General features: G+C 49.4%; 211 protein-coding genes and 2 tRNA genes (2 of these 213 cut by a window edge). 60 read left to right on the top strand and 153 right to left on the bottom strand.

Annotated features, from left to right (window positions below; genetic code table 11):
* On the top strand, positions 1-478 hold the 3' portion of the coding sequence (locus HUU10_05475) for a phosphate ABC transporter ATP-binding protein (protein NUQ81044.1). It extends 317 nt beyond the left edge of the window; 478 of the gene's 795 nt are visible here — the last part of the coding sequence; the start codon falls outside the window, past its left edge; the stop codon is at positions 476-478.
* Between the two features lie 329 nt (positions 479-807).
* On the opposite strand, the gene HUU10_05470 is transcribed toward HUU10_05475, so the two are convergent.
* Complete coding sequence (locus tag HUU10_05470; GenBank protein NUQ81043.1) at positions 808-1,341, bottom strand: adenine phosphoribosyltransferase; 534 nt, start codon at positions 1,339-1,341, stop codon at positions 808-810.
* Between the two features lie 11 nt (positions 1,342-1,352).
* A complete protein-coding gene (locus HUU10_05465; GenBank protein NUQ81042.1) occupies positions 1,353-1,862 on the bottom strand; it encodes a hypothetical protein in 510 nt (169 codons plus the stop codon).
* Here HUU10_05465 and HUU10_05460 point away from each other — a divergent pair.
* On the top strand, positions 1,847-2,095 hold the full coding sequence (locus HUU10_05460; protein NUQ81041.1) for a hypothetical protein: 249 nt from the start codon (positions 1,847-1,849) through the stop codon (positions 2,093-2,095). The genes HUU10_05465 and HUU10_05460 overlap by 16 nt on opposite strands.
* Here the strand turns inward: HUU10_05460 and HUU10_05455 are convergent.
* A complete protein-coding gene (locus HUU10_05455; GenBank protein ID NUQ81040.1) occupies positions 2,064-2,507 on the bottom strand; it encodes a SufE family protein in 444 nt (147 codons plus the stop codon). The two genes, HUU10_05460 and HUU10_05455, sit on opposite strands and share 32 nt — an antisense overlap.
* Positions 2,508-2,528: 21 nt before the next feature.
* Between HUU10_05455 and HUU10_05450 the strand changes: the two genes are divergently transcribed.
* Positions 2,529-2,843, top strand: a complete 315-nt coding sequence (locus tag HUU10_05450) for a multidrug efflux SMR transporter (protein NUQ81039.1) — start codon at positions 2,529-2,531, stop codon at positions 2,841-2,843.
* Positions 2,844-2,849: 6 nt separating this feature from the next.
* Here the strand turns inward: HUU10_05450 and HUU10_05445 are convergent, their stop codons facing one another.
* Together HUU10_05445 and HUU10_05440 are read right to left on the bottom strand one after the other, a co-directional pair.
* Positions 2,850-3,344: a transcriptional regulator gene (locus tag HUU10_05445; GenBank protein ID NUQ81038.1), complete on the bottom strand. Its 495-nt coding sequence runs from the start codon at positions 3,342-3,344 to the stop codon at positions 2,850-2,852.
* Positions 3,345-3,398: 54 nt separating this feature from the next.
* A complete protein-coding gene (locus HUU10_05440) occupies positions 3,399-3,581 on the bottom strand; it encodes a hypothetical protein (protein ID NUQ81037.1) in 183 nt (60 codons plus the stop codon).
* A 118-nt stretch (positions 3,582-3,699) separates the two neighbouring features.
* Between HUU10_05440 and HUU10_05435 the strand changes: the two genes are divergently transcribed.
* From HUU10_05435 to HUU10_05395, 9 genes are all read left to right on the top strand, one after another.
* A complete protein-coding gene (locus HUU10_05435) occupies positions 3,700-4,986 on the top strand; it encodes an NAD(P)/FAD-dependent oxidoreductase (GenBank protein NUQ81036.1) in 1,287 nt (428 codons plus the stop codon).
* Positions 4,983-7,094, top strand: a complete 2,112-nt coding sequence (locus HUU10_05430; GenBank protein NUQ81035.1) for a hypothetical protein — start codon at positions 4,983-4,985, stop codon at positions 7,092-7,094. Before HUU10_05435 ends, HUU10_05430 begins: the two co-directional genes overlap by 4 nt.
* 154 nt (positions 7,095-7,248) lie before the next feature.
* A complete protein-coding gene (locus HUU10_05425; protein ID NUQ81034.1) occupies positions 7,249-9,585 on the top strand; it encodes a TonB-dependent receptor in 2,337 nt (778 codons plus the stop codon).
* 151 nt (positions 9,586-9,736) lie between these two features.
* Positions 9,737-10,147 carry a hypothetical protein gene (locus HUU10_05420; protein NUQ81033.1) on the top strand — a complete coding sequence of 137 codons (411 nt, stop codon included), beginning with the start codon at positions 9,737-9,739 and terminating at the stop codon, positions 10,145-10,147.
* A 62-nt stretch (positions 10,148-10,209) separates the two neighbouring features.
* On the top strand, positions 10,210-10,569 hold the full coding sequence (locus tag HUU10_05415) for a cation transporter (GenBank protein NUQ81032.1): 360 nt from the start codon (positions 10,210-10,212) through the stop codon (positions 10,567-10,569).
* 412 nt (positions 10,570-10,981) lie between these two features.
* On the top strand, positions 10,982-14,851 hold the full coding sequence (locus tag HUU10_05410; GenBank protein NUQ81031.1) for an efflux RND transporter permease subunit: 3,870 nt from the start codon (positions 10,982-10,984) through the stop codon (positions 14,849-14,851).
* The gene (locus HUU10_05405) at positions 14,835-16,286 is read left to right on the top strand and encodes a TolC family protein (GenBank protein NUQ81030.1); all 1,452 of its coding nucleotides are present in this window, start codon (positions 14,835-14,837) and stop codon (positions 16,284-16,286) included. Before HUU10_05410 ends, HUU10_05405 begins: the two co-directional genes overlap by 17 nt.
* 18 nt (positions 16,287-16,304) lie before the next feature.
* Positions 16,305-17,942: an efflux RND transporter periplasmic adaptor subunit gene (locus HUU10_05400; protein ID NUQ81029.1), complete on the top strand. Its 1,638-nt coding sequence runs from the start codon at positions 16,305-16,307 to the stop codon at positions 17,940-17,942.
* A gap of 184 nt (positions 17,943-18,126) precedes the next feature.
* Entirely contained in the window at positions 18,127-19,131 is a 1,005-nt protein-coding gene (locus HUU10_05395) for an isocitrate/isopropylmalate dehydrogenase family protein (GenBank protein NUQ81028.1), read from the top strand.
* Positions 19,132-19,159: 28 nt separating this feature from the next.
* On the opposite strand, the gene HUU10_05390 is transcribed toward HUU10_05395, so the two are convergent.
* The 5 genes from HUU10_05390 to HUU10_05370 are packed head-to-tail and all read right to left on the bottom strand — an operon-like array spanning position 19,160 to position 23,410.
* Positions 19,160-19,855 carry a fibrobacter succinogenes major paralogous domain-containing protein gene (locus HUU10_05390; protein ID NUQ81027.1) on the bottom strand — a complete coding sequence of 232 codons (696 nt, stop codon included), beginning with the start codon at positions 19,853-19,855 and terminating at the stop codon, positions 19,160-19,162.
* 58 nt (positions 19,856-19,913) lie between these two features.
* A complete protein-coding gene (locus HUU10_05385) occupies positions 19,914-20,963 on the bottom strand; it encodes an FAD-binding oxidoreductase (protein ID NUQ81026.1) in 1,050 nt (349 codons plus the stop codon).
* 1 nt (position 20,964) lies between these two features.
* Positions 20,965-21,726, bottom strand: coding sequence for a hypothetical protein (locus HUU10_05380; GenBank protein NUQ81025.1), 762 nt, complete (start codon positions 21,724-21,726; stop codon positions 20,965-20,967).
* Positions 21,726-22,073, bottom strand: coding sequence for an MmcQ/YjbR family DNA-binding protein (locus HUU10_05375; GenBank protein NUQ81024.1), 348 nt, complete (start codon positions 22,071-22,073; stop codon positions 21,726-21,728). Before HUU10_05375 ends, HUU10_05380 begins: the two co-directional genes overlap by 1 nt.
* Positions 22,070-23,410, bottom strand: a complete 1,341-nt coding sequence (locus HUU10_05370; protein ID NUQ81023.1) for a DNA recombination protein RmuC — start codon at positions 23,408-23,410, stop codon at positions 22,070-22,072. The genes HUU10_05375 and HUU10_05370 overlap by 4 nt, the downstream gene beginning before the upstream one ends.
* A gap of 106 nt (positions 23,411-23,516) precedes the next feature.
* On the opposite strand from HUU10_05370, the gene HUU10_05365 reads away from it, so the two are divergent.
* The 5 genes from HUU10_05365 (at position 23,517) to HUU10_05345 (ending at position 28,698) form a co-directional block, all read left to right on the top strand.
* Positions 23,517-25,400, top strand: coding sequence for a GAF domain-containing sensor histidine kinase (locus HUU10_05365; GenBank protein NUQ81022.1), 1,884 nt, complete (start codon positions 23,517-23,519; stop codon positions 25,398-25,400).
* 90 nt (positions 25,401-25,490) lie between these two features.
* Positions 25,491-27,275 carry a DNA polymerase III subunit gamma/tau gene (dnaX, locus tag HUU10_05360; GenBank protein NUQ81021.1) on the top strand — a complete coding sequence of 595 codons (1,785 nt, stop codon included), beginning with the start codon at positions 25,491-25,493 and terminating at the stop codon, positions 27,273-27,275.
* A gap of 14 nt (positions 27,276-27,289) precedes the next feature.
* Positions 27,290-27,625 carry a YbaB/EbfC family nucleoid-associated protein gene (locus tag HUU10_05355; protein ID NUQ81020.1) on the top strand — a complete coding sequence of 112 codons (336 nt, stop codon included), beginning with the start codon at positions 27,290-27,292 and terminating at the stop codon, positions 27,623-27,625.
* Complete coding sequence (recR, locus tag HUU10_05350; GenBank protein ID NUQ81019.1) at positions 27,626-28,228, top strand: recombination protein RecR; 603 nt, start codon at positions 27,626-27,628, stop codon at positions 28,226-28,228.
* 41 nt (positions 28,229-28,269) lie between these two features.
* Positions 28,270-28,698 (top strand): bacterioferritin, encoded by a 429-nt coding sequence (locus HUU10_05345; protein ID NUQ81018.1) that lies wholly within the window; start codon positions 28,270-28,272, stop codon positions 28,696-28,698.
* Between the two features lie 91 nt (positions 28,699-28,789).
* Here HUU10_05345 and HUU10_05340 read toward each other — a convergent pair whose 3' ends face one another.
* Positions 28,790-29,302 (bottom strand): isoprenylcysteine carboxylmethyltransferase family protein, encoded by a 513-nt coding sequence (locus HUU10_05340; protein ID NUQ81017.1) that lies wholly within the window; start codon positions 29,300-29,302, stop codon positions 28,790-28,792.
* A 163-nt stretch (positions 29,303-29,465) separates the two neighbouring features.
* Between HUU10_05340 and HUU10_05335 the strand changes: the two genes are divergently transcribed.
* The gene (locus HUU10_05335) at positions 29,466-30,584 is read left to right on the top strand and encodes a pyruvate flavodoxin/ferredoxin oxidoreductase (GenBank protein ID NUQ81016.1); all 1,119 of its coding nucleotides are present in this window, start codon (positions 29,466-29,468) and stop codon (positions 30,582-30,584) included.
* Positions 30,577-31,899 (top strand): 2-oxoacid:acceptor oxidoreductase family protein, encoded by a 1,323-nt coding sequence (locus HUU10_05330; protein ID NUQ81015.1) that lies wholly within the window; start codon positions 30,577-30,579, stop codon positions 31,897-31,899. The genes HUU10_05335 and HUU10_05330 overlap by 8 nt, the downstream gene beginning before the upstream one ends.
* Here the strand turns inward: HUU10_05330 and HUU10_05325 are convergent.
* Complete coding sequence (locus tag HUU10_05325) at positions 31,896-32,546, bottom strand: inorganic pyrophosphatase (protein ID NUQ81014.1); 651 nt, start codon at positions 32,544-32,546, stop codon at positions 31,896-31,898. The genes HUU10_05330 and HUU10_05325 overlap by 4 nt on opposite strands.
* A gap of 171 nt (positions 32,547-32,717) precedes the next feature.
* On the opposite strand from HUU10_05325, the gene proB reads away from it, so the two are divergent.
* From proB to HUU10_05310, 3 genes are read left to right on the top strand one after another with little or no spacing between them, the layout of a single operon-like run.
* On the top strand, positions 32,718-33,794 hold the full coding sequence (proB, locus tag HUU10_05320) for a glutamate 5-kinase (protein NUQ81013.1): 1,077 nt from the start codon (positions 32,718-32,720) through the stop codon (positions 33,792-33,794).
* Positions 33,781-35,049: a glutamate-5-semialdehyde dehydrogenase gene (locus tag HUU10_05315; GenBank protein NUQ81012.1), complete on the top strand. Its 1,269-nt coding sequence runs from the start codon at positions 33,781-33,783 to the stop codon at positions 35,047-35,049. Before proB ends, HUU10_05315 begins: the two co-directional genes overlap by 14 nt.
* A complete protein-coding gene (locus HUU10_05310; GenBank protein ID NUQ81011.1) occupies positions 35,046-35,594 on the top strand; it encodes a GNAT family N-acetyltransferase in 549 nt (182 codons plus the stop codon). The genes HUU10_05315 and HUU10_05310 overlap by 4 nt, the downstream gene beginning before the upstream one ends.
* Here the strand turns inward: HUU10_05310 and HUU10_05305 are convergent.
* From HUU10_05305 to HUU10_05280, 6 genes are read right to left on the bottom strand one after another with little or no spacing between them, the layout of a single operon-like run.
* Entirely contained in the window at positions 35,572-36,780 is a 1,209-nt protein-coding gene (locus HUU10_05305; protein ID NUQ81010.1) for an acetate kinase, read from the bottom strand. The two genes, HUU10_05310 and HUU10_05305, sit on opposite strands and share 23 nt — an antisense overlap.
* 5 nt (positions 36,781-36,785) lie before the next feature.
* Positions 36,786-36,992 (bottom strand): DUF2283 domain-containing protein, encoded by a 207-nt coding sequence (locus tag HUU10_05300; protein NUQ81009.1) that lies wholly within the window; start codon positions 36,990-36,992, stop codon positions 36,786-36,788.
* A gap of 60 nt (positions 36,993-37,052) precedes the next feature.
* Positions 37,053-37,961 (bottom strand): 3-hydroxybutyryl-CoA dehydrogenase, encoded by a 909-nt coding sequence (locus tag HUU10_05295; protein ID NUQ81008.1) that lies wholly within the window; start codon positions 37,959-37,961, stop codon positions 37,053-37,055.
* Positions 37,958-38,932, bottom strand: a complete 975-nt coding sequence (locus tag HUU10_05290) for a hypothetical protein (GenBank protein ID NUQ81007.1) — start codon at positions 38,930-38,932, stop codon at positions 37,958-37,960. The genes HUU10_05295 and HUU10_05290 overlap by 4 nt, the downstream gene beginning before the upstream one ends.
* Complete coding sequence (rnhA, locus tag HUU10_05285; protein NUQ81006.1) at positions 38,871-39,311, bottom strand: ribonuclease HI; 441 nt, start codon at positions 39,309-39,311, stop codon at positions 38,871-38,873. The genes HUU10_05290 and rnhA overlap by 62 nt, the downstream gene beginning before the upstream one ends.
* Before the next feature lie 52 nt (positions 39,312-39,363).
* On the bottom strand, positions 39,364-41,826 hold the full coding sequence (locus HUU10_05280; protein ID NUQ81005.1) for a M1 family metallopeptidase: 2,463 nt from the start codon (positions 41,824-41,826) through the stop codon (positions 39,364-39,366).
* A 42-nt stretch (positions 41,827-41,868) separates the two neighbouring features.
* Between HUU10_05280 and HUU10_05275 the strand changes: the two genes are divergently transcribed.
* The 5 genes from HUU10_05275 (at position 41,869) to zupT (ending at position 46,706) form a co-directional block, all read left to right on the top strand.
* Positions 41,869-43,227, top strand: coding sequence for a SpoIIE family protein phosphatase (locus tag HUU10_05275; protein ID NUQ81004.1), 1,359 nt, complete (start codon positions 41,869-41,871; stop codon positions 43,225-43,227).
* Positions 43,228-43,324: 97 nt separating this feature from the next.
* Positions 43,325-44,077, top strand: a complete 753-nt coding sequence (locus HUU10_05270) for a GAF domain-containing protein (GenBank protein ID NUQ81003.1) — start codon at positions 43,325-43,327, stop codon at positions 44,075-44,077.
* Positions 44,078-44,084: 7 nt separating this feature from the next.
* The gene (locus HUU10_05265; protein ID NUQ81002.1) at positions 44,085-44,954 is read left to right on the top strand and encodes an endonuclease/exonuclease/phosphatase family protein; all 870 of its coding nucleotides are present in this window, start codon (positions 44,085-44,087) and stop codon (positions 44,952-44,954) included.
* A 65-nt stretch (positions 44,955-45,019) separates the two neighbouring features.
* Positions 45,020-45,895: a pirin family protein gene (locus HUU10_05260; protein ID NUQ81001.1), complete on the top strand. Its 876-nt coding sequence runs from the start codon at positions 45,020-45,022 to the stop codon at positions 45,893-45,895.
* A 4-nt stretch (positions 45,896-45,899) separates the two neighbouring features.
* A complete protein-coding gene (gene zupT / locus HUU10_05255) occupies positions 45,900-46,706 on the top strand; it encodes a zinc transporter ZupT (GenBank protein ID NUQ81000.1) in 807 nt (268 codons plus the stop codon).
* Positions 46,707-46,709: 3 nt separating this feature from the next.
* Here the strand turns inward: zupT and HUU10_05250 are convergent, their stop codons facing one another.
* The 9 genes from HUU10_05250 to HUU10_05210 form a co-directional block, all read right to left on the bottom strand.
* Complete coding sequence (locus HUU10_05250; GenBank protein ID NUQ80999.1) at positions 46,710-48,083, bottom strand: sodium:solute symporter family protein; 1,374 nt, start codon at positions 48,081-48,083, stop codon at positions 46,710-46,712.
* The gene (locus HUU10_05245; protein ID NUQ80998.1) at positions 48,080-48,715 is read right to left on the bottom strand and encodes a thiamine diphosphokinase; all 636 of its coding nucleotides are present in this window, start codon (positions 48,713-48,715) and stop codon (positions 48,080-48,082) included. Before HUU10_05245 ends, HUU10_05250 begins: the two co-directional genes overlap by 4 nt.
* Before the next feature lie 45 nt (positions 48,716-48,760).
* Complete coding sequence (locus HUU10_05240; protein ID NUQ80997.1) at positions 48,761-49,186, bottom strand: PIN domain-containing protein; 426 nt, start codon at positions 49,184-49,186, stop codon at positions 48,761-48,763.
* Complete coding sequence (locus tag HUU10_05235) at positions 49,164-49,415, bottom strand: ribbon-helix-helix protein, CopG family (GenBank protein ID NUQ80996.1); 252 nt, start codon at positions 49,413-49,415, stop codon at positions 49,164-49,166. The genes HUU10_05240 and HUU10_05235 overlap by 23 nt, the downstream gene beginning before the upstream one ends.
* An 89-nt stretch (positions 49,416-49,504) precedes the next feature.
* The gene (gene bcp, locus HUU10_05230; protein ID NUQ80995.1) at positions 49,505-49,969 is read right to left on the bottom strand and encodes a thioredoxin-dependent thiol peroxidase; all 465 of its coding nucleotides are present in this window, start codon (positions 49,967-49,969) and stop codon (positions 49,505-49,507) included.
* Positions 49,970-50,027: 58 nt separating this feature from the next.
* A complete protein-coding gene (gene ugpC, locus HUU10_05225) occupies positions 50,028-51,143 on the bottom strand; it encodes a sn-glycerol-3-phosphate ABC transporter ATP-binding protein UgpC (protein NUQ80994.1) in 1,116 nt (371 codons plus the stop codon).
* Positions 51,144-51,148: 5 nt separating this feature from the next.
* Positions 51,149-52,435: a 3-phosphoshikimate 1-carboxyvinyltransferase gene (aroA, locus tag HUU10_05220; GenBank protein NUQ80993.1), complete on the bottom strand. Its 1,287-nt coding sequence runs from the start codon at positions 52,433-52,435 to the stop codon at positions 51,149-51,151.
* Between the two features lie 98 nt (positions 52,436-52,533).
* Positions 52,534-53,454 (bottom strand): tRNA (adenosine(37)-N6)-dimethylallyltransferase MiaA, encoded by a 921-nt coding sequence (miaA, locus tag HUU10_05215; GenBank protein NUQ80992.1) that lies wholly within the window; start codon positions 53,452-53,454, stop codon positions 52,534-52,536.
* Entirely contained in the window at positions 53,447-53,884 is a 438-nt protein-coding gene (locus HUU10_05210; GenBank protein ID NUQ80991.1) for a four helix bundle protein, read from the bottom strand. The genes miaA and HUU10_05210 overlap by 8 nt, the downstream gene beginning before the upstream one ends.
* A gap of 151 nt (positions 53,885-54,035) precedes the next feature.
* On the opposite strand from HUU10_05210, the gene HUU10_05205 reads away from it, so the two are divergent.
* The 3 genes from HUU10_05205 (at position 54,036) to HUU10_05195 (ending at position 59,462) form a co-directional block, all read left to right on the top strand.
* Positions 54,036-54,938, top strand: coding sequence for a PhzF family phenazine biosynthesis protein (locus tag HUU10_05205; GenBank protein ID NUQ80990.1), 903 nt, complete (start codon positions 54,036-54,038; stop codon positions 54,936-54,938).
* Positions 54,939-55,058: 120 nt separating this feature from the next.
* Positions 55,059-57,089, top strand: coding sequence for a (Fe-S)-binding protein (locus HUU10_05200; GenBank protein NUQ80989.1), 2,031 nt, complete (start codon positions 55,059-55,061; stop codon positions 57,087-57,089).
* A gap of 285 nt (positions 57,090-57,374) precedes the next feature.
* Entirely contained in the window at positions 57,375-59,462 is a 2,088-nt protein-coding gene (locus HUU10_05195; protein NUQ80988.1) for an alpha/beta fold hydrolase, read from the top strand.
* 123 nt (positions 59,463-59,585) lie between these two features.
* On the opposite strand, the gene HUU10_05190 is transcribed toward HUU10_05195, so the two are convergent.
* The 5 genes from HUU10_05190 to HUU10_05170 all read right to left on the bottom strand — a co-directional run bounded on the left by HUU10_05190 (position 59,586) and on the right by HUU10_05170 (position 63,622).
* A tRNA-Leu gene (locus tag HUU10_05190) sits at positions 59,586-59,668 on the bottom strand.
* Positions 59,669-59,673: 5 nt separating this feature from the next.
* Positions 59,674-59,746, bottom strand: a tRNA-Lys gene (locus tag HUU10_05185).
* Positions 59,747-59,856: 110 nt separating this feature from the next.
* Complete coding sequence (gene malQ, locus HUU10_05180) at positions 59,857-61,386, bottom strand: 4-alpha-glucanotransferase (protein ID NUQ80987.1); 1,530 nt, start codon at positions 61,384-61,386, stop codon at positions 59,857-59,859.
* 266 nt (positions 61,387-61,652) lie between these two features.
* Positions 61,653-62,948, bottom strand: coding sequence for a hypothetical protein (locus HUU10_05175; GenBank protein ID NUQ80986.1), 1,296 nt, complete (start codon positions 62,946-62,948; stop codon positions 61,653-61,655).
* Between the two features lie 38 nt (positions 62,949-62,986).
* Positions 62,987-63,622 (bottom strand): YigZ family protein, encoded by a 636-nt coding sequence (locus HUU10_05170; protein ID NUQ80985.1) that lies wholly within the window; start codon positions 63,620-63,622, stop codon positions 62,987-62,989.
* Between the two features lie 67 nt (positions 63,623-63,689).
* Here HUU10_05170 and bshA point away from each other — a divergent pair, with 67 nt between their 5' ends.
* Together bshA and HUU10_05160 are read left to right on the top strand one after the other, a co-directional pair.
* Positions 63,690-64,820, top strand: coding sequence for an N-acetyl-alpha-D-glucosaminyl L-malate synthase BshA (gene bshA / locus HUU10_05165; GenBank protein NUQ80984.1), 1,131 nt, complete (start codon positions 63,690-63,692; stop codon positions 64,818-64,820).
* Positions 64,817-65,452 carry a hypothetical protein gene (locus HUU10_05160; GenBank protein ID NUQ80983.1) on the top strand — a complete coding sequence of 212 codons (636 nt, stop codon included), beginning with the start codon at positions 64,817-64,819 and terminating at the stop codon, positions 65,450-65,452. The genes bshA and HUU10_05160 overlap by 4 nt, the downstream gene beginning before the upstream one ends.
* Here the strand turns inward: HUU10_05160 and moeB are convergent.
* The 4 genes from moeB to HUU10_05140 are packed head-to-tail and all read right to left on the bottom strand — an operon-like array spanning position 65,449 to position 71,396.
* Positions 65,449-66,585, bottom strand: coding sequence for a molybdopterin-synthase adenylyltransferase MoeB (gene moeB / locus HUU10_05155; protein NUQ80982.1), 1,137 nt, complete (start codon positions 66,583-66,585; stop codon positions 65,449-65,451). The genes HUU10_05160 and moeB overlap by 4 nt on opposite strands.
* Positions 66,586-66,587: 2 nt before the next feature.
* Positions 66,588-68,549: a hypothetical protein gene (locus HUU10_05150; protein ID NUQ80981.1), complete on the bottom strand. Its 1,962-nt coding sequence runs from the start codon at positions 68,547-68,549 to the stop codon at positions 66,588-66,590.
* Positions 68,550-68,565: 16 nt separating this feature from the next.
* Positions 68,566-70,506, bottom strand: a complete 1,941-nt coding sequence (locus HUU10_05145; protein NUQ80980.1) for a molybdopterin-dependent oxidoreductase — start codon at positions 70,504-70,506, stop codon at positions 68,566-68,568.
* A gap of 38 nt (positions 70,507-70,544) precedes the next feature.
* Positions 70,545-71,396, bottom strand: coding sequence for a DUF4905 domain-containing protein (locus tag HUU10_05140; GenBank protein NUQ80979.1), 852 nt, complete (start codon positions 71,394-71,396; stop codon positions 70,545-70,547).
* 124 nt (positions 71,397-71,520) lie between these two features.
* Here HUU10_05140 and HUU10_05135 point away from each other — a divergent pair, with 124 nt between their 5' ends.
* From HUU10_05135 to rodA, 8 genes are read left to right on the top strand one after another with little or no spacing between them, the layout of a single operon-like run.
* A complete protein-coding gene (locus HUU10_05135) occupies positions 71,521-72,471 on the top strand; it encodes an LD-carboxypeptidase (GenBank protein NUQ80978.1) in 951 nt (316 codons plus the stop codon).
* Entirely contained in the window at positions 72,468-73,124 is a 657-nt protein-coding gene (gene purN / locus HUU10_05130; protein ID NUQ80977.1) for a phosphoribosylglycinamide formyltransferase, read from the top strand. The genes HUU10_05135 and purN overlap by 4 nt, the downstream gene beginning before the upstream one ends.
* Entirely contained in the window at positions 73,105-74,649 is a 1,545-nt protein-coding gene (purH, locus tag HUU10_05125) for a bifunctional phosphoribosylaminoimidazolecarboxamide formyltransferase/IMP cyclohydrolase (GenBank protein NUQ80976.1), read from the top strand. The genes purN and purH overlap by 20 nt, the downstream gene beginning before the upstream one ends.
* A gap of 11 nt (positions 74,650-74,660) precedes the next feature.
* Positions 74,661-75,689: a rod shape-determining protein gene (locus tag HUU10_05120; GenBank protein NUQ80975.1), complete on the top strand. Its 1,029-nt coding sequence runs from the start codon at positions 74,661-74,663 to the stop codon at positions 75,687-75,689.
* Positions 75,690-75,720: 31 nt separating this feature from the next.
* Positions 75,721-76,560, top strand: coding sequence for a rod shape-determining protein MreC (gene mreC, locus HUU10_05115; protein ID NUQ80974.1), 840 nt, complete (start codon positions 75,721-75,723; stop codon positions 76,558-76,560).
* On the top strand, positions 76,557-77,039 hold the full coding sequence (gene mreD / locus HUU10_05110) for a rod shape-determining protein MreD (GenBank protein ID NUQ80973.1): 483 nt from the start codon (positions 76,557-76,559) through the stop codon (positions 77,037-77,039). Before mreC ends, mreD begins: the two co-directional genes overlap by 4 nt.
* Entirely contained in the window at positions 77,036-78,889 is a 1,854-nt protein-coding gene (gene mrdA / locus HUU10_05105; GenBank protein ID NUQ80972.1) for a penicillin-binding protein 2, read from the top strand. The genes mreD and mrdA overlap by 4 nt, the downstream gene beginning before the upstream one ends.
* 1 nt (position 78,890) lies before the next feature.
* Positions 78,891-80,120 (top strand): rod shape-determining protein RodA, encoded by a 1,230-nt coding sequence (gene rodA, locus HUU10_05100; GenBank protein ID NUQ80971.1) that lies wholly within the window; start codon positions 78,891-78,893, stop codon positions 80,118-80,120.
* Between the two features lie 4 nt (positions 80,121-80,124).
* Here the strand turns inward: rodA and HUU10_05095 are convergent, their stop codons facing one another.
* The gene (locus tag HUU10_05095) at positions 80,125-81,807 is read right to left on the bottom strand and encodes a UvrB/UvrC motif-containing protein (GenBank protein ID NUQ80970.1); all 1,683 of its coding nucleotides are present in this window, start codon (positions 81,805-81,807) and stop codon (positions 80,125-80,127) included.
* A gap of 125 nt (positions 81,808-81,932) precedes the next feature.
* Here HUU10_05095 and HUU10_05090 point away from each other — a divergent pair, with 125 nt between their 5' ends.
* From HUU10_05090 to HUU10_05065, 6 genes are all read left to right on the top strand, one after another.
* Positions 81,933-82,985 (top strand): hypothetical protein, encoded by a 1,053-nt coding sequence (locus tag HUU10_05090; protein ID NUQ80969.1) that lies wholly within the window; start codon positions 81,933-81,935, stop codon positions 82,983-82,985.
* A complete protein-coding gene (locus HUU10_05085) occupies positions 82,982-83,833 on the top strand; it encodes a hypothetical protein (protein ID NUQ80968.1) in 852 nt (283 codons plus the stop codon). The genes HUU10_05090 and HUU10_05085 overlap by 4 nt, the downstream gene beginning before the upstream one ends.
* Positions 83,830-85,302, top strand: a complete 1,473-nt coding sequence (locus tag HUU10_05080) for an ATP-binding cassette domain-containing protein (GenBank protein ID NUQ80967.1) — start codon at positions 83,830-83,832, stop codon at positions 85,300-85,302. Before HUU10_05085 ends, HUU10_05080 begins: the two co-directional genes overlap by 4 nt.
* 75 nt (positions 85,303-85,377) lie before the next feature.
* A complete protein-coding gene (locus HUU10_05075) occupies positions 85,378-87,744 on the top strand; it encodes a hypothetical protein (GenBank protein NUQ80966.1) in 2,367 nt (788 codons plus the stop codon).
* A gap of 17 nt (positions 87,745-87,761) precedes the next feature.
* Positions 87,762-89,480, top strand: a complete 1,719-nt coding sequence (locus tag HUU10_05070) for a hypothetical protein (GenBank protein ID NUQ80965.1) — start codon at positions 87,762-87,764, stop codon at positions 89,478-89,480.
* Between the two features lie 2 nt (positions 89,481-89,482).
* Positions 89,483-89,818: a hypothetical protein gene (locus HUU10_05065; protein NUQ80964.1), complete on the top strand. Its 336-nt coding sequence runs from the start codon at positions 89,483-89,485 to the stop codon at positions 89,816-89,818.
* A gap of 14 nt (positions 89,819-89,832) precedes the next feature.
* On the opposite strand, the gene HUU10_05060 is transcribed toward HUU10_05065, so the two are convergent.
* Both HUU10_05060 and HUU10_05055 read right to left on the bottom strand, forming a co-directional pair.
* On the bottom strand, positions 89,833-92,013 hold the full coding sequence (locus tag HUU10_05060) for an endonuclease (protein NUQ80963.1): 2,181 nt from the start codon (positions 92,011-92,013) through the stop codon (positions 89,833-89,835).
* A 279-nt stretch (positions 92,014-92,292) separates the two neighbouring features.
* Entirely contained in the window at positions 92,293-93,327 is a 1,035-nt protein-coding gene (locus HUU10_05055; GenBank protein ID NUQ80962.1) for an alpha/beta hydrolase, read from the bottom strand.
* Positions 93,328-93,472: 145 nt separating this feature from the next.
* On the opposite strand from HUU10_05055, the gene HUU10_05050 reads away from it, so the two are divergent.
* Entirely contained in the window at positions 93,473-93,934 is a 462-nt protein-coding gene (locus tag HUU10_05050; GenBank protein ID NUQ80961.1) for a GNAT family N-acetyltransferase, read from the top strand.
* Positions 93,935-93,945: 11 nt separating this feature from the next.
* Positions 93,946-94,797 carry a hypothetical protein gene (locus HUU10_05045; protein ID NUQ80960.1) on the top strand — a complete coding sequence of 284 codons (852 nt, stop codon included), beginning with the start codon at positions 93,946-93,948 and terminating at the stop codon, positions 94,795-94,797.
* On the opposite strand, the gene HUU10_05040 is transcribed toward HUU10_05045, so the two are convergent.
* From HUU10_05040 to HUU10_04975, 14 genes are all read right to left on the bottom strand, one after another.
* On the bottom strand, positions 94,794-98,555 hold the full coding sequence (locus tag HUU10_05040; GenBank protein ID NUQ80959.1) for a hypothetical protein: 3,762 nt from the start codon (positions 98,553-98,555) through the stop codon (positions 94,794-94,796). The genes HUU10_05045 and HUU10_05040 overlap by 4 nt on opposite strands.
* A gap of 131 nt (positions 98,556-98,686) precedes the next feature.
* The gene (locus tag HUU10_05035; GenBank protein ID NUQ80958.1) at positions 98,687-99,544 is read right to left on the bottom strand and encodes an acyltransferase; all 858 of its coding nucleotides are present in this window, start codon (positions 99,542-99,544) and stop codon (positions 98,687-98,689) included.
* Positions 99,541-100,572, bottom strand: coding sequence for a 3-deoxy-7-phosphoheptulonate synthase (gene aroF / locus HUU10_05030; protein ID NUQ80957.1), 1,032 nt, complete (start codon positions 100,570-100,572; stop codon positions 99,541-99,543). The genes HUU10_05035 and aroF overlap by 4 nt, the downstream gene beginning before the upstream one ends.
* A 9-nt stretch (positions 100,573-100,581) precedes the next feature.
* Positions 100,582-101,913 (bottom strand): hypothetical protein, encoded by a 1,332-nt coding sequence (locus HUU10_05025; GenBank protein NUQ80956.1) that lies wholly within the window; start codon positions 101,911-101,913, stop codon positions 100,582-100,584.
* Complete coding sequence (locus HUU10_05020) at positions 101,900-102,709, bottom strand: TPM domain-containing protein (protein ID NUQ80955.1); 810 nt, start codon at positions 102,707-102,709, stop codon at positions 101,900-101,902. The genes HUU10_05025 and HUU10_05020 overlap by 14 nt, the downstream gene beginning before the upstream one ends.
* Positions 102,706-103,311 carry a LemA family protein gene (locus HUU10_05015; protein ID NUQ80954.1) on the bottom strand — a complete coding sequence of 202 codons (606 nt, stop codon included), beginning with the start codon at positions 103,309-103,311 and terminating at the stop codon, positions 102,706-102,708. Before HUU10_05015 ends, HUU10_05020 begins: the two co-directional genes overlap by 4 nt.
* A gap of 56 nt (positions 103,312-103,367) precedes the next feature.
* The gene (locus HUU10_05010; protein NUQ80953.1) at positions 103,368-104,732 is read right to left on the bottom strand and encodes a PFL family protein; all 1,365 of its coding nucleotides are present in this window, start codon (positions 104,730-104,732) and stop codon (positions 103,368-103,370) included.
* A gap of 3 nt (positions 104,733-104,735) precedes the next feature.
* Positions 104,736-105,182 (bottom strand): ACT domain-containing protein, encoded by a 447-nt coding sequence (locus HUU10_05005; protein ID NUQ80952.1) that lies wholly within the window; start codon positions 105,180-105,182, stop codon positions 104,736-104,738.
* A 190-nt stretch (positions 105,183-105,372) separates the two neighbouring features.
* The gene (locus tag HUU10_05000; protein NUQ80951.1) at positions 105,373-106,215 is read right to left on the bottom strand and encodes a 2,3,4,5-tetrahydropyridine-2,6-dicarboxylate N-succinyltransferase; all 843 of its coding nucleotides are present in this window, start codon (positions 106,213-106,215) and stop codon (positions 105,373-105,375) included.
* Entirely contained in the window at positions 106,208-107,101 is an 894-nt protein-coding gene (locus tag HUU10_04995) for a 4-hydroxy-tetrahydrodipicolinate synthase (GenBank protein NUQ80950.1), read from the bottom strand. The genes HUU10_05000 and HUU10_04995 overlap by 8 nt, the downstream gene beginning before the upstream one ends.
* Positions 107,098-107,868 (bottom strand): 4-hydroxy-tetrahydrodipicolinate reductase, encoded by a 771-nt coding sequence (gene dapB, locus HUU10_04990; GenBank protein ID NUQ80949.1) that lies wholly within the window; start codon positions 107,866-107,868, stop codon positions 107,098-107,100. Before dapB ends, HUU10_04995 begins: the two co-directional genes overlap by 4 nt.
* A gap of 20 nt (positions 107,869-107,888) precedes the next feature.
* On the bottom strand, positions 107,889-109,250 hold the full coding sequence (lysC, locus tag HUU10_04985) for a lysine-sensitive aspartokinase 3 (protein NUQ80948.1): 1,362 nt from the start codon (positions 109,248-109,250) through the stop codon (positions 107,889-107,891).
* 3 nt (positions 109,251-109,253) lie between these two features.
* Positions 109,254-110,288, bottom strand: coding sequence for an aspartate-semialdehyde dehydrogenase (gene asd / locus HUU10_04980; GenBank protein NUQ80947.1), 1,035 nt, complete (start codon positions 110,286-110,288; stop codon positions 109,254-109,256).
* Between the two features lie 235 nt (positions 110,289-110,523).
* Complete coding sequence (locus HUU10_04975; protein ID NUQ80946.1) at positions 110,524-112,371, bottom strand: DEAD/DEAH box helicase; 1,848 nt, start codon at positions 112,369-112,371, stop codon at positions 110,524-110,526.
* 349 nt (positions 112,372-112,720) lie between these two features.
* Here HUU10_04975 and HUU10_04970 point away from each other — a divergent pair, with 349 nt between their 5' ends.
* The 3 genes from HUU10_04970 to HUU10_04960 are packed head-to-tail and all read left to right on the top strand — an operon-like array spanning position 112,721 to position 117,964.
* A complete protein-coding gene (locus HUU10_04970) occupies positions 112,721-113,113 on the top strand; it encodes a hypothetical protein (protein NUQ80945.1) in 393 nt (130 codons plus the stop codon).
* 54 nt (positions 113,114-113,167) lie between these two features.
* On the top strand, positions 113,168-115,696 hold the full coding sequence (locus tag HUU10_04965) for a SpoIIE family protein phosphatase (protein NUQ80944.1): 2,529 nt from the start codon (positions 113,168-113,170) through the stop codon (positions 115,694-115,696).
* A 6-nt stretch (positions 115,697-115,702) separates the two neighbouring features.
* Positions 115,703-117,964, top strand: coding sequence for a UvrD-helicase domain-containing protein (locus tag HUU10_04960; GenBank protein ID NUQ80943.1), 2,262 nt, complete (start codon positions 115,703-115,705; stop codon positions 117,962-117,964).
* A gap of 7 nt (positions 117,965-117,971) precedes the next feature.
* Here HUU10_04960 and HUU10_04955 read toward each other — a convergent pair whose 3' ends face one another.
* On the bottom strand, positions 117,972-118,784 hold the full coding sequence (locus tag HUU10_04955; GenBank protein NUQ80942.1) for a TonB family protein: 813 nt from the start codon (positions 118,782-118,784) through the stop codon (positions 117,972-117,974).
* Between the two features lie 209 nt (positions 118,785-118,993).
* On the opposite strand from HUU10_04955, the gene HUU10_04950 reads away from it, so the two are divergent.
* Positions 118,994-121,438, top strand: coding sequence for a PP2C family protein-serine/threonine phosphatase (locus HUU10_04950; GenBank protein NUQ80941.1), 2,445 nt, complete (start codon positions 118,994-118,996; stop codon positions 121,436-121,438).
* Here HUU10_04950 and HUU10_04945 read toward each other — a convergent pair.
* Positions 121,435-123,549, bottom strand: coding sequence for a glycoside hydrolase family 92 protein (locus HUU10_04945; GenBank protein NUQ80940.1), 2,115 nt, complete (start codon positions 123,547-123,549; stop codon positions 121,435-121,437). The genes HUU10_04950 and HUU10_04945 overlap by 4 nt on opposite strands.
* 129 nt (positions 123,550-123,678) lie before the next feature.
* Here HUU10_04945 and HUU10_04940 point away from each other — a divergent pair, with 129 nt between their 5' ends.
* The 5 genes from HUU10_04940 to HUU10_04920 are packed head-to-tail and all read left to right on the top strand — an operon-like array spanning position 123,679 to position 127,318.
* Positions 123,679-124,923, top strand: a complete 1,245-nt coding sequence (locus HUU10_04940) for an imidazolonepropionase (protein NUQ80939.1) — start codon at positions 123,679-123,681, stop codon at positions 124,921-124,923.
* Positions 124,908-125,870, top strand: coding sequence for a formimidoylglutamase (locus HUU10_04935; GenBank protein NUQ80938.1), 963 nt, complete (start codon positions 124,908-124,910; stop codon positions 125,868-125,870). Before HUU10_04940 ends, HUU10_04935 begins: the two co-directional genes overlap by 16 nt.
* On the top strand, positions 125,870-126,730 hold the full coding sequence (gene prmC / locus HUU10_04930; GenBank protein NUQ80937.1) for a peptide chain release factor N(5)-glutamine methyltransferase: 861 nt from the start codon (positions 125,870-125,872) through the stop codon (positions 126,728-126,730). The genes HUU10_04935 and prmC overlap by 1 nt, the downstream gene beginning before the upstream one ends.
* A complete protein-coding gene (locus HUU10_04925) occupies positions 126,727-127,176 on the top strand; it encodes a D-tyrosyl-tRNA(Tyr) deacylase (protein ID NUQ80936.1) in 450 nt (149 codons plus the stop codon). The genes prmC and HUU10_04925 overlap by 4 nt, the downstream gene beginning before the upstream one ends.
* 1 nt (position 127,177) lies before the next feature.
* Positions 127,178-127,318 carry a hypothetical protein gene (locus HUU10_04920; protein ID NUQ80935.1) on the top strand — a complete coding sequence of 47 codons (141 nt, stop codon included), beginning with the start codon at positions 127,178-127,180 and terminating at the stop codon, positions 127,316-127,318.
* A gap of 1 nt (position 127,319) precedes the next feature.
* On the opposite strand, the gene HUU10_04915 is transcribed toward HUU10_04920, so the two are convergent.
* From HUU10_04915 to rfbB, 24 genes are all read right to left on the bottom strand, one after another.
* Positions 127,320-129,974 carry a zinc metalloprotease gene (locus HUU10_04915; GenBank protein ID NUQ80934.1) on the bottom strand — a complete coding sequence of 885 codons (2,655 nt, stop codon included), beginning with the start codon at positions 129,972-129,974 and terminating at the stop codon, positions 127,320-127,322.
* A gap of 221 nt (positions 129,975-130,195) precedes the next feature.
* Complete coding sequence (gene tpx / locus HUU10_04910; GenBank protein NUQ80933.1) at positions 130,196-130,711, bottom strand: thiol peroxidase; 516 nt, start codon at positions 130,709-130,711, stop codon at positions 130,196-130,198.
* 79 nt (positions 130,712-130,790) lie between these two features.
* Positions 130,791-131,159 carry a MerR family transcriptional regulator gene (locus HUU10_04905; protein NUQ80932.1) on the bottom strand — a complete coding sequence of 123 codons (369 nt, stop codon included), beginning with the start codon at positions 131,157-131,159 and terminating at the stop codon, positions 130,791-130,793.
* A gap of 2 nt (positions 131,160-131,161) precedes the next feature.
* Positions 131,162-131,539: a holo-ACP synthase gene (acpS, locus tag HUU10_04900; protein ID NUQ80931.1), complete on the bottom strand. Its 378-nt coding sequence runs from the start codon at positions 131,537-131,539 to the stop codon at positions 131,162-131,164.
* A gap of 6 nt (positions 131,540-131,545) precedes the next feature.
* On the bottom strand, positions 131,546-132,028 hold the full coding sequence (locus HUU10_04895) for a peptidylprolyl isomerase (GenBank protein NUQ80930.1): 483 nt from the start codon (positions 132,026-132,028) through the stop codon (positions 131,546-131,548).
* Between the two features lie 14 nt (positions 132,029-132,042).
* Positions 132,043-132,888 (bottom strand): carboxylating nicotinate-nucleotide diphosphorylase, encoded by an 846-nt coding sequence (gene nadC, locus HUU10_04890; GenBank protein NUQ80929.1) that lies wholly within the window; start codon positions 132,886-132,888, stop codon positions 132,043-132,045.
* On the bottom strand, positions 132,878-133,057 hold the full coding sequence (locus tag HUU10_04885) for a Trm112 family protein (protein ID NUQ80928.1): 180 nt from the start codon (positions 133,055-133,057) through the stop codon (positions 132,878-132,880). The genes nadC and HUU10_04885 overlap by 11 nt, the downstream gene beginning before the upstream one ends.
* Entirely contained in the window at positions 133,054-133,461 is a 408-nt protein-coding gene (locus HUU10_04880) for an acyl-CoA thioesterase (protein ID NUQ80927.1), read from the bottom strand. The genes HUU10_04885 and HUU10_04880 overlap by 4 nt, the downstream gene beginning before the upstream one ends.
* Complete coding sequence (locus HUU10_04875; protein ID NUQ80926.1) at positions 133,461-134,432, bottom strand: acetyl-CoA carboxylase carboxyltransferase subunit alpha; 972 nt, start codon at positions 134,430-134,432, stop codon at positions 133,461-133,463. The genes HUU10_04880 and HUU10_04875 overlap by 1 nt, the downstream gene beginning before the upstream one ends.
* Positions 134,425-136,266 (bottom strand): glycosyltransferase, encoded by a 1,842-nt coding sequence (locus HUU10_04870; protein NUQ80925.1) that lies wholly within the window; start codon positions 136,264-136,266, stop codon positions 134,425-134,427. Before HUU10_04870 ends, HUU10_04875 begins: the two co-directional genes overlap by 8 nt.
* A 7-nt stretch (positions 136,267-136,273) precedes the next feature.
* Positions 136,274-137,008 (bottom strand): polyprenol monophosphomannose synthase, encoded by a 735-nt coding sequence (locus tag HUU10_04865; GenBank protein NUQ80924.1) that lies wholly within the window; start codon positions 137,006-137,008, stop codon positions 136,274-136,276.
* Positions 137,005-138,108, bottom strand: a complete 1,104-nt coding sequence (locus HUU10_04860) for a DegT/DnrJ/EryC1/StrS family aminotransferase (protein ID NUQ80923.1) — start codon at positions 138,106-138,108, stop codon at positions 137,005-137,007. The genes HUU10_04865 and HUU10_04860 overlap by 4 nt, the downstream gene beginning before the upstream one ends.
* Before the next feature lie 68 nt (positions 138,109-138,176).
* Positions 138,177-138,548, bottom strand: coding sequence for a GxxExxY protein (locus HUU10_04855; protein ID NUQ80922.1), 372 nt, complete (start codon positions 138,546-138,548; stop codon positions 138,177-138,179).
* 61 nt (positions 138,549-138,609) lie between these two features.
* Entirely contained in the window at positions 138,610-139,995 is a 1,386-nt protein-coding gene (locus HUU10_04850) for a sugar transferase (GenBank protein ID NUQ80921.1), read from the bottom strand.
* A 1-nt stretch (position 139,996) separates the two neighbouring features.
* Entirely contained in the window at positions 139,997-141,055 is a 1,059-nt protein-coding gene (locus HUU10_04845) for a glycosyltransferase (protein NUQ80920.1), read from the bottom strand.
* Positions 141,056-141,159: 104 nt separating this feature from the next.
* On the bottom strand, positions 141,160-142,365 hold the full coding sequence (locus HUU10_04840) for a glycosyltransferase (GenBank protein NUQ80919.1): 1,206 nt from the start codon (positions 142,363-142,365) through the stop codon (positions 141,160-141,162).
* Positions 142,362-143,291 carry a glycosyltransferase family 2 protein gene (locus HUU10_04835; GenBank protein NUQ80918.1) on the bottom strand — a complete coding sequence of 310 codons (930 nt, stop codon included), beginning with the start codon at positions 143,289-143,291 and terminating at the stop codon, positions 142,362-142,364. The genes HUU10_04840 and HUU10_04835 overlap by 4 nt, the downstream gene beginning before the upstream one ends.
* Complete coding sequence (locus HUU10_04830; protein ID NUQ80917.1) at positions 143,278-144,669, bottom strand: oligosaccharide flippase family protein; 1,392 nt, start codon at positions 144,667-144,669, stop codon at positions 143,278-143,280. Before HUU10_04830 ends, HUU10_04835 begins: the two co-directional genes overlap by 14 nt.
* Before the next feature lie 26 nt (positions 144,670-144,695).
* A complete protein-coding gene (locus HUU10_04825; protein NUQ80916.1) occupies positions 144,696-145,541 on the bottom strand; it encodes a hypothetical protein in 846 nt (281 codons plus the stop codon).
* Positions 145,531-146,820 (bottom strand): oligosaccharide repeat unit polymerase, encoded by a 1,290-nt coding sequence (locus HUU10_04820; GenBank protein ID NUQ80915.1) that lies wholly within the window; start codon positions 146,818-146,820, stop codon positions 145,531-145,533. Before HUU10_04820 ends, HUU10_04825 begins: the two co-directional genes overlap by 11 nt.
* The gene (locus HUU10_04815) at positions 146,811-148,001 is read right to left on the bottom strand and encodes a hypothetical protein (protein ID NUQ80914.1); all 1,191 of its coding nucleotides are present in this window, start codon (positions 147,999-148,001) and stop codon (positions 146,811-146,813) included. The genes HUU10_04820 and HUU10_04815 overlap by 10 nt, the downstream gene beginning before the upstream one ends.
* A 6-nt stretch (positions 148,002-148,007) precedes the next feature.
* Positions 148,008-149,465, bottom strand: coding sequence for an SLBB domain-containing protein (locus HUU10_04810; GenBank protein ID NUQ80913.1), 1,458 nt, complete (start codon positions 149,463-149,465; stop codon positions 148,008-148,010).
* A gap of 32 nt (positions 149,466-149,497) precedes the next feature.
* Positions 149,498-150,829, bottom strand: coding sequence for a nucleotide sugar dehydrogenase (locus tag HUU10_04805; protein ID NUQ80912.1), 1,332 nt, complete (start codon positions 150,827-150,829; stop codon positions 149,498-149,500).
* A gap of 1 nt (position 150,830) precedes the next feature.
* On the bottom strand, positions 150,831-151,841 hold the full coding sequence (rfbB, locus tag HUU10_04800; protein ID NUQ80911.1) for a dTDP-glucose 4,6-dehydratase: 1,011 nt from the start codon (positions 151,839-151,841) through the stop codon (positions 150,831-150,833).
* A 198-nt stretch (positions 151,842-152,039) separates the two neighbouring features.
* Between rfbB and HUU10_04795 the strand changes: the two genes are divergently transcribed.
* Positions 152,040-152,990 (top strand): response regulator, encoded by a 951-nt coding sequence (locus HUU10_04795; GenBank protein ID NUQ80910.1) that lies wholly within the window; start codon positions 152,040-152,042, stop codon positions 152,988-152,990.
* Between the two features lie 606 nt (positions 152,991-153,596).
* Here HUU10_04795 and dusB read toward each other — a convergent pair.
* From dusB to HUU10_04690, 21 genes are all read right to left on the bottom strand, one after another.
* Entirely contained in the window at positions 153,597-154,583 is a 987-nt protein-coding gene (gene dusB, locus HUU10_04790) for a tRNA dihydrouridine synthase DusB (protein NUQ80909.1), read from the bottom strand.
* Positions 154,564-155,172 (bottom strand): hypothetical protein, encoded by a 609-nt coding sequence (locus HUU10_04785; GenBank protein NUQ80908.1) that lies wholly within the window; start codon positions 155,170-155,172, stop codon positions 154,564-154,566. Before HUU10_04785 ends, dusB begins: the two co-directional genes overlap by 20 nt.
* A complete protein-coding gene (locus HUU10_04780; protein ID NUQ80907.1) occupies positions 155,169-155,792 on the bottom strand; it encodes a hypothetical protein in 624 nt (207 codons plus the stop codon). The genes HUU10_04785 and HUU10_04780 overlap by 4 nt, the downstream gene beginning before the upstream one ends.
* Complete coding sequence (locus HUU10_04775) at positions 155,792-156,748, bottom strand: SDR family oxidoreductase (protein NUQ80906.1); 957 nt, start codon at positions 156,746-156,748, stop codon at positions 155,792-155,794. Before HUU10_04775 ends, HUU10_04780 begins: the two co-directional genes overlap by 1 nt.
* Positions 156,741-158,072, bottom strand: a complete 1,332-nt coding sequence (locus HUU10_04770) for a UDP-glucose/GDP-mannose dehydrogenase family protein (GenBank protein NUQ80905.1) — start codon at positions 158,070-158,072, stop codon at positions 156,741-156,743. Before HUU10_04770 ends, HUU10_04775 begins: the two co-directional genes overlap by 8 nt.
* Before the next feature lie 55 nt (positions 158,073-158,127).
* The gene (locus HUU10_04765; protein ID NUQ80904.1) at positions 158,128-159,708 is read right to left on the bottom strand and encodes a hypothetical protein; all 1,581 of its coding nucleotides are present in this window, start codon (positions 159,706-159,708) and stop codon (positions 158,128-158,130) included.
* A complete protein-coding gene (locus HUU10_04760; GenBank protein ID NUQ80903.1) occupies positions 159,701-161,362 on the bottom strand; it encodes an undecaprenyl/decaprenyl-phosphate alpha-N-acetylglucosaminyl 1-phosphate transferase in 1,662 nt (553 codons plus the stop codon). Before HUU10_04760 ends, HUU10_04765 begins: the two co-directional genes overlap by 8 nt.
* 74 nt (positions 161,363-161,436) lie before the next feature.
* Positions 161,437-162,660, bottom strand: coding sequence for a glycosyltransferase family 4 protein (locus HUU10_04755; protein ID NUQ80902.1), 1,224 nt, complete (start codon positions 162,658-162,660; stop codon positions 161,437-161,439).
* 5 nt (positions 162,661-162,665) lie between these two features.
* Positions 162,666-163,526 carry a glucose-1-phosphate thymidylyltransferase RfbA gene (rfbA, locus tag HUU10_04750; protein ID NUQ80901.1) on the bottom strand — a complete coding sequence of 287 codons (861 nt, stop codon included), beginning with the start codon at positions 163,524-163,526 and terminating at the stop codon, positions 162,666-162,668.
* A gap of 60 nt (positions 163,527-163,586) precedes the next feature.
* Entirely contained in the window at positions 163,587-164,849 is a 1,263-nt protein-coding gene (thrC, locus tag HUU10_04745) for a threonine synthase (protein ID NUQ80900.1), read from the bottom strand.
* Entirely contained in the window at positions 164,846-165,784 is a 939-nt protein-coding gene (locus tag HUU10_04740; protein ID NUQ80899.1) for a homoserine kinase, read from the bottom strand. The genes thrC and HUU10_04740 overlap by 4 nt, the downstream gene beginning before the upstream one ends.
* Positions 165,785-165,828: 44 nt before the next feature.
* The gene (thrA, locus tag HUU10_04735) at positions 165,829-168,321 is read right to left on the bottom strand and encodes a bifunctional aspartate kinase/homoserine dehydrogenase I (GenBank protein NUQ80898.1); all 2,493 of its coding nucleotides are present in this window, start codon (positions 168,319-168,321) and stop codon (positions 165,829-165,831) included.
* 24 nt (positions 168,322-168,345) lie between these two features.
* Positions 168,346-169,947: a citramalate synthase gene (locus tag HUU10_04730; GenBank protein NUQ80897.1), complete on the bottom strand. Its 1,602-nt coding sequence runs from the start codon at positions 169,945-169,947 to the stop codon at positions 168,346-168,348.
* Positions 169,948-169,956: 9 nt separating this feature from the next.
* Positions 169,957-170,520 carry a 3-isopropylmalate dehydratase gene (locus HUU10_04725; GenBank protein NUQ80896.1) on the bottom strand — a complete coding sequence of 188 codons (564 nt, stop codon included), beginning with the start codon at positions 170,518-170,520 and terminating at the stop codon, positions 169,957-169,959.
* 17 nt (positions 170,521-170,537) lie between these two features.
* A complete protein-coding gene (locus tag HUU10_04720; protein NUQ80895.1) occupies positions 170,538-171,833 on the bottom strand; it encodes a 3-isopropylmalate dehydratase large subunit in 1,296 nt (431 codons plus the stop codon).
* A 32-nt stretch (positions 171,834-171,865) separates the two neighbouring features.
* The gene (locus tag HUU10_04715; protein NUQ80894.1) at positions 171,866-173,461 is read right to left on the bottom strand and encodes a 2-isopropylmalate synthase; all 1,596 of its coding nucleotides are present in this window, start codon (positions 173,459-173,461) and stop codon (positions 171,866-171,868) included.
* 17 nt (positions 173,462-173,478) lie between these two features.
* Positions 173,479-174,585, bottom strand: coding sequence for a 3-isopropylmalate dehydrogenase (gene leuB / locus HUU10_04710; GenBank protein NUQ80893.1), 1,107 nt, complete (start codon positions 174,583-174,585; stop codon positions 173,479-173,481).
* Positions 174,586-174,616: 31 nt separating this feature from the next.
* Positions 174,617-175,633 carry a ketol-acid reductoisomerase gene (gene ilvC / locus HUU10_04705; GenBank protein ID NUQ80892.1) on the bottom strand — a complete coding sequence of 339 codons (1,017 nt, stop codon included), beginning with the start codon at positions 175,631-175,633 and terminating at the stop codon, positions 174,617-174,619.
* Positions 175,634-175,653: 20 nt separating this feature from the next.
* On the bottom strand, positions 175,654-176,169 hold the full coding sequence (gene ilvN, locus HUU10_04700) for an acetolactate synthase small subunit (protein NUQ80891.1): 516 nt from the start codon (positions 176,167-176,169) through the stop codon (positions 175,654-175,656).
* A gap of 12 nt (positions 176,170-176,181) precedes the next feature.
* On the bottom strand, positions 176,182-177,909 hold the full coding sequence (gene ilvB, locus HUU10_04695; GenBank protein ID NUQ80890.1) for a biosynthetic-type acetolactate synthase large subunit: 1,728 nt from the start codon (positions 177,907-177,909) through the stop codon (positions 176,182-176,184).
* 185 nt (positions 177,910-178,094) lie between these two features.
* Entirely contained in the window at positions 178,095-178,232 is a 138-nt protein-coding gene (locus HUU10_04690) for a hypothetical protein (GenBank protein ID NUQ80889.1), read from the bottom strand.
* A 400-nt stretch (positions 178,233-178,632) separates the two neighbouring features.
* On the opposite strand from HUU10_04690, the gene HUU10_04685 reads away from it, so the two are divergent.
* Both HUU10_04685 and HUU10_04680 read left to right on the top strand, forming a co-directional pair.
* On the top strand, positions 178,633-179,163 hold the full coding sequence (locus tag HUU10_04685; GenBank protein ID NUQ80888.1) for a class IV adenylate cyclase: 531 nt from the start codon (positions 178,633-178,635) through the stop codon (positions 179,161-179,163).
* Positions 179,164-179,293: 130 nt separating this feature from the next.
* Positions 179,294-180,115, top strand: a complete 822-nt coding sequence (locus tag HUU10_04680) for a hypothetical protein (protein ID NUQ80887.1) — start codon at positions 179,294-179,296, stop codon at positions 180,113-180,115.
* An 8-nt stretch (positions 180,116-180,123) separates the two neighbouring features.
* On the opposite strand, the gene dacB is transcribed toward HUU10_04680, so the two are convergent.
* The 53 genes from dacB to HUU10_04415 all read right to left on the bottom strand — a co-directional run.
* Entirely contained in the window at positions 180,124-181,485 is a 1,362-nt protein-coding gene (dacB, locus tag HUU10_04675; GenBank protein NUQ80886.1) for a D-alanyl-D-alanine carboxypeptidase/D-alanyl-D-alanine-endopeptidase, read from the bottom strand.
* Between the two features lie 17 nt (positions 181,486-181,502).
* Positions 181,503-182,132 carry a uracil phosphoribosyltransferase gene (gene upp, locus HUU10_04670; GenBank protein ID NUQ80885.1) on the bottom strand — a complete coding sequence of 210 codons (630 nt, stop codon included), beginning with the start codon at positions 182,130-182,132 and terminating at the stop codon, positions 181,503-181,505.
* Between the two features lie 14 nt (positions 182,133-182,146).
* Positions 182,147-182,998 carry a universal stress protein gene (locus HUU10_04665; protein ID NUQ80884.1) on the bottom strand — a complete coding sequence of 284 codons (852 nt, stop codon included), beginning with the start codon at positions 182,996-182,998 and terminating at the stop codon, positions 182,147-182,149.
* Between the two features lie 79 nt (positions 182,999-183,077).
* Positions 183,078-184,673 (bottom strand): L-aspartate oxidase, encoded by a 1,596-nt coding sequence (nadB, locus tag HUU10_04660; protein NUQ80883.1) that lies wholly within the window; start codon positions 184,671-184,673, stop codon positions 183,078-183,080.
* A 1-nt stretch (position 184,674) separates the two neighbouring features.
* Positions 184,675-185,622 carry a quinolinate synthase NadA gene (nadA, locus tag HUU10_04655; GenBank protein ID NUQ80882.1) on the bottom strand — a complete coding sequence of 316 codons (948 nt, stop codon included), beginning with the start codon at positions 185,620-185,622 and terminating at the stop codon, positions 184,675-184,677.
* Positions 185,606-186,289 carry an ABC transporter ATP-binding protein gene (locus tag HUU10_04650; GenBank protein ID NUQ80881.1) on the bottom strand — a complete coding sequence of 228 codons (684 nt, stop codon included), beginning with the start codon at positions 186,287-186,289 and terminating at the stop codon, positions 185,606-185,608. Before HUU10_04650 ends, nadA begins: the two co-directional genes overlap by 17 nt.
* Positions 186,286-187,662 (bottom strand): sigma-54-dependent Fis family transcriptional regulator, encoded by a 1,377-nt coding sequence (locus tag HUU10_04645; GenBank protein ID NUQ80880.1) that lies wholly within the window; start codon positions 187,660-187,662, stop codon positions 186,286-186,288. Before HUU10_04645 ends, HUU10_04650 begins: the two co-directional genes overlap by 4 nt.
* Positions 187,663-187,667: 5 nt before the next feature.
* The gene (locus tag HUU10_04640; protein NUQ80879.1) at positions 187,668-188,906 is read right to left on the bottom strand and encodes an rRNA pseudouridine synthase; all 1,239 of its coding nucleotides are present in this window, start codon (positions 188,904-188,906) and stop codon (positions 187,668-187,670) included.
* A complete protein-coding gene (gene scpB, locus HUU10_04635) occupies positions 188,887-189,600 on the bottom strand; it encodes an SMC-Scp complex subunit ScpB (GenBank protein ID NUQ80878.1) in 714 nt (237 codons plus the stop codon). Before scpB ends, HUU10_04640 begins: the two co-directional genes overlap by 20 nt.
* The gene (locus tag HUU10_04630; protein NUQ80877.1) at positions 189,593-190,363 is read right to left on the bottom strand and encodes a segregation/condensation protein A; all 771 of its coding nucleotides are present in this window, start codon (positions 190,361-190,363) and stop codon (positions 189,593-189,595) included. Before HUU10_04630 ends, scpB begins: the two co-directional genes overlap by 8 nt.
* A gap of 1 nt (position 190,364) precedes the next feature.
* Positions 190,365-191,342 (bottom strand): tryptophan--tRNA ligase, encoded by a 978-nt coding sequence (gene trpS / locus HUU10_04625; GenBank protein ID NUQ80876.1) that lies wholly within the window; start codon positions 191,340-191,342, stop codon positions 190,365-190,367.
* A gap of 163 nt (positions 191,343-191,505) precedes the next feature.
* Positions 191,506-192,003 (bottom strand): HNH endonuclease, encoded by a 498-nt coding sequence (locus HUU10_04620; protein ID NUQ80875.1) that lies wholly within the window; start codon positions 192,001-192,003, stop codon positions 191,506-191,508.
* 198 nt (positions 192,004-192,201) lie between these two features.
* Complete coding sequence (locus tag HUU10_04615) at positions 192,202-192,948, bottom strand: triose-phosphate isomerase (GenBank protein NUQ80874.1); 747 nt, start codon at positions 192,946-192,948, stop codon at positions 192,202-192,204.
* Between the two features lie 106 nt (positions 192,949-193,054).
* On the bottom strand, positions 193,055-194,194 hold the full coding sequence (locus tag HUU10_04610) for a PLP-dependent transferase (protein ID NUQ80873.1): 1,140 nt from the start codon (positions 194,192-194,194) through the stop codon (positions 193,055-193,057).
* 214 nt (positions 194,195-194,408) lie between these two features.
* Complete coding sequence (gatB, locus tag HUU10_04605) at positions 194,409-195,854, bottom strand: Asp-tRNA(Asn)/Glu-tRNA(Gln) amidotransferase subunit GatB (GenBank protein ID NUQ80872.1); 1,446 nt, start codon at positions 195,852-195,854, stop codon at positions 194,409-194,411.
* A gap of 84 nt (positions 195,855-195,938) precedes the next feature.
* Positions 195,939-196,340, bottom strand: a complete 402-nt coding sequence (locus HUU10_04600; protein NUQ80871.1) for a Spy/CpxP family protein refolding chaperone — start codon at positions 196,338-196,340, stop codon at positions 195,939-195,941.
* A 52-nt stretch (positions 196,341-196,392) separates the two neighbouring features.
* Positions 196,393-196,740, bottom strand: a complete 348-nt coding sequence (locus HUU10_04595; GenBank protein ID NUQ80870.1) for a hypothetical protein — start codon at positions 196,738-196,740, stop codon at positions 196,393-196,395.
* 83 nt (positions 196,741-196,823) lie between these two features.
* On the bottom strand, positions 196,824-198,200 hold the full coding sequence (locus tag HUU10_04590) for a hypothetical protein (GenBank protein ID NUQ80869.1): 1,377 nt from the start codon (positions 198,198-198,200) through the stop codon (positions 196,824-196,826).
* Positions 198,190-199,278, bottom strand: a complete 1,089-nt coding sequence (locus HUU10_04585) for a hypothetical protein (protein NUQ80868.1) — start codon at positions 199,276-199,278, stop codon at positions 198,190-198,192. Before HUU10_04585 ends, HUU10_04590 begins: the two co-directional genes overlap by 11 nt.
* A 281-nt stretch (positions 199,279-199,559) precedes the next feature.
* Positions 199,560-200,828, bottom strand: a complete 1,269-nt coding sequence (gene kynU / locus HUU10_04580; GenBank protein NUQ80867.1) for a kynureninase — start codon at positions 200,826-200,828, stop codon at positions 199,560-199,562.
* Complete coding sequence (locus tag HUU10_04575) at positions 200,825-201,433, bottom strand: SGNH/GDSL hydrolase family protein (GenBank protein ID NUQ80866.1); 609 nt, start codon at positions 201,431-201,433, stop codon at positions 200,825-200,827. The genes kynU and HUU10_04575 overlap by 4 nt, the downstream gene beginning before the upstream one ends.
* 274 nt (positions 201,434-201,707) lie before the next feature.
* Positions 201,708-202,001, bottom strand: coding sequence for a hypothetical protein (locus tag HUU10_04570; GenBank protein ID NUQ80865.1), 294 nt, complete (start codon positions 201,999-202,001; stop codon positions 201,708-201,710).
* Positions 202,001-202,231 carry a hypothetical protein gene (locus HUU10_04565; protein ID NUQ80864.1) on the bottom strand — a complete coding sequence of 77 codons (231 nt, stop codon included), beginning with the start codon at positions 202,229-202,231 and terminating at the stop codon, positions 202,001-202,003. Before HUU10_04565 ends, HUU10_04570 begins: the two co-directional genes overlap by 1 nt.
* 97 nt (positions 202,232-202,328) lie before the next feature.
* Positions 202,329-203,843, bottom strand: a complete 1,515-nt coding sequence (locus HUU10_04560; GenBank protein NUQ80863.1) for a hypothetical protein — start codon at positions 203,841-203,843, stop codon at positions 202,329-202,331.
* A gap of 142 nt (positions 203,844-203,985) precedes the next feature.
* Positions 203,986-205,767, bottom strand: coding sequence for a hypothetical protein (locus HUU10_04555; protein NUQ80862.1), 1,782 nt, complete (start codon positions 205,765-205,767; stop codon positions 203,986-203,988).
* A gap of 26 nt (positions 205,768-205,793) precedes the next feature.
* Complete coding sequence (locus HUU10_04550) at positions 205,794-207,020, bottom strand: hypothetical protein (protein NUQ80861.1); 1,227 nt, start codon at positions 207,018-207,020, stop codon at positions 205,794-205,796.
* A complete protein-coding gene (locus HUU10_04545) occupies positions 207,017-207,889 on the bottom strand; it encodes a hypothetical protein (protein ID NUQ80860.1) in 873 nt (290 codons plus the stop codon). The genes HUU10_04550 and HUU10_04545 overlap by 4 nt, the downstream gene beginning before the upstream one ends.
* Positions 207,886-208,683 (bottom strand): hypothetical protein, encoded by a 798-nt coding sequence (locus HUU10_04540; protein NUQ80859.1) that lies wholly within the window; start codon positions 208,681-208,683, stop codon positions 207,886-207,888. The genes HUU10_04545 and HUU10_04540 overlap by 4 nt, the downstream gene beginning before the upstream one ends.
* Positions 208,684-209,349: a hypothetical protein gene (locus HUU10_04535; protein NUQ80858.1), complete on the bottom strand. Its 666-nt coding sequence runs from the start codon at positions 209,347-209,349 to the stop codon at positions 208,684-208,686.
* Complete coding sequence (locus HUU10_04530; GenBank protein ID NUQ80857.1) at positions 209,346-210,974, bottom strand: hypothetical protein; 1,629 nt, start codon at positions 210,972-210,974, stop codon at positions 209,346-209,348. Before HUU10_04530 ends, HUU10_04535 begins: the two co-directional genes overlap by 4 nt.
* A gap of 286 nt (positions 210,975-211,260) precedes the next feature.
* A complete protein-coding gene (locus tag HUU10_04525; protein NUQ80856.1) occupies positions 211,261-213,084 on the bottom strand; it encodes a hypothetical protein in 1,824 nt (607 codons plus the stop codon).
* Positions 213,085-213,295: 211 nt separating this feature from the next.
* On the bottom strand, positions 213,296-213,517 hold the full coding sequence (locus HUU10_04520) for a hypothetical protein (protein ID NUQ80855.1): 222 nt from the start codon (positions 213,515-213,517) through the stop codon (positions 213,296-213,298).
* Between the two features lie 139 nt (positions 213,518-213,656).
* Positions 213,657-214,175 carry a hypothetical protein gene (locus tag HUU10_04515; protein NUQ80854.1) on the bottom strand — a complete coding sequence of 173 codons (519 nt, stop codon included), beginning with the start codon at positions 214,173-214,175 and terminating at the stop codon, positions 213,657-213,659.
* 24 nt (positions 214,176-214,199) lie between these two features.
* Entirely contained in the window at positions 214,200-214,733 is a 534-nt protein-coding gene (locus tag HUU10_04510; GenBank protein ID NUQ80853.1) for a hypothetical protein, read from the bottom strand.
* Between the two features lie 10 nt (positions 214,734-214,743).
* A complete protein-coding gene (locus HUU10_04505; protein NUQ80852.1) occupies positions 214,744-216,447 on the bottom strand; it encodes a hypothetical protein in 1,704 nt (567 codons plus the stop codon).
* Positions 216,448-216,511: 64 nt separating this feature from the next.
* Positions 216,512-217,687: a hypothetical protein gene (locus HUU10_04500; GenBank protein NUQ80851.1), complete on the bottom strand. Its 1,176-nt coding sequence runs from the start codon at positions 217,685-217,687 to the stop codon at positions 216,512-216,514.
* A 1-nt stretch (position 217,688) separates the two neighbouring features.
* Positions 217,689-218,219 (bottom strand): hypothetical protein, encoded by a 531-nt coding sequence (locus HUU10_04495; GenBank protein NUQ80850.1) that lies wholly within the window; start codon positions 218,217-218,219, stop codon positions 217,689-217,691.
* Positions 218,219-219,235, bottom strand: coding sequence for a hypothetical protein (locus tag HUU10_04490; GenBank protein ID NUQ80849.1), 1,017 nt, complete (start codon positions 219,233-219,235; stop codon positions 218,219-218,221). Before HUU10_04490 ends, HUU10_04495 begins: the two co-directional genes overlap by 1 nt.
* A complete protein-coding gene (locus HUU10_04485; GenBank protein ID NUQ80848.1) occupies positions 219,232-220,179 on the bottom strand; it encodes a hypothetical protein in 948 nt (315 codons plus the stop codon). Before HUU10_04485 ends, HUU10_04490 begins: the two co-directional genes overlap by 4 nt.
* Positions 220,169-221,041, bottom strand: coding sequence for a hypothetical protein (locus HUU10_04480; protein NUQ80847.1), 873 nt, complete (start codon positions 221,039-221,041; stop codon positions 220,169-220,171). Before HUU10_04480 ends, HUU10_04485 begins: the two co-directional genes overlap by 11 nt.
* On the bottom strand, positions 221,038-221,583 hold the full coding sequence (locus tag HUU10_04475) for a hypothetical protein (protein ID NUQ80846.1): 546 nt from the start codon (positions 221,581-221,583) through the stop codon (positions 221,038-221,040). Before HUU10_04475 ends, HUU10_04480 begins: the two co-directional genes overlap by 4 nt.
* A 10-nt stretch (positions 221,584-221,593) precedes the next feature.
* Complete coding sequence (locus tag HUU10_04470; GenBank protein NUQ80845.1) at positions 221,594-222,076, bottom strand: hypothetical protein; 483 nt, start codon at positions 222,074-222,076, stop codon at positions 221,594-221,596.
* A complete protein-coding gene (locus HUU10_04465) occupies positions 222,073-222,792 on the bottom strand; it encodes a hypothetical protein (protein NUQ80844.1) in 720 nt (239 codons plus the stop codon). Before HUU10_04465 ends, HUU10_04470 begins: the two co-directional genes overlap by 4 nt.
* A complete protein-coding gene (locus HUU10_04460) occupies positions 222,789-223,874 on the bottom strand; it encodes a hypothetical protein (GenBank protein NUQ80843.1) in 1,086 nt (361 codons plus the stop codon). Before HUU10_04460 ends, HUU10_04465 begins: the two co-directional genes overlap by 4 nt.
* On the bottom strand, positions 223,871-224,095 hold the full coding sequence (locus HUU10_04455) for a hypothetical protein (GenBank protein NUQ80842.1): 225 nt from the start codon (positions 224,093-224,095) through the stop codon (positions 223,871-223,873). Before HUU10_04455 ends, HUU10_04460 begins: the two co-directional genes overlap by 4 nt.
* Positions 224,070-224,486, bottom strand: a complete 417-nt coding sequence (locus tag HUU10_04450; GenBank protein NUQ80841.1) for a hypothetical protein — start codon at positions 224,484-224,486, stop codon at positions 224,070-224,072. Before HUU10_04450 ends, HUU10_04455 begins: the two co-directional genes overlap by 26 nt.
* The gene (locus HUU10_04445) at positions 224,477-224,893 is read right to left on the bottom strand and encodes a hypothetical protein (protein ID NUQ80840.1); all 417 of its coding nucleotides are present in this window, start codon (positions 224,891-224,893) and stop codon (positions 224,477-224,479) included. The genes HUU10_04450 and HUU10_04445 overlap by 10 nt, the downstream gene beginning before the upstream one ends.
* Positions 224,893-225,279, bottom strand: coding sequence for a hypothetical protein (locus tag HUU10_04440; GenBank protein NUQ80839.1), 387 nt, complete (start codon positions 225,277-225,279; stop codon positions 224,893-224,895). Before HUU10_04440 ends, HUU10_04445 begins: the two co-directional genes overlap by 1 nt.
* A gap of 105 nt (positions 225,280-225,384) precedes the next feature.
* Positions 225,385-226,818: a hypothetical protein gene (locus HUU10_04435; protein ID NUQ80838.1), complete on the bottom strand. Its 1,434-nt coding sequence runs from the start codon at positions 226,816-226,818 to the stop codon at positions 225,385-225,387.
* A 19-nt stretch (positions 226,819-226,837) separates the two neighbouring features.
* Positions 226,838-228,232 (bottom strand): hypothetical protein, encoded by a 1,395-nt coding sequence (locus HUU10_04430; protein NUQ80837.1) that lies wholly within the window; start codon positions 228,230-228,232, stop codon positions 226,838-226,840.
* Positions 228,233-228,298: 66 nt separating this feature from the next.
* Complete coding sequence (locus tag HUU10_04425; GenBank protein NUQ80836.1) at positions 228,299-228,766, bottom strand: hypothetical protein; 468 nt, start codon at positions 228,764-228,766, stop codon at positions 228,299-228,301.
* 82 nt (positions 228,767-228,848) lie between these two features.
* Positions 228,849-229,271, bottom strand: coding sequence for a hypothetical protein (locus HUU10_04420; protein NUQ80835.1), 423 nt, complete (start codon positions 229,269-229,271; stop codon positions 228,849-228,851).
* A protein-coding gene (locus HUU10_04415) for a hypothetical protein (protein NUQ80834.1) crosses the window boundary here: on the bottom strand, positions 229,261-230,686 show its end. Its footprint extends 11,315 nt past the window's final position; the window shows 1,426 of its 12,741 coding nt (coding positions 11,316-12,741); the start codon falls outside the window, past its right edge — the gene reads right to left on this strand; the stop codon is at positions 229,261-229,263. The genes HUU10_04420 and HUU10_04415 overlap by 11 nt, the downstream gene beginning before the upstream one ends.

Genomic DNA, 230,686 nt, shown 5'->3' with positions numbered 1-230,686 from the left:
GCCTACTCCCCTGCCCATGAGCATTTTCGATAACATCGCCTGGGGATTAAAACTATCGAACCACATCAGCCGGGCCGAGTTGAGCCAACGGGTGGAAAAACACCTGACGGATGCCGGTTTGTGGGAGGAAGTGCGCCACCGGTTGCATGAGCCCGCTGCCAAACTGTCCATCGGTCAGCAGCAGCGGCTTTGCCTCGCCCGTGGGCTGGCGGTCGGACCCGAAGTCATTCTCGGTGATGAACCCACCTCGGCACTCGATCCGATTTCAACCCGGAAAATTGAGGAATTATTTACTCAGCTGAAGGATCAGTACACCATCGTACTGGTCACCCACATTCTGCGTCAGGCCCGGCGTCTCGCCGATTATGTGGTCTTCGTCTGGATGGGCGAAATCATCGAATCCGGTCCGGCCGAACAGGTTCTCACCAATCCGCAGGAAAAACTCACCCGGGAATACGTGAGCGGGCAGATCAGTTAGTGATTGGTGATTGGTGATTGGTGATTGGTGATTGGAAATGAAAAACCCGGACCCGGGTGATCCGACCGTAAAATGGATTCGCTGAAAGTCCGGCCCTGGCGGATATCGAGGGAGCAAGGGCTTTTTAAGAGACAGAGATCAGTGATCGGAAATCAGCCCGTTGTCTTTGCTCAGGAACCGTATTCAGTAATTGGCTGGCGAAAAAACCCGGTGGCTGAGGGTCTCGAAGCCAAAGGGTTTTTTCAGGGGAGTATTCAATAGACCCAATCCCCTCTTCTTAAAGCCAAAGAGAATGAGTTTCCGTATTCTGTATTCTGCCTCCTGCCTTTTCAAAAAGACAACAGCGAATGAACCGGGTAGCCTTTCAGTTTCTTGCGACCATCGAGAAAGGCCAGTTCGATCAGAAAACAACAATTAACCACCTTACCACCCAGTTTTTCGACCAGTTCAATGGTGGCACCGACCGTTCCGCCGGTTGCCAGCACATCGTCATGAATCACCACCCGGTCGCCGGGGCGAATGGAATCGCGGTGAATTTCGAGCTCGGCTTCCCCGTATTCCAGTGAGTAAGATACCGACAGGACATCGGCTGGTAACTTTCCCTTTTTGCGGACGGGGACAAAGCCGGCATGGAGATCATTGGCCAGAATCGATCCGAAAATGAAACCGCGGCTTTCCACGCTTACCACTTTATCGACATGCAAACCCATGTTCTGATGGGTGAAGTAGTAGGACACCTCGCTGAGCAGTTTCGGGTTTTGCAGAACCGGTGTGATATCCTTAAAAAGGATACCCGGCTTCGGAAAATCGGGCACGTCGCGGATGGTTGATTTCAGATCGGCTGCAAGTGTTGAAAAATCCATTTAAAACTCCTTTATAACCAGTAACGGACAATAATTTCGAAAACCCACTCTCCCCAGATGTCGGGTGCCATGGTGGACCAGCCGCCTGCCTCGGCCGCAAAGTCAATACGGGAAACCGGAATGGAAAAACCTGCCTTCACAAGCAATCCGGCATACCAGGACTTGTAACGTCTGACCAGCAACTGACTGTCCCCCACCGATTTACCGGTAAAAGCACCTGCACCGATGTAGGGAAAAAACACAAACTCATCAATATACCCGCGGTAATGATACAGGTAGGATGCATCAAGGGTTCCATAGGAATCAATCCGGTAGGAAAGACTCGCATCCAGAGCGGTCCGGTTGTCGAACCAATACTTCGCTGTCAGACCGCTGACCGAGCCCATGCGTGCTCCAAAGCCATGGTGATACTGAGCCGTTGAAGTATCGGGAAGAAAAACCAGCACAAGGAGCAAACCGGCAGTCAGACAACTGAATCGGATCAGCCTGGTGATATCTTTGCCAAATGAAAGACTGGCCACTGGATACCGTTCTGAACATGATCGACCGTGTTGACTCAAACCGTCAGCAATATAATCTGCCAGAACTCTCGTCACTGACGGCCGATTGCAGGGACTATTTTCTGTCATACCCTGGTTTTTCCCCTGAGCTTTCCCGGTTCCTGTCTGCTTTCGAGTGGCATCTGCTGTTTCATGGTGAAGCGGGGCGTTTTACCTCGACCATCAGGAGCTTTGCTGGTTCGAGGACATCCTGACCTGAAAAGCCAGCGCATACAGTTTGATTTTTTTCACCATCGAGGCCAATCCGTTCGTCCGGTTCTGTGACAGATGGCGGTCGAGCCCAATGGCCGACAGGAACGCTGGCTGTGTTTTAATAATATCGGCAGGGGTCTGACCCGAATACACACTCAGAAGCATGGCCACCAGGCCTTTGACAATGAAGGCATCGCTGTCACCGGTGAACCATACCCGCCCATCCCGGAGTTCTGCTTTCAGCCAGACCTGTGACTGGCAACCGTTGACTTTGTTATCCTCGGTCTGATCGGCCACGTCAAGACCCGGCATGTCCTTCCCCAGCCGGATAATCAGCTTGTATTTATCTTCCCAGTCGGTGAGGCCGTCGAAGCGGGATATCAATTGACTTTGTGCGTCGTCGATGGTTAACATCATTTTAAAAAGGGACTTTTAATGGCATGGATTTACTTGTTGATTGCCGGGCTGCTTGAAATTGCCTGGGCAATCGGTTTGAAGGTCAGTCACGGATTCACACGGCCGTTGTCGGCAACGGTGACCATCCTTCTTATGCTGGCCAGTTTCTGGTTTCTCTCAAAAGCCGTTCAGATGATTCCCATCGGAACGGCTTATGCAGTATGGACCGGAATCGGAGCTGCCGGAACAGCCATTGCAGGAATGATTCTTTTTCAGGAACCAACCACCTGGATAAGGCTCGTTTGCATTGTACTCATCGTGGCCGGTATTGTTGGTCTGAAAATTTCCGTCTGAATGGTATCAGCCGATTTGTTCCCGGATGGCTTTGATCAGGCGTTTCACATCATCATCGGATAACTTGCCAGACTTTTCGAATATGACTTTTCCGGTCTGATCAAAGGTGATCACATGGTAAGAGTCATCGGCGGCCTTCCACTTTTTCACCAGTGCTTTATCCTTATCCATCACGTAAATGGTATTGGGAAATTCCTTCTGCTTTCCATCCAGAATCATCTTGATGGCAAAATTCGGTTTCCAGGTGGCGCCCATGTTGATGACCGCAACCGACCCGTATTTATCTCTCGGAAAGTTTTCTTTTTTTAAAGCCTGTTCCACATGCTCATTCAATCCCTTCTCATCCGGATCCACATACATGAGCGTGTAAACCTTACCAGTCAATTCGGTCGAGGACCACGGCGTCCCGTTCAGACGGCCACCGGCATCTCCCTTTAAATCAACAACAGCAGGTGCGGCTCCGGTCTTCAACTGTCCAAAAACCGGAACGGATAACAACATGGCAAAAGTTACAGGCAGAAATGATCGCATGGGTTCTCCTTTGATAAACTTTGATTACAAACGACGGTTAATCATCCAGGCCGACATACTCAGCGCAGCCATGATGGATGAAAAAATCCAGTAATCCGGATAGATCACAATGTAAACAATAAAGACAGCCGACAAAATCAGAAAAACGGCCGACCGGGTTTTCCGCTTGCGTTTAAGGGCCTCATCCGGTTTTTTTTCGATTGTCATCGGTTTCTCCCACTTCTGTTTAAGTGTCCCAGGAAACAAACCGAAAGGCAGGTTTGAATAAAATCCTCCGGAATCCGTAATTTGCTGTCCTGCAACCGGTAAAAATAAGAAGGGTTTTATGAATTCCTCAATTCCGCAATCCAATCGCCCCCGTGTCGTCATTATCGGAGGCGGATTTGGCGGTCTGGCTGCAGCCAGAGCTCTCCGGCGCGCCCCTGTTCAGGTGATTCTGATTGATAAGAACAATTACCACACCTTTCAGCCTCTCCTCTATCAGGTTGCCACTGCCGGACTTGAACCCGATTCCATCGGGTATCCTCTCAGGAAAATTTTTAAAGGCCATCATAATCTGATCTACCGGATGGCTGAAGTTAATTTCATCGATACAGCCTCTAAAAAGGTCGAAACCAGCATTGGGCCGGTGTCCTGGGATTATCTGATTGTTGCTGCAGGCAGCCGGTCGAACTTTTTCGGAATGGACAGTTTTTCGGCTCATTCCATGCCAATGAAATCCATACCGGAAGCCATGGATATCCGCGCCCGGCTGTTCAGGAATTTTGAAAAAGCCACACTGACCGAAAACCTGGCCGAACAGGATGCCCTGATGACCGTGGTGGTGGTCGGGGGCGGTCCAACCGGCGTAGAAACAGCCGGAGCCATCGGCGAATTGAAACGACACATCCTTCCCCGCGACTTCCCCGAGCTGGACATCCGCCGGATGCAGATCCATCTGGTTGAAGCAGGTCCTTCCCTTCTGGCAGCCATGTCAGCTCATGCCTCGGAATCGGCCCGGCATTACCTGGAAGAACTGGGCGTCACCGTCTGGCTGAACGCCCCGGTGGTCGATTTCGACGGTGTTGGTCTGAAACTGAAGAATGGAGTGACCATCCGGTCCGGTGCGGTCATCTGGAGTGCCGGCGTGGAAGGTGCACTCATCCCCGGACTCCCCGATCCGCTCATTCAGCGCGGAAACCGCATTCAGGTGGATGATTATTGCCGTGTGGAAGGAGCCGGGTCGGTTTATGTGATCGGCGATCTGGCATTCCGTCCTACCGCCGCCTTTCCTAAAGGACTTCCCATGGTGGCACAGGTGGCCATTCAGATGGGAACTTTTGTGGCAAACGATCTGAAAAGACGACTGAGCGGAAAGGAACCGGTCCCGTTTGAATACAAGGATCTGGGATCGATGGCAACCATTGGCCGGAACCGGGCGGTGGTTGACCTGAAACCGGTGCGGTTCAGCGGGCTCATTGCCTGGTTTGTCTGGATGGCTGTTCATCTGATGACTCTGGTCGGTTTCAGAAACCGGGTCGTCGTTTTTATCAACTGGGTTTACAATTACTTTAGTTATGATCGGGGTATCCGGCTGATACTGACCCCGACAGGCAGAAAGGAACCGTCATGAATCAGTGGAAATTTTTCCGGTCCGGTGGTTTCGATCAGGTACTTCTGGAAACCGATGCCGATCTGCGTCATCTAGATGAACTGGACCAGAAACTGTGGGCGGTTCTGGCCTGTCCGACTCACGGATTGGAATTGAATGCCGACCTCATGTCCCTTTTGGATTCTGACAAAGATGGTCGCATACGGGTCCCTGAGGTTTTACAACTGGTCAGGCGGTTGAACCTGATTCTGACCGATTCTTCACTGGTCTTCAGGCGACCCGAAACCATCTGTCTTTCGGTCATTAATCAGAAAACGCCCGAGGGACAGAGTGTCAGTCAGTCACTGACCGAAATACTGTCTACCCTCCAGTTGGCCAACACAGATCCGGTTGGTGAGAAAGACTACCTGAAAGCCATCGAAACCCTCCAGAGCGGCCCAGTGACGGGAGATGGATTTGTGCGGTCGGGGCACCCGGAACTTGCCGGGCTGCAGCCAGCTCTGTCGGTTCTTGAAACGGTTCATCAGATTTCGGATCGAAAAATTCCGATTTCGCTTGTGAATGGATTCCAGGCACTTGCAGAGGCTGAACAATCCTTCCGGAAAACAGCCGGAAAAGACGCGGCTACCCGCCTGTTCGGTTCCGATTTTGATCAGGCCTACCAGACCTACCTGACCCTCGAGTCCAAAATCGATGACTTTTTCAATCGGGTCGATCTGCTGGCCTATCAGGAAAACTGGACCGATGCACTGAATGCCCGGGCACCGGAAACCGATGGCGTGGTTCTCTCAAGCTGGACCGGCCCCATCGAACAATTACCTCTGTCACAGATAAAAAATGACCGGAAACTGCACTTACAGGAAGGAGTTAACCCGGCCTGGAAATCGAGACTTCATGAGTTTGCCGTTCAGGTGGCAGGCCCCGTCACCGGCCGGAAGGAGAAACTCACCGATGAAGACTGGCTGAAAATCAAAGCCGTTTTTCACAGCTATCAGACCTGGCTGGCAGGGAAACCGGTGACCGGACTCGGGTCGGTTTCTGCTGAATTACTTGAAGAAGCCCTGAAGGCAGTTCAGTCCACCGATCTGGCGGAACTGACCCAACGAAACGAAGTGGTTGCCGCCCGCTTAAGTCGCTGGACTCAGGTCCACGAGGTAATGATCTGTCTGGCCCACCTGGATGAATTTCTCAACAATTATGTGAGCCTGCGTTATTTTTACACCAAGACCAAACCAGCCTCCTTCCAATCAGGTAAGTTATTTCTGGATGGCCGGTCCAGTGAACTGGTCATCAGGGTAGCCGATCCCGGCGCCCATGCCGTCATGTCAAATCTGGCCTATATTTATCTGGTGTACTGTGAATGTTCCCGCAAGGACAGTCCGGAAAAATTCATGATTGCCGCTGCGTTGACCGATGGTGATGTCGACAACCTCATGGTGGGCCGGAATGGTGTTTATTATGACCGGAAGGGCAAGGATTGGGATGCACGGATTGTCAAAATTCTGGATCATCCCATCAGTATCCGCCAGGCATTCTGGTCACCGTATAACCGGTTTGCACGGATGGTGTCGGGCTGGCTTGAAAAATTTGCATCCTCCAAGGACAAGGCCGTTGAATCTCAGGCCGCAGCCAATATTGAATCTACGGGTTCCCGACTGACAGCCCCGCCGCCAGCCGAACCTCCGAAAGCCCCGCCACAACCCTTCGACGTGGGAAAATTTGCGGGTATTTTTGCCGCCATCGGATTGGCATTTGCCGCGCTTTCAACCGCCGTGGTATCAATTGCAGCCGGATTCCTCGGACTGGCCTGGTACCAGATGCCGCTTGCCATTGCGGGAATCATGCTGCTCATTTCCGGACCGTCCATGTTGCTCGCCTGGCTGAAGCTCCGAAACCGGAATCTGGCCCCATTGCTCGATGCAAATGGCTGGGCGGTCAATACAAGGGCGAAAATCAATATTCCTTTTGGCCGCTCCCTCACCCGGCTTTCTAAATTGCCTCCGGGTTCCGTCCGTTTACTGAAAGATCCGTATCAGCAGAAAAATTATGCCGGTCCGATTATAACCGTGATTATCCTTCTGGCCGGACTTGCGATCCTTGCCTGGTACATGGAATGGATTAAACTCTGAGCCAATCCACAGCCGGATCTAACCAAATCCGGCTGTGTTTTCATCGGGAAACCCAACCTTTTCATCTGCCCGATCCGGTCATTCGTCGGACCTTTCTTCAGATTATACCGTAAAACCCGGACTTTCGTCCCAGGTTTAAAAAACGGAGAAAACCATGACACATCTGATTCTGCTTTTCACTTTCCTCACCGGTCTGAATGGTGGCAATACGGGTACGGCCACTTCAACCGGTTCTTCCAATCTTCTTGATGCCCGCTTTGGTCGTTTGTATGGTGTGGTCGTTGACCGTGCAACCCGCGAACCCCTCATCGGGGCCAACGTGATTGTTCAGCAAACAGCCACAGGTGGCGCCACCGATCTGGATGGAAAATACAAAATCGATAATGCGCCGGTCGGGGTCATTTCAGTTAAAATTTCCATGGTCGGTTACCTGCCCCAGGTCCGGACAGATATTGCCATCAGTCCCATTAATCCGACTCAGCTTAACATTGAACTCGAATCCACCGCGATTGAACTGAATGAAGAGATCGTGGTGGAAGGTGAATTGTTTTACAAACCAACCGAGGTTCCCACCAGTTTGCAGGCATTTACCTATGAGGAAATACGCCGGGCACCCGGAGCTGCTGCCGATATTTCACGCATGATCATGACCATGCCCGGTGTGGTACAAACCACCGACCAGCGCAATGATTTGATTGTTCGCGGAGGATCCCCCGCAGAAAACCTGAACTTGGTGGACGGATTTGAAATCCCAAACCTGAACCATTTTGGAACACAGGGTTCCACCGGCGGTCCGATCGGTTTTATGCAAACCGAATTCATTTCAGAAGCCACCTTCATGTCTGGTGGAATGCCGGCACGGTACGGAGATAAATTGTCATCTGTGCTCGATATCCGCTTACGTCAGGGAAACCCTGATGCCATCGCAGGTGCGTTTGAACTGTCCATGGCTGGTGCCGGCCTGATTCTGGAAGGACCCATCGGTGCCAACACCACCTACCTGCTCAACGTTCGCCGATCCTACCTGGATCTCATTTTCGGAAGTCTGGGACTTTCTGCCATTCCCAAATACTCGAACCTGAATGCCAAGGTCACCCATACAATTGATAACAGAAACAGTCTGAATCTGATCCTGCTTGGCGGAATTGATGAGATCAATTTCGAAGATGATCCTGACGAGAAGGACCCTGAACTGAGGCTTTCTGAAGAAACCGATTTTTATGGCGACCAGTACCTCGCAGGTCTTTCCTGGCGCCACCTGTTCAACAACAAATCTTTTGGAAACCTGTATGTCTGGACCACCCGCAACCATTGGGATGTTAAGGTGACCGATGTTTTCAATCAGGCCAACCGTCAGATGGTTGATAATGAATCGACTGAGTTTACCAACGGAATTAAATATGAGTATTCCACCTATCTGGGACGCAATCTGGAATTACTGAGCGGTGCATCGGTTAAACAGGTATCCTTTGATTACAATTCGGTCATCGCCGCCGATACCAATGCTTTCAACCGCCCTTCAGAAGGATACACCCAATCACTCGATCAATCTTCCACAAAGGCCAATGCCTTCAGTCAGGTGGTTTACAAGCCGACTGATGATTGGAAGATTACTGCTGGTGCCCGTCTGAATTACTTCGAAGCGTTGCGTAATGAATTTTCCATCGATCCGCGTGTCGGTGCTTCCTATGCCATTCTTCCTTATCTGAACCTGAATGCGTCCTGGGGGATTTTTCATCAGGCACCCGAATTCCTCTGGATGTTCGGAACCGATAAGCACAATCTGGCTCTGACTTACATAAAGGCCACTCACAGTGTGGTCGGATTCGACTTCTATCCAGATTCAGACATTAAAATCACCCTTGAAACGTATCTGAAACAATATGACAATTACCCCGTTTCAACCGAAGATTCAGTGATTTCGCTGGCCAATTCCGGCGATGACTACGGACCCAATGGCCTGGGTTCGCTTATCAGCGATGGTACAGGAAAATCGTATGGTGTCGATTTCTTCATCCAGAAAAAACTGACTGATCAGTTTTACGGACTGGCCTCTTACAGCTGGAGCCGTACCCGTCATCAGGCCTTGGATGGAGTAGAAAGACCAGGCAGTTTTGATATTCCCCACGTCTTTACCATCAGTGGTGGTTACCGGTTTAATGAAAGTTATGAACTGAGTGCCAAGTACCGGTTTGTTTCTGGCCGTCCGAAGACCCCGGTCAATCTGACTGCTTCAAAAATGGCCAATCGCCTGATTCTGGATCAGGATCGGATTAACTCTGAACGATTCCCGGATTATAATCGTCTCGATATCCGGTTCGATCACCGCACCTGGTTCGACTCTTTTGCCATCGTTTCCTTCTTTGAACTTCAGAATGTCCTCGGGACAAAGAATGTCTACTCGGTTCAATGGAATAAGTATTCGCAGAAACCTGTTGACCTGCTTCAATGGGATCGTTTCTTCATTGGCGGAGTCAAAGTCGAATTCTGATCTGATCGTATCAACGACCTTCAAAAAGGGCTCCTTCATGGGAGCCCTTTTTATTTGAATCAATTAGCCCGTCATTAGAGTTCCCTGTTGCCTGAGCAGAAACCTTTACAAGCAGTCCGTTGTTCGTTATCTTAGCGAAACAAGACGACACATGAAACATTCAGGATTCACATCGGTTACGGCCTGTCTGATGTTGGTGATTCTCACCTTCACCAACACCAGTGCGTTCATCGCCATTCACCTCTGCGGGGGATCGGTAACAGACATTGCCGTAAACCAACACACGCAGGGCTGTGGAATGGACCGGGAAGCTGAATCCTGCGGGGCCGGATTGATAGCCGATCCGGGTTGCTGCCAGGAATCGACCATTGTTCTGACCAGCACCACCGATGCTGCACCTGTGTCTTCGTTCCATCCGGTTCTGATCGTTCCCGATGGTCTCTCACTGTCAGTTGTTCCGGCCACCGGGTTTGGACCATCTGTTCAAACGCTGGTTTCACATCCCCCCGGACATGCCCCCCCCATTTACCTGCTGAATGTTCAACTGATCACCTATTCCTGAATCCGCAGCCAACCGCTCTGTCGTTTGGTCTGTTTTTATCTTAACCATTTCAGGAATTCATCATGAAAACGCTTTTTATCTTTCTCGCTTCCTTTTTACTGGCCTGCACATCAACCGGTAATCAGACTTCCAACGGTGTGAACACCGAAACCTTTTTTGTGGCTGGTGAGTGCTCGATGTGTAAAACCCGCATCGAAAAAACAACACTGAAACAACCCGGAGTAGAAACAGCATCGTGGAATAAGGAGACCAAACAACTGACTGTTGTTTTCGATCCGGCCAAAATCAGCGTGATTGCCATCCAAAAGGCAATTGCTGCTGTCGGTCACGATACCCCGACTGAACAAGCACCCGATTCAGTATACTCAAAATTGCCACATTGCTGCCATTACCCCCGTCAGCAGACAACCAAGGGTCAGTGACGTAAGACTTACTTGTGTGCAAGGATACAGCCAGGGTCCATTGGGCCTTGGCATGGCCTTACCGTACAACGAATAATCATTGAAATTCTTCGGGTGGTAAAGGAATACACCGTCAAAAACGAAATGGTTCTGTTTGTTTAATGGTGTCTTCCACAGAACGCAATCAGTTGACATTAAAAAGCGGATGTAAAACGCAAGTCAGTATCTGGTTTTTCCTCCCTGACGGTTATCAATTCATGATTTTTCAGGAAAAGGAATCGGGTAGCCGATAACTTGAAGATCATGGCCAGAAGGAATTGCGGACCAGCAAATACCGAAGTTGACGAAAGGAAAATATACTGATCGTCAGTGCATTTTGTGGTCATGACAAATAGTATTCTTAAAAGGTTCATCGCTAATCCAATCATCAAACATGTTTAACCGACTTGTCAAGTATTTTCTTGAAAACCGACTGATTACGATCATTTTTCTCATTGCCTTTGTGGTGTCAGGTATCGTTTATACACCATTTAATTGGCACACTGGATTTCTACCCCGGGATCCGGTTCCTGTTGATGCAATTCCAGATATTGGTGACAACCAGCAAATTGTTGCCACAGAGTGGATGGGACGGTCTCCCAAGGATATTCAGGATCAGGTAACGTACCCGTTGACCACTGCATTGTTGGGTATCCCTGGTGTAAAAACCGTTCGAAGTACATCCATGTTTGGCATGTCGTTTATCTATGTCATTTTCAAGGATGACGTTGAATTTTACTGGAGCCGTTCACGCATTCTTGAAAAATTGAATTCCTTACCTTCCGGTACCTTACCGACCGGCGTGACCCCCACACTTGGTCCGGACGCTACTGCACTCGGACAAATATTCTGGTACACCCTCGAAGGCCGGGATCCCGCCACCGGCAAACCCAATGGTGGTTGGAATCCCCAGGAACTGCGTTCCATACAGGATTTCTACGTGAAATATGGACTTTCCACTGCTGAAGGTGTTTCCGAAATAGCATCAGTTGGTGGTTTCATCAAGGAATATCAGGTTGATCTTAACCCGGAAGCACTGAAAGCCTTCGCCGTGTCAGTCATGGATGTTATGAATGCTGTTCGTAAGAGCAATCTTGATATTGGAGCAGAAACCATTGAACTGAACCATGTGGAATATATAATCCGTGGATTGGGTTATGTTAAAACCCTCGAAGACCTCGAGAATTCGGTTGTGGCAGTCAGAAACAACGTTCCTGTTCGAATCAAGGATGTGGCCCATACCTCCTTTGGCCCTGCAACCCGGCGGGGTGGATTGGATAAAGGGGGTTCTGAGGCCGTAGGTGCAGTGGTCGTGGCACGATACGGTTCAAATCCAATGGAAGTCATCAATAATGTTAAAGACAAAATCAGGGAAATTGATGCCGGTTTACCTCAAAAAACCCTGAACGATGGCTCCATTTCGAAGGTGACGATTGTGCCTTTTTACGATCGGACCGGATTGATTAAAGAAACGATTGGGACACTTGAATCTGCGCTGTCACACGAAATTCTGATCAGCATCATTGTGATCATTGTATTAGTACTTAACCTGAGAGCCTCCCTTATTGTTGCTGGACTGCTACCCATTGGTGTATTGATGACTTTCATATTGATGCACTTTTTTGGCGTTGATGCCAATGTGGTTGCACTGTCAGGTATTGCCATTGCAATCGGCGTCATGGTGGATATTGGCATCGTTGATGTCGAGAATATTCTCAGGCATCTCGAAATGCCAGAAAACCACGGTGTTCGCGGTAAAAAATTGCTTTCCGTGATCTATAAAGCAACAACAGAAGTGCGGGATGCGGTAGTCACGTCGATTGCCACCACCATTGTCAGCTTTTTACCAGTTTTTGCAATGGAAGCCGCTGAGGGTAAATTATTTCACCCGTTGGCTTTTACGAAAACGTTCGCTTTGATCTCTGCCTTTATTCTTGGCATTGTGGTCTTACCGACCCTGGTACATATTCTTTTCAATATCCGATTCGACACCCAAAAAATACGCAGATACTGGAATGCCAGTTTAATTATAGCAGGCATTGTATTTATCATCGGATGGCAAACCTGGCCTGCATTGGCCTTAATTGCGATTGGAATCAATAATTTACTCGACCATCGGTGGCCTGAGCTCCGGAAAGAGTTCCCGAATTATATCAATATCGCGATCACAGTTCTGGTCGCAACTTATTTTTTATCGGTGGAGTGGTTGCCTCTTGGTGCACACAACAGCGTTTGGGTAAATTTCTTGTTTGTATCCGGAATTGTATCGGTAATTCTGTTGGCACTCATGTCAATGGTTCATTTTTATGAACCCATTTTGCATTGGGGCTTACACAATAAATGGAAATTTCTCTTACTGCCAATCTTTACCCTGTTTTTTGGTTTACTGGTATGGATTGGATTCGACGAAGTTTTTGGATTTGTTGCCAATGGATTTGAAAAGATCGGGTGGAGTAGTTTTCGACAAAACTCTGTCTGGCAAGTCCCGGCAAAAACATTTCCTGGAATCGGCAAAGAATTTATGCCCTCCCTTAACGAAGGTTCCTTTCTGTTGATGCCGACCAGTATGCCCCATTCAAGTATCGAAAAGAACTTACAGTACATCGAAACTCTGGACAAACGTCTGTCTTCAATTCCAGAAGTTGAAGTTGCTGTTGGAAAATGGGGTCGGGTCAATTCAGCCCTTGATCCTGCGCCTGTGCAAATGTTCGAAAATACGATCAACTACCGTTCCGAATACATTCTGAATGAAAACGGACACAGGGAACGGTTTAAAGTCGATGAAAACGGCAGTTTCATCCTGTCAGACGGAACCAATTATAATCCGGAGAAGGAACCTTTCAGGGCAATCCCGGCCGATAGTCTGATTCCCGATACCGGAGGTGAATTTTTTCGCCAGTGGCGGTCTCATATTAAAAAACCGAATGATATCTGGAATGAAATCGTAAAAGTCACAAACATACCGGGGTTAACTTCTGCACCAAAATTGCAACCGATCGAAACCCGGTTGGTAATGCTGTCCACCGGAATGCGTGCGCCAATGGGCTTAAAAGTATATGGTCCGGATTTGTCAACCATCGAACATGCCGGCTTGCAATTCGAACAAGCATTAAAGGAAGTCCCTTCAGTAAAGGCACCTGCCGTATTTTATGACCGTGCCGTTGGTGCTCCCTACATCGAAATCAAACTGAACCGAGAGGCAATGGCTCGCTATGGAATGAGTATAAGCGATGTGCAGGAAATTTTACAGGTAGCTGTGGGCGGTATGGCCCTAAGCAGTTCAGTGGAGGGACGAGAGCGATTCCCAATTCGGGTAAGATATGCCCGTGAACTCCGCGACACGCCAGATGATATAAAACGGATACTCATTCCTGCAATGAATGGGGTTCAGATTCCCTTGGGTGAAATTGCCGATATTGATTACACACGGGGTGCACAAATGATCCGGAGCGAGAATACATTCCTTGTTGGCTATGTAATTTTCGATAAAATTGAGGGCGTTGCTGAAGTCGATGTCGTCGAAGAAGCAGCCGGAATCCTGAAAAATAAGATTGATTCCGGTGAAATAAATCTGTCGCCTGGTGTTAGCTACAAATTTGCTGGAAATTATGAACAACAACTGCGTGCAACCAAAAGACTGGCTATTGTTATTCCAATCAGCCTTTTCGTGATATTCTTATTGCTTTTCTTTCAATTTAAAACTGTTACCGCGTCGTTCATACATTTTTCGGGTGTATTTGTTGCTTTCGCCGGTGGATTTATCATGCTATGGCTGTATAGTCAGGATTGGTTTTTAAACTTTTCGGTTGCAGGAATAAACATGCGCGATTTATTTCAAATGCACCCGATCAATCTGAGCGTTGCCGTTTGGGTTGGGTTCATTGCCCTCTTTGGAATTGCCACCAATGATGGGGTTATTATGGGCACCTATATCCATCAGGTTTTCGAAGAAAAAAAACCGTCCACCATTCAGGAAGTACGGGAGGCTGTTATTACTGCAGGTCGGAAACGGGTGCGCCCCGCCATGATGACAACCGCAGTGGCTGTCATTGCATTACTTCCAGTACTTACATCAACCGGTAAGGGCGCTGATATCATGGTCCCAATGGCAATTCCAACCTTTGGCGGCATGGTAATACAGGTCATGACTGTCTTTGTAGTGCCTTTATTTCAGGCCATGTGGAGGGAATGGGTGGTCAGCCATGAAAAATCCAATCGTAGTACACTTTTAAGAAAACATGAAAACAATGAGATCGATAATTAATAAAACCTTGCTTTTAACTTTCCTTTTATTTGGAATTTATTTCAGGGCAATTGCACAGCAACCTTCCGATTCGCTTTGGCATTACCAGGAAATTGCCGCAAAAAATAATCCTGCCATTTTGCAGAAATACAGTGAGTACAAGGCCGCTTTACAAAAAGTTGCTCAAGCGGGCAGTTTACCGGATCCTGAGTTAAGCGTTGGCGTTTTCATCAGCCCAATGGAAGTATTAAGTGGTGAACAGGTTGCTGATATTCGGCTCATGCAAATGTTCCCCTGGTTTGGTGTCCTTGAAAACGCAAAGGACGAAATGAGTCTGATGGCAAAGGCAAAATATGAATCGTTTCGTGAGGCCAGATCTCAGGTGTTTTATAATGTACAGCGGACATGGTATGAGTTGTATAAAAATCAGCAGGAAATTCTCATTTCTGAAAAGGCAATCGGATTATTACGATCAATTGAACGGCTAACTCTGGTGAAGTTTAAAGCCGTTTCTACAAGTGGAAGCAACGCGTCATCAATCGGATCCACTATGTCCAACAGCCCTGACCAGAATACTACTCAGGACTTGATGGTTTCAGGCAGCATGGGGGGTAATTCTACCAGTAACCTGGCCGTCGGCAATAGTCAGACCTCAATGGCAAATTCTCAATTTTCAATGGGTTCAAACAGCAATGGATCGGGACTGGCTGATTTGTACCGGATCCAGATTGAAATATCTGAGCTCGAATACAATATTTCACAGCTTAAGAACCAGCAAACCACAATTGGTGCGAGGTTCAACGCCTACCTGAACAGACCATTAACTTCCTTTGTTACCCTACCCGACAGCATCAAACCGAAATCGCCTCGCCTTTCACTGATGCAGATTCCGGACAGTATTCTTGTCAATAACCCGATGCTGAACATGTTACAACATGAAAAAAACGCGCTGGAGGCCCGAAAAAAAATGGTCTCCCGAATGAGTTACCCGATGGTGGGTCTGGGATTGAATTATTCGGTAATTAATAAAAGTAATTTTTCCACAACTGAAATGAACGGTCAAGACATGATTATGCCGATGATTTCAGTTTCAATTCCCCTTTACCGGGATAAATACAACGCAATGGAAGCAGAAGTCGACCTGATGAAATCAGCCACAGAATACGGATACCAATCAGCATCAAAATCGCTTCAGGCTGAGTACTACGACGCATTACAATTATATCAGAACGCAGAACAACGGATGATACTTTATAGCAACCAAAGCCAATTGGTACAGAAGACGTTAGACATTCTGACTAAAAACTATTCCACCTCGGGAACCGGTCTGACTGATTTATTGCGTGTTCGTCAGCAATTGCTCGATTACGAGCTTAAAAAAATTCAAGCCCTGACCGAATTCAATTCGTCAATCGCCTTGCTGGAACGATTGATGGCCGTTAATAACATTCAATAAACATAAACTTATACCGAAATGAAAAAATTACTTTCAAACAACTATGTGATTTACGGTTTGTTTACATTCCTCGGATTATTCTTCGGTTGGTTAATCTTTCATTCAACACACCCGTCAGAACTCAAACCTGATCAAGCCATCGAATCAGCAAGCGAAACCATTTGGACCTGTTCAATGCACCCACAGATACGGCTGAGTGAACCAGGCAAATGCCCGATTTGTGGTATGGACTTAATTCCGTTGGCAAAAACCAACTCACCTGTAGATGCCAACGCCATTCATCTGACCAAAGATGCAGTGGCTCTTGCCAATGTTCACACGTCGGTTGTTACCCGCCAAAAACCAATGAAAGAGGTACGTTTGTACGGAAAAGTACAGGCCGATGAACGGTTGTTACAAAGTCAGGTTGCTCATTTTCCCGGACGAATTGAAAAATTAATGGTCAATTTTACTGGCGAAAGTGTACAAAGGGGACAAATCCTTGCAGAGATCTTTTCCCCGGATTTGATTACTGCACAACAGGAATTATTAGAATCAGCAAAAAACAAACGGACTCAGGCCGATTTATATGAAGCTGCCAGGGAAAAACTTCGGTTTTGGAAACTGACCGATAATCAAATTGATAAGATTGAAAATTCCGGATCTGTTCAAAGCAACTTTGAAGTGGTTTCGAATACCACCGGAATTGTAACGGCGAAACGGGTAAACACCGGCGACTATGTTTCACAGGGAATGATTCTGTATGTTGTTACCGATCTTTCAGCAGTCTGGGTAATGTTTGATGCTTATGAAAGTGACTTACCTTATCTGAACCAGGGAGACAACATTTCCTTCTCACTACAAGCGTTGCCCGGTACAGTTTTTACAGGCAAAATCACCTTTATCGATCCGGTTATCGATCCGGTAACGCGTGTTTCAAAGGTCAGAGTAGAAATTAGCAACAGTCAAGGCAAACTTAAGCCGGAAATGTTCGCATCTGGTGTCGTCAAATCAACCCTTAAAGATTTTCAGAACAAATTCGTTGTTCCCCGTTCGGCGGTCCTATGGACTGGTGAACGATCAATTGTTTATGTCAGGCAATCCGATTCAGACGAATCCATTTTTAAAATTCGTGAAATCGTACTTGGTCCCGTGTTGGGAAACAGCTATGTCGTATTAACCGGTTTGTCCGAAGGCGAAGAAATTGTTACTCAAGGGACTTTCAGTGTAGATGCGGCCGCTCAATTAGAAGGTAAGCCCAGTATGATGAACCCGGATGGCGAAAAATTAAATAATGGCCATATTCATGCGACCACTACGCCGGTTGCAGAATCTGTGCACAGCAGGCAATACTCTGAAGAAAAGGAAATTGCATCCACCAAGACAGTCACCCCCGCCACTGGAATGATTCAGCATGCTACATTTACTGTGGAAGGTAATTGTGAACTTTGCCAGGAACGCATCGAAATGGCTGCGAATGCTGTAAATGGGGTTATTTCATCTTCATGGAATTCTGACTCCAGAAAAATTCACATCGAGTATGAACCGAAAAGAACCAGCATCGATGTTGTGCAAAAAGCCATTGCCAAAGCCGGGCATGATACCGACAAATTTAAGTCCAGTACCGACGTATACAATAACTTACCTGAATGTTGTAAGTACAGGAACGAAAAATGAAGTTCATTACCCGATGAACAATCAAATTACGAACCGAGGGACTAACCCGGATACGCAATGTTCAGTTAATTCGATCTGTCGTTCAGTTTTCAACCGAATCGGATCACTGGTTTTTCAAAGCGGCTCAAACTGAATTACCTTGCAGAAATCAGGTAAAAAACCTCAAACAAACAGCAGGTGTGCTATGCATCAGATCGTTCTCATTCCCGGCGATGGTATCGGACCCGAAATCACCCGGTCCGTTCAGATCATTCTGGAAAAATCAGGTGTACCCATTCAGTGGATTCCTGCGCTGGCAGGAATGGCAGCGGTCGATGCGGTGGGCGACCCCCTGCCTGAAGACACCCTGGATAAAATCAAGTTGTATAAGGTCGCATTGAAAGGTCCCTTAACCACTCCGGTGGGTGGCGGGTACCGGTCGGTGAATGTAACTCTCAGGAAAATGTTTGACCTGTACTGCAACATCCGGCCAGCATTTTCGATCCCGTCGGTGGAAACCCCATTCCGGTCTGTCAATCTGGTCATGTTCCGGGAAAATACGCAGGGATTGTACATCGGGCAGGAACAATGGCTCGACGCCAATCAGACCATTGCGGAAAGCAAGGCGGTTGTTTCCCGGGAGGCCAGTGAAAAGATCATCCGGGCAGCGTTTGAATATGCGGTTGCAAACGGTCGTAAAAAAGTCACACTGGTACATAAAGCCAATATCCTGAAACTGACCACCGGCCTTTTCCTCAAAATCGGACAGGAACTGGCCAGCGCCTACCCGACCATCCAGTTTGAAGACATGATTGTGGATAACTGCGCCATGCAGATGGTGGTGCGGCCCGAACGCTTTGATGTGGTGGTGACGACCAATCTGTTTGGTGATATTCTTTCCGATCTGGCTTCGGGTCTGGTCGGCGGACTGGGAGTTACCGGCTCTGCCAACATCGGATCAACGGGGGCCATATTCGAAGCTGTCCACGGATCGGCCCCCGATATAGCCGGTCAGGGTAAAGCCAATCCGACGGCCTTTCTCTTTTCGGCCTGCATGATGCTGGACTATCTCGGAGAAAAAACAGCCGCCGACCGGATCCGGAAAGCGGTGATTGATACCCTGGCAGATAAGACGGTTTGCACGCGCGATGTGGGAGGTAAAGGTAACACCGAGTCATTCACAGGTGGAATTCTGTCACGTCTTGGTTAGGGTATTGAGCCCTAAAGATCATTCACGGCTATTTAATATCCCTGACGAGCCTTACGGAATATCCATTTCGTTTATCGTCTGGATCGCGAGTCACTTGTGATGAATTGCCCCGAATATCACGGGACCAGGCATTTCCTTCATTATATGCGGTTGAACTCCAGAAGTATCCTATTGTACCAGAATTATGAAAAGTCCCAAGATCCCCTGTCCTATAGCCTGAAGGTAAGACATTAAACCCAAATTCATTGGTACCATTATTATCCTTACCCCAACCATCTGTTGATTTCAGCTTGGTAGCAGCAGTTATATTCCCCCCTATCGAATCAACAAGTGTCTTCCAGTCCTGATCGGTTGCAACCCGCCATCCCGCAGGTGCTAACAATCCTGACCCGACGGCATACCAATCATATAGGTATCCATTTGAAGAAACGAACGTTTCATTGTAGTCATAGGCACAAAAAGCACCGGTGGTATCGGATGGCCAAGGGTCACTTTGACTTAGTTTTTTAATTTTCACCCCATTAGAAAAGGTAGTCGTCCGTAGATTCTCTGTAGTCCATTCCTGCTTTCCGATTATAACCGTTGAATAGGTATATCCGTTAAAGTTTAAACCCTTTTTTGGGGTCGGAATTGAGTCCTCCGACTCAGAACTTCCCTCTCCACAACCTGAAAAAACGCAAACTAAAGAAAAAAGAACCACACTGGATTTAATTGGAACCAACATATTTTTTCCACGATTTCAGAATTATAAAGACTAAATATACTTTATCAGAGAATTCTGATCAATTTTCCCCAAACCGCCTGATGTCTACTTCCTTATCCAGCGGTTTTCCGTCAAAAAGGTGATCAAGCGCCCGATCGGCCCAGTATGGCGCCAGAGAAACGCCCTTGGTCCCCAATCCATTAAAAATACACGCAGAGGAAAATTCGCTGTGCATGCCAATAAACGGTCGGCGGTCCTTCACCGTTGGCCGGATTCCCACCTGATGGTGTACGATTTCGTAAGGCAACCGGCAGATCTCCTCAAATCCGGTGACCAGGTCTTTTCTGGCTTCTTCGGTCGGAACGGGATCGGTATCATCCCAGGAATACGTTGAACCAACTTTGATAAGGTCATTACCCACCGGTAAAATAAATTTTCCGCGGCTGACCACACCGTTCAGTTCCAGGTTGGGGACCTTCAACGTGAGCACCTCTCCCTTGGTGAGAACAAATGGCAGGTGAGCAAACAACCGGTTCTGATCGGCCCGGGCTCCTTCGGCAAAAATCACCTTCCGCCAGGATTGACCATTCCAGACCGCATGATCATCATGCCAGATCACCTCATCGGGGGTGACCAGATGGTCAAGAATCCGACCATGCGATTTCAGCCACATGGCTGCTTCCTGTACAAACCGTGGCAGATCGACCCATCCGCCGCCCGGGATAAACAATCCGCCTTCCGGATGGTGGATGGTCTCTGGCAAATACCCCTTTTCAAACACCTGAGGTGTAAACCGGCCCATCGGTTCCTGATCCACTTTATTCAAAAATTCCAGACGTTGCTGGCGGGATGTAAAGACCCGGTAAATAGGCCTTGGATGGTAGAGGCCATCACCCAAAACCGATTCAGCCCATGGATAAAACTGATAAATTTCCTCGAAAAGGGTATCCGCCATCCACGTTTTTACAAACCGCCTTCCGGTAACCGGATTAAACAATCCTGCGGCTATGCGCGTCCAGGAAGGTCTTGCCGGATCTGAGGAGACCATAAATTCCAGGCCGCGCTGCCAGGCTTTCAGGGCCAGCACACTTCCGGCCAATCCCTGTCCCACTATCAGCAAGTCTTTCATATTACCAATGTCCTGTTCTGATCCGGATGATCGGAGCGGTAAGCAGAGTGATGACCAGGGCATATCCTGCCGAGATCAGGATTCCAAATCCGGTAATCTGAATCATTATCGGAATCACCGGACGGACAGATGGCAAGGAAAAAGACCAGACCTTTCCGGCCCAGTTAATCAGGACCAGAAGAACGATGATCAGAATCAATCCGGCCCAGATTCCTTTCAGATCCTGAAGACTGGGGGCCATGTGAACCACGATTCCCAGAAGGACCCATGCCAATAACCACTGCCACCAGGTCCAGACGACAAGGCCGGAAACCAGAGAAAGGGTTTTTTCGACCGGTACCATCCACCATTTATCTGTGGTGGCAGAGGCGGGCAACAGGTAAAACAGGATTCCGATAATCGTAAATCCAACCAGCAGCGGAGCAAAACCGATAACGAGTCTTCCGATCCAGTGAAACGGATTCATCGGTTGATGCTGATAGGTGACATAGCCCAGCACATGAGAGTCAGGGTCGAAAGTCAGCCATTTGATTTCCTTGATTCTGCAGCGAAAAAGCACACAGGCGGCTGCATGGGCAAATTCATGAACCGGGGTTCCGGTTAAAGCAGTCAGCCAGATCGCCTTTTCACCAAAAGCTGTCATCAGCCGTCCCGAGATCCAAACTTCCATCAGGTAGATAAAAAGTCCGGCCAGTGCAGGAATCACCAGAAAAATGGTCAGCTGATGGGCAGCCAGATTCACAGCCTCAAGAAAATCAGTCATCAGCGCGAAGAAGTCCTCTTTTTCCCGGCCGGTCCTTTCACCAACTGATAGGAGTGCAGAATCTGGTCCTTCAGAAAATCATCATTCAACCGTCCGGTTAAAGAAACCGTATTCCAGTGTTTCTTATTCATGTGATACCCAGGAATCACCTCTTCCGGCCAGGTTTCCCTCAGTTCAATGGCTCGCTCAGGGTCACATTTTACATTCATTGTGGTGGTTTCGGTCAGACTGGTCAGAAGAAAAATCTTACCCCCAATGCGGAAGGCAAGGGTGTCCTCATCAAAAGGCAGGTCTTCGGTAACCCCGGGAAGTCCCAGACAGTACATCCTCAGCGAATCGAGTGTCATGAGGTCTCTCCAGGCACATCTTTGGCAGCATCCAGGAGGGTTCGGTCCAGTTGCTTCGACGCACGTGCACCCAGTTTTTTCATTTTCTCGAACCGTCCGAGAATATTCCCCGACCCTTCAGACAGTTTATTCATGGCCTGATCAAAGGATTTTTTTGTCGAGCCCAACCGGTCCCCGATCTGTGTGAAATCTTCCATGAATCCGTGAAACTTGTCATACAGCTTTCCAGCCTCATCGGCAATTTCCTGCACATTCCGGCGCTGATTTTCCTGTTTCCAGATGCTGGCAACGGTCCGGAGAGTGGCCAGCAGGGTTGAAGTGGTTACGAGCACAATGTTTTTCTCGAGCGCCTGCAGATACAGTCCCGACTCGGACTGAACCGCAAGTGAAAAGGCAGGTTCCACCGGGATAAACATCATCACATAATCTGGCGTATTTAATCCATCGAGCTGATCGTATTTTTTATCACTTAATAACCTTATGTGAGACCGGATAGCGGCCAGATGATCCCGCAGAAATCGTTCACGATCCGCATCCGTTTCGGCCTGATACCAATTGGTGTAGGCGACCAGAGATACCTTTGAATCAATGATCAGATGTTTGTTATCCGGGAGCAGAATTACCACATCGGGCTGTTGACGGTTTCCATCCTCATTAACGGCAGATACCTGTGTCTGAAAGTGAATTCCCTTCTCCAGCCCGGCCTTTTCAAGCAGGGTTTCGAGTTGAAATTCTCCCCAGTTACCCTGCATTTTTTTATCACCCTTCAAGGCCAGAGTGAGGTTTTCGGCATCGGTGCTGATTTTTTTGTTCAGTTCACCCAAATCTTTAATCTGCTGCTGAAGCACCCGGATACTGCTTTCACTCTGAACCGAGTTGTCACTGACTTTCTTTTCGAACTGTTCGATTTTTTCCTTCAGGGGAGTCAGGACCGCCGACATCCGCTCTTGACTGGTTTCCGAAAAGGCCTGGGAAGTCCGCTGAAGCACCCGGTGACTGATCAGTTCAAACTGCTCCTGCAATTGCTGCTGCATACCCTGAACCTGGGTCTGCCAGTTGGCCTTTTCGGCCATGAGCGCTTCTTTTTCTGCGCGCAGGGACCCTGCAGCGGCCGTCAGATCGAGAATGGTCTGCCGGGCAGATTCGGCCTCGGTTTTCCAGCGGTTGGCTTGCTGTTCTGCAGCAAGGGTCTGTTGCTCCGACCGGACTGCCTGCTCCCTGCTTTCCTGCCACAATCCGGTTAACCGTTGCTGTTCCCTTTTCTGAATGAACCAGATCAACAACGCACCAGCTACCACTCCGGCAAAAAAACCGGCCAAAAGACCAATCAGATCCATACCACTCCTTTGGGATTCATGCCGGTAAATTTCAGTCTTCGGTCCATTAAAAACCAGTCCGTATTGCATATCCTCGGGAAGTTTCCTTAAATTTAACGGATAGACTATGACAAGAATCAGGGATTACCGGCTTCATATACTCGATACGGAAGGACTTCCGCTGTCGGCTATTGCCAATTTCCCGATTCCCATCTCACTGGAGCGGATCACTCAACCAACCATTCAGTTGCTGAAAGAGTTGCTGGCCCCGATTCCTCCCAACCAGCCGGTTGTTATCGTTTCGGACAAATCGCTGTTCGATGAGGCCATTGTTTCCTCCCTGCCAAATTTTGAGCACTACTATTGGCTAATTGTCGATGATTCTAAGATTCTGTCCGAAAATCTGGTTCATGCACTCGACAGGGGAATTGTTTCTGACATTGTTGATTCGACGGTGTCCCCTAAGGCTCTTCAGATTTCGTTAACGAAAATTCTTCGTTACTACGAGAAACGATACGAATTCGACGAAGTCAAAACGCACCTGAGGCGGTTGAATAAGATTGCCATTGCGCTCTCAACCGAACAGAATATCGAGAATGTACTCGATTCCATCCTTCGGGTAGCTCTGGAACTGACCGATGCCGACTCGGGAACCCTGTATTTTCTCGAGACCAAGGAAAAAGTTGATTTACCGGTCAAAGTCAGTTCAAAAAATAAACAGATGCGGTTTATTTACACCAAGAACTACTCGATCGGAACCGATCCCATTCAGAACCAGGTCATGGATATCACGCCGACCAGCCTGGCTGGTTACTGTGCCCTGAATGGCGAAACACTTGAATTCAATGACGTTTATCAGATCGGTAAGGACCTTCCCTTTTCATTTAACCGGTCTTTCGATCAGAAATCGGGATACCGCACCAAATCTATGCTGGTGGTTCCGCTTAAGAACCACCGTCGCGAAATCATTGGTGTGCTGCAGCTGATTAATAAGAAAAGTATACCGGGTGTGGCACTAACCAGTCCGGAAATCACCGAGAAAGTGGTCATTCCCTTTTCCGATTTTGATAAGGAAATCAGCGAATCATTCGGGTCACAGGCTGCGGTAGCTTTCGAAAACAAGCAACTATTCAGCAACCTGCAGGAGCAGTTTCAACGGACCGCCCAGACACTGAGTGAGAAATTCAACAGTCTGGTTTCATTGGTTTCTGGGATCGCTCATGAGGTGAATAACCCGATCAATTATATTTCAAACAGCATACAGCCACTGAGAACCGATGTTTCCGAAGTAAGTCACATCATCTCGGTACTCGCTTCGCTGAAAGTGATCAATCGGAATGAAATAGCGAATCTCCCGTTTCCGGATCACCTTCAGGACCTGAAGGAAGTGATCTTACGCCTGATTGATTATGCCAAGGGCACCAATCTGGCCGAGATCAGCGATGAAATTGAGGTTTTGTCGGTCATCATTGAAAAAGGGGCAGCCAAAATCACCGGTATTGTCCGGTCCCTCATGTCGTTCTCGCTTCTGATTGAAAGCACCCTTCAGCAAGTTGATCTGAAACTGGTGACTGACATGTCGGTTCAGTCTCTCGAAAAAGACCTTGGCCGAAAATTACCAGTCCAGGTTCAGTTCACTGGCGGCACCAGCCTCGAATCAAACGCCGACATGCTTCATATAGTGCTGACCAACATCCTCAGAAATTCTGTTCAGGCGATTCCCGACCCGGATGGACAGGTTTGGATTTCGGTAAATGGAAACGAAGATTACGTGACGATTACCATTCGTGATAACGGACCCGGTATTCCTGCCACAGTGGCCCCCCGGATCTTTGAAGCCTTCTACACCACCAATGAGCAGAAGGGAAATATTGGTATGGGACTTTTCGTGGCGTACAACATGGTCCAACGGTTAAATGGCGTCCTGAAGTATCAACCCGCACCTGAAACCGGATCTCTTTTCACCATCCATCTGCCGGTCAGTCAGGCCAATCTGAATCCCTTTCTGTAAATCCTGGTTTTAAACCGGGCAGTTCCCCAACTCTGATCTTTGAATACCGGACCCCGGTTCGGTAACTTTGTCACTTTTCCCGGAGGATTCATGGAGTTTCAGGCGTCGGCCAGAAAGTGGCGCCCGGATACCTTTGCTGATGTGGTGGCCCAGAGCCATGTAGGTACCACTCTGAAGAATGCGATTTTAAAAAAACGCATCGGGCACTCCTACATCTTCTCGGGTCCGCGTGGAGTGGGAAAAACCACTGCCGCCAGAATTTTTGCCAAGGCGCTGAACTGTCAGGCTCCGGTTGGTGGCGATCCCTGCAACACCTGTGACAATTGCAATGATATCCGGAATGGACGGTTTATCGATCTGTTCGAAATCGATGGTGCATCGAACAATGGGGTCGATAACGTCCGCGATATCCGTGATGCCCTCCGGTATCCGCCGCAAAAAGGACAGTACAAAACCTACATCATCGATGAAGTCCACATGCTTTCCATCGGTGCATTCAATGCACTGCTGAAAACACTGGAAGAACCACCGGGATACGCGGTCTTTATCTTTGCCACCACTGAAATCCACAAAGTTCCGGCCACCATCCTTTCCAGATGTCAGCGGTTCGATTTCCGGCGTATCACAACCACCGAAATCATCGACCGGCTGAAATTCATCATATCACAGGAAGGAATTACTGCCGACGACAACAGCCTGCTGATTATTGCACGCAAGGCCGATGGTGCCATGCGCGATGCCCTTTCTATTCTGGATCAGCTGGTGGCCTTTTTCGGAAAAACGCTGACCGGTTCCGAAATAAGCCGGATTCTGAATGTGGTTGAGCAGGAACTGTTTTTTCAGACCACCGATTTCATTCTGGCCAGAGATGTGAAAGCTGCCCTGCAGTTTATTAATGAACTGACTGCCCGTGGTTATGATCTGCACGATTTTGTTCAGGGATTGGCCGAACACATAAGGAATCTGATGGTCGTGGTCACAACCGGTGATGCCGGCCTGCTCGATATCTCGGATGGTTTCCGGGAACGGTACATCCGGACCGCCAGTCATTTTCATTACATGGATCTGATCAGACAATTAAATCTGACGGCCGAAACCGAACCCATTCTCAAAAATGCCTCCAATCAGCGATTGCGGGTTGAATTGCTGCTGTCAAAGCTCTGCACCATGGAGCAAACTGTAACGGTTCAGGACGTGTTAAAACAGCTGAGCCGGGCCGAAAAACTACTTGAACAATCTCTTGCCAACCGTCAGAGTGAACCTTCCGTGACTTATCGGGTTCCGGAGCAGGCCACCCAGGTCATGCCGATTCCGGTTCCGCCCCCCGATCAGATTCCTGTGATCACTCCGGTTAAAACCGAAACTCCGGCCGCTGGGCCTGCTCAACCCTTTCTTTACCAGTCACCTTCTAAAGGTCAGAAACCCAGCTTTCCGGACCTCAGAGGGTCGCGTTCAACGGCACCTGTACCGGCATCTGCACAACCGGAAACGACCCGGCCCGCTACGCAGAAAAGTCCGTCCCTTGCCGAATTCATGGAACGCTGGCCAGCCTTTCTTGACAAAATTCGCCAGGAGCAGAAAATTGCCCTGGCCTCTGTGCTTGAACATGCCAATCCGGAATCGGTTGAAGGGTCTTTGGTTACCCTGAAGGTCTACCGCTCATTCGAAAAAAATCAGATCGAACGCCATGGGATGGAAATTTCTGATCTCATTTCTGCTTTTTATGGTTTTCATCCGGCCGTTCGTGCCGACCTGACCAATGAGGAAACAGCCCCTTTCATGCAGGATGATCCGGCTGTGGTGTTTGAAGAACTGAAAAAATCGAACCCGTTGTTTAAGAAAATCGTTGATCGTTTTAACGCTGAACCCATTTAAAGGACGCTTATATGATGATGAATAAAGGTGGCATGGCCGGAATGATGAAGCAGATGCAGGCCATGCAGCAAAAAGCCGAGAAAATACAGGCCGAACTTGAGAATAAAACCATTACCTGTGAGTCAGGCGGCGGAATGGTGAAAGTGACTGCCAATGGTCGTCAGCGGATTCTTTCTGTGGCCATTGATCCGCAACTCTTGGCCGATAACGATAAGGAAATGCTGGAAGACCTGATAGTGGCTGCTGTTAACAAAGCGGTGGAAGAGTCTGGAAAGCTTGGCAACGATGAAATGAAAAAAGCCTATGCAGGCATGCTCCCCAATATTCCGGGAATGGATAAGTTTTTTTGAATGATCCGGCTTTCCGATCACCTCGACTCGCTGGTTCATGAGCTGTCAAAATTGCCCGGAATCGGAAGGAAAACGGCACAGCGGCTGGCCTACCACGTGATGAAGCAACCCCGGGAGGAAGTCGATCTTCTGGCCGGCTCGCTTCTTGCCGTTAAGGAAAAAGTGAAACAATGCAGCATCTGCGGAAATATCACCGATGATGAAACCTGCCGAATTTGTCTGTCACCCCGCAGGAACCCAAATCAGATCTGTGTGGTTGAAGAACCAACCGATGTCATCGCCATCGAGAAGACCAATGACTTCCAGGGTGTGTATCATGTTCTGGGAGGTTCCATTTCTCCTCTGGATGGAATCACACCGGAGCAACTCAACATCCGGTCATTGCTCGACAGAATCCAGAAAAGCGATGACATGGAAATCATTCTGGCCATGAATCCAGATGTGGAAGGAGAAGCGACCACACTTTACCTGTCAAGACTGATGAAAAATTTCCCCGGTCTTATTGTCACCCGGCTCGCCCGTGGAATTCCGGTTGGTGGTGACCTGGAATTTTCTGATGAAGCCACTCTAAGCCGTGCCCTGGAGGGACGGATCAAACTTTAACCAGCGGAGCTCTTGTGGAACTGAAAAACAAAGACAAAGTCATGGGTGTCCTTAACCAGATTCTGGAAACAGAACTGGCCGGCGTCATCAATTATTCACATTACTCGATGATGGTATTTGGCTACAGCCGCATACCGATTGTCAAATGGATGAAGGACCAGGCGGCCGAATCCATGGAACATGCTTACGAAGCCGGAGAGCTGATCACCCATTTCGGTGAGCATCCGTCACTTGGAATCGGGGAACTCACCGAAACCCACAAACATGATATAGGAGATATTCTTCGTGAAGCGCTTTATCATGAACGGAAGGCTCTGAAATATTATTATGATTTGCTAGAACTCGTGAAGGATGAGCATGTCATGCTTGAAGAATACGCCCGTAAGATGATTGAGCAGGAAGAACGCCACATTGGTGAAGTGGACAAAATGCTCAGGAAACCCGGTGATGTAGCCCGCTTTCAGGGATAAGCATAATTCTGATACAAATACGAGTAGCTTGCAGACGTTTAACAGAACGTTTGCTGCAAAGGCTGACCACACCACTGGTCAGCCTTTTTTTTTATAGTTTCGGGTAGAAATAGGCAAATGGAAACAACATTGGTACCCGGCAGCGGTATTGCCGGTATGAATCACCGAAATCCCTGATTAATCGCGGTTCTTCGACCCATTTGATGTAAAGGGCCACCAGAATCAGAAAAAGAATCCAGATGCCGGCCGCAATCGCGCTGTTCATCCAGGTACAGATGGCCAGGTAAATTCCCGATATCCCAAAAACCATCGGATTCCGGGTGTATCGGTAGGATCCCTTAACCACCAGATGGATGGTTCGGGGACTGATCGACCAACCAGAAAAATCGGCCGGACCGCCTTTTCCGTATTTAACCAGATCCAGATTGGACCAGAAAACAAATACCAGACCCGGCACAAACAGCATAAGGGCAATCAACTGACCCATCGCCGGAAAAAAGAACAACGGAACCGGATAAAGCTTCCCTGCCGCAATCAGCAAAGCCGGAAAAAGGACCCCGAAGATGAGCAGACCAACCAAATAACCTGCAACCCAGCGGAACATGTTTCCTCCAGACGATTCAGACAACCGGATCTTAATTTAGACGGTTTTTCAACTAATATCCACCATGGACGGACTGTTGACTGGTTATGAAGGTTGCTAATAAACATTTAACCCAAAAAGGATCGGATGCCTTGTATCTTCATAACCTGAAAGGAAGTGAACCATGATCGATTTTCTTGATGGGAACGATGCAGTTGTTCAGGGTGCATTGGATGCCGGCTGTGATTTTTTTGCCGGGTATCCCATTACCCCTGCCACCCCGATATTACTCTCCATGATGAGCCAATTGCCCGATCGTGGCGGTGTGGCGATTCAGGGTGAGGATGAAATTGCCTCCATTGGTTTCTGCATTGGTGCTGCCATGTCAGGAAAGAAGGCACTGACTGCCACCAGCGGTCCGGGAATGAGTTTGTACTCTGAAAATATTGGTCTTGCCATTATGGGAGAAGTCCCTCTTGTCATTGTTGACGTTCAAAGGCTGGGACCTGCAACCGGATCGGCAACCAAGGATGCAAGCGGAGATATCCAGTTTGTAAGGTGGATAACCAGCGGTGGCTACCCGGTCATTGCACTCTCCCCTTCCTCGGTAGAAGATTGCTACCAGCTCACCCGGGAAGCCTTTCGTCTTGCCTGGCAGTTCCGGACACCGGTTTTCATTATGTCCTCAAAGGAATTGGCACAGACCCGCGTCAAAGTCGACCGGAACCGGATGACCACGCTAACGGCTCCTTCAGTGAAAGAATCAATCCCGGCTTCAGGAAACGGAAAAATGGTCAGCTATTCCAACGATCATCCCGTTCCGCCCCAACCAGTCGGAAGTCCCTTCCTCACCCGGTTTACCGGCAGCAGCCATGATGAATCGGGACAACTGACAAAATCTCCGGCGATCCTTGCCAGCCTTCATCAGCATCTGATGACCAAACTGGATGAAAAAACCTGCACATTTTACGAATACCATGGACCTGAAGTGCCAAGGAACCTGATTGTTTGCTATGGGGTGGTTGCCCGGTCAGCGCGTCAGGCCTGGCAGGAGGCTGGAGATTCAGATCTTGGATTGCTGATCCTGAAGACCTTGTGGCCGGTCCCGGAAACCCTGCTTTCCCATTATATGAAGCACGCTGACAAAATCTGGGTACCAGAAATGAATCAGGAACAATATGCTCGGGAGCTGAAGATGTTGGCCAGACCCGGGCAGGAAATCATTCCGATCACGCAGGTCAACTCTGAACTGATCCACCCTTCACTGATTCTGAATGCTCTCCGGGAGGTGTCTCATGTCTGAACTTCCAACCTCTTACATGATCCCGGATGCCCGGATTCCCTTCTGTCCGGGATGTGGTCACACCACCAACCTGACTCATCTGGATAAGGCGTTTCAACAGATGGGAGCCGATCCGTTAAAAACGGTGCTGGTAACCGATATCGGCTGTGTGGGCCTATCCGATCAGTACTTCAATGTTCATGCCTTTCACGGACTCCATGGCCGGTCGGTTACCTATGCCACCGGAATCAAACTGGCAAATCCGGAACTGGATGTCATCGTTCTGATGGGTGATGGCGGATGCGGAATCGGCGGGGCTCATCTGATCAGCGCCGCCCGGCGAAACATCGATATCACCGTGATGGTGTTTAATAATTTCAATTTCGGTATGACCGGCGGCGAACATTCGGTTACCACTCCGACAGGGGGATTAACCGTTACCACATCGGGAGGAAACCAGGAATTTCCGCTGGATATCATCGGACTTGCTGGTTTATGCGGCGGAGCCTTTGGTGCAAGAACCACGACATTTGACCGCGAACTGCCCTCCCTGATGGCTAAAGCCATCCGTCATCCCGGTTTCTCGATCCTCGATATCTGGGAATTCTGCACCGCCTATTACAGTCCACGGAACGATCTGGATAAAAAAGCCATGCAGGACATCTCGGATGCCCATCATCTGCCCATGGGGATCGGATTCGAACGAAAAGACCGGTTACCACTCCCAGTCAGGCAAACACCCGTCAGCACGAAAAAAGAGAAAAACCCAATTGACCTTTCACCTCGATTTCCATGTCTGGTTTCCAGACAAACCGAGGTGCTGGTAACCGGTGGGGCCGGACAGAAAATCAGAAGCACGGCCTCGATTCTGAGTCAGGCGGCCATTCTTTCCGGTGCAGAAGCAACCCAGAAAGATGACTACCCCATCACCGTGAAAACCGGCTATTCTTCTGCCGAAGTGATCATCAGTCCATCATCCATCTGGTATACCGGTATGACGGCACCCGATGCGGCTATCGTGCTGTCGGTGGATGGACTAAAAAAAGACCTGAAGCTGATACAGGCCATGAAACCGGGATCATTGGTGATTGCAGAAACCGGGTTGCCTGACTTTCAGACGGGAGCAACGGTTTTAAGGCTTCCGCTCGAAGCAACCGCAAAACCCATTGACCGGAATTCACTGGGACTGGTCGCTGCAGGGGTTCTGGCGGCAAAAACCGGTTGGCTATCTGAAGAGGCCATTGAAACCGCCATCGCCTTAAATCAGAAGGCAGCCTGGCTGGAAACCTCCCTGAAAGCATTCAGGGCTGGAATTTCTCTCGGGAAGACCGTTTAACTTCGGAGGGCGCCGGTCAGCAGGTCCTCCAGATCACCAAATTTGTCGTGATAATCCTGCTGAGACCGTCTGATGACCTCATGGGCTTCTTCACGGTCATACACATGGGTGATCTCCACCTTTTTTCGCGGCGTTTCTCCCGGAATGGATTTGTACGTCAGAAAATAATGCCGTAACCGCTCCACGATTCCCTGCGGAACATCCGAGATTTCATCCCAGACCCCGTATACGGCATCCCCTTTGAGGACCGCAATGATTTTGTCATCCGCTTCCTCTCCATCAATCATCCGGAAGCCTCCGATCGGGATAGATTGAAGAAAGATATCGCCGTGCGTGATTTCCTTTTCTGTCAGCACACAGATATCAAGCGGATCTCCGTCACCATGAATGCCTTCCCTGCCTGTTCGTTCCATGCAATAGTCCGCCACATGCTTGTCGCAATACGTCTGCGGAATAAATCCATACAGCGTGGGACATATGTTCGAGAAAAGCTGGGGCCGGTCCACCCGTAAATAACCTGTCTTCTTATCCAATTCATACTTGATCGTATCGGTTGGAACAATCTCAATGTAGGTTTCAACCACATCAGGAGCCTTCTCACCAATCTGGACACCGTGCCATGGATGTTGCTTATATAAATGTCCCATCAGTTTCCAGATCGGATCTCGTTTTTTCATTTTTTCCTCAATAATCTTCACCGAATATCGTAACAACCTTCTTCTTTCGCACCATCCGCCCGGTTAACATCCGATTCGTTCCGGTATCCATATTGGATATTTTGGTTATAAATCCGCAATTTTAGTGAAATTTTATTCATTATGGCCTCACTTTTTGTTGTCAAAGTCGGTACCAACGTGGTTTCACGTGCCGATGGAAGTCCCGATATCACCACCATGTCTCAGCTTGTTGACCAGATCAGCCAGTTGAAGAAAGCAGGAAATCAGGTCATTCTGGTCAGTTCCGGGGCTGTCGGCTCTGGTCGTGCAGCTCTGCGGCATATCACCGAAACCAATCCGGTCATTCAGCGGCAGCTTTTTGCCGCTGTTGGTCAGGTGCGTCTGATGAACCGATGGGCCGAATTGTTTTCGCAATACCACCTTTTTTGCGGACAGGTTCTCGCCACACGGGAAGATTTCAGGGACCGAAACCACTATCTGAATATGAAGAACTGTTTTCAGGCCTTGTTGCGCGATGAAATCATCCCCATCGTTAATGAAAACGATGTGATTTCGGTAAGTGAACTGATGTTTACCGACAATGATGAATTGGCTGGTCTGATTGCAGGTATGATGAATGCCAGCCATCTGGTTCTTCTGACCAACGTGGATGGTATTTTTACCGGTCAGCCTGGTGAACCCGGCTCTGAGCAGATTCCCGAAATAAGAGCCGGTGAAAAGAAACTGACCATTGTAACTCCCACCAAATCCTCCTTTGGCCGGGGCGGAATGCAAACAAAATACCGGATTGCTCTTAAATCGGCCAGAATGGGAATTCCGGTGACCATCGCCAATGGCAAGCAACCCGGTGTACTAACCGATCTGGTAACCGGAAAATCACGGGGAACCCGACTGGTTGCTGAATCTGCAGCATCCGGAGTCAAAAAGTGGCTTGCCTTTCAGGCCGAAGCAAAACCGGCCATCCGCATAAACCACGGGGCCTTGTCTGCCCTTCGCGACCGGACCCAGGTAAGAAGCCTCTTACCAGTTGGTGTTACCGATATTGTGAATGATTTTAACCGCGGGGATCTGATCCGTATTCTGGGTCCTGCTTCCGAGCCAGTGGGTGTCGGGAAGGCTCAGTATGGATCGGATAAACTGCGTGACTGGATGGGTCAATCAGGAAAAAAGCCGGTGATTCACTACGATTATTTGTTTCTGGATGATGACCATGAGTAACTCCACCGAAAAAACCATTCTTGAGCAGTTGAGCAGGGTCAAACAGGCAAGCCGGTTGTTAACCCGCCTGAGTGACGACGGAATTAACCGCCTGATCCTTGAACTGGCAGATCTGCTTGACCAGGAAACACAGAATCTGATCGCTGCCAATAAACTTGATCTGGCACGGATGGATCCTTCCAATCCGAAATATGACCGCCTGCTTCTGAACGAGAAACGGATAGCAGGAATGTCGGCCGATTTGCGAAAGGTTGCTTCGCTTCCCAGTCCGTTAAACCAGATTCTTGAAGACCGTTACCTTCCTAACAACCTGAAACTGATCAGGAAATCGGTACCCCTCGGGGTCATTGGAATCATCTTCGAAAGCCGGCCGAATGTCACCATTGATGTGTTTGCACTTTGTCTGAAATCGGGAAATGCCTCCGTTCTGAAGGGCAGTCGTGATGCATGGGACAGCAACCAGTTTATTCATAGCCTGATTCAGAAAGTGCTGAGAACCGCCGGATTGGAAGATGTCTGCTATCTGGCGCCTGCCGACCGGGAATCCTTACCTGTTATTCTGAATGCAGTCGGCCTGATTGATGTGGTCATTCCCCGCGGAAGCCAGGGACTGATCGATGCCGTCCGGAAGGAAGCACGGATCCCGGTAATTGAGACTGGTGCCGGCATTGTTCACACCTATGTGGATGCCGCACTGGACCGTGACATGGCCCGGCGGGTAATCACCAATGCAAAAGCCCGGCGGGTATCGGTGTGCAATGCGCTGGATACCCTGATCATTCACCGGTCAGTGGTTCATGAATTGCCCTACCTGCTTGAAGAACTTGGCAAAAAGCATCAGGTCACCGTGTACGCAGATGAAGACTCCTATTCAGCTTTAAACGGGTTATACAGCGGCCAGCTGATTCCAGCGGCAGAGAGCGATTTTGGTGTCGAATTTCTCGACTACAAACTGGCCGTAAAAACAGTTGCCACGCTGGATGAGGCGCTGGATCACATTGCCCGGTTCAGCTCGCGTCACAGTGAAGCAGTTCTCACCGCCGACCAGGAAGCAGCAAACCGGTTTATTGAAGGGGTGGATGCTGCCGTGGTATATGTGAATGCATCGACTGCTTTTACCGACGGCGGTGAATTTGGTCTCGGTGCCGAAATCGGAATTTCCACCCAGAAACTCCATGCCCGCGGACCCATGGCGCTGCGCGAACTGACCAGTTATCAGTGGGTCATTCAGGGAACCGGGCAGATCCGCGCATGACCTCCGGTCAGACAATTCAACTCAGGCTGGCCAGTCCGGACGATGCAGAAGGCCTTGCAAACCTGGCTTCCGTGGCCTTTCGCGCTGCCTATGAATCCACCACTCAACCGGAAATCATTGATCAGCATATCCGCAAAAACCTGACTGAGCCGGTTATCCACTCTCAATTGTCTAATCCGGATGAGGTGACCATTCTGGCTTTCAACGGAAACCGGATGGTCGGGTATGGCCGGGTGGTTTTCGGCTCAACCTGTGAGTGTGTGCAGGCAGAGTCGCCCTGTGAACTGAACCGGATTTATACGCTCCCCGATTCCTATGGCCGTGGAATCGGCCAGTTATTGCTTGAAAAGGCCATCCGGATAGCACGGCAGAAGAAATGTGATGTGATGTGGCTGAAAGTCTGGGAAGGAAATGAACGGGCCATCCGGTTTTACCGGAAGGCCGGTTTTGAATGGTGCGGATTTTCTGACTACCAGTTTGGTGATACGATCGAACGGGACCCGGTGTACCGGCTTTCGATAGTTACACCACCTGCTCGGCCATAATCCGGCGGGTATCACGGGCAATCACCAATTCCTCATTGGTGGGAATGACCCAGACCTGAACTCGGGAATCCTCTGAAGAAATCCGTCTTTCTTTCGGTCCGTCCAGATTCAGGGATTTATCAAGTTTAATTCCCATGAAGCTGAGATCTTCCAGAACATGCTCCCGCACGTGGGTGGAGTTTTCCCCGATTCCGCCGGTAAAGACGACGGCATCGAGTCCTCCCAGAGCAGCAGCATACGCACCGATGTATTTTTTCACACGGTAACAGAACACCTCGAAAGCGGCACGGGCTTTCTTATCTCCCAATTCCATTTCCTGGATGATTTCACGCATGTCTGAAGAAACACCAGAAATACCCATCAGGCCTGAATGTTTGTTCAGCAGAGTATTGGCCGAATTCAGGGTCAGTTCTTCCTTGCCCATGATATACAAAATGGCCGAGGCATCCAGATCACCACTTCTGGTGCCCATGAGAAGTCCCTCGAGCGGGGTGAAACCCATGCTGGTATCGATGGAATGTCCGTTATCCACCGCGGCCATGGAGCACCCATTCCCCAGGTGAACCGTGATGACTTTTGAAGCCCGGATGGTCAGACCGGAAATTTCATATAATCGAGTACTCACATAAAAGTGTGAAGTACCGTGAAATCCATACCGTCTCAGTTTGTGCTTCTTATAAATCACATAAGGAAGACCATACAGAAATGCCTTTTCAGGAATGGTCTGATGGAAAGCGGTATCGAATACAGCCACCTGGGGTTTTCCCGGCAGATTTCTCATGCAGGCATCGATCCCTTTCAGATTGGCCGGATTGTGAAGCGGAGCCAATTCGATGCAGTCCTTGATTTGGTTATAAACCTGCTGAGTGATCAGGACCGACTGGTTAAATGTTTCACCACCATGAACAACCCGATGACCAATTGCAGAAATTTCTTCCAGGCTGCTGATGATCCCGTGATTTTTACTGAGAAGCACCCCGAGAATGTATTCCAGAGCCTGAATATGATCCAGGATTTCGCCGGTTACCTTGATATTGTCACCATCATCCCGCTGGTTGGAAAGGATGGCTCCCGACATCCCGATCCGCTCAACCGATCCTTTGGCACGTGTGGTTTCTTTTTCGGGTTCAATCACCTGATACTTAATGGAGGAGGAACCGCAATTCAGAGTCAATATGAGCATAATGTCTTTCAGGATACTAGTTTGGTAATTTTCCGAAATGAAAAATCGTTGAGATTGATAGATTTCATGGCATGCTCAACGGTAATGGAAACAACAATACCTTCATGATCAAAATCTACATACGTAATTTCATTTAATTCCCGGGTCTCGGAAATTTGTTTCTGGTTAAACTGAATAAACAAGGTGTCGGAATCATCAAAATATTTTACTTCCATCAAATTCCCTCTTAAAAGTTCTGTCCCAAAATGCGTTATGCACCATTTCACAAAAGATCCTCAATCGGAATATTTGAAAAAACCTTCACCCGATTTCACGCCAAGTTTTCCTTCCCTGACCATTCTTCTCAGGATTGGCGCCGGTCTGAATTTGGGTTCACCAAGCTGTTGCCAGAGTTGTTCGGCCCACATGAGCACATCATCGAGCCCCATCATATCGGCCATGGCAAGCGGACCAGTCTGAAATCCGTAACCCAACTTTAACGCTGTATCGATACCCTCTGCCGTGGCTATTCCCTCGCTGTACACGTGCATGGCTTCATTCATCATGGGAATCACCACGCGGGTGGTGACAAATCCGGGATATTCGAACACCTCGACCACACGCTTGCCCAGTTGTTTTTCGGCGAAATTTCTCACCTTGACAACGGTATCCTCACTGGTGCCGGTTGCCCTGATCAGCTCGACAAGCGGGATTTTGGGTACCGGATTCAGAAAGTGAATACCGATTACCCGGTCAGGCCGCTGAGTTTCCTCTGCCAGTTTACTAAGGTTCAATGTTGAAGTGTTGCTGATAAAAATGGCCGAGGACTGGCAGTTTTTATCCAGCAGATGAAATAACCGCTTCTTTAACCCGAAATCCTCATTGATGGCCTCGATTACAATGGGACAATCGTGTATGTCTTCCATTTTGGAAGAAGGTTTAATGCGGGCCAATATGGATTTTTTCTCTCCGACAGTGAGTGACCAGCGTTCAATTTCCTTATTCATGCTGGTTTCAAGGGTTCGGAGAGCCTTTTCGGCCAGCGTTTCATTTTTCTCGACCAGAGTCACTTCAATTCCGTTCGAGGCAGCCGTCTGAGCAATTCCTCTTCCCATGATACCACCACCAATGACGGCAATCCATGGAATAAATTGAGTCGATTCAGCAGCAGACTTCGGCTTTAGTTCATCTAGTGACTTGATCATGGTTGACTCTCCTGATTCATCAATCGGTCCAGCGACCGTGCAGGAATACGGATGGTAAATAACAATGTGTTTTGGTCGGTCTGGATATCTATAAAACTGGAAACAGATTCTTCATTGAGAATGATAGACTTCAGCGAAATCAGATTGATGGCAGAGGAAAGAATAAACTTGGCCAGCATCGGTGATTCATCCTCGTTCAAAATGAGACGGGAATCCGCATTGATCTGGTCGTTCAGGTACCAGGCTCCATATAATCCTTTGAATCCCTGTCCGTCCACCGTCACCTGACTACCACCAGACTGATTCATGGTCCAGGAACGATCGCCGAAATCGCGTATCCAGATAAATCCCTGATTCCGGACGGGAACCCCATCGAAGGTATCAAAGGGAATGTCATAGTCCCCTTTTCCATCATAGAGTACATCAAAATCGGGCTGATTGGTCAACTTCAGTTTTTCCCCGGCTTCCGCCTGAAACCACCAATCGCCATTCGGAATTTTTTTCCAGCCTGATTCACGCGATTCCATCAGGTTTGCAAGTCGTTTCTGATCAAAATCCCCTCTGAAAATGAACAACAGATCGGTGCTTGAATCGGGGGCGAGCCATGCACCACCCACCATCCGGTTCATATCGGTCAGCACATCAATCCCAGCCGCCTCAAAAAACGGCATCAGACCATCGTTGCTCTTCTTTGAATCAGATCCTTCAGAAACGGCCGTTCTGAAGGAGGAAAAGGCAGTTTGTTTTCTCGTTTCAGCCAGATCCCACCAGCAAACGGCAATGGCCCCGGAAGGTAACTCCTTCAGGCCCGAAAGCACGGTCAGATCAGGATTGGTGACGGGAACCGGTTCGCTTTTCTTATCATCACAACCAACAAAAAGTGCCAGCAGCGACGATACAAGCAGCAGGTTAGCCAGCCTTGCGAATCGCGCCGGTTGCCAGTTTATCGGCACGGTTATTCCACGTATCATTGCTGTGTCCTTTAACTTTTATCCACTCTATGTCATGATCATCCATGGCAACAAGCAGTTCTTCCCATAAATCACGGTTTTCAACAGGTGAACGATCGGCTTTCTTCCAGTTACGCGCCATCCAGCCATCAATCCATCCCTGCTGGAACGCATTGATGACATAGGCACTATCCGAATGCAGTTTAACCCTGCATGGAAATTTCAAAGCCTGAAGTGATCGGATAACCGCCGTCAGTTCCATCCGGTTATTGGTGGTCCTGGCTTCCGATCCGGTCAATTCTTTCAGGTGCTCACCAAACCGTAAGATGGCTCCCCACCCGCCAGGTCCCGGGTTTCCGCTGCAGGCCCCGTCTGTATAAATAATCACTTCTGGTTTCATCGGATGCAAAAGTCCGGAAACCGCCTGTTAAAAACAAAACGCAACAGGAGAATCACCGGTTTACCGACAGTCCCATCCGGAGCAATTGCAACTTTGCTTCGCGGGCTACGGAATGGATTTTTTCATTTCTGGCCAGATCTCCCAATAAAGTTTCCAACTCAGCAGACCGGAAGGATGAGGCATCTGAAAGCAGGTATTGTCTCAGGATCTCATCCGGGTCCGATCGGACGGTCCTGATCCAGAGAGACTGAAGGTTCGGGTTTTTCGGGTCGGTCCTTTTCATGGCAGAAAAAGCTGCATCGCGGATCGACCGGTGATGGGGCGGTTTTGCAAACGGTTCAAGAAACGAAAAGTCCCGTGACACACCATATGAGCCGATTTTCTGCAACAGCACCGGAACCAGCCTGTGCTCATCGGGATGGCTTCTGATCCAGGTTTTAAATGCGGTCAATGCTTTAAGCGAATCCAGATCAGCAAGCGCCGAAGCAGCGGTCCGCCGGACGGCAAAGGAGGAATCCGCCAGAAAATGGTGATGAGCCAAGTCCCATGCCTGTTTTTTATCTGGCAGACGCGAGACAAATGCAGCTGCAATGCGTCTGACATCAGCCGACTGGTCCTTTAGTCCGGATTGCAGCAAATCACCAGACGGAATTTCCGTGGAAGAGGCAAGAAAACCGATGGCTTCTTCACGGCAGAGTGAATACCGGCTTTTCATCAGAATTTGCCTGAAGTAATGCTGAACATCGGTCCGGTGCAGACTGTCCTGTAAAGCAACCATTGATTCAACCTGTCCGGCCAGATCGCCAGCCTTCCCGATCTGATAAATCCACCAATCAAATGGCTTTTGTGTGGTGACCATTTTCATGATGGCATTTCCGGGATCCAACCGGACATTCTTTGGATTGCTGACAGGAAAAAAATAGGTGGTGTCAGCGGTGAAGTTTTCAACCCGGACCGTTTTTGCTCCCTTCTGGTCCTCAATCTCAAAGTCGAGCGGCATTCTGAACAGGCCGGTCAGGGAATCCTGCTCCTGTTCCTGAATCACACGGATGGAAAGGAAGCCTGGCCTGGTTAACGTATCCATCACCACCTGATACTCCGGATACCCGGCTTTGTAAATCCATTGATCAAAAAACCAATCCAGATTTTTGCCCGTGCTTTCCTCGATAGCCATGACCAGGTCTGAGGTAATCACCGGCTGGAAAGCATGTTTTTCAAGATAATACCTCAGTGCCTCCCTGAATGCCTCCTGTCCCAGCACATATTCAAGCGAGTACAGGATTGCCCCTCCCCGCGGATACAGGTTGTTCACATAGGATTGTTCACTGACAATGGGCTTTCTTCCCAGCTGCCGGTCGGAATACATCCCGGAAAGCTGGTTGTAAAACAGATCGGTTTCCGCTTTTTCCAGCCAGCCTTTCTGACGGTAATACCAGGTTTCGAAATAGGTGGCAAACGATTCATTCAGCCAGAGATGGGTCCAATCTCGCGGAGTGACCACATTACCAAACCATTGATGAATCAATTCATGAGCAACGAGTCCTTCCGGTTGCTGATCAAGCAAATCAAACCGGTCCAGGTTGATCGACTCATCGTTCATGGTCGTGGCCCCGGTATTTTCCATTCCGCCATACATAAAATCCTGAATCACCACCTGAGAATACGATCCCCAGGGATAAGGCATGTCGGTGAACTGTTCAAAGGCTTTCATCATATCTGCAGTATATGAAAACCCTCGCTTGCCATCTTCAATCCGGTCCGGATACAGCCAATAAGACAAGGGGATTTTTCCAGCCTTTGCCGAAACCACCGAATAATCACCGATGGCCAGCATGATCAGATAGGTGGAATGAGGCTGATCAAGCCGGTAATGCCAGGTGGTAGCCTGACGTTTTTTTACTGGTGTCTTCGACATCAGTTTTCCGTTGCTGAGGGCTTTCAGCGAATCCGGAACTGTGACCAGAATCTCTGAGGTCGCTTTATCGTTTGGAAAATCATAACAGGGGAACCAGAATCGGTTATCGGCATCTTCTCCCTGTGTCCAGACCTGCGTTTTCCGCCAGGGGGTGTCTGATGTTTTAAACCGGAAATACATGCCGCGTTCAGGGTATGAAAATGAATACCGGATGACGAAACTGGACTGTTTGCCGCGAATTGTTTTTCCGGTAAGATTCAGTATTATTTTTTCGTTCTCCTGCACGAACCGGACTTCTTTACCATCCTGCCTGACCGAGGAGATGGACAGTCCGGCCGCATGAAACCAAACAATTGAATCGCCAGAGGATAAAAACCGGGTTTTTATGGTGGTCACCCCATCGGCCCCCTGCTTCTCCAGTTTCATATCCAGTTCAATGCGGTAATGAAGAACGTCGGTGTTACGATCCTCAGGATATGGAGATACTCCTTCCCGGAAGAGGGATTGAGCAGGTGCGTCAGAAAAGAAAAACGGAAAGAGGAAAAGTAAAAAAATGGGGAAAAAAGGGCGGATCCGTGGGCGAAGTGCAGTGGAGGTCATTTCCAATTCCGGTCTGTTGTGTCTGATCTGTAAAAATACAGCATGACCTTCTTAAAAGGACCGGACTTTTTTAAGGAAACAGCAACATCCGTTACCAGCGGTTACCTATCTTTGCATGGTTTCTTCACCACCACCCTTTTTAAATACCTTATGAGCAAACGTCCCGGACTTCAGGCCAGGTTCAATGCTTTATCAGAAGCTGCCCTTTTTCTGAATTCCACTCTCGATTTATCGGGAATACTGAGCAAAAACCTCCGCTACATTCTCGATACTCTGGGGGTGGACCGTGGAACCTTTTATCTGATGGATGAAGACCGTAAAGAAATCTGGTCCAGGATCGTTACCGGTGAAGAAATGACCGAGATACGACTCCCTTTCGGAAAAGGGCTGGCCGGTACAGTGGCACAAACCGGTGAAACGATTATTCTGGAAGACGCTTATCAGGATCCGCGGTTTAATTCTGAAAATGATAAAAGAACCGGCTATCGCTCCCGGTCCATGTTGGTTCTCCCGGTCAGAAACAGTCAGGGAAAACAGGTGGCTGTACTTCAGCTGATCAATAAATACAATGGACCCTTTACCCGGGAAGATGCCGATTTTGCCGGATTACTGGGCAGTATTTCCGCCGTTGCCATTGCCAATGCCATGCTGCATGAAGAAAACCTCCGGGTGGCCTCGCTCCGGAAAGAATTAAATATTGCACGTGATATTCAACAGCAATTGTTACCCCGCCACCTTCCATCCATTCAGGGATACTCTCTGCTCTACCACTACCAGGCCTGCAATGAAGTCGGGGGCGACTACCTGCAGGTTTTTCCTCTGGAAAACGGATCTTTTCTGTTGGTGATTGCAGATGTGAGTGGTCATGGGATTCCTGCTGCCCTGCTGGTTTCAACCTTGCACGCTGCTATTGAAAGCCGTCTGCATGATCTTGGAAACCTGGCACTGCTGGCTTACCGCCTTAACCATCAGATCCACCGGAATGCAGCCTCGGGCATGTATATCACCTTTTTTGCAGCTATGCTGAATCCGGCAACCAATGAACTCAGATGGGTGAATGCCGGACACCCATCTCCGGTTTATGTCACTCCAGACACGGCTTCCTGTATTTTTCCCGCTTCCGGACCTCCTCTGGGTCTCATGCGCGGAATTCAATATGAGGAGCATTCCATCACTCTTGAACCCGGCGGGCAGATCGCCTTGTTTACCGACGGAATCACCGAAAATTTCAATGAAGATGACGACTTGTACGGCGAGGAACGATTGGGCACTTACCTCCTTACAAGTTCTGCCATGACACCCGGTGAATTGGTCACCGGTTTGTTTAACGAAATTGACCGCTTTACCGGTGATAAACCTGCCGATGATGACCGGGCCATTCTGATCATCAGGAAGTCCTGAAATATTTTCTGCCTCTGAGTAAAGCGACAACCGGGTCTTGTGAACAAACCGACTGACTCCTACCTTTAGAAAAGGTTAACTTTCCGGGAGAGGTCACATGAAATCCATCACCGTCCAGCAACTCAAGGATCAGACAGACAGCGTTCTTAAAATGGTTACAGATGGGGACACTGCGGTAGTCATGTCTGGGAACCAACCCACCGTTTATCTCTCGAAATATCAGATCGACACCGTTAAAGAACTGAATTATCTGCATCAGCTAACCAGAAAACTGATCACAGAAGTCATTCCACTCGGAATCAGAATGGCGGCCGAGAAGGATCTGAATAAGCTGCTGGAACAACTGTTGCATGAAGCACAGGATATCTGTCACGCCGACGGAGGAACGCTTTACCTTCGGGCCAGAAACCATGAATTGAAGTTTGTCATGTTGCGCACCAAATCGCTTGGCTTTCATATCGGAGGTACCTCTGGCAAACCAGTGAACCTTCCCCCCCTGAAAACGCTGGATGATTCCACCGGAAAACCAAACGACCGGTTTGCTTCCACCTGGGTTTGCATCAACGGAAAAACACTCAACATCCCCGATGTGTACAGCAGCAAAGATTTCGACTTTACCGGAACCCGTTCGTTTGATCAGGCAAACAATTACAAAACCACCTCGTGCCTGACTGTTCCCATGAAGGATGTTTCTGACCATGTGGTTGGTGTGATTCAGCTGATCAATGCCTCCGATCCTGCAACGGGCAAGGTGATCGGATTCAATACCTACCTTCAGCAAACCGTCGAAGCACTGGCTTCCCTTGCTGCTGCGGCCTTGCTTCATCACATGGAAAAATTGAAAGGCTGATATCAGGATGACCGGCCAGTACCCGTTTCTGAAGGTGGTTACCCGCCTGTTTCTTTTTGGTTTTATCCTCACCATCTGCACGACGGGATTTTCCCAATCCATCCGGCTAACCACCTGGAATCTTCGGTTGGATATCGCTTCGGACAGTCTTAATCAATGGAAATACCGGAAGGATGAAGTTGCCAGAATCATCCGGTCCTCGGGTGCCAGTGTCATCGGAACACAGGAGGGCTTTTATCATCAGTTGACCGACCTTACCTCACGCCTTCCCTCCTTCGGCTTTGTTGGAAAAGGCCGTGATGATGGGAAAAAAGGCGGAGAATTTTGTGCCATCCTGTTCGATTCAATGCGGGTAACCGTCCTGCAGGATTCCACCTTCTGGCTCTCACAAACTCCTGATAAACCCGTCAAGGGATGGGATGCCGCTTACCTTCGGGTCTGCACCGGAGCCCTGTTCCGTGATCAGCAATCGGGAAAATCCTTCTGGGTCTTCAATCTGCACGCCGATAATGAAGGGGAACGTGCCCGCGAGGAAGGCTCCAGACTGGTTCTTTCCGCCATCACATCGCTCACCCGTTCCAATCCGGACCTGCCAGTCATCGTCATGGGTGATTTCAATGCCACCGACAAGGCACTTTCTGTTCAGCTCCTTCAGAAACGGTTTATCGATGCCAGACTGGCCACCCGTAAGAAGCCTGCCGGACCAGAAGGAACCTTTAACGGATTCCGGTTTCCCTTTTCAGGTGGCCCAAGGATTGACTATCTGTTTGTTCCTGAGTCGGCCACCGTACTCGATTACCTGGTCGATGATCATTCAGTTAACCAACGGTACCCATCCGATCACTTCCCGGTCACTGTCACTCTGATTCTTCCGTAGATCCAAAAGTCCGGTTTAATCGGGGAACCATTCCCTTAAATTGCGTGTTGTAACACGAAAAGGAGATTTCCATGAGAACCGTTGATCTGGTCGTCGCACCCCCGCCTGTCCATTGGGTTGGTGATGGGTTCAGAGTTCATAATTTCTTCCCATCCAATCCACAGATCGGATTTGCTGGTTTAAGTCCGTTTCTTATGATGGACTACAATTCCCTGGTCGATTTCTCTCCGCGCGAACAGCCAAGAGGCGTCGGTCCGCACCCGCATCGCGGATTTGAGACCGTGACCATTGCCTATCATGGCAAAGTGGCCCACCATGATAATGCAGGAAATTCTGGCGTTATCGAAGAAGGCGATGTTCAATGGATGACCGCTGGTTCCGGATTGCTTCATAAAGAGTACCATGAAAAGGAATTTTCCAGAAAAGGCGGTCCTTTCCAGATGGTTCAATTGTGGGTAAACCTTCCCGCCAGATCAAAAATGACACCACCTAAGTACCAGGCCCTCACAAAATCCATGATGGGTAAGGTCATGCTTCCAAATGATACCGGATATTTTGATATCATTTCCGGTGAGCTTCAGGGTGTGAAAGGACCTGCTTTTACCTTTTCTCCCGTTCATCTGTTTAATGGATTCCTTCAGCCCGGGGCTTCGGTTGAATTGTCCTTTCCTGCCCATTTCAATGCGGGGGTTCTGGTTTTGAAAGGATCGGTGACCATTAACAATCAGACATCAGTCCCCCTGAACCACCTGGCCCGCTTGAAAAATGATGGCGAGACCTTTACCATCGGGACCAGCGAGTCTTCCACCATCCTGATTCTGGCCGGTGAACCCATTCAGGAACCGATTGCTTCCTACGGTCCTTTCGTAATGAACACCCGCGAGGAAATTGAACAGGCCATTCTGGATTTCAATTCCGGTAAATTCGGGGATCTTGACTGAGTCAATGTCCGACTTTCCGCAGATCCTTTTTCCTCTCCTGCTGACGACCTTTGCCGGTCTGGCAACAGGCATCGGAGGCCTGATCGTTCTGATGTCGAAAAAACCCAATCCACGTGTACTATCTGTGGCATTGGGTTTTTCTGCAGGAGTGATGATTTATGTGTCGATGATAGAAATTTTTCCGAAGGCACGTCTGAGCCTGACCCCGGACTATGGTGAGAAACTGGCGTATGTGTTGACCACCTTGCTCTTTTTCGGGGGAATCTTCCTGATTGCCCTAATCGATAAGCTGGTCCCCTCCTTTGAAAATCCTCATGAAATTCATGAATTGAAGGACATGGAAAAAGCCGTCGACCGCGACAAACTGCTTCGGATGGGTCTGTTTTCTGCACTGGCCATCGGAATACACAACTTTCCGGAAGGGCTAGCCACGTTTTTCAGTGCGATGGATGACACGGGAATCGGACTTTCAATTGCGCTTGCTGTCGCCATCCACAATATACCGGAAGGCATTGCCGTGGCGATCCCGGTTTTGTATGCAACCAACAGTCGTCGGAAAGCCTTTGGTTACTCGCTGCTTTCCGGATTGTCGGAACCGGTTGGCGCCGTGATTGGAGTTCTGGTCTTATTACCGGTTTTTTCGCCTGCCATGCTGGGATTTTCATTTGCAATGGTGGCTGGAATCATGGTTTTCATCTCTCTGGATCAGTTGTTACCGACTGCTGAGAAATACGGGGAACATCATCTTGCCATCTACGGCCTGATTTCCGGAATGGCTGTTATGGCAACCAGTCTGGTTCTGCTGAGCTGATACTCAGGTTCTTTTCAGTCTGAGTACCATCATCCCACCTGCTGCTGTCACCACTCCCGGATAGAATGCCAGACCGGTCCACTCCGGATTCCAACCAGGAATGGATGGAAATAACCACGTCCAGCAGGCAGCAATCAGCACGGAGACCAGCTGCACCAACCACACTTTTCCGGGGTGATTCACGACAAAACCTGCGTGAATGCAAAGCAAAGGAATCAGCAAACCTGGCAAGACCACCGAGCCGAGCGTGAACCAGATTCCAACTACCGTTTCAGACCAGACTGAAAGCCAAAAAGCCAATCCGGTAACCAGCAGCAGCGCCCACCTTGTGCGGCTGACTTCCCTGTCAGTTGATGGGATCAGCCGTCCCATGAAATCCCTGCCGATCGATTGAGCGGCCAGGAAGGAAAAACCATTCAGCGTTGACCAGACCGTTGCCAGCATACCGGTAAAAAAGAGCCCCTTCAAAACCGGGGGTAACAATTGCTCGCCCAGAAACGGATAGGCATGACTCGGTGGAGAAACCTGGTCGCTTAAAGCACGGGCATACAGGCCGGTCAGGACCGTCATCACATCAAAAATAAACCAGAATCCAATGCTGATCAGGATTCCGCGCCTGGCGACTACCGGTGAAGTGGCAGAATAACATCTCTGATAAAAACCGGGATCTGCGAGAGTCATAGAGGCAATAAAAAACCAGATCAGAAGGGTCCATCCGCTCCCTTCGGGAACGAAGTCCAGATGTCCGGAAGGCAAATTGGTCAGAAGAAAATCCGTTCCGCCCACCGAAAAGAAAGCTACAAACAGGATGGCGGCAAACCCGGCATACATCATGGCAAACTGAAGAAAATCGGTAACCACCAGAGAGCGGTACCCGCCAAATCCGACAAAGAATGTGGAAAGAACCAGGCTGATCAGCACCGACATCCAGAATGGGATGGGAAGAACCAGACTGATCAGAACCCCGCTCATGAGGGCATAAGGGGCCGGAGTCACCATAAAAAAAGTAAAGACCGCGCTGATGATCCCGGAAAGACGGCCGTAGGCCTGTTCCATCTGATCGGGAATGGAGGTAAGGCGCGACTTATGTATTCGCGGCGCCAGCCAGAAAGCAAAAATCAGGGCAAAGAAATAATACGGAAGTCCGAGTGCCACCCAGGCGGATATCCCATTCAGATAGGAATATTCGCCGACGCCTAAAATGCCGCCATACCAGGTCGTCACCAGCGTCACCACAAATCCAGGAAGCGTTACCGACCGACCGGCGAGAAGAAAACTGTCGGCTGATGCCTGTTTTCTGATGGTAAGAAAACCAAGTATGGTCAGCAGAATCACATACGCCGAAACAACAGCCCAATCGGCCGGAGCGAGCGTCACCCGTCAATCTCCATGAGGATCAGATGGCCCGATGTGAATGTGATCTGTACCGGACCACCGGTCGTTTCATTCAGGGTTCCGTTCCGCAATCCGAGTTCGAGGGTTTCATTCAGCAGTGGCCATCGCAGACCCACGGTCCTGACTCCGCCGGCAGAAGGAATCGGGATTAAGGAAATGGTTTTTCCCGGCGGAAACGTTTTACTGAATCCGGAAGGAATGGAATAGCTGAGGGCATTGTTCGATTTCAGGTAAACCGATCGTTTTCCTGCCAACCGGATGAGGGAAGATAAATTCCCGATGGTATGATCGATCCGGAGACCCAAAGCCCCCCAGACCGTTACCTGAGCAGCGGGCCATTGACCGATGTAGGTCAGAACCTTTTCAAAATCGGTGGTTTCCTGATCATCCAGACGGATCAACTGTGCAGATTGACAGGCCTGCAGGGTGGATGGAGTGACCGAATCAAAGTCGCCGATAATCACATCAGGAATCTGACTGGCTTCAACCGCAGAATTGGCTCCTCCATCGGCACAGATAAACAGGTCTGATTCGGCCAGATCGGCCTTAAACCGGTCGGGATCTGGCTTTTCTCCGTTACAGAGAACGACGATGCGTGATGGTTGTCTGGTCAAAGCAGTCTGGATTCAGTTGATGGTATCAGGAAAAGGAAATTGGGTTCAGGGACTCTGGCTGACGAAAATGGCTTTCAGAGTTGCATTTAATTGGGTTCTGTACACATGAAAATCAGAATCCATGGTGAGGATCCGCATAATCTGATATTTTTCGGCGGCATAAACCAGGGTGGCATCAGCCAGATCCATCGGAACATTCCGGTATTTACTGACCATTTCCCTGACCACTCCCACGTCCTCCCATCCGATATCGAGTATCCCCAGGCCTTTCCTTTCAATCCAGGTCAGAAGGGCCAGCTGGCAATTGACATCAAACCGGAGGATATGACTGGCTTCAGTTACCACCGGCCAGGTGGTAACGAGATTAAACCGCTGATCACGAAGCAATTGCCTGACCGGGAGATGATGCCGGTCGCTTCTGTCGAACAGAGCAATCAGCGGACCGGCATCAACGAGGACCGAATTTCTCATTCAGGGTTTGTCCCAGTTTTTCTTTATAAGTCACCGACAGATCTGTGGCACCACTGCTGCCAGTGCCAAATAAATCTTCCCCAAGATCGGAGGATGAGCGGTTCTCCCGCTGAACAGCAAGATACTGAACCAATGCTTCTCTGATCACATCGGATCGGGATTTACCTGTCAGTTCCGACTCATAATCGAGGTCAGATTCAATTTGTTTTGGTAACCGGAAACTTTTCATAATTGTATCACCCCCTGTATTACAAACTTACAGCAACACTTAATCACTGTCAAGGATGACCCGGAAAAATTACGAAAACAGGGAAGCCATCAGAGAGATTTCAGATCTGCCAGGATTTCCTGTGAATGGGTTTCAGGTTTCACCTTCGGATAGGCTTTCAGGATGGTTCCATCCGGACCGATAATAAAGGTTACCCGGTGAATTCCCATGTATTTGCGGCCGTACATGGATTTTTCGCCCCACGCGCCGAAGGCAGAAGAGAGTTCATTGTTCACATCGGCCCAAAGAGGGAAATTGAGATTAAACTTGCCGATGAATTTCACGTGAGATTTTTCATCATCTCCGCTGACTCCGATAACCTGAACGCCTGCCGCTTTCAGATCGGCCTGATCATCACGGAACGCACAGGCTTCTTTGGTACAACCTGGAGTATCATCCTTCGGATAGAAATACAGTACAACCGTCTTGCCTTTATAATCGGCCAGTGAAACGGTTTTTCCATCCTGATCTTTCACACGGATGGTCAGAGGAGCTTTAGAGCCGGCAGTCAGCATTGTGTTTTCCTTTCAATTCGTTTCGTACTAAAACAACCGACTGGCGGTCAGGGATTCCTTACCGGATGGCCAAACCGGAATCCTGCTCGAAAAAGTGCAATTTTTCCATATCGAAACCGACGGGCATCATATCGCCCGTGCGGGGAATGGTGCGAAGATTGGTTCTGCAAACCAGAGTGGTGCCGCCTTTACCGGTTGAGGAGGAGTTAAAATAGATGAAAATTTCATTTCCCATGGGTTCAACCACTTCGACCAGAATGGTGCTGGTTGCATCAGTGGCTGCTTTATCACCACTCAGATGAATGTCTTCCGGGCGGATTCCCAGCACCAATGGCCGGTTGGCATATCCATCGAGAGCCGAATGATACTGATCAGGAATTTCAAGCTCGAGTCCGGATCCCTCTTCTACAAAGGTCAAGTGGGATTTCTGAATCAGGGTTCCGTTCATAAAATTCATCGATGGAGAACCGATAAAACCGGCGACAAACCGGTTGATCGGGTGGTTATACAAGTTCAAGGGGGTATCGATCTGATTAATCACCCCATCTTTCATTACAGTGATCCGGTCGCCCATGGTCATTGCTTCCACCTGATCGTGGGTCACGTAGATCATGGTGGCATCGAGACGTTTATGCAATTTTGAAATTTCAGTCCGCATCTGAACTCTCATTTTGGCATCGAGGTTAGAAAGCGGTTCATCGAACAGAAACACCTTGGGTTTTCTTACGATGGCACGTCCGACCGCCACCCGTTGCCGCTGCCCTCCTGACATGGCTTTCGGTTTACGATCCAGGTAATCGGTCAGCCCCAGAATTTCGGCGGCTTCCATCACCCGCTGGTGGATGTCCTCCTTCGAAAATTTCCGCAACTTGAGTCCAAATGCCAGATTCTCATAGACATTCATATGCGGATACAGGGCATAATTCTGAAAAACCATGGCAATGTCCCGGTCTTTCGGGTGAACATCATTCATTCTGACGCCGTCTATATACAACTCGCCGGATGAGATGGCCTCCAGGCCGGCCACCATCCGTAAGGTGGTTGATTTCCCGCATCCCGAAGGCCCGACCAGCACCATAAATTCCTTGTCACGGATTTCGAGATTGACATCCTTCGCCGCATACACGCCATTGTCGTATTGTTTGTAGACATTTTTCAGAATGACTTCAGCCATGGGAATCAGCCTTTACTTGAATGATTAAAATAGGTATTCCAGAATGCAGGATAGGAGATACTGACACTGTCAGCATTTAGAATGCGTGTGGGTGACGAAGCAACGAGGCCGGCTATTGCAAAACTCATGGCAATCCTGTGGTCATGAAAGGAGTCGATGGTGGTTCCCTTCAGCGGGACTCCCCCTTCAATCCGCATGCCATCGGTCAGTTCGGTTACCTGGGCTCCCATGGCTTTCAGACCCGTGACCATGGCCGCGATCCGATCACATTCTTTTACCCGCAATTCACCCGCACCGGAAATGGTGGTGGGGCCGGTTGCCATGGCCGCCGCAATACACAGAACAGGAATTTCATCAATGAGGGAAGGAATGATAGTTCCCCCGAGTTCAATACCTTTCAACCGGGAGGAACGACACGTTACCGACCCAATGGGTTCTGAACCAATTCTGCCGGTTTCCTCGATGGAAATATCAGCACCCATGGCTTCGAGTGCGTTAATAAATCCGGTTCGGGTCGGATTCAGCAGAATATTTGAAACCGTGACCACTGCATCGGGAACGATGGCCGCGGCCACCAGCCAGAATGCTGCAGAGGATGGATCTCCGGGAACGTGAATATCGGCGGGTTCCCATTCATGGGAAGGCGATGATTCCGCACAATAATAGCCATCTTCCGTCCAGGTTTTGAGATTCAGCATCCGTTCGGTATGATCACGGGAAAGGACTGGTTCTCTCACGATGGTTTTTCCCGAGGCGAAAAGTCCGGCCAGCAACACACAACTTTTCACCTGAGCAGAAGAAATTTCCATCCGGTAATCCATTCCGGAAAGTGCACGTCCATGAATCACAATTGGTGTTTTTCCATTAGCAGTTCCATGAATATCGGCACCCATTTCCTGAAGGGGGCGGATAATACGGTTCATAGGACGTTTCTGAATGGATGCATCCCCGTTCAGCGTCGAGGTGAATGGCTGTCCGGCCAGAATACCGCTCATCAGACGGATGGTGGTTCCGCTGTTGCCAACATCGAGAACCTCGGAACTGGCGGTAAAGGAACGGCGTCCGTGAGACACCACTTCCCACCAGTTTTCCTTTTTAACGATTGAAATGCCAAGAGATTGTAAAACCGACCGGGTGGACATGGGATCAGCTGCTTCGGAAAGGCCGTAAATACGGGTTTTTCCTGGCTGAAGGGCCGAAAACATCAAAGCCCGGTGTGAGACTGATTTATCGCCGGTAAGATGAACGGATCGATAGAAGGTTGATACGGGTGTGACCTGTGTTTCTGTCATTCAAAAAGACTCATTTCAAACTGGGGGATTCATGTTCCGGACAGGGAAACCCCATATCCGGCAAAGAGTCTTCAAAATAGAGATCGGATACAGTCAAATCAACTGAAATCTGACGACAGGTCCTTTAACCAGTTATACACAAGCTGGCTGGTCTTTCCAAAGGATAATTCCCGGCCTTCAATCCAACGGATCGGGACTCCTTCCTTTTCCATTTTTCTGAACCAGGTTTCCTGGCGCTTGGCAAATTTTCTGATGGCCTGATACAGACCGGTTTCCATCTCGGTAAAGGAAATCTGCCCTTCCAGGAAGTTGGTAAGCCATTTATATTCCAGTCCGAAAAAGCGAAGACGTTCTGCAGGAACACCCGATGCAAGCAACCGTTTGGTTTCCTCGATCATTCCCTGTTCAAGACGTGATTTCAGGCGTTGACCAATCCGTTCATACAGTTCCTGGCGGGGCCACTTTATTCCGATTACCAAAGGATTCAGGGGCGGAAACGATTCAGGAGCCAATGTGGAAGAAGCAATGGACAGAGCCTTCATCAGGCGTTTACGGTCGGTGGTATCGGTCGAATTGTGAAGGGACCGGCGTTTTGAGAGTTCACTTACCAGATTTTCATCGGGGATAAGGTCCCAGGCAGAATCGGGCTGACCCAAGGGGACCAATTGGTAATTCTGAAGCAAGGCACTCAGATAGAGTCCGGTTCCGCCGCAAACAACCGGTAAGTGCCCGCGGGAGGTCACATCCGCAATCAGCCGTCGGGCATCGGTTTGAAAATGGTAAAGGTCATAGTCTGTGGTGGGATCGCAGCAATCAATCAGATGAACAGGAACCTGGCCCTTCAGGGTCTGGTATTCCTGAAGATCCTTGCCGGTGCCGATATCCATCCCACGATAAACCTGGCGGCTGTCGGCACTGATGATTTCGCCATTAAACTGACTGGCAAGGGAAACAGCAAGGTGTGTTTTTCCCGAGGCAGTTGGCCCAAGGATAACGAGGATTCGGTACGGTTCAGGCATCGCTTCCGGACGATTCACCACCCGGACGGGTACGGGGACCCGTCTTCTTTTCCATGGATCGGATCAGTCCGGTGAACATCTGGTCAATTTCCTGCATGTGGCGGTACAAGGGAGCGGGTTTTTTGATATATCCCATCGATTCACTCAGTCTGATCAGGTAACGCAGCTCGATAAACGAATCGAAAGCGGCCTGGTAATGATGTATTTTATCCTGAATATTCCGCTTTAAAAACCCTTTTTCAATTTCGATGGGGACATCAGCTGCCGAATTTTTAATTCGCTGACCCAGTGCGGGCCATTCACTGATGGGAAAGGACTTGGTCTTTCGGATCAGTTCTTCACACAACTGATCCGATTTCTGCCAGATATCCAGATCTTCAACAGTTTCGGGTTTTCGGTTGTGGCGGGTTTCATGAGGATGGGTTTGCATAATGGACTCCGGCGGGTAAAGGTAAGGGGCAGAAAAAACCCGTTCAATGGTTTTCTGTTACCATTCTGTTAACAAACCACCAAAGCGTGGCATTAACATGGTAAAAATTCCGACTGGTAAATCGGATTTATTTTTTTATATTTCTGAAATCATGCGCAAATATTTCCATGTAAATACCTTCACCACTCTGCCAATGAAGGGAAATCCGGCCGGAGTGGTGCTTGGGGCAGACTCACTCAAACCTTCCGATATGCAGGCCATCGCCCGTGATCTGGCGCTGCCCGAGACGGTTTTTGTCCTTAAACCGGATAGCCGGGAATCGGTGGCCCGGCTGCGGTGGTTCTCCCCTGCTCAGGAACTGGAAATCAGTGGTCATGGCACCCTTGCTGCAGTGAACGTCCTCATTAAAGAACGTATGATTGCCCCACCCGATACCTTTGTACAGGTCATCAATCTTGAATATAAATCCGGGCAGCTCGCAGTCAGTCTTTCCAAATCCAATGGAACCGATCCGTCTGTTTGGATTAACCTTCCGGTTCCCTCTCTTTCTCCGTTTGGCGGAGCTCAGGAAGACATTTTCAGGCATCTGGGAATCACAGATAATGATATCGATTCCAGATTGCCCATCATGAAATCAGATACCCGCGTGCTCATCATTCCGGTTTTGGGATTGCTGACCCTGCGGAAAATTGCCCCGAACTTCGAGAATCTGAAACGCATTCTGGCCGATGAAGGACTCCGCGGAGTCAGCACATTCTGCAGAGAGACCATGCGGCCCTCTTCCAATTTTCACTCACGGTATTTCTCACCCGGAACCGGAATCAATGAAGATCCGGTCACCGGACTGGTCAACGGAATTCTGGCCCACTACTGGGTAAGTACGGTTCTTTCCTCGGTTGAAAACCGCACATACACATTTACCGGTGAGCAGGGCGAAGCCATCAGCCGTGAAGGTGAAGTAAAGGTGAACGTTCACATCCGGGACGGTAAAACACATGGTGTTGAAATCAGTGGATCGGCCCGGATTCTTCTGCAGGGAACTCTGGAATTCTGATTTCGGAATTACTGAACCTGCCACATCTCTGTTTCACCCCCTGGTGAACGGAGATCCCCACTCCAGGCACTGGCATTTGACCATCCTGATCAAATAACCCATAAGCCAACAGGACTTTGTATGTTCAGTCTGCTTTATTTCCTCTTTCTCCTGATTGCCCTTACCATTTTTACCATCAGCATCCGCCGGCTGATCACCGGACTTCGAATTGGAAAACCTGAAGACCGTTTTGACCAACCCCGTGACCGGATTCTGGCCATGCTGAAGATCGCACTCGGTCAGTCAAAGATCATGCGGGAGCCCATGGCCGGTTTGCTCCATGTTTTGGTTTTCTGGGGATTTCTTGTGTTAGGGCTCGGGTTGGTGGAAGAAATTTTCAAAGGACTTCTGCATAACGTTTTCACATTCAGTTTTGCTTTTCTGGGTCCGCTGTACTCGGTGATTACCATCAGCCAGGATTTCTTTGCACTGCTGGTTGGAGTGGCGGTCGTTGCCCTGCTGTTCCGCCGGTGGGTCCTGCGTCCGCGCCGGCTCTGGACGGGGGAAATGGGTCTGAAAAGTCAGTTAGATGCCACTTTCATTCTGTTTTTAATTGCAGGTGTGGTGAAAACGTATTTTCTGCAATACGCCTGGCACTACAATCATCTCGGTGGAATGTTTTCTTCTTCCTGGGAAATCAGACCGGTTACCCAGGCCATTGCCTCGCTGTGCGGTGACTCGGCAGAAGGTTATTACTTCTACTGGTGGGCCCACATGATCATTGTCTTTTCCTTCCTGAATTACCTGCCCTATTCCAAGCACCTTCATGTACTGACCTCGGTATTTAACGTTTACTTTACCCGGCTGAAACCACAGGGAAAACTCGAACCACTCAGAATCATGGAAACCATGACGAAGATGGAAGAAAACCCGGACATGGAAATGCCCACCTTCGGGGCAAAGGATGTGGAGGACCTGACCTGGAAACAACTGTTCGACAGTTACACCTGTACCGAATGCGGTCGTTGCACATCGGTTTGTCCCGCGAATCTGACCGGAAAACCGCTCTCGCCCCGAAAAATTATTGTGGATACCCGTCACCGTTTAACAGAAAAACTGGCTGCGCAGGCAAAAGGAGCCGATTCACCAGAGATGAAGGCAGCCAATGAAAAATTATTGGTGGATTCCTACATTTCCGAAGAGGAACTCTGGGCCTGTACCACCTGCCAGGCTTGTATGACCGAGTGCCCGGTGATGATTGAACATGTTCCCCAGATTATTGACATGCGCCGGCATCTGGTTCTGAATGAAAGCCGTGTTTCGCCCGAGCTCAAAATCATGTTCGATAACCTGGAAAGTAAGGGAATACCGTGGGCTTTTAATCCGCAGGACCGTGAAAAATGGGCAGAAGGACTCACCGTGCCCCGTATCGACGAAAAAGGCGGAAAGACAGACGTGTTATTCTGGGTGGGATGTGCAGGCTCCTTTGATGACCGGTATAAAAAAGTGACCCGTGCCCTTACCCACATTCTGAATGCGTCGGGTGTGGATTGGGCCATCGTTGGCAAAAAGGAAAAGTGCACAGGTGATCCGGCCCGGCGGGCCGGTAATGAAATGCTGGCCGAAACCCTCATGATCGAAAACATCGAGATGCTGAGTCAGTATCAGTTTAAAACCGTGGTTACCAGTTGCCCTCACTGCTTTAACACGCTGAAAAATGAATACGGCGATTTTGGCGGCCATTACACAGTGGTTCATCACACCGATTTTATTAATCAGCTCATCAGAGACGGAAAGCTGAACCTGAAGACAGCCGATACCGGAACGGTCACCTACCATGATTCCTGTTACCTGGGTCGGGCGAATGGGGTCTATGATGCTCCCAGAGAGATTCTCGATTTTCTGGGAGGTGTGCAGCCAGTGGAAATGCCCCGGTCGAAAGACAAAGGACTCTGCTGTGGTGCCGGTGGTGCCCGCATGTTCATGGAAGAAAAGATCGGAAAACGAATCAACATTGAACGGGCCGAGGAAGCAGTGGCCACCGGCGCTGACGCCGTTGCGACCGCCTGCCCTTTCTGCATGACGATGATGAATGATGGCGTGAAGTCAACTGATCGGCCGGATGTGAAAGTTCAGGACATTGCTGAGATTGTGGCCGATCGGATCGGGTAAATCCACGGCTGACAAACAGAGATCAACTGCAGAATTGCCACTGAATCGAAACAGTAGAATACCCGATCAGCCAACCTGCTGATTTTAAAAGGGGCCCGCAAAGCCCCTTTTTTATTCTGATAAGAGCAAGGCTGGTGAAATTCTTTAAACGGAACGCACTCCCCTGGCACAGAATCCGCCATTAACCGGGAAATCATGGGTCAAATTATCAACCCGAATGGGCGTTGCCATTGAAATGACACCCCACTGCCTTTATGTTTGCGCCATTCTGATCCGGGATGATGTATGATTTTTTTTACCTTCTTACTGCTGCTTCAGTCCGCCCCACTGACACAAACCCCGCTGACGCTGAATGCCATCTTTCAGAAACCCTATCTGCCAGGAAACCGGCCAGAGAACCCATCGCTTTCTCCTGATGGAAAATTTCTGGTGTTTCATTGGGATGAATCCGGGTCTGATACGGCCAGGTTGTGGATTCAGAATATAGATACCGGTGACCGCCGGCTGATTTCCGCATCGGCCGGATCCCGATTGGTTTCCTGGCGACCGGATGGAACGACTTTTCTGTTTCTGGACAAGGGAGATTTGTGGCAGGGATTCACATCGGGATCCCCTTCCACCATGATTACGGCCACGCATGGGTCCTTGTCGGATGTGGTTGAAAAACCAGATATGAGTGCATTGTTTCTTCTGGATGATCAGAAACTACATTCCATCCAGAAAGATGGCCCCCTTTTCACTTCGCGGCTGGTGAAATCAGACTCAGGGGAATCGGTTTCTCTCACTGGCTTCTCCCCTGCCATCAATGGAATGGTTCTGCAGGAATGGAAATCCGATTCGGTTCGTGTGAACATGGTCCCTCACTGGTTAGCCCCTGAGGTAAAAACGATTCCAAGCAGACGCTACTCCCATCCAGTATTCCGCTTTCTCATCACCCGGTCCGATTCATCCGCCACAGTCCGCTGGCCATCAGACGGCTGGATTTCAGGGTACGGCGGACCCGCCGTCGTTTCCCCATCAGGCGACTTTCTGGCTTTCTCGACTATCACCATCGATCAGAAATCCCGTCATCTGGTACTGATTAACCTCAAATCCATGCAGGCCGATACAATCTTTATTCACTCCGATCCTGCCTGGATCAATACGTTTGAAGGATTTGCTTTCTCACCGGACGGTCAGCTGCTCGGGTTCACACATGAAATGACCGGTTGGAATCATTTGTACACCTACCATCTGAAAACGAAACAGGTATCCACATGGACAAAGGGGCAATGGGAAGTCGACAGTTGGCTCTGGAACCCGGCGGTTAAACAGGAAATGGTCTTTACATCGACTCAGGACAGTCCGCATCAGCGGCATGTTTATACCGTTCGTGCTGGTTCATTGCCCAACAAGCTTACCAAAGACGATGCCATGAGAACAGGACTTAGAATCAGCAATCAGGGAGGAAAGCTGGTCTACCTGAAGGCAAGTCTGACCTCTCCTGGTGAACTGGTTGTCCTGAATCTGAAAACCGGAGAAGAACAGGTGGTGACCCGTACCGTTCCAGAACGGTTAAGGACCGTTCGCCTGACCCCGCCAGAAACCATTTCCATCTTGAATCATGAAACAAAGCAAATCTTTGCGGCCCACCGCTTTCTTCCCCCAGGTTATGACCGCCAGAAACAATATCCGGCAGTGGTGTTTGTACATGGAGCGGGATATTTGCAGAATGTGACCAACGAATTCGGCTATTATTGGAGGGAATACCTGTTTAATCAGTTTCTGGCCAGCCAGGGATATGTGGTCCTGAATATTGATTACTCGGGAAGCGCAGGTTACGGAAGAGAAAACCGTGTATCGGTTTTTCAGGACATGGGCGGTCCGGACTGGTCGGATTGTGTGGCTGCTGCACATTACCTTGCCGATTCGCTCTCTGTTGATCCCGGAAGGATCGGCATCTACGGCGGTTCCTACGGAGGTTTTCTTACCCTGATGAGCCTGTTTAAAAGTCCGGATGTTTTTAAAGCCGGTGCCGCCCTCCGGTCGGTGGCAAACTGGAAATTATACAACCGGTGGTATACCGAACAGCGCCTGGGTCCGCAGAAATACAACCAGGCCATCTATGAGAAAACATCGCCCATCACCTATGCAGACAGCCTGAAGAACCACCTGTTATTGCTTCATGGAATGGTGGATGACAATGTACTGGTACAGGATGTGATTCAGCTGATGGACCGGCTTGTTCAGAAAAAGAAGCCGTTTGATGTTCAGTTTTATCCTGCAGAAAATCATGGTTTCAAAGATCCCGATGCATGGCAACATCAATATGAAGCCATCTTCCGGCATTTTGAACGTCACCTGAAAAACCAGTTCCAGACAACTTCCGATTAAAGAGGGAAACAGAAAGGACTTTTGGTTTCAGAATAATCGGTCTTGGGATAATCAATGCTGGTCAATCATGCAATTCATGAAGACCATCGGCTGAAGAAAGCAGGAAGGAAGGATAATCAGGAGTGCCCAGGACTGGACTCGAACCAGCACGCACGCAGTGCACCACCCCCTCAAGATGGCGTGTCTACCAATTTCACCACCTGGGCATTTGTGGCTCCGGATGGACTCGAACCATCGACCCACTGCTTAAAAGGCAGTTGCTCTACCTACTGAGCTACGGAACCAACCGGAAATCAGGCCTGAAGCCTGACTTCTTTTTTAAAGAGCGACAAAGATAACACGATTTTCTTTTCCAGTCAATGGGAACCAATTAAACGTCCCATGCCCGAAAGAATTATTTTTTTACCTTCCGCGGACGATCGTACAATTTACCGAGCGCTTTATAACGATCGGCAATACCGTAAGGAACCTGTTCCCATGAAAAGCGCCAGGACCAGTTTCCGCCGAGCTTTCCGGGGAAATTCATCCGGGCTTCGGTTCCGAGATTCAGAAGATCCTGCATCGGGAAAACAACCGTATCGGCCACGCTGGCATAGCCCACACGGATCAGCTCACCCACCAGATCCTCGCCATAGTAATTCAGATATTTCTGAGTAAACTCATAGATATCATTTTTTCCTGCTTCGCGTTTGGCCACGTCAAAATAGGCCCGGGTGGTATCGTTATCATGGGATCCGGTGTAGACCACACAATTCGGAATGAAGTTGTGAGGAAGGAATTTAGTTTCCATATCGGTTCCGAAAGCGAATTGCATGATTTTCATGCCGGGAAACTCGAATTTGTCACGGAGGGCTTCCACTTCGGGGGTAATGACTCCAAGATCCTCTGCGATGATCGGAAGATTGCCCATGTGTTTCTGAACACTTGAAAACAATTTCTTGCCCGGGGCCTTCACCCACTTCCCTTTTTCGGCGGTTTTGGCATTTCCTTTGATTTCCCAGAACGCTTCAAATCCGCGGAAGTGGTCAATACGGACGATATCAACGATTTCGAACAATTTGGCGAAGCGGTCACGCCACCATTGGAAGTCATCGGCCTCCATGGCATCCCACCGATAAAGCGGATTGCCCCACAACTGACCGGTCGGGGAGAAATAGTCGGGAGGAACACCAGCACAGGTTTCGAGGTGCCCGTCTTCATCCACTGTGAAGTAATGCCGGTTCGCCCAGCAGTCGGCGCTGTCATAGGCAATGAAAATCGGAAGGTCCCCTACCACCTTAATTCCCTGACCGTTGGCGTAGGCCTTCACATCGTTCCATTGATAAAAGAAGTTGAACTGGATGAATTTCTGATACTCAATTTCACCAGCCAGTTTTTTAGTATAGTCTTTCACTGCTTTGGGTACCCGGTGACGGATATCAGCAGCCCACTCTTTCCAGTGAACACCACCATGGTGATTTTTAACGGCCATGAACAGCGCATAATCATCTAACCAGGCAGCGTTGGCCTTGCAGAATTTGGTATATTCCTTACGGTAGTTCTTGTCTTTCAGAACCTCGGTGGTGGAGAAAGTCTGGTAGGCTTTTCTGAGCAGATCGGTTTTGTAACCAATCACCCATCCGAAATCGATCTGGAGGGGATTGAACGCAGGAACCTGCCGCACATCTTCGGCGGTGAGAAGGCCCTGGGTAACCAGTTTATCCGGACTGACCATCAGCGGATTGCCGGCAAAAGCAGAGAAACATTGATACGGAGAATCACCATATCCGGTCGGTCCAAGAGGCAATACCTGCCAGAGACCAATGTCTGAGGCTTTGAGGAAGTCGATAAACCGGTAAGCCTGATCGCCCAGATCGCCGATACCATACCGGCCAGGCAATGAGGTTGGATGAAGCAGAATTCCGGCAGAACGATCAAATTTCATGACAGATAACCCTCTTTGGTTTGTTACAGACTAAACCGGCCTCATGATGAGCCGGATGAACCTGCAAAGGTATCATACCGGCCGGATTTGTCAAAGTGAAAGCGCTTTTTTAATATGAATTTAAGGCTTCAGTTTGCTAAGCGGAACTAAACGCAATGACGCAAGGCAGTCGCAAAGCACGCAGAGATTCTTGCATTTAAAATCAAAAAAACCTTTGCGCGCTCCTTGCCTTTCTCTTTGCGTTCAAAAAAATATAATTTCTACTCTCAGAACCGGAATACAAAGGAGACTTTGGGTTCCACTTTTGAAACGGCCTTATAGTCACCATCCCCTTCAGGAACGAAGGTCCATTGGTAGAACATGGAAACTACCATGAACGGATATGGTTTATAACCCAGTTCAGCCGTCAACAAACTTCTGTCATCGAGTGAAAAGACCGAAGAACCTGCCGACAAACCACGTTTGTAATAATCGGCGCGGGCCAGAACCGATGGAATCATGTCTCCCAGATCGGTGCCCAGGTGGAGCAGACCAGAATTCTTAATCCGGTAGGTTTCCTCATAGCTGCCGAGGATCTGGAGGGTTCCAAGAATCGTAGTAGTGAGTCCGCCATAGAGGCCATTTCCGGGATTTTTTGTATCCTTCAGAGCCTGCAGCTTTGTGGTGTACAGAGTATCGCTCAGTCTGGTAAGTCGTTCCACTTCGTAGAAAGGTCCGAAATAGTTGGCGATGAACTGATCACCGTTGATACGGTGCTCCAGTTTGGCCGATATGGCCAGGAACGAACCCAGTCCTTTCAGATTGGTTTCCAGCCCCATGCTTCCACCCGAGCCGTATCCGGCAAACTGACCAAATTCGGTGTAGATTCCGAAATCGATAAAATCATTATCAAGCAAGGGCAGTCCGGCATCGAAGGCAAGAGCGGTGACCGGGTTGGCTTCGGTAAACTGATTGTCGGTAATGATACCCCCATCATTCAGTTTTCTGCCATCTTCATTCATATCCATGATAAAAGTGGCACCGGTTTCGAGGGAACTCAGGAAAGGGATTCCGGTTTCTGCCAGTGGCATAAAGTAAGCACGTCCGCCCCAGATATCGGCACCAATCACATTGGAGGAAACGGTTTCAAATCCCCATTTATCGAAGCGCATATCGAACTCGAGACCAATTTTACGGTCATCATAAGATATGCCGTTGCTGTAGTTGTACATCAGCAATCCGCGGCCAAGACGTGCACTGGTCAGCTGGCCTACCCGGACGTAAAGTGGGGCCCGTTTCTGTGCATATCTCACATATCGGATGATCCGGATAAAATCATATCCTTCATCCCAATCTTCCTCGCGGATGTTTCCATCGGGCGAAATCCGCAAATTCAGATCGAGTCCAAGACCCCAGGGGCCAAACGACAATTCAGGAGCGGTATTGAAGAGGAAGTAGGGTTTTCCATCAACATAGGTCATTCCCAGGCCGCCGGTCATAACAGAACCAGTGGGATCGGCGGGAAGCTGAGCGAAGGATGGTATGGTGGACAGGACGATTAAAAGGGACACGATAAGACGCATTGAAACGATCTCCTTTTTAATGAATTAAATCAAACATGCTATTCAGGTAATACAAGTTCAAGCTGGTTACGGAAGTGATCTTTGATCAGCCTTTGTACGAGAGCCAGTTTCGAAGGAAGGATCCCGATGGACATGGTAATCTGATCAGTATAGTCTGTCGATTGAATCCTTACCTGATTTTGGCTGAAGATACGGATTAAATCTGCTTCCTGGCTGAAATCGGCCGTGATGATTCCGGTTACGTAGGTATACTGCCGCAGAATAACCGCGTTACCAACGGCACCTTTCGCTGTATCAGAATAGGCTCTTACCAATCCGCCGGTGCCCAGTTTGGTCCCTCCGAACCAACGCACCACAATACAGAGGATATTCTCCAATCCGGCATGATGCAAAACCGTTAAAATCGGTTTGCCCGCCGTTCCGGATGGTTCCCCATCATCCGATGTCCGTTCGATGATGTTTCCTGTTTGTTCGTTCCGGATCCGCCAGGCATAACAATGGTGAGTGGCATCATAGTATTTTTTCCGGCATTCGTTCAGTAGCCGGGTTGCCTCTGCGTCTGCTGAAACGGGGTATAATAAGCCAAGAAACCGGCTTCCGGTATCTTTCAGGCTGGCCGAGGCTGGTTCTCTGATGGTGAGATAGAAATCGGATGACGACTGTGAATCGGACATATCGGGATTAATTTACTACATTTATTCGTTTAAGCAGAAAATCACGCACAAGCAGCAACAGAACTTCATGAAAATCGGCATTACCTGTTACCCCACTTTTGGTGGCAGCGGTGTCCTGGCAACAGAACTCGGACTTTCACTTGCCCGGAAAGGACACTGTGTTCACTTTATTTCCTATGCGCAACCTTCACGTTTAACCCACATTCCACCGAATGTGTTTTTTCATGAAGTTCAGGTCAACATCTACCCCCTCTTCCAGTATCCATCTTACGACACAGCCCTGAGTTCGAAAATGGTCGATGTGACCCTTCATGAAAATCTGGATCTGCTGCATGTGCATTACGCGATTCCACACGCCACCAGCGCCTACCTGGCCAGACAAATTCTGAAAAACCACGGCAGGGACATCCGGGTAGCAACCACTTTGCACGGAACCGACATCACCCTCATCGGGCAGGATCCGAACTACATTCCCAGTGTTGAATTTGGAATTGATCAGAGTGACGGGGTGACGGCTGTCTCCCATTTCCTGAAATCGGAGACCAACCGCATTTTCAATATCCGCCGTGACATCAAGGTCATTCATAACTTTGTCGATCATCAGCGGTTTCAACGGACCGATCAGCCTGGTTTGAAGCAGCGTTTCGCACCCAGCGGCGAACCCGTCATTATTCACGTCTCTAACTTCAGACCGCTGAAACGGGTCAGTGATGTGATCCACATGTTCAGGGAAATCAGAAAAGTTAAGCGTGCCAGGCTCATTCTTGCTGGCGACGGCCCCGAACGGAGCGATGCCGAACGCCTCTGCCGTCAATTGGGTATCTGGGATGATACTTTCTTTATGGGCAAGTATGAAGCCGTTGAAGAGTTGCTCTCCATTGCCGATGTTTTTGTGATTCCCAGCGAAACCGAAACCTTTGGTCTGGCTGCACTGGAAGCCATGGCTTGCAGGGTCCCTGTCATCTCGAGCAACGTGGGCGGACTTCCCGAGCTGAATGTACATGGAAAAAGCGGATTTCTCTGTGAATTGGGAAATATTGATCAGATGGTCAGTCATGCCCTGACCATACTGGAGTCACCCGAGTCGCTGAACCGATTCCGGGAAGGGGCCTATCAGCGGTCTCTCGATTTCCAGGAAGCATCCATTGTGGATCAGTATGAAGCATTCTATCACGATTTGCTGAAAGACCGCGAGTGAAACCGGGTGACCCCCTCTTTCTGAAAGAAACTCCATGGCAACTGGTTCAGTTACTTGGAAAAGGAAAATCGGGATATTCCTGGCTGGTTTCACGGAACGGCCAGGTTGCCGTTTATAAGCAAATTCACCATGAGCCTGTCAGTTATTATCAGTTTGGCGACAAGTTTGCTGCCGAAATAAGGGCCTATCATCATCTAAAAGAGGCACAGGTAAACCTTCCCGCCTTGCTGGAATATGATGAAAAGGCCGAGTGGCTTCTGAAATCCTATCTGGAAGGACCGACCATAGCAGAACAAGTGGCCGCAGGTACTCTGAAAAACGACGTCTGGCCCCTCATATTCAGGCTAAGTCGTCATTTACAGGTACTCGGAATCAATCTCGACTGGTTTCCGGCTAATTTTATCCATACTGGCGGGAAGCTGTTCTATGTGGATTACGAATGGAACGGCTACGATCCGGAATGGGATTTTGTGAATTGGGGAATTTACTATTGGGTTAACCAACAGGGAATGAAAAAATTCCTCGAAACCGGTGATCACACGGCCATTAATCTGAACGGTACCGGCAAACCAATCACAAACCAACTGGAAAATGTGGTTGCCAGATTAATCAGTTTACAATCGGCCTCTTAGCCGGCTTCTGTGGGAAATCCGGCTGCCACCCAACCGATGGTACCACCGGCGAAATTGATCAATTCCCCTTTATAACCAGCCGATTTCAGTGCAGCAATCCCGTTGGCACTTCTGACCCCACTGCGACAAATCACCACCGCAGGAATGTCCGGATTGAGTTCATTTTGCCGGGCTAACAGAGAGCCGAGCGGAATCAAGGTGGTCCCTGTGGCCCGTACTTCGGCATATTCGGCAGGTTCGCGCACATCGATCAACTGATGAACCGGATTGGATTTTTTCCATTCGGAATATTCATGTGGGTTTAATTGAGTAATCGGATTGTTCTGAGTCATAACATCTCCCGGATGACAATAAAAAGGTTGTTCCTGTAAGGTGGTAATCACTGGTGAAGGGCCGCAGATGGGGCATGCCGGATTTTTTTTCAGACGGATTTCCTGAAATTCCCAGCGAAGAGCATTGAGAAGCACCAACCGGTTAATCAACGGCTTCCCGATTCCGGTGATCAGTTTGATAACCTCGGTTGCCTGCATGGTTCCCACCACCCCGGGCAGAACACCCAACACGCCGCCTTCCACGCAGGAAGGAACTACACCGGAAGGAGGCGCTTCCTGAAACAGACACCGGTAGCAGGCCCCCTGTCGGGAATCAAAAACCGTTACCTGTCCATCAAATCGGTAAACCGAGCCATAAACCACCGGTTTCCGGCTAAGGACTGCAGCATCATTGATCAGGTACCGTGCAGGAAAATTATCTGTTCCATCCACAATAATGTCGTAGCGGGAAAACAATCCCATTGCATGTTCCGGTGTCAACCGGAAGGGATAAGCCTCAACCTGAACCGACGGATTGAGTTGGTGAATGCGCCGTGCTGCCGCCTGGGTTTTACTGGTCCCCGCATCGGCGGTATCATAAAGCAACTGGCGCTGAAGATTCGAAACATCCACCCGGTCACCATCCACCAATCCAAGTGTCCCAACTCCGGCTGCTGCCAGAAACAAGGCCACTGGTGAACCCAGACCACCGGCACCAATTATCAGGACCCTTGCAGCCCGGAGTTTTTCCTGTCCGGTCTCTCCGATTTCATCGAGCGAAATCTGCCGGGCATACCGTTGCCGGTCATCGGAACTCAACATGATCAGCGGGAAAGTCCGGATTTCTTTGAAGGTTTTTTCAATAACCCTTTTGAGGGCGGCAACTGGTTCTGATCCTGTAACTTCAGAACGAGTGTCCGTTCAAACTCGGCGGCACCGGGGAAATCGGGAGCCAGTTTCAGACATTCACGAATAATGGAAAGCGCTCTGATTCCCTGATTGTTGTACAACAAGGCTCCGGCATAATTGTACAACATTTGTGCATCGGTATTATTCCGGTTGTAACTGGATTCGAGAAATTGAAGCGCCACCCCGGCCTGACCGGCTGCCAGATAATAAATTCCAAGCCATTTGGCAGAAAAATTGTCTGGGTTAATTTTTTCAAGGCGGTGCAGGTAACGCAGGGCCAGATCGAGACGGTTTTTAGCGATCAGTGTTTCTGAGGCCAGCCGGATGGGTGAATCATTATACGGGGCAAAGAAGTGCAGGGCATCCATGTGTTTCAGATAATCACCCAGCCGGTTATGCCTGCGGTACCAGTTTGCTATTTCCACATGGGCTTCTTCCCAGCCGATACCATGGTTCACAAACCGGGCTGCGTAAACATCCTCGATATCTGTGGAATCGGCAGGTTTAACCACCAGACTGGCAGAAAGGGTCGTTTCTACAAACGGCCATCCTTTTTTCAGCTTGCCCACTTTATACTCGGCCGACAGGAAGTCGAACCGGGTAAGCGGGTACTGAATGGTTGTGATAGAATCGAGGCGACCGGGCGTCAGGTTATTCATGGGTCCCTCTGGTTTTAGGTTATTGCCCAGAAGATAGCTGGTAAACCATTTCCCCATCATCCGGTATCCCACCCAGGTCGGGTGAAGGTGATCGGTCATAAGTTCATCACCGGGAATGCCATGTTTACTGATTCCCCGCATGAGGGAATCAATGGGAACCACCGGGTACCTGTATTCCTTTCCAAGCGACCGTATGACATCATTTATGGCCGAGGGAGCTCTGAATTTCAACTGGTCCAGATCGCTTGCCAATGAAAAGGCTTTCAATGCAGCCACCGAATCGGTATCCATCAGCTTTTTAGCTTTAAAAAACACGGAGTCTGCGGGCGGAAATGAGTCGGTTGCATTCGAAATAAAGGGTTTCTGATCACGCAGATTGGCCGTCAGGGTGGAAAGCACCACCGGAATTCCGGCCTCACGGTACTGATCGAGCATGTCACGCAGGTTTCCTTCAAACTGGTCAATTCCAGCCTGTTCCATTTCTGACCCATGAGGAATCAGTTGCTCTCCCACCATTCTTTCCATCAGGGTACCATCACCATCCGACTTGGCAGTCTGGGTATAGAGCCAGGCCATGCCATCACGGATCAGCTGAACGGTACGGTACTCCTCAAGAGCCAGCATGAGGTTAACCAGCCACCGGTTACTGCCGATGCTTTCGGTGGAACCGACTCCCAACGCACCATAATATTCGTTGTGTCCGGCGTAGAGAATCACCACATCGGGTTTCTGGCTGATAAACTCGGGTGTCAGATCCAGCAGGGTATAGCTGTTGATGGCTGCAAATGCCAGATTGATCACCTCAATTTTGTTCTCAGGAAATAAAATGGAATACCGGCGTTGAATTTCCTTCGAGAAAGTGGCATTGAGATCGTAAGGAAAACCGGCCGCACTGCTTTCTCCTATGACAAAAATCCGGAACACATCATCCGTTTTTTCTTTCTGAAATGCATCGGGCCAGGGAGAAGGCAGTGTGGTGATAGAATTAAAGTACCGGCTGGCAATCCAGTTATTCAAACAGATGTGGTCGGGAAAGTGTTTGGATACCGGAATCCACACATCCACTTTTCTGCCATAACCTCCCAGTCTTAATCCGACTTCAAGCAACACAAAAAAGAGAATGGGGATACTGACCAGAATGATGTAAAAAACGAATGGATATTTTTTTCCCTCTGAAGGAAGTTTTTCGTTTTCAGGAGTGGTTGATTTTTTTTTCATGTTGTCTTTGAATGAATTATATCGGATGAATCGTCAGACGGGTCGAGTAATAAGCTGCACCGCCGCCCTGCCGGCTCATCAGCGGTTCGGTAATCGCATTGGGACCCCAGCCTTTTTTAAGCCAGCCGCCCCGGTAAAGCAAAACGATATCGCGGCGTTGCCTGTGATCGGTGGTCACCTTCACCCGCATGGACCCGACCCGGGAGACCAGATCGACCACATCTCCCGTTTTCAGGCCGGGATACGCCAGGTTTTCCGGGTGAATGAAGGCTTCCGGGAAACCGTCCTGGTACTTTTCGAGCAATTGTGAGTTGTGGGCTTTCGGACCTGCAACGGTCATAAAAAACATCGGGTAAACCGATTCCTGTTCATACCGGTACGCATCGTATTTTCTGAGGAATTTGAACCGGCCCGTATCGGTATGAAATTGGCCATTTTCGAAAGGAATGGGTTTTTCACTGGTTCGGAGTGTTCCCTTTTCAGACAGTGTTTTCTGGTTGATTCCATCGGCATGAACTGGTTTCAACAGTCGGTCAATCCACTCCTGAACCGATCCTTCCATTCCCTTGAGTCCCAACCGCTCAGCAAGGAGCTGCATGATTTCAAAATCGGTTTTTGATTCACCAACCGGCGGGATAACCGGACGCATATAGGTCAGATAGGGATGTCCATAGGAACCCATGACATCTTCCTCCTCCACGAACGTGGTGGTGGGCAGGAAAAGATGGGCATAGGTGGCTGTATCAGTCAGGTAGGAATCGACAAGAATCACACAATCCATCTGCTCAAAGGCACGGATCACGGACGGAGAATTAGGTGTTTGTGCCACCGGATTTGCAAGCTGTATAAAGGCCACTTTCACAGGCGGATTGACCTCTCGCAGCAAATCAATCCCAAGCAGGGATTTTGAAACTTTTCTGGTGTGAATGGCATGTTCCCGTGCTTCGAGCGAGGTATCGAAAAATCGCCATTCATCGGTCGAATGGGAAACTCCTCCGCCCCGTTTCGAGATATGACCGGTCACCGCACCCAATGCGTGAATCAGTTCAACCACTTCGTTTCCATCCACATACCGCTGAACCCCGAAACCCATCAGAATTGCACAGGGATCCGCAGTACCATAGAGCACCGCCAGTTCTTCAACCTCCTGAGCAGTCAGCCCGGATTTTTCAATGCAAAGTTCCTGAGGGTATTCACGAAGAATCATTTCCAGTTTATCGAAATCATCGGTATGATTTCTGATAAAGGCCCGGTTAATCAGACGTTTTTCCATGAGGATTCTGATCATGGCCAACGCCAGAAATCCATCTCCATTCGGACGGATCTGGAAATATCTGTCCACAAATTTTACAGAATCGGAATAGATCGGGTCGATCAGAACAACCGGGACGCCCTGTTTTCTAAGGTCACTCAGAACCGGCAACAGGTGAATGCTGGTATGAATGGGGTTTCTGCCCCAGAGGATAACTCCGCGGGAATGTTTCAGATCCATCGGGTCCTGTATCACCGTGGCGCCGGTGCATGCAACACGTGCTGCTGTGGAGGCTCCGCCGCATATGCTTCCCCAGGTGGTGGTGACTCCGCCCAGCAAATTAAAAAAGCGGTGATGAAGAATTTTCATGGCCGACATGGATCCGGCCGATTGGTAGGACAAGATGCTGAGAGGTCCGTAACGATTCATGGACGACCGGATGGCCTGAACCGCCAAATCGAGGGCTTCATCCCAGGAAATCCGTTGCCATTCCCCATTGACTTTTTTCATCGGATGGGTGATCCGCTCGGGTGAATACACCCTTTCATCATATTTTCTGACCCGCTGGCAAATGATGGAATCGGTGTAGGGATTGCCGGGACCGCCTCCCATTTTTACCAATTTTCCACCCTCAACGGTGGCGTGTATTTCACACCCTTCGTAGCAATCGCGCGGACAGGCCGTTTGTATGGTTTCTGAGGTCATGGGCCGAAAATACTCAATTCAGGTTGGTTTTGTCAGGTTTATTGACTGTCAGTTAAGCGGAAACCGGCCAGCTGATTCCGTTCTTTCACGGTCAGAAGAATTCCATCCCGCACAAGAAACAAATCGCCGGCCTGCCCTGTGAGTTGCGTGGAAAGGGTGGTCTGCCGGGTGATTCTGGCCCGGAGCGGATCTGCCTGAACCAGATCATACCGGCGGTTCTGGTTTTCTAACACATGAAACCCGATCAGCACGGTTGTCCCCAGATCCAGAATATCGAGCCCGAAAGCAGTTTCCAGTCCAGGGGAAAAAGTGGTGATCCAGGAGGACATCAAATCAAAACCATCCTGTCCGGGAAGACATTTATCGGGGAACCGGGCTGTCAGGAAACCGGGAAAGTCGGGTTCGCTTCTCCTTGCCAGATCGGGCTCGGGGTTTCCGGGATCCAGTTTGCGGCGACTGTGGCCGGTCTGCGGATCCAACTCGGTGAAAAGCCGGTCCGGATGATGCGGATCATACACCCAGACCGTGTCGGGACCGGCATGATAAAACGCCAGATCGGGATGATACCAGAGCAATTGGCCATCGGAAAGGTTCAGCGCATAAACGCCTGCGTGTTCAGGTAACTTTGGGTCGAGGTACCCATGCAGGTACACCCGGTCACCCACCACTGTTTCCATGCCTGCAAACCAGGAATCGGCCAACCGGACTCCCTCCCAGACTGTTTTTCCATCTGACAGACGGATTGCAGAAAAACTGACCTGTTTTTTTTCCTTCTCCCTGTTTTCGATCACCAGCAGGTCCGATTCCGATAAAATAAACCGCCAGATCACTCCCGGGCTGTTCCAGACCCAGTCGGGTTTCCACTTTTTCTTACCAAATAAACTGAGCATACGTTCGTCCTGATTGATTCCCGCAGGAAAAAGCGGCAAACATTCCATTTTATCCGGCCAATTCCAAACGGTCATTTCGTTGATTTACCCTGCCCCGAAACCTATTTTTGCCGCTTCAAATTCCATGAACAACCCAAGCACCCCCCGGGCCCTGCCTTTTCGCCTGACTTCTCCGTTTTCAATCGGACTTATTTCACCATCCGGATTTGTCCGGGATGCCAGTGATCTGCAGTCGGCCATTCGTCATCTCACTGCCGATGGACATACCGTCCGTCCGGGCCGGAATGCGGGCGGCAGCTGGCAATATTTTTCGGGAACCGACACCGATCGCCTCTCCGACATCCGTCAGGCGGCGACCGATCCCGGACTGCAGGTCATTATGGCCACCCGCGGCGGATATGGCATCAGCCGTCTTATGGACCGGATTCCCTGGGAACAAATGGCCTTGGGAGGAAAGTCCTGGGTTGGTTTCAGTGATTTCACCCTGATTCATCTGGGACTGCTTGCCAAGACCGGTATGGTCAGTTTTGCAGGGCCAATGGCCGCCGTTGACCTTAAAAGTGATCTCTCCAGTCACGAAGGCTGGCATTTTCTTTCCCGGTTACTCACCGAGCCGGTGGTTTCGATGCCACCTGTAAGTACCCCGCATCCATATTCGGGTCAGACCATAGAAGGGACCATCTGGGGAGGTTGCCTTTCTCTGCTGGCCGCTGCCACCGGAACTCCCTGGATGCCAGAGGTGGAAGACGGGATTCTTTTTATCGAAGATGTTAACGAAGAACCTTACCGGATTGAAAGACTCCTGTTTCAGCTCTACCACGCCGGCATTCTTTCCCGTCAGAAAGCACTTTTATTTGGTGAATTCAATCAATGCCTTCCCGGTCCCGGATCGGCCTGGCCATATACCCTTGACCACGTGATCAATCATTTCAGAAATCTGTTGCCCTATCCGGTTCTCACCGGATTTCCCTTCGGCCATGTGGCAGGGAAACTGGCGGTTCCCATTGGTGGACATGCCCGGCTTACCATTGGCAAGAACGGATATAAAATCCGGTTTTCGGAGTATAATAAATGAATATCTGGGATCTTTCCGCCGTTAATGTGGCATATTTTGTTTCGGGTGGCGGATCAAATTTCGAAAATCTGGAACAGGTCTTCCGGCAGGAACCAGGCAAGGTCCGGGGAAAACTGGTGATTTCGAACCGGGCCGGTACCGGGGCACAATCCCGTGCGGCCACTCTTGGTCTTCCCTTTCTGATTCTGAAACCTGATCTGTTCAATTCCCAACAGGCCTACGAAGACCAGTTAAACAGTCTTTTACTGGACAATGACATTCATCTGATCTGCCTGGCTGGTTATCTGAAAAAATTACCCGACTCCACGGTTCATCGATGGGAAAACCGGATTCTGAATATCCATCCTTCTCTCCTGCCAGCCTTTGGCGGACCCGGTATGTATGGCCGGCATGTTCATGAAGCGGTTTTGAAGCGCGGCTGTAAACTGACGGGGGCCACCGTTCACCTGGTCACCCCGGATTACGATGCCGGACCGATCATTGCACAGGAAGCAGTGCCAGTATTGCAGGACGATACCCCTGACTCCCTTCAGAAGCGGGTTCTGACCATGGAACACCAACTATACCCGCAGGTGGTCGATCTGATTACCTCGACCCCCTGGACCATCGAAAACAACCAGTTTAAAATCAGGAATCAACATGAAAACCATTGAAAGAGCGCTGTTATCGGTATCGGACAAGCGCGGAATTGTTTCCTTCGCTTCAGCGCTGGTTCAGCGGGGAGTGAGTCTGCTTTCAACCGGCGGCACCTATCAGCTTCTGAAATCGAGCGGCATTGAAGTGACGGCGGTTGAATCGTACACCGGTTTTCCCGAAATGATGGATGGTCGCCTGAAAACCCTGCATCCGAAAATTCATGGTGGCATTCTGGCCCGTAAAAACAACCCTTCCGACCGGGAATCCATGACTGCTCATGGTATTTCTGATATCGACCTGGTGGTGGTTAATCTGTATCCGTTCGAGGCCACCATCCGGAAACCCGATGTGCACCTGGAAGAAGCCATTGAAAACGTCGACATCGGCGGGCCGACCATGCTGCGGGCTGCTGCGAAGAATTACCTGTTTACAGCACCGGTCGTCGATGTCAATGACTATGACCGCATCATAGCTGCCATGGATTCAAACGGAAACGATCTTCCCGATCCATTGCGTTACGATCTGATGGTGAAAGTGTTCACCCACACCGCCCATTACGACACCATGATTGCCGGTTATTTTTCCCGCCGGACCGATCAGAGCATTTTCAAACCGTATTTACAAATTTCGGTTCCTGTCACCGAATCGATGCGGTATGGTGAAAATGCCCATCAGCAGGCACGTTTGTATGGCGATTTTTATCAGTATTTCGACAAACTTCATGGCAAGGAACTGTCATACAACAATCTGGTCGATATTCAGGCAGCCGCTGAACTGACCGATGAATTTCCCGACCCGGCTCTGGCCATCATCAAACACACCAATCCGTGCGGGGTTGCCAGCGCCGGCAGTCTGGCTGCTGCCTGGGATGCAGCTTACGAAACCGACAAACAGGCTCCCTTTGGTGGAATCATTGCAGTTAACCGTCCTCTGGATATGGAGACGGCCTTGCGGATCAATGAAATTTTTACCGAAATCATCATTGCTCCGGCATTTCCTTCCGAGGTCCTCGACCTGTTAAAAAAGAAAAAGGATCGCCGGCTGCTCAGGCAACTTAAACCGGTTGCGGGTTCCTATCCATGGCAGATTAAAAGCATTGCGGGCGGATTTCTGGTACAGACCCCTGATTCACAGCCAGTCGATTCCGCTTCCTGGAAAGTGGTCACCCGACGCGAGCCGACCCCGAATGAACTCGAAGACCTTATCTTTGCATGGACGGTGGTCCGGCATGTAAAATCAAACGCCATTGTCTATGGTGGTCGCCGGCGCACACTCGGGGTTGGTGCCGGACAAATGAGCCGGGTGGACAGTTCGAAACTGGCCATCTGGAAAGCGAAAGAAGCCGGTCTTTCTCTGGAAGGATCGGTGGTGGCCAGCGATGCGTTTTTCCCCTTTGCCGATGGCGTGATTGAAGCAGCCAGGGCAGGAGCCACTGCTGTGATTCAACCGGGCGGAAGCATCAGAGATCAGGAAGTGATCGATGCTGCCAACGAGCACAACCTCGCAATGATTTTCACTGGAATCAGACATTTCAGACACTAAGGAATTGATTCATGGGATTTTTTGATCTGTTCAGCACCGAAATCGGAATTGATCTTGGAACAGCCAATACTCTGTTTTACGCCCGCGGTAAAGGGGTGGTGCTGAATGAACCTTCTATCGTTGCCGTGGACCGTGTTTCCAAATCGGTGGTGGCCATCGGAACCGATGCGCGGCAGATGCACGAGAAGACCCACGCAGACATTGTAACCATCCGTCCTTTAAAAGACGGGGTGATTGCCGATTTCGAAATGACCGAGGAACTGATCCGTGGTTTTATCCGCAAGGTCAATACCTCCTGGTTCCCTTCCATCAGACGAATGGTGGTTTGTGTTCCCAGCGGTGTGACTGAAGTGGAAAAACGGGCCGTTCGCGATTCGGCCGAACACTCGGGTGCAAAGGAAGTTTACCTGATCGCCGAACCCATGGCGGCTGCCATCGGAATTGGTCTGGATGTGGAACAACCCGTGGGAAATATGATCGTGGATATCGGGGGAGGAACCACCGAAATCGCGGTTATTGCCCTATCGGGTATCGTGGTCGATGAATCCATCCGGATTGGCGGTGATGAAATGGATCAGTCCATTATTCAGTTTTTCCGCAGAAATCACAATTTGCTGGTGGGTGAAAAAACCGCCGAAAACATTAAACGACTGATCGGCAGTGCCACTCCTCTCGAAGAAGAGCAAACGGTGACCGTAAAAGGCCGTGACCTCGTTACCGGAAATCCTAAGAACATTGATGTAAACTCAATCGAAATCCGCGATGCCTTAAATGAACCGGTCGAAGCAATTGTTTCGGCCATCCGTCTGGCCCTCGAACGAACCCCTCCGGAACTGGCTGCCGATATTCTTGACCGTGGTATCATGCTGACCGGTGGTGGTGCATTGATCCGTGGTCTCGATCAGCGTGTGCGCGAAGAAACCGGACTGCCGGTTCACGTGGCCGATGATCCGCTCACAGCCGTGGTCCGGGGAACCGGCCGGGTGCTCGAAGACATCGACAAGTACAAAGCCGTTCTGCTTAAAGCGCGCCGGTACTGATCAGGTCCGGTTGAAATCCCCGTAACCGGTTATGCAACGACTCATCGAACTGATTCTGACTTTCAGGGACCAGATTACGCTGGTTCTTCTGGTCATTATCAGCAACCTGCTTATTTTTTCGAATCAGATTCCGCAGATGAATCAGCTGAGAGCTCTGGCCTTCAGTTTATTTGCTTCTGCTGAGGAAACCGTTGGCGGAATCACACGTCTGACCGATGCGATACGGGAAAATGATCTGCTGCGTCAGGAAAACCTGCGGTTAAGCGAAGAAGTCTACCGCCTCCGGTCTGCCCGCCTCGAAAACATCCGGCTCCGCCGGGAACTTGGGTTTTCACCTGCCAATGACCCGGATCTCATTCCGGCCGATGTGATCAGGAAAGAATTGTTCCAGCGTGAAAATTACTTCACGGTCAACAAAGGAACCTCAGCCGGAATCCGTGAACAAAGCCTCGTCCGTACTTCGGAAGGAAGTGTCGGCCGGGTCGTTCTGGCCACCGACGACTATGCACTCATTCAACTCATGACCAGCAAAAGTTTCAGAATGGGCGCCAGAATCCAGCGGACAAACACGGAAGGAATTGTTACCTGGAATGGTGAACATCCCGGCCATGTGTACCTGTCGAACATTGTCCAGACGGCTGATGTGAGAAAGGGAGATCCGGTGGTAACCTCGCGGTTCAGTTCCTTTGCACCCGAAGGCATTCCGGTGGGCATTGTGGATTCCATCCATGTCGATCCGCGTCAGCTTTTCAAAACCATCCGCGTTAGAACCATGGTCGATCTCACCAAAACCGATCATGTCTACATCATCCGGGCAGAATCTGCCGATTCCACCCTGCTTCCGGAACTGACCACCGAGACTGCCCCATGAACCGGACCCTCTTCATTTTAACCATTCTGACCGTGGCGGTTCTTGCTGTCCAGACGTTTTTTATAGACCGGCTGGTCCTGTTCGGAATCCGCGCCGATATCGTTCTGATCCCCATTGCTGCCCTGGCTTTTCAGACCGGACGCATGGTGGGAATGGGCTACGGATTCCTGACAGGTCTGATTGTGGACATGTCGACCGGGTTCCTGGGAGTAAATGCCCTTTCAAAAACCATCGCAGGGTACCTCTGGGGTTCCTTCCACACCGAAGGAAAACCACTGAATAACTGGCTTCCTAATCAGTTTCTTCAGGTTTTTGCCATCGGCTGTGTGTTTCATTACCTCATTTACTCGGGGTTTATGCATCTGTACCTGGCCGATTCGGTCTGGCAGTTTATCATTAAATATCTGGGCGGACAGACACTTTACACTCTGTTGTTTGCCTTTCTGTTCCGGCTCTATTTCTGGAGCCGGCAGCGGTGAAGTTTTTTAATACATCCTGGCTGGGAAATACCGGAAGGCAGCGGGTGTTTCTGGTGCTGGGTGTCTCCCTGTTCCTGGTTGTGGCCGGCCGGTTGTTTTACCTGCAGGTGATTAAAGCCGATGTGTTTATGAAGGAATCGCGGAAAAATGCGATCCGCGACATTCCCATCATTCCCATCCGGGGAAATATGTATGACCGGCATGATCAACTGGTCATCGATTCCTATCCGTTTTATTCCCTGACGGTTACTCCGCGGGACTATCAGCCCGAACAAACCGGACTTCTGATTGATCTTCTGCAAACCGACTCGGCTACCTTCCATTCCAAACTGGATGAAGCCAGACGGTATTCACCTTTCGTCCCATCGGTGCTCTTCAGAGATGTTCCCTACCCAACCATGGTCACCTTTGAAGAATCGGCCTGGAAATTACGTGGTGTCAGTTATCGGGTGGATACCAAGCGAAACTATCCCGGCGTGATGAAAGGCAGTCACCTGTTCGGATATCTGGCAGAAGTCACTCCCGATATTATCCGGACCAATCCTGAGTTTTATGCCCTCGGCGACATGACGGGGGGTTCCGGACTGGAGAAATTCTATGAATCAGCCCTCAGGGGTGTTAAAGGGCATGAATTCTGGCTGGTCAACGCAACCGGTCAGCTTGTGGGCGAACTTGATAACGGTTCACTGAACATGGCACCAGTCAATGGAGATGACCTGTTTCTGACCATTGATGATGGCCTTCAGGCGTATGCAGAGCGTCTGATGGAAGGCAAAGCAGGCGGCGCCGTGGCCATCGACCCCAGGTCGGGAGAAATTCTGGCCATGGTGAGTAAACCAGACTTTGATCTGACTGCGCTTTCCGGACTAAAAAACTCCGCCTTCTGGCGTGACCTGGTCAGTGATCCGACCAAGCCACTGTTTAACCGTGCCACCCTCACCCGTTACCCGCCCGGCTCGACTTTTAAGCCTCTGATGGCAGCGGCGGCCCTTGAAGAAGGGGTTATTACCGAGACCACAAAGCTAAACTGCAACGGCATATTTTATTTCGGAAACCGCGGGTTCAAATGCCACGGCGGCCGGCATGGTGCCATTGATGTAAGAACAGCCATTCAAAAATCCTGTAACTCATTTTTCTATCAGCTTGCACTGAAAATTCCCCTCGACCGGTTACATGCCTATGGATTGATGTTTGGCCTCGGCCGGGTTTCCGAACTGGACCTTTATGAACAACGGGCCGGCCTGATACCCAACACCACTTATTACAACCGTGTTTACGGACCCAACGGCTGGACCCGTGGTTTTCTTGTTTCACTCGGAATTGGTCAGGGAGAAATTGGTATTTCACCACTTCAGTCAGCCATGATGACAGCCACCATTGCCAACGGTGGAATCTATTATCAGCCGCATCTGGTCAGAAAAATTTACCGGAAACAAACAGGAAAAACTGAAACCCTCCCGATTATCTCACGCCGGATCCCCATTTCTGAATCCAATCTGAAAATTGTGCAGGACGGCATGGCTCAGGTGGTCGAAGCCGGAACCGCCAGGGGAACAAAACTTCCCGATATCCGGCTGGCAGGAAAGACCGGTACGGCCCAGAACCCGCATGGCGAGGATCACTCCTGGTTTGTCTGTTTCGGACCTGTTGATTCGGCCAGTATTGCCATTGCGGTCATGATTGAAAATGGTGGTTTTGGTGCGGTTTCTGCGCTTCCCATTGCCCGTCAGATGCTGAAATATTATTTCTACGGACCCGATTTTATCAAAAAAGAAGAAGAAGCGGCGGCCCGTATTTCCTCTCAACCGGTTCTGAAAACCCGTTCAGATTCCCTGAGGTTCGCCGACTGATATGCTGAAACGTTCCTTACCCATCGACTGGACCATCATTATCTGTGTTCTGATCCTGATCACGGCCGGCTCTCTGGCCATTTTCAGCACCACCATTAACTCGGGCGTAAGTGAAAATTTCTATCGTCAGATGATCTGGGTGGTCATTTCTCTGGCCATGGCCGTCTCCTTTTTCTTCATCAATCTGCGGATGTTTCAGATCATTTCCATTCTGTTGTATGGAATCAGCCTGATCCTGCTCGTCCTGGTGCTCCTCGTCGGACGTGAAGTATATGGAAGTCAGTCCTGGCTCTACATCGGGCCGATCGGCATTCAGCCCTCAGAGTTCACGAAATATACCACGGTGCTGATGGTAGCCAATTATCTGAGTATCGGAAAAGCAGGCCGCCATATCTGGGTTCAGCCCATCGTCGGCGTCCTGATTATCCTTGTTCCGGTGGGTCTGATTCTGATGCAGCCAGATACCGGAACCGCCCTCGTTTTTCTAGGCATGACCATTCCCCTGCTTTTCTGGGTCGGACTGGATGAACTGGTCACTTTCGTTCTGATTTCTCCCGTCATCTGTGCAGTACTGGCGTTTATCAATTTCTATTTCTTTGTCGGATTCATCATCATCGGAATCCTGTTCATTTTCGCCAAAAGAAGCAACCTGTTTAATTCCCTTCTCTACATTTCCATGAATCTGGCATCCGGATTCGGTACCGTTTACTTCATCGAGAACGTTTTACTTCCTCACCAACGGAAACGGCTCGAGATTCTGCTCGATCCCTTCATCGATCCGAAAGGCGCAGGGTATAATGTAATTCAGTCAGAAGTGGCCATTGGCTCGGGCGGATGGTTTGGCAAGGGATTTATGGAAGGAACGCAGACCCAGCTGGGATTTCTTCCCAAGCAATGGACCGATTTCATTTTCTGTGTGATTGCGGAAGAATATGGTTTTATCGGTGGCATGATCCTGATAATCACCTTTGCCGTCCTGCTGGGAAGATTGCTGACCATTGCTGGTCAGACCAAAAACCGCTTTGCTTCTGTTTTCCTGATGGGAACGGTTCTGGTCATCGGTATTCACCTGTTCATCAATCTGGGCATGACCATGGGACTGCTTCCCATTATCGGCATTCCGTTGCCATTCGTCAGTTACGGTGGCAGTTCCATGCTCACCTTTATGGCATTCACCGGCACCGCTTTGGCCATTTATGCACAGCAGCGGGATGAACTGCCCTCTATCTGAGGAGTCAGAGAAGAATCTCAAGTTCCTTTCTGTGCAGGTTCAGCCAGTTTAATACCAGCCGCATTTCATCCACTGCTTCAGGACCGAACTGATCGGGAGGGGGTTGGGAGGCAACCATTTCCCTGAATTCGGATAGCTGTAATTCAAATTCCCTGTTCGCTTCCTGACCAGCAACATGACCATGATTAATCAGCAGACCGAACCGGATAAAATAAAAGTCAAAGGCCTCCTGCTGACCGGCACGCGGGTGTTTAACCACCAGAGATTGTCGGGTCAGACCATTGGCCCTGTTGAAATAGAGAAAAACCCGCCCAAGTTCCCTGATCCGGTCCCGCAAAACAGCCGCCCACTCAAACTGCTCATTCGCTGCCGCTTCCTGCATCCGGGAGTTCAGTGAGTCGGTAAGCGCACGGTTTTCCCCCGAAAGAAATCCGGCCAGCACATCAATCCGCTCTCCATACGCTTCTTTGGAAATTTCACCGGCGCAGGGCCCGGGACATTTGCCCAGAGAATAGTAAGTACAAAGTTTTCCGCGGGCAAAGGTGGAATCATCGCAAGGACGCAACCAGCCGGTATCCAACATCCAGTCATGTATGGCACCTGCATGAAATGAACTGGCAAACGGTCCGTAGTAATCTGCAGACCGGTCATTCAGATGGCGGGTGGCCTCAAGACGGGGAAACGGATGCCGGCGGTCCAGTTTCAGAAATGGGTAACTCTGATAATCAAGCAACAACCGGTTATACGGTGGCTGATACTGCTTGATCAGCCGTGATTCCTGAACCAGCGCTCCCAGTTCGGTCTGTGTTTCTGCAAACCGCACCTGACGGGCAAGCCGGATCATTTTGAGATTTTTAGACGACTGGTTGTGACGGCCGGTAAAGTAACTGAGCACCCGCGAACGCAGATCAACTGCTTTTCCCACGTAGAGAATACGCCCATGGGTGTCCTCGAACCAATAGACACCGGCCGAGGAGGGAAACGTTTCAGAAACCAGATCTTTCAGCCGGGCCACTGTTGCAGGCAGAGGTCGGTTTTCATCCACCTTTCCATACTGAAACTTCGACAGATCCTGCAAAGACTTATCCGGAAATTTTTCGATAAAGGTATCGGTCTGAAGAATAAACAGCGAGGCCGTGGTTTCTGCATCTCCCATGGCCCGGTGAGCCCTTGGGTTTCGGATTCCATGAAACCGGGCCATTGAGGAAAGACTGTAACTTTTCAAGCCCGGCCACAGTCGCCTTCCCAACCGGACGGTGCACAACCAGGTCCAGCCAGGATCGCGGATTCCAAGCCTTTTCCATTCATTGCGGAACATTCCCCGGTCGAAGGATGCGTTTTGCGCCACCACCCAATGTCCGGTCATGATTCGCTCCACCTCTGGCCAGATATCGGCAAATGAGGGCGCTTCGAGCACCATGCTGTCATCAATTCCCGTTAATCGGGTGATGAAGGAAGAAATATGCTGTCCCGGATTGATGAGCCATTCCCACCGGGCCGTCACTTTTCCATGGTTCACTTCCACCATGGCCAGTTCAATAATCCGGGCAGAGGGACCCATGCCGGTGGTTTCTGTATCAAGAACAATAAACGGATACATGGGGTGTCCTGCAGGTTCCTGAAACAATCCTGTTACCGGCTTTGTTGATTCTGCAGAGGTGGAATCGGACTTCATGGAAGGAATCATGCTGTTTATTTATACAGTAATTTCATCATAAGCCGGGTTGAAAGCAAACTGGTAACCGGGATTGGAGTCCTGTGTTCTTTCTGGCGATATTTACCGGCTTAAAAAACGGAGTGACTGAAGAACACATGGCATCCATCACTTTCCGGCATCTTGGTTCTCTTCTGGTGGTGTCCATCGTGTTTTTTTTCATCGGCATGGCTCTGCAGCCACTGAGGACAGTCAATACCTCCAAACCTGATCCGACCATTGCCCGGTGGCTGTCGGTTCCGGGAATTGATTGGCAGGATCCGCTGCATCAGGCCATTGTGGCCGACCTGATTGAGGCAGCCAACCCGGATTCCGATGGTGAAATGGTTGTCCGATCCATCAGACGGTATCAATCCGATCAACTGGCACGTGGTCTTGCAGAAAACAGACAACAGGCCGGGCTGGTATTTCATGATCCGTTCAATGCCCTCCGTCAATTTTCAGAGTTTACCCTGCTGTATGCAATTGTCCTGATTTTTTCGGTTTTTGGGGCACAGACCATCGGTACTTACCGGTTTTTACTTTTCATCCGGAAGGAGGAACAGGAGTCGGAAGGATGGCACGATGCCGGCCGGACCCTTTTGCTTTTCGTTCTCTTCTCTCCCGGTTTTCTGGTTGCATACAGCCTCAAAGCCTTCTGGACCGCTGATTCCTGGCCGGTCCTGGTGGCATTAGGTCTTCTCACCAATGGAAGTCTGGCCCTGTATTCCCAAAAATTCCTGAACCTGCTTCTGACCAATCACCATCACGGATTTATTCAGATGGCACGGGTCCGCGGTGTCAATGAAAATTTCTCACCCGGTAAACCAGATGGGGTTCCCTGGCGGGTCATCCTTTCCTGGAAAAAGTCCTGTCCGGGACATCTTCTTCATCATTCCATGTTAAACGCACGGTTGGATTACGGACCCACCGCACGCGAACAGGCAGCCTTCACGGTCACCTGTCTGATCATTCTGGAAATGGCCCTGAACATTCAGGGACGTTTCGGGTATGAATTGCTAAGACAGGTCCTTTTCCGGAACTTACCCGATGTGCTGATCATGATGGCTTCCCTCTTCCTGCTGGTGCGGGCCACTGAATGGGTCGTCGATGTGCAGCGTTACCGGAAACAACTGAGTATGGATCGATCAGCATCCGGAGACAACCCATGACCGGCTGGATGACCCACAGGGACCGCCGCTGGTTCCTGATCTGGATCACAGGCCTGCTGATTTTACTGGCATGGAATCTGCTGTTCCTCAACCGGCCGGCTATGTTGAGAGTATGGTCCGGTTTTGGTAATACCCTGATGATCACCGTCGTCAGTCTGTGCACCGCCACCCTTCTGTCGGTTTCCTTTTCGCTAATCATGACCCTGACCAGATGGAACCATCACCGCTGGATATTCACAATGCTGGATCTGATCCTCGGGACCTTACGGTCAGTTCCCCAGATCATCGGACTCCTTCTGGGATTTATCATTCTGACCCTGCTTATCCAGGCAGACTGGCTGACCTCACCCACCCTGATCCTGACCGGAATGGGTCTTACCGTCGGATTGGTCATGTTTCATGAATTCACCGACATGCTGAATGACCGGATTGCCGCCTTTGAACAAACCGATTTTGTTCATGCCTCAAGGGTAGCTGGCGTTCCTGACCGGGTATTGATCCTGATCGAAATCTGGTGGAGAAACAGCCGCCCCCACCTGATCAATAAACTTATCAGCGGAACCGGTCTGACAATCTTTCTGCTTTGCAGCATTGATTTTGTGCTTTCGGTCGGACTTTCACAAACGGTCAGTGCGGTGAACTTTCCTCCCACGCTCGGCTCAATGCTGGCCCATATCGACAGCAAACAGGACATCCTTTCCATCGGTGTGTTGCTGTCCGATCCAACTTACTTCTGGCCGATGATAACCCGCCACCTTCAGGGCTTGTCAGTCGCCTTTCTCATCACCTTTACCCTGGTCTGCTGGTTCCGCATCGGCAATGGCTATTCCGGAAGGCATCATCTGTGAATCCCTGGTCGTTTTCCCTTACCATCAGCAGTGAGGCCCGGCGTCTGGTTCAAATTGAACGGTTTTTAATTCAGCCCGGAAAAATCAACGTTCTCTTCGGTGAATCCGGCATCGGAAAAAGTCTCATTGCCCGTTCCCTGTTTGGTCTTGCCGATCAGACCCGGCTTGGACTGCGCGTAAACGGTGAACGATATGAAGACTATTGCAAAACAGCACGGACTCAGACCTTCAGAAAACAGGGATTTTTCGTCTTCCAGGAACCCTCCACTCACCTGAATCCGGCCATGACCGTGCAGGACCAGCTTCATGAAGCAGACCTGGCCGGGCTTTCCGGCGAGGAGGCGATTCTGACCGCGCTCTGGCAATCGGATGGATGGAAACCTCTTCTGCCTGTCTATCCGCAATCTTACCGTCCCAGTGGCGGAGAAAAACAACGATTTCTGCTGGCCATGGCGCTGCAAAAGGCCAAACGACTGCAGAAAGGATCAAATCCGGAAGCCCTTTTTGTTTTCGATGAACCCACCGGCAGTCTGGATAATGGATTCCGCAATGCATTTCTGCAGCAACTGATGCAGTCTTACCGGACTTATGGAACCACCGCACTGCTGATCACACACGATTACACCATCATCACGTACCTGCAGGAACAGGAATGGCTGCCTCATTTTCAATTTCAGGAACTGAGCCGGCAACCGGATGGATCGGTCACGCAGACAGAATTTGACGCAGCCGGTTATTCCGGCTGGCAGCAATCCCTTCAGCCTTTGAAACAAACCAATGGCCACCCAGTCCTGTCCCTCGAGTCAGGACTGGAGGTTCACGGGCGCCGGCTCGTTTTTTCCAATGAGGCAGCCAATCAGGTGAACCTGTCGCTGACAGCCGGTAATCTGACCTATCTGAAGGCACCAAGCGGAGTGGGAAAAACCACCATTGCCCGTGTCATTCTTGGTTTGTACCGCGCCTCAGATCTGAATCTGACCATCGGAAGCCATTTACTGAATGGAAACACTCCGCCCGGGTTCTGGAAAAATACCCTGTGGGGAAAGACCCTTTCCATGGCCTTTCAGCTGGCCGATGAAGCGCTGAACCAATCTTCAACGGTGGAACAGGTCTTTTTTGCATTGCGCAATCCAGATCTTTCCACGTCTGAACAGGTGCGCGCTTACCTTCAAACTGCATTCATCAATCAGATAGACCCGGGCTTTCTGAAACAAAAGGTGAAATTCCTGAGCGGTGGCCAGAAACAGCGACTGAATCTTCTCAGAAGCATGGCTGCCTCTCCCCGGATTCTGATTCTCGATGAACCATTGAACGGAGTTGATTTCCGGACGATTCAGCTTTTTATGAACCTGCTTACAACGGCTCTGGAAAAACAGACTGCCGTTTTACTGATTTCTCACAATGAAGCCATCTTTGACCGCCTCACCAGACCTGGCAACCGGATCTTTTTATCAGCGGATATCGTCTGATGGGCATTAATAGATGGAATTTACCGGTCCTCATGATTGTTTTAAGCACAAGTTCCTTTTCCCCGGAGGTTAATCATGCATAAAGTACTTTTTCTGGTGTTGATCGCTGCAACCGCCCTGACCGGCTGTTCCACTTTCAGCGAACTCTCTCCCAAACCCCCGATTTCGTCTGCCGAAGGCACTTACATCGAACTGAAAGCGGGTGATAACCGGTTCGACCTGTCTGCAAAAAACAAATATTACATTGCCTTCCCCGGAACCGACCGCGAAGGAATGGCCCTGGCTTTGAAAAGCGACCAGTTTGATGTGCTTCGTTTTTATTTCACCAGCCGGTTCGATGACGGAAAGGGCGAGATTGTTAAAATCAAAGAAATGGAAGCGGCACCGGCCGGATTCCGTGCCTGGAAATTTGAACGGTCAGGCCAGACGCACTACTGGGTGATTGATAGTGTGACGGCCGACCTGACTCTAAACCTACAATACCGTTACCTCCCCGACTGGCGTTTCCGGTTCGAATCAACCTTTGCTGCTCTGGAAAAGGATCATCAGTCGGCCATTGCAAACCGGTTGTACGTCGATTCCCTCGGATCTAAAGTCAATTTTCAGGGATTTCAATTCCCCACTGCGCTTGCTGAACTTGAGAAATTCATCGGCATACAAAAACAGGTTCAGGCCGGTCTCACTCAGCTCAAGTCAGTGATCCCGGTTGCAAGCCAGACTTCCGCAGACCCATCCTTCAGTTCATGGAATCAACTTTCCTCGGCCGTTGCCGATGAACTGGCCTTCCAAAACCTTTACCTGAAACTGCTGAAGGCCTACAGGCTCGAATCTGAAACCCGTAATAATCCGGCCATGCTGGCAGGTTCCATCGAGGTTCTCAGCGATCTTCTTGGCTCATTAAACCGGTTTCCTGCCGGAACCCAGTCCGAGATCCTGAAAACATTCCGCCCGCGGGTTCAAAGTCTGACCTCCTGGTTTGATCAGCGCATCCGGCAGAAACAGGATATAAAACCCTTCGATGAAAACCTGGCTTCGGTCGAATCCCTGTATCCTCTGCTCTCCCTCACACCTGCAGCCGATTTTAATCAGGTGGTTGGTTTCAGAAACCGTTTTAACCAGAATACCACTCAACTATCGACCCTGACATCCACTCTGGAAAAGCTGAGCGGGGAGGTCAGTGAGTATCAGGGATGGCCCACTTCCGACTTTTATCAGGGATTGGTCAGACGACTCGAGAACCTGCAATCTTCCCTTCCTCGTGTTCAGACCAGCGAATATGGTACCTGGTCGGGAACGCGGGCTGTCAGCCTTCTGAACGGTCAGATCAGGTCCGCTCTCGATCAGTATAACAAGACGTTGTCTCAATACCGCCGGGCAGGAGCAGCCGCCGGAACCATTTCCCAACTGAAAAATGAGAACGATTTTAAATCGATTCTTTCCCTTCTGAACCGAAACAAGGACCTGGGTTTTCTGCTGGCACAGTACCGCGGTCTGGATGAAGCCTCGGTAAATGCCCAACGTGATTCCATCTCTGCCAATATCCGCAACCATGAATTTGGTGCCGCCGAAAATGGCCTGATCGAATTGAACCGCGACACCGATTATCTGGATCTGAAAGCCATTCTTCCGTACAAGTCCCGCACGGTAAGAGATCTCGAGCAGACTCTCTTCCAGACCGTGGAATCCCTCACCGATGAGCTCGTCTCCGGCTTTATGAAGGAAAACAGTCAGACTGTTGATGCCGTTGACAGTTTGTACACCGCCTCCGTCTGGGAACCTGTTTACACCATTTCCTACACCACGGGAAATGAGGGTGATCTGCAGAAGAAAAACCAGGCCATCCGTGACCGGTTAACCCGGTTGAAAACCGTCACCTTTCCAGAAAATGCCATCGATCTGATTTACCGGGATTTTCTTTCCAATCCATCTGCCAACGGAGTGGCGAAGGCACGTGCCATCCTTGCCCACGGAAAAATGTATAAAGGAACCGATCAGAAAATAAAAACGGCCATTGCCGAGGTGGATCCGATGCTGGCCAAACGCATCACCAAGCCAACCCAGTACCGGAAAGTGTTTGTCACACCCGTCACCTCAAATCAATCGGGAAGCAATGACTACCGGTTCCGGATGAATCTGGTCATGGAAACCGATGCGGCCTTTCCCGTTTGGGATATTAATATCAAATTACCAGCCGAATTGGCCAAAAATGCCAGCCAGGAATCCTGGTTTGAATCGATCACCATCAATGGTAAACCCATTAAAAATGAAGGTCGGATTGTGATCGAAGCTCCCACCGCTGCCAATGATTATACAGCCAGAATCACCCCGATCCAGACTAACAAGGGGAAAGAAAACATTCTGGACGTTCAGTTCAGACACCGGTCATTCAAGGTTCATGAAATCAGTGTCATGACCCAGGTACCTCTTATCCGTAAAAATTAACCGAACCGGAGCATCACATGAAAAAAGGACTTCTCATTGGCGGTGGAATTGCTGTTGTGGCCCTGCTCACCTTTCTGTTCTGGCCATCCAACCGGCTGAAAGATACCATTGCCATTCCATACATCTCACACCAGCCTCCTGTTCTGGACCCACAGCTTCCGGCAGCCGACCCGTTATCCGATAAACTGGATGAAGTGCTGTATGATGGTCTGTTTAACATCTCCGCAAATCCGTCGGGAATCGTTTATGAAGATGGATTGGGTGAACTGGTCGGGATTACCACCGAAAATACCGTGATTATCCGTCTGAAACCGGGTAAAAAATGGCATGATTCCTGGAAACCGGTCGTTCAGGATGATGAACTGACCATCAGCGAAGGAAACATGGTTCCGGTCACTGCACGGGATATCCGATTTACCCTGCGCCGGATTCTGGCACTGGGAAGTTTGTCGCCCGATTATATTCTGGTGGCACAGGCTCTCGAATCCTTTGACTTCACAGGTCCCGATGAAAACGATGAAATACGGTTTCAGTTAAAACCCACCAGAATCTGGACCGAAAATGATGTCAAGGAAGTCTTTTCTTTTAAAGTTCTGCCTGCAAGCTCTCAGCTGAATCAGGCTGCCTATCCGATCGGATCGGGACCCTACCTGCAGGTCAGACCGGAAGGAACCCCGGATTGGTTCATCAGAATGCCAGGGGGGCCGGCCGGAATCACCACTCTGAAACTGGTTCCGTTTATTGATAACTCCACCTACCAGACCGAGTTTGCCAACGGTGAGTTTAATGTTCTTCCGGGTACGCCCTTCGGATCTTCCTCTCCGCTCCTGTCTGACCCGGAGGAATTTTTTGCCAAACCCAACATCAGCACCACCTTCTTCGCGGTTTTATTCAACACCGACCGTCTGAGTCTGGAACAGAGACAAAGTCTGCGCGGATTGCTGAACAATCAGGCCATTCTGAGCCGGTTTTTCAAAGCCGGAACACCCCAGCAACGGCCGGTGACCGACTACAAGGGAAAAACCAATGCTTACAATGATTTTCTCAATTACAGTGTGTTTCCCTCAAGTTCCTATTACATCGAAGAGGAAGTGGTGACCCCTGCCCGTTTGTCGGCAGGACCTGATCTGTCAGTACTTCCCGATTCGGTCCGGATCAAAGTGTTTCTGAATGCAGGAAACCGTGAAGAGTTATCCGAATTGGTCACCATACTGAATGAACCAGCCATTGGTAAAAACCGGATCCGGGCCACAGCCGCCTCGGCCGAAGACCTCCGTACCGGTAATTACGATGCGGTTCTGGTGGCGGTTAATGGCTACCGGAGCAATTTCCTGTTCGATCTGTACGATATTTTCCTGCGGGAACCTGATCCTGAACAGTACCGGATCAATCTGGTAACCAATGGAATGGGAGGTACAGTGAATGCCTCGTCCCTGGCCGGCAACCGGAACTACTTCCGGCTGGATGCCACCGACACCAAGGGCGATCCTGAAAAGGAAGCACTCCTGCTTGAATACGTCTACGGATTTATGGCCGCATCGAACATCGGGGACAAACAGGAATATGCCAGACGGGTCGATCAGACCGAACATGAACTGGCTCTGGGAGCCTGGCTCTTTTCCCTTCCGAGTCTGAATTACTTCTCCACTCAATTTGACCCTGCCAGTATTTATCTGTACGGAGTGACTTCACAGCTCTCCACCATTGAACAATGGCGCGAAGCCATGAAAAAGTAAGAATGATCCGGTCGGTACTCACCCTCATTCTGGTCGGATTTTTTCAGGCAGGTGTAGCTCAGTCCGTTCAACCTGCCTGGCTCGGGCAGGTGGTTTCAGAAACTAACCAGGTGCTCACAGTCGCAGCAAAGGAAGCCGGGGTGACAGCCCCGGTTCTTGTTATCCGGAATGTTAAGAATGGATGGGAAGTGACGACCATAAATCCGGTAAACCACTCCCTAGCCAGAACGGTCGATGCGTTATTCAGGAAACTGGCCCTGTACGCACGGTCAGACGGGTACCGGATTGACCTGGAGGAGCAGGTGATCCGCATTACCAATGGGGGTGAAGCCGGCTGATAGCCGGTTCGTTTCTACTTCAGATAAACCACCGGTTTTGAAATGGTCGATCCGGCTGTGCGGATGATGATGTAATAGACGCCCGAAGCCACCGGCTGCCCGGTCGGAGACCATTGCCACTCATGCCTTCCCGGTGTCAGTTGAATTTTTTGAGTCATTTGCACCTGACCCAGCACCGACACCACCGAAATGGTGGCCTCTCCGCCTGTCGCTACTGAATAATCCATTTGTACCGACGGATTGAACGGATTCGGCCATATAGAATGCACCTCGAGCTTTCCAATTGTTTCCCCGGTTGATTTCACTCGGATAACCGGATAGGACGTCCGTTCACCCGATGCCGACAATTCATCCAGCCGGTAATACCATACCCGGGCCTGATGGGGAACAAGGTCCGTCCATTCATACTGCCCGCCATTGGTGCCATGGGGGGCTTTTTTATCCGTCAGATCAACCGACGCAATTTTCCTGAATCCATCCGCCGGATGGTCCGACCGGAAAACTTCAAATCCGGCCGATTCCCACTCCGATTCGGTACTCCAGTTTAACCGGACCGATCCGTTTATCCAATGGCCCGACCAGTCGGTCAGTTCAACAGCCGTGGCAACCCCGCCCCAGACCAGATCAACATATTCCGGATGGTCGATGTATGGATTCCGGTTGTCCTGAATTTCATAAATGGCCTTATTGCGATCGATTTCCTTCTGGCTGACGGGATCATCCTGATGCCACTGCCAGTACAGATCGAGCGCCCACTGCTCCAATGCCGGAAAGGTATTTCCCGACAGGACTGCATCGGCGTTGGATGTGTTGTTTTCCCACCCAGAGACCAGGTTTTCATAACGGGTGACCATGTAGAAAACGGTTCGGGCAAAATCACCTTTGTATTCGTCAATCGGTTCGAAAACGGTTCCTGAAAAACCCGGTGTGGAGTTTGAACCGACTTTACTTCCGTTCTGTGAGGTGTAACTGGGTGAGTTCACCCGGCCAAACGGATAGTTACTACGCCGGTTGTTCACATACCCATCGGTCGGATACAGATGAAACAAGTCAGAATACATCGGACTGGCATCGTTAAACCAGGAAGCCGGAAATGAGTGCTCCCGGTTGTAGCAATCCCCTTCTTGCGAATAACTGCCACATTGCTTCTGACCATGCGTCCAGGTTACGTTGGAGTACATATCCCATATCTTGCCATCCGACCGGCTGTCGGTTGACTGGAAGTGAGTGTAAAGCGAATTGTAACTGACCGAGGTATGTCCCTTGATGATGTTGTACAGATTGGTCTTCAGCGTCGCACCCGATCCGGTGGCCGTCTGATAGTAACCGGCCGGGATATCTCCGCCTCCACCACCTGATGAAGCCGTGGTCACGCTGACCTGAGGCGCCTCTCCATCCGTTTTATAATTGATGGATGCACCCGAATTGGTGTAGGGAAATATCTTCAGATAGTAGGTTGTCGATGCTTCCAGTCCGGTGAAAAGGACAGTTTCAACCCCGAATGAAGCGGTTTTCGTCAGCACACCGGTAAGTTCGGCCACGCCATCAACCGGCGATGGAATCGAAGCAAATCCGGTGGCAGATCCTTTGAGCAGATAACCATCCGGCAGGGTATCTCCCACTGCATCGAGCCATTCCACCGAAAAACTGGTGGCGGCCGGATTCGGGGCTATCACCGAGGTGGGATACGAACTGGGTTCTCCTTTCAGAACCGGGCCTCCCCCATCACTGCCGGTCCAGGTGATATCATCCACCGAGGCACGAACCGAGGTAATCTCAATGGTAAGTGCAATGGTACCCGATATACCAATGTTTGTTATCGTCGATGCGGTGGCCGTGGTGGTGATCGGAATGGCCGACCCCACCGTTTCACCGTTGATTTTGACCGTCAGTAAACCGCCCGATCCGGTAAATTCCTGTCGGTGAGTCAGCGTGATGGACCCGATTCCGCCCGGAATGCCAGTGACAGAAATGGATTCTGTGGTCGTCCGTCCGTCGACGGTAATGGCCGGACCTGTGATGGTCAGGTCGGTCCGCGCCTTAGAAGCCGTCCATTGAAGTCCATTATCACCGGTCCATGTCCGTGAGGCATAACTGGATTGGCCTGTGGGAATATTGGAAAAGGTTTCGGAACCCTGAGCGAAAGAAAGAACATTCAGAACAGGAAGGAAAAACAAAAAAAGCAGTTTGTGCATGAAAAACATCCCATAACAGAAAAACCTGAAAATACGAATCAGTCAATCATGTTTCGGAAATTCTGATCAGTTTTTTCACCTACTTTCCATTAAAAACTGACAAGGTTCAGGTTAAGAAAGTATTTTTTGCCAGGATCCCGATGATTACAATCATTCATTTGATCCCGTTTTTATACATTTATTGGTCCGTACGATCCCGGGCCGGGTGAACCTTGGCAGTCGACTTACTTTCATCAGGAAAGGAAACTGTCCCCGACAGGCCGATTGGCTTCCTGTCCGTTACGGAAAAACACCCTCCAGAACCGAATAAACGATATCTCTGATTTTCGATTCCTCATTGAGCAGATGATGTCGCCCTCCCGGAATTATCTCAATTTTCACGGCTGGAAAAACCTGCTGATAATACACCCGGTTCCAATCTGCATCCACCACTGTATCATGGGTTCCGGTCAGAATCAGAACCTGACGATGAGACACGGGTTCAACCGGCCGGTGATTTTCCCATTTATAGAGTGCGGCCGGCCAGCTGACCGGAACCCATCCGCTGTTCAGCGGATCAATACGCAGCAGGTTATTAAACGCCTCATCACCACTGACATTCATGACCATACGCGGAAGTCGGGAAATACCGGTCTTTTTTAAAACCGCATGGCCGAACACACCGGGCTCCCACAGAAAATGCCGGGCAAGCGGTGCGACAAACACAACCGAATCAAACGGATCAGCCATTGCTTTGGTCAGGTAATTAAACGCAATCAGGCAGGCGGTGCTGTGCCCGATAAAATGAACCGGGCCGGGAGACGAGGTTTTTACCTCACCAACCACTTTTTCAAACAATTGACTGTAAACAGAAAAGGAATCAATGGCTCCGCGGGGTCCATCAGAAAGACCATGTCCTGGTAAGTCCCAGGTAACCACCCGGTATCCGCGTTCAAGCAGAAACGCAATCAGCCGTCCGTGCATTCCGGTATGGTCCATGTAACCATGTCCGACCAGAACCGTGGCTTTCGGATCGTCAGGGTTCCATTGCTGCATAAATAGCCTGAATCCTGCCTTGCGAAGATTTCTGATTGAGTAGGTAACCTGCTTCTCATTCACCGGCAGTCGGTAAAATGAAAGATAGTCCGGATAAAACGGACTGACCGTTTTGCCCTCTGTCCAGCCACTGTCGGATAGCTGTTCAATGGTATTCCACCAGCAAACTGCTGCTGAATCAGTTGGAAAAGGGTCCCTGTTCTGAGCAGGAGAAGAAGCAGGAGCCATCAGTACTGCAAAAACCAGACTCAGATGGAAAAGGAGGATCTGTGTGTTCATACAAAAAGGTACTCATTTTACCAGGTGTTTTCTACCACGGGAAAAGTGGGTCTTTATCCTTTCGTCTTCTATTCATGGCTGATTGGTTTTTGCATTTGGTGACTCCCTCTTATCTTTGAAACCTGTAGACCAAAAGGACCACTCCATGAAGAAATCCATCTCCTTTCGTTGGATGACCCCCAATGACAACGATACCATACTGAATTTCGCAGGAAACCTCAACCGGGAGGTCACCCGTCAGCGACTGAAAAAATATCTCGATGAAATGTGGCAGACCGGGTTTAAATGTGCAGGAGCCTTTCTGTCGGATGGAACCTGTGCCGGTATTTGCGGTGTTTGGATCGGAACGAAATTTTATTGCGGACGGTATCTGGAACTTGATGACTTCATCATCGACGACCGTTTTCGTTCGGATGGTATCGGACATGAATTCATGACCTGGCTCGAAGATTATGCACGCGAGCAAGGGTGTAACACCATCATGCTCGATGCGTTTGCCACCAACACCCGGTCTCACAAATTCTATTACCGTGAAGGATATGAGATTAAAGGGTATCACTTTACCCGCGTGATTTCGGACTACAAGGGAAATGACGACCTGACCTGAAAGGATCTCCGATGAAAAGACCAGCCCACAGATTCCTGCTTCCCCTGGTTCTGTTTGCTGGTCTGATCATTTCCGGTGGGTGCTCTGTTCTTAAAATCGGGTATCTGCAGGCCGATTTTCTGGGAGCCATGATGGTGAGCCGGTACCTCGACCTCGATGCCACCCAATCGGCCCTGCTGAAACTTGAACTGAAAAACCTCTTGTCCTGGCACCGTTCACAGGAAATACCACGGTATGCGAGCAAACTTGATACCTGGTCCAGGCAAGCCCTCTCCCCCATTTCCCCCAATCAGTATGATATGGTACTGGCAGAAGCCGATTCTGCCTGGAAACGTCTGGTACAGAAAACCATTTCACCGGCCGGAATGCTACTTCCCCGGCTCACCGATGCCCAGGTTGCCCAACTGAAACAGTCCTTTGCCAAGGAGAACCAGAAGTTACTTGATTCAAGTGAAGACCTTCCGGCGGATGAGCGGTTGCAGAAACGGACCGACCGGTGGATTGAACGGATTGAAGACACCATCGGGGACCTATCACCCGACCAGACCGGAATCATCCGATCACATGTTGCACGGATGACAGAGGGGGGTGATTTGCGCTATGCCTGGAGACTGCAGCGGCAGGAAGCTTTTTTATCGATCCTGGAACAACGGAATCAGCCACAGGTGATGAAAGAGAAATTGCGGGAGTGGCTGCTGGTCCGCGATACCACTTCTGAACTGGGAAAGATTAATGACAACAACCGTCGGGTGACCCGCCAGCTCATTTTATCGCTCGATCAGACGCTGACCACTTCCCAGCGTCAGCGTTTATCAGGAACCCTGGCCTCCTACCGTGATCTGTGCGAAGACCTGCTTCCTTAAACAGCCTGTTTTTTAAGCACGGGAAACGCAATACTGAACGAGGACCCGTGACCTTTTTTAGATTGAGCCCATACCCTTCCGTGGTGCAGATCCATGATTTTCTTTACAATGGCCAGACCAAGCCCGGTGCTGGCCTCTCCGGCCGTCGGGGTTGAACTCAGTTTTTTAAAGCTGGTAAACAATTCCTTCATGTCCGAATCGGTCAATCCCTGACCGGTATCAGAAACTGTCACCAGAACCTCACTCTTCTCCTCATAACAGGTCACTGTGATTGATCCGCCCGGGTGAGTGTATTTAATGGCGTTTGTGATCAGGTTATCAACCACTTCAGCCACCCGGTCACGGTCCATGTGAACATCAGGAATCCGGCCCAGATAGTGATACTGCAGAGAAATGGATTTCTGCTCGGCCAGCCGCTGGTAAAAACTTTCGGTTTCCATCAGAAGGGTCGACACATTATCGGGTCGCTTGTTCAACTCAATTTTTCCCGCCTCAATTGAAGAAATATCGAGGAAGGCAGCGATCATGCGTGTCATTTGCTGGGTCACATTCAGAACCTTCTCAAGGTCACGTGAGGCTTTTGCAGGATCGAAGCGATTCGATTTCAGCTGCTCGGCAACGAGCTGAACGTAATTCATGATAATGGTAAGCGGGTTTCGCAGATCGTGTGCTGCAATTCCAAGAAATTCATTTTTCTTTTCGTTCAGAATGCGCAGTTCATCCATCAGGCGGGTTTTGATGAAAGCAGTCTGAATATGCTCTCTCAGATTCTCAAATAACTGAACATCCGGACTGTCAAAGGCGGTGACATCGGTCCAGTTTCCAAAAATCAGATAGCCTTCCACGACCTGATCAACCAGAATCCGGAAGACCAGCATACTTGCAGGCACTCTGTCCAGAACTTCCCACATGGGATGACTGTTCGCTGAAGGCTTTTGAATAACCAGAATATTCGGAGCAATGATTTTTCCACCGGAAATGATTCGTTCCTCGAAATCAGCCCGTGGCCCGATATTGGTATCTGCCAGAGTTGAAGTTCCCTCGGTCAGCCGGATGACATATTGCTGAAGGGTACGGTCCAGATCAATGGCAACCGAAAACTCAATTCCCTTAACCACTCTGATCTGCTCAAGAACCACCTGCAATAACCGTCCGAAATTCAGTTCAGAATTGATGGCCTTTACAATCGTGTTGATGTTTTCTAGCGATTCGGTTTTCAGAGCCAGTTCATGAGTCCGTTCTGCAACCTGTTGTTCCAGCAGGTCCTTTTGTTTTTCAATCAGATTCAGACGGGTCCGGAACCAGAACAACACAAGACCGGCAACAGAAAGACCCACCAGAATCCGGAACCACCACGTTTTATAAAATGGTGGAAGCACGGTCAGTTTGATGGCCAATCCATCCATGTTCCACTGATTGTCGCTGTTTGAGCCAATGACCCGGAAGGTATAATCACCTCCATCCAGGTTGGTAAAGGTGGCAGACCGGTTGTTCCCGGCGGTTATCCATTCCTCATTAAATCCCTCCAGTTTATAGGCATACTGGTTTTTTTCGGGATTGTTATAGTCGAGAGCTGCAAACTCGAAGGTAAAAAAGTTCTGCTCGTAACTGAGAACGATTTCGGAAAGTGAATGAAGGGTCCCGGGCAGGGTGGCAGGTTTATCAAATATCCGGAAACCGGTGAGTACCAGCGGCGGTATATGCGAATTATCGTAAACACTGTCCGGGTGGAAATAATTAAATCCGTTAAGACCACCAAACACCATGTGTCCGTCTTTCAGCCGGTGATAAGCTCCCCAGTAGAATTCGGTACTCTGAAGCCCATCCTGACTGTCATAGTTCCTGAACTTCCGTTCCTGCGGATTGAATCGGGAAAGACCACGGGTGGTGCTGATCCAGAGTTGGCCGTTATCATCGCGGGTCAGTCCGTATAAAAGATTGCTGGGGAGACCATCCTCCTCAGAAAAATAGACATCCACCTTTCCGCTCTGCGGATCAAAGAGATTCAGACCACCACCATAGGTTGCCAGCCAGAGTTTTCCGGTCCGGTCTTCGGCTATGGAAATCACACTGTTGTTATTGATCCCAAGATCATCGTCACGGTCCATCAGATACCGGGTGAACTGACCGGTTTGTTCATTCAACAGATTCAGACCATTCCAGGTGCCGATCCATAAACGACCGCGGGTATCTTCATAAATGGTCTGCACCCGGCTGTCGCTGATGCTTCCCTGATCGGTGGGATTATGACGGAATCGGGTGAAGGTTCCGGCCTCCCGGTTGATCAGATTCAGCCCGTTTTCGGTTCCGACCCAGAGATTTCCCCTTTTCGATTTAAAAATGGTTTGTATCCGGTCATCACTGAGCGAAGCCTGGTTTCCCTCATTGGCCTGAAACAATTGCATGGTCCCCGAAATCTGATTCATCCTGACCAGCCCGCCCCGCCAGGTTCCAAACCAGATTTCACCAGGTGTATCCTGAAAAACAGACGACACATCGTCGATGGGAAGGGTATTCGCCTGGCCGGCAACCCTGCGAATAGTGGTCAATTCACCGGTTTCAAGATCCATCCGCGTTACTCCACCCGAAATGGTCCCGATCCATAAATCACCGGTCATATCCTGATATAGGGCCCGGATGGTATTGCTCTGAAGGGTGTTGGTTTTACCGGTTTCCTTTTTATAGTGACGGAATTTTTCCTTTACCGGGGAGTACTTATTGATGCCATTGCCAGACGTTCCTGCCCATATGATTTTTGACCGGCTTTCAAACAGACAAAGCACCCAATCTCCGCTGATGGAATTCGGATTCAGTACATCATACTTCGACTGAACCATTTTTCCGGAATTGATATCCAGACGGAAAATGCCATCAGTAACCGTTCCAAACCAGATATTTCCGCGAGAGTCACGGATAATGGTTTCGATACGTACCCGGGACCAGGCCTGCGGGTACCGCGGGTCGTTGGTCACCCGCCAGAAATGCCCGTTGGCCGGATTCAGCCGATTCAATCCGGCATCGGTACCAACCCATACAAATCCCTGTTCATCGGCATAAACCGCCCGGATCGAGTTGTTCGAAATTGAATTGGGATTTCCCGGCTGATGCCTGAACAGGGAGAACCGTCCGGATTGGGGATTGTATGACACCAGACCGGTGGCATCATCGGTGGCAATCCACAGACGATCTTCACGGTCAATGGTAATATCCCGCATGTCATTTGAAGCCAGGGAATTGGGGACTCCGGGCTGATTGAAATACCGGGTGACTTCTCCGGTTTCGGGGTTCAGACGGTTCAATCCGAAGGCCGTGGTGATCCAGACCATGTTTCGGGAATCTTCCACCACTCCGCGTACGGTTATGTTTGATAATGCTTTCGGATCATTAAAATCGGTCGGGTAACGTCTGAACGTTTCTGTCGCCGGGTCAAAAAGGTTTAAGCCTCCCCCAGCCGTACCGATCCAGATTTTTCCCGTTTTTGATTGCTGAATGGTGAGGATATTATTATCAGACAGCGAATTAACATCGGTGGGCCGGTGTTTGTAGGCTTTTAGCCCATATCCGTCGTAACGGTATAATCCATCTGGGGTTGCGATCCATATAAAACCAGTTTCATCCTGAAGGATTCCGTTGACAATTCCAAGAGGAAAGCCTTGTTCGGCGCCCAGACGGTCAAAAAGAATAGACTGAGCCGCCGAGGTCAGGGGACCCAAGAGAAAGAAAAGGAAAAGAAGGAGGCGACTGATTCTGTGTTTCATGAATAACGGACAACCCCGGTATTGAAAACGGTCCGGGTCAAATATACAATGAATTTACAGATTTGATCGTATGACCTGGTAACCAGCCTGTGATTTTAGGGTGTTTTAATCAGGGGTAAAACCAACCCCGTTCAGGTCTTGCTGAGTTTGCTCGTCTGGTTTTGGAACCAGAGCTGATCGTCATCAAGAAAATGCGTGCTTGAATAACGCTCCCGGTTGCGGTCCTGAGTGTTCAGCGTGGCGACCAGTTCGGTCGGCTCAAAAAGGGGCGCTTCTGCAAGCTGTTGCCCTCCCGCTTTATAAACAGCTGATCCGCCCCAGAACAAAATGCCATCCTCACTGCCCACCCGGTTACAAACCGCCACAGGCAGACTTAGGGTAATGGCGTAGGATTGGGCAATCGCTTTCCATTTACTCCTGATATCAAGTGTTTCTACTGCAAGCTCACTCCGGTAAGGAGAGGCCGCCATGATAATAAGAAGATCGGCCTGCTGTTGTGCGTGCAGCCAGGCCAGTGTGGGATGCCAGGAATCTTCACAGATGAGTATCCCGAGCTTGCCAACCCGGGTGTCAGCAGGCTGAATCTCTTTTCCGGCAGAAAAGAACCGCGATTCATCAAACACGTTATAAGTCGGCAGATACCGTTTCCGGTGAACGACCCTTACTTCTCCGTTATCAATCAGAAAGACCGAGTTGAAAATCTGGCCATCCGCTCCGCGTTCAGGTGCACCGGTCAGGATGGGAGCAAACATACTGAGTGGTTTAAATTCATCGAAAAGTGAGGAATCCGGAGTGATTGCAAGATCATACGTGGCATCCATCAGCTGATAACCTGACAGGGACAGCTCAGGAAAAATAACCAGATTTGCCCCGGACTCAATGGCCTTCCGGGCAAGTTCACGGTGAGCAATGGTATTCGATTTCAGATCACACAGACGACTGTCGGTCTGAATGAGCGCCAGCCGTAGTCCGGACTTTTCGTCACTCATGCCCGGTCCCTTTCAGGCCAATCCTTGCCTAACAGGGGTACCAATTGTCTCAGCTGGCCGGCCAATGCAGAAAAGGTCTTGAATTTCAGCGACTGAGGTCCATCGGACAGGGCCGTTTCAGGATCGGGATGGACTTCAATGATAAGTCCATCTGCTCCTGCCGCCACTCCGGCACGCGCCATGGCCGCCACCCCATCCCATAAACCGATTCCATGGCTCGGATCGACCAGAATCGGAAGGTGGCTCAGCTTCTTGATCACTGGGATTGCATTCAGATCGAGGGTATTCCGGGTATACGTTTCAAACGTCCGGATTCCCCTTTCACACAGGATCACATTGGGATTGCCATTTGCCATAATGTATTCGGCAGAAAGCAGCCATTCTTCAATGGTGGCACTCAATCCCCGTTTCAGTAAAATCGGACGGCGGGAACGGCCCAACATTTCCAGCATAGAAAAGTTTTGCATATTCCGCGCACCGATCTGAATAATATCGGCGTGGTGTTCCACCTCTTCAAAATGATCGGGATTCATCAGTTCGGTTACCACCCGGAGACCAAATTCATCAGCGGCCTGCCGGATGAGTTTCAATCCTTCCTGCTTAAGCCCCTGAAAACTGTAGGGGGATGAACGGGGTTTAAAAGCACCCCCGCGCAGAAACTGTGCACCATCTTCTGCCACCCGTTCCGCTGTTCGCATGATCTGATCACGGCTTTCCACCGAACAGGGACCAGCCATCAGCGAAAAATGGGTTCCTCCGATCGGAACACCTTTCACCATGATAATGGTGTCATCGGGTTTCATTTCCCGGCTGACGAGTTTGAAAGGTTTGGAAATCCGGTGAACCTCGAGCACACCGGGCATGGAAAGGAAAATATCGTCACTGATTCCTGATTTATTTCCAGTAATACCGATGGCCAGACGATGGGCACCGGGAATCCGATGGGGCGTCAGCCGTAATTCCCTGATGCGGTCCTCGATATGACTGATCCGTTCTTCGGGGGTGTTAAGGTCGAGTAATAAAAGCATCAGTGTTTTTTATTTTTTCTGAGGAAATAACCAATAAACTTTAACAGCAGACGATTTCGAAAAATCGAAATTATAGGAATTACCAGTGGAATTTTCTGATGAATCTGTCGGAATGAAAAACAGGACAGAAGACTGGTATGGTTCCGCCGGACCGATTTTCATGCTGACGGTTTCGACCTTGCTGCTGATCATCCAGGAAAAACCGGTAACCAGAAGCGGCCACTCGGGGTAGATGCCCGCAAAAAGGGGAGGTATGCCGGTTTCCAGTGTTTGTTCATTGAAAACAGCCTTTTTCATCCATCGGGTAATGTGATCGCGCTTTTCTGTGTTTTTTCCTGGAAAAATCACCGCAATGCTGTCATTGCCGGTTGCTTCCCTTAAATCGGAAACAAAGGAAATGATCCAGGGATTTCTGCGAAATTCAGAGAAGTCCAGGCCGGGCCAGATCAGACGGTTTAACAGTCTGTTCGCAATCGGATCCGTTGGCCCATTAACCGGATTGAAACAAACCGGTTTTCCGGACTCCTGAATTACCGGGCTCACAGAAAGCCCTGGTTTAGAGACAATCAGGTAATCGGCAGGTGAAATTTCCCAATTGCGGAATTCGAGGACGGATAGTGGTTTAATGGTGTTGGATGTTTTAACCACACCTTCAGTCAACATATCATCTACGAGCGTTGAACGTTGATTTTCAGTTTTCAGTAAAGGCAACGTGGTTAACAGGTCAATGCCGCCCCAATCGGTTTTCTGGTTCAGACTGAAGGAAAATTGTCGTAAAAAGGCCTTCCCGGGGAAAACGACAGGGATGGTGTTTTCCTGTGATGAAAACTGCTGTACCAGGCTGAGATGGATTTCGGTATCTGGCTTAATTCCATCCATAACAAAATGGGGAGAGCTGTCCCAGCCTGGTTCATACCGACCTTTGTACGTTTTCAGAAATGACTGAAGATCATTAGTCACATACGTTTTCCACTCACCGTTGTGGAGGACGGAGATATACAGATCCACCGAGGATGAAAAACGTGGCACCGGCGCCGGAAGGTACACAGGGCCACTGAAAGAAGAGGTGGTCCTGATTCGGATATCCTGACTGAAAAAAACCGGAAACTGATCGAAAAAGGCAATTTCAACCGGTGTGGTCCGCTTCAGATCAAGTGTATAATCCAGAATGACCAACGGGTAGCCAGTTTCCTTTTCGGTCAGTTTCGTAAAGGCAACAGACCGGTTGGCACCGGTATAGGCATCTAAGTCTTGTTGGACCGAACTCTGACGTTGTGTGGAACATGCGGAGAGAATGGCAAGAGCCAAACCGATGAACCCAATCTTTTTACCAGCTTCCACCGCTGCCTCCTCCTCCGAAGGAACCGCCGCCCCCCGAAAATCCGCCCCATCCGCCCGATGAACCACCCCCGAATCCACCACCCCCGCGGCCACTACCAAAAATCAGTGGCAGAATAAAGGGAAGCGCAGAGGCATCGGTTGATGGGCGGGACCGTTTTCCGGTTCCGGGATGAATTCCCAATGACCGGGACCGGCGGGTCAATCGGGAAAGGACTGAGAATAACAGGATCATAACAACGATAAAGATGACAAAGGCAATACCGGGAACAACCGGACCGTCTTTCTTCTTTTCTGCAACGGCAAACTCACCTTCTGCGGCGCGGGCTATAAACCCGATGGTCACCATCAGTACATTATCAAACTCACCCGCTTTAAGCAGCGGCACAGCCACTTCCCTGAAAAAACGCTTAATAGAGGCATCGGGAAGTACCGCTTCAAGGCCACGGCCGGGATAAATTCTGAATTCCCGTCTTCCGGTGGTGGTGATGACAACCAGAACACCGTTATCCAATCCCTGCTGACCAATCCGTCGTCCCTCAGCGACTTTCATCGAAAAGGTGAAAATGTCCTCCCCATTCGGAATCTCCTTCAAAGTCAGAATATTGATCTGATTGCCGGTACGGGTCGAAAACCGGTAGAGGGAATCGGATGCGTACTCAAATGCCTGAGGGGAAAACAGTCCGGCATAATCCATCACCCAGTTTTTATTCTGAATGATGTCTTCAACCGTCTGAGCACTGGCCGGAAAAGCCAGTCCCAGACAAAGAAGAAAGGTCAGCAGAATTTGACGGATCAAAATTCAACCTTTGGTGCGTTTTCCGATCCTTCAGAGGCTTCGAAATATTGCTTGGGGTTAAAACCAAACAATCCGGCCAGAAGAACCTTGGGGAATGTTTTAATTGCAGTGTTATAAGCCTGAACCGTATTGTTAAAATCATCACGTGATTTCTTGATGCGGTTTTCGGTGCCTTCCAGCTGAGCCTGTAGGTCAAGGAAGTTGGCATCCGACTTCAGCTGCGGGTAGTTTTCTGAAACAACCAGAAGGCGGCTCAAAGCACCACCAAGTTCCGATTGGGCCTGGCTGAACCGTTTAAACGCCTGAGGATCATCAAGTACATCCTTTGATACGTTCATCTGTCCCACCCGGGAACGGGCTTCGGTGACACCCAGCAGAACCGTTTGTTCCTGGCCGGCAAATCCTTTCACGGTGCTGACCAGATTGGGAATCAGATCGGATCTCCGCTGATAGTCTGACTGAACTTTGGACCAGGCATTGTCCACGGTTTCGTTCAGGGTGACCATGGTGTTGTACTGACCGGCCAGCCAGAGTCCGATAACAAGAGCCAGGACCAGAAATCCTCCAAAGATGCTCAGGAGAATGATTGCAGTTTTACTCATTTGAATGCTTCCTTTTTTTGGTTATCCGGCCAGAGAGTCAAATCCCATGCCGGATGTCAGTTTGTCAGGCTCCGGACCGGGGGTGGGATCCGGCCGCCACGTGTTACGAAAACCGAACAGTCAAGATTCCTGACTGGCATGATGGGTGCCCGTCCCAGTAACCCGCCGTAATCAACCACATCACCCACATCCTTTCCGTGAATGGGAAGAATCCGGACCGCTGTGGTTTTATTATTTACCATACCGATGGCACATTCATCCGCAATAATGCCGGCAATGGTCTCGGCTGGGGTCTTACCAGGAATGGCAATCATATCCAGACCCACCGAGCAAACGGCTGTCATCGCTTCAAGCTTTTCGATGCTCAGGTGCCCTTTCTCGGCGGCACGGATCATCCCGGCATCTTCGCTGACCGGGATGAACGCACCACTCATTCCGCCCACCTGAGAACTGGCCATCAGTCCCCCTTTTTTCACCGACTCATTCAGTAATGCCAGCGCAGCCGTCGTTCCGGGAGCACCAACCGATTCCAGACCCATGGCCTCGAGAATGTCGGCAATGCTGTCGCCGATAGCCGGTGTGGGAGCCAGGGATAAATCAACGATTCCAAACGGAACACCCAGCCCCTGTGCCACTTTCTGTCCGATAATTTCGCCTGCCCGGGTGATACGGAACGATGTTTTCTTAACCGCTTCTGCAAGATCTGGCATGGAAACCTTTCCGAGCCGGCGGATGGTATCGAGCACCACGCCGGGACCCGATATTCCCACATTCAAAACGACTTCAGGTTCGGTCACACCATGAAAAGCGCCGGCCACAAATGGGTTATCTTCAGGAACATTACAGAAAACAACCAGTTTGGCACATCCGATCCCATCCTGATCCTGGGTAAGAACCCCGGTTTTCTTGATCACATGAGCCATTTCGAGCACAGCATCCATGTTGATGCCGGCCTTGGTCGAAGCCACATTGACCGAAGAACATACCCGTTTCGTACGGGCAAGTGCTTCTGGAATGGATTTAATCAGTTCCCTGTCTCCGTTGGTATAACCCTTCTGAACCAGTGCTGAATAACCTGCAATAAAATCCACACCACACTCTCCGGCGGCCCGGTCGAGGGTTTCTGCAATCTTCACAAATTCATCAGCAGTCAGTCCGTCACAGGCAATGGCAATGGGGGTAACAGAAATGCGCTTATTGGCAATGGAGATTCCGAACATGCTTTCCACTTTCCGGGCATTTTCAACATGCCGGGAAGCCACCCGTGTGATTTTGTCGTAAATTTTCTGTGAGGTGGTTTCAGCATTCCTCGACTGACAGTCGCGCAGGGAAATACCAAGTGTGACAGTCCGGATATCAAAATGATCCAGTTCCGTCATCCGGATGGTTTGAATAATCTCGTTAAAATCGTATGAAGACATGCGTCAGACCCGGTGCATCGATTTAAAAATATCCTCGTGCTGCACGAAGATCCGGATTCCCATTTCATCAGCCGTCTGATTCAGACGACTTTTTAATTGGGCAAAATCGGCGGGTGAGGTGGTTTGGTCAACGATCATGATCAGGGTAAAAAAGTCCTGCATGATTTTCTGACTGACATCCTGGACATCCATTGACAGTTCGAATAAAGTCTTGCTGATCTGAAAGAGGATCCCGGGTCTGTTTTTCCCGAAAGCGGTGATAATCACCTTGCCCGAATCGGAACTGGGCGGAGCAGAAGCACCCAAAGTAATGGAAGGAGCCCCGCGTTCCATTTCATCCACCACTGCATTGACCAATTCCTGAATCTGGTGCTCCGGGGCACCGGCACCGAGTTCCCGTATGGCCGCCTGGCGGATACGGGCTAATTCGTCTGGAGAGAGTCTTTTCACGGCTAATCCTGCTTTCTTTCAAGATCAGCTAAAATAAGGTGGGAAGATGGGTTTAAAAAGTGATCAGAGAACAGAGAACGGTGATCCGAAATCAGGAAGTGCCGGTGATGGGTGATTGGTGACTGATTTAACCGAGGCCTTTGGGTATTCGAAGGGCCGAATTCCGGCTCCTGCCTCCTGACTACTTCCCCTACAACGGCCTGAGCGCCGATTCCAGTGCAACAGCGGCAGTGGTTTTATCGTCTTTGTATTTGATGATAACCGGGGTGTAGATCGCCAGGCCGTGCTGTTGGGCAAAGTCCGATTTCACCGATCGGCTTCCCTGCACCACCACTGCATTTACCGGAATGGTAAGGGGCCCTTGTTCGGTCCGGCGGTAAACTGTTTCATTCACCAGGTCATAGACAGGCGTTGAGGCTGTCAGAATGACACCTGTTCCGATGACGGCGCCCCGTTTAACCACGGTGCCTTCGTAGATTCCGGTATTTCCACCGACCATCACGTCATCTTCAATGATCACCGGAAGCGCATTGACCGGCTCGAGCACACCACCGATCTGGGCGGCAGCCGACAAATGAACCCGTTTCCCAATCTGGGCACAGGATCCGACCAGTGCATGTGAATCCACCATGGTTCCTTCATCAACAAAAGCACCCACGTTGATATACATCGGCGGCATGCATGTCACCCCTTTGCCAAGAAAGGCTCCGCGACGGACAGATGAACCACCTGGAACAATTCTCACCGACCGTTCGACGCCATTCAGATTTTGCATGGGATAGGTGTTTTTATCAAAAAACGGAAATCCACCGGTGGATTGATCGGAAATGATTCCCAACCGGAAGCCCACCAGTATACCCTGTTTCACCCAATGATTAACCGACCAGGAACCATCTGCACCCGGCTCAGCTGCCCGAATTGATCCGGATTCCAATCCGGCCAGCAATTGATCAAACGCCTGTCGGTCCTCTGCGGTCAGTTCCGATGCAGGTTTCTGAAAGGCGGATCCGATGCGGTTTTTTAAATCAGACATGATACAATCCGAGGGAAGCGGCCAGATCATCCAGCCGTTTTTTGGTGGCATCAGAAGCAGGAACCAGCGGCAGGCGGTATTGTTCCTGCACAAATCCCATTCTGGAAAGGATGTACTTAACCGGAATCGGATTCGATTCCCAGAAATTGGCCTCGAGTAAATCGAGAACTTTCAGAAAGACAGCGGCTGCATCTGCTGTTTTTCCGGCCAATGCAAGTTCTGCAACTTTGCTGAGCGGTCCCGGAATCTCGTTGGATGCCACGGAAATCAGTCCATCGGCGCCGCAGGCCATTAACGGCAACATGTGGGAGTCTTCTCCTAACCAGACATGGAAATCGCGCCGCGAACGATTTTTTAAAACGGTAAGGACCTGAACCACGCTGGCTGAAGCTTCCTTGATGCCTCCCATGTTGGGCAAATCTTCCAAACGACGGGTGGTATCTGCAGTGATATTGCTGCCGGTGCGACCGGGGACGTTATACGCTATGACCGGTACCTTGCTCGCCGCTGATTGTAAACGGTAATGCTCGACAATGCCGCTCATGGTGGGTTTGTTGTAGTAGGGTGAGGTGGAAAGCAACATATCCACACCCAGATCAGAAACCACTTCTGCCCGCCGGATGGCCTGACGGGTCACATTGGAACTGGCTCCGCCAATAACCACACAACGGCCATTGACAGTTTTCACAACAAACCGGATTAATTCGGTTTGCTCTTCATCTGTCAGGGTAGCCGCCTCACCGGTTGAACCAGCCACGACGAGTCCATGAATTCCCTGCCCGATCTGCCAGTCAATCAACCGCTGCAACGATGGATAATCAATGGACCCATCCGGGTTCATTGGAGTGACAATCGCTGTAAAACAGCCCTGGAACCGGCTTCTCATTCCTGATTACCCAATAAATCGGCAAAAAAATCGTCGAGATTGTAAAATCCCTGCTTGTCATAAATCCATTCGGTTGCCCGTATGGCGCCGAGTGCAAAACCATTCCGGCTGCGTGCATCGTGGATCAGTCCGATGGAATCTTCCACACTGTCGAACTGAATTTCATGACGACCCACCACATGGCCTACTCTGGAGGAAGACACGTAAATGGTATCTGCCGCAATGTCGGTGTTTCCCGGAGCCAGAGGTACCACCTTTTTCTTCAGTCCGGAAGCCTTGTAATGGGTAAGAAGTGTCTGAGCCAATGATTTTGCGGTTCCGCTCGGGGCATCCCGTTTTTCATGATGATGAATTTCATGGATGGCCACATCATAGGCTTTCAGCTTCGACATGATGGAAGCCGCAAATTCAACAATTTTATTAAACGTGTAGACGCCCGTTGAAAAATTGGGGGCGTAGATGACACCGGCTCCTGAATTCTGAACCATGGCTTTATAATCATCCAGCTTGTCGTACCAACCGGTGGTGCCAATCACCAGTTTAAGCTGATGTTCAGACACGGTCTTTACCAGTTTTTCAGTAAGGGATGCATGGGAAAAATCGATCCACACATCAACCCGGTCCTTGGCCTGAATCATCCGTTCCTCGGTGAAAGGATAGTTGCTCTTAAACTCGGCAGTAATGGTGTGGCCCCGTTCGGGTGCCAGTTCAATCAGGCGGGTTCCCATCTGTCCGACACCAACAAGTCCTAACCGCAGCTTTTTCATTGGGGATTGTCCTTTCACGATCAGTTTACGTCATCAAACAGTACACGATGCAGATTTTTTACAGCCGGCTCCAATGATTTCATATCAACCACCAGCGTGAAGTTGATATCGGATGCACCGAAGGAAATCATTTTAATATTGATGGATTGAAGCGCTGTAAAAATTTTGGCTGCAATACCACTTTTCTGGGAGAAATTCATTCCGACAATGGAAATGATAGCCAGTTCGTTTTCCACTTTCACGTCGGCAATTTCTGATAAATCGGCCACAATGGATCCGATCTGATCGGTATTATCCAGACTCATGGAAACCGAGACCTCAGAGGTGGCCACAATGTCGATGGACGTTTTATACTTCTCAAAAACAGAGAAAAGACGGGCCATGTATCCGAAACCGTACAACAATTTCGGACTGGAAATGGAAATAACGGTCACCTTTTTCTTAAAGGCGATGGCCTTTATGGGAAAACCGGCATCGGTTTCATTGGTGATCAGCGTACCCGGGAAGGACGGGTTGAAGGAGTTGAGAATCTTCACCGGAATGTTATTCTCAACGGCTGGCTTAATGGTGGACGGATGAAGTACCTTGGCCCCAAAAAAGGCCATTTCACTGGCTTCGTTGAAGGATACCTTGGTCAGAACTTTTGCATTCGGAATCATTCTCGGATCGCAGGTCATGATTCCATCCACGTCGGTCCAGATCTGGATCTCACTGGCATCGACAGCCAATCCGATCACGGCAGCCGTGTAATCGGATCCGCCCCGGCCAAGTGTGGATGTAATTCCATCCACAGTTCTGCCGATATAACCACCCATCACAGGAATTTTGCCCGATTTCACCACAGGCACCACCACTTCTTCTGCGCGTGACCTGATTTTTGGGATGAGAGGTTTGGCTGCCCCGAATTCAGAATCGGTTATCACCACATCGCGGGCATCGACATGCTGAGAGGGAATGCCGGAAGCGTTGAGGGCATAGGTAACAATCATCGAGGAGATCCGCTCGCCGTAACTGTTAATCAGATCACTGGTCCGGGGAGTCAGTTCTTTCAGAATGGCCACCCCTTCCAGCAGGTTTCTGATTTCCTTCACATGAGCGAGGGTGTACTCATAAAGCGGTTTGAGCAGTTCAGGATGGCTGTCAAAAATGTTTTCGATACACTGCAGGTGCTTCTGGGTGATTTCATCGACACAACGGTAAAACGCATTGTAGTCGCCCGATTTTGCCTTCTCTGAGGCATCAACCAGCAGGTTGGTTACACCCGACATGGCAGATACCACCACAATCGGATTGCTGTTCTGATACGACCCGATGATTCGGGTCAGTTCCTGAATTCGCTGGGCGGTTCCGACACTGGTTCCGCCAAATTTCATCACGATCATGGATCAGACCAGTCCCTTCTTCACCATCAGTTCAGCGATGAGAATGGTTCCGCCAGCCGCCCCACGAACGGTGTTGTGAACGAGAATATTGTATTTCCAGTCAAAAATGCTGCAGGGTCTCAGATTTCCGACCGATACGGTCATTCCCCGGCCCAGATCACGGTCCAGACGGGTCTGAGGGCGGTCAACTGCTTCGAAGTATTGCACGGGAGGAGTGGGTGCATAATAGCAGCCCAGCTTTTGTGGCTCACCGGTATAATGGGTGAACCGGCTGACCAATTCTTCACGTGTGGCCGGTTTCTTAAAACGGAGCGACACCGCAATCAGGTGGCCATCCAGCGCAGGGACCCGGTGAACCATGGCGCTCGTCCGGACTGTGGCAGGCAGGATCGTTTGTCCGCTCAGCGTTCCGAAAATTTTCTGTGGTTCCTCTTCAATTTTGGGTTCTTCTCCCCCAATGTGCGGAATCACATTATCCAGAATATCAAAACTCGGCAACCCGGGATAGCCGGCACCGGAAATGGCCTGCATGGTCGATACAATGGCTTGTTCAATACCAAGGTCGAACACAGGTGCCAGACCCAGTACCAGACCAATGGTTGAACAATTCGGATTGGTCACAATGGCGCCACCATAAACCGATTTTTGCCGGGTGACCAGATCCAGGTGATCCGGATTGATTTCAGGAACCACCAGCGGAACATCGGTATCCATGCGATGGTTCTTTGAATTGGAAATAACAAGATGACCTTTAGACCGGTAAGCTGCTTCGGCCTCACCTGCCACATCAGAGTCCAATCCTGAAAAAAGAATTTTGGATTCGAGGGAAGCATCGAGTGACAGAACGACTTTATTTTTTACATCTTCGGGAACCGGAGTGGCCAATTTCCATTTGGCAGCTTCCCGGTAGGGTTTCCCTGCAGAGCGGGAGGAAGCAACAAGCTCATGGATCTGAAAGACCGGATGGTTTTCGAGCAGTTGGATAAATCGCTGGCCCACCGCACCGGTGGCCCCAAGAATGGCAACATTGATTTTCATAGGTTCTCCCGTTGTTCTGAACGCAAAGGCGACACAGACTTTAAAAATGGAATGCGAAAATAGAAAACGGGTTAACCAAACTCAAAGTACCAACCACCTGCCTGATCATTAGTCCTTGGTTAATATTTCACGGCGATACAGGAAATTACGCAAGAAAATACGGCAACTGATCTGCTATAAAACAGAAATGCCCGGCACAGGCCGGGCATTCCACAGAAGATTTACAACCAGATTTTTACTTTTTACCGGTAAAAAACCTGACGATTTTGGTCAGCAGGCTGCCTGGTTGAGATAGTTTCAGACCATCATTTTTACTTTCTGGCTTCCGGCCTGCCTGAGAAACACGGGATTGGCCCTGCGGACGCGGCTTTTGCTGCTGCCCTGGTTTACGGTCTCTCGGACCTTGACCCTGCTGCCTCGGACCGCGCGTGTCCTGCCGCTGCTGCCGGTTATCCGGACGGTTCTCATTCCGGTTGTCTGAACGGGGTTCCCGCTGGCGGTTGTCGGTCCGTGGTTCCCTTTGCCGGTTATCCGGACGGTTGTCCTGGCGGGGTTCGTTCCGGTTATCACCACGCGGCTCTCTGGGCGGACGGTTATCCTGCCTTGGTTCACGACGGGGCTGCTGTCTTCCTTCCTGCCGGGGTTGTTCAGCAGACTCCTGTCCTTCGCGGACGGTTGACTGAGCTTCTGAACCAACCGCCTGACCATCACCCTGCGGCCGTTTTTTCGGCCGGCGACGATTCCGGTTTGATTTTTTCCGCTTGATTGCCTCTTCGCCTTCTGCAGGCGTTGAAGCTTCACCAACTGCATCGACCAGATCTGCTCCGGCAGAAACGGTTCCCACTCCGGCTTCTGCAGCGTCCGGAGAATGATGCGGGCGGTCACCGCGATGAGGCCTCTGACCATGACGAAGTTTTTTCGGATCACGGCGATGGTCAATGTTTTTTGCCTTCTGATCAAGAAATTCCTGAATATCTTCCGGGATTTCTTCGCGCAGAATCTCAATTTTCAACCGGTCGCGAAGGGTATCGAGATACTTCAGTTCACCCTGTGAAACGAGTGTGACTGCTTCTCCGGTTGCTTCGTTCCGGCCGGTCCGGCCGATCCGGTGAATGTAATCATCCAGATCACGGGGAATGTCGAAATTAACAATGTGGCTTACATCGGTAATGTCGATTCCGCGGGCGATGACATCGGTGGCCACCAGAACCTGATACTGACCTGATTTAAAGGCATTCAATGCAATTTCGCGTTCTTCCTGGCTGCGATCTCCGTGAATACTCGATACCGGTATATCGCGGCGCTGAAGCTTTCCGGTCAGGTGGTCGGCCCCTTTCTTGGTGCCGGTAAAAACAATGACCGATTTCCATTCATGTTTCTTGATCAGCTTTGCCAGAAGGTCTGGTTTCTGAAATTCAGGAACCAGGTAATACCGCTGGGTAACCGTGTCAGCCGCACGATAGCTGGCCACATTGACCCAGATGGGATCTTTCATCATGTTTTCGGTGATGGATTTGATCTTACCGGGAATGGTGGCAGAAAAAAGCAGATTCTGACGTTCTGCAGGCAGCTTGGAAAGGATATTCATAACAGCCGGCATGAATCCCATGTCCAGCATACGGTCTGCTTCATCCAGGATGAGAATCTCAACCGAGCTGAAATCGATGGCAATGTCACGCATCTGGTCCATCAGACGTCCGGGAGTGGCAACAACGAGGTTGGCTCCGCGTTTCAGGGCTTCTGACTGATCGACCCAATCGGTTCCGCCAATAATGTTGGCAGAGGAAAGACCGGTGTGATATCCCAAACCCCAGATCTGGTCGTAAATCTGGGTGGCCAATTCGCGTGTCGGACTTAAAATCAGGCAACGGATGCCTGGTTTTGGGTTTGAAAGCAACCGGTGCATGACCGGAAGTACAAAGGCGGCCGTTTTTCCTGTGCCCGTCTGGGCGGACCCGATCAGGTCTTTGCCTTCCATGATAATGGGAATGGCTTGTTCCTGAATGGCCGTGGGGGTCTGGTATCCGGCATCGCGGATACCTTCCATGATACTTTCATGGAGGTTGAATGTTTCGAAACTCAACGTTATCTCTTTCAGTGTTGTTAATAGCTGGTATAATCCAGCTGGTGACGGGTGGGGGGCTTGCGGATCGGCGATCGATAGTCGAGGACAGTGGCCTGACTCGTTGGCGGTTAGCGCATTTATTTATTCCCGGGGGTCGCACCCGGACCCGGAATTTTCGGGTCGGCTACAAAGTTAAGCATTGTATCGGGAAAAAACCTATGTCCTGCATTTCTTATACCTGAGAGGGTTGTTTACTTTTGCTCTCTGTATGAACCAAAGGAGTGTCATGAAATCCATTGTGATCGCATCTTTTTCCGCTTTTTTGTTGTGGTCGTGCGGAAAATCAGATTCCGACATGAGACAGGAAATGAGTAAATATGCCGAAATTGACAGCATTCATCATGTAGAAATGAAACATCACCGCTACCTGATGTCCGTCGAGAAAAAACTGGATTCCATCCGGTTGACCCTTGAATCCAGAGCAGGCTCTCTGATGAATGCTGCCCAGATCCGCACCCTGACTGATTCTGCCTCATCTGCGGTTCAATCGGCCATTCAGAAAATGAATGTGGTAATGCCCGATTTGGGTCAGCCGGATTATGAAGCGCTCTCCCATGAACAGGTTACCGCCATTCTTGACCGGCAAATGGCCAGTCTGGATACTGTTTCCCAACGAATCAGACAGGCCATCGACTTGTCTGCCACCGCCCTGAAAACAGCCGATTCGCTGCTGAGGGTGCCAACCGGAAAACAACGCTGAACAGTCGCCAATCCAACCCATCCGGCCCTGATTGAGGCCGGATGACTGCTTACCATGCCCGATTTCTATTTTAATCAGTTTTCCATCAGTGCGTTTTCACAGTTTCTGCTGTCCACGCTGATTGCGGTTTTTTTCGTAATCAGCCGGAAACGTCATACCCGCGGCTGGTACCGTTTGCTGTTTTTTCTTCTGATCAGCAGCTTTTTTCTCACCGGTTTTCTCGCTTCTTCCCTGCTCGATTTCTGGGCTAAGTTTCTCATCCCCATCCGGTATGTGCTGCTGGGCGGGGCCATCCTGCTGTTTAATCAATATGCCTATCACTACCCTCGGCTGAATTTTGTCAGAGAAATGAAAGTCATGGGAATCACCGGCACGGCAGTTCTGGTGGTGTTTGCTGCGGTTCTGACTTTCAGAATGGTCACTTACCAGCATTACATCCCCGAAGAACAGATTGCATACAACCTGCTGATTCTTACCGGTTTTGCATGGGCCGTGGTTCTTCTGGTCCGCCAGGCCATGGTACCCGTCACCGACCGGAATCCGCTGAACTTCTGGTCCCTGGCCTATCACCGCCGTCTGATCAGAACGCTGTTAAAAAGCCTTGCCGGCGGAAGGGATGAATCGCTTGAACCATTCCGGGATCTGATCCTGCTGGCAGGAATTGTGTTGCTGGGGTCGGTTCCCACGCTGCTGAATGTGTTGTTTCACGCCAGCCTGATTTCGGAACAGACCAACCTGTATTTTTCCAACGCTGCCTGGCTGCTCTTTTTGTTCTCCTTTATTCTTGCCTACTTCAAATTATCACCGGAACCATCTACCATTTCCCGTAAAATCATTGTGGTTTCGATGGTAACGATTCTGGTTGTCCTCAGCACCGTCGGTTCAGCAACCATGTCGAAACTGAGCGAGATTTACGATTTCACACGCCGGGCCCCCGATATGAAAACCATTGATCTGATTCCGCTGGTCAATGGTGGTTACCGGATCGCCACCGGACCTCCGCTTTGGAAAACTCCGGGAAAACAGCGATTGCTTCTGACCGATGCCGGCGCCGATACCGTGTCCCTCCCCTTTTCCTTTCCTTTTTTTGGCGAAAACTACCGCCAGATCTGGGTTTCCGCCAATGGAATGGTCAGCTTCCGGGAAGCCATCCGCAGTTATCTGGTCTTTGAATTTTACCGGCCAACCCCAAAACTGGCCATCCTGTTCAAAGATCTGAATCCGGAACAGGGTGGGTCTGTTCTGCTTCACCAATCGGATTCACTGGTTTCGGTGACCTGGCTGGGCGTTCCCGATTTCGGACGCCGGACCTCGAACAGTTTTCAGGTTCTCTTTTTTCCGGATGGCCGTATCCGGATGAGTTACATCGGACTCAGTCCGGTCTTACCGGGATATATCGGTGCAGATCCCGGAACCGGTGGCGAAGGATTTCCGGTAAACTTCAGTTCGGGCGTGTCGGTCACCACACCTCCCGGCCGGGCATTTTTCGAGGACTTCTACCAGGAACACCGGAATTACATCCATCAGGGTTCCAGTGTTTTTATCATCATGATTGTGGCTTCCACTCTGTTGGTGATTCTGGTTTTCCCTTCCTTTTTCCGCCTGACGGTGGTGCGCCCCATCCGGATTTTACTTCATGGGGTTCGTCAGGTAAATGCCGGTAACCTCGATGTGCGGGTGCCGGTGCGTGAGGACGATGAAATCGGGTACCTTACCCGTTCCTTCAACCAGATGATTGAATCGGTGAGAAAGGCCAAGGAAGAAGAAGTCCTGCTCCTTCAAAAGGAAAAGGAAGAGCAATTGCTCCAGATGGACCTGAGAAGGAAATCGGAAGAGCTGGAATTTGCACGACGGCTTCAGTTCGATATGCTTCCCGAATCACTGGCTATTCATCCTTCTGTTCTGATCGATGCAGGGATGCGGACCGCCGCAGAAGTGGGTGGCGATTATTACGATGTGATTCATATCGATAAAAACCGCTGGTGTCTGGCCATCGGGGATGCAACCGGTCATGGGGTGGGTGCCGGACTGGTGGTCGGTATGCTGAAAATGGCACTGATCAATTCCATCCGATCCTACAACATTGACCTTCCCATGGAGAAACTGGTTAAAAACCTCAACCTGGCTCTCCGTGAATCCATCCGGAACCGAGGAATCGGAATGGGCCTGACGCTGATGGTCCTCGATCTGGACCGGAACCGTGTGGAGATGTGCTCGACCGGAATGCCCTTTCCCTTTTATTACAACGCAAAAAAAGATACCTTCACGGTTCTTGAACTGACTGGTCCCCCATTGGGCATGATCCCCGACTTTGAACTCAGCACGCTGTCGTTTCAATTAAATCCGGGAGATGTCCTGATCGCCACTTCGGATGGGTTCACCGAACGAACCAATCCGGATGATGTCATGTGGTTCGAGGAAAAACGATTCGACCATGCAGCCGAACGGATCACCCGTACCTGGCTTCAGCCGGCCATGATCACCCGTGCGATGTTCGACGCCTGCGATTCATTCGCAGCCGGCCGTGACCACGATGATGACATGACGGTTTTTGTACTACGCTATTTAGGAAAACTGGATTAAGTCCCCATGTCCCGATTTTTAGATGAATTGAATGAGCGCCAGCGCGAGGCGGCTGCCACTGTGGCCGGACCGGTCATGATTATTGCCGGCGCCGGCTCCGGAAAGACCCGTGTGCTGACCTTCCGCGCCGCCCACCTGCTTGCTGAAAAGCATGCCCAGCCCTGGCAACTGCTCCTCCTGACTTTTACAAACAAAGCATCGCGTGAAATGCAGGGTCGTATTTCGGCCATTACCGGCGAGACCATCAGCAAGGGAATCTGGATGGGGACCTTCCACTCGGTGTTTGCACGGATCCTTCGATATGAAGCCGATAAAATTGGCTATACCAAACAATTCAGCATTTACGATACCGAGGATCAGGAAAGCCTCATCAAACGGATTCTGGCAGATAAGCAGGTGAATACCCAGCAATTCCCCGTCCGGATGATCATGTCGAAAATTTCGTCTGCCAAAAACCGGATGTGGTACCCGGCCGATTTTCACCAGGCTGCTGTTTTCCCGGCCGATGTAAAGGCCGCCGAGGTTTATGAGGAATACCAGGTCAGGCTGAAAGAAGCCAATTCAATGGATTTCGATGACCTGCTCATGAAACCCATCGAACTGTTCAAAGCACGTCCCGAAAGTCTCGCCCGGTATCAGGATCAGTTTCGTTACCTGATGATCGATGAATATCAGGATACGAACCGTGCGCAATATCTGATTTCGAAAATGCTTGCCGCTAAAAACCGCAACATCTGCGTGGTGGGAGACGATGCCCAGTCCATTTACTCCTGGCGCGGGGCCGATATTCAGAATATCCTTGATTTCGAAAAAGACTATCCCGAAGCGCGGGTCGTCCGTCTGGAACAGAATTACCGGTCTACCCAACGGATATTATCAGTAGCCGACTCTGTTATTAAAGCAAATAAGGACCAGATTAAGAAAACCCTTTGGACCGATAACCCGGAAGGTGATCACATCACCCTGATTGAAGCAGATTCTGAGCGGGATGAATCGACAAAAATTGCAGCCTGCATCCAGAATCTTAAAATCACAAAAGGGTACCAGAACCGGGATTTTGCCATCCTTTACCGGACGAATGCCCAAAGCCGTGCCATGGAAGATGGCCTCCGCCGCATTTCCGTTCCCTATATCATTATCGGGGGCATCCAGTTTTACAAGCGCAAGGAAGTCAAAGACGTTCTTGCCTATCTGAAAATGCTGATCAATCCGAAAGACGAGGAAAGTTTCCGGCGGATCATCAACTATCCGGCACGCGGAATCGGTGAAACGGCTTTAAACCGGTTACTGGACTATGCGCATCAGGCCAACCGGAGTCCGGTGGAATTGCTTCAGTCGGCCGATATGATCGGCGGACTGAACGCCAAACAACGTCAGTCACTGACTGAACTCGGGCAAGCCATTCAGTCAACCCGGTCCAACTTGTCCAATTCCCCTTTGGGTCTTCTGATCAGAACCTACATTGAGCAGGTCGGAATTCTTCGCGATCTCGGTCAGGAACAGACACAGGAAGGTCGGGCTCGCGTGGAAAACGTGCAGGAACTGATCAATGCCATCGAGGAATTTGCCGCGGGCAGGACCGATGCCAGCCTGGATGCCTTTCTGCAGGAAGTGGCGTTGGTGACCGATGTGGATAATCTGGATGGCGAACGAAATGCGGTGACGCTGATGACCCTTCATGCAGCGAAAGGATTGGAATTTCCCGTGGTGTTTCTTGCCGGACTGGAAGATGGACTTTTCCCTCTATCCGGAGCCATGGATGATCCCCGCCAGATGGAAGAAGAACGCCGGTTGTGCTATGTGGGTGTCACCCGGGCCGAAAAACTCCTTTTCCTCTCCCATGCCAAGACCCGTTTCCGTTTTGGCCAGTCAGAGTATACCATCCGAAGCCGGTTTATTGACGAAATGGACCTCACTCACATCAGGACCGAAGGTCGGGTTCAGGCCGAATCCAAGCCACGTCAGGCCGCCTTCATGACCGGATTGGGTGACAGCAGCCGTGAAGAATACAGCCAGAAAAATCCATATTACTGGCGCGATGAGAAATACAAAAACCAGAAATCATCCTCAAAGGAACGAACGGTGGTATATGACTCCGGTCAGGCAGATATCCGCGCTGGGGTATATGTTCAGCATGCCAAGTTCGGCAAGGGACGGGTTGAATCGGTAGCCGGGTCCGGTGATACCCGAAAGGCAGTGGTTCATTTCATCGGAGCCGGCGTAAAAACCCTGGTTCTGAAATTCGCAAACCTTCAGGTGGTTCGCTGACCCGCGTTCAGCGCAGCACAAACTGGACCGGAAGATTGACTCTTGCACTGATGGCCCTTCCTCCCTGAGTTGCCGCAATGAACCTGGTTTTGTAAATGGTGTTGATGGCTGCTTCACTAAGAACCGGGTGTGCACTTGTCAGAACATCCACACGCTCGGGCTCTCCCTTGCTGTTCACTAAAACCGAAACAACCACTTTTCCCTGAATAAACATCCGGATCGCCTGATCAGGGTACTCGATATTCCTGATCACCGCTTTTAGCCCACCTTCAGGTGCCGGTTCGGTATCAGGATAGTCTACCAGAACATCAGCAGGAACTTCTTCAGGTATGGTTTGCAGCCCCGGATATTCTGAAGATGTATCGGCCGAAGGCCCTGGTTCTGCCCCCTGTATCTGGTCGGCAACGGGTTTGATCTGGGTCAGCCCGGGTTGCTTTACTTCCACTGATTTTGATGAGTTTGATGCAATCAGGACTCCTTTGGAAACGGGCTTCTCTCCGCCTTCCACCGGGATAATCAGTCTGAGAGTGAAATCCGGATTCACACGAACAGCTTTGCTGAACCGGTTGTATCCCTTCTTGTTCACAATCAGGTCATAGGTGCCGGGTTCAAGATTTGAAAAACTGAAATTTCCGTTGGCATTTGACCGCACCGATTGCCTGGCTTCCCCTTTCACACTGATGATGACCGTGGCAGCGGAAAGTGGTTCCTGAGTGTGGTCCCCGATCACCCGGCCCGAAATTTTTCCGGTCTGTGCAGCCAAACCTGCAGGAATCATCAGAATCAATAGTCCGGCCAATGCAAGGATGTTTGGTTTCATGGTTTTCTCCCTTTCATTTCAGGCACAAAGGTCTGTAACTTGTTTGTCGGGCAAATGACCACCTGATTAAAGAACACCCTTCATGATTATCCTCTCAGATGTTTTTTAAACGGGAGGTTAACAAAATCAGATTTAACCATTGCCTGTTATCGGGTCTTGAATCCGTCTCACGTTCCTGCGACCTTTAGCTTTTTTGCCAGAGATATTCTATGCAACCAAAACCAGATAACTGGTCTGCCCGTTGGCTGATCGCCGGACTACTTGGATTTCTGATTTTCTGGATCGGACTTCCGTATGTTCTCCCTGTACGTAATCATGAAATGACTGCAGGCCGGTCTCTGGTCATAGAAAGGGCTGAGGGGTTTCTGAAGGAACGCGGATACCCCGTTGAAGAATATGAGGTGACGGCCCGCTTTTTCGGAGATGACCGGTTTGGTTATGCCTGGCATGTAACCGATTATGACACAGCCATGGTGTTGAGCCGTCATGATTCGCTCGGTCTGATTTCCCCCTACTGGATGGTGTACTTTTATAAAAATGTGGCCAGAAGCTCACCTCAGCGGCAGTTTCAGGTTTACCTCTCCCCGACCGGAAAAATCACAGGATATGATTTCACCCTGACTGGTATTGAAAACCAGGAATGGGGTCCTGCCCACCTGACCCCGGAAGAAGCCAGACAGTCTGCAATTAATCAGATTCTGCGCTTTGGCATCGATACTACCGGTTTCCGTGAAAAGGAAGTGGTGTCTAACCGTCGGGAACAACGCACCGATCATCAATTCTGGTTTTATAAACCTGATTCTGTTCTGAAAACCACCATCCGGCTTGGTGTCCTGATTGCAGGCAGCGAAAATACTTTTCTCGATATGAACGTCGAGTTGCCAACCAGCTACCGGAGTGACGAAGCACAATCCAATTCATTAGCGGTATTAGGTGGGAACATTTCTGCTTTTGCTTTTATCATTGTTCTGGCCTTCCTGCTGGCTACCTTTCTGAAAAAATACCACGAAGGAGAAGTCGGCGTTTCCTCGGCCAAAATGGTATTCTGGCTCACATGGCTGGTGCTTTCAGTCGATACCATCAATATGCTTCCGGTGTCCCCCTTCGGATGGGGACTTGGGGAACTCAGTTTTGACTGGATTGCAGTGGTTCAGCTGACCGGCCGGCTGCTCATTTTCAATCCGGTTGCCGCATTGGCTGCCTTTACGGCCTGGAGCATCGGTGAATCTTATCTGAGGGAACAGCACAGCCAGAAAATGGCCGCCCTCGATGGGTTGCTCAACCGGCAGTTCAGCACCCTTCAACTGGCAATCTCTGTCAGCAGAGGGTATCTGGCCGGATTTACCCTGCTGGGTCTGATGGTGATCGGAATGTTGGTCGTGATTCTGGCAGGTGGGAAAACGGTTCTTTCCAACTATACGCCTGCCTGGAGTTCATGGATGCCAGCTATTAACCCCATTCTGGCCGGAGTGGCCGGCTCACTCACCGCAGAATTAATTTTCCGGTTATTCGGAAATCAATACTTTTCAAGACGTCTCAAAAACCAGTGGGCCGGCATTCTGGTTTCGAACACTCTCTGGATGTTTTATGCCGTATCCTTCTGGAACGTTACCTTTCTGAATGATGCCATTCCAACGCTGGTTTTTCTTTTCCTGGCCGGTCTGTACTTCACCTGGCTGATGATCAGATGGGATGTTCTGACTGCCATCATGGCCAACTTCACGGTTGCCAGTCTGGTTTCTCTGGTTCCCTTTGTCTTTGCAGACCCGTCGGCTTTCTGGATGGTGTCCGTTCCGGCCGCCCTGCTCATCTGCATTCCGGCCGGATTTGCAATCAGTGGCTTTATCCGTAAAGAGGCCTTTTCATACAATCCCGATACCACACCAGCTCACATCCGCCGGATCACTGAACGGGTGAGGTTATCACGGGAATTGGAAATTGCACGACAGGTTCAATTAAAACTGCTGCCAAAATCAAGTCCGGCCTTTCCGGGTGCAGATATCGCCGGTGCCTGTATCCCCGCTCTGGAAGTCGGGGGTGATTATTTCGATTATATCGCCATCAGTCCGACCAAAATGGGAATTGCAGTTGGTGATGTGTCCGGAAAGGGTCTCCCTGCCGCCATTTACATGACACTGACCAAAGGAATTGTTCAGTCAAATGCTGAATCGGGAACCCTTCCTTCGCGGGTACTGACGAAAGTGAATCAATTGCTTTCACGTACCATCGAAAAAGGAAATTTTGTGTCGATGTTTTATGCCATACTCGATGCAGAATCCCGGACCATGACCATTGCCCGGGCGGGCCACAATCCGGCTGTCTGGTTGCTGGGTGATGGAAAAACTGAAAACCTGAAACCGGAGGGACTGGCTCTCGGAATGGAACGTGGTGACCGTTTCGAGAAGGTGATCAAAGATCAGACCGTGTCTCTAAGCCCGGGTGACATCATTGTTTTCTACACCGACGGATACACCGAGGCCATGAATGAATCCCGTGAGGAATTCGGAGAGGAGCGTTTACTCGCGGCAATCCGTCATCAATCGGGAAAACCTGCACAGGCGATTATTACGGCCATCAATGATGAAGTGAGGAAATTCTGCGGGCAGGCTCCTCAGCACGATGACATGACCATTGTGGTCATCCGCATCACTTAATCCATTAATACCTGGACGATCCGGGGATTCATTTCCAGTTTCAGTTCGCCTCCTCTTATCAGCGAGTGATGGGGAATGAAATAATCCTCCTCCGGTTTGCCACGCCAGGAGACCTCTTTGATAAAGTAGTTGGCTGGTCTCTGCTTTTCCGCCACAATTATGATGGATCTCTGATCCTTCAGCCGTCCGCCCCTCTGAACAGTTACTGTCTCAAAGGCCGGGGGAATCAGAAAATATCCCGTTCGTCCGGTTTGCTCGGGATACAATCCCATCATCAGCCAGACCAGTCTGGAAGATTCCGCAGCGCCTTCATTGGATGCCGCGTAATCATTAACACCCGCTGAATACGTTTTTAACAGATAATCACGGTAAACCTGATGGGCCCGCCAGACTTCGGCCTTCTCCTGCATGAAAAACAAGGGCCACTCTGCCTGAACCGGGTCTGAAAGAGATATCTGGTTTTTCCTGATCATGGAAACCAGAACCTTTAACAGGTCCTTCATACCTCCCAGCGAGTCGGTCAGTGTTTGCCTTGACCAGTCATACCTGAAAAGCCAGAAACGCGGATCTGCAGTCGTTTGCACCACTCCGCGCTGATCATTCCGGGGCAGGAACCGGTTTTGAACCGGATCCCAAAGCGAAAATGGCAAAGCAGCGCGCCGACGCATATCCTTCCTTACATTGGGCATGTCCAGGGTATCGGCCAGGCGGGCCAGCATAAAATCGGACCGGGCATAATCAAGTGTCTGGATCACCGACGCATCGGGCTGGTCGGCATCAGCCGGCATATAGCCCAACCGGATGTAATCTTCCAATCCGGGACGAATGGGATTCCGGCGCAGCGTATCCGATGCTGACTTTACCATCCAGGACATGGCCCTGACCGGATTGGCCGGGACCATGCCACGAAACCAGCTGTCAGCCAGAACCATGGTGGCCGGATCACCCTCTGCCTGAAAGGTTTCCCTTCCTGCCAGTTCGGTCATCGGTAACCAGGCCTGCGATTCGGCGATGTTCAGTATGGAGGATTGAACTTGTAGCATGGTTTCCGGATACAGAAAACTCAGAAGCGGATAGTGGGTCCGCCACCCATAATCGAGAAAAAGAGCAGTTAGCTGGGTCCCGGTGGTCTGATTCACGCCAGCTCCTCCCGGTCTTGGGTACTCTCCGTTCACATCAGAAAAAGTCATAGGAAGCAAGAGACTGTGATAAAGTGCCGTCGAAAACAGGGTCCGAAAATGATCGCTTCCGCCTGCCACCGACACGCGGCCCAATGCTTCCTGCCACAGACTGGCAGCTACCCGCTGAATTGATCCGAAATCAAAGCCACGCAATTCCGATTCCAGATTAAGCCTTGCATTGGCAATGCTAACGAAGGAAACGCCCACCTGAACCAGAACAGAATCGGCCTGATTTCCAAAACTCAGATCGGCTACGGTGAGCGAATCCTTCAGAAACAAAGTGGGACTGACTGGAAACTGGCTGTTGTATCTGGTTTTGATTTCAATGGATGCAGCAGGTTCACTGAAACGGAGCACATAGTAAATTGTGTAGGGAACCGCAGAGGGTCCGTACGATCGACCCGCCTGATAACCAACCATTTCTGAGGAATTGATGATTTCTGTAAATCCGCTTTGCGGACCCCCAAGCTGATCATTCAGACCGATTCGAATCTGCCGTTTCCCTGCTTGTGACTGATTCCATCTGAAATGAAACAACCCGGATCGAACAGAGGCAGCCATGGATGCAGTAATACCGGTTTCCTGCAGCTCAACCTGATAAAAACCCGGCACTGCCCTTTCATTTTTTTTTACAGCAGAAAAACGGCCATCAACACCCGGCATGACCGTTACTCCACCAAAAACCGGCCAGGATGCACCACTTAGATGAACGGTGCCGAAACCGTGGATAACTGAATCACCAGCCAAATAACCAACCGGGTGAGAAGAATTGGTATGCGGGGAAAGGGATATCATCCCATGTGGCACAGTTGCACCGGGGAACTGATTTCCTGTTCCCCGCGTCCCAAAAAACAAATCGGGTTGGGCGGTCACCAGAATCACATCAGAAAACAGGAAGGCCCCTGTTAACAAAAGCACGAGTCGGTTCATTCATCATCCTCAACAGATTAACCGGTTTGTTCAGACGCAAAGATAACCGACAGGTTCTGTATGTCTACCCGCCGGATTCCTTCGTTCCGGTTTCAGCACAGGAAACCAGCACATTATCTTTGTTTCGTCATGAGCGAGACCGTTTTTATCAAGAACATTGCCCAGTTGAAAACACCGGGCCCCGATTTACACGACCCCGTGATCACCCTTTCAAATGCCGGCATTCTCATCGAAAATGGCCGCATCTCCTGGGTCGGTCCCATGGAAAAAGCACCCGTGCCCGGATCGGCTGCCGAACTGGATGCTACCGGTCAGACCGTCACTCCCGGTCTCATTGATTGCCATACTCACCTGGTTTTTGCCGGTGACCGCTCAGACGAATTTATCAGCCGGACTCAGGGAGCCACCTACGAAGAAATTGCGGCTGCCGGCGGCGGAATACGGACGACCGTCCTCAAAACCCGTTCAGCATCCTCCACCGACCTTTTGCGATCCGCCCGGCACCGCATCCGGCGTTGGATTCAGCAAGGTGTCACCACCCTGGAAATCAAAACAGGATACGGACTGGAATCTGAATCGGAATACCGCCTGCTTCGAATCATCGACCAGCTGAAAAACGAATCCCCCATCGATATCAGTCCGACATTTATGGGAGCACATGATATTCCACCGGATATCGACCGGACGGTCTGGATCAACCAGATTATTCAGGACCTGATTCCTGCCATTGCCATGGAAAATCTTGCCGAGGCAGTGGATGTTTTTTGTGAGAAGGGGGTTTACACCATTGGAGAGTCTGACCGTATTCTCGCAGCCGCCCGCAAAGCGGGACTTGCGATAAAAGTTCATGCCGATGAACTGACTCCCATCGGAGGTGCCTCTCTGGCTGCCCGGTATCAGGCCTGGTCTGCCGATCACCTGTTGTGTGTGACCGATCAGGGAATCCGGGATCTATCCTCATCGGGAACCGTGGCTGTTTTGTTGCCGGGTACAGCCTTTTATTTGAAAAAACCCTTTGCACCGCTTTCGAAATTAACCGCTGCCGGTATTCCGGTTGCGCTCGCCACCGACTTTAACCCGGGTTCATGCCCCATGGAAAGCCTGTCCATGGTGATGACTCTCGCCGCTCTCTACATGGGGATGTCAGCAGATGACTGCCTGAAAGCTGTGACCACAAATGCGGCCCGGGCTTTGGGAAGACATCATGTGACGGGTTGTCTCCTCCCCGGTTACCGGGCGGATCTCGTCATCTGGAATGCTCCCGACTGGAACCATCTGATTTACCATCCATCCGTCAATCACACGGCCGCTGTCATGGCACAGGGTCGATGGATTTTTTCTACCGGAGAACCGATCGAATGTCCCTTCCACTGATTCCTGTTCCTGTCATTCAACGATTTTCCCGAAACGACCCGAAGGATATCCGGATTGGCGAAATCATCGAGTTTGCAGAGGAAACACCGCCCGACCTTCACATCGGGGATGTCTGCCTCATCGGCTTCCCCGAAGACCGCGGCGTCGTGAGGAATCATGGTCGTGAAGGGGCCCGCGGAGGTCCCGAAAAAGTTCGTGATATGCTGTACCGTTTGCCTGCCGGAAACATGCAGGCTGGCATACGCCGGTTTGACCGGTTCAGAATATATGACCTGGGTCTGGTTCAGACCGGATCCAGTCTCGAGGAAGCACAATACCGGCTGGGTTCGGTGGTTGCCTATGTTCTCCATCACCGGGCCATTCCTGTGGTCATTGGTGGCGGGCACGAAACAGCCTACGGACATTTTCTGGGCTATGTTCAGAAACAAAAAGCGGTCTCGGTGATCAATTTCGATGCTCATCTGGATGTGAGAGTGCTCCCAGCCGATGGCATTGGCAACAGCGGGACACCCTTCCGTCAGATGATTGAGCATCCTTCCGGTTTGCTGAGCAGTTATGCGGTACTGGGAATACAGCCCAATTCAAATTCGGCATACTACCTCGATTATGCACGGGAAAAATCCATACGGACCGAATGGCTCTCTGACTTTAATATGAGGCATTTCACCCTCAAGCCATGGGTGTCCCCCGATCATCCGGTTTATGCCACCATTGATATCGACTGCTTTCCCGCCAGTGTGGCACCAGGGTGTTCGGCCCCGCCTGTTACCGGTGTAAATACAGAGAAAATGCTGGTGGCTGCCTATGATCTGGGAGAAAATCCGGCCGTAACCAGTTTCGATATCTGCGAAGTGAATCCCCTGTTCGACTCCGATAACCGGACCGCAAAATTAGCTGCTTTGCTCATTTACCAGTTCCTATCGGGACTGAGTCACCGGAACGGGTAATGGGTCAAAACGATCAGCCGGTTACCGTTTTGGATTTCCTGAGGGTTTCTGCACCCTTTCTTGAAAGCAAGGGAATTGAAAACCCACGATTAAATGCCGAGTGGTTGCTGGCGCACGTCCTGAAAACCGATCGCCTCTCCTTGTACCTCCGGTTTGACTATCCGCTAAGTCCGGCAGAAACCGACCGGTTCCGGGAACTGCTCAGGCGCCGGGCCAAACGGGAACCGGTTCAATACCTGACCGGTGAAGTCCCCTTTCTCAATCTCACGATTCATGTGGAACCGGGTGTTCTGATTCCCCGGCCTGAGACTGAGGAACTGGCTGACCGGATTATTCGCTTTCACCGCAACTTTCCGCCTGCTCAGGTGCTCGATATCGGGACCGGTAGCGGGATTCTGGCCATTTCCCTGGCTTCTGCCTTTCCCGATTCCACCATCACTGCAGTGGATCGGTCACCCGATGCACTGCGTATCGCCCGGCAGAATGCTGGGCTGGCAGGGGTTGACTCCCGGATCCGGTTTCTTGAACTGGATTTTCTGACCACTCCCATCCCCGGCACTTTTGATCTGATCGTTTCGAATCCACCGTACATTCCATCTGAAGAATGCAACACCCTCGAACCCGAAGTCAGCCAGTGGGAACCCCGGCTGGCGCTGGATGGAGGACCTGATGGGTTGGTTTTCTACCGGAAAATTTCAGAATGCCTGCCAGCATTGTTAAACAAACCAGGTCAACTATGGCTGGAAGGTCACCGGGATCTGATGGATGCCGTCTCTTCCTGTTTTGCTGATCAGCTTTCCGACTCAGAAATCATCAGTGACCTTTCTGGCTCTCCCCGATTTTTCAGAGGTGCATGGTGAGAGCAGTGGTTCAGCGGGTCAGCAGGGCGTCTGTCACCGTTAATGACCAGGTGGTCGGCTCCATCGGCAGGGGTATGATGGTTCTTCTTGGAATTCTCGATTCCGACACAGAGGCCGATGCAGATTGGATGGCTTCAAAACTCATCAGCATGCGGGTCTTTCCCGATGACCATGATAAGATGAACCGCAGTGTACTGGACTGCGGAGGTGAGGTTCTGATTGTATCACAATTTACCCTGTATGGTGATACCAGAAAAGGCAACCGGCCATCATTCATCCGATCAGCCGGACCTGCCATCGCCCGGCCATTGGTTGACAGGGTGATTCAGCGGTGTGAGGAGTTAACAGGTAAACCGGTTGCAACCGGAATTTTTGGAGCGATGATGCAGGTTGAATTGATAAATGATGGCCCCGTTACCCTGATCATCGACAGTAAAGAGGTGTGATGTGTTTTTTCTGATCGGATTGCTGGCAACAATTTCACTGATGATACTGGCCTTCCTCTGGCGTCGCCAGCGACGGTCGGATCATTCCATCCGCGGCAGTAAAAACCGCCTTCTCGACCGTCGCCGCAGACGGATGTCCTGAGTTACCTGACCAGCTGAATCAGCCGGGTCTGCCGGAAGTTTCCTGCTGTTACTTCATACAAATACAATCCGCTGGAAAGATGTCCCGCTCTGATGACCAGTACATGATCGCCGGCAGGTAGAAAGACACCAGGCTCCCGGTTCACTTCCCTTCCCAGTACGTCAAGTAAACGGGTACTCACCACCATTCCTTCAGGTAACGTCAGGGAAATTCTGGATTCCGGATTAAATGGATTCGGGTAGTTCTGACCCAGTTTAAATCCCTGAGTGGTACCGACAGGTTCATCAACCGAAACACCTCCGGAGGTGATTTTCACGTCGTCAATCAGCCAGGAAAGCCCCGGATGATTCATTGCACCTTCAAAACGGATAACCACCGTGTCACTGACTGTGGTAAACTGAACAGCCCGTGTCATCCAGGATGCCTGATTCTGCTCCCAGGCGGGTAAATCGGAACTCTTAACCGAGTCCAGAACAGTCCAGGTTTTACCATAATTGGTGGACCAGGAAAGGGTTCCTGCCAGGCCGTTGCCTTCCAGTACCTGCGTCCGGTAAGTGACGGTGTTCTTTCCCGACAGTCGGATCATCGGACTGATCAGCCAGGTATCGGACGAACCCGGATGACCTGAAAATTGAAGAATCCCGTTGGCCGGATTGGCCGTTTCAGTAGTGACCTGCCAGAGTGAGTCGCCAAGAAACACCGATTTCCCCGAAGAAACGGCATCGGTGAATGGAACCGTTGAAAAGGCACCGGTTCTGATTACAACTGAATTGCTTTCGGTACTGCGGGCATAGAATGGAGCCAGACCAGTGGCCAGGACCGAATACCGGTAATTCCGGGCCCCTTTTCCAATGGGAATATCAAAGACCGTCACCACCCCGTTCAGATCATCAATTGAAAACAGTGAGGAGTCCAGATACCCGCCGGGAATCCGGTAAATCACATAATGAAGCGGATTGTGCAGAGGCGTACCATCATCGTGGGCCATCGGTAAACGGAAAGTCAGATGACCAATCGATCCGTTGGTACGTGCTGATAAATCGGCAGGTGAATCAGGAATCGGTGATCCACCCGACCTGAAGTCTCCGGTAACCAGCGTACTGGTATCGGGTATTCCGGAAACCAGGGTACCAACCGAATAGGAATAGGAGTTGTACTGTACCAGACCACTGTCCCGGTATTGAAGCGCCTCTCCGGCAGATAAATTATCCAGGCGGATGAAGGCTTCGCCGTCTCTGAAAAGAATCGCAGACATGGGGCTGCTGATGGAAACTCCGTTCACGGTCTTCAGAGGCATTTTCCATCCGATCTGAATAACATCCGGGGTTTGATAATCACTGTACAGATCAAAATCAGCAACCACCTCCGGTCGGTTTTTTTCCACCGGAACCAGAACACTTGCTGTATCATCACCCGCAAACTGATCGGTACTGACCGAGGTCCACATCTTCACGGCCTTCACGCCGCCCGTTTGAAACTGAAGATTGACAACCACCTTTTTCGATCCACCAGATGATAAGGATCCTGTAAGCGCAAGTGAATCGGCAATGCCTTCATCAGGAACCCGGTAATGAAGTTTTCCTCCGGTTACCGAAGCGCTGCCATTGTTCCTTACCGTAACGGTAAAGGCATAGGTTCCCCCTGTAAAAAGTGAGGGATAGTCAATGTAATCCACTCCGATGGATTGGCTGACCCCCGGAAGTTTCAGCAATCCTGCCCTGAAAAGGGTCAACGCTGTGTTCATCCGGTCCGATTGCCCCTGAGTAAACAGATTCATACACCGGTCATCGGAATAATCCATGTAGTTCTCGGTCTGACGGGGTGTCCCGAAACACTGGGCTGGGAAGGAACAGGCCGCATTGTTATTCCCCGAAAAATACTGGCCGCTGCAAGGGGGCGTATCTTCTACTTCATCAGTGCCGAAACAGGAATTGTCATCACCCCAGGTGTGAATCAGATCAAGATAATGTCCGACTTCGTGAGTGGCCGTTCTCCCAAGGTTAAACGGACTGCGCGCACTTCCCGTGGTACCAAATGCGGTATAGAGGATAACCACACCATCCTGACCGTCAGGTGCAGACCCGGGGTAGTAGGCATAACCCAGAATTCCTCCCGTCAGATTGGCAACCCAGATATTCAGATATTTGGTGGCATCCCAGTAGGAATAGGATTTCAGTTGCTCATCATCGAAGTCCGGATCGAAAGAGGTTTCGGTTACATTGATCCGGTTGATACCAGTGGTTGGCTGACCGTTTGGGGCAATGGTGGCCAGTTTGAATTCAAGCTGTGTATCGGCGCTGGCAGGGTGATCGCTGTACCCGTTCGTCCCAGGTTTTTTCCTGTAGTCCTCATTCAGCACACGAATCTGACTGTAAACCTGTTCATCGGTGACCGATTGACCCGGTGAATCCGGATTTAAAACAATGTGAACCACCACTGGGATCTGAACACGCTGAACCCCGGAAGTTCGTTTCATTGAAGATCGCTGAAGTTCATTTTTCAGCAGGGTTTTCATCGATTCCCGGCGGGCAGCCAGAACCGGATCGGCTTTAAGCGCTTTATCCACCATATAAGGTGTGAAGCAGGTGCGCGGCTGATGCTGAGAGACAGCCAGATTCGGAATTAAAATGAGGACAGCAAGAATCAGATTTTTCATATGGTCGGGTTTGGTTAAACTTTAAAGGTAACGGGTTTTTAAACCTCCTTCAACCCGGATGAGTGAACCAGATGATGCAAAGCAAAGCCCTCCCGGACTGAACCCACAATCCTGTAAGAAATGCAGGGCAAAAAAAAAGGCTGTCCGTGGTTGGACAGCCTTTTATAAGCGATTGCATCAGCCGGCAGATGGGGAAAGCAACTAGGGCCTCCCCGGAACAATCAGAGTTTATTAACCAGATCGATCACAGCATCATAATTTGGTTCAACGGTGATATCAGGGGTGATTTCCACATGACGAACCACACCTGCTTTATCAACCACCACCACGCCACGGGCCAGAACCTGCATTTCTTCTACCAGAAATCCATAGTTCAGTCCAAAGGATTTTTCTGCATAATCAGAAGCAGTGGTCAGATTCGAAATACCTTCAGTGGTGCAAAAGCGGGATTGGGCCGGTGGCAGATCCATGGTAACCGTCAGAATAGTGGCGCCGGGAATGGTGGCAGCCTTTTCATTAAACTTGCGGGTTTGGGTGGCACAGATGGCTGTATCGAGCGATGGGGCCACACTGATGATCAGGTTTTTCCCTTTAAATTCTTCAAGAGTAATGGTGGACTCTGGCAGTAATCCTTTGCGGAGACGGAAATTGGGGGCTTTGTCTCCCGATTTGACCGGAGTTCCCAGAAGGGTCATCGGGTTGCCCTTGAATTTATAAACATCGGTACGCTTTGACATGGATTTCCTCGTTTAGACTGGTTTGGTTTTTGGTTTCATACAATAAGTCGTAAAACAAAAGGGAAACCCGCCGGGTTCCTTATTCATGCATCCAGTCGGAAATTCGTCTTTCAAGATCGAGCAGTTCCTGCCGGATCGATTCCAGTTCCTGGTGACGAAGGTCTTCCGGACCGGGTGTTTCAAGGTCGGTCATCCAGTCGCTGAGTGGTTTTTCGAGTAACAGTTTGTTGGTCGCTGCCAGAGAGTAGTTTTTTTCCCAAAGCAAACGCTTCAGTAAATGCACCAAGCGGATGTCCTGTTCCGTGTAAATCCGGTTTCCAGCTCGGTTTTTGGCAGGACGCAGCCGGGTGATCTCGGTTTCCCAAAACCTGAGCACATGGTCATCCACACCAGTCAGGACCGACACTTCAGAAATGGAATAATAGAGTTTTTTTGCCCGGATGGCCATGATCACACCCGGTCGGGTTGAATGGAAACCATGGCGACTGCATAGTCGTGGGTGTGGGACACACTGAGAAGAACCTGAAAGCCGGTGAATCGCTGTCTGATCCGTTCACTGATCAGAATACCCGGCCTGCCCGAAAATTCTCTGACGATTTCAATATCCTGCCAGCCAATTTCCTGACCGATTCCGGTTCCGGCGGCTTTTGCAAATGCTTCCTTTGCAGCAAAACGGGCCGCATAGTGGGAATAAGGATTGGCTCGTGATGAGCAATACCCGATCTCAGCCGTGGTGAATATCCGGTTCAGAAACCGGTCTCCGTAATCGGAAACCGATTTCTCAATCCGGGAAATTTCGATCAGGTCAATCCCGATTCCGGGTTCCATAACGGCTCAGTGATGGTGACCGTGAGCCCCATGAACATGTCCGTGTGCCAATTCCTCAGAGGAGGCTGCACGGACTTCACGGATATCCACCGAGAAATTCAGGTTTTTTCCTGCCAGCGGATGGTTGAAATCAACGGTCACTTCCTCGCCGGTGATTTCCTTAACGAAACAGGGAACTTCCACATGATCATCTGTTTCAAAAAACAGCTGAACCCCGGGTTCCAGATTAATATCGGTCGGGAAATCGTTCACATCATACACCCGAACGGCTTCCTGATCAAATTCACCATATCCATCGGCAGGTGCCACTGAAAAGGTTTTGCTTTGTCCGGCTTCCATCCCGTCGATGGCATTTGAGAATCCCGGAATCACCGATCCGGTTCCATGAATGAACGCCAATGGCTCATTTCCGTGTGAAGAGTCGATCACTTCGCCATCCACTTTCAATTCATAATCGAGGACGACAACGGTGTTTTTAGTTACTTTCATGTAAGGTTCCTTGGTTAGTCAATTAATAATGAGAGATCCATGGCGGTCACTGAATGGGTCAGTGAGCCAACCGATACAAAATCCACACCGGTACCGGCAATGCCAGCCACCGTTTCAAGGTTCACGTTTCCCGAAGCTTCAAGTGGAATGCGGCCCGCGGTTTCCTTAACGCATTCAGCCAGCTGAGCCAGTGTCATATTATCCAGTAAAATCCGTTGAACTCCGCCCAGTGCAAGCACTTCGGCCAGTTCCCGGCGGTTTTTCACTTCCACTTCAATGTCAGGAAATCGACCGGTCTGTTTCTGCCAGGCATGCACCCGTTTAATGGCTTCGGTTACAGATCCGGCCGCAGCAATGTGGTTATCTTTGATCAGAACCATGTCATACAAACCGATCCGGTGATTGGTTCCTCCACCGGTTTTTACCGAGTATTTATCAAGATCCCTGAGTCCCGGAACGGTTTTCCGGGTATCCAGAATTTTACAGGAGGTATGTGAAACCAGATCGGTGAACCGCCGGGTCTGAGTCGCAATTCCGCTCATCCGCTGAATGAAATTCAACAGTGTCCGTTCGGCCATGAGAAGCACCCGGGTCGGGCCTTTGTATGTACCCGCAATCTGTCCGGTCACCAGCCTGTCACCTTCTTTAAAGTTCCAGGTGAACCCTGTTTCGCTGCCACACTCCTGCAAAACCCAGTCGGCCACCTGTGTGCCGCAAAGAACTCCATCGCTTTTCGCTTTGATCAGAGCAGTCGATTGCTGTCCGGCTGGAATAATGGCCAGTGTGGTCACATCGCCGTCACGGATGTCCTCCTCCAGCGCCTGACGGATCCGCTGTCTGACGGAATGTTCATTCAGCATGGGTGGCCCCATCCGGACGGTCTGCCACCATGATTGGAATATCATCCACCACGGGATATACCCGGTTGCAGGTCTGGCAGGTCAGTTGTTGTGGTTCAGGTTGATAGATCAGTTTGTCCGACTTGCAGGCAGGACAGATCAGAAGGTTCAGTAAATCGGGGTGAATCATGTGAAATAAGGTGAAAAGGCCTTCAGTATAGTGTCGGGAACCCGGCGTGGTTTCCGTGTGTCGCGGTCAACAAAAACATGCTGGGTAAATCCGGTCACCTGAACCGGACCGCCTGGCAAAAACAGTTCATAATCCAGCCTGATCTTAACAGTTGGCATCGTCCGGATGATGGTTCTGATCGTAAACAGATCATCGTAACGGAAGGAACCGCGGTAATCGGCGTGCGACTCCACCACCGGCAACATCAATCCCTGATCTTCCATCCGGTAGTAAGGCAGTCCAATGGCTCGTAATAGTTCATTCCGGCCTGCTTCGAAATACTCGAAATACCGGCCGTAATAAACAACGCCCATCTGGTCGGTATGTCCATACAATACCCTGAGTTGCAGATCGTGACTGATCATCACGTGGTGGCGTCGAGATACCCGTACACTCCCATATTGGAGTATTTATCAATCCGCGAACTGACCAGCTCGGCAGAAGACAGCTTTTTAAGGGATTTCAGTTCTTCCAGCAGCGCTTTTTTAAGATTTCTTGCTGCTTCTTCCGGATTGTTATGGGCGCCTCCCAAAGGCTCTTCCACAATTCGGTCAATCAGATTTTGTTTCAGCAGATCTGGCGGGGTGAGTTTAAGTGCCTCAGCGGCCTGTTCCTTAAATTCCCAGCTATGCCATAGAATAGAAGAGCAACTTTCAGGAGAAATGACTGAGTACCAGGTATTTTCAAGCATAATCAGCCGGTCGCCGACACCAATACCCAATGCGCCTCCGCTGGCTCCCTCTCCAATCACCACACAGACAATGGGTACTTTCAAACGGGCCATTTCAAACAGGTTACGGGCGATGGCTTCACCCTGTCCCCGCTCCTCTGCTTCAAGACCCGGGTAAGCACCGGGCGTATCAATCAGGGTAATGACGGGTTTATTAAATTTTTCTGCCAGTTTGAACAGCCGGAGCGCTTTCCGGTATCCTTCCGGATTCGGCATTCCGAAGTTCCGCAACAGGTTCGTTTTGGTGTCCCGTCCCTTCTGCTGCCCGACTACCATAACCGTCTGTTTGTTCAAAGTGGCAAATCCGCCCACAATGGCCTTATCATCACCGAACTGACGATCCCCGTGCAGCTCCACAAAATCGTTGAACATCAGGTAGATATAATCGAGTGAGTAGGGGCGTTCGGGGTGACGGGCCAGCTGCACCCGCTGCCAGCGGGTCAGGTTGGAATAAATATTTTTTTTCAGCTCGATGACTTTTTTCTCGAGCCGATCAATTTCCGATGAAAGATCCACGTTCCCTTCCACGTGGTAGGATCTCATTTCTTCAATTTTCTGCTGGAGATTATAAATAGGTTTTTCGAAATCCAGAATGACTTTAGGCACGGTCTTCCCTCCTTTTCACAAGTCGTTCCATAATCAGCCGGTCCATGGCAACCGAATGGAACCGGTTATAAAATAGCGTCAGCAGATAGCGGTCTTCTTCCCGTTGAATCTGCGGAAAACAATCATTTAACAGGTAATGGGCTGTAAAGACTGCCGGTCTTCTGGCTTTATCGGGATTACCGATCCAGAATTTTCCGGGTTCCTTTCTCCCTTCACCTGCAACGCCCAACCCACGAATCACCCACCAATCGGTGATTCGTTTAACCAGCCGGTACACCAGTCCGGTCCGATCAGGCTGGCGCAAAATATCATTTAACAGAGTCTCTTTCAAACCGGTGACGGAAAGCAGTTCCACATGAACACCCGCTTCCCTGCACCACTGAATCCAGTGAACCTGTGCCTGAAAATCCATCACCCCGGTATCCAGAACCACATCGGTAATCCGGTTTTTGCGGATTTGTTCGGGTAAATCGGACCACAATCCTTCCACCTGTTGGCTGTTATTGGATACCGGTTTCCCGAACAGATAGCCTTTCAGTGTCATCCGGTGCTGAAAAACCACCCTCAGTTCGAACCAGGGAGAACCCGCCAATCCATCCGGACCGGAAAGCACCACGACCCGGCGGCTCTGTGGAACCCGGCTCATTAACCGGATCAGTTCCCGGTATCCGACATGAGTGGCTGTTACCGCCAGGAAGGATCCGAACAGCACCAGTCGGGAAAACGCAAAATCTTTTGAAAAATAGGCCGACAGACTCACAATCACCCAGGTCACCACCGAGGCCAGTATCACCCGCCGCCTGCGGGGTGTTGCCGACTCATAGACGCCCATCGACAGGTAAACCGCCACCTGAACGAAAATCAGAACAATAAATATGACCGGGTAGGCATAATCCGGATATCCGAACAACCGGCCATTCCTGATGGCGCTGAGACTTTCGAACAGAATCAGCAGACTGATTACATCGGTCAGCCCGGTCAGTAAGCCGGCCGATCGTTCACGGAAGGCTGCAAGCAGATACCGGAAGGTAATGGCCAGATTCAGCAGTCCGATAAAGACCGGATTCCCGCTGCCATGTTTCCGGGCAAAAATTTTCATGGATTCATAGAAATGGTACCGGGTATCGACATGAACCGATTTGCTGCGGCCTTTGAAATGAATCACCGTGGTAGCCGGATGATACACCACCCGGAAACCGGCCTTTCTGACCTGATAGCACAAGTCCAGGTCTTCGCCATACATGAAATAATCTTCGTCAAAACCGCCTGTCTGGTCAAAGGCCTCGCGCCGGACGAACATGAAAGCACCCGATACTGCGTCAATATCAGCCATTTCGTTTTCATCCAGATAGGTCAGGTTGTACCGGGCAAACCGCTTGGAGTGCGGGAACAGACGGCTTAGCCCCGACAGCCGGGTGAAGGAAACCCATAAGGTTGGGAAGGACCGGCGGCAGGCAGGCTGAAGGGTTCCATCCTCGTTGAGAATTTTGCAGCCCGTCAGACCAACCGACGGATTGGCATCCATGTAGGGAATCAGGGTGGAAAATACCGGACGGTCCACCAGACTATCCGGATTCAGGAAAAGTATATACCGGCCGGCCGACACCTGAACGCCCTGGTTGCAGGCGGCCCCAAATCCGACATTGACCGGATTCCGTATCAGTTTCACATCAGGAAAGGCAGCTGATACAGCCTCGGTACTCTGATCATCCGAGGCATTATCAACCACGATAATCTCCACCTTCCAGCCGGGCGATGCTTCCTGGACCGACCGGATGCAATTGATCAGGTAGGACCGGACATTGTAGCTGACAATGATGACCGAAACATCCATGCCGGGGTTATAACCGCCCGATCAGATGACGAAGACGGAGCTTCCATACCATCATAATGGCTTCCCTGACGATGGCTTTGGACATTTTGCTGCTTCCGGCAGTCCGGTCGTAAAAAATGATGGAGATTTCGCGGACTTTAAAACCCTTGCAAAGGGCACGGTAAGTGGTTTCAATCTGGAAACTGTATCCGTTCGATTTTAACCGGTCCAGATCCAGACTTTCCAGGACCTCCCGTCTGAACATTTTAAAGCCGCCGGTCATGTCCTTGATTTTGGTACCAAGGACCAACCCTGCATAGACATTGGCACCATAACTGAGAATCAGTCGTTTCAAAGGCCAATTGATAACATTCACACCGGTGATATATCTCGAGCCCAGCACAATATCAGCCTCCTGAGCGGCCTGAAGAAACCGGGGAATTTCGCCGGGATCATGGCTGAGATCGGCATCCATTTCCATGATATACTGGTAGGAACGTTCCAATGCATACTTGAAACCTGCCACATAAGCAGTTCCCAATCCCATTTTGCCGGGACGTTCCAGAATGGCAATGTGCGGATCGGCTGCCATGTGTGCCTTGATCTTCTCAGAGGTGCCATCCTTCGAGTTATCATCGATAAACAGGATATCCACCGGAACTTCCTGTGCACGGATTCTGGAGAGAAGCCGGTCAATATTTTCCACCTCATTATAGGTGGGCACAATGACCAGAACCGGGTTTGGTTGTGGAGTGGTACTCATGATTTATAAAATTGGTGAATAGATTCTGAAATGAAGGTAAGCTGCTCGGCCGTCATTTCAGTGTGGATAGGCAGACAGAGAATCCGGCTGGCCGCATCTTCAGCCACCGGAAAATCACCGGCGATAAATCCATAGTTCGAAAAAGCCGGTTGCAAATGAAGTGCATGCGGGTAATGAACCGCTGTGGGAATACCCTTGGTTTTCAGAAAATCCTGAAGAGCAGACCGTTTATCAGCCAGAATCGAGTACTGATGGTACACGTGAGTCCGGTCGGGAGCCAGAAACGGGGTTACCACTCCCGAACCGGAAAGCAGACGGTTATACGTTTCTGCTGCCTGCTGGCGGGCAGTGGCCCACTGATCGAGGTATTTGAGTTTCACCCGCAGGACGGCCGCCTGAATGGTATCAAGACGGCTGTTCAGTCCCAGTATTTCATGGTAATATCGTTTCCGGGATCCGTGATTGGCAATCATCCGCAGTTTCTCGGCCAGACGGTCATCATTGGTGAAAATCATACCACCATCACCAAAACAACCCAGGTTTTTAGCAGGATAGAAAGAAGTCGTGGAAATCAGTCCCATGGACCCGGCTTTTTTCCCTTTGTACAAGGCTCCGATCGATTGGGCATTGTCTTCAATCACCGGCAGACGGTATTTGGCCGCAATCTGCAGAATCTCATCCATATCGGCTGGTTGTCCGTACAGATGAACGGGAATGATGGCTTTGGTGCGGGCCGTAATGGCCGCTTCCAGTTTAGACGGATCCATATTAAAGGTTTTCGGATGGATATCCACATAAACCGGACGTGCACCGGTCACAGCAATGGTTTCGGTAGTGGCCACGAAGGAAAAGGCGGTGGTCACCACTTCATCACCCGGTCCGATTCCAAGGGCCATCATGGCAATCTGCAGGGCATCGGTTCCGTTTGCACACCCGATGGCATGTTTCACACCGTGATAACCAGCCAGTTCACATTCCAGTTCTCCGCAATCAGGACCACCAATATACGCGGTTGTATCAAGCACCTTCTGAATGGCCGCATCGACCTCTGGCTTGATTTTCAGGTACTGGTTTTTCAGATCAACCATCGAAATAGACATAGTAGGCTACCTTTTTAACTTTTTCTAACCACAAAGATCACCAAGTAATTAAAAAGATCACAAAGTGATTAATTAATGATACGATGAATTCCATTTTTCAATAGTTTTGTATTGAAGTTAATTAAAAGACCAAGTTTCAGATTTGACAATTTCAAATAGGTGATTATTTGAGCGTAATGAACATCAAGAAGACATTCGACCGCCTTAATTTCAACGATGATTCTGCTTTCCACTAAAAGATCAAGTCGATAGCCAACGCCGATATGAATTTCTTCATAAACAATCGGAAGTCCCTTTTGCCTTTCGATCCTTAACCCAGATTTAACTAACTCATAGTTAAGGCACTCTTCATAAGCAGATTCCAATAATCCCGGGCCTAAGGTCTTGTGAACTTTAAAGGAGCAATCCAAAATCTTCCTGATAATATGTTCATCATCCATTGTGTTAATTCTTAGTGCCCTTTTTAAACCCCTTTGTGTCCTTCGTGGTTAATAGACTTTTTCACTGCCCTTTCATGCGAAGCATCGTAAATACCGTATGAAACAGAATCGTCATATCCATTTTAAAGGACATATTCTCAATGTAGTACAGGTCGAATTTTAACTTTTCAAAGACATCTTCAAGCGAATTCTCATAACTTCCCTTCACCTGAGCCAGGCCCGTGATTCCTGGCTGAACTTTCAGCCTGCGTTCATAAAACGGAACAAGATCCCGGTACTTATCGATGAAATGCTGCCGCTCCGGCCGGGGACCCACCACCGACATATCCCCTTTCAGCACGTTGAATAATTGAGGAAATTCATCAATCCGGGTTTTCCGCATAAACCGACCCCAACGGGTGATCCGCGGGTCATCTTTCGTTGCCAGAACCGGACCGGTGTGCTTTTCTGCATCTACCACCATGGACCGGAACTTGATCACCCGGATCGGTCTGCCATTCCGGCCGACCCGTTCCTGAATGAAAAACACAGGACCCTTGCTTTCCAACCGGATAATCAGCGCACTCAACAACATGACGGGAGAGGCAGCCAGCAGAAATAACAAAGAAAAAACCACATCGAACGCTCGTTTAGCCGCCTTTTCAAAGGGTGTAAGAAAGTTCGGATTCAGATCGATCAGCGGGAACCCGTATATCTGCTGAGTTCTGGCCTGGCCGGATACCACATCATATAAATCGGGAATGATTTTGACACCCACCCGTCCCCCGTTAACCGTCGAAAGGACCTCTGAAAGGAACGGCCGGTCATCGGTTTCGATGGCAACAATGATTTCCTCCACCTGCTCCGACTTAATCAGATCTTTCAGCTCCTTCACATCACCCAATGCAGGGGTCAGGTCGACCGTTGGTTTTCCCTGAAGCACAAACCCGATGAAATGATACCCGAGTGCCGGGTACTGATTTACATTTCTGGCAGCCAGAATGGCCTTTTTCCCCGACCCGATCACGATGGTCCGGCGTGCCAGCCGGCCGGTCACAACCATATGCCGCTGAATAGTCCGTATGGTCAGCCGGAAACCAAGGGTCAGCGCCATCAGTACCAACCAGTAAAGCAGAATCACCAGCCGCACGTCAGCAATCTGCGAAACCCTTGCCTCATCCAGAAAAATAAGAAAGGCGATGATAAGGGTACCGATTAAGGTTGTTTTCACCAGTTGAATGGCTTCATCAAAACGGGAAACAATCAGCCGGACCTGGTACATCCCACTCAGGAAGAAAATCAGAAACCAATACCCTGACATGATCACCGACGTGACCCATAACTGCTCGGGAACAATGGAAAACTCATCGGGTTGAACCATCGTCCGGATGGTGTAATACCCCCACCAGGACAAATTAAAGGCGAGCAGATCGAAGAGGAGGATGAAGGCAAAAATGATTTTTATCATGTCATTTTCTGATAGTTGATGACCAGAACGACTCTCTCGAACCTAGGAAGAACCTCACATACCCAAAAAACAAAGCCCAGTTCATCAGAATGATGTAGAGAGCTGAATCAATGAATCTTACGGGAAATTTACTGGCAGGCATAAGAAAGAGAATGGTCGAAAGCAGATGGGCAAAAAGAACCACTCCACATAAATAACACCAAAAAGAGCCAAAAATAACAGTATTAACTACGAGTAGCAAAGAGACAAAAACCATTACCAGTGGGACAAGCCATCTTAACATTTTATGTGAGATCAAAAAGAAAACCGGAGTCAAAGAGAGACGCCGGAACCAACTTCTGATATAGATCAGTGTGGACAGATTGGATTTTCCAATTCTGATTTTTCGCTTGAATTCAACACGACGATTACCTGTATCTTCCTCGATTGCTTTCGATTTAGAATCGAAAACAAACTGCCCCCCATCCAGAAGGGATGCCAGACCAATCACAAAATCGTCAGTATACAAACCAGGCCCCAAACTGAAAGGAAAGGCGGATTTTCGTATCAGGTAATTTCCACCATTGGCTCCAATGCAATACCCCAGGGAGCCTTCATCTGACTTTATTCTTGTTTCATAGTCCCAATACAATACTTCATTCCATTTCATTTCACCCTTGGGAACCAGAGACAACATCCCACATACTCCATTTATTACCGGGTTCTGAAACCATGGCGTCATGTTTCGGATTGCATCCGGTTGCAACATGGTATTACCATCGGAAAAAAATAACAATTCCGACTTTGCCTCCATAACCAGATCAAATAGAACAAAGATTTTTCCCCGTCGTTCAGGATAATGAATCAAACGGACTGGAAATTTTAGCGGTGTGGACCTGATAAGTTCTTCTGTATGATCGCTGCAGGAATCAAGACCAAAAAAAACGGTCAGTTTGTCAGTGGGGTAGTCGATGGAATTAATGTTTGCCAGTTTTTCGGATATGACAGACTCCTCGTTGTACAGTGAAATGATCATCGAGATAGTGGGCTGTTCAGCTACTTCCGGCGGACGCTGAAGCACCGGCCCTTTTTTTACCCGGAAATGCAGAAAAAATGGATATCCGACATAGCTGTATATGACCAGCAAAAATGATACTCCGATAAAAACCAGGGAAACCAGTTCCATCAGGATCCCTTGTTCTTTATTAATTGTATGTATAATTGTTCAAACCGACCACCAATAATTTCCCATGTATGCTGTTCTCTAATGGTATGTCGTGCAGACATAATGATTTGTTCTCTTTTTCCGGGAGTCTGTATTAATTGTTGGATTGCAGCACAATACTCCGATGAGGAGTCGGCAATAAACCCTATTTTACCAGACACAAAGGGCAAACCTTCTGCACCAACAGTTGAAGATATCACAGGAATACCGGCAGCCATCATTTCTAATATTTTGATACGTATTCCCCCACCGATCCGCAGAGGAACAACCAGAGCAATACAAGAATCCAATTCCTTCCAAACATCACCAACAAAACCTTTGGCATCAACAAAGGATTTCAACGGATCGGGGATTTCAATCTGGTCTGTTCCCCTTCCAATGGCAACCAGTTTCAATTCAGGAAACTGTCGTATAATTTCAGGCAAATGGAGTGAAATAAATGATAAAAGAGAATCCCGGTTAGGTGCCCAATCCATGGCACCAATATGAGCAATTTTAATACCGGTAGTCTTACCGATTTTTCGTTCAAGCAAAGCAGATGATATACCGCTTGGGATTGTCATTGCCTTAACTGTGGGATTTAATTGACGTAATTCCACCTCATCGGAATCAGAAATCATGACGACAGCATCAAACATGGCACAAATTGTTGGTTCGTATTTCAGGAGCTTTCTATATTGAAGATTAGCATATGTCCTGATCATCCAATTGGTTTCCTGTTCTGCGTACCGTTTCATAATCCGCATTTCCAGATTATGCTGACGTAAAACAACTGGAATCTTTGTGTTTGCCTTCAACCAATGCACAACCCACCCCATATGCAAATGGTCAATATGAACCACGTCGATCGACTCGTTGGCGATAATTTCCTGAACAACTTTCAGGAATTCATTCCGATGAAATTTCTCGATATTATATGGAATGGGAGAGAATAAATTCAGTATTCCACCAGATACATTATGCTTGGGATGAAAGCTGATAATATGTGGAGTGGCGAATGGACCAATAATCTTTTCTGCATCCAAAACTGACCACTCCTTTGCATAGGTCAAAAAATGTAACTGGTGGCCCAGAGAGGCCATAGATGTCAGGATGCCATGAATGCTGATACGCCCCCCATCATTTGGTGGAAAGGGAACCTGCGGAGAAATCTGCAGAATTTTCATTTTTTACTCCACCAATAAATTTTGGCAACCTGTAAAAAGGCAAAACCTTTCTTTTTATTTTGTACTGAATCCGATAATAGACCGAATAATAAATAAACTATTCCTCGTATAGCTTTATTTAATGATTGGATGCAAGTAAAAAGAATTGCAGACACCAATCCTCGAAATTTAAAAACAAAGTAAATCTGATTACGGTGATTATTCTCAAGTTCAAAGATATAATTCTTTACACTTTTTCCCTGGAAATGACGGATAACTTGTGATGGAACAAAAATATTTTTATATCCTGATTTTTTAAGTCGCCATGCAAAATCGGCTTCTTCTACATACATAAAATAAAAGGGATCAAAACCATTCATTTCCTTAAAAACTGGTTTTCTGATGAGCATAAATGCACCAGAGACAAAATCAACCTCAGCGTAGCCTCTGTTTCGGACTGAAAAATCAATTCGCTTGGAATTGAACCAATCAACAAGACGATTCAACCAAAATAATTCAAATAATGCCTGCCTGACTCCACAAAAAGGTCGAACAGAAATTACTCTACTATTAGTACTATCGACATGTTGTATTCCCAGAACTCCAATCTCTTTATTCCGAATAAGTTCGAGTAAATAGATTAAATCAAGATTAACAATTTCTGTATCAGGATTAATAAAAATGAAGTAATCACCCTTGGCGTGTTGTACAGCCTCATTACATCCCCTTCCAAAACCAAGATTTTTAAATGATTTTATTAATCGTACTTGTCCTATTTTTTCGATTTCCGAAAAATCCTGCTGTTCCGTTGAGCAATTCTCAAATACTACAATCTCGAACAAAACCTTGTGTACTTTGGTTATTATCTCACGTACTATATTATTTAGAAATACATCAGAATTATAATTTATAAGTATAAAAGAAATAACAGGGTTATTTTCCAACATAATTTATCCGAAATATTCCAGATTTGTATGTTACTAACAAATAAATTAAACTAAAGGGAACAATCCATAATATTACAGACGATTTTAAATAATTAATACAAATAAAGAGAATCATTGGGAATATATAGAGTGATAAATCTTCTCGTGATATTTCTCTCAGACTTATACTCTGCTTACACTTAACAAGCAAATATATCGAACCACAAAGTGTTGCGATTGAAAAAGCCAACGCAATAGCTTCAAGAGAATTACCAAAAGCAAGTACAATCACAATGAAGACAATAATATTAAATAATCTACTAACGATCACTTCCATTGTCTTGCCAACAGCTATCAAATACTCACCTATGAAAAAGGATATAAAGGCTGCTGGAACTGAGTAATATATATACAAGAGAGTAGTTGAACTATCAATATAATTTGAACCAAAAAGCCCACCTAATATTTCATTACGATATCCTATAATAAATCCCAGTATTATCAAACCAGTAACTACTAACCAGTTTAATGTTCTAATAATTGAACACTTTGTTAATGATACGGTTTGTTGATTCACCCAAAATGGAACCATTCCATATGCAATACTGGCAGGAATAAACATAAGTGGAAGATACAAGCGCTGAACAACACTAAATTCAGCAGTACTTGTATAACCATATCTCATTTTTATATATACTATTATTCCACTGTTGATTACCAAATCACTAATTGTAATTATAATTAAAGGTGAAGACTGCCTAATCACGGAAGTAATTGTGCCAATCTTTGGAAAGATGAATATTTCCCTTAAACTGAATCCTATCCTTGAAAACAAATAGAGTGTTCCAATTGTATATACAAATGATATTGAAATAATAAAATAGGTAATTGAAAATATACTTAATTTGGAACCTAAAATAATAACCAGTAAAACAAGAAAGCCTTCTACAACAGTAACATATAGAATATTAGAGCTCAGGAATTGGGAACGCGCTATAGAATTAACAGTCGATCGTAAACTATCAATTCTTGGCAGAAACAGAAGCAGCAAGACAAGAAACGGAAGTAATTGGTGCCCTACTTCGATTGTATTCCACGAAATAATAACAAATAAAATAAGCGAAATTAAGATAAGAATTACTCTTACAGAAAAATAACTTGAAACAACTATTCTATTATATTCTTTGCAATACTCCCTAACAAGAATAGTGTTCGATGAAAAATCACTAATCTTCGAGGATATACCCAGCAAGGAAATAACATAACCATACCAGCCAAATTCAGATTGTTCTAATACAAGCGCCAGCTGTTGTACAATTAGAAAATTTAGCAGTGGATCAGAAATCTGTGTTAATCCTACCAATACAATGTTCTGTCCCGGATTAAATTTAGATATCACAGTAGTATTTCTTTTTGGGACTCCTTTTAGGTTTTACTTCTTAAAATAATCTCAAGCCAATCAGCACCAGGAGAAAGCCTGTCACTTTGAAGGTGAGTAGCAATGGGCTTTGTTGTTGAGACAAGTTTATACCTGCTCCCCAGCAAAACCTGGTAAAATCCGAATAAGAAAGTTTTCGCTACAATTTTTAGAACTTCGTTTTTTCCTTCAAACATATCTTTGAGTAAATTCCAATAAAGTAGTTTTGAGAAAAGACCAAGTTTTGTTAATGATAAAAATATACTTGAATCATAATTATTTTTTTTATAGGTAAGAAAGTGTGGCATAGCCCTCACAAGGGATGCCCTTCTCGCAAAGAAAGTCAGACATGTTGTTGATACATCGATCCAATTTTCCCTTTTGTAGACCTCTTTATCAAAATAGGGCAGGTGAATAGAATGCTCGAGATAATCCGGATTAAAATATAGTGTGAGAAAGTCAATTTCAGGATTTTGAATAATGTGGTTATATCCATGCTCAAGTGATTTATCTGTATAATAATAATCATCCTCTGCAAAATATATAATATCCGAATATTTATTCGCTAAAGCCGAATCAATTTGAATAATAAATGTCCCTACATTGCCACCATTTATAACATTGTTTATGCAAATGTTTGATTTATCAAATATACTATAAATAATTGATTCATAGTTAGTTGGACAATTATCTAAGATAAAATTGATATGATATTTTAAATCGCCCAGAGCCCTTCTGAATGATCTTAAAGTTTCTGATACAAGCGATTCCTTATCTGTAAAGTAAATTGGCTCCTTTGATATTTTAGGATAAATTCGATAAACAATATATACATCTCCATGATCATTTTTCATTAGCATAATACCTTCTGGCATTGATACTGCGATGTACCAAAGTAATACCTATAATTACGAATAATGAAATTGTAACAAAGGCACTCCTTGTATTCATTATCAAAAACGACATGATTATTATATTCCAAAAATATGAAAGAAGAAATACAGATATTTCGTTTTCATTTACTTTAACATAAAACCACATATAGGTCACCATGAAACCCAACATAAGTGGACCCAATATTATTCCAAGTACACCGAAATCGCAATAAAGGTCCCGAAGGTATGTCCCAGTATTTGACCAATAAGGTGTATTATAGCCTGGTTGATAAAATGTAGGTGGATTCACCAATGAAAGCTTTGCAAGTAGACTATAGATAAAATTAAAACTGTATTCACCAGGATACTGTACTTTTTCGCTGTCATATCTAATGGTTTCATTTAATACAGATACTTGACTGGATAGATAAAAATAAACTGAGGGGGAGATAATGATTGATTCCTTTGTTTGAACAAGGCTTTTATCTGCGCCTTTATAATCTTCGGTAGGAGCTCGAAAAGTTCTTGTAAGAGAGGTAGAAGCAATTCCGAGGACTAGTATGAGTATAGCAATAAGGGATGATTTTAAAATAAACCCTTTATCCTTTAACTGTTTTTTATATGAAACAAATAAAGTTGTCGCAAAAAACGCAATCGAAATAAGAATGTTTACTCTACCAAATGCAGCCATATCTCTAAGAATAACAGCGATAATTGGAAAAAGCAGTATTATATTTATTTTTTTGAATTTGGCTAAATATAAGGCAGAAAGAAATACACCCCCAAGACTTATACTTCCAATATAAGGGATCACTTCTACCAACTCTCCGGTCACTCTAAGTTTATATATTTCACCCCCATGAAGGAAGATATTTGAAATCGTACCATATCTTTGAAACAATTGATTCCATTGTAGGTATGCAGAGAATAATCCAATTATACCAAGAAAGAAAATATAAAATAGTAACGTATTTCTGTCTAATGAATACCCAGTTGTTTGTTTTCTAAGATTTGTACTTCGTTCAATTACTATTTTACCAATAATCGATCCAAATACTAGAAACAGTGTACTTGAATAAATAATTACCCAAGTCTCAAAAAGCATGTTGTGATAGTGTATTAACCCTATGAGATTAGTTAGAATAACAACAGCCCAAATCAATGAAAATGTTGAGAGAGGATTTAATATCTGATTAAATATTAATCTAGATACCAATACCACAATCAGAAAGAATATTATCGAAAATGTTATTTCCATTTAACTTTATAAATATCTGCAATCTTCGCCGCTAGTCGATTATATTCATTATAAAATATTCCACCTGGATTCAAACTAAGCACATCCATGGAATAAATAGAAAGCAGTACAAATAAAAAAATAAATGGGAAGGAAATTATTAGAATTATAAATAATCGCTTTGGACCGTGTTTGTAATCAGGTACTCTTGGTGAATCCAATATCTGAATTGATGGAATATTATTTTCCGCCTCTAATCTTGACTGTTCATATACAGGATACAGAAATTCATACATCTTATTCTGAATTACTACAGTTCGATAGAGACGAAAATATTCCAACATTTTATCAGGTGCATCCTTTAGTGAAACGAATACACTATTGGAACCTTGCTCCCGTTTTTTGTAATTATCGACCAATGATTTAAACTCAGTGAAACGAGTTTCACTTTCATTGTACATCGTAGAATTTTTTGTAAATGAAGCTTCAATTGTATTTAATTCAAACTCCATCATCATTAATCTTGCTTCAAGCTCAGCCTCGATTCTCATCGATTCCTTAGCTTGTTCCGGCACAACAAGTAAACCATACTTTTTCTGAAATACCCGCAGATTCTCCTCTGCAACTTCTAACTCATCTCTGTTTCTTTCAAAACGTCTTTCAATGAATCTTTTGCTAAGATTTGCCTCTTCAAGAGCATACACTAAACTTACACTGTCCATAAGAAAAATGAACCGATCAGCCATCTTCTTTGCGATTTCTGGATCCTTGTTGATCACATATATATTAATCATTCCATTTTGATCTATTTCAAAAAAGGAATCATCTCTGATCTTCTTAAAGACAAGGTCCCATTTTTTTTCCTTTAACTCGTAATACTCAAACAAATTAAACTCGTTTACAATTCTTGTTAGGACCTTTTCAGAGGTAAATATTCCATTAAGCCTATCCGTTTCATCACTCTGACCTTTAGTCAACCCACCAATACTACCCAACAGCGATCCACTAACATTGCTCATTATTGAACTAAGAGATAAACTCTTCTTTTTTGACACAACCATTAGGGTTGCTGAAGATTTATAAGTTTCATCCAACAAAAAAGAAATAATTACTGAGGCAATAAAAACAACAAGCGAATTAATAATAATAAAATTTCGCCAAACCCAAAGCGAGTTAAGTATTGACATCTTATTCTCTGACATTACTTCCTATTTCCCCAACTGAATAATTAACAACATTACCGTTGCAACCGACCCAATAACAGCAGAAACCCCACCTGCCACATTTAGCCAGTAGGAAAAGGGTCGCTTTACTTCCTTGGCTGCCCAGATGAAATCACCCGGTTCTAACTTGATGGATTGTTCCCCGACCTTAAGCCAGGATCGTGACTTTCCCTTAATCACATAAATCTCGCCAGTCGCCTCTTCGCCCAAGCCGCCCGACTGTTCAATGTAAAATTGAAAGTCCTTCCCGGCTATATATGGAAGGTTACCAATCCGTTTGACCTGGCCAAACACGTATACAGAGGTGGGCTTTTTTGGAATGATAATCACATCACCGTCCTGAACAATGGTCTGACTCACTGCCGAAGCGGGGTCTGGCAATCCGGTAAGATCAACGAAATCACCCTGTTGAAGCAGACGAACCTGATTATCCAGGGAAAACGTGGCAGAATCTTCCACCGTCAGAGAAGACATCCGTGCCATCTCCATGATGTTCAATTGCGGCTCGATGGAAAGGTATTGTGTAAGAGGTCCGAGATATTGGCCCTCGGTCTGAATTCGGGTATCCTCGATGGCTTTGCGCAATTGACCACTGACCGTTGCTCCGCTGAAATATCTGGCATAGTCGAGTGATCCATCCGGCTTGAGGCCACCCGCCTTTTTGAGGACCTCGTGTAAGGTGGTGGTATTTCGGGTAATGGAGATAAAACCCGGATTAAAGACCTCACCCACCACCAGAATTTTATAATCATACTTGAATTTATCGGCAGCCACCACCCTGATCCGGTCACCCATCTGAAGGGGTACCTCCGCATTCGGAGAGACAGAAATAATTTCTTCCCTGGTACCTGCCTGATTCAAACGGGAAATTTCAATCCGGTCAACAGTTTCATGGCTGGTGTCAAACCCATCCACCAATTGAATGACATCAGCCAGCCGGTCCCCTTCCACAAACTGTACACGCCCCGGACGTTTCACCGCGCCATATACCGAAACAAAATTCCGATCCGATTTATATACCGGAAATTGAATAAAGTCATCGTTTCGCAGATAGGGATTCATGGAAAGATCACCGGTGAGCCGGTATTTCAACAGGTCGACCGGAATGGTGGTGCCATCTGCCCGGCGGATGACCAGTCCTCTGAGCGGCAACCCCCAACGTGACATTCCCGACTTTTCCCAGAACGTCAGCTCCCTGCTTTGTGTAAGCGCAGCATTGACAATACGGGTGATGAACAGATCAATCCGTTCGGTGGGTGCCGCCTGGTAGCTGCCTGCAAAGGGAAAATCTCCGCCAATGGTAACGGAAATCGGAATCAATCCCACCATTGAGGAAGAGCCAAAGGAGGAGCGACTGCTCCCCTCATCTGACTGGGCCCATCCTGAAGAATGCATGGAGACTTGCAATGCAAGCAAGGAGAAAAGAAAGACAGATCTGATCATGTGAATCCGGAAGTAAATTGATGAGAAAGAAATCAGGGTTTTCCATCCCCCAGAACCGCAATCCGGTCGGATGTAAAAGCAAAGGCAGCATTTCGGGTGTCAAATATCTGACGGGAATGGCGGGAGATAAACTCCCAATCGAACGACGAGTGGTCGGTGGTAACCACCACTAAATCGGCTGAAGCCAGTGTGTCGGCGTTCAGAGGTACCGATCGGAATTCCTCATGCCCGACATGAACCGAGGGAACGAACGGATCGTGGTAAGAAAGATTGGCCAGTCCTTCCTGCCGGAGCAATTCCATCACCCGCAGCGCCGGGCTGTGCCGGGTATCATCCACATTTTTCTTAAAGGCCACGCCCAGTATCAGAATACGGGCATCCTGAATGGTGACCGGCATGCGGGCGATCATTTTAATGATGGTATCCCGCACATAAAACGGCATGAATTCGTTGGTCTTGGCAGCCAGTTCTATAAAATCGGAGTGAAAATCCCAGGCCTTGGCAAACCAGCTCAGATAATACGGATCGATGAGGATACAATGTCCGCCAATGCCGGGCCCCGGGTAGAAGGGCATGAAGCCAAATGGCTTGGTGGCGGCAGCCCCGATCACCTCCCAGACATTGATACCGCCAACACGGTCACACATCAGAGCCAGTTCATTGACCAGCGCAATGTTAACCGACCTGAAAATATTTTCGAGTAGTTTCTCCATTTCGGCCACCCGAGGTGATGAAACCGTGTGTACCGAGGAAATGATGGCCCGGGTGATGTGGGCTGCAAGATCGGTACAAGCCGGTGTTACACCACCCACTACAACCGGTGTGTTTCCGGTGTGCCATTTGGTATTTCCCGGATCAATCCGTTCCGGAGAAAACGCCAGAAAGTAGTCATAACCCACCTTCAGTCCCGACTCATTCAGAACCGGCATAACGTGGTACTCGGTGGTAGTGGGAAAAGTGGTGCTCTTCAGAATAACCAGCTGTCCGGGGCGAAGGTGTGGCAGAATTCCCCGTGCCGAGTTGATAATGAAGGAAATATCGGGTTCTTTGTTATCGGTAAACGGGGTGGGTACACAGATAAAGAAGATATCAATGCCGGCACAGGACGAATAATCGGTGGTAGCAGTGAATAAACCTGCCTGTTTCACCTTTTCCCACCGGTCGGCAGGAATATCCGCAATGTAGTTATGCCCCGCTTTCAGGCTTTCTACCTTACCTGAATGCGTGTCAATCCCAACCGTCCTGAAACCTGCCAGTGCATATTCGACAGCCAGTGGCAATCCGACATATCCCAGTCCGATCACACCGATGGTGGCCGTCCGGTTGTCTATTTTCTCCTTCAGATTTCCGGCAGAAACACTCATATCAACGGTTGCCGTAGTTCGACTGGTAGTAGGACAGGTACTCACCACTGATAATACGGGACCACCAGGATTGGTTATTCACATACCAGTCAATCGTAGAGCGCAGGCCGTCTTCGAAAGTGACCTCAGGTTTCCATCCAAGTGTTTTTCCGATATAGCTGATATCCATGGCGTACCGGCGGTCGTGACCAGGACGGTCCTTCACGTAAGTGATCATGCTTTCATCTTTACCCAGATGTTTCAGGACCAGTTTCACGATTTCAATATTAGGTTTTTCGGCTTCTCCACCAAGATTATATACCTCACCAACCGTGCCTTTTTCGAAAACGGTCCAGACGCCCGAGTTGTGATCATCCACATGGATCCAGTCCCGGACATTCATTCCATCGCCATAGACAGGGAGTGGTTTGTTATTCATTGTGTTAATGATCATGAGAGGAATCAGTTTTTCGGGGAACTGATAAGGACCGTAATTGTTCGAGCAACGGGTCACCACGGCAGGAAGGTTGTAGGTATGAACGTAAGCCCTGACCAGCATATCAGCGGCTGCTTTTGAGGCTGAATAGGGCGAATTGGGTGCCAGCGGCGTGGTTTCCATGAACTTACCGGTTGCTCCCAATGACCCATACACCTCATCGGTTGATACCTGCAGGTAACGTTTCAGATTGAATTTGCGGGCTGCCTCAAGCAACGTCTGAGTTCCGATAATATTGGTATCGGTGAATACCTTCGGGCCGGAAATGGACCGGTCCACATGAGATTCGGCCGCAAAGTGAATAATAGCCTCGATTTTGTGCGATTCGATGGCAGCATCCACTTCATCCTGTTTGGTAATATCCCCTTTCACAAACCGGTAGTTCGGGTGTTTTTCAACCGATGTGAGGTTTTCAGGGTTACCTGCATAGGTCAGTTTATCAAAATTGACCAGGGTAACACCTGTTTGTTTACGGAGAATCTGATGGATAAAATTGGAGCCGATGAAGCCGGCGCCACCAGTGATGAGGATATTCATGAGTCAGGGCCAGTGTAATTTAAGAGTGAGCAACAAAAATAGACCCACACCCAACTAAAATCAATGGATTTTGGAATACCCCACCTTTGGTGATGTCTGAAACAGAATCGGACCTCTTTTTTTCGGGTATCCGGTTTTTTGTGAAAATATTGTATCTTAAGAGTCGATTTTTAAATCTTGAAACCAGTCAGGTGAATCATGACCATTTTATATATTGAAGACGATTACGAATACCACAACATGGTCGATTTCATGCTTGAACCGCTGAAGGTGAAAACCCTTCACGCCTACAGCGTTCAGGAGGGGATTGACATGCTCAAGTCAAACAAGGTGAGTTTTATCCTGAGTGACATCAACATGGAAGGAATGGATGGCCTTTCCTTTCTGGCTGCCATCAAGCGGGATAAGGTTCTCAGCCGGATTCCCATCGTGATCGTCACTGGTGATCCGAGCAGTGAGAAAGCCCGTTTTGCCAATGAACAGGGCGCTGTTGGATTTCTCTCCAAGCCATTCACACAGAACGAACTGGCCTATCTTGTCAAGACTTTTGCGGTACTCGGTGATATCTATTCAACACTTGACGCATCTGAAGAAATTCTGATGCGAAAAAAACAGAAACTCATGATGAGCCTGGCTAAAAACTCACTTGAACGTGATTTTGAGAAGGCCATTACCTCCTACATCGGCGGATTAAATGAAATCTTTGACTTTGATGCCATTTCCTTTTATCAGCGGACACCCTCAGGCGAATTTTCGCTTCTGAAAGAAGGCGGAACGGTAAACTTCCCGATGGAAGCCCGGGTGGTCAGAGGTCATCAGACCCCCTCCCTGACAAGGTTGTATGACGAAAAAACAGAGGTTTTCAGCAATGATGCACTGAACATTCCCGATCATCACATCCGCAATTGGGCTCACAAGTACAACCTGACTTCTGAAATTATCCTCCCCTTCCTGAACCTGGATGACAAGGACTTTTTGCTTGGTGCAGGAACCAACCGGAAAACGGTTCAGCTTGACGGCTTTTTCTGGGGATTCAGGAATGCCATCTTCTCGACGGGTGAAAGCGATATCATCAAGCGGTTATCGGTGCAGGCCAATCCGATTTTAAGTCACCTGTCCAATTCAACCCTGAAGAAAAAGTTGTTCTGATTACATTCTTTTTGTTGATTTAAACTGGCTGTTTTGCGGGTTTCTGCCTGTTGAAACAGCCAGTTTTTTTTATGTCAATCGATCAATCGGCAGTTGGGGTGTTCCCTGAAAAGGAAAATCTGTATAAGTCTGACCGGACCCGAAGAAATCGATCGGAGACCCTGCCTTTTAATTCTCAAAGTTCGACCCCACCAGGGTCGCAAAATCAACATACAGGTTTCTCCATGATTTTAACACGAACCCCGGCCGGATTTACAACATCGGCAGGTGGTGTGGGAGGCAAGGATCGCAGCTTTCAGATCGTTTGTGCATTTCACAATGTTTAATGTCTTCAAAAATCCCGGCGCATCAAACGATCTGGTAAGCGGGATGGGGACGATCGTACTTCGACTCCGCTCAGCACAAGTGCGTTTCGATGCTGTAAGATTGTTTCGAGAGCCTGTCGAAGTGCTTTGCTACTTTCCTCTGAAGAAAGTTGATGACCAATCACGAAAAAAGATGTGGTTCCAGAACGCCTGGGTTGCTCCGCAGGATTACTTTTTCAGCTGAAAAAGTCACAAAAATAACTCAGCATGCCAGATTTGCAACCTTTGCACTCCGGGTTTCTCAACGATCCGACCCGATCAGATTGTGATTTCCGATAAACGAATGGACTTCAGATGAAATGGCATCGAAGGAGGTCATCATCACCAGTTTTCCGCGAAGCCTGGCTGCATCACGGAATCCTTTCAGGTAATTGTGATAATGCTTCCTGAAGGTCACCAATCCATGGTTGCCTTTATAATCAATGGCATATTTCAGGTGCCTAAGCATAACCAGGACTTTCTCTTCCAGTTCAGGCTCGGGAGGCATCACGCCGGTTTGGATAAAAGTTTTTGTTCGCTGGAAAATCCAGGGATTTCCGTAAGCACCACGCCCGATCATCAGGCCATCCACACCCGATCGGTTGAGTACTTCAAGTGCATATTCAGGGTTGGAGATATCCCCGTTTCCGATGATGGGGATACCGGCCGCCTTTTTGGCTTTTCCGATCCACTCCCAGTCGGCACGTCCGTCAAACATCTGTGCACGGGTCCGGCCATGAATGGTGAGGGCAGAGATACCACATTGTTCCATCCGGGCAACGGTATCGAGAATGCTGATAGATGAAGCGTCCCAGCCAATGCGGGTTTTGGCGGTCACAGGTATCTTCAGGGCCGAAACAATGGCCCGGGTTATATCGGTCATCAGATCAGGCACACAAAGCAGACCACTACCCGCCCCTCTTCCCGCGACTTTCTTGGCCGGGCAGCCATAGTTGATGTCGAGAAAATCGGGTTTCAGGGCCTCAGCATGCCGTGCTGCTTCGACCATGACCTCGACCTGGTTACCAAAAATCTGGATGGCTACCGGGCGTTCCTCCTCTGAGATGTCCATTTTGCGGGTGGATTTTGCAATATGGCGGATAATGGCCTCTGAGGGAACAAACTCGGTGTAGACGATATCCGCACCGTGTTCACGGCAGATCTGGCGGAATGGCAGATCGGTGACATCTTCCATGGGAGCCAGTACCACTGCATGATCAATTGACAGATTACCGATTTTCAGATTCATTTAACCGACGCCTTAACTCGTTCAACTCACGCTTCCATTCATTCAGGGCGGCCCGTTCATTTGCATGCAGGTGCCACAACCGATTGTTTTCTATCCACTCATCCACAACGGCTTCTGTCAGTTCCGGAATTCCCAATTCCAGTTCAAGTTGCTGTTTTTCAAGACTCAGGGCAATCAGATCAGACTCGGCAAGATGACGTTCGGCCTGTTCACGCCGGTGGGCACGGTCATACTGGCGTCTTTCTTCTGAAATGAGAAACCAGAAGAACAACAGTCCCAGAAATACCGATACGACCAAAGCGGCGATGGTGGGTACCATGACCACCTTCCCGAGCAAATACCAAGAGGCACCAATGATCAGAATCAATTCAAAGCCATATCGTTTCTGGCGCATGAAATCCCGATCGAGCCGATCAGCCTGATGCTCGGCCGTTTTAGAAACCAACCGGAGGGTTTTTACAAGGGCAACTGCTTTTCTCAGGTCGGGTTCATCCGGAAAAGGTTGCGGCGCCAGCCAGGCAGGTTCAATCAATGCAGTCAGGTGCTGGATCTTCAGTTCAAGATCCTGCATCCGCTCACCGGGTGTCATGGGGACAGGTCAAACAAGACACCAAACCGGACCCAGGCATCCAGGCTCCGGAAGGTGAAATCTGAGTTTCCGAACTGAACAGAATCAGACTGTTTGACTCTTAAGCCGGCAGCCAGATGAATGTTCATGGACTCTCCGGTTTTGAGGGCCCCATCAGCCCGGAGTCCGGTCTGATATCCACGCGCTTCAAGGACTGAGGGGAGAGCGGCAGCCACACCGGTGGTTTCCAGGTAAAAAAACTGGTAGCCGAGTTCAGGTCCGGCGGTAAAAAGCAACCCTTCCGGAACGGAAAACCGGTAAAAGGGGTGGATCACCACCCCAACCGACTGGTAGGTATAGGTTTGTATCTGATTATCCAGGTCGGAGTTCAGTCCTGCGAGGTCATAATCGACAGAGAGTCCAAGTCCAACCGTTTTCGTCAGTTGCCAGGAAGATTCTGCCGCAAGCGTAAGAACCTGCTGACCAGAGGATAAATCCTCACCGAATCCGGAAAGAAAATCGGTCAGTTCGTAGAATTCATGTCTGGAAATTCCCAGACCGGCTGTAAACCACCAGGATTGGGCCGGTAAAACCGAAGGAAAAAGCAGACACCAGACCAGAACTCCGTTTCGAATCCACATCAGCGGGGAACGACCTGCTTCTTGAAATAGTCGAGGGTGATTTTGAGACCTTCGCTGCGACCCACTTTCGGCTGCCATCCCAGTTTCGCTTTTGCCTTGGTGATATCGGGCTGACGCACCTTGGGGTCATCCTGAGGCAGTGGTTTGTATACGATTTTACTTTTGCTGCCTGTCAGCTTCAGTACTTCCTCGGCAAACTGGAGGATGGTGATTTCATCGGGATTTCCGATGTTAACCGGTTCGGTTTCATCAGACATGAGCAACCGGTAAATGCCATCGACCAGATCGGCCACATAACAGAAACTGCGGGTCTGCGATCCATCACCAAATACAGTCAGGTCTTCACCACGAAGGGCCTGTCCCACAAACGCCGGCAATGCACGGCCGTCATCCAGCCGCATGCGGGGACCATAGGTGTTGAATATGCGGATAATACGGGTTTCAACCGCATGATACCGGTGGTAAGCCATGGTGATGGCTTCGGCAAAGCGCTTGGCTTCATCGTAGCAGCCACGGAATCCGACGGGATTAACATTTCCCCAATAATCTTCGGTCTGCGGGTGAATAAGCGGATCACCATACACTTCTGAAGTGGAAGCAATGAGAAAACGGGCTTTTTTAGCCTTCGCCAACCCAAGGGCATTGTGTGTGCCAAGACTGCCGACTTTCAGGGTCTGAATGGGAATTTTCAGATAGTCAATCGGGCTGGCTGGTGACGCAAAATGCAGGATATAATCGAGCGGACCATCGATATATATATAGTTGGTAACATCATGCTTAATAAACCGGAAATCCGGATTTCCCATGAGATGGGCGATATTATCGGTATTGCCGGTGATCAGGTTGTCCATGGCAATGACTTCATGACCTTCGGCCAGAAACCGGTCACACAGGTGACTGCCAAGAAATCCGGCACCACCGGTAATGAGGGTTCTTTTTTTCCGTTGCTCAGACATGCGCAGGTCTCCCGATTGAGAAGTACTCGAATCCCTGTTCCTTCATGGATTGGGGATCATAAATGTTACGGCCGTCAAAAATGACTGCCTGTTTCATCAGGCGTTTCATCACACCGAAATCCGGACGGCGGAATTCACTCCATTCAGTGGCTACCAACAGGGCATCAGCATCCTGAATGGCTCCATAATTGCTGTCGGAATAGATCAGTTTGTCACCAAACCTGGCTTTTACATTGCCCATGGCTTCGGGATCGTAAACCTGAACTTTTGCACCGGCAGCCAGCAGTTTCTGAATGATTTCAAGTGCGGGAGCTTCACGGATATCATCGGTATTCGGCTTAAATGCCAATCCCCAGACACCGATGGTTTTCCCTTTGAGGTTTCCTTTAAAAAAGTCGCTGAGGCGATCAACCAGAATGGATTTCTGAATCACATTGACTTCCATGACCGATTTCAGAATCCGGAAATTGTATTTATAATCTTCCGATGTCTTGTTCAGGGCAGAGACATCTTTGGGGAAACACGATCCGCCATAGCCGATTCCGGGGAACAAAAACCGTTTACCGATACGGGAATCAGATCCGATTCCAATACGGACCTGATCAACATTGGCTCCCACCTTTTCACACAGGTTGGCCATTTCATTCATGAAAGAAATTTTGAGAGCAAGGAAGGCGTTTGCCGCATACTTTGTCAGTTCAGCAGAGCGTTCATCCATCATGTAAATCGGATTTCCCTGCATGACAAAAGGCTGATACAGATCATTCATCACCTTGCGGGCTTTTTCAGATGACACCCCGATCACCACGCGATCCGGTTTCATGAAATCCTCAACAGCATACCCTTCGCGCAGAAACTCGGGGTTACTTACCACATCAAAATCGGTGTAGCCATTCGAATATTTCAGAATTTCGGCACGTACCTTTTCGGCCGTCCCAACCGGAACCGTCGATTTGTCGATGATGATTTTATAACCAGCATCCCGATGTTTGGCATACAGCTTTCCGATATCACCTGCCACACCGAGGATATACTTCAGGTCGGCTGAACCATCTTCATCCTGCGGAGTCGGAAGTGCCAGGAACAGGATATCGGAGGACAGGAATCCTTCTTCGAGTTTGGTAGTGAAAGTGAGGCGGTTTTCTTTGATATTTCTGGCGAAAAGAATTTCGAGACCAGGTTCGAAAATGGGGATTTCCTTGTTCTTCAGCCTGGCTACTTTTTTCTCATCGATATCGACACACACAACCTGATTTCCTGTCTCGGCAAGACAGGTTCCGGTAACCAGACCCACATATCCGGTACCCACTACGGCGATTTTCATAGATCTCCTGTTAAAAAGACTGCAAAGGTACGATTTATCAAAGTAAGCTTCAACTTCACCGGATGTCCGCCAGCACATCGGGCAGCGCCATGGCACCATCCAGATCGAGGCGCAGGGTTACGCCAAGCAGCAAATCATTGCGGAATCCCAGCTGATGTACCGGGTTTTTGATGGCAATCCACTGAAGCCAGGTGCTGGCCTGCATACCGGGTTTATATTCCCAGGTGGCGGTCAGACGACTATCATTTCTGAATTGTTTTCGCTGATAATTCAACCCATTGACTGCGTCTGGCACCAGCAGGTTTCCTTTTCCATAGACCGTGTACTGTCCGGACAGTTCCAGCCAGACCGGGTACCACTGCCACCAGCGTGCTTTGTAAAAAACCTGCCAGGAATCGGGTCCGGCCGGATGTCCAAGAATGGACCCGGCTGACAAATCTTTCAGATTGTGATCGATCATTTTCGAATAAAACACATAATTCAGCCACAGAGGACCATTGGCGTCTTTGACTGTGTATGTTTTTGGCATGATGCGGGTCCATTCAAGGCCCACAGTCAAAGGAAGCGACCATAAGGGATCGGACCACTCAAGACCGGCCTGAAAACCAATTTTGTTACTCACAAGTCCATCAATTGAGACATCATCCAGCATGACGGACCCATAACCATGAAGTCCGGGAAACCGGTAAGATCCATCAAAACTGTAGGAGACATTGTCATCCAATGCGGTTGTTCCGGTATTTTGTCTTTCCCCGAAAAAGGTGATCAGCGGATTCAGGTAACTGAGTTTGACACCGAATCCGGTGGTTGGAAACAGGACAGTCTGGCTGACAGCCACCGTCAGGCGGTTGGTGATTCTGGCTTCGAGTCGGGTTCCCAGAAGGTTTCTTTGCAACTCGGTTGGTTGTTGAAAGTAGGCCGAACTATCGAAAGTGGAATGATCCATCTGTGAGAAAAAATGTACAAGCTGAATGGCTTTCCATCGATACCGGAACCAGATCAGATCGCCCGGAGGCGCAGCATGGGAGAGCATCATGGAAGACGTTTGTGTGGCTCCCCAGGACAGTTTCTGTTTCCCCACCATCATATCGAACCAGCCCCAACCAGCCCGCAGGTAGGAATACTTATGAATCAGGTAGCCATCTACCCGGGTTTCATTGACCCGGTTGACCCACCTTCCGCGGTAATCGGTGTCGTGTGAGGCATCAGAATCGATCTGCAAAACCGAGGCACCCAGCAGGTGATCGCCCAATTGTCCCCAGATTCCACCGTACAGTGATCCTCTGACGTGATAATCAAACTCAGGCTTGGTCATGGATTGAAGAGATCCGTAAAGCAGGCCGTGAAGCAGACCAGGTTCATCCGCATTGCGCTTCACATAATCGGATCGCAATTGCTGGTTCCAGGCATCAACCATGGTGGGGAGATTCACCTGATGATCCTCGAGCCAGACGGACCAATCGGCCGGATAACTTTCGAAGGGTGAGAATGACCCGGGATATCTGAGCTTCATCTCGTTCATCCATAAAAATTCCTGTCTGTCGGTCTGAATCCATGGATGAACCTGAGCAGAGGAAAGAACGGGAAGAAAGAAAAAAGTCAGAATCAGAAGGGAACGGAAGCCACGGTCAGACATAGAGTTTTACCAATGAATAACCCACGGTGAAGGCAATCACCAGGAGTGTGACATAGATTAGTCGCCGGCTGCGCTGCATATGGTACTCGAGCAGGAGCCGGTAACCGAGAAAGAGAATAATCGACTTGATGCTGACGGCAGCCAGGTGGTATTCCATGGTCAGATCAGGAGGAAGAAGGTTCAGACAAACGACGATCAGAAGTATGAAATACTCAAGCGGATTCGACAGGAAATTTCCACTGATCTGTTTGACCAGAATATTCAGGATGATCAGAACACCAATCACGGAAAACAATACATTCGAGAACACTTCAGCGGAAAAACTTTCGAACCAGACCACCGGGTCGATCACCTGCTCTGCAGCGAAAATGATAAAGACACCCGCCAGAAACAGAAAGAACATCAAAAATTGTTCGTAGGTATCGGACTGATGAGTGAGGTACAGATACAAAATGCCCCCGAAAAGAATCATGCCGATGATGATTCCTTCCACGGGAGTATGCACCAGCAGAACCACATTCATTAGCAGGGCAGCAATAATCAGATTTCTGATAATCAGCGGTAGCAACAGGGTGACTCTGAGCAACCACATGATTCCTGCAGGAACCGGTTTGACTTTTTTATTAAACAGGTGTTTCAGGGTGGGACGTCGTCTGATAAAAGCAATCAGTTTAAGAGCAGCTGCCACCATTCCAGCGGCTACGATGAAAAGCGAAATATCCCTGAATTCATACTGATAAACAGAAAACACACCCAGCAAGCCCAGCAAAGTCGCCACACCGTACATGAACATGACCGTCAGTCCGTGACCAAGTCCCATGTTCATCAGACGGTGATGAATGTGCTTTTTGTCCGGGGAAAACGGATTGGTGCCTTTCAGAATCCGGCGCGTGAATGCCCAGGCTGTATCGAGAATAGGCAGGGCGAGAATGGTAAGCGGAAGCGCCAATGTCATTACTGCAGCTGACCGGACTGACCCGATAAGCGTCAGCATGGCAACAAGAAATCCAAGGAAAAGTGAACCGACATCGCCCATAAAAACCTGTGCCGGATGACTGTTGTATTTCAGGAATCCGAGCAGGGCTCCGAACAGGGTGGCCGATATAAACAAGATCAGATATTGGTTCGTCAGAAATCCGATGAGACCCAGGAAAAACAGGGCGATGGCAACGATTCCGGCGGCCAGGCCATCCAATCCATCCATCAGATTGATTGCATTGGTAATTCCGACAATCCAGACCAGGGTGAAAGGATAGGCGAAGTACCCGAGATCCAGCTTGAAAATGCCAAAAACATCAATCTCGTTGATGACCAATCCCGACATGGCCATACCGATCCCGGCGGCAACAGCCTGTCCGGCAAATTTTGCATAGGCATTCAGCTGAAGGATATCATCCAGAAGACCCACGATGGCGACGATAATGGCACCGGAGAGAATTCCCTTCATGACGGGAGTCATGGGGGCAAACAACAGGACCGGAAGGATAAAGGCAGCCACCACGGCCACACCACCGATGCGCGGAATAGAAGTGGTGTGAACTTTTCGTTCACCCGGTTTGTCGACCAGATTTAATCGCTCTGCCAACCGGATAACCAGTGGCATCAGCAGAAAGGAAGTGGCCAGTGCCAGAATGGCTGTATAAAATATTTGCATCCGGTTATTCTCTGCGGCAAAGATACATCCGGTTAGGACCGGACTCTAACCTGTATTTTTGCGCATGACCGCGGTCACCCATTGTTCACCAACCGGTTCAGGAGTGTTCGGTAGGCGCTTGTTGCAATGGTGCGGTCGAGAGTGGAATCAAAATACCGGCGGGCTCTGACTCCCATTTCTCTGAGGGAGTCCCTGTCATTCACGGCCAGAGTAATAGCAGACCGAAAGTCATCTGCCTGGCCATGTCGGATCGAAAAACCAAGGTTCTGGCTTCTTACAATCCGGTCAATTTCACTGCCTTCATCAACCAGAGCTAACGTAGGCCGGCCTGCCGCAGCAATGCCATAAAATTTCGAAGGGACCAGGTAATCTGACATGCCAGCGGTCAAAGGGACCAGATGAAGATCGGCCACAGCCAGCGACTGCCCCAATTGTTCCTTGGGTTGGAACGGAAAAAACCTGACAAAGGTCCAGCCATTCCTGTTGGCGTTTTCTTTGAGCTGTGGCAGCCTCACTCCCCCGCCCACGATGACAAAAACCAGATCGGGATGGTCGGCAGCCACGGGAACCATTGCTTCCATGATCCAGTCCAGACCCTGACTCATGCCTGTGTTTCCGGAATACATGATTACGAACCGGTCCCTGAGGTCCCATTCTGTCCGGAGGGGCGAATCCTGTACCGGCCTGATCAGGTTGCCATCACTCCAGTTGGGAATCACCGACACTTTTCCCGGTTCCACGCCATGGGAAACAATTTTATCCTTCATTGGTTCACTGAGTGTGACAATCTGCTGTGCATGGTGGTTGATATAATTTTCGATGGCTGCACTGAGACGGATGAGTTGGCGGTTTCGGATGGTTCCCATCTGGACTGCAATGTCAGGGTAAAGATCCTGTACGTTATACACGTAAGGTACTCGTCGGATCAACCGGATCAGGTTCGCGGTTACCCCGTTGAGCAATGGGGGTGTGCTCATTACAAAAACAAGATCAGGCCGGGTCACTGTCAGGCTTTTTATGATGGACAGAAACCAGAAACTGAAAAAATGAAGCAGACGATTCAGGATGGATTTATTGCCGGCCGGGTGATTATACAGGCGAAAAATGGTGAGAATCCCGTTTTTCTCAACCTTTAAAGGGCGGATTTCCGATGGGAAAGTACCCGGTTCAGGAAAGCCGGTAATAACGGTTACCCGAAACCCGGCGCTGACCAGATCATCACACAACTCGGCCAGCAACTGGCCGGTGGCAGCATAGTCGGGGTAGTAGTGCTGATTGATAAACAGCAGATGCTTCATCGGGCTCAGCGGACCAACCGGCGAAGGTACTCTCCATATCCGCTTTTTTTGAGATCATCGGCGAGTTTTAACAGTTGTTCTTTGGAAATAAACCCTTTCCGATAGGCCACTTCCTCGATACATCCGATTTTCAGCCCTTGCCGTGACTCGATCACATGCACAAATTCTGATGCCTGAAGCAACGAATCGTGGGTTCCGGTATCCAGCCAGGCAGTTCCCCTGCTCAGGACCTTGACGTTCAGCTTTCCACGCTTCAGATATTCATTATTGACATCGGTGATTTCGTATTCGCCCCGAGCTGATGGTTTCAGGTTTCGGGCAATTTCCACCACCGAGTTGTCATAGAAATACAGGCCGGGAACCGCATAATCCGACTTTGGCTTAGACGGTTTCTCTTCAATGGAGAGAACCTTGCCGTCCTCATTAAATTCAACCACCCCGTATCGTTCCGGATCACTCACCTGATAGGCGAATACGATTCCCCCATCGGGCTGGGAACATTTCTGAACCGTTTCCTGTAATCCTGTTCCATAAAAAATGTTATCTCCCAGGATCAGGGCAACCGGATCCTTTCCGATGAAGGATTCTCCGATGACAAAGGCCTGAGCCAATCCGTTGGGTACTGCTTGTTCGGCAAAGGTAAACCGGCATCCGATTCCGGTTCCATCACCAAGCAATTTTCTGAAACCAGGAAGGTCATGGGGTGTTGAAATGATAAGAATGTCACGGATTCCAGCCATCAGCAGAACACTGAGCGGATAGTAGATCATCGGTTTGTCGTAAACCGGCATGAGCTGTTTGCTGACCGCGATGGTCAGCGGATGAAGACGGGTTCCAGATCCGCCGGCGAGGATGATGCCTTTCATGGTGGGTTCCTTCATAAAAAGCCTGAAAGATACAATCAGGCCGGCGGGTAGTAAAAACGATCAGGTAAAGAGTTGATGCAGATCAGGTTCAATCTGTCTGACTGAAACCGGTCTGTGCAACAATCCGGCAAGGGCCGGGGGTATTTCTACCGGCTGACCGATGAGGGGTTCAACGATGGTTTCAAACTTGGCCGGATGTGCAGTGGCCACGATCATGGCAGGTTCCCCATCAAATCGGGTTCGTCTCACTTTTTCTGCAACTGCCGTGTGAGGACATATCACCATTCCGGTCTTATGAAAATGAGAAATGATGGTTTCTCTGATTTCTTCATCGGTGACCGAGGCAGTTTCAATGAAGGATTTCAGGTGAGACAAATCGGGATACAAGTCCCTCAGACGTTCCATATTCGACGGATTTCCGACATCCATGGCATTGGCCAGGGTCTCCACACTGGGTCTTGGACTCCATTTTCCGGTGTCGAAGAAATCGGGGATGGTCCGGTTGGCATTGGCAGCCAGGACGATTTTTCTGATCGGGGCACCCATTTCCCGGGCCCAGACAGCTCCGACTGCATTTCCAACGTTGCCACTGGGGATAATGATGACCGGGGATTGGCCTGTTCTGGCCCGGAACCCGATTGAAGCATGAATATAATAGGTCATCTGGGGCAACAAACGTCCCAGATTGATGGAATTTGCTGAACTGAGTTGACGGTTTCCTGCAACCGACGGAGTGGCAAAGGCCTCCTTTGCCAGACGCTGACAATCATCAAACGTCCCTTTCACCGCATAAGAGGAAATATTTTCACCCCAGCAGGTCAGTTGCTGCTGCTGACGGGGAGAAACTTTTCCTTCCGGAAATAAAATAATGACCTCGAATCCGGGCTTTCTGAAAAAGGCAGAGGCAACCGCTCCGCCGGTATCACCGGAAGTGGCCACCACAATCGTGGTTACCGGATCACCCGGTTTTTTCAGTGCCGCCATGACGCCGGCGAGAAACCGGGCCCCCACATCCTTAAACGCCGCTGTCGGTCCGTGGAACAATTCCAAAACAGCAGTCTCCTTGCCAAAAAAGTTTAGCGGAACTTCGAAGTTCAATGCGTCTCGGATGATCGGACCGATATCAATCTTTTCGGACGATTCATTGAAAAACGGCTGAATGGCCAGGGTGGCCAGTTCCGGGTACTGCATTCCGGATGGAAACGGAGACAGAGAAGGAAAACCTGATGGAACATACAATCCACCGTCGGGCGCCAGGCCAGTCAGAATGGCTTTTTCGGCGGAAACGGGTGGGGCCTGATGCCGGGTGCTTCTGAAAATCATGCAACCACCCGCTTTGCACCATCCATGTTTACTTCTGAAATCCAGAAGGAACTGGTGATTCCCTCGCGGGAAAAAGAGGCCGTGATTCCCGATGCCACACTTTCACCGGTTGCCCGGTCTGGAACCAATGCAAATACACTGGGGCCGGATCCGGAAATGGAACAACCAAGCGCGCCTGCAGCCAGAGCAGCAGACTTGGCCTGGTCAAATCCCGGAATCAGAATCGAACGACGGGGCTCAATCAGTACATCCCGGAAACTCCGGCCAATCAGGTTCATATCCTGTGTATAGCAACCAGCCAGAAATCCGGCCAGATTTGCTGATTGCTGAACAAAATCTTTCAAAGGCAATTCTTTTCTCAGAACCGCCCTGCTCATCCGGGTATCCAGTCGGTAATCGGGATGAACCACCACAACCATCAGACTGGCCGGAACCGGTATCTGAACCACATCAACCGGATTCAGATTCCGGGTCAGGGTCAATCCACCAAACAAACAGGGAGTCACGTTATCACCATGCGGACTTCCGCTGGCCAATTCCTCTCCCAACAGGGCGTAAGAAAGTAACTCTGGTTTCGACAACGGTTTTTCCAGTAAATGATTCACCGCAACCAGGGCACCAACAGCCGAAGCAGCAGATCCACCCATGCCGCTGCCCAGCGGAATTCCCTTTTTAACCGAAAGTTCAACACCGAAGTCGGGTTTCACTGTTTCGAGCAGACGGATAACCACCCAACCGGCTGTGTTTTTTGCAGGATCCAGAGGGAGATCGAGCGGAAGTCCGGTCACCGACCGGATTCTGACTCCTGGCTCAGCAGTCTTTTCAGCTGTGACCGTATCACCAACCGAATGCAGGGCCAGACCGAGAATATCGAATCCAACGGCCACATTGGCCACCGTTGCGGGCGAAAAAACGGTCACCGATTCACCAGCCATTGCCGAGGCTTTCTGTTGAAGGGCCTCCGTTTTTAATCCCGGCATTACAGCACGCCTCCGAGATAGGCGGATAACCGTAGCAGGTCGGCAAAAGCACCCGCGGCTGTTACTTCAGGGCCGGCTCCCGGTCCCTGAACGATCAGAGGTTGTTTCTCATATCGTCTGGTGGTAAAGGCCACAATGTTGTCACTTCCCTGAATACGGGCAAACGCGTGATCCTTCGGATAGGTGCGCAGTTCAACCCGGGACTGGCCAGTCGGATCGATCACACCAACATACCGGAGTACCTGACCATTCTTCTCTGCCTCCTCATACCGGGCTGCCATGGCCTCATCCGACACCGAATAACCAGCGAGAAATTCCTCGATACTGCCTTTTCTGAGAGATGGAGGTACCAGGTTTTCCACGGGAATATCCACCACTTCCGTTTTCAGTCCGATTTCCCTTCCCAGGATCACCACTTTTCTGACGACATCCATTCCGGAAAGGTCATCGCGCGGATCGGGTTCTGTATATCCGAAATCCCGCGCCTGTTTCACCAGTTGACTGAAGGGAACTTTTCCATTGAAAGAACTGAACAGGTAACCCAACGTTCCTGAAAGCACCCCTTCGATCCGGATGATCTGATCACCAGTCTGAACCAGATCACGAAGGGTTCCGATAATCGGAAGACCCGCCCCCACAGTGGTTTCATACAGGAAGTGCTTCTGAATCTGCTTTCCTTCATTCCGGAGGGCTTCAAAATAGGAATAAGCGGCCGTATTCGCCTTTTTATTCGGCGTGATTACATGAATTCCGGCACGAAGCCAGTCTACATACATTCCGGCGATATCTGCAGAGGACGTGCAATCAATCAGGACGCTGTGCGGATAGTAATCGGCATGGATATGTTTGATAAAACTCTGAAGATCCGGCTCGGTTTCGCTCTGATCGAGGTCGTGTTTCCATTTGGACAGATTCACACCATGATTGCTGAGTACCATTTTTTTTGAAGAAATGATGCCCCGGATTCGGATGTCGATGCCAAATTCGGATTTCAGCCGGGCTGATTCTGAGGCAATCTGGTTCAGAAGCGTGGTTCCGACATGACCTGGTCCGATCAGCCCCACAGACAGGGTTTGGTCCGACAGATAAAATCCGGAGTGAGCAGCACGTAATGCCTTCGTGGTTTCGTCGGCATCAATCACGACACTGATATTCCGTTCGGATGATCCCTGCGCAATGGCCCGGATATTAACTCCTGCTTTGCCGAGTGCCCCGAAAAACTTCGCGGAAATGCCTGGTTTGCCCGACATGGATTCACCCACTGCGGCCAGAATGCTGCAGTGATGCTCAATGGTGACCGAACTGATTTTTCCATGGTGGATTTCGGAAAAAAACGCATGTTCAGCCACTTTTTTGGCCTGATTGGCCTGATTTTCGGGAACGGCGAAACAAATAGAATGCTCGCTGGAGGCCTGCGAAATCAGGATAACCGAAATCGACTTCTCATGAAGGGCAGAAAACAGCCGGGCAGAAATGCCGGGAACCCCCATCATTCCCGTTCCTTCGACGTTGATAAGGGCCACTTTGTCGATGGTCGAAAATCCGGTGACCACACTTCCGTTATCTGTTTTTGAGGTGGTAAAAATCCGGGTTCCCGGAAAAGAGGGATTAAAAGTGTTTCTGATGTAAATGGGAATGCCCGATTCCATCACTGGAGCCATCGTACTGGGATGAAGCACCTTGGCTCCGAAATAGGCCAGTTCAACGGCTTCCTCATAGGTCATTTCGGGAATGACAACGGCACCCGGCACCTGTTTCGGATTGGCAGACATCACACCATCCACATCGGTCCAGATGGTTACCGATCCGGCCTGAAGCAGTTTTCCGAAAATGGAGCCCGAGTAATCCGATCCGTTCCGCCCCAATGTGGTAGGAATGCCATCGTCGGTCTGAGCCACAAAACCCGTGATGACCATCCAGTCAGGATTCACAGAAGAGAGAAAATCCTGCATTTTTTTCTGGGAGGGTTCCCATAAAATATTTGGTGTGGATGTGGTGGGTTCGACCACAAGAATCTGACGCGCATCCAGCCAGACGGCCTCAATTCCCTGTGAACGGAAACGGGCTGTCAGAAACCGGGACGACCATACCTCTCCCAGACCCGACACAAAATCCCGGGTCCTGGGTGAATATTCACGGGTAATCCAGACACTGCGCAGGATGTCTTCAATATCATGAAAATCGGCCTGAATGGCGGCCACCAATTCTGTGCGGTAATCGGGTGGTACCAGGGCCTGGATGGCATCGAGGTGTTTTTTTCTCAGTGTATCAATCTGATCGTAGACCCCATCCTGACGGGTCCGGGCTGATTCCAGCAACCCAAGCAGGGCATCGGTCACACCACTCATGGCAGAGACCACCACTGCCGTTTTTCCTTTGTGATCGTTGGTCAGAATCGAGGCCACGTTGGCAATCCGGTCGGCGTTGGCGACCGAGGTGCCACCGAATTTATGTACCAGCCAGGGAGAGGACGTCAATCGGATACCTTTCAGTTTTTTGGTGGGAATTATACGGAGTCAGACCCCTGCGGGATGGCGGACAGGAACACGGTCACAAAACAATTTATAATTCAGACTGTCAATGAGTGCCTGCATACTGGCTTCGATGATATTTTCGGAAACGCCCACAGTTACCCAGAAGGAATCGGCACCAGCCGTTTCGATCAGTACACGTACTTTGGCTTTCGTTCCATCCTTTTCATCAAGAACCCGGACCTTGTAATCAACCAGTTCCGTTTCATGTATCTGAGGATAGAACCGCCCAAGGGCTTTGCGAAGTGCGTTATCAAGGGCATTCACCGGTCCGATTCCATCGGCGGCGGTATGTTCCACTTCCCCATCGACCTCGAGTTTCAGGACTGCTTCACTGTGGGAAATCTGACGGATGTCGTTCGATGAAATCGCAACACGGGTATCGATCAGATTAAAATAGGGCCGGAATTCACCCGTTTCGGTCCGGAGAAGCAGTTCGAAGGAAGCATCGGCCCCGTCAAACTGATAGCCTTTAAATTCCATGGCCTTTATCCGGTCGACCAGACGTCTTGCCAGATCGGGATGCTCATCCAGATTGATTCCCAATTGATGGGCCTTATAACGGATGTTACTTTGCCCCGACAGGTCAGAAACCAGCACCCGCTGATGATTACCAATTTGTTCGGGTGCAATGTGTTCGTACAACCGGCCGTCTTTCAAAACGGCCGAGACGTGAATTCCGCCCTTATGGGCAAAAGCGGATTTTCCAACAAAGGGCTGACGGTTGATCGGCACCATATTGGCCGTTTCATCCACAAAATGGGACAAGGCTGTTAACTGATCCAGCGCCACCGGGCGGGTGGTTTTCCTGCCGAGTTTGAGAATCAGATTCGGGATGATGGAGCAGAGATTTGCATTGCCGCACCGCTCCCCGAAACCGTTAATGGTTCCCTGCACATGGGTGGCCCCGGCATTGACGGCAGTAACCGAGTTGGCAACAGCCAGCTCTCCATCATTATGAGCATGAATTCCAACGGGAATCGAAACCTGAGCAACCACTTCTCTGACCATGCGGTCCACCTCAAACGGGAGACTTCCCCCATTGGTATCACACAGAACCAGTGTGGAGGCTCCTCCGCTGACTGCAGCTTTGAGCATGGTCAGCGCAAAGGCTGGATCATCCTTATAGCCATCGAAGAAATGTTCGGCATCGAAAACAACCTGACGGCCTTCTGAAACCAGATACCGGACCGATTCAAAAATCAGTTGCTCATTTTCTTCCGCCGTAATTCCCAGTGCAACATCGGCATGAAGACGCCAGGTTTTTCCAAAAATGGAAACCACAGGTGTTTCACTGGCCAGAAGCGCATTCAGGTTCTGATCCTCACGCACCTTGTTCAGCAGGCGGGCCGTTGATCCGAATGCACAAATACGTGCTTTCAGACCGGCAAGCGACTTCACCTTTTTGAAATACTCGGCATCCCGCGGATTGCTTCCCGGCCATCCGCCTTCGATGATGTCGATCCCGAACTCATCAAGTTTGCGGGTGATCATGAGTTTGTCGTTCACCGACACATTGACCGACTCGCCCTGCGTGCCATCACGCAGGGTGGTATCGAACAGTTCGATGCGAGAAAGTTCACTCATGGCTGATCCTTATCCGGCCAGCATTCCGGACTGACGGGCATAGGTAAACAGGTCACCTGCCTCGATGATGGAAACCACATCGCCGAGAGGTTTCAGTAAAATGGTTTCGCCAGTGGTCAGGTTTTTAACCAGATTGGCTTTGACATCCACTTCGAGTTCATCTCCGGTCCGGATGCGGTTATTCACCTTTTCATATGATTCATACGGAATCAGAAAACCACCATCCACGCAGTTCCGGTAGAAAATACGGGCATAGGTTTCTGCAATCACCGCTTTCACACCCGCCACCTGCATGGCAAAGGGCGCATGTTCACGGGAAGAGCCGCATCCGAAATTGGATCCGCCAATGATGATGGAGTATTCCGATTGCCAGTTATCTCCGTTGATGAACGGTTTTTTGCCTTCCGGTAATCCAGCTTCGTTCAGCGGAACTCCCGACATGGCATACTGACCATATTTTTTCTTTTCTTCCGGATCGGAAAGGCTGTAGACAAGATGTTCGGCCGGAATGATCTGATCGGTATCAATCTTGTCACCCAATACGTAGGCTTTACCAGTTATGATTTTTTCCATGATCTGTTTCCCTTTCCTTACATCACATCACGTGGATCGGTTATGACACCCGTCAGTGCAGACGCAGCAACGGTGAGCGCAGAAGCCAGATAAACCGACGATTTTTTACTACCCATCCGTCCCGGAAAATTCCGGTTGGTGGTGGAAATGATCACCTCCTGATCCTGGGCCCGTCCGAAGGTATCGGAAGGTCCGCCCAGACAGGCTGCACAACTTGATTCACCCATGATACAACCCGCCTTCTGGAAGATTTCACGCAGGGAAACCCCATTGACGGTTTCAACATCCAGTTGAGAATCGACCCAGGTACTGGCCGGAACGAGGAAGGTCGGAACCTTTACTGTCTGGCCGAACAGCAGACGGGCAGCGAAGATGAAATCTTCGAGTTTGCCACCTGTGCAGGAACCGATGTAACATTTCGTCAGTTTCGTTCCCTGAACATTACGGACCGTATCGCGGTTATCCGGACTGTGTGGTTTGGCAACAAGTGGTTCCATGGTGGCCAGGTTGTAACGGTATTTGGCCACATATTTTGCATCGGGATCCGATTTGAAAATTTCATACGGTTTCGATGTCCGGGCCTTCACATACGCTTCAGTCAGTGCATCGGCTTCGATGATTCCGTTCATTCCACCCGCTTCAATCGCCATGTTGGTTAACGTCATCCGCTCACTGATTGGAAGAGACATCACGCCATCACCATTGAATTCCATGGCCCGGTAGGTGGCTCCGTCGGTGGTGATATCCCCGATGATCTGCAGAATCATGTCTTTTGCAGTCAGGTAAGGAGGTATTTCTCCATCGAAGGTGAACAGCATCGATTCCGGGACTTTTTCCCAAATCTTTCCGGTTCCCAGAATAAAGGCAGCATCCGAATTTCCGACACCGGTCGAAAACATTCCGAAAGCACCCGATGTACAGGTGTGTGAATCGGTACCAAAAAGAACGGTACCGGGAACGTTGTATCCTTCTTCTGCCAGCGCCATGTGGCAAACACCCTTGTAGCGGCTGGTTCCTACATCGTAATAGTTCGGCAGGTTATACTCGGCGGCAAACTGACGCAATTTGTTCACATTGGCGTTTGCGTGTGAGTTTGCGGTGAAAATGTAGTGGTCAGGGAAAATGACCAGCTTTTCCTTGTCCCAGATTTTGGCTTCGGGACCAAATTCCCGTTTCCAGATATCGATGGTGGGAGGACCACACACATCATGCGTCATCAGTACATCGACATTCAGCCACACCGATTCACCCGGTGTGACACGGTCCCGTCCGGCCGATTTAGCCAGGATTTTTTCGGTGATTGTCATTCCCATAGTCGTTCCCTTCTTTAAGTTGACCAATCCGTTTAAACAAACCGGACCGGATTATCCTGCCAAACCGTGGCATTTTGGTCCTGCCACATTTTTTCCATATGAAATTTATGATTCAATCCATTCAGATAAGCCCGGACACTGGCCTCAATAATATCGGTCGAAGTGCCCTTTCCAGTGAACGTTTTTCCATTGTCTCTGATCCGTAAGATGACCTCACCCATGGCATCGCGCCCGCTGGTAACCGACCGGACCTGATAATTTTCGATTTTCAATGAAGTACCGGTGGCTGCTTCCAGTGCTTTAAATGCTGCATCAACGGGACCATCACCTGCCGAACTGGCCTGAACCGGACCGTTCTTCGTTTTGATCCTGACGGTTGCCGTCGGAACAATGGTGGACCCGAGTGTCACCTGCAGGTAATCCAGATCATAAACCTGTTCCTCATGGTGACGCTGTACTTCCTCACCCATCAGCACCCGCAGATCGTCATCATACACTTCCTTTTTCTTGTCTGCGACATCGAGGAATTTTTCATACAGGTCGTCCAATTCCGTGGGGGTCATTTCGAAACCCATGGCGCGGATCCGGGCCACAAGTCCGTGACGGCCCGAGTGACGGCCAAGAACAATTTTATTTTTTAGTACCCCAACCGTTTCAGGAGTCATGATTTCGTAAGTCTGACGGTTTTTCAGAACGCCATCCTGATGAATGCCCGATTCATGAGCAAACGCATTGTCGCCCACAATGGCCTTATTCGGCTGGACGATCAGGCCGGTGTATGCAGAGACCATTTTACTGGAATTGTAGATTTCCTGGGTCTGAATACCGGTTTCAAACGGCCAGAGATCTTTCCGGACGGTAAGTGCCATGACGATTTCTTCCATCGAGGCATTTCCTGCCCGCTCACCGATTCCGTTGATGGTACATTCGACCTGACGGGCCCCATTCAGAACAGCCGACAACGAATTGGCTACGGCCAGCCCGAGGTCATTATGACAGTGGACGCTGATAACCGCCTGATCGATGTTTTTAACCCGACGTTTCAGTTCAGCGATTTTCTTTCCGAACTCCTCTGGCATGCAATAACCGGTGGTATCGGGGATGTTTACCGTGGTGGCACCTGCTGCAATCGCTGCTTCAATCACCTCGGCCAGATATCCGATATCGGTACGGCCGGCATCTTCGGCAGAATATTCCACATCGGCGGTGAGGGTTTTGGCAAAGGAAACGGCATCAACCGTCATCTTAAGAATGGTTTGCTGCTTTTCGGCCAGGGTCTGACCATACCGCGGATCACCAAATTTTCCGAGAATATGGATGTCGGAAGTACTGGTGAAGGTATGGATCCGCTTGCGCCGTGCATTCTTTAACGCCTCATAGGCTGTCCGGATGTCTTTTTCAACAGCACGGCAAAGACCAGCAATGATCGCTGTGGACTGATCGGAAATCCGCTGAACGGCTTCGAACTGTGCAGGAGAGGAAACCGGAAATCCGGCTTCGATCACATCCACACCCAATCGCTCGAGTTGTCTGGCAATTTCCACTTTTTCAAAGACAGAAAGCGATGCACCCGGTGACTGTTCGCCGTCACGCAGGGTGGTGTCGAAAATGATAATCCGTTCCGGCATGGATGGTTTCCTTTCTTTCAGCCGACTGCAAAGCCGAATGGTTGATCGGCATACACGTCGGAAAACGAGGCTTCAATTTTGGCTGCCATTTCCCTGGTACCCACGGTCTTCTCTCCGGGGGCGGCAATGTCTGCGGTACGGAATCCGGCATTCAGAACCCGTTCAATGGCCTGATTTAAACTGTCGGCGGCCATGTGCATTTTAAACGTGCGGTCAAACATCATGGCAATCGAGGCAATGGTTGCAATCGGATTGGCTTTATCCTGCCCGGCGATGTCAGGAGCCGATCCATGAACCGGTTCATACAGAGAATGTTTATCTCCCAGACTGGCAGATGGAAGCATGCCGAGACTTCCCGGAATCATGGAGGCAATGTCACTGAGGATATCACCAAACATGTTTTCGGTCAGCATCACATCAAATTGACCCGGATTCCGGACCAGTTGCATGGCAGCATTATCGACATACATGTGGTTCACCCGGATCATCGGATAGTCTTTGGCAACTTCATTCACCACCTGACGCCAGAATTGCGACACTTCCAGCACATTGGCCTTATCGACCGAGGTGAGAATATGCCGCCGGCTTTTGGCCAGTTCAAAGGCATTCCTGGCAATCCGGACAATTTCCTCGCGGGTATAGGCCATGGTGTTCCAGCCACGATTTTCATCGAGACCGCGGGGCTCACCGAAGTACAACCCGCCGGTCAGTTCACGAACGACCACCAGATCAACACCCTTAATCACCGATTCACGCAGGGTTGAGGTTCCGGCCAGGGAGGTGTAAACCTTGGCAGGACGGAGATTCGCATACAGTCCGAGGACCTTTCTGAGTTTAAGAAGGCCGGCTTCGGGTTTCAGGTGGTGAGGCATCGACTCCCATTTCGGTCCGCCAACAGCTCCCAGCAGAACCGCATCGGCTTTCAGACACGCGTTGAGGGTTTCTTCGGTTACCGGAACACCGTGTTTATCGATGGAACAACCTCCAAAGAGATGGTTTTCCAGCTCAAACCGGACACCGTACTGTTTACCGACGGCCATCATGACCGGAATGGAGGCCTCGATGACTTCCGGACCGATTCCATCACCGGCCAGAACCACCACTTTTGCATTTAATACTGACACTGACAATCTCCGTCTGCTACTGGTTAATTCGTTACACGCCGATTTCTTCGCGCTTGTCCTTTTTGAAAAGGAAGCTCATCATGGACCGCAATTTTTCACCCACCCGTTCAATGGCATGCTCGCGGTTCGATTTGCGAAGTTTTTCAAAATTGGCTTTGCTGCCATTCAGTTCGGTCAGAAACTCGCGGGCAAATTGTCCCGATTGAATTTCTTCGAGGATCTTTTTCATTTCCTTCTTGGTATCCGAGGTGATCAGCCGCGGACCACGGGTCATTCCGCCATATTCGGCCGTATCAGAAACCGAATAATTCATCCGGCTTAATCCGCCCTCAAAATAGAGATCCACAATCAGTTTCAGCTCGTGCATACACTCGAAATAAGCCAGTTCAGGTGAGTAGCCGGCTTCAACCAGCGTTTCAAAACCAGCTTTGATCAGTTCTGCAGATCCGCCGCAGAGTACGGCTTGCTCACCAAAAAGATCGGTTTCAGTTTCTTCTTTGAAAGAGGTTTCCAGAACCCCGGCATGAGTGCCGCCCAGTCCTTTTGCCCAGGCCAGTGCCAGATCTTTTGCCGTACCGGTTGCATCCTGATAGATGGCGATCAGACAAGGTACACCGTTGCCCTGCAGATAAGACCGGCGAACGAGATGTCCCGGACTTTTCGGAGCAATCATGATGACATTGACGTTGGAAGGGGGGGTGATCACCTTGTAGTGGATGTTGAAACCATGGGCAAAAGCCAGAGTTTTTCCTGCCGTCAGATGCGGTTCGATTTCGGCATCATATACGGCCTTCTGAGCCTGATCGGGCAACAGAATCATGATAACATCGGCCCAGGCAGCCGCTTCAGAAACGGTTTTTACAGCGACACCGGTAGCCTCGGCTTTGGCCCATGTCGCGCTCGATTTACGCAGACCAACGGCCACCGTCAGTCCGGAATCGTGAAGGTTCAGTGCATGGGCGTGTCCCTGGCTCCCGAATCCGATCACCGCAATTTTCTTGCCTTCCAGATGGGCCAGAGAGGCATCGTCGTTATAATATACTTTCATGTGACTGTTCCTTCGTTTTTTTATGACATCAAAACTTCTTTTGCCACCCGGTGAACTTCCTGTTCTTCCCGTTTGATGGCGACCAGACCCGACCGCGCAATTTCACGAATACCGTACTGGATGCACAGGTTGATCAGCGCTTCGATTTTTTCGGGCGGACCCGAGACTTCCATGGTGAGGATTTTATGGGTGATATCCACCACTTTCCCCTGAAAGATTTCAACCAGATCCAGAATTTCGGACCGGGTCGATTTCGTATAGGAAACCGAGATCAGAGCCAGTTCCCTGGCCACAAATTTTTCAGCCGAGAGATCAACCACCTTGATCGTATCAATCAGCCGGTTCAGTTGTTTAATGATCTGGTCGAGAATTTTGTCATCTCCCGAGGTGACAATGGTCATTCTCGAGACATCGGGATCATCGGTCACCCCGATTGAAATGGAGTGAATATTAAACCCACGGCCGCTGAACATCGTGGCAACACGGTTGAGCGCACCAAATTTGTTTTCTACCCAAACGGATATAATTCGTTTCATCGGAATTCTTTCTTACAAAAGGTGATTGGGATCGAGTGGCCGAACCATCATGTCTTTCACCGACCCGCCGGATGGCACCATCGGGAACACCATCTCCTCTTTCACCACTTTGAATTCGACCAGAACCGGTTTGTCATTGATGGCCATGGCACGATCGAGAAGCGAATCCACTTCGGCCGGATTGTCGGTCGACATGCCCACACAGTTAAAGGCCTCGGCCACTTTGACGAAATCAGGATTCGATGGACCCAGGTTGGTAAAACTGAACTTTTCCTTGTAAAACAGATCCTGCCACTGACGGACCATGCCAAGAAAACTGTTATTGATGATGATAAACTTCACCGGCAGATTGTGATGGGCGGCTGTAATCAACTCCTGCATATTCATCTGGAATCCGCCATCACCAGAGATAGAAACCACCGGACGGTCTTTGATGGCAAAAGCGGCACCAATGGCAGCCGGAACAGAAAAACCCATGGTTCCCAAACCGCCGCTGGTTATATGTGAGCGCGGATTGTTGAACTGATAAAACTGAGTGGTCCACATCTGATGCTGACCCACATCGGTTACCACCACAGCTTCACCGTTGGTCTTGGCAGAAATGCGTTCCAGAACGAACTGTGCCCTCAGGCGTCCATCCTGCTTTTCATAATCCAGCGGACAGTTATTACGCCACTCGTTTAACTGAGCCCACCATTCAGAATAGTCTGTTTTAATCGGACTCTCGGTTAATTCGGTCAGCAGTTCGGCAAGAACCATTTTCAGGTCCCCCACAATGGGCAGGTCAACCACCACATTTTTATCAATGGCAGACGGATCGATATCGACATGGATCTTGTAGGATTGAGCAGAAAAGGTTTCCACTTTACCGGTTACGCGGTCATCAAACCTGGCACCGAGCGAAACCAGAACATCGCAGTGATCGGTGGCCATGTTGGCCCAAAACGTGCCATGCATGCCCAGCATACCCAGTGACTGAGAATCGGTCATGGGAAAGGCTCCCAGACCATGAAGAGTCATGGTGACAGGAAGGCCGGCTTCCTTGGCAAGCATGCGCAGCTCGCGGTGAGCACCCGATGAAATCACGCCTCCACCCACATACAGCAACGGGCGCTTGGCCTTTCGGAGCACCTGGGCAGCTTTTTTGATTTGCTGGGAGTGACCGTTATACGTCGGCTTGTACCCGCGGATATCGACCGATTCGGGATAATTGAACATCGTGGTTGCGGCCAGCATATCCTTGGGCATATCGACCAGAACCGGACCCGGGCGACCAGATTGAGCGATGTAAAAGGCCTTCTTAATGGTTGGGGCCAGGTCATTCACATCGCGCACGAGAAAGTTATGCTTGGTGATCGGACGGGTGATTCCCACAATATCGGCTTCCTGAAAGGCATCGTTTCCTATCAGTTTCGATGGGACCTGACCGGTAAACACGACCATTGGAATTGAATCCATATACGCATCGGCAATGCCGGTCACCGTATTGGTTGCTCCCGGACCCGAAGTAACGAGCACCACACCGGCTTTTCCGGTAGCTTTGGCATAGCCTTCGGCCATGTGTGTGGCACCCTGTTCATGCCTGACGAGTATGTGTGTGAGGAAATCGCAGTCGTACAGCTTTTCGTAGATCCCGAGGACTGCGCCGCCCGGATATCCGAAGATCAGATCCACGCCTTCCCGGCGCAGCGATTCGAGGAAAATTTCGGCCCCATTCAAGGGTTTGCTGGTATCAAACATTGCCGTCTCCATCCTTATCATTCATAAAGGGTCTGAAGGCAGCTTCCGGCAAACCGGATAACCAACCATCCCTCAGACCAAAAAATTGAATCCGTGGGTCATCTTCCAACACCTAATCAGGAGGCCTTTTTCAGCCTATCATCGTTTGGTTTTGGTTTGGGTGGCGATGCAGGCTGACCGGAGATTTATCCGAGGGTAATAATACCGCTAAGGAGAATCACAAGGCCTGCAAGAAGGAGAGTCGGACGGGTGACGGAACCAGAAACAGCAACCGGAATCCCGGTGTTGAACAGTGAAGTTGTGGCTGTGGTTGTCTGGTTCATTGGTAAAGCGTTTTAAGGGCTTTTGTTTAAATTCTTCAGCAATGATATCGGATTTTCTTCGGAGAGTCAACTGCAATCAACACTTTCTTCCACTTTTTCTCATGACCGACCCCGATTCAACCGCTTCCAGTCCGTTAGTTATTCGGGGATTCTTGCCAATACAATCTTTTATGCGGATTTGATATCATTTCAGAAAATAATGTTTTCCGAATCAACTCTTTTCAATATTAAAATTCGGGACGGGATTAACGGCCGTTAATATTGATGAAAAGGTAGTGGTTTCAGGGTTACAACTCATCGGGTTTGTCCGTGGCCGGGCGACACCAATCTCACCCATTCCTATCTCCTTTTCTGTATATTCCAACTTTAAGACCTTTATTCACGGTTATTACAAACTCCCATGCCACGCAACATCGAAATCAAAGCCATATTGGTTGAACCGGCAAAGACCCGACGGCTGGTTGAACAACTGGCCACGGCCGGCCCCACCCTCCTTCATCAGGATGATACCTTTTTCAACACACCCACCGGCCGGCTGAAACTGAGGGTTTTTGCCGATGGATCCGGTGAACTGATTTTCTACCAACGCCCCGATCAGACCGGTCCGGCGACTTCTGATTATCTGATCGTTCCGGTGCCCGATCCCGACGGCATGCGTCTTTTGCTGGAAAGGTCCATGGGAACGGCAGGAAGGGTCAGGAAGCGACGCACCCTCTACCTGATTGGCCGAACCCGCGTTCATCTGGACGAGGTGGAATCCCTCGGGAACTTTCTCGAACTGGAGGTGGTACTGAGCGATGATGAATCCGGTGAATCGGGTTTGAATGAGGCAAACCGGTTGCTGCAGGAATTGCAGATTGCCAGCGACACATTAATTGATACCGCCTATGTTGATTTACTTAACGGGAAATCTCGGAGTAATACCCGGTAAGAAACCCAAAAAGTGTGTCTGCGGATGCCTCACCTGTAAATCAATGACAGACTGAGTGGGCATAAAACAGGCACTTTCTTGTCAGCTTGCTGCGTTTAGGGTATTTTCATGGCCATTTCACGGAGTATGCATGAGTAAATATTGGATCCGGGGCGTGGTAATTGCCATGTTGCTGGGATTTCTGGTCTATGTAATCACATTCAAGTATCAGGGAGTCCCCCGGATTTTTCAATTGCCGGTGAAACCCATCCTCGTCAATGAAACCGCCTATCATGTGCTTTCTGCCACCGGCGACACCCTGGGCACAGAGACCATTCAGACCAACGATGCAGGAATTTATCATTATTACGAGATCATCCGAAGGTCTTATCCCGGCAACAATCTGCACTCTGGCATGCGGTTAATTACCGATTCCCTGAACCGGCCACTCTGGGCTCATCTCGAGTTTTTTAAGGTGATCGGAACGAAACGGGATGGGGCCGATTCCCTGCGGTCCGATTCACAGTACCTTTACTTCCAGCCGGAACTGGCTCGGCTGGCCCCTGTGAAACACTATCGGAATCTCCCGGAAACGGAACTGGAAACCCGCGATTCGCTTCAGGTGGACTTCGGATTTCTCTCGGCCTGGAACGCCCTTCGCCCCCTCGGGTCGGTTCAATTAATCATGTTGGATACGGCGGCTTATGCCTTCCGTTCAGAAGCGATGACTCTGGAACGGTTTGAAACCGATTCGACCGGGCAACGGTTCATGACCCTGAAGGTGGGATCCGATTCTCTGGTTTTTTCAGGACGGGCTTTTTCTCCGACCTGGTCAGAAATCCGCCGGACGGAAAATGGGACGAGACTCAGCAGGAAATATTCTCAGAAATTCACCTTTCAGGATCTGAAGGATCTGGCCATTCCCGAAGAAATCAAAAAACGGGACCGTCTGAAAGCTGGTAAGGTGATCTGACCTGCTGGTCAGATATTCAGAAGAAGTTTACAAATCTCGTCTTCCAGGCTTTTCAGCCGTGAAGCACGACCACCGTTGCAGAGAATGCTGAAAACCAGCTCTTTTCCCGATTGGGTACTCATATACCCGGTCAGCGTCACCACACCGGTTATGCTCCCGGTTTTTGCGCGGATCTGAGTGGCAAGCGGATGTCTGATCCGGCGTTCCAGCGTTCCGTCAATGGTTGGGATGGAAAGTGAATTGTAGAAAACATCCTTGTTGGTCGAGGCAATGGCCATGTATTCAAGGGTCCGCACCAACATATCGGCTGTGATGCGGTTTTCGTGACTCAGCCCGGAACCATCGGCAATGGTCAGATCGGGATGATCAATTCCCAACCGGATGGCCAGAAACGCCTCGGTAACCCGGATCCCAGCTTCCAGACTTCCGGTTCCCAGAACTTCATAGCCAAGTGTACGCAGCAACTGATCGGCGTAGAAATTGTCGCTTTCCTTGTTCGTCCGCTTGATGATTTCTGCCAGTGAGGGAGACTGATGTGCGATCAGTACATTAAACTGAACCGAATCGGGCTGTTCAGAAGCCAGTTCAACGGTTTTGTTCGAAATCATATCCCGGCGGGCCAGTTCACCAGCCAACCGGTCGGCCAGGTAATTGTTCAGATTAATTTGAACCAATTTACGGGCAGACCGCCGCAATCTGATTTTTTGCTGAATGAGTTTGCCCTTCTTGTTCCTGACCTGACGGACCAGCTGGGATTTATCGGCCTTATCAAATAAGGCTACCGTGGCAGTTTTAGTGAGCAACTTGCCATCATCATCAGAAAAATAGGAATTATCCAGGAACACCGATCCGGTAATTTTCCTGATTCCTGCAGCCTGAAGCTGATCGGCCCATTCAGAAACGATTCCGATGATTTCGCCATCAAAAAATCCAGACAATTGCGGATCGGCGGTGCCGTGAATGATGAGATTACCATCCAGCACACTATCGGTCAATTCCCCATCGGTGGTAATGACGGTATGATATCGGAATTCGGGACCCAGCTTTTCGAGGGCAACTGCTGTGGTGATGACTTTAAGTGTCGAAGCCGGTTTCAGTGCAGCATCTTCCCGATACTGGAAGACTGGTCTGCCGCCGACTTCGCGGATGTCGATGCCGAACCGGGTCCGGTTGTAGGGTTTACGGCTGATGATTTTCTTTAGCAGATCCGAAACCAGTTCATACCTCAGGCTGTCGGGCATGTCCTCACTGAACCGGTAATCGGAAAGCCGTGAAGGAGTCTTTGGGGTGGCTGCCTGCAACTGGCTGGCAACCAGAGTAAGTCCCCCGAGAAGAATCGGGATAAAAATTGAAATGGGTATTCGTCTCATGAAATCAGCTGTGGGGATCAGTTGGTTCCGAAAATCCGGTCACCGGCATCGCCGAGTCCGGGTAAAATGTATTTGTTCGGATTCAGGCACCGGTCAACCGATGCTGTGAATACCGGAATATCAGGGTGCTTTTCATGAAAAGCGGAAATTCCTTCCGGCGCCGCTATCAGACAAATGAATTTCATTTTTTTTGCGCCCAATCGTCTCAGGTAATCCGCAGCCATGATGGCACTGCCGCCAGTGGCGAGCATGGGATCGATCACCAAAATCACCGAATTTTCCAATCCGGATGGAACATTGGAATAATACTCGACCGGTTCATGGGTACGGTGATCGCGGTACAGACCCAGCATGCCCACTCGGGCCTCGTGAAGGAAACGGGTGAATCCATCCAGAATTCCCAGACCAGCCCGTAAAATGGGAATGATCACAATCTGGTCGGAAATAAAGTGACCGGTGGTTTTTTCGAGCGGGGTCTGGATATCATACGATTGCAGGTTGATATCCTTGGTCACCTCGTAGGCCATGAGCATACTCAATTCGGTCACCACCTCACGAAACCGGTGGCTCGGCGTATTTTTATCACGCAAAACGGTGAGATTCCGTTTAATGAGCGGGTGATCGATAATGTGAACCTGTTTTTCCAACGGGAGAACCTGTTTCAATATTCGTACTGACGGATAAGAAGCACGGGTACTGCAGAGCGGGTCACCACATCAACGGTGGTGGAGCCCAGAAAGTACTGTTTCACTCCGCCATGACCATGGGTGGCAATCACAATCAGATCCATGTTTTTGGAATCGGTGAAATTTTTGATTCCATCACTGGCATCGCGGTCCTTGGTCAGGTGAGTCACCACATTGATGACCCCTTCTGCAAAGGCAGCTGACTTCAGGGCGGTGAATTTCTGCTCGATCACCTCCAGGTCGGGTGTATCCTGATCGGCCACATGAAGGATATTCAATTGAGCGTTCCAGTGCCGGGCCATGGATACAGCATACTCATATCCCAGATAGGAATTGTTAGAAAAATCGGTCGGGAACAGGATCCGTTCCACTTTAAATTCATTTTTCGGATTCGGGATGGATAACACCGGGCAGGGTGCCGTGCGGATCACTTTGTACGTGGTTGATCCCAGAACAAAATCGGTTGCATTTCCCCGTCCCCGGGTGGCCATCAGCACCAGTCCGGTTTTGCGCTGACGTGCCACGTGAACGATACGTTCGATGGCGGTACCGACAATGTTGATTCCCACAACCTTGAGACCGCCCCAGTCGCGTTCCTTCACCAGCTTATTCACTTTCAGCTCGGCTTCATTCTGAATCACCTTGATCAGGCTTTCCTTGCTGCCTTTGTAACCGGCATAATCGGCCGATTGTTTTTCGAAATCGGTGACATGAAGAATTTCGAGCTGTGAGCCAAACGGTTTCGCCACCTGAGTGGCAATTTTAATGGCCAGTTCGGAATGGTTGCTGAAATCGGTTGGCACCAGCAGATTAGTGAGCGTCCACATGGGTTCTCCGGAAAATATCGTTAAATATAAACATTACTCCGGATTAATAAAATAAGGGCAGGCAGGCCTGTTGCCTGCATCAAGCCTTTGGAGGGGTAAGAATGGTATCGGCCACTGTATCGGACCGGGTTGGCCAGGAAAGTGAATAATGAAGTCCGCGCGACTCTTTGCGGGTGAGCGCACAATCCACTATAAGGGTAGCCACGGTTGCCAGATTTCTGAGTTCAATGATTTCGGGGGTCAGACGGGTGGTTTTGTAGAAATGGTCAATTTCTTCCTTAAGAAATTGCAGCCGGCGGCGCGCACGTGACAATCGGTCGTTTGACCGGACGATTCCGACATAATCCCACATGAGGGTTCTGATTTCCTTCATGTTGTGTGAGATCAGAACCCACTCTTCATTGGTACGGGTATTTTTATCATCCCAGGGAGGAATGGTGCCAGTGAAAAACGGTGCATTGGTGACCAGAGCCTCCGCCTCCTGAACCGACCGGTGAGCCCATACAACTGCTTCGAGCAGCGAATTGGAAGCCAGCCGGTTAGCGCCATGTACTCCGGTAAAGGCGGTTTCACCCCCGACAAACAGGTTTCTGATCGAGCTCCGGCCAGCGGAGTCACATACCACGCCACCGCACATGTAGTGAGCAGCAGGAACCACAGGAATCCAATCCTTTCTGATATCGATTCCTTCGCGCAGGCAGGTGGCGGCAATGGTTGGAAAATACCGGTCAATTTCTTCGCTTTCCAGATGGGTGACATCCAGAAAAACCGATTCATCACCCGTTTTCTTCATTTCCTGATCAATGGCGCGGGCTACAATGTCACGGGTCGCCAGTTCCAACCGGGGATCATACTTTTCCATGAACCTTTCACCCCGGCGGGTTCTCAGAATGCCACCATGACCACGAACGGCCTCTGAAATAAGAAAGTGATTGCCATTCCTGAGCTGAAAACTGGTGGGGTGAAATTGCATGAATTCCAGGTTAGCTACCGGCGTGCCAGCCCGCCATGCCATGGCAATTCCATCTCCGGTGGCAATGGAAGGATTGGTGGTATGAAGGTAAACCCTGCCGGCTCCGCCTGTGGACAGAAAGGTCACTTTTGCCTGATAAACATCAACCAGACCGGTGGCCGGATTCAACACATACGCACCATAACACCGGTTTTCATCCTGAGTCAATCCGTTTCTGACCTGATGATTGGTGATCAGATCGATGGCATGCCGGTGTTCGTGGATTCTGATGGAAGGGTGTTCCTGGGCAGCTTTCAGCAGGGCCCTTTCAATTTCACGGCCGGTCAGGTCTCTGGCATGAAGAATACGGCTGGCTGAGTGCCCCCCTTCTTTTATCAATTCGGGTCTGCCATTTTCCGAAGAAAATTCGACACCGGTTGAAATCAGTTCCCTGATCCGTTCCGGACCTTCCTTGACGAGAATATCGACCGAAGCACGGTTACAAAGACCGTCACCTGCAGTCAGTGTGTCCTGAATGTGGGCATCAAAGGAGTCGGTTTCAGAAAAAACAGCCGCAATTCCGCCCTGGGCATAGTTCGTGTTCGATTCGGCGGAATCTTTTTTGGTAATGATATGCACAGTCCCTGTTTTGGCTGCTTTCAGCGCAAAAGTCAGGCCTGCAATTCCGCTACCGATTACGAGATAGTCCGAAACCACCACCATATCAGCTCAGCGCCAGCATTCGTTCAATGGGTTGACGGGCCAGACGGATTGTTTCTTCATCGAGGGTGATTTCGGGAAATCCGTTTTTCATGGACAGGTACAATTTCTCGAGTGTATTCAGTTTCATGTGCGGGCACTCATTACAGGCGCAGCCGCCTTCACCCGGTGCAGGAATGAATGATTTATCAGGAAAGGCTTTTTCCATCTGATGAATAATACCGGGTTCGGTTACCACAATGAATTCGCGTTTATCGGACTGAAGCGCATAATTCAGGATCCCCGTGGTGCTTCCGATGTAATCGGCATGATCGAGGATGTTTGCCCGGCATTCAGGATGGGCCAGAACCGGTGCACCGGGATGATCGAGTTTTAAACGGATCAGTTCACTTTCCGAGAAAATGTCGTGTACCTGACAGGATCCGTCCCACAGGACCATGTTTCGTCCCAGTTTGCGGTTCAGAAAGGCACCCAGGTTTTTATCCGGAGCAAAAATGAGCGGCTGATCCGCTGGAAAGGACCTGACAATCTTTTCGGCGTTTGAACTGGTCACGATCACATCGGAGAGGGTTTTAATGGCCGCCGAACAATTGATGTAAGAAATTACCTTGTGCCCGGGATGTTTGGCCTTAAATGCTTTGAAATCATCATAAGGGCAATCATCGGCAAGGGAACACCCGGCATTGAGATCGGGTAACAGCACTTTCTTTCCCGGATTGAGAATCTTGGCTGTTTCGGCCATAAAATGCACACCGGCAAAAACAATGATATCGGCATTGGTTTTCACGGCTGCCTGGGCAAGCGCCAGTGAATCACCCACAAAATCGGCTATGTCCTGAATTGGCCCTTCCTGATAGTAATGAGCCAGAATAACCGCATTCAGTTCTTTTTTTAACCGGCCGATCTGATCAACCACATCCTGATTGGTTTGTTTCTCAGACAAAATTTCCATCCTTCAACTCCAGTTGTCTTGTTCCCCTGCCAGCCAGTTCCTGATTATGAGTCACTACCAGCAGGGTGGTCCCGAGTTGCCGGTGAACCGTTTCCAATATATTGAAAACCATTTCAGAGTTTGCAGTATCGAGATTACCGGTAGGTTCATCAGCAAAAAGGACATCGGGTTTATTGATCAGAGCTCGTGCAATGGCCACCCGCTGTTGTTCACCACCGCTCAGTTGACCGGGTTTATGGTCGGCACGGTCGGTCAGGCCCACCAGATTAAGAAGATCCATGACGGATTGGTTCAGCTCTCTGGTGATTTTGCGATTTCCGATCACGGCAGGCATTCTGACATTCTCGACGGCAGAAAACTCGGGCAGCAAATGATGAAACTGAAAAATGAATCCAACCGATTGATTGCGATAAATACTCAGCTGAGCATCACCCCAGTTTTGCATGGGAGAGTCTTTAAACCGGATGGTCCCCGAGGTGGGTTTATCAAAAGCGGCCATCAGCTGAAGTAAGGTGCTTTTTCCCGAGCCGCTTTTACCGATGATGGTGAGGAATTCGCCTCTGTTCACCCCGAGATCAATTCCCTTCAGAACTTCAAGTGGCTCACGTCCTTCCCGTTGGAAGGATTTCCTTACTGCGGTCAGTTCAAACAGCGGTTCGGTGGTCATTCCCCGGCTCCCGAGGTCCGTCTGATTTTATACTTTTCAATTTTGTTATAGAGGTGGCTTCTCTGAATGTCTAGCGCTTCGGCTGTTTTTGAGATATTCCAACCAAACTTTTCCAGTTTCCTGCTGATAAACAACTTTTCGGAAAGGTCTTTGAAGTCCTGAAAATTGTCGGTCTGATCGAACAGATCATTCGAAAGAGGTGAGGAACGGACCGTGTCACGCGGGACAAACAATTGAACATCGGTTTCCCCGATCACTGGTCCGTGGGACATGATGACCAATCGCTCGGCCATGTTCTGAAGTTCCCTGACATTTCCTTTCCACTCTAGCCACTGCAGCAGATCGAGGGCTTCCTGAGAAATGTCCTGCACAGGCAATGATTGTCTCGATGCAATTTCTCTGATAAAATGGCGGAGCAGAATGGGAATATCATCCCGACGTTCACGAAGGGGTGGAACGACGATCGGGATCACGTTCAGTCGGTGAAACAGATCTTCTCTGAACCGGCCGGCTTCAATTTCTTCTGAAAGTTTTTTGTTGGTGGCTGCAATGACACGCACATCCACCTGAATGTTATCCGTTCCACCAACCCGCTGGATAATGTTGTTTTGAAGTGCACGGAGTACCTTGGCCTGAGCCGGCAGGGACATGTCACCAATTTCATCGAGAAACAGCGTACCGCCATTGGCCAGTTCAAATTTTCCGATCCGTTGCTGCGAGGCCCCCGTAAAGGATCCCTTTTCATGTCCGAACAGTTCGGATTCAATGAGTTCCTGCGGAATGGCTGCACAATTGATTTCGACCAGCGGGGCCTGATTCCGGTGCGAGTGACGGTGAATGGCACGGGCTACCAGTTCTTTTCCAGTGCCATTCTCACCGGTAATCAACACGCGGGCTTCGGTTTTGGCCACCCGGTAGATGAGTTCCCTGATCTGCTGAACAGGCTTGCTGACACCAATGATATCAAACGTGCCTTCTACCTGATTTCTGGGCTTTTTCTGATCGGCCTGAGGCCGTTTTTTATCGAGAGCTGTTTTAAGGGAAGCCAGTAACTTGTCAGAATCGAGCGGTTTCTCGAGAAACTCAAATGCACCAAGTCCCGCAGACCGGAGGGCGGTGGAGGGAGCGTCATGTGCAGAGATAATGATCACCGGCAGGTCCGGACGGTCCCGTTTCAAACGATCAATGACTTCAAATCCATCCATTCCTGGCATTTTGACATCGAGCAGAACCAGATCTATGCGGTTCAGCCGGGCAAGTTCCAGACCGGATGGCCCGTCTGAAGCGGTCAGCACCGAATAACCAGACGACTCGAGCAGTGTGGAAACACTATCCAGCGTTGGCAGGTAGTCATCGATAATCAGAACGGTCAGTGGATTCACTTCTGGCGCACCAACGATTTCAGATAGCTGATTTCTTCACGGGTTAACGGCCGGTATTCACCCCGTCCGATTCCTTCGCAGGTGATGCCGGCGAAGTTGACCCGATCCAGTTTTTCGACTTCATAACCAAGAAATTCAAAAATCCGCCTGATTTCGCGGTTTTTCCCTTCCTTCAGAGTCAGAAATACCTCGGCTTTATCATCACCGGTGTGACCGGCATCAGAAACCGACATGAATTCCTCATCAATGGTGACTCCGCTCAGAATACGGTTGATGTCCTTTTTCAGAACTTTCTTATTTAAACGGACCTGGTAGGTCCGGGGAATTTCGAAACTCGGATGAGTCAATGCATGAATCAGATCACCATCGTTGCTTAGCAGCAGAACACCGGTGGTATCACGATCAAGACGTCCCACCGGAACCACCCGTGAACGCAGACTTTCTTCGATCAGATCCATCACGATTGAACGGTTTTTTTCGTCACTGCGGGTGGTGATGGTATCCTTCGGTTTGTTAAGAACAAGGTAAAAATGCTGATCCAGCGAACCAGTAACCGGAATTCCATTCACATGAATGGTGTCCTTTTCCGGATTGATGCGGGCACCGAGTTCCCTGACCACCACCTGATTAACACTGACCATTCCACTCTCGATCAACTCATCTGCTTTCCGGCGTGAGGCAACTCCCTTCTGGCTCAGGTATTTATTCAGCCGGATTTCACCCGGAACTGGCGGGACCTGAACCCCTTTAACGGGATTCGGATTGGATTTGGGTTTACGGTTTTGCTTTTTCTTCCGGTTGTCGGGATGGCGGTCCTCAGCCGATTTAACCAGCTGGTTTCCGGTTCCGTTTTCGACGCGCCGTTTTCCATTATCGGCAGGTCTTGGTTTATTCTTTTGCTGCGGCTTAAACCCCTTGGGACGATCGGGTTTTCCGGCACCATTCCGTTGATTCAGGGGACTCCCCGGTGTATCGGGTCTCCAGACCTTCTCAACATTGGGTAAATGCTGTTGTTGCTTCAGCACGGCTGTTCCCCGGAGGGTATCCACCGAATAACCATAACGCCGGTGTTCGTTTTCAATGTATTTTTTCGATTTCGATTTACGGATTCCGTACTCATCGATTTCGGAGATCAGATTAAAATTCGGCTCATCATCCTCGGGTGTCCAGGGCTTTTTGCCCTGTGGTTTCCGGTTGGGATTGTGTTTACCGTAATCAGGCTTGCGTGTCTTCATTCATATCCTCAGGGGTACTTTCGGGTGCAGATTCACCATCGGGGGAATCCATCCGGATGCGCATCTGCTGTTCAAATTCAAAATCATCATCTTTCATGATTTCGGAAATCTCGCGGAGTTTTGGCAACTCACGGATCGATTTCAGGCCGAAATGCATGAGAAATTCACGGGTTGTTCCATACAACAGGGGTTTACCAACTGTTTCACCGCGTCCCACCACCGTAATCAGATTCCGTTCCAGCAGAATTTTGACAGCATAATCCGAATTACTCCGGCGGATGTTCTCAATGTCTGGTTTGCTGATGGGTTGTTTGTAGGCAATGATGGAAAGGGTTTCGAGGGCTGACTGGTTAATCCGCTTAACCTGCTTGTTCCGGTACAGTTTCGAAACCCAGGGGGCAAAGGCTTCGCGGGTCATAAAACAATAACCATCGGCAATGGCCTGAATAAAAAACACCCGGTTCTGCTGCTCATAATCTTTATTCAGCCGGTCGATGGCTTCGGCAATCCGGCCATCGGTAATGGCTCCCGGTTGTTCAAACTCTTCATCCAGAAGGGCACGGATGGCCGGAATTCCCAGCGGAGTTTCGGAAGCAAAAATCAATCCTTCCACCACCGGCAGCAGCACATCATCCGGCAGAAACAAATCATCGGTACGGTCTGCCCCGGTCTGGGGGACTTGTGTATCATCCATAGGTACTTACTTCTTCACCGGTGGTATCTTCATCGGGAGTTTCACGTGGTACAATATAAAAGTCGGAGAGGTCATCGGTAACAAACAGGGTGACCTGCTGTAATTTGGCCATTTCGAGAACGGCCAGAAAGGTGATCACGACGGCAATTTTTTCACGGAGATCCGACAGCACTTCACGGAAGGAAAAGCGCGGAACTGCTCCAAGCCGGGTTTTTATATAACTGATCTGGTCTTCGATGGTAATGGTAATTTTTTTGATTTCGTGAACGACGATTTTGGGCTGATCCTGCATGATTTTCCGGTAAACCACCATCAGATCCCACAAAGTGACATCCTGCAAAGCAATTTCCAGTCCCGGATCTGCGTGGGTATCGGCCAGCTGTCGTTCACCGGCAAACTGAATCCTGGGAAAATGGTGTGACTGCCGGTTGGCGCAGTCGGTCAGCTCTGCGGCTGCCTCCTTAAACTGTTTATGCTCCAGCAGCATGGCTGTCAGTTCGGCCCGCGGGTCTTCCACCTGACCATCTTCATCAGGAACCTGCGGGAGCATCATCCGTGCTTTGATACTCAACAGAAACGAGGCCATGTAAATAAAATCGCTGGCCAGTTCCAGATCCATTTCCCGGATAAAGTGTATATAATCCAGAAATTCTGAAGTTATCCGTGAAATGGGAATATCGTAAATATTCAATTCATCCCGTTTTATAAAAAACAGGAGAAGATCAAGGGGTCCTTCGAACTGATCGAGCTGAACGCGGTACACGTTATCCCAGTTTCATTGCCCGGTGAACATCGGCCATGGTGCTGGCCGCAACGGATTTTGCACGCTTCTCTCCGTCGGCAAGAATATCTCTCACATCGTCAGGACGTGCTTCCAGCGCAGCGCGCTTTTCCCTGACAGGTTCAAAAAACGCGGAAATGGCGGTTGCACATTGTTTTTTGCAGTCGACACATCCCAATGCCCCGGACCGGCAGCCGGCAGCGATTTCCCCGGTGGAGGCAGGATTGAATTTCTGATGATAGGTAAAAACCGTACAGACTTCCGGACGGCCCGGATCGTTTTTTCGCACTTTTTGCGTGTCGGTCACCGCCTGCCGGACACTGCTCAGAATGGCCTCGGGCGGGTCGGAAAGGAAAATGGTGTTCCCCAGGGATTTTGACATTTTTGCCTTCCCATCCAATCCGGGCAGACGAGAAAATTTTGTCAATTTGGGATCGGGTTCCGGAAACACCTCACCATAGAGACTGTTGAATCGTCTGGCAATTTCACGGGTGATTTCAATATGAGAGAGCTGATCTTCCCCTACCGGAACCACATTTCCTTTGTACAACAGAATATCGGCTGCCTGCAGCACCGGATAGCCGAGATGTCCGTAAATAAGGCTTTCTATATCCAGATCTCTCACCTGTTCCTTCAGGGTCGGGTTTCGTTCAAGGCGTGCCGTGGTGATCAGCATTGAAAAGAGCAGGAACAGTTCAGCATGCTCTTTCACCTGGCTTTGCCTGAAAATGGGGCTTTTAACCGGATCAATTCCGGAGGCAATCCAATCCATGATCATGTCAACCGAGTGGGTTTCAATGTTTGCTGAATCGGTATTGGTGGTCAGAACATGCCAGTCGGCAACAAGAAAGTAGGTTTGGAATTCATCCTGCAGATTCACCCAATTTTCGAGGGCGCCCACATAATGACCAATATGAAGCCTGCCGGTCGGCCGCATTCCGGACAGAATTACTTTTTTCATTAAATCTTTTCGTTTTACCTGGTTAAAAGCCCAGTGTGTCAGTTGTAAAAATGTTTGAGGTCAGATTGTCAACCTTGGTGAGCAGGAGGACCTCTGGGTCAGGAGGTGAAGCCAGACCCTCCGGTGATTTCTCAATCCCGGAATCCTGCAATATAGTAAAAGATTACGCCAGAAATAAATAAGGCTTCCATTTATCATGCATATTCGGAACGGTCTGCCGCAGAAACAGCACATGATTGGGCTTGAATGGCTTGTTCAGAAGCGTCATGCCCGCCTGTTCGGGTGTGCGGTTTCCTTTCTTATGATTGCAACGATGGCAGGCCGCCACCAGATTTTCCCAGGAATCGGCCCCGCCATGAGATCGCGGAATCACATGATCCACCGTCAGATCCCCGCCCGTGCTGTTACAATACTGGCAACGGTTATTATCCCGCCGGAGCACATTTTTCCGGCTCAGCATAATTGAACGGAAAGGAATGGCCACATACCGTTTCAGCTTGATTATACTCGGCAGGGGAAACTGTCTGCTAACCGTGGTCAGAAACCGTTCCTCGTAGGTTTCAAGCAGATCGGCTTTGTTCAGATATACCAATAAAAAGGCATGTGTCGCATCGGTGACCGATACGGCCTGATAATTCTGATTTAAAATCAATGCCTGCATAAACGGGAATCGCCCTTCATGCTCGTTAAACCAATTGCCGGGTTTAATGGGTTCCACCGGAGTTAGGGGACTGCAGTTAAAAACCTGTTTCAGTAAGGTAGAGAAAAGCCGGTCTTCAGTCAACAGGATCGGGAGGAAGGTCAATAAAAAAGGGTTGCCTTTGCGGGGCAACCCATTTCAGAATCGGAACAAACCTGATCAGATGGCCTGAGCAATGGCCAGAAAATCGGTGGCTTTCAGGGAGGCACCACCGATCAGGCCGCCATGAATTTCGGACTGAGCCAATAACTCGGCTGCGTTGTCTGGTTTCATTGAGCCGCCATACTGAATGGTGACTTCTTTTCCGGCTGCACCATACAACTCAACCAGTAATTGACGGATGAGAATATGCACTTCATTGGCCTGTGCAGTTGTGGCCACTTTGCCGGTTCCGATGGCCCACACCGGTTCATACGCGATGACCAGTTTTGAGCAGTCGGCAACGCCTTCAAGGCCCTCTTTCACCTGACGTGACACAACCTCAAGGGTAATTCCCTTTTCCCGTTCTTCCAGAGTTTCACCCACGCAATAAACCGGCCGCATTCCATGAGCCAGCACGTGCTGTATTTTCTTATTGATAAACTGATTGGTTTCACCAAAATACTGACGACGTTCAGAGTGACCCAGAATCACAAAGTCAACACCGATTGCCTTCAGCATCGATCCCGATACTTCACCGGTGAAGGCCCCGCTGTCGGCCGGGTAACAGTTCTGTGCGCCCAGCTTCACTTTCGAGCCCTTTAAAACTTCCTTCACTGCTTCCAGATGGGGAAAAACCGGGCAGACAACCAGTTCAACACCTGGTTTAAGACCTGCTGACAGTTTTGCTACCTCAGAAGCCAGTTGCACCGACTCGGCCAGGTTCTTGTTCATCTTCCAGTTACCAGCAATAATGACCTGTGGCATGGGGGTTCCTTTCAATTTTATAAGCGGGCGTAAAGGTAGGTTTCTGCTCAAAAACAGACAAACGTGTGCTGAAAAAACCCACCTTTTCTAATCCGAAACCAAGAAATCAGGCCGAAAGCGCCTTGTCAAGGTCTTCGAGCAGATCAGCTGTATTCTCGATTCCCACCGATAAACGGATGATGGTGCTGGTGATACCGGCCTTTTCTCTCAAAACCGGATCCATGGAGGCATGTGTCATGGTTGCCGGATGGCAGATAAGGCTTTCTATTCCGCCCAGCGACTCGGCCACGGCAAACAGCCGGGTTGACCGCATAACCCGGTTCACATCGTCAATGGTGCCTTTCAGTTCAAATGAAAGCATTCCACCGAATCCGTGCTGCTGCGTTTTTGCAAGTTCATGCTGCGGGTGACTGGGCAGTCCCGGGAAATTGACCCGCTTAACGGCCGGGTGTTTTTCAAGGAACCCGGCAACCGCCAGCGCATTGATCTGATGGGCCGCCATTCTGGGTACCAGAGTCTTGATTCCGCGCAACACCAGCCAGGCTTCGAAGGGAGACTGTGCCTGTCCCAGTGCATTCACCAGGTAAGAAACACGCTCTCCAACCGCAGGATCAAGGGCAATGACGGCCCCACCCACCACATCACTGTGTCCGTTCAGGTACTTTGTTGTAGAATGAATAACCAGATCGGCACCCAATTCGAATGGTCTCTGAAAGGCTGGTGAAAGGAACGTGTTATCCACAACGGTCAGCGCTCCCCTTTCCCTGGCAATGGCCGCCGTCTTTTTAATATTGGTCAGATTGAGGAGCGGATTGCTTGGAGTTTCTATCCAGACCATCCGGGTTTGCGGAGTGAAGGCCCGCCGAAGAGCGGCTTCATCAGACAGATCCACATACGTCACCTGAATCTGATACAAGTCGGCATAAAGCCTGAGAATCCGCTCGGTTCCTCCGTAACAGTCATGGGTACAGATCAGATGATCGCCCGATCTGAGCAGGTGAAGAACCACATTGATGGCTGCCATACCAGTCGCCACGGCACGGGCCAAAACCCCGCCTTCCAATGCAGCCAGATTTTCTTCCAATGCCGTCCTGGTCGGATTGCCAGACCGCGTATAATCATAACCCTTTGTCTTACCGATATCTTCGAACCGGAAGGTCGAAGTCTGATAGATCGGGGTGATAACACTGTTGTATGACGAATCCTTTTCAACACCAGCATGGACGGTGCGTGTTTCAAATCGCATGATTGCTCCGGATAATTGTTTTGGCTCGCAAAGATACTAAACGTAATTTATTCGGCAAGTAGCAGTTTTTAACACATTATTTTACTTATTATTCTGTATTTATTGATTTATACAGTATAATATTCTGACAAACAGCGATCAAATGGATAAAAAAAAGCCGGATACGAGATAAACCCCTCGATCCGGCTTCAGAAGAAACGATGACCGAATCCGTTCAGGAACGCATGGCCTGTAATTTTTTCTGCAAAAGGTCATTAATCACTTTTGGATTTCCCTTTCCTTTCATGGCTTTCATGGTTTGTCCGACCAGATAACCGAACAGTTTTTCAGAGCCAGCCAGATACTGACCGACCTGCTCGGGATTGGCGGCCAGAACCGTGTCAATTTCTGCTTCAATGGCAGACATATCCGATACCTGAATCCAGCCCTTGGCCTCGACAACCTGTTGCGGATCGCCTCCGTTAACCAGCAGTTCCTCGAACAGTTGTTTACCAATGGTATTGCTGATTTTTCCTTCGCTGATCAGATTGATGATTCCGGCGATTTGCTGAGGGCTGAGTGAAAAGTCGTGGATGTCGATCACCTTTTCCTTCAGAACACGCATCACCTCACCCATGATCCAGTTTGAAGCAGCCTTAAAGTCCCGGGTATGCTGGCAGGTGGTTTCATAATAAGCTGCAAGCGCCTTATCAGTTGAAAGCACCTCTGCATCATAGGCCGGAATCCCATAATCGCCCATCAGTCGGGCCTTTTTTGCATCGGGAAGTTCAGGCATGGATTCCCTGACTTTTTCAATCATGTCGGTGGTGACATGAATTTTAGCCAGATCAGGTTCGGGGAAATACCGGTAATCGTGCGCATTTTCCTTGGTTCGCATGACCCGTGTTTCATGGCGCTGAGGATCGTAGAGCATGGTGGCCTGAATGATGGTCCCACCCTCTTCCAGTACTTCAATGTGCCGGTTTATTTCCAGTTCGATGGCTTTTTCAACAAACTTGATGGAGTTGAGGTTTTTCAATTCGGTTCTGGTGCCATAACGGGTTTCACCTTTCAGACGAACCGAGACGTTTGCATCGCAGCGAAGGCTTCCCTCTTCCATGTTCCCATCGCAGACTTCGAGGTAACGGACTGTCTGACGAAGTTTGGTCAGATACGCGCCTGCTTCTTCCGGACTGCGCAAATCGGGTTCAGAAACAATTTCGATCAGGGGTGTACCGGCACGGTTCAGATCCACAAACGTATCCTGGCTCTGATCATGCAGGGATTTACCCGCATCCTCTTCCATGTGGATCCGCATCAGGCGAACGGTTTTTTCGGTTCCGTCTGCCAACCGGAATGAAACCGTTCCGCCTTCACAGATGGGTTCCTCATACTGCGAAATCTGATACCCTTTCGGAAGGTCAGGATAAAAGTAGTTCTTCCGGGCAAAAATTGATTCCGGAGCAATTTTACAACCATGAGCCAGACCCATTCTGATCACATACTCCACCACTTTCCGGTTTAAAACCGGCAAGACTCCCGGCATCCCCAGGCAAACCGGACAGACCTGACTGTTCGGAGGTGCACCAAAGGTAGTGGTACATCCGCAAAAGATTTTGGTACGTGTGGAAAGCTGGGCGTGGACTTCCAGCCCGATAACGGCTTCGTATTTCGGATTCATAGTTCCCTTGACTTTGGGGCGTAAAAATAGAAAAGCCGGATGGGAATCCCAATCCGGCTTAAAATGGATGCGTCGGGGAATGAATCAGTTTTTGTCCGATTTTCCGTCTTTATGTCTATCAGATTTGCCCTTATCCTTCCGGTCCTCGCGACGCTCTTTCCGTTTTTCTTTAATGGCTTCCCATTCTTTTTTCTGCTCTGGGGTTAAAACAGATTCAATCTGATCATTTGTGGCCTTGAAGCGATCAGATACCAATTTTTTCGCCTCTTCCTTTTCCTGCTTTCTCTGTTCCCTGAGGGCTTCGCGCTCCTGTTCGGCTTTTTCAAGAATCTCCCTGATTTTCTGTTCCTGATCGGCAGTCAGATTCAGTTTTGTTTTCAGAAAGGCAACCTGCTTATCGACAGGTATCGGTTTGGGTGGATCGGCTGGCTGGGCCAACAGGTTCAGCGAGCAAACAAGTACGAGGGCTGTGAAGAGACTTTTCATCGGTGGATCCTTTCCTGGTTTTCATTTTAGATACCACCAGGCAACCGGGGGTTTAACGGAACCAGTCATACTTCCAGAATTTCCGGTCGGTGGGACGCAAACTCAGCATCCGCCGGTACTCCATTTGCTGATCTTCCCTGAGATGGTTCAGAACCAGTGAATCGGCACTGGCAAGCAGGACACCGGTCTGCCGTGCCTTTCCTGCCTTTCTGGCTTTGATCCGCAAATAATACATCCGGACCGCCAGCGAATCAGCCTGAGATTTGCTCAGATAAAAATCATTCCTTGCCTGAGAAATCATCCATTTCAACTCGGGGTCTTTCGAAATCAGGGAAGATGGCGTTTGACCAGATAAGTTACCGGCCAGCAAGAGCATTGCTGACAACCATAAAGTTTTCATGTGAAATCCGGGATCGGGTTGACGCTCTTATATTGGGAAAAATCGGGGAGAGTTACAATTCCCTGTTTCCGGTCTGGTCCTTCTCACCAATACCAGGAAGGAAACACACCCCACGAAACCTGAATGGTGGTTCCACCCCAACCAGAGGAACCGGAGTCTGATTTTTTCGGGGCACCGCCTGAACTGCCGCCACCCGAAGTGCCCGATGTTCCCTTACCAGCCTGCTTCTCAAGGTAAACCGGAATCCATTGATGAACCTGGATGGCGAAAAAACCCCATTTCCCTTCCTTTTCCAACCGAATTCTGACAGGGACCAGGTGTAACGCCTTCCAGGACAACCGCGACTGTTTTTCATTCCGTCTTCCCAGAAGAAAGGCAATGGGCTGCCACGTTTCTGTTTCCAGTTCGGGTTTAAACCAGGTATAACCCGACCGGATTCCGACCGACCAGGTACCGGAAGGAGACCAGTTGGCCTCTCCAAGCAGCCCCGCCAGTTGGTAAGAGGCCCGGACGTCGAAGAAAAAATAATCACCCAGAAAGGCGACTGCCCCATTGGCAAAGGGAAAACTTTGCAAATAACCGGCCGCTTTCAGGTCAAACTTTTCAAATGTTCCAATCAACGATCCGGACCAGTTTTCATTCAATGACCGGCTGATCGAGAATCCCGCAGACCAGGTTTCAAAAAGTTCATCCGGAATTTCGGAAAACCCGGTGTCTTTCCACTCCAGGTCCGGATGCCCGGTTTGACTGAAGGAAGAAACCAATACCGACCATCGGTTTCCAGCCTGCAATCCGGCCAGACCTGCCGAAATTTTCCTGAACCGGTAAGTCCCTTTATCCTGAAAAAGATCCTGATTGCCAAACGGAAACCGTCTGCCGGTTTCCCAGTCGGCCCGCAGGTGAATGCCCCGTATGTTCAAGTCTGTCAGGGAAATTCCTGAGACCTCATCCGCCCCACCCTGAGTAAACACGGCCCGTGAGTCAGAAATGGTAAACCGCTGCTCATACAGCCAGGGTCTCCGTTCTGCATGGAATGTCCAGTCGCCAAACCAGCCCAGGGGAACGCCTGCCTTGAGCCCTCCGCCGGTCACCTGAGTCCCGTAACCCCGGATATGGTTCACTGAAGCGGTCAGATGCCCCATACTGAACCAACGAGAATAGTCCACGGTTAGTGACCGGGTTTCCGAACGGATTTGGACGGTGGTTTTATTGGAGTGAGAGGTGTAATCGGCTTTCAGGCTATTAACCGACCAGGAAGCGGTCAGGCTATCAGACGGAAACCGGACACCGGAACGAAGGATCCAATCGGCATCAGACAGCAGAATGGATTGCTTTGCCGATGTCTGTGACAGCACATGCTGCCAGGAACCTGCAGAGGAGATTTCCTGTGAACGGACTGTGATGGGGCTCAGCACCACCACAGCCAGAAACAGGAAAAAAGAAAGCCGATCAGAATCCAAGACCTGGAGGATCGGGAAGATCGGGAAGGTCGGTGTTTTCAATTAACGTCCGAAGATAGCCGAGATAATAGTCGATATCCTCGTAATACTGGTTCAGGAGAAAAATATACCCGATTAACATCTCATTCGTAAGAGCCGGACTCTTGCTGATTAAATCATCGGACTGGTCATCGGTTTCCCCGATCAGGTATTCAACCGAGGAAGTCAGATTCAGGAATACATTTTCCATGTTTGACATGGCAGCGTTTCCCTGTACATCGGCATCCGCCATAAAAACAACCTCATCGGGCAGAACACCTAATTCCATCGAATCAGGATCAATCCCCATAAAATCGGAAGCTGTGAAATCGATCAGCAGATAGGTCCGCAGATTAAACGCCATGTATTCCAGGTAAGCATGCATGAGGTGGATTTCGGTTTTATCCATATAGCGGGGTTTTCCGGTTGGGAATCCGTACATTTTTCCGGTCAGGGTAAACTGATATTCACCTCCGGCACCGGGCTGGAAGGTCTCGGCAACGCCAAAGGATCGGCTGGCCCGTTCAATCCGTGGCAACAGATTGTTTTTAAAATGCTGCTGCCAGACAGCCATTCCGCCCGGATCAAGCATTCCTTTTCTTACCATCGTGATCATGTTGCCAGCAAGAAGATCGGCAGACATCATGGCCATCATGTTAAAGGGAAGAAAACCCAGATCCAGACCTTTTGCACCAACCGGTACCTGAGGGGCACCAGAAGTACGCATGGAAATGAGCAGAGCGCGGAAGTGTTCATCACGGTAGAGTGCAAACATTTCCGACATGGCAAATGCCACATTCAGATCGGGATCGGCGGGTTTACTGTCGAGCAGGGTTTTAAAACGGTTGGCCGCTGACTCGAAATCAATGGTTCCGATTTGCTCGGGAGTGGCCACATTCAATTGTGACAGATCATACAACCGGTTTTCAAAGGTGGTCATTGCCTCCTTTTTCTGTGTCTCGAACGACTGCGGATCATCGTTGGGCGAGGTTGCCTCTTCCGAACAAGCGTACAGAAGAAAACCCATCAAAAAGATGGTGGGGCTGAAAAAGTGTCTCATAACAGACTCCTCTTGTTAATTTAAAAACCGGGATCGTTCTACGTGAAGGTTTAAATCGGGTTTCGATCCGGATGGGTGAATGGTCCTGAAATTCTCTTTACCATTTCCCCTGTTTTCTCAAGGTAAGAAAAGGCCGGGACAATTCAGACAAAAATGACCATTGTTCACGGTAAAAATACCGTCATCTATCAGGATCTCTTCCAGGCATTTTCCGGAAACCGGGTATCAGACAAGTTCTGGTTAAAACAGAGAATGCAGTTTCCTCCTGTTCGTGGCCGATCTCAGGTAACTTCTCCGGGAATTTCACGGGCACCTGATGAGGCCGACGCATGTTTTTCCAGTCCGGTCAGGGCATAAGCCAGATCGGTGTAACTGGTATATAAGGGCGTGATACCAAACCGGATAATGGTTGGTTTCCTGAAGTCGGGAATAACCTCTGGTTGATCATGAATCAGCTGGTGACAGATTTCCCGGGCATTCGGATGAGAAACAGACACATGGCTTCCGCGAAAAACAGAATTTTCAGGAGATTGCAGCGAGTAGCCGGATGAAACCAGATGGTCTTTCACCTTTCTGATAAACCAGTCGCTCTGCCGGACTGATTTTTCACGGATAGATGGCATTCCTGCCTGAAGAATCATGTTCACTCCCGCCGGGATGGAGGACAGCGACAGCACCGGCGGTGTACCGGCCAGAAACCGTCTGATTCCATCGGCAGGTTTATAGTCCAATCCGAAATTGAATGGATCATCGGCCCCAAACCAACCCTGAACAGGCGACTGCAGTGTTTCCTGGAGGTCCTTTCTGATGTACAGCCAGGCCGGAGCCCCCGGTCCCCCGTTCAGATACTTATAGGAACAGCCCACAGCCAGATCGGCCCCTGATCCTGAAAGATCAACAGGTACCGCTCCTGCAGAATGACTCAGGTCCCACAGCATCAGGGCACCTGCCCGGTGAACGTGGTCCGTCACTTCCTTCATTGGATACATCCAGGCAGACCGGAACGCCACATGACTGAGAACCACCAGAGCCACATCCGATCTGAGATGTTTTCCGATGTCCTCGGGATGAACAGACAGGCCATCGGCCGAGTGAATCAACTCCAGACGGTAACCAGAACCCAATTGCTGAATGATTCCCTGGATCACATAAAGATCGGATGGGAAATTCAGGTCATCGGACAGGATGGTGAAACGGCCCGGACGGGCCTTAATAGCCGCCATCACCAGTTTGTACAGATTCACAGAAGTCGAATCACAGACTATTACGGTACCCCGATCGGCCCCGATCACCTGCGCAATCAGATCACCGGTTTCCTGGGACAAGTGGTACCACTGCTCATTCCAGCTTCTGATCAGCCGGGTTCCCCACCGGAAATCGATTTCTTCCATGATCCGGGTACGGGTCTTTTCCGGGAGCCGGCCGAGTGAATTACCATCCAGATAAATGACCGGGGAATCGGGAATAAAAAAGTCCTGCCTGAAAGCAGCAAGGGAATCCTGACTGTCCAGCACCCTGGCTTCTTCGAATAGCTCCTTTAGCGGAATCATGATGTACGCAATTGATTAATGATGAGAGGAAGAACCAGACGGACCCACTGGTCATACAGGATGCCGGAAGGATGCAGTCCATCATCAGTGGTCCAGTCTTCAGGAAGCGGCGTCTGACGGGTCACGGTGGTTACATCGACCCAATGCACACCCCGTTTCAAAGAATGATGCTGGTTCACCTGATTGAAGGAGTCAATTTCCTGTGAAATCCGCTGCGGATTCCGGTCCGAGGCGAAGGGAGTTCTGCCCCAGTCGGGAATGGAGAGTACCAGAACACGGTCCGGGCGGTTTCCTGAAAGTCGGATGGCATCCTGCAACAACTCTGCAAAGTCGTTTTCATAGTCACTGACCGGCCAGCCCCGGTATTGGTTGTTGACTCCGATGAGAAGGCTGACCAGATCATAATCTGGCTTCAGGTTGTGGTTTCGGATCGCTTCCTTCAGATCAGTGGTGGTCCATCCTGTGGTGGCAATGATGTGGGGAAGATCGAAGGAAAATCCTTCATCCCGAAGCCGGGTGGTGAGTCGGGAAGGCCAGCGGTCTTCGTGTAACACTCCTTCGCCGATGGTGTAGGAATCCCCTAAAGCAAGAAAAGAAAGGTTCATGGTCAATGATACGTGAAACGGATGGGGTGATCAAACGGGATTCAGGGGGGAAGAAATAAAAAAACCCGTCGGGAAACGGGTTTTTAGTGGTGCACCATCAAGGACTCGAACCTTGGACCCACTGATTAAGAGTCTATCTGAAACACTCCAACATGGCTATTCTGACTCGTTTTGGCCTGTTTTCTTTCATGTCTTTCTCACCAAAGTGCCCGTTTTATGGCTTAAAAGTGAGAAGGCCAACTGACAGCCATTAGTCAGATTTTGCTGAGGGATGTCACTTTTCACCGTTACGGTGATTATCTATAATGTTTTGTATTTTCTCTTGTTCTTTAGCACAATCAGGCATAGGGATTCCGAGTCTCATGCATGCCTTATATACTGTGTACGCATTAAGTTTTTCAAACGGAGGGTATATCGTAAACCGTTTGCCGGTCTCATCTTTAATAACATCCACCACCCCAGCGTATGGCTCTGAGAAGGCCTCGATCCTGCATCCATGGGCTTTAACCCAGTCTTGGAAATCTGCCCACTTGATTCTGTATGATGGTGATTCCTGATCTGCACCCATCAGATTGACCCAAACTGTAATTTATACTCCCTCGATTCAATTCCGGGCGTATGTGGTTTATCCATCTTCCTTCTCGAAAAAGAAGCAGCGATGGCTGTTGTGAGATTTTGCACGGCATCTTTTTGTGTCGTTCCCTCTGCTATAACATCTGGGAACTGTTCGGAATAGGCCGTGAATCCACCCAATTCCGTGTCTTTTACAAAATAAACAATGAAAGGTACCGTCTTCATAACAATCAATCTCCTGTGGTTGGTTGACGAATATAGACCCATTCCGGCTAAATAGTCAATATCAACCAGAGTAAGGACAATCTATAGTTGATGCCAATCACTGGATCATAAACAGAACAGTTCCCTGAATCTTTTGGTAATCAGTCACATAAGCAGATAAGCCATCTGATTGTTTCAACAAAAGCACCACATTGTTTGCATGTCTGACCGCTCTAACCGGGACGTAGGTTCCGGCTCCGGCTGGCTGAAGATACAGGTCACCCAGAATGATACCTGCTGTTGAAATGTTCTCCGGAAAACTCAGCTTGATCCCAGCAGACCATGTGGTAGTGGTCTCATCCCATTCTATGTTAAATGCCGCAATCACTATTTTCCCGATCCGGATGTAACTGCAAACCCTGGAAGAATAGTTCATGGTTGTTCCAGACCCTCCTTCTCCCTCAACTGTCGGAATAAACGATGAACTTTGAAAGTAGGAATCGAGAGCCAGCCCATCAGCAGCAAACTTGATCCCCTGAGCAAATAATTTGAGTGCAGATATAGTTTCTTCTGTGTTAAGGCTGACCTTCCCTTTAACCAGTCCGTATGTGGCAGCATGATCATCCTCTGTTGGGGATGGGATTTTAATCGTTCCGTCTGCGTTAATCCTGGCTTTCAATACACCATCCAACAGGAAATCAAAAAACGGGTGGTAGGTATCGCTGCCGGTGTGATTCAGGGTATAGAGCGCTACCGGGTCTCCTCCCTCGTTTTCCCGGTTGTCGGTTACGGTATCTACCCCGGTTTTTGACAGTTTCCCGTCCAGCTGTCCTTTGTTTACAGCATCGCCTGATGCTGTTCCGCTTCCCAAATTCTGAATCTTTTTACCACCCTTATCGGTGTGGGCACCAGTTAGAATGCCAGACAGATAGGTGTCAAAATTGTGTGCCATGGCAGATTGAGCAACTGTCAGTTTGGATGGCGTTACGTCAATCGTCCAGACTCCTCCGCCGTCCTTGGTGATTTCCCCGACTTTGATCTTTCTGCCGGTTGGCGAAACGGATCCGGCCGAGGTAGTGATGGTTAGTCCGTCCATCTCGACAAACCGGTAGTGAGTTGAAAGTGTAGGTTGTGGGCCGGAAGGTGAAAACTCACCACCAATCTCAACATAGACACCAGACAGGTTTAATCCGTGGACCGCTGTCAGGACCAGGCGATTGTTCCCGGAATCCACCGATTGAATCTGGTAGGCGGTCCCTCCGTACATGATTCTCATACCGGCTTCATATACCCTGGTAAGGTCCCCTCCTGTGAAGTTTACGTTGGCCGTTCCGTTCTGGAAGGTGGCCGGGAATGGATACAGATAGTTGACAGCGTGCTCAACGAAAACAGTGTGGGTGCCGGTCGCCAGTCCACTAACATCCAGTTTTGCGTTCTGGTCCATGATCAGTCCAGCAATCCACTTTGCCATGGATGCGGCCCCGGATACCGGGCGGACTTTGACCTGTTTCCAGAGTTCTTCTGCGGTTTCCAATAGCAAGTTGGCCGTCCGGATATACAGAATTCCACCGCTGATTTCCAGCGTTGGTGCCTCATAAACAATTGCACCGGACGTGACACCGGTTGGTCTCACCTGGACTCCGGTTGTCATGTACTGGTTTCTCAGCAAGTTATCCAAACCGGACTGTCTGATATCCTCCGACACCTGCAGGACAAGGCCAGAGCCTTTGATTTTGAAGTTAGATGTGTTGAGTGGGTTTAGGTTTCTTCTCATTTTATGGGGCCTTTGAAAGGGTCAGGTAGACCGGACAAACATATTTATTGATAAACGCCAGAATCTGATCGTCCGGGATAAACCGGCCGCCGGCTTCTGTATTATTGGTATAGGTGGCTGTGAACGTATAATCCTCGCTCATGTAAATGGGGTCAGAAGGAGGATAAAGCTCGTTGACAAAATACCTGCTCGGAGAATAACTGACTGTTGCATCTTCATCATTTGTCAGTAGTTTGATTGTGTTCTCAATGCCTGTTATGGTGCCGTAATCCCGTACAATATCCTTCCAGACCATGGCCCGGTACTGATTGGCATCCGGCTTCTCTCCGGGAAGATCGTCATATCCATAGTAGTTGATTGCCGTCATGAGAGTTTCTGCCCACGGCAGAATCAGGGGGAACTGGCCTCGTTCTTTGAGTAGCACCTTCAGATGGCTGTCGTTAAAGATGCCGAATTCAGCGACCTTCCGCGTTGCCTCGGCCGTCCGATAATGCTCCTTTGCAACCGCGTAATAGATCGACTCCTGAACGGAGTACGGGTAATCGGTTGACAGCAGAAATTCCCGCAACTCTGATTCGCTGACGGTCTCTGAGATAATGGTTACCCCATTGATATACAGAGATTGTTTGTCGTTGGCCATGTATTTATGACCGAGCGATAGGTTTGCCACACTGAGCGATGGTGGGATAGTCAGGCTGGTCTGTACGTTATTGCTCATTTTGACCTGCTGGGTTGAGTCCTCTGTCAGCACCCACAGGAAACGACCTGATGTCCGATAATACTGAAAGGCCAATCCATAGAACTTGCCGGTATCAATTGCTGGATGGGTCCCCTCAAGCTGAAACTGTTCAGATAGTTCATTCTGCATCTCGATCCGGATTTTTCCAGTCTGTCCATTGTATCCTAATCGGATATAACTTTCCGGGCTTCCTGCATCGGTTCCTTCCCAGACAATATGGAAAGTACTGTCTGTGTTGTCGAATGCCCTGATATTAAACCAGGTGACGACCGAGAACGATGGTTGGTCGAGTATGTCTTCTACCAAAAATGTAAAGTTCGGTTTTGTCCTGTTTGTACGGAGGAAGGTTGGCGCAAACGTCAACTGACAGAAAATGGCAGAGTCAATCCACATATTCTGATTGGCAGTACCCGTTTTGATTTTTGGTGTGACAGTAACCGGGCTGGCAGTGAAGAACGTGACTGTAATTTGCTGGAAGACGTTATTTGTCTCTACGGATCCACTGGTCACAAGGACAGACGAGTCAGATACTTTAATAATTCTGATCAGGTCGGCAATGGTCTGTGTGTTGGCTGTCTTTACAAACACTGAGAATGTGTGGGTTCCTGCACCGAGCGCAATTGTATTGGTTGGTTCAATTGTATTGTCTGTGTTTGCAGCATCGGTATGGCGAAGGGACCCGGCACCTTTCTGAATGTGAGCCGGGTTGGTCTCATGGAAAAGCCTGCCGGACAGAACACCACCACCGGATGATTTACACTGCCAGCCGGTGATGTTTTCGTGGAAACTCCCATTGGCTCCATTCTGACTCAGCAGATCGGTAAACTCAGACTCAACCAGGAAAGACTTCTTTCCCCTAAGCAGGTTGGATGACAAATAGACATTCTCGCTACCTGTTCTCCACAGGTTTTCCGTAATGTCGATCTGGTCGGTCTCGGAGAGTTTCGGAAGTTCATCTGTGTGTACCTCGCGGATGCCGCGATCTGCCTGAAGAAAGAACACCGGCTTCATATCCATAAAGGGGATGAACCGGGTTACCGGCATTCGCCTGAGTATGTTCCTGATATTTCTCATGGGTTGGATGCAGAAATCAGACTGAGGTTGATTGTTTGGCTGGTCAGGTCGTCAATGAGTTTAACCGAACCAATCCTGCATATTGAATTAAATGCAGGATCCACCCGAGATGACCCGTTAAGCAGGACAGAATTTAATTGGAGATCCAAAGCAAGCCCTGTCTCCTGTATAGCCTTCACAACAGAATCATCATAGACCGGCTGCCCGAACGTCAACCGACCGGGATTGATATACAGGTCGGCCATTCGGTCGATAATGGCAATGTAGGTGTCCATCAGGGTTGGGCTTGGTGTGAATTTTCCCCGGAATTCGACTGCAATGTCAGTATAGGTGACGTTCTGCGTTGAACAGGCGAATGATACCGTATTCTGGCTGGCCTGGAAGAATGCAGGTATCTTGCTGACGATATAATCGTTGATTGCGGTCAGTTCGTTGGCCGTATAGAGGCACCCACTCCTGTTGCAGACAAAGACGGATATGCCAACACCATACGTCCACTGAACAAGAGCTTTCTGAATCGTGTCGTTGGCCTCAATAGCAATATTTTCGAAAAATGAGTTGGTGTAGGTTGCTCTAAGCAGATTCATCCCGATCAAACGTGACCGGAGTTCCGAGTCAGATTCAGTGTCCTCTCCACCTGTTGTTGGTGCCGGATTGAAAACGGTTAAGGCTGCATTTGGAGTAACGGTTATCGTGTTGGCCGATGCCCGGGTCTTACTGCCAGTCCCTTCGCTTTCTACCCATACCCAATGACCAAAACTGATACTACCATCGGCTCCTTCCAGACTGGGATTGCCTAAGCCTGGAAAATACAGTTCGTTTGGATTCGGAGAACCCGGGACCGCCGGATTTGTGCTTCCGATGGTAATTCCGTTCTTTGAAACATACTTCTCACCGGTTGTGGCGTGATAAAATGCAGTCCCAGCTGGAACCTGAACCCCTGTCGGACCTTGAACAATTACCAATGCCGTTGATTTTGCCGGTCCTCTCCGGCTGGTTCCATAAATCTCCACCGCAAGCGTATCCAGATCATCTCCGGATGCAGTCACCAGGCTGGATGCACGTTTTACTCGGGCAAGTTCCAATTCCTGATCGGCCAATGCCTGTGATATGGATTGGAAAATATTTCGGACAATCCCGTCATCTCCGAAATAAGTCACCTGTTCGTTCAGGGCAGAGAATGTCCGGATCATTCGGGCGGTTATGGCTTCTGGCTCTCTCATAGTGATGGATAGCTTTCAATAAAGGTGACTGACGGCGCTTCCAGTTCTGGTGGTGGCGGCAGGATGTATTCCCGCGCCGGATCGTCAAAAAAGTTGTCAGTAGCGGTCGATGATTTATTTACGGCCTTGGTAATCGGAATGGCATCTACCTCTACCCTGGCACCATTAAACCGGATGTCTGAAATCTCCAATATCCTCGCATCAGCCATGACCGTTCTGTCGATGGCAATTGCATTCATTGAATCCCTGACTTCGGCCGGGCTGCTGACAACCGTCCGGAGTAAACCGAATTGTTTGTTATATGGCAGGTTTCCGATTTCTGTTCGTAACCGATGAGCAATTCCCTGTTGCAGGTTTGTATAACCGGAATACGTGTCCAGATCGTATAACGGGTCTTCCTCTGTTCCCACATTTCTCCGGTTAAACGTCCGCGTGATGTCTGTTCCCAGCAGTTCCTCCCCTCCGGACTCGGTGAATGTCGGAACCTTTTCAAACTGTTCGGTTACAATACCTGATACCGGGACAGGGACCCGAACCGAAGATGAAGCGTAAAAGGCATCCAATCCTCCGTTGATATTGATCAGGTCTTCTACATTGGCATTAAACTTCCTCGCCACCTCTCTCGGCGTTTCCCCCGGATTTCTGGAATACTCAGTGATGGTCTTTATGCCGTTTGTCCCTTTTTTCTGAACACGGCCAACAATCGTCATATCGTAAACGGAGCGTTCGAGTTGCCAAAGACTGGCAACCGCTTCATAAACCGGTTCTTCCATAAAATCAAGATCGTCCGGATCCGCCGGATACCTCAGTGACAGTTCATATCTTGAACTCGCAATCAGGTTCAGAACCTTCTGTTGCTGTTCTGTCATCTTATGGTCTCCGATGAAAAAACGCTGGCGCTGGCGAGGAAATCACTAAACGGATTGTTCTGAATCAGGTTTCCAGATATTTCCGATGCCTGCTCATTCATCTCGTTTATCAGCACAAGGGCCTCTGTCGTGAGCATCGCGAATGCGCTTATTGCCCGAACGGCATCATTACCGATCAGAATATCCACTGCGGCGTTTGCGGTTTCTGCTGCATCTGCCAGCAACCGCTGGGCAGACAGGAGAACGGTCAACATGACATCCTCCTGCTTTGCGGTTATAATTTCGCCGGATTCAATGAGACTCAATTGATAGACGGTTGAATACGGATTCCTGCTGGCAGACCTGCCGAGCATCATACTTGCCGGATAAACCTGAAAATATCGTTTGTTGATAAAATCATAAAAATTGAGATAGAAGGTCAGGTTATCCTGATTTTCCTTCTGCTGACTTGCCTTAGAGTACCGGCTGTTTACCTGGTCGAGGCGGGAAACAATGATATCCTCGATTGCATCCACTCTGGCCGGACCGGTCGTGTACTTCGTGCCGGTCCACAATGCCATCATCCCCATATTTCCGTTTATGGAAACCTGAGTTGGTTGCTTTGTGTAACTGTCATTGTAAAACCGGGTTCCGATTTTACTGATCACGTCCCGGCCGGAAAAGGTGTAACTGATATCGGTTGGCAACCTCTGAAACAGAAAAATGGCATCCTCCCGGGTTTCTCCGGTAATCCCGTTGGATTCAACCAACTGCAGAACAATGTAGTTCAGGCTGGGGATGGAAAACAGTGCCACTTATTCGAATACCTTCTTCAGTTCGTCCTCTATATCCTGAATCACTGTCAGATCAGATGTGTTGGTTATCGGGCCTCCCTGTGTCCCCGGAGGACTCTGAAATCCCTTCACGTATGTAGTCAGTCTCTCAGCGATTGCCAGTAGCGTGTCCTTCATGGATTCCGCGTCTGCTTTAAATATGGTTTTGTGAATGGTTAGTTTTCCGACTGAAATAGCAACACCACTCTGGTCGGCTGTAACCGTAAGTCCGGATGTCCGGATCGTCACTTTGTCTGGTTGCCGGGTGACTTCCACAAAGGTATCCGGGCCGTCTCTCTCAAGATCGATCGACTCTGGGCTGGTGTTCGCCTGGAAGTCATATCCTTCCGGCCATGCACGAATAGACCGGATAGGACCGAGAATCAGAATCTTGTACTTCTCCCCATCGAGATAAGTCCATGCGTAACGCTGGTACCTTTCTTCCTCTGTCCGAGTGTAAGCGATAATCCGGTTTTTTCCGTACCGCTCTGGTGATGCTGGTTCGAGAATGCTGATTTGTTGCAGGTTAAACCAGAGATCCAACTGGTCTGCCTGGAAGCCGATCAGTTTTCCATGCTCGTCCTTCATGAAATACCCGGTGTATTTCCCATGGTTTTCATTTCTGTTATCTGGATAGTAGGTGTTCATACTGGCGCAAAATCCTCCCACATTTCGCGAAGGGATCCGGTGAAAGCCTTAACCACCTGCTGAACATCACTGGTCACGGTCAGCACCTCCCCTGCGATTGCCTTATTGCCGGTCTCCATCCAGAACGCCTTTACCATTTCCGGGTCATGGCCTCTGATAAATGAAAATGAGTACATGGAGGCGCCCCCGTGATTCCAATGATAGGTCTTCCCGGAAATCATGACCTGAATCGGATTTCCTGCTGCACTCCGTATGTGCATGAGCTTTACCCGGTCGCCGGTATTAATCGGTGATCGTTCCGGGTCCGGCTTGAACGAGAAACTTCCCTCGTAATAAAACGGATAGGCGTAATAGGAATAAAGTAAATTCCGCTTCTGGAACTGGATGGAATTGTACTGTGATGGAACTGTTTCTTTTTTTGTCGTTCCGGTTTTGCTGGCCGGGATCATCTCATCCTGCTCTGCCTTTCCCGTAAGAGCAATGGAATTGATAATTGTTTGACGGAGACGGATTCCATACCGGCGGATCATCGGGATGTTGTAAATATTTTTCAGGATATAATCCTTTGCCGGGGCGGTTGCATCTGTGGCTGCCCGTGTTGTGTGAATTGTGAACAGTTCACTGTCATTCACCCGGACCCTCTCCCCCGGAACCGAATCCCGGTCAACGGTATGGAAAGCTCCCGGTTCATCCCAATACCGGCTCAGAGCAATTTCCTGTGTTGTTTTTCCTACGGCATCCAATGTATTACCGGGTGATTGAATGGTACTATACTGAGTCCCCCCAAAACGAAACATGATAGCCTTCCGGAGTTCTGGGTTTCGGTATTCGTATGGGAATGGTTTGATAATGAAGGTGGGTTTTCCGTCAATCATCGTCTCATACTGGGCATACAGGCTGGGTTCCACCAGTGAATCGATCATTGATTTCGGACTGCCTTGGAAGGAATAAAAGTCTGGCCTGACAAATGTATCTCCCGGGTAATCCTTCACCCATACCTGCAGTTTATCCCGGAGCTTCACCCCGCCGGCTGATTGACTTTTCCCGAGGCTCATGTTTTGCAGAGTGCTGGTGGTCTCGATTGCGTATGTGACCAGATCAGAGAGACTATTCCATGCCGTTTCGCCGGTGGCAGCCTTTGCAAGCCACTCAGTGATTACCTCTAACTCAGGGTATTGCTTCAGCTGTTCAATCATCTGAGGTTCTGTGAAAAAGAACCGGGTCTCCCTGCTGAGTATCGCGCTCATCAGACTGATTGCAGTAAGAGTGGACCTTCTGTTGTTCCCGTTTTGCCGGTCGTAATCATAGTCGGAGAGAAAGCCCACAAAATCGTATTGATTTCGGTTTTTGCTGTCCGGCTTGACGATCATGATCAGGCCTGAGTATGGTTCAAACAGTGTCTGGTGTTCTGACGGAAACGAGGCTGATTGTTTCTGCGCGGACCCGGCAATCAGTTTGGTTGCATGCGCTTTGACCGTTATTGTCGCGGTCATTTCCTTTCGGATTCCCTCGTCAATGCGGAGCGATTCAACAAACGGAGAAAGGTCAACCGCGTTCGATTGGTCCCCGGTTGTTGAAAACCGGTAGAAAATGACTGACGGTTGTCCCTTAATTGTTGTTGTCATTGCTCATTTTTCCTAACTTTCTGTAAATCGAAAGGATGTTTATGGATACCAGAGTCTGTCCCCACTGCTTTAAAAAAGACCTTGACGCAAGAGCAAGCCGGTGCCATCACTGCGGCGGGTCAATCTATAAGAAAACACCATTTCTTGTGATTGGATGGTTGTCAGCTGTTCTGTTTCTCATATTTTTTGTCTCATTTATCGCTAACGATAGTATTCCATTGTTAACCATTGCAGCTGTCTTTGCTTTTTCCGCAATGATCAGTTTTAATGTTGTAAACAAGAGTTCCTAATTTCCGCCACTCGTATATTTACCAGGGACGGTAATCTGATAACTGCCCTTATTTGCTGGTTGAACTACATTTTCATTGTCTGCAGTAACATTTGCCACCACCCCGTTGATCATGGTTCTCATTCCGTTTAGGGCTTTTCTCATCTCCTCAAAATATTTAACAAGTCCGTCCTTGCTCCCAATCAGAATGTCATTAATAAGTTCTGATTCCTCAATAGCCTTCTTCCGAATAAATTCTGCGGCCTCTTTACCGGTGCGCAAATCAATGTTTTGTAGTCTCGCCCGGTCTCTCTCTGCCTGGGTTGTGTATGTTACTCCATCAGCTCTTGTGTCGTCTGATGACATTCCGTAGTCTTTAAGTGCCTCAAGATTGCCTGATGAGATGAACCCGGAGACTTTGCTCAACCAATTATTGTCTTTTGAACCTGTCAGGTTCTGAATTGCAAGCCTGATTTGGGTTTCGTCCCCTCCGTATAACCGTCTGAGGGTAGTAGCGACATCCTTCAGATTTTCTGGGTTATACCCCTGATTTACCCTTTTGAGAAATCCTGCGTAATCTGTTTCGGTGCCCAAACCATACGCCTGTGCCAGAATTGCGAAATGTGCTGGGTTGCTGAGACTTCCTGTTAATTGGTCAAGCTGACCCATGGACTGTCCGGCAAAAGCAAGTGGATTTGAATAGATGGAACCCGCTCCGAAGATTGGATTCAGATTATTTAGCCTCGAGAGGATAGCATTGCCAATCCCCTGCCCTGAGTATCCCATCTGGGAAACGGATCCTGCCTGGCCGGTCAACCATCCTGCCAGTTCTGCTTTCTGTGAACCGGTGGTCAGGCCCGCTTGTCTGGCAAGGTTATCTATATTGCTGGTTCCGATATCAAACCCGAAACGTCCAGAACCCATCAGGGTTGCGACCTCCATGAGGTCCATGCCGTTTGCTTTGGCATAGTTTAACATGGAATCGAACCGGTCATCCGAATACCCATAGACACCAGAGAACTTTGCTTTCATCGCAACTATGTCTGCATCAGATAAACCCAGACTCTCGTAGCTTTTCTTTTCGGAGAGACTTTCCGCTCCGACTCGTCTCCATGCCCTCATTGCAGAAACCGAATAATTATCGAATGCCTGCGATGAACGGTTGATTGTTGGGTCCACAGCGTTGATGAACTTCTGTTTATTAACATTATCAATATTAAGAAACGTTGCCAATTGACCACCAAGTGTTGCGCCAATAGCACCACCGGCTGCTACTCCGAATAGCCCCCCACCAGAAGCAAACCCAATGCCTCCACCAATCACTGTCCCAAGGAAACCAAGGGCCGTGCTTAATTTATTCATCTCATAACTCATTTGGGCGTTATAGTGACTCATAGCGGTTGTCCCCCATGCGGTCTCATGTTGAGCGTAAAGGCTCAACCCTGTGCCTAACGCACCCAAACCAGATGAAGCAAGATATCGGACCAATCCTGCATTCATACCACCTTTTCCACCGTCCTCCATTGGTGGAACCAATCCACCGGTTGCATCTTTTGTGTTCAGGTAGGTGTCTCTCGCCTGGTTCATGATCGTGTCAGCAATCGCGCTTCCACCTTCCTGACCAAATGCAGTATTGAGTAATTGCCTTCGTGCTTCTACGATCTTCTTTGATTCTTCGAACTGCTCTCGGTATATCCGGTCGAGGGCCGACTTCATTTTTTCCTGAAGTTTGACCGATTCGGGAGATGTTTTGTCGGTCAGGCGGTCCCATTCCCGGTACAGAAGATTGTAATCTTCGAAGTGCTTGTTCCCCTTAATGCTTCCCAGAGAAAAAGCGTCCATGGCGGACTGGTAGGCTTCAAGTCCGATGTTTGCGCGGTTTGCCTGACCCTGGATTCCGTTCGGTCCACTGGCGGCGGCCTGCAGGATTGATTCAACCGGTCCGCCGGTTCCCAGGTTTCCTGCTGCTGAAACCCGGTTAATTTCCTGAATGAGTGAATCGGAATTACCTGGTTCAAGATCGACCCGGACTTTTACGCCGATTGTTGATTGACTATCCATTCCGGACCTCGAATTTTGGTTGGGGTTCTTCCTCTGATGGGGAGTTCAGGAAAGCGGATAACGCTGCCATGCCCGATTCCCGTTGTTCTCTGATATACGCTTCCTCTCCGATCAGGTCACGCCTGATCAGGTCAAGCGTCCCGTCTTTTGACAGGTCATACAGGTCATTATACCAATCGTATAGTTCCTCATTTGCATCCTCAAGCAGGTCCATAATGGTTGCGTTCTGGACGCGGGGATCCGTTGGAGGGAGACTGTACTTTTTTCTGAATCTCGCTAAAAGACTCTTCTCGTACTGCCTGGATCTGGCAACAAATTCTATGTCGCCGTGGAATTGCGCTGGTGCGGTATAATCAAGAACCCGCGACCGTTGTTTCAGGCTTGCGAGAAAAGGGCCTGCGGGAGACCTCGTAGGCTCCCCAGAGATCGGCAAATTGTGAAGGGGTTAGATCGGTAACGGGTACCGGTGTGTTGATCGCCATTGCTGTCAGCATCGCCAGATTATCCAGATTGCTCAATCGGGTGTTGAGTTCAATCATTAATGGTGAGAATTGAGGATGGTAGGTCATCGCAACAAGGCCGGCATATTCCCGCGATTCTTCTTCAGTCAATGGTTCCAGTAATTGCTTGTCATAGAACCTGGAAAGTTTTCCGGTGATTTCGTTGTACTTTTCGTCACCGTACCGTGACCGGTTAATATCATTGATCTGCATCTTGATCTGAGCGAGACGATTTGACAGATCCTGGTACGTCTCATCAGGAATGTAGGACCGGCGGACCTGATCTACTCTCAGGTGGTCCGCCATTGTCGGATATGCCTTAAACCGGAAGTGACCTACTCCCGGCAGTTCAACGGTGATTTCTTCTTTCATGGTGCCCTTCTGTGTAATGAAAGATTAGCTGGCGATGGTAAATGGTGCGTCTGGTGAAGCAGCACCATACTTGGCCTTATATTCAGCGGCTGTCAATCTCTCGCGATAAACGACCGAACCATTCCGATAAACAGTTCCACCCTGCCCGGAGTATTGCGCTCCCTGATTGGTGATATGAACGCCGATGAAACAGTGGGTGACAGCCCCAGCGAATTTCTCGTTATCCCCTTCAACGACAAAGGCAATCATTTCCGGCCGGTTCTTAGCCGATGGCAGGTCGTTGTTGGAGCCGAACGTCTCCCATGTCTGAAAACTGGCCTGGCCGAGTCCCATTGCACCTTTTACAACCTCGTTGATCTGCTCACGGTTCAGTTCGGGGATAGGTTCGACTGCATACTGTTCATTCCAACTGAAATTGATCATCCTGCCGAGGATAACGACTGGCGCTCCGGCCCCGAATGTACTGGCATCGATCAGCAGAACTTTCTTCGCGGTTCCGCTCTTCGCCTGATTATACTCTTTGGCGTCCTTAATATTGACTTGTGGTTTATCGGCCATGGGAACCCTCTTAGGCTATAATGTTCGTGACCAGTTCGATGAAGTCATCTGCGCTCGGGAAATGAACGTCCCAGGCGACTCTCCATCCGTTTTCGGTCTTGGTGATAGATGATACCGTGGTCTCTTCGGTGACTTTTCCGAGATCGACCTTGGTGTTACGGAAGGCAACGGCACGACCGGAGATCAGACTGAGAGTCAGATTATCTGCACCATGAAGGTCCTCAAAATTCAGCCTTGCATCCGCATTCCATTCATCTGCCAGCTGACGCTGCATGATGAGGTATGTGGCTTTTTCCTGAGCGTTCCAGTTCCGGTTCTGATCCTGATAGGTATTCACCCCTTGGGTAACGCGAAAACCATCGGCTTTGCTCTGACAGAATAGAACCCCAGCGGAAAGCCAGCGTTCGGCTTCGAGTTTGTTGCTCGTTCCGAAGAGCTTTTCAACCTGAACAGCATCCATATTGTCATTGGTCAGGTTGTGGGTAGTATCGGCTGCCAGAACTTCCCCGAGTGCCCGAGGCGCCAGAGAGAGCGCTGCAGAAAGACCGTCAAGTCCGTGTCCGGCCAGAATGATATCCTGCGATGCAAGGGCCTTTGCGCGGGCAATCGGATGAGTGGATGCGGACTCTGCCTGGTTGTGATCACCCAATGCAACACCGGTCCATACCTGAATTGGCCATCCGTCTGCCCTCATGTTTGCTGCCATGGTTTTCAAATACCCATGGTGAGTGGCCGAGGTGCTTTTAATCAGAAGGTGCCGGATTTTCAGGCGGCTTGCTGCATAGTATGCCTCCGCCAGTCCAAAAAATTCATCGGTAAACGTCAACCAATCCGCATCTACCAAAGCCGTATTGGTGGCAGGTGTAGCTCCCGTGATCGATGCAACATGCTTTTCAGCGAAGGCAACCGGAGCGGTTGTGGCACCTGTTTCGATTTCTGCAGTAAATATCCGGCTGTTGGTGTTAATCCAGTTCGTAAACTGTTCAAGGGTCATCGTATCAAATGATGCCTTTTCCTGACTGGACAGATCCTTGTCGAAAATGAAACTGAAATTGGCTGTGCTGTACGCTGCACCAATTGCAGCAGTCAATGTGACTGTGTTGTTGACGGAATCAACGGATTCAATGGTGATGGAAGCAGGAGTGCCTGTTCCGGACTTAGACAGGAACATGGTTTTTCCCGGATAAAGCCCGTCCACGTTTGTCAACTTCAGGACTTTTGCGCCACTCGCGGCATCCGCGACCAGACGTTTGATCAAATGTGGCGGTGTAATCGTGACGGTTTTCACATTACCAACTGCAGTGATAGCCATGTAAATGGCATTGGTTGGAATTCCGCCCAGCTTACTGGTCAGAGTCACAACATCATTCGGCGTTGGGGTTGCATCATCTACCAGCGTGAATGACACTTTTGTCACCTTTCCCATTCCCAGGATCAGGACCGGGCTGGTGGTCTTCTTTCTCATCTGCCGGAATTGAGTAATCATATCCCCTTCAGAATAAACCCGTGCAGCTTCAGATGGGGATGAGAATGCAGGAATCATTTCAATGATGTCATCCGGGGTCGCGGAATAAACCGGTCCCATGAAATGTTCTCCGACAATCGCTGCAATGTTAAAATTAGAAAATACGGGAGTACCGGATTCCTGCACCTTGGTTGTCACGTAGGTGCCTGGGAGCTTTACCAGTTTTCCGTCAATTAAGATTCCGCCCATGGGGGACTCCAGTTTATGTTCAATGGGTGAAGATATTCCGTCATTTGGTCAGTGTTTATGCTTATCAGATCAGATTTATCCGGTTCATCAGGGCAGTGATCTTTGTAATTGTGTCGTCACTCGGGGTGTTGTTGATAAGAAACCTGTGAGCGAACTCCCATTGCTGTCCACCGCTCACCCCATAGTCAGTCCCTCGGAAAAATCTCCACAGAGAACTCGCGTCAAGGATGGTACCCGTCCAATAGCTTTTTGTAAGAGGGGTCACTCCGCCGGTCCTCATGACGTTCATGGTGACTCCATTTACAACCAAATAAGATTGCGTGTCATGAGCAACAAACATGAACCAGAATCGGTTAGCAGACGGAACATTCGGGCGGCCAGAGTTCCCATCGCAAAGCAGGGCCACGCACCCATCAACATTAAACTGTATTTTTCCGCTCACTACGCTTGCCGTAATTCCGGCTCCATATCCAGAATCTTTTCCGACAATAGCCAGCGTGCTCAGGTCGTTTGGAACATTTCTGAGGCTGGCACCAAAACAGATAAAATCTCTTTTTGCTATTGCTTTCGGGATCTGATAGGTGGAACCCCCGGCATTATTGTCCCCCTGCACATAAATATTTCCCTGGGGTCCATAGGCCCTTTTTCGTGGGTGACCGTCAATTACGTTTATCCAATTATTTGTTGCTGTATCATCATAATAAAGAGTGCTTTTTGAAGCTCCTGCATTATTTGCTTGCCCAGATGTCGCTCCCGTTGAATAATAGATACACCCCGGTATGCTGGCAATCGAAAACCCTGCGTTATGCAGGTGTAAATCTTGGTACTCAAATTCTGCCGGTTCGTAACCGGATGCGCCGGAAATCATTCGTTTAATGATATACCCATATCCGTATTCCGTTCCAACAAACAGAATATCCATCGACTGTCCATCAGAGCCGGAAACCTCGGTAATCAGATCGGAATCCGCACCGAGTTCAGCACCATTTGTTTTGAGTGATTTTGAATGAATCTTTGCTGGTCTTGCGTAAGCAGGATCCGCAAAGTAGGGTCCGAGATAGATGTGTTTTTCTGACTGTGACAGGTTATTGAATTCCGCTATTGTTGTCGCAGCCCCATCCGTCATGTCAGTTACAATGGCATTCATCGCTGCTTCTGAGATATCTCCGAAGTAGCAAACATGGAAATTGACGGATTCCAGTACTCCTGCGCCATTGCATTCTATTACGACTCGTTCCATTTTACACCTCTGTCCATGGGATGGACGAAATTGAACCAATTGCTCTCCGGTAAATCACCACAAGAAATTGCCCGGCAGAAAGAATATCTGCCATCGATGTGATTTCTGCGGATGAACCGGTTGCTGTTAATCTTAATTTGTGTGGGGACCCGGACTTATCAATCCTGCATTGATAGGACCCGTCAAGCGCTGTTGTCTGATCGAGCGCTTTCATCTTCCAGTATGTCGGGCTGGTGGGGAAATACGATGGGTAGTTATCCTCGGACGGAGGCGTACCGCTTGTCTTGTAGACCGTAAATGCCTCTGTGATGTTGTTTCCGGAAAACTCAGCGTTCGAAGCAAGGGACAGGCCGGATGAGTAAGTGTCATCCAGATCAAAAATCTCAACTGCGTGCCTGCGACCGACATAGGTATGAAGAAATGATGGTCTGTCGAGAGCGATGGATTCAAATATCCGTTGATTGGTCCGCCCGTTTACCCGTTCAAACATGGCTTTCGGCAATCGCTTCTGGGAGGTTACTGGCTGTGGCATTATCCCGGAAATCCTGTAAAATTGGTGATTACTCCACTGGTAAGAAGAAACCAGTCTGCGTATGGTTCATCGAGTGTTACGCCAGCTGGCATGATGACGCTTTCCATGGCAAATTTTGGATCCACTGTTGGGTCCCCGGTGGTGGTCACCCCGTCATTCTGTGTTATCTGCAGGCGGTACCCGCTTGTGTCTGTTGGGAATGTGGTTGCCAATCCCAGATCGGAGATTGATCCTTCATCTTCCTGATTCCGGATATAAACCTCAGCAAGGAATGAACCCGGTGTCTCATTCAATTCCCATAGTTTTAACTGGACATCCCCTCTCATATAGAAGAAAAGTTCTGAGGAGTATTTAAGCGTGCCGGTTGGTGTTCCTGGATTGCTTGGCCATGGGAAAGTGATTCGGAACTGGCCGGTCGATGGAACACTGGTAATAAATCCGACCAGATTATAGGCTGCAATGGAGAGCCCGGTTACCACTATCGGGTGCCCTACCTGACGACCGTGATTAACCTTATTTACAGTAAGCGTCACATTTCCGGATGAGTATGAAACGCTGTAACTGTCGGCCTGTGCATCCTTCACGTTATGCCTGGAAATAAGTTCAATCGCCGTATCAAGAATGGTCAGGTCCATCGGTGTTGACGGATAGTAAACCAGACCAGAGTAGTAACTGTTGACCTTCGAGTCTAATCCGATTACTCTTGGGGTGACCTTATAGATGCTCTTAAACTGGCGCGGTTTTACCCAGTAGTTCTGCGCCTCTGACAGTGCATATTTCTGAATGCGGAGGGCATCACTGACCGTTACCGGGTCGGTGATGTTGATTTGAACACCATCACCCAAAATGTTTTCACTCCGGCTTTCCAGATAATCATAACCCTGCTGAAACAGTGCTTCCTTCGCCTGATCGGTTGAAATATCAATCACTGCATCAATATCAAAGTCCTTCCGGTAAACAATGGCATCTACCGGTATTCCTGCATTCGGGTCATCAATAAGAATCGTTCTGCTCATGAGAAACTGGACTCCTGTTCAATGATGCCCGGATGAACATCCGGATTAGTGAGTGTAATCTGCATCTGCACCTGAAGCATGACGTTCATGAACCCGATATATTCAATCCCCCCACTCTCCTCGCGGATCTCCTCCATGTCGCCGCCAACACTCATTCTGACAGACGTGATACCGTTATCTCGTTTCTGCAGGTACTGAATAATGTGAAGCCGGACAAGTTTCATCAACCGGGTAACAATGTCCCGTCTTGTTGCCTCCGGGCACCGCCACTCTATCCGGAAGACATCGGAATCCATAAAAGTCTTAACCCGGTTCGGCCCTTCATCGTAATCCTGATTATCCATCAGGGTATCAATGTTGTCTCCGTTAATCCGGCTTACCTGGTAAATAGTAGTATTGGCCTTGACCTGCGTTTTCGGGTAAGACGTGACGATTTCAAAATCTTTGCCCTCCTTCAGGGCATATCCAGCCTTCATGGGTGCCTGTCCGATAGCAAACCGGAGGGCAGAAACGACCTCTGCCTTCGGATCAATCTTCGGGAATTCGACTCCGTTTTCTGGTGTCCCACTGACACTGAGTCCGGTCCCAAATGTCCACCCGGCACCTTCTGTTCCCACAAACAGGTGATAGTGATAAGTATCCCCGTTGTTCAGTTGTTCAATGTCAATGAACCTCGGGACCAAATGAACAAGACGGTCAAAATACCGAAGGTCCTTGCGTTTGGTAGGCTCATTCCATGAATCCAATACCAATTGTTCATAAGTCCCGTTGCCAATAGCTGTTTGGGCTGCCGTTATTTCACCGTTGGTGATGGCAGACCCTTTCTTCCTCATGACAAACAAGAAATCATGCTCTCCACCCTCTGCGCTGTAAGTGACGTTCAGTTCTAACTCACCACCGAAGGTATTTGCATAAATGGTTAGGGTTGTGACGTTAATTGGCACTGATCGACCTCAGTATTTCCTGCAGATCATGACGGATGGCTCCCTGAATCATTCCGTCAATCCGGTTTTTGTTTTTATCCAGCACCCCTTTGAGTACGTTCATTCCCGGTCTGGCTTTCTGTATCCATGGTGAACTGCCAGGTTTCTCGCTCATTGTCCGGAACGTCAGGTATGTTGAATTCTGAACCCCGCCGGTTTTCGTGTGTCCGAACCGGTACAGGTTATTCAGGTGCCTTTCCTGTGATTCCAACCGGCCACCCCATGTATAAACATACCGGCGGACGGACGGTACGGGCTTTCCCGCGGAGTTGAACCCTGTATCTCTTTGTTGGACGGCTTCTGCATACCCACTGGCTCCCTGCTGGCTCCCTTCCATTCGCTTACCAGTGATAAACGATGGGGTAAGTTTCTTTGCTTGCTTATAAACACCGGCCGCCTGCAGGCTCTTGGCTGAATGTTTCATCGGTATAATCAGGTACCGATACCCGGCTTTTGAAACCCGTACCTTCAGGCTGGTTGCAAGGAAATGGGCTTTCATGTCCCAATCGGTTGCGGTTCCTTCTTCCACCCGTAATGCCCGCTTATCGTATGGGCTGGCAACGTATGTTTCTGCCTGGATGATGTTATCTCCTGCCTCGACCGGTGTACGGACAATTGCCGGCACATACCAGCTGGCGTGCTGTGGGGCTTTTAACCGAACCGCGCCACCCCACTCATCCCGGATGAGTTCAACGGCCTGATCAACGGCTTCCGTTGTTCTCGGAGAATTACCAGTAAGCGACTGAATTCCAGCCGCTACCCGGTTAATCGCCGGAGCAATTTCACCGAAATCAAAACGAAGGACTGGCCGGTATCCACTCATGGTTTGAACCGTTTGACACCTTTCCCTGTATCAATATGAACCCAGTTCGGGGTATTGGTTTCCATCCGGAATGGCCAGACTTTATCGAGCTTCCGCCTGGTCTGCTCTGCGCTGGCTCCTTCTTCGTCAAAATCAACGGCTTTCCCGGCAAAGTGATAACTGCGCGTTGCCGGTTTCAGTCCGATGGATCTCATCCACTGTGCGTATGCCTGATTCCTGTAAAAGACACCTTCCTGATTTTCCCGGATGATTGCTTTCCCATTCAGGAAAAGATTGATTGATTCCATTTGAGCCATGGTTTCAATGCAATTTTTCAGAACGTCTTCAGCTGAATACTCAGTCTTATAGATGTCAGTAAATGGCTCAATAATGAGCATTCCGTTCTTTGTGGGGCCGGTGTAAGCCTTGTTGACTCCCAGCATGTCCCACACGGTGAACTTTCCACCTTTGATAACTATTGCCTTCGGGTCGTCATAGATGTTTTCCAGCGTCCAATTCTTTGCTGGTTCCCATGTGTCTCCCCGGAATGTTCTGATCGTCATTTATGGCCTCTTATCTAAGTAGGATAATGATCGTCTCAACCACCACCACTGCTGCAAGGGCGATGATGGCGTAATCTTTAAACGGTGATTCGTCCGGAATTTCCGGACAGTTCACACTGTCCTGAAAGTGAATGTCCGGCGGTTGAACCCAGAGAGAATCCACCCCGAGCGCTTCCAGTTCGCCGGTTATACCGACTGTTGCGTAGCCAGAAATAAAGGTGCTATCCGTCTCGATGTGCCAATCAAAGGTCTTTGGATCTGACGTGGCCTGCCCGACCGGGACAGAATCACCAGGGTTGGCAGCGGGAAGGGCCGTTCCGTGCGGTCTCCTGGTGATTACTGCCGGCGGGAGGTCGTTCCGGGTAACAGCCGGAACTGAAATGACTGTATCAATAAGGGTAACGGTCTCAGGTTTCTTTGAGACCCACCCGGAATAAAATCCACCTCCAAATGAGATCACCATGGCAAGTATGGTGAGAACGATCTTTTTCATATTGACAGGTTATCGAACCCACTCTCCTCTGGCTTCTGAAATTCATAGGACCGTTTAACGAACCGCATCTTTTTCGGCAGGTTCATTTCATCGCTTCCCCGGTCCTGTTTAATCGGCTTCATGCAGTAGTATTGCTCCCATGCCTGAAACTCAACAACATATCTGGCTCCCTCTTCTGGACGATTTCCGTCCTCTAACCAGATAATCCGGGTGAATGTGAATCCGCCGGTTGTGAATGGTTCGGTGTCGTAATCTTCTCCTGCAACATACTCGGTCGAACGGTAGGAAACCCGGTTGATATGAGACAGTCCAAAAGCATAGATAACCTCCTGACTGCCTTTTATCATGATCTGCCTGTCTGGGAGTACCTGCCGGCGGAATACCAGAATGTCGCCGTTTTGTACGGTATTGTACGGTCCGGAGGCAACAATCTGTCGGGTAACAGAATCCCGATAGGTTGGATAAAAAGTGATGTTACAGCTTCCTGCCGGAATCCTTCCATTTGATTGAACCTGCAGATATTCTGAAACCTGATTGTATTGAACCTTGGTCGTGACCGGGCTGTCATACCGGAACCCGAAGACGCAATCACAATCCGGATCCGGCTGGCCGTTGTTGTCGGCCAGGCAGGAACAAAGGTGACCGGCGTAGTAATCTGCATCGCTGCCGGATACCTTCAGAAGTGAATCGTAATCGCTCTGGGTAAAGATTCTCATATTACAACGATATCCACACCACTGTTTCCGTAATTCCGGAGAAGGGATTGCAGTGAATTCTGATACTCCCGGTCAATCATCTGAATAAACTGATCAGGGCGGTAGGACTGGCTCCTGTTTACCCCGTCCACTCCAACTGAAATGGATGCCTGGCGGGACTCCGGACTGACCATTGGAATAACCGTCATCAGGGTCTTCAGGCAGATCAGCTGTTTGATGCTTTCCTGCTCGTACACCGGGAGACTGGGGAAATCAATCCCTGCATAATAATCATAACGGAAAAAGCCTGGAACCCGGCTGCCTGCCATGAGGTACGGGCTGGATCCGTAAAGACCGGGGCTGAGTATCTGTGCTGCCGTCTGGTCCATATTCATAATGAATCCACCGGTTGGCACAATTTCAAACTGTTTCGATTTTTTGTGAACGACAAAGAATTCCGGGTTGATACTTGCAATCAGGTTTTTACCGAAATACAGCTCGACCTTTTCGAGACTGATAATTGGTCCGCGGTCGGTTGTGGTCATCCACCGGTTATCAATGAACGGTTCCTGGTTGTAAAAATCCCGTCTCTCTCCTTCGATAAGACGTTTTCCCAGATAAAACTGTCCATCCCGCTCAATCTCTGCGACTGACCGGTCGATATACGGCTTGAAGCCGGTCGGACTGGCTGCCAGGAAATTCTCAATTGCTTCCTCAAAGTGGGCATCAGCTTTCGAACTCTTGGCAATAAAGAAGGTCTCGAAATATTCTGAGCTGACGTATTCAATATCAAATGTGTCCGGTACTTCCAATTTTTCCCGGAGGGGATTGTACCCGGCTTTCGGGGTAATTGTGGCAGCGTTATTCTTTATCGTGTAGTAAACCCGAACGTCCTGAGATTTCTCGGTCTCCGGAATGGTTATAGATGCGGTCGTCCAGGTTGAACCAGATTGGGTTGTTGCCAGATTCAGTGCGGTTGTGTCGCCTTCAAGCGTAATCGGCAAGCCATAGGCATTTATGATGCTGACCTGTACCGATGTGATGGCCTGATTGGTCGGATCGTGCTGGTACGATAACGTGAATGGCGTCCCGATGGGAATCATTTATCTTCCCCGGACGGTTGGTTTTTCTTTCCGCTGAAGAAGATGACGGCCAGTTCAAGGGCTGTCCGCCCGAAAATTCCTACCATGGCAGACAGGAAGATCAGGATGGCAATCGTGGTGTCCGTTGCTTTTGCAATCAGGAAAATGGCGATGATACTCAGGATGAATTTAATCCCTGTAAAATCCTTGATCTTATCAAACAGGAGTTTTTTCCAGTCCATCCCGGCGGTCCTCTCTCTTTTCAAGTTGAGCGATACGTTCATTAAGCCGTTCAATCGTGGTTGCGAATTCCCTGATCTGCCGGGCGTCCAGGTCTTTTTCCTTTTGCAGGAGTTTGATCTGTGTCTCCAAAACACCGCTCTCCTGTTTTAATCGCTTTACTTCTGCAGACAGAATATCTCGTTCGGCTTTGACGGTGGCGTAATCCTTTTCCAAATCGGAGAACTTTTTGTTCAGAATGTCTATCTCTGCCTGCATTCCCTCCACCAGGTTCTTCATTCCTTCATTGACAGCGGTAAAGTCTTCTCGCTTTTCCTTTCTGGCAGAGAAGATAACCGCAATGACTGCGGCGATAACGGAAACAACCGGACTGAGGTAAGAGATCAGTTCCATAACCTGAAAACCTGAAAAAGAAATGAAGTGATAAACATGCCGATCTGAATACCTATCCAGTCAGCGAGTAGGTCTTTCCATGAGAATCCATCTCCTCCAAAACAGTAAACCCATTTACCAATACGGATGTAATTTGGGTCTTTATCCGGGACGAAGCCGTCTTTGATTTCCCAAAGGAAACCCAGAGTCAACATGGTTAATGCAGAGTACAGGATCATTTCGTGTCCTGAATTACAGAGGAGCAGAAGCAGGATAAAAAGCAGAATCGTCCCGATCAGGGACCCGAAAAAGTGCTGGAACTTATCGTAGGAGAATATCCCGGTCGTCGAAACCGAGAACTCCTGGCTGTCCCACCGGTCATTAGCAAACCGGAAAGATTCTGCTAAAAATCCATCAATGCTGATCATTACTGAACCAGATTGAAATGGGTGGTTTCTGTCAATTGAAGCGCTTGCTCATCCGTAAGGGGGTCAGTCACGATACCCGTTGAGTTATCATACTTAACGGACAACTGAACAGATTCACCTTCAACGGTCAGGCTGACGTTGACCACACCGGATCCACCGTTGAAATGTTTGTACCGTACCTTTGGCTCATAGGCCGGCGTTTCCGGCGACTGGCTCTGAGTGTCTGACGTTTGGCCAGGGTTATTGTCCTGCGTCTCGCTCGGAGTCACTCCGGGAGCATCAGGGGTTGCTGCTTCTTCGGGAGTGGTGGTCGTGGGTTCCGCCGGTTTCGTTTCTTCCGGCAATTGGGTTGGATTCTCGCCTGCGTTTTGTTTTTGCTTTGCCATGACATGGCCCTTTCATGATTGGGATGGGGATAAATACGAAGGGGCCGTCCCGTCCTTGGCATTGCCAGTGAAGAAGACGGCCCCGTGCATCAGGTCATTTACCTGTTATTTCAGGGTATAGCTTTTCACGTTTTTGAACAACACCATTTTCCGGGGTTGCATCAGGAACGGAGTGGACCAGTTACGCTGAATCCATGCAACGTAGTCACCCAGAGAGGCGATATCGAATTTCTGCATATAGAGCAGAACGTCCCAGCGGAACACTTCCTCGCTCCAGTCAATCATGAAAACATCGGTCGTTCCATCATAAACGGCACCGAGGTCAACCAGAGTGGTCGTGGCACCGGCAACTGCGACATTCCCGATATGAACGGCTGCGGAAAGCGGATTTGAGGACGGACTTTTCAACCTCCAAACACGGTATCCTTTTTCGGTTGCTCCGCCAGTACGGGTAATGGTGATTGTCACCTTCTGCTTGGTTGATGCGTGAAGAGTCACGTCAGCAGGAATGTGGGCTGCTGATTCACCATCGAGATAAACGGTGGTGATAAAATACCGGTAAACAGAACCGACAGGAAGCACCGAGTTGGATTCGTCAGCAGCAACTGCGGTGGCGGTGGCGGCGGTCGTAGATGCCCCAACAGCAACCGTGGCATCCTGAGCCTGATTCAGGTTCATCGGACGGCGCTTGCCCATGAAAACATCGGTTTTAATCTCAACCGGCGCACCAAATGGAGTCACAATACCACCGCTGTTTTCACCCAGTTTATAACCGATGGGAGTTCCACCAATCGGACCATTGCCATTCACATAGAACTGCTTACTGGTTCCCAGAGCCTGGTTCATTTCGTTAACAGCACCGAAACCAGTCCACAACTTCACATTGTTCGGGTTTCCGTAGTTATCAGCGATGATCCGGGTTGCATCAGAAAAATCCTCGATTTCCAGAGCTGCTCCAGCCTTATCAATGATATTCTGTCCAACATAGCCTGCAGGCAGGTTATCGGTGAATTGTTTGATAATTCCATCAAACGACCGTTCGTTCACACCGGAATCCCCATAGAGACCTTCAACGTCCAGCGACCGGATAATCGCTTTGGTTTTCAGGTTGGTTTCAGTGGCTTTTGCGGGTGCAATCAGGGTCTGCTGATTGGCCACGCCGGTCACTTTTCCTTGAACCCCGATGAATTTGATATTCCGAACCAAACGGGCGAAATGATCAGTTCCGGTTTGTGGCAATCCACCGTCTTCGTAGAATCCGGCAGTGGTCCCAAGATCCTGGGTGACGGCTTCAGTAACGATGGTCTTGGAATCGCGCTTGGGAGCGTCTTTCCAGAAGGTGGCCATGTTGTCCTTAAAGGTCAGGTCCTTAATCACATGATCAAGGTTTTCAGGGCGGAGAGCACCTGCACCGGTTTGAAGCGCATCAACGCCTCCGGAGAAGTTGTTATATCCACCGCCGTCAAGCGACTTCATAATCGCCTGAAGTTGCCGCCCGATTTCCTCGGGGGACAGGGTTTGAAATTGGGCTTGTTCCATGGTAATGGGTCTCCTTCAGTTAGGAAAGGGTGATGTTTTCTTTAGCCAGGATACTCTTCGCCATGGGGGACAGGGAGTTTCCGGTTTTGTCATAATGAAGAATGGCCAGATCGTTTGAATCTACCTTGCCTTCTTTACTGGCGTTGGCAATGACTTCAATGGCCTTTGAGTAGGCATTTTCACTGCTCGGCTGATTTCCACCGGGTCCTGTGATGGACTTGGTGATGGGCGAAAGGGGTTGGCCAGCGACCACACGGCTGACGAGATCGGCCAGTTGACCGAACATGTTCACCATGGATTCGTTTTGGGCGGCCTGACGTTGGCTGTTTGCCAGAAGCGCATGAACGGATTTCGCAAGAGAGCTGTAAACCTTCGCGCTTTCTCCACCGATCAATCCGATCAGTTCGGTCTGCTTGGCAACCAGTTCTGCTGTTTTTCCGTTGAGTTCACCGGTTCGCTCCATAGCGGAGACGAATTCACCGGCGTTTGCGTCTGAATCAGCACGGTAGGCATTCATGGACTTCTGGATGGAAGTCATGGTGCTGGTATTGATCTCACCGATTGACTTGGCAATCTGGGTGAGTTGTCCGTTCATATCAGAAATAGCCAGAATGGATTTCTCCATATCAGCAAGTGCGGAAACTGCTCCGTCATTCACTTCCTGGTCTTTCTTTTTCTGATCGGCCTGCCACTCATTGGCAAGTTTCCGGGCTTCATCATCTGACTTGCCCTGAGACTTGAAATAAGCAAAGGCGTCCGCGTAGGTTTTAATCTTATCCATTGCGTTCCTCGTTTGGTTATTGATTTGCTCGGGTCTCAGGGCGCTTGCACCAGTCTGCAGTCCAGGGTCACCACCGGAGAAATTGGAATAATCCGCTCCGAGGATGGATTTGGCGAATGCAGTCATGGTTGCCCGGGGGTTCTGTGGTCCTCTCGTATAGGCAACGGAAGACACAAAGGTTTTCAGGTGCTTTCCGTCTTTCTTTAGAGATAGTCCCTCGATTGAGAATCCGGCCGTCTTGGGGTTGTCCGGATACTGCTGGTTCCACAAGGCTATGTTTTCCAGATCACCGATGACGGATTTTGCCACTTTGTACTGGGGAGTACCTTTTTTGGCGAAAATCCTGCCACGAAACCGGGTCTGCCCTCCCTGATGAGTCATGGAGTCAACAAATCCGATGAAGTCTGCCGGGTCCTTGCTGTGATCGTTTGTGATCCTGGCAAGTCCGTGTTTGACATAGGTGGTGTCTATGCCTTCAGGAACAACGATCTCATTGACGATATCAGGACTGCCATCGCTGGCAATTCCCTCGATGGTGGCCTGAATGAAATCTTTGGTTTCATCGGCATCACCACCTTCGACACTTTTGAGTATCGGTGTTAAATGGACTTCATATAGTTTCTGGTTTTCCAAAGCGGTTCCTTGCTTGAGTTCCCGTTAGGTACAAGAATAGAACCGTTTTTGGTCAGTAGTTAGGTACTAACGATGTAGTCTGCTATGCTGTTCTTCGTAGCCATAATTTACTATCATCTGAAAAGTAAGAGAGGTGTGTTGGTCTGCGATGAGGTTTTTGTTTAGTTCGGCAAGAGAGATGATTTGTTTTCGCGTAATAAGCCTGTTAAGCTTTTCGTAGTATTTGATTTTATCGGAAATTGATCTGCAGGCGGCTCGCCTGACATGCTTAACTCCTGATATGGATAGACCGATTTTTAATCTGATGGCCTGGTTTACACCCCGTGGTTTCTTTTTGGCCGGAGAGTATTTGTTCTTCTCCAGATGTTCTTTTATGATCTGTTGAACCAGTTCATGGGTATTATAATTGAGGAGTTCCCTTGGCGTGAGTGTAATTGCCATGGGTGTCGAATCAACGACTTCTCGTATCTGATCGAGTTGTTGGGGGGAAAGTATTGAATGGATCTCCCGCCGGTAGAATTGTCTGTCAATCATTGTGGCCCTTTGATTGACCGGACTTTTCCGACTCTGGCGGGTGACCGGTAAGGTTGGCTGGCCCTTTACGGACCTTTGTTATTTATCTGTAATCGTAGTGATCCGGGGAAGCGCTGTTACCCGGGAATCCAATGTCATGATCGGTCATGTCCTGCGGATAATCATCCCAGGTCCTTTCCTCCGGGTCCCATACCCTTCGGAGGTAAGTATGCTGAATCCGGCCCGAACGGTCTTCTGCTGCCTGCCATGCGGAATTGATCACGTCAGAATCCGAATAATCGCAGACCTTCTTGCCGTCCCGGGTGTATTTTGCCAGAGGATCAAGAGCATTCGGGTCTGGTTCTGTCCTGTATGGGAATTGCGGATCCCGTTTGATCAGAACCTTTTTCAGCGCGAACCAGTAGTCACCATAGGCACCATAAATCGGGCCGTGAACGCTAAGTCCGCGGCTGATCTTTTCGAGTTTCCCGGCAGCATCCGGGGTGAGGCCTGTCTTATTTAGCATCGTGGCTCTCCTTAATGTACTGTTCTGCTTCTTCTGGTGTGTCAAAGTGACCATGAATCCGGTAATCCTTCCGGAGGTCCTTAAGGCTGATTGAGTGGTCCTTGTTGGGAGTGAATCCGACCTTCCAGTTTGGGCTAAATATCGGATTATCCGGATGCAGATACGAACGAGCACCTGCCTCTATCTTATAATCCTTCCGGTGCTGGTCGTAATCCATTCTATCGATATTCAGAATGGTCTTATGACCGTTCCCGATCAGGCGGAGGAGATTGCTTTGTTTTTCATTCGTGTCTTCATGGGTCCAGGATTTTGATTCGTCCTCAATGCCAGAGACAACCAGATATCTACCTTTCCGGGCAAAATGGCCGGACGGTAAGGCCAGTTCATTTAACTGAGTGGTGTCGCTGTGATTGTCATCGTTATTGATATGATCAATATGTTCTCTGCTTCCGGAACGGAGAACCTTTTCGCGGTAAATGTCGGCCAGCTTCTTCGATTTCATCAGGTTTCCGTGTGCTTTTTTCAGAACATCGTTGTAAAGTTCCGGTTCCTCGTCTGCCCAGTGATTTTTTCCTTTGTGATGAAAATATGTGGTTTCTGGCTTCAATAACCTCTCTCTGGCGGCAAATGATTTGATGTCCTTGAAGAACTTGATCTGTTTTTCTTTGCTGTCAGGAAATATCTGGACTGCCACTTCTCTCAGACTACTGAGAGGTTGCGTGCTGTTCCCCATCATAGAGTCCATCGCCAATCGAATGGTTGCGTTCGAATAATCACCCAGAATATCGTTGTGCTTTTCAATTTTTGACGGTAGTTTTCCTCTGACCTCGCTTCTCCAATCGTATCCGCTGAATTTAATATTACCGTGTCTTCCCTTGATATTATCGTGCTTTTCTTTGTATTCAGCGTGCCGTCTCATGGCTTTGTTGTAACTGGTCGTGTCCCGTCCGAGCTTCTCCGTCTCACCTGCCCGTTTCATCTCATCGTACTTACCCATCCGGGTGTCGATGTCTTTTAATGCCCTTTCAGGGTTTGGACTTAACATTGCCAGTGATCTCATCTTCTCGATGGCTTCAAATTCATCGCTGGAAATTGTGTCGGTCGTGCCGTTATACAGGTGGTCAAGCATACCGGCTTTCCGCTGCTGGGTCATGTTCCGGTAGAAATCGTATCCATTCTCCGTGAAATAGTGGTGGATGTTTACATGGGAAACCGGGTTCCCCTGGCGAACTCCCCGGCCGTTTCTCTGTTGGATATTGGTCGAGTTCCATGGTTGATCAAAATGGTGGATATCTGTTGTTCCCATTTGCAGATCCATCCCTGTTTCCATAGCGGTTCCACCAATGATCACCTTTTTCCGGCCTTCCCGGTAATCGGTCGATGCCTTGTACCTGTCATCTTCAGAGGAATTTCCC

Source organism: Bacteroidota bacterium (assembly GCA_013360915.1).
Lineage (GTDB): Bacteria > Bacteroidota > JABWAT01 > JABWAT01 > JABWAT01 > JABWAT01.
Note: the sequence above shows the minus strand (reverse complement) of the source record. Positions and strands in the feature narration are given on the sequence as shown.

What these genes read in the sequence shown, in the direction of transcription:
- HUU10_05470 (NUQ81043.1), bottom strand. Translation starts at nt 1,341, where the DNA reads ATGGATTTTTCAACACTTGCAGCCGATCTGAAATCAACCATCCGCGAC.
- HUU10_05460 (NUQ81041.1), top strand. Translation starts at nt 1,847, where the DNA reads ATGAAAGACTGGCCACTGGATACCGTTCTGAACATGATCGACCGTGTT.
- HUU10_05455 (NUQ81040.1), bottom strand. Translation starts at nt 2,507, where the DNA reads ATGTTAACCATCGACGACGCACAAAGTCAATTGATATCCCGCTTCGAC.
- HUU10_05450 (NUQ81039.1), top strand. Translation starts at nt 2,529, where the DNA reads ATGGCATGGATTTACTTGTTGATTGCCGGGCTGCTTGAAATTGCCTGG.
- HUU10_05445 (NUQ81038.1), bottom strand. Translation starts at nt 3,344, where the DNA reads ATGTTGTTATCCGTTCCGGTTTTTGGACAGTTGAAGACCGGAGCCGCA.
- HUU10_05440 (NUQ81037.1), bottom strand. Translation starts at nt 3,581, where the DNA reads ATGACAATCGAAAAAAAACCGGATGAGGCCCTTAAACGCAAGCGGAAA.
- HUU10_05435 (NUQ81036.1), top strand. Translation starts at nt 3,700, where the DNA reads ATGAATTCCTCAATTCCGCAATCCAATCGCCCCCGTGTCGTCATTATC.
- HUU10_05430 (NUQ81035.1), top strand. Translation starts at nt 4,983, where the DNA reads ATGAATCAGTGGAAATTTTTCCGGTCCGGTGGTTTCGATCAGGTACTT.
- HUU10_05425 (NUQ81034.1), top strand. Translation starts at nt 7,249, where the DNA reads ATGACACATCTGATTCTGCTTTTCACTTTCCTCACCGGTCTGAATGGT.
- HUU10_05420 (NUQ81033.1), top strand. Translation starts at nt 9,737, where the DNA reads ATGAAACATTCAGGATTCACATCGGTTACGGCCTGTCTGATGTTGGTG.
- HUU10_05415 (NUQ81032.1), top strand. Translation starts at nt 10,210, where the DNA reads ATGAAAACGCTTTTTATCTTTCTCGCTTCCTTTTTACTGGCCTGCACA.
- HUU10_05410 (NUQ81031.1), top strand. Translation starts at nt 10,982, where the DNA reads ATGTTTAACCGACTTGTCAAGTATTTTCTTGAAAACCGACTGATTACG.
- HUU10_05405 (NUQ81030.1), top strand. Translation starts at nt 14,835, where the DNA reads ATGAGATCGATAATTAATAAAACCTTGCTTTTAACTTTCCTTTTATTT.
- HUU10_05400 (NUQ81029.1), top strand. Translation starts at nt 16,305, where the DNA reads ATGAAAAAATTACTTTCAAACAACTATGTGATTTACGGTTTGTTTACA.
- HUU10_05395 (NUQ81028.1), top strand. Translation starts at nt 18,127, where the DNA reads ATGCATCAGATCGTTCTCATTCCCGGCGATGGTATCGGACCCGAAATC.
- HUU10_05390 (NUQ81027.1), bottom strand. Translation starts at nt 19,855, where the DNA reads ATGTTGGTTCCAATTAAATCCAGTGTGGTTCTTTTTTCTTTAGTTTGC.
- HUU10_05385 (NUQ81026.1), bottom strand. Translation starts at nt 20,963, where the DNA reads ATGAAAGACTTGCTGATAGTGGGACAGGGATTGGCCGGAAGTGTGCTG.
- HUU10_05380 (NUQ81025.1), bottom strand. Translation starts at nt 21,726, where the DNA reads ATGACTGATTTTCTTGAGGCTGTGAATCTGGCTGCCCATCAGCTGACC.
- HUU10_05375 (NUQ81024.1), bottom strand. Translation starts at nt 22,073, where the DNA reads ATGACACTCGATTCGCTGAGGATGTACTGTCTGGGACTTCCCGGGGTT.
- HUU10_05370 (NUQ81023.1), bottom strand. Translation starts at nt 23,410, where the DNA reads ATGGATCTGATTGGTCTTTTGGCCGGTTTTTTTGCCGGAGTGGTAGCT.
- HUU10_05365 (NUQ81022.1), top strand. Translation starts at nt 23,517, where the DNA reads ATGACAAGAATCAGGGATTACCGGCTTCATATACTCGATACGGAAGGA.
- dnaX (NUQ81021.1), top strand. Translation starts at nt 25,491, where the DNA reads ATGGAGTTTCAGGCGTCGGCCAGAAAGTGGCGCCCGGATACCTTTGCT.
- HUU10_05355 (NUQ81020.1), top strand. Translation starts at nt 27,290, where the DNA reads ATGATGAATAAAGGTGGCATGGCCGGAATGATGAAGCAGATGCAGGCC.
- recR (NUQ81019.1), top strand. Translation starts at nt 27,626, where the DNA reads ATGATCCGGCTTTCCGATCACCTCGACTCGCTGGTTCATGAGCTGTCA.
- HUU10_05345 (NUQ81018.1), top strand. Translation starts at nt 28,270, where the DNA reads ATGGGTGTCCTTAACCAGATTCTGGAAACAGAACTGGCCGGCGTCATC.
- HUU10_05340 (NUQ81017.1), bottom strand. Translation starts at nt 29,302, where the DNA reads ATGTTCCGCTGGGTTGCAGGTTATTTGGTTGGTCTGCTCATCTTCGGG.
- HUU10_05335 (NUQ81016.1), top strand. Translation starts at nt 29,466, where the DNA reads ATGATCGATTTTCTTGATGGGAACGATGCAGTTGTTCAGGGTGCATTG.
- HUU10_05330 (NUQ81015.1), top strand. Translation starts at nt 30,577, where the DNA reads ATGTCTGAACTTCCAACCTCTTACATGATCCCGGATGCCCGGATTCCC.
- HUU10_05325 (NUQ81014.1), bottom strand. Translation starts at nt 32,546, where the DNA reads ATGGGACATTTATATAAGCAACATCCATGGCACGGTGTCCAGATTGGT.
- proB (NUQ81013.1), top strand. Translation starts at nt 32,718, where the DNA reads ATGGCCTCACTTTTTGTTGTCAAAGTCGGTACCAACGTGGTTTCACGT.
- HUU10_05315 (NUQ81012.1), top strand. Translation starts at nt 33,781, where the DNA reads ATGACCATGAGTAACTCCACCGAAAAAACCATTCTTGAGCAGTTGAGC.
- HUU10_05310 (NUQ81011.1), top strand. Translation starts at nt 35,046, where the DNA reads ATGACCTCCGGTCAGACAATTCAACTCAGGCTGGCCAGTCCGGACGAT.
- HUU10_05300 (NUQ81009.1), bottom strand. Translation starts at nt 36,992, where the DNA reads ATGGAAGTAAAATATTTTGATGATTCCGACACCTTGTTTATTCAGTTT.
- HUU10_05295 (NUQ81008.1), bottom strand. Translation starts at nt 37,961, where the DNA reads ATGATCAAGTCACTAGATGAACTAAAGCCGAAGTCTGCTGCTGAATCG.
- HUU10_05290 (NUQ81007.1), bottom strand. Translation starts at nt 38,932, where the DNA reads ATGATACGTGGAATAACCGTGCCGATAAACTGGCAACCGGCGCGATTC.
- rnhA (NUQ81006.1), bottom strand. Translation starts at nt 39,311, where the DNA reads ATGAAACCAGAAGTGATTATTTATACAGACGGGGCCTGCAGCGGAAAC.
- HUU10_05280 (NUQ81005.1), bottom strand. Translation starts at nt 41,826, where the DNA reads ATGACCTCCACTGCACTTCGCCCACGGATCCGCCCTTTTTTCCCCATT.
- HUU10_05275 (NUQ81004.1), top strand. Translation starts at nt 41,869, where the DNA reads ATGACCTTCTTAAAAGGACCGGACTTTTTTAAGGAAACAGCAACATCC.
- HUU10_05270 (NUQ81003.1), top strand. Translation starts at nt 43,325, where the DNA reads ATGAAATCCATCACCGTCCAGCAACTCAAGGATCAGACAGACAGCGTT.
- HUU10_05265 (NUQ81002.1), top strand. Translation starts at nt 44,085, where the DNA reads ATGACCGGCCAGTACCCGTTTCTGAAGGTGGTTACCCGCCTGTTTCTT.
- zupT (NUQ81000.1), top strand. Translation starts at nt 45,900, where the DNA reads ATGTCCGACTTTCCGCAGATCCTTTTTCCTCTCCTGCTGACGACCTTT.
- HUU10_05240 (NUQ80997.1), bottom strand. Translation starts at nt 49,186, where the DNA reads ATGAGAAATTCGGTCCTCGTTGATGCCGGTCCGCTGATTGCTCTGTTC.
- HUU10_05235 (NUQ80996.1), bottom strand. Translation starts at nt 49,415, where the DNA reads ATGAAAAGTTTCCGGTTACCAAAACAAATTGAATCTGACCTCGATTAT.
- bcp (NUQ80995.1), bottom strand. Translation starts at nt 49,969, where the DNA reads ATGCTGACTGCCGGCTCTAAAGCTCCTCTGACCATCCGTGTGAAAGAT.
- ugpC (NUQ80994.1), bottom strand. Translation starts at nt 51,143, where the DNA reads ATGGCTGAAGTCATTCTGAAAAATGTCTACAAACAATACGACAATGGC.
- aroA (NUQ80993.1), bottom strand. Translation starts at nt 52,435, where the DNA reads ATGACAGAAACACAGGTCACACCCGTATCAACCTTCTATCGATCCGTT.
- miaA (NUQ80992.1), bottom strand. Translation starts at nt 53,454, where the DNA reads ATGCCTGAACCGTACCGAATCCTCGTTATCCTTGGGCCAACTGCCTCG.
- HUU10_05210 (NUQ80991.1), bottom strand. Translation starts at nt 53,884, where the DNA reads ATGCAAACCCATCCTCATGAAACCCGCCACAACCGAAAACCCGAAACT.
- HUU10_05205 (NUQ80990.1), top strand. Translation starts at nt 54,036, where the DNA reads ATGCGCAAATATTTCCATGTAAATACCTTCACCACTCTGCCAATGAAG.
- HUU10_05200 (NUQ80989.1), top strand. Translation starts at nt 55,059, where the DNA reads ATGTTCAGTCTGCTTTATTTCCTCTTTCTCCTGATTGCCCTTACCATT.
- HUU10_05195 (NUQ80988.1), top strand. Translation starts at nt 57,375, where the DNA reads ATGATTTTTTTTACCTTCTTACTGCTGCTTCAGTCCGCCCCACTGACA.
- malQ (NUQ80987.1), bottom strand. Translation starts at nt 61,386, where the DNA reads ATGAAATTTGATCGTTCTGCCGGAATTCTGCTTCATCCAACCTCATTG.
- HUU10_05175 (NUQ80986.1), bottom strand. Translation starts at nt 62,948, where the DNA reads ATGCGTCTTATCGTGTCCCTTTTAATCGTCCTGTCCACCATACCATCC.
- HUU10_05170 (NUQ80985.1), bottom strand. Translation starts at nt 63,622, where the DNA reads ATGTCCGATTCACAGTCGTCATCCGATTTCTATCTCACCATCAGAGAA.
- bshA (NUQ80984.1), top strand. Translation starts at nt 63,690, where the DNA reads ATGAAAATCGGCATTACCTGTTACCCCACTTTTGGTGGCAGCGGTGTC.
- moeB (NUQ80982.1), bottom strand. Translation starts at nt 66,585, where the DNA reads ATGTTGAGTTCCGATGACCGGCAACGGTATGCCCGGCAGATTTCGCTC.
- HUU10_05150 (NUQ80981.1), bottom strand. Translation starts at nt 68,549, where the DNA reads ATGAAAAAAAAATCAACCACTCCTGAAAACGAAAAACTTCCTTCAGAG.
- HUU10_05145 (NUQ80980.1), bottom strand. Translation starts at nt 70,506, where the DNA reads ATGACCTCAGAAACCATACAAACGGCCTGTCCGCGCGATTGCTACGAA.
- HUU10_05140 (NUQ80979.1), bottom strand. Translation starts at nt 71,396, where the DNA reads ATGCTCAGTTTATTTGGTAAGAAAAAGTGGAAACCCGACTGGGTCTGG.
- HUU10_05135 (NUQ80978.1), top strand. Translation starts at nt 71,521, where the DNA reads ATGAACAACCCAAGCACCCCCCGGGCCCTGCCTTTTCGCCTGACTTCT.
- purN (NUQ80977.1), top strand. Translation starts at nt 72,468, where the DNA reads ATGAATATCTGGGATCTTTCCGCCGTTAATGTGGCATATTTTGTTTCG.
- HUU10_05120 (NUQ80975.1), top strand. Translation starts at nt 74,661, where the DNA reads ATGGGATTTTTTGATCTGTTCAGCACCGAAATCGGAATTGATCTTGGA.
- mreC (NUQ80974.1), top strand. Translation starts at nt 75,721, where the DNA reads ATGCAACGACTCATCGAACTGATTCTGACTTTCAGGGACCAGATTACG.
- mreD (NUQ80973.1), top strand. Translation starts at nt 76,557, where the DNA reads ATGAACCGGACCCTCTTCATTTTAACCATTCTGACCGTGGCGGTTCTT.
- rodA (NUQ80971.1), top strand. Translation starts at nt 78,891, where the DNA reads ATGCTGAAACGTTCCTTACCCATCGACTGGACCATCATTATCTGTGTT.
- HUU10_05095 (NUQ80970.1), bottom strand. Translation starts at nt 81,807, where the DNA reads ATGATTCCTTCCATGAAGTCCGATTCCACCTCTGCAGAATCAACAAAG.
- HUU10_05090 (NUQ80969.1), top strand. Translation starts at nt 81,933, where the DNA reads ATGGCATCCATCACTTTCCGGCATCTTGGTTCTCTTCTGGTGGTGTCC.
- HUU10_05085 (NUQ80968.1), top strand. Translation starts at nt 82,982, where the DNA reads ATGACCGGCTGGATGACCCACAGGGACCGCCGCTGGTTCCTGATCTGG.
- HUU10_05075 (NUQ80966.1), top strand. Translation starts at nt 85,378, where the DNA reads ATGCATAAAGTACTTTTTCTGGTGTTGATCGCTGCAACCGCCCTGACC.
- HUU10_05070 (NUQ80965.1), top strand. Translation starts at nt 87,762, where the DNA reads ATGAAAAAAGGACTTCTCATTGGCGGTGGAATTGCTGTTGTGGCCCTG.
- HUU10_05065 (NUQ80964.1), top strand. Translation starts at nt 89,483, where the DNA reads ATGATCCGGTCGGTACTCACCCTCATTCTGGTCGGATTTTTTCAGGCA.
- HUU10_05060 (NUQ80963.1), bottom strand. Translation starts at nt 92,013, where the DNA reads ATGCACAAACTGCTTTTTTTGTTTTTCCTTCCTGTTCTGAATGTTCTT.
- HUU10_05055 (NUQ80962.1), bottom strand. Translation starts at nt 93,327, where the DNA reads ATGAACACACAGATCCTCCTTTTCCATCTGAGTCTGGTTTTTGCAGTA.
- HUU10_05050 (NUQ80961.1), top strand. Translation starts at nt 93,473, where the DNA reads ATGAAGAAATCCATCTCCTTTCGTTGGATGACCCCCAATGACAACGAT.
- HUU10_05045 (NUQ80960.1), top strand. Translation starts at nt 93,946, where the DNA reads ATGAAAAGACCAGCCCACAGATTCCTGCTTCCCCTGGTTCTGTTTGCT.
- HUU10_05040 (NUQ80959.1), bottom strand. Translation starts at nt 98,555, where the DNA reads ATGAAACACAGAATCAGTCGCCTCCTTCTTTTCCTTTTCTTTCTCTTG.
- HUU10_05035 (NUQ80958.1), bottom strand. Translation starts at nt 99,544, where the DNA reads ATGAGTGACGAAAAGTCCGGACTACGGCTGGCGCTCATTCAGACCGAC.
- aroF (NUQ80957.1), bottom strand. Translation starts at nt 100,572, where the DNA reads ATGCTTTTATTACTCGACCTTAACACCCCCGAAGAACGGATCAGTCAT.
- HUU10_05015 (NUQ80954.1), bottom strand. Translation starts at nt 103,311, where the DNA reads ATGAGTAAAACTGCAATCATTCTCCTGAGCATCTTTGGAGGATTTCTG.
- HUU10_05010 (NUQ80953.1), bottom strand. Translation starts at nt 104,732, where the DNA reads ATGTCTTCATACGATTTTAACGAGATTATTCAAACCATCCGGATGACG.
- HUU10_05000 (NUQ80951.1), bottom strand. Translation starts at nt 106,215, where the DNA reads ATGTCTGATTTAAAAAACCGCATCGGATCCGCCTTTCAGAAACCTGCA.
- HUU10_04995 (NUQ80950.1), bottom strand. Translation starts at nt 107,101, where the DNA reads ATGAGAAGCCGGTTCCAGGGCTGTTTTACAGCGATTGTCACTCCAATG.
- dapB (NUQ80949.1), bottom strand. Translation starts at nt 107,868, where the DNA reads ATGAAAAAGCTGCGGTTAGGACTTGTTGGTGTCGGACAGATGGGAACC.
- lysC (NUQ80948.1), bottom strand. Translation starts at nt 109,250, where the DNA reads ATGATCGTGATGAAATTTGGCGGAACCAGTGTCGGAACCGCCCAGCGA.
- asd (NUQ80947.1), bottom strand. Translation starts at nt 110,288, where the DNA reads ATGAAAATCAATGTTGCCATTCTTGGGGCCACCGGTGCGGTGGGCCAG.
- HUU10_04970 (NUQ80945.1), top strand. Translation starts at nt 112,721, where the DNA reads ATGAGTAAATATGCCGAAATTGACAGCATTCATCATGTAGAAATGAAA.
- HUU10_04965 (NUQ80944.1), top strand. Translation starts at nt 113,168, where the DNA reads ATGCCCGATTTCTATTTTAATCAGTTTTCCATCAGTGCGTTTTCACAG.
- HUU10_04960 (NUQ80943.1), top strand. Translation starts at nt 115,703, where the DNA reads ATGTCCCGATTTTTAGATGAATTGAATGAGCGCCAGCGCGAGGCGGCT.
- HUU10_04955 (NUQ80942.1), bottom strand. Translation starts at nt 118,784, where the DNA reads ATGAAACCAAACATCCTTGCATTGGCCGGACTATTGATTCTGATGATT.
- HUU10_04950 (NUQ80941.1), top strand. Translation starts at nt 118,994, where the DNA reads ATGCAACCAAAACCAGATAACTGGTCTGCCCGTTGGCTGATCGCCGGA.
- HUU10_04945 (NUQ80940.1), bottom strand. Translation starts at nt 123,549, where the DNA reads ATGAACCGACTCGTGCTTTTGTTAACAGGGGCCTTCCTGTTTTCTGAT.
- HUU10_04940 (NUQ80939.1), top strand. Translation starts at nt 123,679, where the DNA reads ATGAGCGAGACCGTTTTTATCAAGAACATTGCCCAGTTGAAAACACCG.
- HUU10_04935 (NUQ80938.1), top strand. Translation starts at nt 124,908, where the DNA reads ATGTCCCTTCCACTGATTCCTGTTCCTGTCATTCAACGATTTTCCCGA.
- prmC (NUQ80937.1), top strand. Translation starts at nt 125,870, where the DNA reads ATGGGTCAAAACGATCAGCCGGTTACCGTTTTGGATTTCCTGAGGGTT.
- HUU10_04915 (NUQ80934.1), bottom strand. Translation starts at nt 129,974, where the DNA reads ATGAAAAATCTGATTCTTGCTGTCCTCATTTTAATTCCGAATCTGGCT.
- tpx (NUQ80933.1), bottom strand. Translation starts at nt 130,711, where the DNA reads ATGTCAAAGCGTACCGATGTTTATAAATTCAAGGGCAACCCGATGACC.
- HUU10_04905 (NUQ80932.1), bottom strand. Translation starts at nt 131,159, where the DNA reads ATGGCCATCCGGGCAAAAAAACTCTATTATTCCATTTCTGAAGTGTCG.
- acpS (NUQ80931.1), bottom strand. Translation starts at nt 131,539, where the DNA reads ATGGAACCCGGAATCGGGATTGACCTGATCGAAATTTCCCGGATTGAG.
- HUU10_04895 (NUQ80930.1), bottom strand. Translation starts at nt 132,028, where the DNA reads ATGAAAGTAACTAAAAACACCGTTGTCGTCCTCGATTATGAATTGAAA.
- nadC (NUQ80929.1), bottom strand. Translation starts at nt 132,888, where the DNA reads ATGCTGAATGAACATTCCGTCAGACAGCGGATCCGTCAGGCGCTGGAG.
- HUU10_04885 (NUQ80928.1), bottom strand. Translation starts at nt 133,057, where the DNA reads ATGATTCACCCCGATTTACTGAACCTTCTGATCTGTCCTGCCTGCAAG.
- HUU10_04880 (NUQ80927.1), bottom strand. Translation starts at nt 133,461, where the DNA reads ATGATCAGTCACGATCTGCAACTCAGGGTATTGTATGGACATACCGAC.
- HUU10_04870 (NUQ80925.1), bottom strand. Translation starts at nt 136,266, where the DNA reads ATGGATGTTTCGGTCATCATTGTCAGCTACAATGTCCGGTCCTACCTG.
- HUU10_04865 (NUQ80924.1), bottom strand. Translation starts at nt 137,008, where the DNA reads ATGAGTACCACTCCACAACCAAACCCGGTTCTGGTCATTGTGCCCACC.
- HUU10_04860 (NUQ80923.1), bottom strand. Translation starts at nt 138,108, where the DNA reads ATGTCTATTTCGATGGTTGATCTGAAAAACCAGTACCTGAAAATCAAG.
- HUU10_04855 (NUQ80922.1), bottom strand. Translation starts at nt 138,548, where the DNA reads ATGGATGATGAACATATTATCAGGAAGATTTTGGATTGCTCCTTTAAA.
- HUU10_04850 (NUQ80921.1), bottom strand. Translation starts at nt 139,995, where the DNA reads ATGATAAAAATCATTTTTGCCTTCATCCTCCTCTTCGATCTGCTCGCC.
- HUU10_04840 (NUQ80919.1), bottom strand. Translation starts at nt 142,365, where the DNA reads ATGAAAATTCTGCAGATTTCTCCGCAGGTTCCCTTTCCACCAAATGAT.
- HUU10_04835 (NUQ80918.1), bottom strand. Translation starts at nt 143,291, where the DNA reads ATGTTGGAAAATAACCCTGTTATTTCTTTTATACTTATAAATTATAAT.
- HUU10_04825 (NUQ80916.1), bottom strand. Translation starts at nt 145,541, where the DNA reads ATGAAAAATGATCATGGAGATGTATATATTGTTTATCGAATTTATCCT.
- HUU10_04820 (NUQ80915.1), bottom strand. Translation starts at nt 146,820, where the DNA reads ATGGAAATAACATTTTCGATAATATTCTTTCTGATTGTGGTATTGGTA.
- HUU10_04815 (NUQ80914.1), bottom strand. Translation starts at nt 148,001, where the DNA reads ATGTCAGAGAATAAGATGTCAATACTTAACTCGCTTTGGGTTTGGCGA.
- HUU10_04810 (NUQ80913.1), bottom strand. Translation starts at nt 149,465, where the DNA reads ATGATCAGATCTGTCTTTCTTTTCTCCTTGCTTGCATTGCAAGTCTCC.
- HUU10_04805 (NUQ80912.1), bottom strand. Translation starts at nt 150,829, where the DNA reads ATGAGTGTTTCTGCCGGAAATCTGAAGGAGAAAATAGACAACCGGACG.
- rfbB (NUQ80911.1), bottom strand. Translation starts at nt 151,841, where the DNA reads ATGAATATCCTCATCACTGGTGGCGCCGGCTTCATCGGCTCCAATTTT.
- HUU10_04795 (NUQ80910.1), top strand. Translation starts at nt 152,040, where the DNA reads ATGACCATTTTATATATTGAAGACGATTACGAATACCACAACATGGTC.
- dusB (NUQ80909.1), bottom strand. Translation starts at nt 154,583, where the DNA reads ATGAATCTGAAAATCGGTAATCTGTCAATTGATCATGCAGTGGTACTG.
- HUU10_04785 (NUQ80908.1), bottom strand. Translation starts at nt 155,172, where the DNA reads ATGACACCCGGTGAGCGGATGCAGGATCTTGAACTGAAGATCCAGCAC.
- HUU10_04780 (NUQ80907.1), bottom strand. Translation starts at nt 155,792, where the DNA reads ATGTGGATTCGAAACGGAGTTCTGGTCTGGTGTCTGCTTTTTCCTTCG.
- HUU10_04775 (NUQ80906.1), bottom strand. Translation starts at nt 156,748, where the DNA reads ATGTCTGAGCAACGGAAAAAAAGAACCCTCATTACCGGTGGTGCCGGA.
- HUU10_04770 (NUQ80905.1), bottom strand. Translation starts at nt 158,072, where the DNA reads ATGAAAATCGCCGTAGTGGGTACCGGATATGTGGGTCTGGTTACCGGA.
- HUU10_04765 (NUQ80904.1), bottom strand. Translation starts at nt 159,708, where the DNA reads ATGTCTGACCGTGGCTTCCGTTCCCTTCTGATTCTGACTTTTTTCTTT.
- HUU10_04760 (NUQ80903.1), bottom strand. Translation starts at nt 161,362, where the DNA reads ATGCAAATATTTTATACAGCCATTCTGGCACTGGCCACTTCCTTTCTG.
- HUU10_04755 (NUQ80902.1), bottom strand. Translation starts at nt 162,660, where the DNA reads ATGAAGCATCTGCTGTTTATCAATCAGCACTACTACCCCGACTATGCT.
- rfbA (NUQ80901.1), bottom strand. Translation starts at nt 163,526, where the DNA reads ATGAAAGGCATCATCCTCGCCGGCGGATCTGGAACCCGTCTTCATCCG.
- thrC (NUQ80900.1), bottom strand. Translation starts at nt 164,849, where the DNA reads ATGATTTTCAGAAGCACCCGGCATCAGGCCCCACCCGTTTCCGCCGAA.
- HUU10_04740 (NUQ80899.1), bottom strand. Translation starts at nt 165,784, where the DNA reads ATGGCTGGTGAATCGGTGACCGTTTTTTCGCCCGCAACGGTGGCCAAT.
- HUU10_04730 (NUQ80897.1), bottom strand. Translation starts at nt 169,947, where the DNA reads ATGAGTGAACTTTCTCGCATCGAACTGTTCGATACCACCCTGCGTGAT.
- HUU10_04725 (NUQ80896.1), bottom strand. Translation starts at nt 170,520, where the DNA reads ATGGAAAAAATCATAACTGGTAAAGCCTACGTATTGGGTGACAAGATT.
- HUU10_04720 (NUQ80895.1), bottom strand. Translation starts at nt 171,833, where the DNA reads ATGGGAATGACAATCACCGAAAAAATCCTGGCTAAATCGGCCGGACGG.
- HUU10_04715 (NUQ80894.1), bottom strand. Translation starts at nt 173,461, where the DNA reads ATGCCGGAACGGATTATCATTTTCGACACCACCCTGCGTGACGGCGAA.
- ilvC (NUQ80892.1), bottom strand. Translation starts at nt 175,633, where the DNA reads ATGAAAGTATATTATAACGACGATGCCTCTCTGGCCCATCTGGAAGGC.
- ilvN (NUQ80891.1), bottom strand. Translation starts at nt 176,169, where the DNA reads ATGAAACGAATTATATCCGTTTGGGTAGAAAACAAATTTGGTGCGCTC.
- ilvB (NUQ80890.1), bottom strand. Translation starts at nt 177,909, where the DNA reads ATGTTTGATACCAGCAAACCCTTGAATGGGGCCGAAATTTTCCTCGAA.
- HUU10_04690 (NUQ80889.1), bottom strand. Translation starts at nt 178,232, where the DNA reads ATGAACCAGACAACCACAGCCACAACTTCACTGTTCAACACCGGGATT.
- HUU10_04685 (NUQ80888.1), top strand. Translation starts at nt 178,633, where the DNA reads ATGCCACGCAACATCGAAATCAAAGCCATATTGGTTGAACCGGCAAAG.
- HUU10_04680 (NUQ80887.1), top strand. Translation starts at nt 179,294, where the DNA reads ATGAGTAAATATTGGATCCGGGGCGTGGTAATTGCCATGTTGCTGGGA.
- dacB (NUQ80886.1), bottom strand. Translation starts at nt 181,485, where the DNA reads ATGAGACGAATACCCATTTCAATTTTTATCCCGATTCTTCTCGGGGGA.
- HUU10_04665 (NUQ80884.1), bottom strand. Translation starts at nt 182,998, where the DNA reads ATGTGGACGCTCACTAATCTGCTGGTGCCAACCGATTTCAGCAACCAT.
- nadB (NUQ80883.1), bottom strand. Translation starts at nt 184,673, where the DNA reads ATGGTGGTGGTTTCGGACTATCTCGTAATCGGTAGCGGAATTGCAGGC.
- nadA (NUQ80882.1), bottom strand. Translation starts at nt 185,622, where the DNA reads ATGGAAATTTTGTCTGAGAAACAAACCAATCAGGATGTGGTTGATCAG.
- HUU10_04650 (NUQ80881.1), bottom strand. Translation starts at nt 186,289, where the DNA reads ATGACCACCGAACCGCTGTTTGAACTGACCGCAGTAAGGAAATCCTTC.
- HUU10_04640 (NUQ80879.1), bottom strand. Translation starts at nt 188,906, where the DNA reads ATGAAGACACGCAAGCCTGATTACGGTAAACACAATCCCAACCGGAAA.
- scpB (NUQ80878.1), bottom strand. Translation starts at nt 189,600, where the DNA reads ATGGATGATACACAAGTCCCCCAGACCGGGGCAGACCGTACCGATGAT.
- trpS (NUQ80876.1), bottom strand. Translation starts at nt 191,342, where the DNA reads ATGAAAAAAGTAATTCTGTCCGGAATGCGGCCGACCGGCAGGCTTCAT.
- HUU10_04620 (NUQ80875.1), bottom strand. Translation starts at nt 192,003, where the DNA reads ATGCAGGCATTGATTTTAAATCAGAATTATCAGGCCGTATCGGTCACC.
- HUU10_04615 (NUQ80874.1), bottom strand. Translation starts at nt 192,948, where the DNA reads ATGCCACAGGTCATTATTGCTGGTAACTGGAAGATGAACAAGAACCTG.
- HUU10_04610 (NUQ80873.1), bottom strand. Translation starts at nt 194,194, where the DNA reads ATGCGATTTGAAACACGCACCGTCCATGCTGGTGTTGAAAAGGATTCG.
- gatB (NUQ80872.1), bottom strand. Translation starts at nt 195,854, where the DNA reads ATGAATCCGAAATACGAAGCCGTTATCGGGCTGGAAGTCCACGCCCAG.
- HUU10_04600 (NUQ80871.1), bottom strand. Translation starts at nt 196,340, where the DNA reads ATGAAAAGTCTCTTCACAGCCCTCGTACTTGTTTGCTCGCTGAACCTG.
- HUU10_04595 (NUQ80870.1), bottom strand. Translation starts at nt 196,740, where the DNA reads ATGAAAACTTTATGGTTGTCAGCAATGCTCTTGCTGGCCGGTAACTTA.
- HUU10_04585 (NUQ80868.1), bottom strand. Translation starts at nt 199,278, where the DNA reads ATGAGACACTTTTTCAGCCCCACCATCTTTTTGATGGGTTTTCTTCTG.
- kynU (NUQ80867.1), bottom strand. Translation starts at nt 200,828, where the DNA reads ATGATTCCGCTAAAGGAGCTATTCGAAGAAGCCAGGGTGCTGGACAGT.
- HUU10_04575 (NUQ80866.1), bottom strand. Translation starts at nt 201,433, where the DNA reads ATGAACCTTTCTTTTCTTGCTTTAGGGGATTCCTACACCATCGGCGAA.
- HUU10_04570 (NUQ80865.1), bottom strand. Translation starts at nt 202,001, where the DNA reads ATGGGTGCAGATCAGGAATCACCATCATACAGAATCAAGTGGGCAGAT.
- HUU10_04565 (NUQ80864.1), bottom strand. Translation starts at nt 202,231, where the DNA reads ATGAAGACGGTACCTTTCATTGTTTATTTTGTAAAAGACACGGAATTG.
- HUU10_04555 (NUQ80862.1), bottom strand. Translation starts at nt 205,767, where the DNA reads ATGCCGGTAACCCGGTTCATCCCCTTTATGGATATGAAGCCGGTGTTC.
- HUU10_04550 (NUQ80861.1), bottom strand. Translation starts at nt 207,020, where the DNA reads ATGAGAGAGCCAGAAGCCATAACCGCCCGAATGATCCGGACATTCTCT.
- HUU10_04545 (NUQ80860.1), bottom strand. Translation starts at nt 207,889, where the DNA reads ATGACAGAACAGCAACAGAAGGTTCTGAACCTGATTGCGAGTTCAAGA.
- HUU10_04535 (NUQ80858.1), bottom strand. Translation starts at nt 209,349, where the DNA reads ATGAACACCTACTATCCAGATAACAGAAATGAAAACCATGGGAAATAC.
- HUU10_04530 (NUQ80857.1), bottom strand. Translation starts at nt 210,974, where the DNA reads ATGACAACAACAATTAAGGGACAACCGTCAGTCATTTTCTACCGGTTT.
- HUU10_04525 (NUQ80856.1), bottom strand. Translation starts at nt 213,084, where the DNA reads ATGGACGCTTTTTCTCTGGGAAGCATTAAGGGGAACAAGCACTTCGAA.
- HUU10_04520 (NUQ80855.1), bottom strand. Translation starts at nt 213,517, where the DNA reads ATGGACCTGCTTGAGGATGCAAATGAGGAACTATACGATTGGTATAAT.
- HUU10_04515 (NUQ80854.1), bottom strand. Translation starts at nt 214,175, where the DNA reads ATGAAAGAAGAAATCACCGTTGAACTGCCGGGAGTAGGTCACTTCCGG.
- HUU10_04510 (NUQ80853.1), bottom strand. Translation starts at nt 214,733, where the DNA reads ATGGCCGATAAACCACAAGTCAATATTAAGGACGCCAAAGAGTATAAT.
- HUU10_04505 (NUQ80852.1), bottom strand. Translation starts at nt 216,447, where the DNA reads ATGGGCGGAATCTTAATTGACGGAAAACTGGTAAAGCTCCCAGGCACC.
- HUU10_04500 (NUQ80851.1), bottom strand. Translation starts at nt 217,687, where the DNA reads ATGGAACGAGTCGTAATAGAATGCAATGGCGCAGGAGTACTGGAATCC.
- HUU10_04495 (NUQ80850.1), bottom strand. Translation starts at nt 218,219, where the DNA reads ATGCCACAGCCAGTAACCTCCCAGAAGCGATTGCCGAAAGCCATGTTT.
- HUU10_04490 (NUQ80849.1), bottom strand. Translation starts at nt 219,235, where the DNA reads ATGAGCAGAACGATTCTTATTGATGACCCGAATGCAGGAATACCGGTA.
- HUU10_04480 (NUQ80847.1), bottom strand. Translation starts at nt 221,041, where the DNA reads ATGAGTGGATACCGGCCAGTCCTTCGTTTTGATTTCGGTGAAATTGCT.
- HUU10_04475 (NUQ80846.1), bottom strand. Translation starts at nt 221,583, where the DNA reads ATGACGATCAGAACATTCCGGGGAGACACATGGGAACCAGCAAAGAAT.
- HUU10_04470 (NUQ80845.1), bottom strand. Translation starts at nt 222,076, where the DNA reads ATGAAAAAGATCGTTCTCACCATACTTGCCATGGTGATCTCATTTGGA.
- HUU10_04465 (NUQ80844.1), bottom strand. Translation starts at nt 222,792, where the DNA reads ATGAGAATCTTTACCCAGAGCGATTACGATTCACTTCTGAAGGTATCC.
- HUU10_04460 (NUQ80843.1), bottom strand. Translation starts at nt 223,874, where the DNA reads ATGATTCCCATCGGGACGCCATTCACGTTATCGTACCAGCACGATCCG.
- HUU10_04455 (NUQ80842.1), bottom strand. Translation starts at nt 224,095, where the DNA reads ATGGACTGGAAAAAACTCCTGTTTGATAAGATCAAGGATTTTACAGGG.
- HUU10_04450 (NUQ80841.1), bottom strand. Translation starts at nt 224,486, where the DNA reads ATGGAACTGATCTCTTACCTCAGTCCGGTTGTTTCCGTTATCGCCGCA.
- HUU10_04445 (NUQ80840.1), bottom strand. Translation starts at nt 224,893, where the DNA reads ATGATCAGCATTGATGGATTTTTAGCAGAATCTTTCCGGTTTGCTAAT.
- HUU10_04440 (NUQ80839.1), bottom strand. Translation starts at nt 225,279, where the DNA reads ATGGCAAAGCAAAAACAAAACGCAGGCGAGAATCCAACCCAATTGCCG.
- HUU10_04435 (NUQ80838.1), bottom strand. Translation starts at nt 226,818, where the DNA reads ATGGAACAAGCCCAATTTCAAACCCTGTCCCCCGAGGAAATCGGGCGG.
- HUU10_04425 (NUQ80836.1), bottom strand. Translation starts at nt 228,766, where the DNA reads ATGATTGACAGACAATTCTACCGGCGGGAGATCCATTCAATACTTTCC.
- HUU10_04420 (NUQ80835.1), bottom strand. Translation starts at nt 229,271, where the DNA reads ATGCTAAATAAGACAGGCCTCACCCCGGATGCTGCCGGGAAACTCGAA.